This window comes from Billgrantia sp. C5P2 (assembly GCF_051062895.2).
The window spans coordinates 2,218,878-2,444,685 of sequence record NZ_CM128542.1; the positions used below are offsets into that span (position 1 = coordinate 2,218,878).

Sequence of the window (225,808 nt, forward strand, 5' to 3'; positions counted from 1 at the left end):
GCCATGACCCTGTCGAAGGATGGGCAGCCGGATATCTATGTCATGGACGTGGGGTCACGCAATCTCGAACGTATCACCAACAGTTCGAGCATCGATACCGAACCCTCCTGGGCACCTGACGGGCGCAGTCTGGTCTTCACCTCGGATCGCAGCGGTGGGCCTCAGATCTATCGCTACAGCTTCGGTGGCGGCGAGGCCGAGCGATTGACGTTCACAGGCAATTACAATGCCCGGGGACGTATTTCCCCGGACGGTGAAACGCTGTTTCTGGTCCATCGCAGCAACAACGGCTATCAGGTGGCGCGACAGGATCTGGGGTCCGGTCGCCTGGTCGTCCTCAGCGACACTCGTGGAGATGAATCCCCTAGTGTTGCGCCCAACGGGACCATGGTAATCTTCGCCACCCAGCAAGGTAACAGCGGGGTGTTGGGGGCCGTGTCGGCCGATGGACGAGCGTCCTATCGGCTGCCTTCGGCGCGGGGTGACGTGCGCGAACCTGCATGGTCACCATTCCTGAACTAACGGTACGTGTCACTCGAATCCTGTGAGGAGTTTGACGATGCAATTCAAGTCGCATGCCAGAACCCTGGCAATTGCCCTGTCCCTGGCTCTGGTTGCCGGCTGTTCGAGCACCGGGGGAAGCCGTGATGGGTCCATGGATGGCACAGGCGCCAATGGCGGTGCCGGTACCGGTACCGCCGGCTCGGGCCAAGTCAGTGGCTCCGGCGTCAGCGGCGATCGCGCCGGCCAGCAAGCCGATGGGCGCATCCCCGATGTCCGCACCATCTACTTCGATTTCGACCGCGACAATATCCGCCCGGAATTCGAGTCGGTACTGGTCGCTCATGCCCGTTTCCTGCGCTCCAACGGCAATGCTCGTGTCGTCCTGCAGGGCCACACCGACGAGCGTGGCACCCGCGAGTACAACATGGCCCTCGGTGAGCGCCGCGCCAACTCGGTGAAGCGCTTCCTCGAGGTGCAGGGCGTCTCACCGTCACAGCTGGAAGTGGTCAGCTATGGCGAAGAGCGTCCGGCGGTGCGTGGCAGCAGCGAGGATGCCGGTGCCCAGAATCGCCGCGTTGTGTTTGCCTACTGAGCGAACTGGCGCAATCGTGCGCCAATGGAGTAAAGCATGAGACACAGTCTGAAAAGGCTGTGCGGCGCGGGAGCCCTGGTGCTCCCGCTGTCCGTGATGAGCCTTGTAGAAGCCCAGCAGCGCCCGATCGTCGAGGACCGCACCGCACAGCCGCGAGGATTTCTCGAACAGGCCGAGGTACGTGAAGAAGCCGGCGGCAGCCTGGTGATGTACAACCAGTTGCAGGAGCACCAGCGCGAGATCCAGCAGTTGCGTGGCCAGATCGAGGAACTGCGCCACCAGCTCGAGCAGTTGCGCAACCAGACCCGCCAGCAGTACCTCGACCTCGACGAGCGGTTGATGGCCGGCAGCGCCGGTATCGAGGCCAACCCGGCGGTCGATGAGGAGTCGGCTCGGCAGGTGGCGCAGACTCCCTCGCCGAGCGGCAACAGCCCCGACGCCCAAGGCGCCTACCAGGCTGCCTTCGCCAAGGTTCAGGCGCGTCAGTTCGACGAGGCAATCGCGGCCTTTACTGCCTTCGTGCAGGACTACCCCGATACCAGCCTGACCGCCAACGGCTATTATTGGCTGGGCGAGCTGCATTCGGCGGAAGCCAACCTGGACCAGGCGGAAGCCGCTTTTCGCCAGGTCATCGATAACTTCCCGCAAAGCAGCAAGGTGCCCGACGCCCTGTACAAGCTCGGCCTGATCAAGGCGCGCCAGGGTGAAATCGAAGAGAGCCGCGGGCTGCTCGAGCGCGTGCGTGACGACTACCCCGACAGTAGCGCTGCCGGGCTTGCCAACGATTTCCTGCGCCAGTCCCTGTAAGGGGCTGGCATCGTCCAAGGAGTCAAGATGACCTGCAAGATCGACTATGCGGCGCCCGCCGACCTGCTCTCCGATCGCATCATCCTCGTGACGGGGGCCGGTGATGGCATAGGCCGTGCGGCTGCCCTGGCCTTTGCTCGCCATGGCGCCACGGTGATTCTGCTAGGCCGTACGATCGCCAAGCTGGAAAAGGTCTATGACGAGATCGAGGCCGCAGGCGGTCCGCAGCCGGCCATCTTCCCGCTCAATTTCGAAGGCGCCACGCGCAAGGATTACCACGACATGGCCGAGACCTTGGACAAGGAGTTCGGTCGCCTCGACGGTATCCTGCACAATGCCGGGTTGCTTGGCCGCATCACGCCGTTCGAGCAGTACAATCCGGAGCTTTGGGAGCAGGTGATGCAGGTCAACATCAATGGGCCGATCTGGATGACCCAGGCCCTGTTGCCACTGTTGCAGGCCTCGCCCGATGCCTCGGTGGTCTTCACTTCATCCAGCGTAGGACGCAAGGGGCGGGCGTTCTGGGGCGCCTACGCAGTGTCCAAGTTCGCCACCGAAGGCTTCATGGAAGTGCTGGCCGATGAGGTCGAACATCTGGGCACGCTGCGCGTCAACTCGCTCAACCCCGGGGCAACCCGCACGGCGATGCGCGTCAATGCCTATCCGGGGGAGGATCCGAATACCCTTCGCACGCCGGAGGAGATCATGCCCACCTACCTGTGGTTGATGGGGCCGGATAGCAAGGGGCATAACGGCGAGCGTTTCGACGCCCAGCCGCCCAAGTAAGCAATTGCAGCCTGCCTGGTAACTCAGGCGGGCTGCAGCAGGGCCTCGACCAGCGTCTCGCAGGTCTCGAACCACAGGTCGGCCGGCCACTCCCGGTAGTCGTCTCCCTCCTCGATGTAGCCGTAGCCGACGGCGACGGCGACCATGCCGGCGGCGCGTGCCGCCTGCATGTCGCGCACATGGTCGCCGATGTACCAGCATCGCGACGGAGATACGCCGAGCTGTTCGGCGGCCGCCCATAGCGGCTCAGGGGCCGGTTTGCGCTGCGGCAGGTCATCGGCGCACAGCAGCGCTCCCGGTGTCAGACCGAGCGCCTCGACGAGGGGCGCTGCATAGGCGCGGGGCTTGTTGGTGACGATTCCCCAGGGCCGGTTCCTGGCTTCCCAACGACCCAGCAACCGCTCGAGGTGAGGGAACAGGCAACTTTCCACGGCCAGCGCTTCACCATAGGCCTCGAGCAGGAACTGCCGGGCTTCATCATGGTCCTGGTGTTCCTTGTCGAGCCCCAGCGCCAGGGTGACCAGGGCACTGCCGCCGTTGGAGACCTGTGCGCGGATCAACGGGTAGGCTAGCGGCTCGAGCCCATGGTGGGCGCGCAGGGCGTTGGTCGCCCGGGCCAGGTCCGGCGCGGTGTCGACCAGCGTGCCGTCGAGATCGAACAGCAGCGCCTGCGGCTGGGATGTCATGCCGGCTCCCGGCGGCAGTGCATCAGGTAGTTGACCGAGACGTCTCGCGACGAAAGGCGATAGCGGCGTGTCAGCGGGTTGTAGACCAGGCCGCTCTGCTCACGCACGGAAAGCCCATGCTCGCGGCACCAGCCGGCCAGCTCGGCGGGGCGGATGAACTTGCGATATTCATGGGTGCCGCGCGGCAGCATCCGTAGCAGGTACTCGGCGCCGACGATGGCCAGGGCATAGGCCTTGGGGTTACGGTTGATGGTCGAGAAGAACAGATGTCCGCCCGGCTTGACCAGCGTGGCGCAGGCCAGGATGACCGAGCCGGGATCGGGGACATGCTCGAGCATCTCCATGCAGGTCACCACGTCGAACTCGCCGGGATGCTCTGCAGCCATGGTTTCGGCGCTGGCCTGGCGATATTCGACCTCGACGCCGCTCTCCATGGCATGAAGGCGTGCGACGCCGAGCGGCGCCTCGCCCATGTCGATGCCGGTGGCCTGGGCGCCGCGATGTGCCATGGCCTCGGTCAGGATGCCGCCACCGCAGCCCACGTCGAGCACCTTGCGGCCGGCCAGCCCGCAGCGGGCATCGATGAAGTCCAGGCGCAGGGGGTTGATGTCATGCAGCGGCTTGAATTCGCTGTGCGGGTCCCACCAGCGGCTGGCCAGGGCCTCGAACTTGGCGATCTCGCCCTGGTCGACGTTGTGGTGGAAGGTTGCGCTCATGTGGTCTCTCCGTGTCAATTGGTCTGGCACCCTGGCAACATTCTTTACCTTCGGTATCATGCACATTGTACCCGTAGCTGCCCGGGCTTTCCCATGATGGAATCTAAGGACAGGCCGGGGAGTCCCATTCACCGACCGATCGTTCACCTACCGACAAGGAAGGCACCATGATTCGCAAGGCCGTACTGCCCGTGGCTGGATTCGGCACCCGCTGCCTGCCAGCCTCGAAGGCGATTCCCAAGGAAATGATCACCATCGTCGACCGTCCCGTGATCCAGTACGTGGTCAATGAGGCGGTAAAGGCGGGTATCCGTGACATCGTGCTGGTGACTCACGCCAGCAAGAGCGCCATCGAGAACCACTTCGACACCCACTTCGAACTCGAAGCCACGCTCGAGGCCAAGAACAAGCAGGAGCTTCTCGACGAACTGCGCGCCATCGTGCCCGCCGACGTCAACATCATCAGCGTGCGTCAGCACGAGCCCCTGGGGCTAGGGCATGCGGTGCTCTGCGCCCGCCCCGTGATCGGCGATGACGAACCCTTTGCCGTCCTGCTGCCCGACGTGCTGGTGGACGACGAAGGCCTCGAGCGCAACGACCTGGCCGGGATGATCGATGCCTATGAGACCACCGGGCGCTCGCAGCTGATGGTCGAAGAGGTGCCCTGGGAGAACGTCCACAAGTACGGCATCGTAAGCCCCGAGGGCGAGCCGCCTGCCGCTGGCAAGTCCTGTTCCCTGGCTGGCGTGGTGGAGAAACCTGCCCGCGAGGAGGCGCCTTCCAACCTGGCAGTGATCGGCCGCTACGTGCTGCCGGGCAGCATCTTCCCCTTGCTGGCCGAGACGCCCCCCGGCGCCGGTGACGAGATCCAGTTGACCGACGCCATCGAGACCCTGCGACAGCGTGAGGGTGTCGATGCGTGGCGGATGCGCGGCAAGACCTACGATTGCGGGCACCAGCTCGGCTACCTCGAGGCGACGCTGGTCTACGCCCGTCGTCACCCGCGCTTGGGCGAAGGGTTCCGCGAACTCCTCGAACGCTATAGCCAGGTGAGGTAAGCGCCATGCGCATCGAGATACACGGAAGTGAGCTGGCGGCGGCGACGGCCGCCGCCGCCCTCTCCTGGGTGGGACATCAGGTGCGTTGGGTGCCGCATGAAACGATGCGCTGGCCATCGCTCAAGGCGGCCGACTGGCTGCGACGGGAACCGGACCTGCTCGATCGTCTCGAAGAGGGGTTGGAGCAGGGAACCTTGCGCCTGGCCAACGGCGAAGGCGATATGTCCCCGCAGGGTATCGATATCCTCTGGCTTGCGCTGTCTCCTGAGCAGCGCGAGGAAGCTGGCGACCTGGCGGCCCGCGTGGCCGCGCGGCAGGAGAACTCGCTGACCCTGGTCAACAATTCGACCTTTCCCGTCGGCGAGACCGAGCGGCTCGAAGCGCGTCTGGGGCCTGGCCAGCGCCGCGCGGTGGCCCTGGTCGACATGATCGAGGAGGGGCGGGCTTGGGCCAGCTTCACTCGTCCGGGTCGCTGGCTGCTGGGCTGCGACGATGATCGGGCCGAGGCCCAGGTCCGCGAGCTGCTGCGAGCCTTCAACCGTCGTCGCGACGTGATCCAACTAATGCCACGCCGCGCCGCCGAGCTGACCAAGCTGGCGACGATCGGCATGCTTGCCACGCGAATCAGCTACATGAACGAGATCGCGGGACTCGCCGACAGCCTGGGGGTCGACGTGGAATACGTGCGTCAGGGCATGGGCGCGGATTCGCGCATCGGCTACGAGTACCTCTATCCCGGCTGCGGCTTCGGTGGCCCTCACTTCTCGCGGGACCTGATGCGCCTGGCCGATGTGCAGGAGGCCAGCGGTCGCCACTCGGCACTGATCGAACAGGTGCTGGACATCAACGAGCAGAAGAAGGAGACGCTGTTCCGCAAGCTCTGGACCCACTTCCACGGCCAACTCGAAGGGCGCACTCTGGCAATCTGGGGGGGCGCCTTCAAGCCGGGTTCGGCGCGCATCGATCATGCGCCAGTGCTTACGCTGCTCGAAGCGCTCTGGGCCCAGGGCGTGCGCGTGCAGCTACACGATCCGGCAGCGACCCCGGCACTGCGCACCGAAGTCGGCGATCACCCGCTGCTGACGCTGTTCGACGGTGATCCCTATGCTGCCTGTGATGGGGCCGATGCCCTGATGCTGGTCACCGAGTGGAAGCACTATTGGAACCCGGACTGGCCACGGCTGGCCGAGCTGTTAGGCGAGCGTCTGTTGCTGGATGGTCGTAATATCTACGACCCAGGCCACGTGGCCAGCTGGGGGCTGACCTATCGTGGCATCGGTCGCCGCGCCGACGCGCAAGAGCGCTTGACGACGCGTTGAGGCAGCAGTGTGCGCGCAGGGGCTTGACCTGCTTACAATGGACGGGCGCCTGCCGCATCTGCCCAGAAGGAGTTTGACATGCCCGAAGCGCGTCCCTCCGAGCGACGTCCTATCGTGCCCGATCCGGATTCCAGCCTGACAAGGCCGCGCCGTTCTTCGCCACCGCAACCGCGGCTATGGCCCCTGAAGTTTGCCGTGCTGTTGCTGCTGGCCATGTTGCTAGCGGTATCCTGGCTGGGCTGGCAGGAGCGCGAACGCATGAATACCCAGATGCAACAAATCTCCGCCGAGATGTCTAACGTTCATGCCCGCTTCGATGCGGAAGAGGGGCGTGGCGATCGCCTCGAAACCATCGAGTCGCGCATCGCCTCCACGGAGGAGCATACCGAATCGATCGTGGCGCGCATGGCGGGCCTGGAGGTCGAGGTGCAGCAGGTCGGGGAAGGAGATGCCTCTCGGTTCGAGGCGCTCGATGAACGAGTTGACGACGTGTCGGCAAGACTCGAGCGGCTCATGCAGGAGGCCGAGAATCGTGACGCTTTGCTCGCGGCGATACGCACATCCCTCGACTCGTTGGAACGCGTCGGCAACGAAGGCCGTGAAGCCTTGGCCGCAAGGATCGAGACGCTCGCCGAGGCCAGCGAGCGCCAGGGGCAACGGCTTTCCGAATGGCAATCGCAACAAGATGAAGTGGCACAGCAGCAGCAGAGCGTGAGAGCATCGTTCGACGAGCGACTCGAGGCCGTGGACCAGCGTTTCCAGCAGCTCATGGAGCAGGAACTCGCAGCTCTGGAAGAGAGCATGGAAGCACGGGAAACGGCAATGGAAGAGCGCCTCGACGCTCTGTCCGCCGAGATCGAGGCGACCGCCGAACGCGACGATGCCTCACAGGCCGTCGACAGCCTTCGGGGACGCTTGACGTCGATGGAAGCCGAGTTGCGGGAGCTGCGTCAGGAGCAGCTGTCGCTTAGCGCAGGACTGGAAGCCCTGCGGTAATTTTGCCTGACCCCGCCGTGGGTCGGGCAAGAGTCAAGTCGGGAAGCCGTGAATATGGGAAGAGGCGTGATCTCACGCATGGGGGCGGCGGCCCTGTGTCTCGGCATGGCGCATGGAGCGCTGGCATTGGAGGCACGTATTGATGGACTGGAAGGCGATGTTGCCGATAACGTCCGCTATTACCTGAGTGACCTGGACGCTGCTCAGTACGACCGCCGTCGCCTGGAAGGCGAAGCGGTGCGTCGTACGCGCGAAGCCGTGCGGGTGTACGGCTACTATGAACCGCGCATACGTTCACGCCTCGATGAGCAGGATCCACCTCGCTATGTCACTCTCGCCATCGATCCCGGACCGCAGGTGGTCATCGAGACCCTCGATATCCGGATCGAAGGCGAGGCTGCCAAGGACAAGCCCTTTCGCGATACCGTCGACGCCTTTCCCTTGGCAGAGGGTGATCCCCTGGTGCATGCACCCTGGGATCGCATGCGCAGCCGGTTGGCCAATCTCGCCCTCGAGCGCGGCTATTTCGACTGGTCCTTCACCGACCGGCGCATGGAGGTGCGGCCCTTCGACGAGAGTGCCAGGCTCTACCTCACCCTCGACAGTGGCCAGCGCTACGATTTCGGCGACATCGCGATTCGCGGTAGTCATATCGTCAAGGATCGGTTGCGCAACATGGCCCCGTTCGAGCCTGGGGAACCCTATCGGGCCGGCGAGGTAGCACTTTATGCGCAGCGTCTGGGCCAGACCAACTGGTTCAGTTCGGTCAGCGTGCGCCCCCGGCTCGATGCCCGGCGCGAACTGGCCCTGGCGCCACCGACATTGGGCTGGTGGAACCAGGTGTCAACCGAGGGCGACGCCACGCTTCCACAGGCTCCGTCCACGCGCACGGCAATGGTCACCGGACCGCGGTTGTCGGCCTCGGCTCTGTCTGCCGTCGCCAGCCTGAATGTGCCCGAGCGTCCCAATATGCCGATCGATGTGGTGCTGGCCCCGGCCGACCGTCATCAGTTCGAGACCGGCGTCGGCTACGCCACCGACGTCGGGCCGCGTCTGCACTTCGCCTGGAACCAGCCGTGGATCAATCGTTACGGACACAGCCTCGAACACGACTTCTTCATTTCCCAGCCGGAGCAACACCTGACCGGTACCTACCTGTTGCCACTGGATAACCCGTTGCGCGACCAGTACCGCTTCCAGTATGGCTTGCGTCATCGCGACAACGAGGATACGCAATCCAACGAGGCGACGGTCGAGCTGGCACGGCGCTGGGAGTTCGACAACCGCTGGGTGCAGACTCTGTTCGTGCGTGCCACCTTCGAGGACTTCACCCAGGGCGGGGAGGACGCAAGTGTCTTCATTTACTACCCGGGAGTGAGCTGGTCGCGGACGCGGACCCGTGATCCCCGCTTCCCCACCTGGGGTGACCGCCAGCGCATCACCCTGGAATACTCCGATACCGTCTGGGGCTCGGACGCCGACTTCCTGCGCGTGACGGGCAATACCGAATGGATACGCATGCTCGGCGATGACCTGCGGTTCGTCACTCGGCTGGGTCTGGGTGCCATCGAGACCAGCGACTTCTCCCAGGTGCCGCCCTCGTTGCGCTTCTTCGCCGGTGGCGATCGCTCGGTCCGAGGCTACGGCTACGAAACCTTGGCACCACGCAACGAGGAGGGGTTGTTGCGCGGCGGCCAGCAGATGCTGGCCGGAAGCGTCGAAATCCAGCGCCGCGTGACCGGAAATTGGTGGGGGGCTGCCTTCGTCGACAGCGGGGACGCCTTCGATGACTGGTGGCCGCAAGACCTCAATACCGGTGCCGGCCTAGGCGTACGGTGGATTTCCCCCGTCGGACCGGTGCGTTTCGATATCGCCCACCCCTTCGATGACGAGGAGAACTCGTGGCGCCTGCACTTCGCCATCGGCCCGGAATTCTGAGAATGCGGCGTCTGACCCTTGCCATTCTGAAGCTACTGTTCGTGCTACCCGTGCTGGCAATCGGCGTCGTGCTTCTCGTGCTCGGCCTCGCACTGTCACCCTGGGGGGCCGGCTTGCTGCTGGAGGAGGGAGCCAAGCGCGGCTTCTACCAGTTGGAGCGCGTCGAAGGGGCTCCGCTGGATCGCCTGGTGCTGCATGGTTTCCAGATCGAAGCGGGCGCGGTCGAGATCGCCGCCGAGCGGCTCGAACTCACCTGGGCGGATGATTGCCTGCTGCGTGGCCGGCTATGCATCGAGCGACTGGCCATGCAGGGCGGTCGTGTGCGGTTGCAGGCGAGCGCTACGGCGGAGTCACAAGATCAATCGCAGGCAGAGACGGGCGGCCCCATCCGTTTGCCGCTTCCCCTGGAAGTGCGTGAGCTGGTGCTGGAGGATACTCGGCTACGCTTGGCCGACGGTACGCGGATCGCGCTTGCCCACCTGACGATGGCAGCCCAGGCGGAGAGCTCGCGGCTGCAGCTGGCCACTTCTCGTGCCGAGGGCCTGCGTGTGGTCCTGCCGCTCAGCACCGAGACGACGTCCGAATCAGCAGGAGAGACGGAAGAAGCGGAAGAACCACTTTCTCGCCCGTCGTTGGGGACATCTGACGGGGCACCGCAGGACATTGCCTCGCCGTTCCGCTTTCCGCTCGACATCTCGGCGCCGGAGCTCGAAGTGGAGGATGTCGAGCTTCGGCTCGCCGACGGCACGCGTATCGCCTGGGATATGCTCCATACCGGCATCGAGGCAGAGGGGGAGACGCTGTCCTTGCTGCCCACGCGGCTCATTCAACTGCAAGTCGCCATTCCGCCACCCGGGGCGGCGCGCCTGGCCCTGGAGGCAACAACGGACGCCGTCGTGCTGAGCGAGCAGGCTCTCGCTGCCGTTGAAGCCGTGCGGGCTCCGATAGCCGAGCCTTCGTTGCCCTTTGAGGAGCGCGAGCGCATCGCGCTGCCCGAGGTCGTGCTGCCGCTGACAGTGTCGGCGCCACGTATCCGCCTCGAGGGTATCGAAGTGCGAGGCCCGGTGGACTACGACCTGCGTCATCTTACGCTCTCCCTCGAGGCGAGCGGCCAGCAGGTCGACGTCACCGCTCTGGACGTCGCCAGCCTCGATGTCGATGCCCGCTTGACCGCGCGTGTCGAGCTACGTGATGACTATCCGCTCGAGGCGCGGTTCGAAGCTGCCCTGTGGCTACCCGAGCTGGCCGGCCAGCGCCTCGACCTGAGACTGGATGGCAGCCTGGGCGAGCTGCGCGCGCAACTCGACGCCCGTGGGCCGGTGGATGCCAGCCTGTCGGCCCAAGCCGATGTACTGGACCCCAGCGTGCCATTCAATGCCTCGCTGCAGAGCGAATTCCTGCGCTGGCCGCTACCAATGACGGCGGAATTGTCGCAGGAGGAGCTCGCCGAGCCCTACGTGGTCGAAGATCTCGCCCTACGGCTGTCAGGCAGTCTAATCGATTACAGCGCGGCGCTGACGATGCGCCTGGAAGGCCCCGACATTCCCCTGACCCGGGTCGCCCTGTCGGGAAGCGGCGATTTCGAGCACTTCGCCTGGACGCCGCTGTCACTTGCCCTGGGCGATGCCTCGGTGGTCAGCCGCGGGCGGGTCGAGTGGCAGGATGGGCTCGACGTCGAGGCCACGGCACGGCTCGACAATGTCGATCCCGGGCTGTTCACCGATGCCATGGAAGGCCGCCTCGACGGCAACCTGGACATCTCCTTCAGCCAGACTCCTCAAGGCTGGCAGCTGCGCGTGCCACGGTTGGCCATCGACGGCGAACTTCAGGAGCTGCCGTTGTCGTTGCGTGCGCGCCTGGCAGGGAACAGCGACATGCAGTGGCAAGTCGAGGAATTCGATTTTCGTCAGGGCAACAACCGCGTCACGGCGAGCGGTGCGATTTCCGACAGGCAAATGGACCTGAGTGGAGATCTCTCGCTCACCGAGCTTGGCAGCCTGCACGATGAACTGAGCGGAAGCCTGACCGGGCGCTTCCGCACCGAGGGCACCCCGGAGCGGCCAAGGTTGAACCTCGACCTGCAGGGGCGGGAACTGGCTTTCGCCGATAACCGCCTCGAGACGTTGCGGCTCAGTGGCAGCGTAGAGGGCCTGGGCGATCCCGAACTCGACATGAGTCTCGATATCGAACGCCTGGTCGCGGGCGGGCAGCGTTTCAGCGATGTGTCGCTGGACCTGACAGGGCGACTCTCGTCGCATCGGGCCGAACTCACCGCCATCGCCGGGGTCGGCATGCCGCTGTCGAGAGCGTCACTGGTGCTCGAGGGTGGCCTTGCCACCGAGCGGCAGCGCTATACGGGGCGTATCGACCCACTGGAAGTCGATAGCGATTATGGCGAGATGCGCCTCGACGAACCGATCGTCTTCAGCGCCGATCTGGCGAGCGGTCGGGCTCAGGTGCAGCCGTTCTGCCTGCGCCGCGAGCAGGGCGGTCGTCTGTGCCTGGACGATACGCTACAGGCCAGTGCCGACCAGGGGGAGTTATCGCTGTCGGTGCAAAGCCTGCCCATGGAGTTGCTCGCCGAATTGCTGCCGGAAGAGTGGCGCGCCAGTGGTGAGACCAACCTGGAGCTGCAGGCGCGCTGGCGGCAAGGGGGGCGCCAATGGGACATCAAGGCGGACCTGGCAAGCGAGCTGAACCTGGAAGGTGCCGATATCTACGGCCAGCCCTGGTCGATGCCAGATACGCGCCTGAACGCACGAGTGGAGGCCAGCCAGGCACGTACGACGCTGGAACTCGAGCTGGAACTCGGCGACGCGGGCCGCCTCGACCTCGACATCGGCCTGGACGACCCGCTGGGAGCCGGTGAGCTGAACGGCGTGCTGGTCCTCGACGGCCTGGACCTGTCGCGCTATCGCACCCTTACCGAGGGGCTCGACATGCTGGAAGGCATCGTCGCCGGCCGGGTCGGAGTTTCGGGAACGCGGGACAACCCGAGCCTGAACGGTGCGCTCGAACTCACCGGCCTGCGTGCCTCGGGGCTCGATGTGCCGTTGATCGTCGAGGATGGCCGCATACGCGTCGAGTTCAATGGCAACAGCGCGCGACTCGTGGGTTATGTGGCGAGTGACGAGGGGCGTCTGGTCATCGATGGCAATGCCAGTTGGCCGTCTCTCGACGAGTGGCGCATTGCCGTGGATCTGGACGGCACCCGGAGCCCGTTGCTGGTGAGCCTGCCCCAGTTCGGCCGCCTGCGCGTCGCGCCAGAGATTGCCGTGCGGATCAATCCGCAAGAGCTACGCGTGCGTGGCGACGTCCAGGTGCCCTGGGCCAGGCTGGAAATTGGTGAAGCCCCACCGGCAGCCGTCAGCCCAAGCCCCGATGAGATCATCATCACCCGCCGTGACGAGGCGCGTGCCCAGCAGCGCGACGAGCTCGAGGCGACCGCCGGTACCGATGAAGCGGCCGCGGTGGCCCTGCGCGAAGCGGGCATGCGCCTCGACGTGCGCATCAATCTTTCCCTGGGGCCCGACATGAAGCTGGAAGCGATGGGCCTCGAGACCGAGCTGCTCGGCACCCTTCAGGTGCGTCAGCAGGATGGGCCGGTACAGCTGTTCGGTGACGTCAGCCTGACCGACGGACGCTTCCGTGCCTTCGGCCAGGACCTGCTGATTCGCCAGGGGGAGCTGTTATTCAGCGGTCCTCCCGACCAGCCACTGCTCGACTTCGAGGCAATTCGCAATCCTGATGCCACCGAGGATGGCGTGGTGGCGGGGCTGCGCGTGACCGGCTTCGCCGCCGAGCCGACCCTGACGATCTTCTCCGAACCGGCCATGGACGAGGCGCGGGCGCTCTCCTATCTGCTGCGCGGCCGCGCCCCGAGGGACGGCGACGCTGATGGTGCGCTGACCTCGGCACTGGTCGGCCTCACCCTGGGGCGCACCGGCGGCGCCGTGGGAGCAATCGGTCAGGCGTTCGGTATCGACGATCTGGCGCTGGAGACCGCAGGGGCCGGCGACGACAGCCAGGTGGTGGTCAGCGGCTACCTGACAGAGGATCTGCGCATCAGCTATGGTGTCGGTATCTTCTCGCCGATCGCCGAACTGACGCTGCGCTACACCCTGTGGCGCAACCTCTACGTGCAAGCCGTCTCGGGGGCTGCCCAGGCCGTTGACCTGGTGTACATCTTCACCCGGCCGGGCAGTCCGCCGAAGCTTGACGAGACGCCATGATCGACCGCCCCGTGACCGATGTCGCGGGGCTCCAACCGCACCCGTTCACAGGAGAATCGTCATGACCATCGAGCCTTCCCATGCCTTGCCGGGTCGCGATACGCCAGTGCATGTCTCGGGTGTACATGCCGTCAACGGCCGCTCGATGCTGCCGCCTTTTCCCGAAGGGTGCGAGACGATCGTCTTCGGGCTCGGTTGTTTCTGGGGCGCCGAGCGCCTGTTCTGGCAGCTTCCGGGCGTATACGTCACGGCGGTTGGCTATGCCGGCGGCGTAACGCCCAACCCCACCTACGAGGAGACATGCACCGGACGCACCGGCCACGCCGAGGTGGTCCGGGTGGTTTTCTCTCCCCAGGAAGTGAACGTCGAGACGTTGCTCCGGGTGTTCTGGGAAGCGCATGACCCGACCCAGGGCATGCGACAGGGCAACGATGTCGGCAGCCAGTATCGTTCGGCGATCTATACCACCAGCGATGCACAGCTCGTCGCCGCACAGCGCAGCCGTGACGCTTATCAATACTCGCTGGCCCAGGCCGGGCGGGGACGGATCACCACGGAAATCGCGCCTCTCGACGTCTTCTACCTGGCGGAGGAGTACCACCAGCAGTACCTGCACAAGAACCCGGGTGGCTACTGCGGCCTGCGGGGGACCGGGGTCAGTTGTCCGATCGGCTGAGATGTCGACCCATGGCCGACTGCCAGGAGACGCCGGTGTCGGCCCAACAGGCCAGCTCGTGCGCCAGGCGTTGCCTCAGCCACGGCTGCAGGCGACGGTTGCGCCACTCCATGAAGCCGACATGGCCGCCGTGTCGGGTGATCTCCAGGCGCACCGCATCGGCTGGCTCGGGTAACCGCTCGAAGAGTGCGGCGGGCATGAAGGGATCGTCGTCGGCGTGCACGATCAGGGTGGGCAGCTCGACCTCGCCGAGCAGGCGTCCGGCGGAGGCGCGGCGGTAGTAATCCGCGGCATCGCGGAAACCATGCAGCGGCGCGGTTACCGCATCGTCGTAGCCGCGCAGGCTGTCGATTCGCGCCAGCGCGTGACTATCCAGTGCCAGGGGCAGCTCGCCCCGCGCGAGCCGTGGCGCCACCTTGCGTTTCAGCGCGTTCAGCAGGTGACGTTCATAGATTCGCGAAAAGCCGCGATGCAGCCTCTCCGCGCTTGCGGCGAGGTCCAGCGGCGCACTTATCACGATCGCGCCGGCGAGGTCGAGGCCACCGCCGCCCTGTTCGGCAACGAGCTTGAGCAGCATGTTGCCACCCAGCGATACGCCGGCAGCCACTTTCAATGCCTTGGGGTAGCGCCGCGACAGTTCGCTTATCAGCCAGTAGGCGTCGGCAGTGTCGCCGCTGTGGTAGGCCCGGGGCAGGCGATTCGGCCGGCTGCCGCAGCCGCGGAAATGCATCAGCAGCGCCCGCCAGCCCATGTCGCCGGCGGTTGCCAGTAGCCAGCGGGCATAGGGCGACTGAAACGAGCCTTCGAGGCCATGGAACAGTACGAAGACCGGCGCCTCCGGGCTGGCAGGGGCTGGTCGGATCCAGTTGAGCTCGACGAAATCGCCATCGGGCAGCTCGAGGGTCTCGCTTTCGCATGTGAGCCAGGGCCGAGGGAGCAGGCGAGGCAACAGCGTCTGCACGTGCGGGTTGGTCAATCCGCGCGGGGGAGCGAAGCCGACCTGCTGCCACCGTTCACGCATGGGGTCACTCGATCTCTGGGGTGAGGTTCCTGGCTGCGTTGGTTGTGACATGCACGTTATCTTCGATGCGAATGCCGCCATGGAAAGCCAGGCGCTCGATCAAAGCCCAGTTCAGGTGCTGCCCCGCGGGGCCTGACTCGAGCGGCTCGAGCAACATCGGGATAATGTACAGTCCCGGTTCTATGGTGACCGCCATTCCCGCTTCCAGTTCCCGTGTCAGCCGCAGCGCAGGATGTTCGGTTGGCGGTGGCTGCGGAGAGCCATCGCGTGCCGTGCGGCCGGCCACGTCGTGAACCTGAATGCCGAGCAGGTGGCCGAGACCATGCGGGCAGAAGGCGCGCGTGATGCCGCTTTCGACGGCGGCTTCCGCGGAACCCTTGACCAGTTCGCTCTCAACCAGCAGCTCACCGAGCAAGCGATGCATTCGCTCATGCAGCTCGACGAAGGAGGCGCCGGGAGCGACCGCGGTGACGAGTCGCTGCTTGATGTCGTGCATGCGTGAAATCAGCGCGGCGAAGGTGGGGTCGGTGTTCGTCCCCGGCCAGGTACGGGTGATGTCGGCGCAATAGCCGCGATAGCGGTGGCCGGCATCCACCAGCAGGCTGTAGCGCTCGCGGGGCGTTTCCGTGTCGTAATGCTGATAATGCAGTACCGCGGCGTGTGAACCGATGCCGACGATGTTGCCGTAGGGCAGCTCGCTTTCACGCTGGTGCGATGCCTGGAGATAGGCCAGGTGGATGTCGAGTTCGCTGCCTCCGCTCAGGAAGGCCTTCCGGGCGGCGCGATGCCCGAGAGCGGCCATGCGATTGGCCTCGCGAAGGCAGGCGAGTTCGTACTCGCTCTTGCGCACGCGCCCTTCGTCCAGCGCGGCAAGCAGGGCGGGTGGGTTGAGTTCCGCGCTGAGTGCGGCGGACGTCGCGGCGGAGACATCACCGATCACAGCAAGGCGCCCATCGGCGGCAATGGGGGGCGCCTCGTCATAGCGGCCGGGAATTACCTCGAGCCTTTCGGTCCAGGCCTGCTCGGGCAGTTGAGGCGGCAGGTGCCAGAAATCGTCTGGCGCATGGAAATAGCAGGTGGGCCGTTGCCCGGGACGGACCAACAGCCAGCTATGGGTCAGGCCGGTCTGGCCGGTCCAGTGCTGAAAATGCCCATAGCTGTTGAAGCTGGCATGCTGGTCGTCGCCGAAGTGAAGGGCAGGGTGGCCGCTGTAGATCAGTACGCCATCGTAGCCCAAGTCTGTCAGTGTCTCTGCGTAGCACCGTTCGAGGGCCTGGAGATGGTCACGCTGGAGCGTGGCGAGTGGGTCGGACATGAGGTTTCCCTGCGGTGGACATCACTCGCAGTGTAAGCGGCACTGCGCGCGGTTTCGAGCCGGCCCGAGTCAGCTGTCGGGGGCCGCCTCTATGCGCTCGATGCGGTAGAGCGTGGCCACCTGATCGAGTCCCAGGACGCTGCAATCGAGGTCGCGAATACGACCATTGTCTAGCCCGTAGATCCAGCCATGAATGGCCAAGGGCTGGCCGCGCTGCCAAGCGTGCTGGATGGTCTTGTTGTGACACAGATTCTTGATCTGGGCTCTGACGTTCAATTCGCACATGCGGTCCACCTGTTCGTCCAGCGACAGCTCGGCCAGTTCATGGCGGTGCTGGTTGTAGAGTTCGCGTACCGAATGCAGCCAGAGATCGACCATGCCGTTGTCGCCGCCGGCAACCGCGGCCCGCACGCCACCACAGCCGTAGTGGCCGACGACCATGATGTGTCTAACCTCGAGCACGTCGACGGCGTACTGCAGTACCGATAGCGCATTGAGGTCATTGTGGTGGACAAGATTGGCGACGTTACGGTGTACGAAGACTTCGCCGGGGGGCAGCGAGATGATCTGATTAGCTGGCACACGGCTGTCGGAGCAGCCGATCCAGAGATAGTCGGGGTTCTGCTGGTTGGATAGCCGGGCGAAGAAGTCGGGGTCTTCCTGCTGCATGCGCTCGGCCCAGGCGCGGTTGTTATCCAGCAGGGCCTTGATTTCCTTGTCCATGGTCGAGTCCGTATGGCGAGGGGCTGTTGTCGTGCGCCTCTTTTACCGCCGCTGGCAGCGGTGGTCAACTTGACACAGCCACAACAGGAGTGGCTCTACACGTCGGGGGCGGCGCTGGTAAAATCGTGCGATTCGACCGGGCCGTCATCCAACACCCGGCAAGACAAGGAGAATCGAGTGTCTGACTTCGACTATGACCTGTTCGTCATCGGGGCTGGCTCCGGTGGGGTGCGTGCCGCTCGCACCGCGGCGGCAACCGGCGCCAGGGTGGCCGTTGCCGAAGATCGCTACCTGGGCGGGACCTGCGTCAACGTGGGCTGCGTGCCGAAGAAACTCTACTCCTACGCTGCACACTTTCACGATGCCTTCCAGGATGCCCGCGGTTTTGGCTGGAATCTGCCCGAAGCCCCCGTCTTCGACTGGTCCACGCTGCGTGACAACAAGGTCAGGGAGATCGCGCGGCTCAATGAGATCTACGGCCGCCTGCTGGACAACGCTGGTGTACGCTTGATCAACGGGCGCGCGCGAGTGGTGGATGCGCATCGCGTCGAGGTGGCAGGGGAGAGCTTCACTGCCGCCAAGATCCTGGTGGCCGTCGGCGGCTGGCCCTGGGTGCCCGACTTTCCTGGTCGCGAGTTGGCCGTGACCTCCAACGAAGTGTTCGATCTGGAGCAGATGCCGCGGCGTTTCCTGGCCCTCGGCGGCGGCTATATCGCGGTAGAATTCGCCAGTATCTTCAACGGATTGGGGAGTGAATCCCATCTGGTCTATCGCGGCGAGCTGTTCCTGCGCGGTTTCGATCGCGAAGTTCGCGAATTCACTCGTGAGCAAATGGCCGCCAAGGGGGTCAACCTGCATTTCGAGACCAATATCGAGAGTATCGAAAAGGTCGAAGGGGGCCTGCTGGTAACGCTCACCAACGGCGAGTCGCTGGAGGTCGATGCGGTGCTGGCCGCCACTGGCCGCAGGCCCAATCTGGAAGGCGTGGGGCTCGATACGCTGGATGTCGAGCTCAATGCCGATGGCACGCTCAAGGTGAACGATCGATTCGAGACCTCGATTCCCTCCATTCTGGCACTGGGCGACGTGACCGGTGGCCTGGAATTGACCCCCGTGGCGCTGGCGGAAGCGATGCATCTCGTACAGCAGCATTTTGGCAACGCACAGCCGGCCCCCATGGACTACCGCAACATCGCCACCGCCGTGTTCTGTCATCCCAACATCGGTACGGTCGGGCTCTCGGAAGAGCAGGCGCGCAAGCAGCACGAGGCGATACGGGTCTACCGCACCGATTTTCGTCCCATGAAACATACGCTTTCCGGCAGCGAGGAGCGTTGCCTGATGAAGTTGATCGTGGATGATGCCAGTGATGTGGTAGTTGGCGCGCATATGGTGGGCGAGGAGGCCGGGGAGTTGATCCAGGGTATCGCCATTGCCGTGAGGGCCGGTCTGACCAAGGCGGATTTCGATGCCACGGTCGGCATCCACCCGACAGGAGCCGAAGAGTTCGTCACCATGCGTACGCTTTCACGCCGCTGAAACGACCTTTGCCTAATCTCATCGGGCCGCCTTTCCGGGCGGCCCGATGTCGTTCTGATGTATGTCTCGTCTCATGGACTAGACTTCACCATGATATTCGGCAACGGACGATAATTTTTTGTTATGCAACTGTGCCGATATCATAATGCTGGTTTTGATTTGAAGATGAGCCCTGTTATCATTACGAGCAACATCGCGACAACGAAGCCATACCATGAACGTGACACCGCAGCCTTTCACACCCTCCGCCGACCTGGTCCGCCCAAGCGTGGCCGATGCCGTGGTCGGCAGCGATGCCGCACCCCTGTTCATTCGTAAGCCCAACCCCGACGATGGTTGGGGGGTCTACGAATTGGTCAAGTCGTGTCCGCCGCTCGATGTGAATTCGGCCTATGCCTATCTGTTGCTGGCGACCCAATTTCGCGACACCTGCGCCGTTGCCACCAACCAGGAAGGTGAGATCGTCGGCTTCGTGTCCGGCTATGTGAAGAGCAACGCGCCGGATACCTATTTTCTCTGGCAGGTGGCGGTGGGCGAGAAGGCCCGCGGCACCGGCTTGGCCCGACGCCTCGTCGAAGCCGTCATGACTCGTCCCGAACTGGAAGACGTCCACCATCTGGAAACCACCATCACGCCGGACAACCAGGCATCATGGGGGCTCTTCCGTCGCCTGGCCGATCGCTGGCAGGCGCCCCTCAACAGCCGTGAATATTTTTCGACGGACCAGCTCGGCGGTGAACACGACCCCGAGAACCTCGTGCGTATCGGTCCCTTCGACACCCGGCGCATCTGATTCCCGCCCGATTCGCTGGATGGTCGAGGCCTTCGGCCGTCCATGCTTTCCTACGCTTGACTATTCCGACAGGAGGTCGATATGCAAACCCAGACTCTTGAACGTCTCGAATCCAATGTGCGGACCTATTCCCGCTCTTTCCCGGTGGTCTTCACCAAGGCCAGGAATGCTCGGCTGACCGATGAGGAGGGACGCGAGTACATCGATTTTCTGGCCGGTGCCGGCACCCTCAATTACGGCCACAACAATCCGCACCTCAAGCAGGCGCTGCTCGACTATCTGGACAGCGACGGTATCGTGCACGGTCTCGACTTCTGGACCGCTGCCAAGCGCGATTACCTCGAGACCCTCGAGGAGGTGATCCTCAAGCCGCGTGGCCTGGAGTACAAGATCCACCTGCCGGGACCGACCGGCACCAATGCCGTCGAGGCCGCCATCCGCCTGGCCCGAGTGGCTCAGGGGCGACACAACATTGTCAGCTTCACCAACGGCTTCCACGGCGTAACCATGGGCGCGCTTGCCACCACCGGCAACCGCAAGTTCCGCGAGGCCACCGGAGGCATCCCGCTGCAGGGCAGTGCCTTCATGCCCTACGACGGCTACCTGGGCGAACACACCGATAGCCTGGACTACTTCGAGAAGCTGCTGGGCGACAACTCCAGCGGCCTGGACTTGCCAGCGGCGGTGATCGTCGAGACCGTTCAGGGCGAGGGCGGCATCAACGTGGCTGGTCTGGATTGGCTCAAGCGCCTCGAGGGCATCTGCCGCGACAACGACATCCTGCTGATTGTCGACGACATTCAGGCCGGCTGTGGACGTACCGGCAAGTTCTTCAGCTTCGAGCACGCTGGTATCAAGCCCGACATCGTGACCAACTCCAAGTCGCTGTCCGGCTTCGGCCTGCCGTTCGCTCACGTCCTGATGCGCCCCGACCTCGACAAGTGGAAACCGGGTCAATACAACGGCACCTTCCGCGGCTTCAACCTGGCCTTTGCCACGGCGGCGGCTGCCATGCGACAGTACTGGCGTGACGATACCTTCGAGCGCGATATCCAGCGCAAGGGCAGGGTGGTCGAAGACCGCTTCCAGAAGATCGCCGCCTGGATCAGCGAGCAGGGTGTACCGGCCACCGAGCGTGGCCGTGGTCTGATGCGCGGGATCGACGTCGGTGACGGTGAGCTGGCCGACAAGATCACCGCCAAGGCGTTCGAGAAGGGGCTGGTGATCGAGACCAGCGGCCAGGCCGGAGAAGTGGTCAAGTGCTTGTGTCCGCTGACCATTCCCGATGAGGACTTGCTCGAAGGGCTGGATATCCTCGAGGCAAGTGTCAAGGAAGTCATGGCCTGAGTGGGTGCCGCCATTAGCTGATACGGCGCCCCAAGGCATTCATGTTACCGGCCGGCTGTCGTTGTCGATGTCGCGGCAGCCGGTCAGTCTATGGATTGAATGGAGACCTGGAAGATGATCGTTCGCAATCTCGAGGAAGCGCGCAAGACGGACCGTCTCGTCAAGGCGGAGAGTGGCACCTGGGACAGTACGCGTCTGGTGCTGGCCAATGACGGCGGTGGTTTTTCCTTCCACATCACACGGATTTTCGAAGGCACCGAGACACATATCCATTACAAGCATCACTACGAGTCGGTGTACTGCATCGAGGGTGAAGGCGAAGTGGAGACCCTGGCCGATGGCAAGATCTGGCCGATCAAGCCGGGCGACATCTACATCCTCGACCAGCACGACGAGCATCTGCTGCGGGCTCACAAGACCATGCATCTGGCTTGTGTGTTCACGCCGCCGATCACCGGCAAGGAAGTGCATCGCGAGGATGGCTCCTACGCGCCGCCTGACGAGGCGTGAAGGCGACGGACCACCGCGTCAGCGGAAACACGAACCCCGGCCGACGAGTCGGGGTTCGTCGTGTGGATTTCGCCTACGCGACGGTCGATTTCGGGATAGCTGACCGTGCGAGCCTTGTGCAAGCTGGCCTGAGCCATTCTCAGCCATAGATTCGCATAATGTATATTATGTTAAATCAAGGTTCGGTCACGGCGTTGGACAACGCCACCTCGAAATCCTTATCATCCTCCGTCATGTTTCGCCGCGACGAAACGTGCGCCCTTCAAGCCACGCCTAACTGCCGCTACGCCTGATCCGTAGCCCGACCGGAGGCTGTCGATTCCAATGCGACCGAGAACGCTATCCGCACCCATACCCTGGTTGCTGAGTTCATTGTTGATCAGCGGATGCGCCCTCACACCTGACTCAGAGCCCGAGCCCACGCTCAGCCCTGCGGCCTTCGAGGCACGCATCGGCCAGCTCGAAGAGCAGATCGCGCTGAGCTGCGATCGTCCCGATACTGATACTGCCATGGATCAGCGCCAGGCCGAGCTACTCGCCGAGCTGCGTGATGCCGGCGTCACGCTCCGTCACTTGCGCGGCGATATCGAGCGGCTCGAGCAGCGTGGCGATGAACCGCTGGTGGTCCCGGCAGAATGCAACAATGAGCTTAGTGAGACGCTGTCGTCCAAAGCGATGGTAGGACGCTCCGAATGGATCGGCCTGCCCGACGTGGGCACCTACCTTCGTGCGCGGGTCGATTCGGGCGCCAACACCTCTTCCCTCTCCGCCACCGACATCACGCGTTTCGAGCGCGATGGCGAAGACTGGGTTCGTTTCAAGCTGGGCCTCAACGAGGACGATGTCGTCGTCGACGGCGTGCGTGGCGAGTGGATCGAGCGCCCGGTCGAGCGTCGGGTGCGTGTCATGCAGGCCGCCGGCAGCACCTCGCGCCCTGTCGTCAGCCTCCTGATGACGCTGGGGCCGATTCGTGAAACGGTGGAGTTCACGCTCAATGATCGCACCCATCTCAACTATCCGGTCCTGCTTGGCCGGCGCTTTCTGATGGATATCGCCCTGATCGACGTGGCGGAAAACTACATTCACCCCCGGCCTGAGTTCCCCGGCGGTCGTCCGGCCTCCGAGGCGCCGGAGGACGAGATCAACGACCGGGACGAAGAAGAAGGCTGATACCGAGCCTGACTGCCCTACATGCAAGGATGATACATGTCGCGACTGCCCTTCTATCTCATCGTGGGTCTGCTGATGGTGCTCGGTATCGGCACGAGCCTCCATCGCCATATCCAGATGGAGGTTCCGTGGACTCCAGGTGAACAGCGCCAGGTCTGGGAGGTCGAAGCCGTCGTCGATTTCACCGCCCTGGGCGAGCCCGCACGCGTCGAACTGGCACTGCCCTCGCATCAACGCGGCTACCGGATCCTGACCGAAAACACCGCCTCGCCGGGTTTCGGTCTGTCGTTCCTGCAGGACGAGGCCGGTCGTCGTGCTCAGTGGTCGATCCGCCGTGCAACGGGTAGCCAGCAGCTCTACTACTCCGTGCGCCTGCAGGTGACCGATGACCAACGGCAGCGACAGATTGCTCGCCCGCCCTTGCGCGAAGTCAGCTGGGAGCGTCCCTATGACACGGCAGCAGCCCAGGTGATCGAGCGCGCCTGGATGCGCAGTGCCGATCCCTACACCTTCACGCGAGAGTTGATTCGTGACTTCAACGAAGATCGTCAGGGTGAGAATGCTCGCTTGCTGCTGACTCAGTTCGAGCGCACGCCTCTGCTGGTGCGCCTGCTGAATCAGGCCGGCGTGCATGCCCGCGAAGTGAGCGGGCTGATGCTCGAGAACGGGCGTCGACGGCAGGCGCTGACCTCCTGGATCATGGTCTTCGAGGACGAGGAGAACTGGGCGCTGTTCAACCCACGTACCGCCGATCAGGGGCAGCCTGAAAATCTCCTGCTGTGGGAGACTGCAGGGCGTGCGGTACTCGAGGTTCAGGGTGGCACCAACTCACGGGTCACCTTCTCCATGCTGTCGCGCAGCCAGCCCGCCGCTGCGGCCGTGCGCAGCCAGTTGGCCGACGACACCCTGCTCAACTTCTCGATCCACAGCCTGCCGCTCGAGGAACAGGCTCTGTTCCAGACCATTCTGCTGATTCCCATCGGCGCGCTGGTGGTCGTGTTCCTGCGCATCCTCGTGGGGATCAAGACGTCGGGTACCTTCATGCCCGTGTTGATTGCGCTGGCCTTCATCCAGACGACCCTGCCCACCGGACTGGTTGGTTTCCTGCTGGTCGTATCCGTTGGGCTGGTGATACGCAATTATCTCTCCTATCTCAACCTGCTACTGGTCGCCCGAGTCTCGGCGGTGATCATCACGGTCATCGCCATTATTTCGATCTTCTCCGTGCTGTCTTATCGCGTTGGGCTCAACACTGGCCTGACGATCACCTTCTTCCCGATGATCATTCTGGCCTGGACCATCGAGCGGATGTCGATACTGTGGGAGGAAGAAGGTCCCAAGCAGGTCTTGATTCAGGGTGGCGGAAGCCTCATTACTGCGGTACTGGCCTATCTCGCCATGAACAATCCGTGGATACGCCATATCACCTTCAATTTCCTGGGCGTGCAGCTCATCATCATGTCGTTGATCCTGCTGCTGGGTAACTACACGGGATACCGGTTGCTCGAGCTGAGACGCTTCAAACCGGTCACCGAGGACTGAAATCATGTGGGCACGGCCGAGCCAGCTCCTGCGTCGCGGCATCATCGGCATGAACCGGCGCAACATTCGCTACATTGGGCGCTACAACAGCCGGCGGCTCTATCCGCTGGTGGATGACAAGCTGAAGACCAAGCTGCTGGCCGAGAAGCACGGCATCACCACGCCAGCCCTGATCGGAACCGTGACCACTCAGTTCGGCATCAAGGGCTTGCAGGAAATGATCGCCGGACGCCCGGGCTTCGTCATCAAGCCGGCCAAGGGCAGTGGCGGCAAGGGTATCCTGGTCATCGAGCGCGTCGACCAGGATGGCTTCGTCAAGCCTAGCGGCGCCAAGCTCAGCATCGGTGATCTCCACCGCCATGTCTCCAACATTCTGTCTGGGCTCTACTCTCTGGGTGGCACTCCCGACGTGGCGATGATCGAGGGTCTCATCAACTTCGACGAGCAGCTTTCCGAGTACACCTACGAGGGCGTTCCGGACATTCGCGTGATCATCTTTCGCGGTTACCCGGTAATGGCCATGATGCGCCTCTCCACGGCGGCTTCCGACGGCAAGGCCAACCTGCACCAGGGAGCGGTCGGCGTGGGGCTCGACATCGCCACGGGCACGGCGGTTCGCGGCGTGCAGTTCGACCGCTCGCGTCGTGACCATCCGGATACCGGCCATGAGCTCGCCAGCTTGCGCATCCCCGACTGGACCAACCTGCTGGAGCTGGCCGCCGGTTGTTATGAAATGACCGGGCTCGGTTATCTCGGCACCGACATGGTGATCGACCGCGATCGCGGCCCCATGTTGCTCGAACTCAATGCCCGCCCGGGGCTGGCCATCCAGATGGCCAACGGAGAAGGCTTGCGTTCGCGCCTGGACCTGGTGGAGAAGCAGCCCGATGGACTGGGTGTCAAGGAGCGGGTCGCCTTTGCTCAACAGCATTTTGCCCGCCGGGGCGAACTCAAGGGGCTGCCCGAACCCGAGCTGGTCCAGCCTTGCCTCAGCACGTAGAATGAACGCTACTCCAGAGACATCGGGTCGCCCATGACCGACGCTAACGCCCTGCTCGCGCAGGCCGAAAGACAATGCCAGCTTCGCGGGGTGCGCTTCACCCCGATTCGACGACGTGTTCTCGAGATGATCACCGGGGCCAGCGGTGGCCTGAAGGCCTACGAGCTGCTCGATCGACTGGCCGTCGAGCATGCGGCGGCGCGCCCGCCGACCGTCTATCGTGCACTCGACTTTCTCATCGAGCAGGGTTTGGTGCATCGCATCGAGTCGCTCAACGCCTATGTGGCCTGCCCTTGCCCCGAGCATGCCCACGGCTTCCAGCTGTTGATCTGCCGTCACTGCGGACGAGTCGAGGAGCTGCATCTGGACGACGTCAACGCGCAGCTCAGCGCCCAGGCACGCGACTTGGGCTTTCGCGTCGAACGCCAGACGATCGAGCTGCTGGGCAGCTGCGATCTGTGCCTGACGGCTGCGGCGCGGGCCTGAACCAGTCATAACGGAAACGCCATGACCGATCTCTTCAAGCAACTCGAGCGTGCCGAACTCGGTGCCCGTCTACCACTCGACCGGATACTCCCTGCCGTTCGCTTCAACGACGACGGCCTGATCCCGGCCATCGCCCAGCAGCACGACAGCGGCGAAGTATTGATGATGGCGTGGATGAACCGCGAAGCGTTGGAGGAGACGCTCGCCAGTGGGCGCGTCTGCTATTGGTCGCGCTCGCGGGGCAAGCTGTGGCGCAAGGGCGAATCCTCGGGCCAACAACAGCACCTGCGTGGGGCCAGCCTGGATTGCGATGGCGACACCCTGCTGCTCAAGGTCGAACAGACCGGTCCGGCTTGCCATACCGGGCGGCGCAGCTGCTTCTACCTGGCGCTGGATGGCAACGAGGCGCGTATCGACAGCGAGCCGCTGATCGATCCCGACACCCTCTATCGCAAGCCTTCGGAGGGGCGCTGACGCGTGGCCGCCTGGCTGCAGCGCTTGGGCAGGCTGCTGCGAAGCGCCTTGGGCCTGGCGATGATCGGCCCGGTCAGGCTCTACCAACTGGTGGTGAGCCCCCTGCTGGGGCCACGCTGTCGCTTCTGGCCCAGCTGTTCGCACTACACCGTCGAAGCCATCCAGGTTCATGGCCCGTTGCGCGGCGGTTGGCTTGCCGCCAGGCGCATCGTGCGCTGCCACCCAGGCAGTGATGGCGGCATCGACCCCGTGCCAGGCGGCCCTAGCGAACGCCTGTGCCAGAACGACCCCGAGCTCGACGAGCACTTTCGTTGCCGGCGCGGACAATGTTCCAGGCACTGACCTGCTCTGTCCAACCTCTCTTGCCGTGCGGGTGTAGTAGCCCGCTACCACCCTCCTCCGGTTCGCCCGTGCCAGACTGATCCGTGGTACACCCACCACAACGAGTCGATGAGGAGACACGTCATGTCCGCCAAGCGACTGCTTTTGCTGTGCGGCGATTTCGCCGAAGACTATGAAACCATGGTGCCGTTCCAGGCCCTGCAGGCCGTGGGCCACCGTGTCGATGCGGTATGTCCCGACAAGCGGGCCGGCGACAGCATTGCCACCGCCATTCACGATTTCGAGGGCGACCAGACCTACAGTGAAAAGCCCGGTCATCGTTTCACGCTCAATGCCGATTTTGCCGCAGCCGATCCTGCCGACTACGATGGCCTGGTGATCGCCGGCGGACGCGCCCCGGAGTATCTGCGCCTGAACGACAAGGTCATCGCGCTGGTACGGCACTTCTTCGAGGCCGACAAGCCGGTGGCGGCAATCTGCCACGGTGCCCAGCTACTGGCTGCCGCCCGGGTGCTGGAGGGGCGCACCTGTTCGGCCTATCCCGCCTGTCGTCCCGAGGTGGAACTCGCCGGCGGCCGCTACGCCGACATCGCGGTGGACGATGCCGTGACCGACGGCAAGCTGGTCACCGCACCAGCCTGGCCCGCCCATCCGGCGTGGATCGCCCAGTTCCTGAGGGTGCTGGACACGAGGATCGAACTCTAGCCGCTACTCGAAACCGCCTTGCCCTGGCCCGCGACCGGCGCCATGATGAAAGCGTCGGTCGGGCCAGCAAGGGAGGAAATGGTATGTGCAGGCTTTTCATCGGCGCCGAACCGGGCCTGTGGGAGCCTCAGACCCGCTCCATGCGTCTCGACGGCGTCTCGACCAGCGTACGCCTGGAGGGATTTTTCTGGGCGGTGCTCGAGGAAATCGGCAGACGCGACGGGCTTACGCTCAGTCAACTGGTGGCGAAGCTCTCACGGGAGTGCGCCGAGGCCGGGCACGACCCGGCCAATTTCGCTTCCTTCCTGCGCGTCTGTTGCGGGCGTTACCAGGCGCTGCAACTGGCTGACGAAATTCCCACGGCGCGGGATGTCACCATCGCCAGCCTGGATGCCGAGAGCATTCTCGCCCGGGAGCGTCAACGGCATGCCGTCTTACGGCCTTCGGGACGGCATCAGGCGGAGGCAGCCTCTTTCTCGGCGACTTCGTAGATCTTGCCGAGCATGGCGTGCAGGCCATTGCTGCGCGTGGGGGAAAGATGCTTGTCGAGCCCCAGGTCCTGCAGGAAGTGGGGGCTGGTGTCGCGAATCTCACCGGCCGGTCGGTCGTTGTAGATGCGCATCAGCACGGCGATCAGGCCGGAAACGATGGCCGCATCCGACACCGCATCGAAGTGCAGCACCTCGCCGTCGCGCTGATGGTGCATCCAGACATTCGACTGGCAGCCCTGAATCTTCAGCTCTGGCGTCTTCCACTCTTCGGGAAATGCCGGCAGTTGCTTGCCCATGTCGATGATGTACTGATAACGGTCCATCCAGTTATCGAACATCTCGAACTCTTCCCGCAGGGCCTGCTGGGCCTGTTCGGCCGTGGCTTCGGTGGTCATGTTGCCTCCCGTGTTGACGTGGTTCTCATTATACCGGTTCGGCCCCGGATTCGTCCGCCCTGCCGGGCAAGCCGTGGGCGGATTGCTGGCGATGCCACTCCTCGTCCTCGCTGTGTAGGTACTGGGCGGTGGTATCGAGCCTCGCGTGACGTGCGGTACCGGCGAGATAGCGCAGCTCGACCCCGGCCTGTGCCTGATGCGTGAGTGCGGTGTGGCGCAGCCAGTGAGGTGTCGCGGCACGCAGTCGGGACACCTGCGACCTCGCCTCCTCGCCGGCCTCGGTTTCCAGGGCGTCGGCCGCCTGACGGAAGGTGTCGCGAATCAATCGGTAAAGCTGGTTGTCGCCGAGGCCGCGTTGCCCGTCGAGCCCGCGCAGCACCGCGCCCTCCTCACCAGGCCGCGGTTCGGCGGCAAGGCCCAGCGTTTGCCGCCAGTCGCGTAGCAGGGCCAGCATGTCATCGGGTACCGGGATGCGCGCCGTCTTGCCGCCCTTCCCCGTCACGCGCCACCACCAGCGCCCTTCCCGCGGGAAGAAATCCCCCATTTCGGCGGCGGCCATCTCGCTGATGCGCGGCGCCAACAGGTAAGCGAAGCCGAAGATCGTGCGCCGTCGCTGCCAGAGGTAGTCTTCGCGGGTGCTGGCGTTCTCGGCAGGCGGCTCGCTCAACCATCGCCATAGCCATTCCCACAGCGGGCGCTCCAGGTAGCGGTCGATGCCAGGCTGTCGATTGTCGAGGCGGCGGCGCTTGTCGCGCATCAGGCGGAATGGATTGTGGCTGACCCACCCCGCTTCCACCAGCCAGGCAAACATGCCCTGCAGGATCACCAGGCTTTGCCGGCGGCTGGCCGGCGACAGCGGGCCGCGAAACGGACGCCAGTCCGGTGAATGGCGCGGCCGTGGCGGCCCTACCCAGAGGTGGCGGGGCGTGGGAGACGCCAGGAAGGCCTCGAAGGTATCCAGGTCCTGGCGGCGCAGCTCGCCGAGGCCGCACTCCTGGTGCCCCAGCCACAGCAGCAGGCGCTCTGCCTCGCGGCGGTAGGCGCGTAGCGTCTGCGGGCTGGCACGAAACTCGGTGAGCCACTGCGCCACCGCCTCGGCGTCGCTCCGGGCAGCAATGCGTGCTGCCCCGTGCGTGCTCGTCGCGGGTAGTGGCATATCCAGTGTCGGGGTGTGCGTATTCGCTTCCTGCCACCCACTGGGGAGAAGAGCATTGCCGCCCTCCTCGCTCGGTACCCTCATTGTGACCACCGCTCTTCGCTATCGAATAGCTCGAGTCTCGCCTGTATCGACTGGTTATTCAAGATAAGACGGGTAATCATGAATTTAAGGTCGCGTCGTTACGTATTTTACGTAATTACGTATAACGTAATTTCCTTTTCGCTTTGGACGAAAGTCGCTATGCTTAGGAATCCCGAGCGGGCGCACGGAAACAGCAAGAACAAGCGACGCCTGCCGCGTGAGCAAGGATCCGCCGCCACACCACACAAGGAGATCGTCATGGCACGCAGCGGTGTGCAGTACGAGGACGTTCAGCAGGCCATCGAGACCCTGCTGGCCAAGGGAGATGCCCCCAGTGTCCAGAAGATTCGAGACGTGCTGGGAACCGGCAGCTTTACCACCATCAGCGATCACCTGCGCGAGTGGCGCTTCCAGCGCGAGGCGAACCGTGACCTGCCCGCCTCCCACGCCATGCCGGAGCCGGTGCTGAAGCTGGCGGAAAGCCTGTGGCACATGGCTCAGGAGTCTGCCGGCGAGGCCTTGGCAGGCTACCGTGAGGAGGCTGACCGGCGCGTGGCCGAGGCCCAGGCAGCGATGCAGGAAGCGCAGCGCCAGGTCGAGGATGCCGAGCAGCGCGAAGCTGCCCTGTCGTCGCACCTGGCGGGGACGGAGCAGCGTCTCGAACAACGCAGTGCAGCCCTGGCACGGGTCGAAGCCGAGCGCGACCAGTGGCAGGAGCGTGCGCGACAGATGGAGGAGCGGCTAAGCCGTACCCTGCAACAGCTCGACAAGCTGCAGAAGGAGAACGAGCAGCAAGGTCAGGCCCACCAGCAGGCGTTGGCCGACCGCGATGCCCAGCACCTGGCGCGCCTGAATCAGGAGGAACAGCGCCACGAGGCGGCCGAGGCGCGGCTCATGAGCCTGCTCGACGAGTCGCGGCAGGAGCGGGTATCGGCCGAAAAACGGCATGATGCCATCGTTGCACAGTTGGAGAAGCGCCAGGAGAACCTGCAGCGGCAGTTTCACGAAACGCAGGCTGCGCTGGGGCGCGAGGAGAAACAGCACCGCGAGACCCAGTGGGCCAGGAGTCGCGCCGAGGAGCGCATCGATACCCTGCGCCATGAACAATCGCTGCTACAGGCGCGCATCGACGATCAGAAGCGCCATATCGACGAGCAGGCAGCGCGCCTGCGCACGCTCGAAGCCGAGCTGATGCGGCGTACCTGGCAGCCTGGCGAGGGAGGGGTGGCATCGTCGCGTCGTGCGGAAAGTGGTGGGGAAACGCAGGAAGGCTCCACAGCGGTGGAGCCTTCCGAGAGCGTTCGCTGATCCTCGTGCATGCCCTGCGGGGCATGCCTGGGCGATTGGGAGCTCGAATCAGCGATGAAGAGGTCGTTGATGCGTCAGCGATAGTAGGCGTTGGTGGTGTCGGTGTGGTCGGTCACGTCGCGGATGCCGGCAAGCTCGGGAATACGATCCATCAGCGTCTTCTCCACGCCCTCCTTCAGGGTCAGGTCCACCGCGGCACAGCCCTGGCAGCCACCGCCGAAGGCGAGCACCGCCACCTGGTCCTGGGTCAGCTCGACCAGCTTGATTTCGCCGCCATGGGCGGCCAGGCCCGGGTTGATCTCGCTGTAGAGGATGTAGTTGACGCGATCCTCCAGCGGGCTGTCAGCGTTGACCTTCGGCATCTTGGCATTGGGTGCCTTGATGGTCAGCTGGCCGCCCATGCGATCGGCATTGAAGTCGACCACCGCCTCCTCGAGGAAGGGAATGCTGTTCTTGTCGATCAGTGCCGTGATCTTCTCGAGCTCCAGGCGCTCGTCGCTGGGCTCTTCCTCGCCAGGCCGGCAATAGGCCAGGCACGTCTCGGCATAGGGCGTACCCGGCTGGGTGATGAAGATGCGCACTGCAATCCCTTCGACGTTCTGCTTCTCGAGCAGCTCGGCGAGGTAGTCCTGGGCGCTGTCGGTAATCCGGATGATCTCGCTCATGGTGTTCTCGCTGGTCGGGCCTGGTCCTCGTCGGGCCGGCCATATGTGACATACCATCATGGTAAGCAAAAGCCCGCCTGGAGACAATCCCGACTGTTTTGGTCGGTTTTTGACCAGCCCTGCCCTCAAGCGGCTGGTTTTGCTACCATGGCGGGCCGACACGACCGCCCCTGCCCAGTAGCCGACAAGAATCAGCGGGGCGGCTTGGATTCCCTGGACGTGACTTTCGCTGGAGACCGACCCGACCCATGGCCGCCCTACCCTCTGCACTGACCGCTACTCTCACCGAACGGCTCGGCGAGCGCATCCTCATGCTGGATGGCGGCATGGGTACCATGTTGCAGAATGCCCGGCTCGACGAAGACGATTTCCGCGGCGAGCGCTTCCGCGACTGGCCCTCCGAGCTCAAGGGCAACAACGACCTGCTGGCACTGACGTGCCCCGAGCTGGTGAGGCGTATCCATCGCGACTACCTCGAGGCCGGTGCCGACATCATCGAGACCAACACCTTCAACAGTACCCGCCTTTCCCAGGCCGACTACGGCATGGAGGAACTGGTACCCGAACTCAATCGCGAATCGGCGCGCCTGGCGCGGGCAGTGTGCGACGCGGTGGCGGCCGAGACCGGCATCCCGCGTTATGTGGCCGGCGTACTGGGGCCGACCTCACGCACCGCCTCGCTGTCGCCCGACGTCAACGACCCGGCCAAGCGCAACGTCACCTTCGACCAGCTGCGCGAGAACTACTACGAAGCCGCAGAGGCGCTGATCGAGGGTGGCGCCGACCTGATCCTGATCGAGACCATCTTCGATACGCTCAATGCCAAGGCGGCCATCTTCGCCCTGGAGACGCTGTTCGACGATCGCGGCGAGCGGTTGCCGGTAATGATCTCCGGCACCATCACCGACGCCTCCGGCCGCACCCTCTCGGGCCAGACTACCGAGGCGTTCTGGAACTCGGTGCGTCATGCCAGGCCGCTCTCCATCGGCCTGAACTGTGCGCTGGGTGCCGAAGAGCTGCGCCCCTACCTGGAGGAGCTTTCGACCAAGGCCGACACCTTCGTCTCTGCGCACCCCAATGCCGGACTGCCCAACGAGTTCGGCGAGTACGACCAGACGCCGGAGGAGATGGCTGCCATCGTCGCCGAGTTCGCCGAGAGCGGGTTGGTCAACATCATCGGCGGTTGCTGCGGCTCGACGCCGGAGCATATCGCCGCGATCCACGCTGCCATTCAGGGCCTGGCACCGCGCCAGGTTCCCGAGCGCCCGCGGGCCTGTCGTCTGTCGGGGCTTGAGCCGTTCAACATCGAGAAAGGCTCGCTGTTCGTCAACGTCGGCGAGCGCACCAACGTTACCGGCTCTGCGCGCTTCAAGCGCCTGATCGTCGATGAGGACTACACCACGGCACTGGAGGTGGCCCTGGAGCAGGTCGAGAATGGCGCCCAGGTCATCGACATCAACATGGACGAGGGCATGCTCGAGTCGCAGGAAGCGATGGTGCGCTTCCTCAACCTGATCGCCGGTGAGCCCGACATCGCCCGGGTGCCGATCATGATCGACTCCTCCAAGTGGGAGATCATCGAGGCCGGGCTCAAGTGCGTGCAGGGCAAGGCGGTGGTCAACTCGATTTCGCTCAAGGAGGGCGAGGCGGCCTTCCGCGAGCAGGCGACGCTATGTCGACGCTACGGCGCCGCCGTGGTGGTGATGGCCTTCGACGAGGCCGGACAGGCCGATACCTTCGCGCGCAAGACGGAGATCTGTCAGCGCGCCTATACCTTGCTGGTGGAGGAGATCGGCTTCCCGCCGGAAGACATCATCTTCGACCCCAATATCTTCGCCATCGCCACCGGCATCGAGGAACACGACAACTACGCCGTCGATTTCATCGAGGCCACCCGCTGGATACGCGAGCACCTCCCCCACGCCATGGTCTCCGGCGGCGTCTCCAACGTGTCGTTCTCGTTCCGCGGTAACGACCCGGTGCGCGAGGCAATCCACTCGGTGTTCCTCTACCACGCCATTCGCGCCGGCCTGACCATGGGCATCGTCAACGCCGGCCAGTTGGCGGTCTACGATGGCCTGCCGGCCGAACTGCGCGAAGCGGTCGAGGATGTCGTGCTCAACCGGCGCAGCGACGGTACCGAGCGGCTGGTCGACCTGGCCGACAAGTACAAGGGCGACGGCAGTGGCGCGGCGAAGAAGGAAGACCTCGAGTGGCGCAGCTGGCCGGTGGAGAAACGCATCGAGCACGCCCTGGTCAAGGGCATCACGGTGTTTATCGAGGAGGACACCGAGCTTGCCCGCCAGCGTGCTTCGCGCCCCATCGAAGTGATCGAGGGGCCGCTGATGGACGGCATGAATGTGGTCGGCGACCTGTTCGGTGCCGGAAAGATGTTCCTGCCCCAGGTGGTCAAGTCGGCCCGTGTCATGAAGCAGGCGGTGGCCTACCTCATCCCCTTCATCGAGGCCGAGAAGAACGAGCTCGCGGCGGAAGATCAGCAGGCCAAGGGCAAGATCGTCATGGCGACGGTCAAGGGCGACGTACACGACATCGGCAAGAATATCGTCGGCGTGGTCCTGCAGTGCAACAACTACGACGTCGTGGACCTCGGCGTGATGGTGCCGGCGGAGAAGATCCTGCAGACGGCCCGCCAGGAGAACGCCGACATCATCGGCCTCTCGGGCTTGATCACCCCGTCGCTGGACGAAATGGTGCATGTGGCCAAGGAGATGAAGCGCCAGGGTTTCACGCTGCCGCTGCTGATCGGCGGCGCCACCACCTCCAAGGCGCATACCGCGGTCAAGGTCGAGCCGCAGTACGACGAACCTGTCATCTACGTGACCGATGCCTCGCGCGCGGTGGGCGTGGCCGGCAAGCTGCTGTCGCCGACGCTCAAGCCCGCCTACGTGGCCGAGATCAAGGCCGAGTACGAACTGGTGCGCGAGCGCAACGCCAGGCGACGGCCCAAGGCCGCCGACCTGAGCTATGCCGAGGCCCGCCAGCGCAAGCTACCCATCGACTGGGACGTCTACACGCCGCCCCGGCCCGCCTTCACCGGGCTCAAGACGTTCGACGGCTACGACATCGAGGAGCTGGTCGAGCGTATCGACTGGACGCCCTTCTTCATGAGCTGGGAGTTGGCGGGCAAGTACCCCAAGATCCTCGACGATGCGGTTGTTGGCGAGGCGGCCCGCAGCCTGTTCGACGATGCCCAGCAGATGCTGCGCAAGCTGATCGACGAGAAACACGTCCAGGCTCGCGGCGTGATTGGTCTGTGGCCGGCCAACAGCGTCGATGACGACGTCATCGAAGTGTATGCCGACGAGTCGCGCAGCGCGGTGATCGAGCGGTTGCATCACATTCGACAGCAGACCACCAAGAACCGTGATGGCGTCTGCTATAGTCTGGCCGACTTCGTGGCGCCCAAGGAGAGCAGGAAGCCCGACTGGATCGGCGGCTTTGCCGTGACCACCGGGCACGGCGTCGAGGCCTTGGCCGAGCACTACAAGGCGGCTGGCGACGACTACAGTGCGATCATGGTCCAGGCGCTCACCGACCGCCTGGCCGAGGCCTTCGCCGAGCGCATGCACGAGCGGGTGCGGAAGGAGTTCTGGGGCTACGTGCCCGACGAGACGCTGGATAACGACGCCCTTATTGCCGAGAAATACCAGGGCATTCGACCGGCGCCGGGCTACCCTGCCTGCCCCGATCATACCGAGAAACGCACGCTGTTCCGCTTGCTCGAGGCCACCGAGAACGCTGGCATAGAGCTAACCGAGAACTTCGCCATGTGGCCGGCCGCGGCGGTATCGGGCTGGTACTTCTCGCACCCTCAGTCGAAGTACTTCTCCACTGGCAAGATCACCCTCGACCAGGTCGAGGCATTGGCCGAGCGCAAGGGTATGTCGCTTGAGGAGATGGAGCGCTGGCTCTCCCCGGTTCTCTCTTATGACCCCGCCTGATACCAGAGTCAGGCGCGTCCACACCCATGGCGTGGGCGCCTGGCAGAACCTGCGATAGACGGATGCTACCCGACTCGATTCGCCGCCGGCGTATTCTGAACCTCGCCGTGCCGATCATTGCCGCAATGCTGACCCAGAGCCTGATCAACCTGGTCGATGCGGCGCTCGTCGGCTCGCTCGGCGAAGTGCCGTTGGCCGGCGTGGGTATCGGCGGCTATGCCATGTTCCTGATCACCGCGCTGGTGTTCGGGCTCTCTTCCGGCGTGCAGGCGCAGACCGCGTGGCGACACGGTGAGCGTGCCTGGCACCTGCGAGCCCTGCCGCTCAATGCCGGGCTGGTCATCGCTCTGCTGGTGTCGCTGCCCATCACTCTGCTCTGCCTGTGGCAGGCCCCGCTGCTGATGCTATTGCTCAATCCCAGCGCAGAAGTGAACGACGTGGCAGCAGAGTACTTTCGTTGGCGGGTGCTGTCGCTCATTGCCGTAGCGATGATCTTCTGCTTTCGCGGTTACTGGAACGGCATCGAGCAGAGCGGCTTCTACCTGCGCATCATGCTGGTGATGCACGTCGTCAACGTGGCGGCCAGCATTGGCCTGATCTTCGGCTATGCAGGCCTGCCGGCCATGGGGGCGGCTGGTGCCGGCGCGGGCACCAGCCTTTCGCTGTTCGTGGGCCTCGGGCTCTGGGTGCTGCTCAGCTTCCGCCGTGCCGTGCCCAGTGGATTCCTCGTCAGCCTGCCGCGGCATCCTACCCTGTTGGCCACCCTGCGCCTGGCGATGCCGCACTCCTTTCAGCAGCTGTGGTTCGCAGCCGGCTATGCGGTGCTGTTCTGGATCCTGGGCCGGATCGATACCGCCAGCGTTGCCGTCGGCCACGTGCTGGTGAATCTTTCGCTGTTGCTGATCTTGCCCGGCGTGGGCCTGGGCATGGCGGCGATGAGCCTGGTGGGTCAGTCGCTGGGCCAGCAGGCCCATGGTGATGCCCATCGCTGGGGCTGGGACGTGGTGCGTCTGGCCTGGCTGTGCCTGGCAGTGCTGGCACTACCCATGGCCCTGTTTCCCGATGGGATACTGGGCATTTTCCTGCACGACCGCGAACTGATAGCCTTGGCACGCCTGCCGTTGCAACTCACCGCAATCATGATCGTGCTGGATGCCGCCGCCCTGGTGCTGGGACAGGCCCTGCTCGGCGCCGGTGCCAACCGCACCGTGATGACCACCACGCTTACCTTGCAATGGCTGGTCTTCCTGCCGCTGGCGTGGTGGGTCGGCATAGTCATGGAGCAAGGGCTGCTGGGCATCTGGTGGGTGCAACTCGGCTACCGTGCGTTGAACTCGCTGTGGTTTGCCATGATCTGGCAGCGCCGCCATTGGTTGCGGTTGCAGCTTTGAGCCACGTGACTTGACGCTTTATATGCTTTTACGTATAAAAAATATAAATATTTATTCTTTCATAGAATATGCCAGGGGCGTTATGGTGCCCCCTGACGCTTCGCCAATCCCCTAGCAGCAGGACCGGCTGAATGTATCGCTACGACACCCATGATCAGACTCTGGTCAATGAACGCGTCGCCCAGTTTCGCGACCAGATGAATCGTTATCTGGCCGGCCGGATCAGCGACGAAGAATTTCTGCCGTTGCGCGTGCAGAATGGACTCTATGTCCAGCGTTACGCACCCATGCTGCGCATCGCCATTCCCTACGGCATGCTGGCTTCGTATCAGCTGCGCAAGCTGGGTGACCTGGCGCGCGACTACGACCGTGGTTACGGGCATTTCACCACTCGCACCAACCTGCAGCTGAACTGGCCGAAGCTGGAAACGGTCCCCGACATGCTGGCCGAGCTGGCCAGCGTGCAGATGCACGCGATCCAGACCAGCGGCAACGACATCCGCAATACTTCTTCCGACCAGTTCGCCGGCATTGCCGAGGATGAAGAGGTCGATCCGCGCCCCTGGTGCGAGCTGATTCGCCAGTGGTCGACGTTCCATCCCGAATTCACCTACCTGCCGCGCAAGTTCAAGATCGCCGTGACCGGTTCCGCCGAGGATCGCGCCGCTATCCAGGTTCACGACGTGGGCTTGCGCCTGTGGCGCGACGACCAGGGCGAGGTTCGGGTCAAGGTGCTGGCCGGTGGCGGCCTCGGCCGCACGCCGATGATCGGCGAGGTGGTACGCGACGACTTGCCGTGGCAGCACTTGCTGACCTATCTGGAAGCGCTGGTGCGCGTCTACAACCAGTTCGGCCGCCGCGACAACAAGTTCAAGGCGCGCATCAAGATCCTGGTCAAGGCATTGGGCGTCGAGGAGTTCCGCCGTCGGGTCGATGCCGAATGGGCGCACCTCAAGAATGGCCCGCAGACGCTGACCCGCGAAGCGGTCGAGGCGATGCAGTCGCATTTCGTCGATCCGGAACGCCGCGCCGTCAGCGAGGAAGCGATTGCCGACTTCGAGCGCCTGCGTAGTGAGAACCGAGCCTTCGCCCGCTTCGTGACCAACAATGTGCATGGCCACAAGGTACCGGGCTACAAGGCGGTCACCCTGTCACTCAAGCGCCGTGGCCACTCGCCCGGTGACCTGACCTGGGAACAGATGCATCAGGTGGCCGATCTTGCCGACGAGTACAGCCATGGCGAGATTCGCGTCACCCACGAGCAGAACCTGGTGTTGGCCGACGTGGCGGTGGACCGCCTGGAGGAGCTCTGGCAGCGCTTGCAGGAACTCGGCCTGGCCAACCCCACCGTGGGTACCCTCGCGGACCTGATCTGCTGCCCCGGTGGCGATTACTGCTCCCTGGCCAACGCCAAGTCGATCCCGGTCGCCCAGGCCATCCAGGAGCGCTTCGAGGACATCGATTACCTCTACGACCTGGGGCCGCTGGATCTCAATATCTCAGGCTGCATGAATGCCTGCGGCCACCACCACGTCGGTCACATCGGCATCCTCGGCGTCGACAAGAAGGGCGAGGAGTGGTATCAGATCTCGCTCGGCGGCGCTCAGGGTAACGAGTCCTCGCTGGGCAAGATCCTCGGCCCCTCGTTCGATCGCGAGAGCGTGCCCGAGGTCATCGACAAGGTACTGCAGGTCTACGTCGGCGAGCGAGCCGAGGGTGAGACCTTCATCGAGACGTATCGCCGTATCGGCCTCAAGCCTTTCAAGGAGCGGGTATATGCCTGATCAAGACGCTTCAGTACGCCCCTTCATTCGCGGCGGCAAGCCGGCCGAGGATCGCTGGGTACTGGTTCGCGACGAGGAGGCGGCACTGCCCGACTCCCCTGCCATCGTGCCCCTGGCACGCTGGCAGGCGTCGGAGCGTAGCCATGAACTGGCGCCCTGGCTGTCGAGCGATACCGAGCTGACGCCGGAACTGGCCGAGGAACTGGTTGGCGCGCCGCTGATCGCCATCGACTTTCCCAAGTTCACCGATGGTCGCGGCTACAGCCTGGCACGGCTGCTGCGCGAACGCTACGGCTACGATGGCGAGATCCGTGCCGTCGGCGACGTACTCATCGACCAAGTCTTCTTCCTCACCCGCTGCGGGTTCGATGCCCTGTCGCTGCGTGAGGACCAGTGGCTGGAGGACGCCCTGCAGGCTCTGAATGCCTTCAGTCGTGCCTATCAGCCGGCCGTCGACGTGGCCGAACCGTTGTTCCGTCAACGCATGCGCGAAGCCTTGGAGCGTGAGCCGGCCCTGGCCTAGCCTGGGCTTGCCGCAACTCGGTGTTGAAAGAAAAAGCCGGCCACGTGCCGGCTTTTTGTCGTTCTGAGGATCAGCCGCGCCGCTTCTGCTGGCGCTCGCGGTTATCCGCCCTCGCCCGCTCGCTCTTGCGCAGCATGACCCAGGTCGCCCCCAGTCCGCCGTCGGCCTGCTGGGCCGACACGTAGGCCTGCACCTGGTCGAACTGCGCGAGCCATTTGGCAAGGTAGGAGCGCAGCACGTTGGCCGGACTGTCGATCTCCTGACCCCGGCCGTGCACGATCAGCACCGAGCGCAAGTCATGGGCGTAGGCCTCGTGGATGAAGGGAGGCAACGCCCGCCGGCACTCGGCCAGTGGGCGGCGCAGCAGATGCAGGCGTGACTGAGCCGCATAGCCACCGTGACGCAGGCGGTCGACGACACCCTGCTGGATGCCGTCACGGCGAAACACGATGGGGTCGAACGGCGGCAGCAGTTCGACGAAGTCGTCCGACAGGAAACTGTCCCGGGCGAGCTCTTCCTGAGCGCTCTCGCGCCGCGCCAACTGTGCCTCGGTGGGGCGCGAGCGGCGCGGGCCCGGGTCGGCTCGATTGGCGCTCCTGCGCACCGGCTTCACGTCTCCCATCAATGCCCTGAAGTCCTTGTCCTCGTGCGCTGACTGATTCATGGGGCATCCTCCGCTGTGTCGAGCCTTGCTTTGCATCCTAGCAAGCCTTGCTCCGGCATTGAACCGGACTCACCCCCTTCTGCCATGGCAGGATGGCAGCAGCCCAACGACAGGAGATCGCATGCATCGTCGTTATCTTGTCATCACCGCGCTGGTCGTCATGCTGGCCGTGCTGGGATGGCTGTGGCTCACCATGCTGAGCCCTTTTACCTATGAGCGTCCCGATCACTTGCCCGACATCGAGGAAGGCGAGCATGCGGTATTCGTCTATGGCACGTTGCGCCTTGCGCCGATCCGCTGGGTGGTGATGGGGCGGGCCGGGGAAACCGAGCCGGCCTCCCTCGAGGGATTTCGACGTGATGGGCTGGATCTGGCCGAGGCGCCGGGAGAGCGGGTAGAAGGCGAAGTCATCGTGGTGGATGCTGGCGAGCTGCAACGTTTGGATCGCTACGAGCGTCTGGGAATTCGCTACGAGCGCGTGCCCATGCGCCTTGAGGACGGCCGTATGGTCTGGGTGTATCGTCGCCTGAGTGAACTGCAGCGCCCCGCTATCGGTGGCGCAACCATCTGATCGAAGCGGGGATTCGGGATGGCTGCGGTTGTGGCCGACACGGCCGCCCTTCTACAATATGGACCAGTCTTCCAAGGATCTAGGAGTCTCGCATGGCCATTACGCTTTACCACAACCCCCGCTGTTCCAAGTCGCGCCAGGCATTGGCTCTTCTGGAGGAGCATGGCGCCGAGGTAAAGGTGCGCCGCTATCTCGACGAGCCGTTGAACGAGGAGGAGTTGCGCGATCTCATGTCGCGCTTGGACGCCGATGGAGAGGCGCTGGTCCGCACCCAGGAAGCGGAGTGGCAGGAAGTCGAGGATACCGACCTGCAGGATCAGGAACAGGTGATCGCGGCCATCGTCAGCCATCCCAAGCTGATGGAGCGGCCAATCGCCGATGACGGCAAGCGCGCCGTGATCGGTCGTCCGCCGGAAGACGTACTCGCCCTGCTCCACGCGAACGACTGATTCCCCGCCTCTCTGACTGGAGCCACGATGCGCGACTCCCTTCCCTACGTGTTGATCCTGTATTACTCACGACATGGCGCCACGCGCAGCATGGCCGAGCAACTGGCCGCCGGTGTCGAGTCCTGTCCCGGCATCGAGGCACGGCTGCGTACCGTGCCACCGGTCTCGCCGACTTGCGAGGCCGTCGCCCCCGAGATTCCTGACGAGGGGGCTGTTTATGCCGATCTGGATGACCTGCGCCATTGTGCCGGCCTGGCGTTGGGCAGCCCGACTCGCTTCGGCAACATGGCGGCGCCGCTGAAATACTTCATCGATTCGACCAGCGCCCTGTGGCTCAACGGAGCGCTGGTGGACAAGCCTGCGACTGCCTTCACTTCCACCTCGAGCCTGCATGGCGGCCAGGAGACCACCCTGGTTTCCATGCTGCTGCCGCTGCTGCATCACGGCATGGTCTATGCCGGCCTGCCCTACAGCGAGACCGACCTGATGACCACTACCGCCGGTGGCACCCCCTATGGGGCCAGCCATGTGGCCGGTCAGCGCAGCGACCAGCCCCTGGCCGATACCGAGCGTCGACTGGTGCGCGCCCAGGGCAAGCGTTTGGCCCGGCTGGCCCTGGCTCTTGGCAGCCATAGGGAGAACTCATGAGACGATGGGTCGAGGGGCTCGAGGCGCGCCACGGGCTGGATCTGCTCACCGAGCGCAGCCGCCAGTTGGTTCTCACCAGCTATGTGGTGCTACTGGCCCTGCTGGTCTGGAGTGGCTTGGCGATGCAGGCAGGCAGTAACCCGCTGACACCGATTCTGATCCGTACCCTGCCGCTCATGCTCTTTCTGCCTTCGATTCTGGGGAGGCGAGCCAGGGGACACGCCTGGCTGTCCTTCGTCAGTTTGCTGTACTTCGTTCAGGGCGTGATGCTGGCTACGTTGCCAGGCCAGGGGCTGTTGGGCGTTGCCGAGTCGATGGCCGCTCTGGCGTTGTTTGCCGGGTGCATGTTCTATGCCCGCTTTCGCAGTCGCCAGATCAAGGCGGCGCGCGGTGGGTGAAGCGCAAGGACATGCCGGCGGTGTGCGGATGTCGAAATAAGTGATGTTGGTCAAGCCGCAGGTGTTGTGCTGTTGCCCCACAGCGGCGACCATTGAGAAAAAGGACGAGGAGTACGCCATGACACGCAACATCGCCGACATCCGGCGCGACTACGAGGGTGGCAGACTCGAGGAAGGCATGGTGCCCGCGGCACCCATGGTGCTGTTCGACGAGTGGCTGACGCTGGCGCTGGATGCCGAGGGCGAGGACGGCAACGTGATGACGCTGGCTACCGTGGATAGCCAAGGCCTGCCCCATGCGCGCATCGTGCTGCTGAAAGGCTATGACGACCGCGGCTTGGTGTTCTACACCAATTACCACAGCCACAAGGGCAGCGAACTGACCAATGTGCCGCATGCCGCTCTGGTGTTCTGGTGGCCTTCCCTGGGGCGTCAGGTGCGCGTCGAGGGCCGGGTCGAGGCGGTAAGCGACGAGGAATCGGATTCCTATTTCAACAGCCGCCCCCGCGCCAGTCAGTTGGGTGCCTGGGTGGCTACTCAGAGCGTGGTGATCCCCGATCGCCACTGGATCGAGGAGCGTCAGCACCGCTTCGAGCAAGCCTACGAGGGCCAGGAGATTCCGCGTCCCGGGCATTGGGGCGGGTACCGTGTGATCCCCGACATGATCGAGTTCTGGCAGGGGCAGCCAAGCCGGCTACACGACCGAATCCGCTACGAGTTTCGCGACGAAACTTGGCGCTCCTTCCGCCTGGCGCCCTGAACCGTCTCGCCGCTCTTCTGAATGGGTGCCGTATTCGGCACCCATTCCCGACGTCTTCAGTCCGGCAGGCTCTCCAGCCGATGCCGCTGCCATTCGCTCTCAGGCTCGTTGAGACGCAGCACCGCATCCACCACCTGTTCCTCCATGTTGTAGCGGCAGCGGAAACCCAGGTGCTTCATCAGTGCCCGCATGGGGTGGTTGTCGACCATCACCTTGCCGATCATCTCCAGCGTGCCCACGCTCTTGCAGTAGGCGATCATCTTCCTCATCAGCAGACTGCCGAGCCCCTGTCCGGCCATGTCGTCGCGTACGATGATGGAGAATTCGGTGCGGATGTTGTCGGGATCGTTCCACACCCGCACCACGCCGAGCATCTCCTTGCTGCCGTCTTCATTCTGGTGCTCGGCGATGAAGGCCATCTGCCGGTCGTAGTTGATGTGGGAGAGAATCGATAGATCGCGCTGGCTGAGGTCGGACTTGTTGTGGAAATAGCGAAAGCGGATGCTCTCCTCCGACAACTGGCTGTGGAAGCTGGTGATCAGCGGCGCATCCTCGGCGCGGATGGGGCGCACCTCGACCTGCATGCCATTGTTCAACGTCACCCACTCACGCAGCTCCTCGGGGTACGGCATGATGGCAAAGCGCGCTGGTGTGCCCAGGTCGAGGGCGAAGTCCACCGCCAGCATGCCGTCGCGATTGAGCAGCAAGGGGTTGAGCTCCAGCCCGCGCAGCTCGAGCAGGTCCGAGGCCATCTGCGACAGCTTGACCAGTAGCTGACACAGCCTTTCCAGGTCGCGCTCGGGATCGCTGGAGTGCTCCTGAATCAGCCGCGCGGCGTGGGTGCGCCCGACCACGTCAGCAGCCAGGGTCATGTTCAGCGGTGGCAGCGCCACCTGTCGGTCGGCCAGGATGTTGACCTTGTAACCGCCGATGCCGAACACGATCAGCGGGCCGAATACCGGATCACGGGTAATGCCGGCGCAGAGCTGCATCGATTGCTTGCCGCGCTGCATCGGCTGCAGGCAGTACTCGCGAATTTTCACCGGCGGGAACTTCTCATGCACCTTGTCGCCGAGTCGGGAGAGCCCTTCGGCGACCTGGCCCGGCTCGTGGAGGTCCTGCAGCAGACCAGCCGAAATGCGGTGAGGATGCTTGCGATAGCGGAACGGACGGCAATTGCCGTCGTGGACCACCTTCAATGCCCAGGGGCCCTCTCCCGCTTGCACTGCCGCCGCGGCCTCCTCGGGTGTGTGCACGTAGCGGCTCGGAGCCACGGGAATACCGTAGGCCTCGAGGACCTGTGCCGCCTCGGAGTGCGACAGGGTCTCGCGTCCTTCGGTTCTGGCCTGCTCGATCAGCGTGTGGCAGCGGGCGCGAATGTCCGCCGTGGTACTGAACGGTAGGCTCGGTGGCGTCTCCTGTAGCAGCGCCTGAACGCGCTGGTAGTCGACCATGTGCATGAACGCCTTGACCGCCTTTTCCGGCGAGACATAGGTGGGGATGCCCGCCATGCTGCACTCGTGGCGCGCGTAGAGGGCGCCCTCCAGTCCCATCCAACTGGTCAGCAGGTTGCGCCTGAAGCGCTTGCGGTTGGCGATCAGCGCCTGGGCGGTGATCTTCGACGGCGCCAGGCGCGTGGGGGCATGCACCACCAGCACGGCATCGACCCCGGGGTCGGCGGCGACGATCTCCAGTGCGTCGACGAAGCGCTCCGGTGCGGCGTCTCCACCCAGATCCACCGGATTCTCGCCGGGCTTGCTCATGTCGAACTCGCCCTGACGCAGCGCACTGCGTGTCTCCTCGCTGAAGCTTGCCAGCCGCCCGCCGGCATTGATCAGCTTGTCGATGGCGAGCATGGCGGGCCCCAGGCCATTGGAGACGATGGCCAGCCGGTCGCCCTTGAGCGGTTTCATCTGCGACAGCGTCATCAGCGCGTCAAACAGTTCGTCGGAGTCGTTGACTCGTACCACGCCGGCACGCGAGAAGGCGGCATCGAAGACTACGTCGCGGTTGGCGATACCCGGTGTCGGCGGCATACCGGAGAGATCGGACTGCGGAGTGCGCCCGCTCTTGATTGCCAGGACCAGGCGGTGCCGCGAGGCGTCGCGCAAGGCGGTCATGAAGTGCTGGGCGTCATGGATGCGCTCCAGGTGCAGCAGGATGGCCTGGGTCGCAGCGTACTGGTTGATGTAATCGATCAGGTCGGGAAGCATCACGTCGACGCTGTCCCCTACCGTGATCAGGTGCGAGAAACCGATGCCGCGTCCTGCTGCCCAGTCGATCATGGCGTTGCCGAGCATGCCCGACTGGCCGAGATAGGCGACCTTGCCCGCCTTGACCGGCTGACTGGAATAGGAGGCGTTGATATGGCGGCCCGGTACGATCAGGCCCATGCACTCCGGCCCCAGCACACGGATGCCCGATTCGCGCGCGGCCGTCAGCATGCGCTCGCGGATCGAGCCCTTGCTCCCTTCGGCCTCGTCCAGGTGTGCGCCGCCGGAGAGTACCAATGCCGCCTTGACGCCGATTCGCCCCAGGCGCGTGATCACCTTGGGCAGGGTGTCGGCCGGGGTACAGACGACGGCGAGGTCGGGCGTCTCGGGCAAATCGCTCACGCGCGAAACACAGGGTTGGTCGAAGACCGCCTCGTAGCCCTTGCGGTTGACCGCCCACAGCGTTCCCGGAAAGCCAGCCTCCTGCAGGTTGCGAATCACGATGCCACCGATGGAGTGGGGCTTTTCCGAGGCGCCGATGACCGCGATAGTGCGGGGTTCGAAGAAGTGGCGCAGGAATCGGGTGCTCAAGACGTCACCTCAGCAGAGCAGTGGATGCCTCCTTGTGTACGACTTATTGACACTGTTGTGCAAGGGCTTGCGCGCATTAAGGTGACTTCAGTCACTCTGGAGTTCCATATGATCACGGCGTTCATCTCGCACCCGGACTGCGACCTTCACCATATGGGCCCGGAGCACCCCGAAAGCCCCCTGCGCCTCGAGGCCATCCGTGCCCGCCTGGCCCTCAGTGGGTTGCTGCAGCAAACCATGCAATCGGAAGCCCGCCCCGCCAGCGAAGAAGAACTCGCCCGCGTACACCCACTGGGCCACCTGCGCGCGCTCGACAAGTGCCTGCCCGAGTCGGGCATCATCAGCCTTGATGGCGACACCCTCATGAATCCCGACAGCCTGGAAGCCGCCCGGGTGGCGGCAGGTGCCGTGATCCGCGGCGTCGATCAGGTATATCGCGGTCAGGCCGACAACGTGTTCTGCGCCGTGCGGCCGCCCGGGCATCATGCCGAAGCCACCGATGCCATGGGCTTCTGTTTCTACAACAATGTCGCCGTCGGCGCGGCGCATGCTCGCGCGCGCTACGGGGCACGCCGTATCGCCATCCTCGATTTCGATGTGCACCAGTGCAACGGTACCATCGATATCTTCAAGGACGATCCGGACATCCAGATCTGCACGAGCTTCCAGTACCCCTTCTACCCTTGGCGCTACTTGCGCAGCGAATGGCAGAACGTGGTCAATACGCCACTCGAGGCCGGTACCGACAGCGCCGCCTTCCGCCGCGCAATCGAGGACGACTGGCTGCCGGCGTTGCACGCCTTCAAGCCCGAGCTGGTACTGGTCTCGGCCGGTTTCGACGCCCATCGTGACGACCCCCTGGCCGAGCTGTGCCTGGAAGACGAGGACTACTACTGGATCACCCGGCTGGCCTTGGACATCGCCGCGTTGTATGCCGACAATCGACTGGTCTCGGTGCTGGAGGGCGGCTACGACCTGGACTCTCTGGGGCGTAGCGCCGAGGCGCACGTCAAGGCGCTGCTCGGTCTGCCCTTCGAAGGTTGAATCAGAGCCGGCAAGTGTCGGTTACACGCATCGCGAAGGCGCCTTCCGGCCGGTGCGCGGCCCCCTTCTGTGGTACGCTTCGGGAAACTCTGTTTCCTATAGTGAACTCATCAATGTCCACCACTACCGACCAGCAGGCCGCACTGCGCATCGCCTCGGGACGCAAAGCGTTCGTCGAGCCGCTGCGTCTCGGTGAACGGCTCAAGGAAATACGCCTGGCCAACCAGTGGACGCTGGAAGATGTCAGCCAGCGTACCGGCCTGGCGCGTTCCACACTGTCCAAGATCGAGAACGATCAGATCTCGCCGACGTTCACCGCGGTGCAGAAACTGATCAACGGCCTGGGCATCGACCTGCCGCAGCTGTTGACACCACCGAAGGCGCAGCCACGCACCATGGGCCGCCGAGACCTGACCCGCCAGGGCGATGGGCAGCGCCACCCGACGCCGACCTACGAGCACGAGCTGCTCAGTTGCGAGCTGGCCCAGAAGCGCATGATTCCCTTCAAGACGATCGTACGGGCGCGCAGCTTCGATGAGTTCAGCGAATGGGTGCGCCACGACGGCGAAGAGTTCCTGATGGTGCTGGAGGGCGAGATACAGCTTTACACCGAATTCTACGAACCGCTGCAGCTGTCACGTGGCGACAGCATCTATTTCGACAGCGACATGGGGCACGCGCTGGTCTCGGTGAGCGATGAGGATGCGGTGGTACTCTCGGTCTGTACGCGCGGGGACACCGCCTGATTCGTCAAATGGTTGCATCTTTTTGTTATCCTGAGTCGACTCAATCAGGAGCCAATGTCATGCAGCATCTCGACGACGCCACACGCACCCAGCTCGAGGCCGCCGCCTTCCGTCGCCTGCTTCAGCATCTGGACGCCAACAAGGACGTGCAGAATATCGACTTGATGATTCTTGCCGACTTCTGTCGCAACTGCCTGTCCAAGTGGTTGGTGGCCGCCGCCGACGACCAGGGGGCCGAACTCGACTACGAGACCGCGCGCGAGTACGTCTATGGCATGCCTTATGCGGAGTGGAAGGCCAAGTACCAGCGCGAGGCCACTCCGGAGCAGCAGGCCGCCTTCGAGGAACGGCAGGCGCGCAAGCGGGAGTCGCAATCATGAGCGAGGCCATGATCCCGCTCAGGATTGCGGTACTGACCGTCTCCGATACACGCGACTTCAACAGCGACCGTAGCGGCGCCCTGCTCGCCGAGCGGCTCACCGAGGCGGGACATCAGTTGGCCGAGCGACGCATCGTCATCGACGATGTCTACCGTATCCGTGCCGTGGTCTCCGAATGGATCGCCAGCCCTGAGGTCCAGGTGATTCTGACCACCGGCGGCACCGGGTTCACCGGCCGGGATTCCACCCCCGAAGCGGTATCGGTGCTGCTGGACAAGCGTATCGAGGGTTTCGGCGAGCAGTTCCGCCAGCTTTCCTGGCAGGAGATCGGCAGTTCGACCATCCAGAGCCGCTGTCTCGGCGGGCTGGCCAACGCCACCGCGGTGTTCTGTCTGCCGGGATCGAGCGGTGCCTGCCGCACGGCCTGGGACGGCCTGCTCGCCGAACAGCTCGACAGCCGGCACAAGCCATGCAACTTCGCCAACCTGGTCATTCCCGAACGAGGTCAGCATGTCTGAACTGCAGTCCATCGAGGCGGCCCTTGCCGCCCTGCTCAAGGACCTCGCCCCGGTGGAAGCGGAAATCGTGGCCTGTGAAATGGCCGGACGGCGGATTCTGGCCGACGAGGTCGTTGCCCGGCTCGACGTGCCGCCGTTCGACAACAGCGCGATGGACGGTTACGCCCTGCATCATGATGATGCTGGACGACGCCTGCCGATCAGCCAGCGTATTGCGGCGGGCAGCCAACCACTTCCTCTCGCTCGGGGCACCTGCGCGCGGATCTTCACCGGTGCCCCGCTGCCGCCCGGCGCCGATTGCGTGGTGATGCAGGAAAAAGTAGAGGTCGACGGTAGTGAAGCACTCATGCCGGTACAGGTGCCGAAGGACAACAACGTACGCCATCGTGGTAGCGATGTAACGGCGGGAGGTGTGCTGCTCGACAGCGGGCAGCGCCTGGATGCCGCAGCGTTGGGGCATCTGGCGAGCCAGGGCATCGTCGAGGTGTCGGTGCGTCGACGGCCGCGTGTCGCCCTGCTCACCAGCGGTGACGAAATCGTCGAGCCTGGCCAGCCGCTGGCCGCCGGCCAGATCTACAACAGCAACCGGCCCATGCTGCGGGATTTGCTGGAACGGTTTGGTGCCGAGGTCTCCTTCAGCGCCTCGATGCCCGATGACGCAGAAGACACACGCGCCATGCTGGCGCTGGCGGCGGAACAGGCCGACGTGGTGGTGACCACTGGCGGCGTCAGCGTCGGCGAGGAGGACCATGTCAAGGCTGCCCTCGAGGCCATCGGCCAGCTCGACCTGTGGCGTCTGGCTCTCAAGCCCGGCAAACCCCTGGCGCTGGGGAGGCTCCCCGCCAGAGATGGGCGCGAAGTGCGCTTCGTCGGCCTGCCTGGCAATCCCGTCTCCAGCTTCGTTGCCGCCTGGCTCTTCCTGCGCCCTCTGATGGGCGCCCTGCTCGCCTGCCCTCGCCTGGCCAGCCTGCCGACGCTGCCAGCGAGTGCTGCATTCTCCACCCACACCGGGCCTCGGCGGCACTATATGCGTGTCCGACTGAGCATGGATCAGAGTGGCATCGTAGCGCACGCCTTTCCGGATCAGGGCTCCGGTGTGCTCTCCTCCTGCGTGGATGCCGATGCACTGGCGGTGATTCCGGCGGACTCTCACATCAAGGAGGGAGATCCGATCGATTGCCTCTGGCTCTGGGGCGATTGAAGCCGGTCACTACAGCGAAAACACTCTCCCAGGGTTGAGCAGATTCTTGGGGTCCCAGGCACGCTTGAGGGTACGCATGAGCTCGACCTCGGTCTCGCTTCGGCTCCGGGCAAGCCAGGCCTTCTTCTCGACTCCGATGCCATGCTCGGCCGACACCGATTCACCCACGTCGAGCAAGGGCGCGTAGACTGCCTCGTCGCTTGCCAGGTGATCGGCATCCTCGCACCCGGGCTGTATGAAGAGGTGCAGGTTACCGTCGGCGATATGACCGAACTGGATACAGCGCGCGGCGGGCCAGCGAGCGACGATTCGCTGCCTGACGGCTTCCGCATAGCTGGCCATCTGCCGGATCGGCAGGCTCACGTCGTAGAGGAAGGTCGTTCGCCCCGCGAGCATGGCCTCGAAATTCTCGCGCACATCCCACAGGGCGCGACGCTCGGCCTCGGATTTCGGGATCACCGCATCGACGATCACGCCGGTTTCCAGCGCGCCCTCGAGCAAACGCTCGAAGAGGGCCGCATCGCGCTCATAGTTGCTGGATGCGCGACGTGCCATCGAGCTGCGTATCGTGGAGTTGGCGGCAGTGAGACGCAGCGAGGCCGAGGCGCGTGAGCTCTTGGATCTGGTCGACCGGATGCGGCTGGCGCGCGACGAGGTTGAGGAAATGACCGAATCCGACATCGCGTTTCACATAGCGATGGCACAGGCGACACGGAATCCATTGTTTCCGGTACTGGTATCGGCCCTGACTGCCACCATGCGCGACACCAACGCCATCGTTTGGCGCTATCGCACCTCGGAGACTGCGCGCGAGGAGGTCATGGCTCTGCATGCAGCGATCGCAGAGGCGATCGCTGCACGTGATCCCGGTGCGGCTCGCTCTGCTCTCGAGAAGCACTTCGACGTTGACTCACGAGGGCTGCTCCTCGCCGGTTTCAACTAGTGGGCCAGCAGCGACTCCTCTATCGAGAACACCGAGATGCCGGAAGCCAATCAGGACATCAAGCGATTCTTCAAGCACGTGTTGAAACTCAGGCACCTGCGCACGATCGCCATGCTGACCGAGATGGGACAGGTCAGTCGCGTGGCGCAGGAACTGAATGTCACTCAGCCCGCGATTTCCAAACAGATCGGCGAAATCGAGCGGGCCCTGGATGCCCCCATCGTGCAACGACAGGGCAACCGCATCGTCCTGACCCCCATTGGGGAAAGGCTGGCCACTGGCCACGCATGCGAGGGAAGTCGTGCAGCAGATCGAACGGGCCGAGTTCGACGTCGATGCCCTGCATCGAGGACTGGGCGGCCGAGTCGTGGTAGGAGTCGTCACTTCGCTTGCCCCGACTCTGCTGCCGGAGGCGATAAGATTGCTGAAGGTCACTGCACCGCCAGCTGCAGGATTTCCACCAGCCGCGAACCTGGGTAATTACCGACAAGATGCCGCCGTGGTGACGAGTCCGGAATTTTGGAAGATGGTGTCGGCTCGATCGAGCCGGGCGGGTCAGGGGGCGGGAACTTCAAGGGCGTCGGTGACTGTCGGCCACAATTGCCGGAAGTCGCGTTCGAGGCCGTCATAATCCTCTTTCAGCCAGGGTACCAATGCCGCCAGACGATTGGGGCCCGAGAGGCGCTGGCCGATACCGCGTACCGCATCGCAGGTGAAGCCGAAGTCGGCATAACGGTGCAGCCAGTCCTGGGCGACCAGCGCTGGAACCATGCGCTCCAGGCGGGCCGGGGCGGGATGGCGGCCGAGTACCCGGTAGCTGCGTAGTACCAGGCGGGATTCCTGCCTGTCGAGTGCGAGCTCCCGTGCCACGAAGTGATCCCACGCCAGGTCGAGGGCGATACCTGCGTAGCGCCGATACTCCTGAGGTGCACGCCTGCGTGCCGCGAGTACCACCGGGTGCGTATCGACGAAGGCGTCGACACGGCGGTGATGACGAATGCCATTGGCAACCTCGTCCGGCCACGCCGACAGATCGCCCCCCTTTACGCCGTCTGCGATCAGGTTGCCATAAAGGAAGTCATCGCTTCCTCCACGGGCAAGCCAGGCATGGGCGAGGAAATTCATGTCGCGGCCATCACAGGCAGTTGGCGGGCTTCGGCAACCCGGCAAGGCGAGCCGCCACCTTGGCGGGGCTGTCAGGGAAGAGTTTCATCAGGTGCAGCGAACGGCCTTTTTCCGGCCCCAGGGCTTGGCCTACCGCCTTGACCAGCGGGCGCATGGCCGGCGACGCCTCGTAGCGTGAATAGAAACCGCGAATCACCTCGATCACTTCCCAGTGCTCCGCTGTGAGCTCCCTCCCCTCCTCTGCAGCAAGGGCCTCGGCCACGGCTGGAGTCCATATCGTCAGGTCGACGAGATAGCCCTCGGGGTCGAGCGCGATAGGCTCATCGCCGACGTGCAGGTAGCGATCGATCTCGGTTGAAGCCATCAGAACCAGCTCACTGTCTTGTCGGCCTCTTCGGTCAGGGTGACGAAGCCATCCACATCGACGACCTGAACGCTCGCGTCGCACTGGCCCAGAAGCCCGCGCGCGCTCAGATCTTCGCGCAAGGCGAATAGGTGTCCATCTATCGCCTGGAAGTGGCGCACCTGTGCCGTCATGGCGCCCAGGACGCCATCCTCGATCAGTAGCAGCCGGTCCCCGCTGCCCATCGCGGCGAGCGCGTCGCGATAGACCAGGCTCGAACTGGGCGGTCGATTGAGAATGTGCAGGATCATGGGCATCCTCGCAGATAGGGGGCATTCAGAATGTCAGGACCAGCCGATGCCCGGCGATCAGCTGTGGAATCGAACTGGCATCGACCCCAGCGGCGGGGAGCTGCAGGTCCTGCTGGGTTAGCCCGAAACGCTCGCATGCCTCCAGGTCGAAGTGCAGCGACTCGATGTCGTACATCTCCAGCATGTCCAGGGTGGCCGCAGTGCCCTTCTGGCCCAGGGGGCCAACCTGCTGCTCCCTGGCCAGGGCCAGGATACCGTCGCCTTGGAACAACAGGCTTACCGACTGCCCGAAGGCGGCGGCCACCAGTGCCGCATCGAGCCCCTCGCGCAGCCAACTGCTGCCGTGTGGCGCATGCCGCAGGATGACCAGTAAATCGCCGTTGACACTCATACGGGATGTCATCGTCGCTTCCTCAGGGGGCAAAGGTCACCAGCCGATCGACCGCTTGCCCCAGATCGATCAGTTGGCCGAGCCCCGTCAACTCGAAGGGCGCTTCGACGCTATGGTCCAGCTTGCCATGACGGTCGGCTTCCCGTGGATCGAGTAGCCCACGTCGCAGTGCGGCGGCGATACAGACTTGCAGTTGAGTGCCGTGCTCGGCATTCAGCGAGCACCACGCATCGTACAGGTGCGGCTCGTCCTGGGGTGGTGCGGCAAGACGTGCCGCATTGTACACCCCGTCATGGTAGAAGAAGACGCCCTCCAGTCGGTGCCCTTTCGCGATCAGCGCCGAGGCAAAGCGCAATGCGGAATGGGCAGCCTGGCTGCTGTAGGGCGCTCCCTCGACGAGTAGACCATAGCGCATGGTAGTTCCTGCTTTCTCAAACACGCAGGCCCCGCATCGGCGGGGCCTGGCGATGCCTGACCTGTCGGTTTTCAGTCGCTGCTCATGATACCAAGCAGCGACAGCAGGCTGATGAAGAGATTGTAGATCGAGACGTACAGGGTGATGGTGGCGAGGATATAGTTGGTCTCGCCGGCGCGATGCACGATCTCGCTGGTCTGGTAGAGAATGGCGGCCGAGGAGAACAGCACGAAGCCTGCCGATACCATGAGCATCAGGGTGGGGATCTGGAAGACCAGGCCCGCCACCATGGCCAGGATCAGCACGATGGCACCCGCCATGAGGAAGTTGCCCAGGAAACTGAAGTCCTTCTTGGTTACCAGTGCCACGGCGGAGAGACCAATGAAGGTCAGCGCGGTCATTGCCAGGGCATTCATGATCAGCGCGGCACCGTTGGGCAGGGCCAGGTACGCACTGAGGATCGGACCGAGGGTAAAACCCATGAAGCCAGTGAAGGCGAAGGTTGCCAGCAGGCCCATGGCCGAGTTGGCGGTCTTGTGCACCAGGAACATCAAGCCGTATGCACCGACGAAGAAAACCAGGATGTTCATCCGCTCGATGCCCATGGCCATGGCGGCACCCGCTGTGACGGCGGAGAACAGCAGTGTCATCGCCAGTAGCGCATAGGTGTTGCGCAGCACCTTGTTGGCACTGACAGCCTGTGACGAGTGCTGGGCCACATGTGTGTCGTGATAGGCCATTGATCCAGAGCTCCCTGTGATTGATCTTGGTTTGATCTCTGCTGTTGACCAAGGATGCCGTTGGTTGGTTCCCGGCGCAAGTCCTTAGTTCTACAAGACTCAACGAACCTTCATCGTCTCGATGTCTCTGCGAGCACCTCGAGGGCGATACGCCTGGCGCTGGCACAGAGGCTCGATTCGCAGCCAATCCGAGCGATGTCGAGCCATTGAACCTCACTGGCATCGTCACCCGCGATAGCGGTTCCAGCGACCCAACGACAGATCACCACCACGATGACGAAGTGGCTCAACAGGCAACCTTCGTCGTCGTACTGGAACTGATCGATGGCCGTCAGCACCCGTTCTGGGTCGGCCACGATGCCGGTCTCTTCACGCAATTCGCGTATGGCAGCCTCCATCAGCGGCTCGCCCGGTTCCACTCGCCCTCCCGGAAGCGCCAGCATGCCGGCATTGGGTGGGTTGCGCCGACGCACCATCAGCACCCTCCCCCGGAGAACCACGGCGGCGGCCACGGCGGCGGATGGCCGCACTGGCGAACTGGCATGAGATGACATCCGGCCTCCTTGGCTGGGACGCTTGACCTTATGAGCATAACTGGTAATATTCGCCCCCGTGAGCCGGAGGGATGGCAGAGCGGTTGAATGCACCGGTCTTGAAAACCGGCGAAGGTGAGAGCCTTCCCAGGGTTCGAATCCCTGTCCCTCCGCCACTCACCCTTATTTTTCAGTAACTTAGTCGCACTTCGCTAAGCTACCCAACGAACCGCCCATCAAGCCTGAAATGGTAGAGATGAGGCGGTTTTTGTTTCTCAGGGCGATACTGTTCTCTCAAGCTCATTGAGTGGACAGCAATCATGTCAGATCCCACCGCCCCCGACGACCTCACCGAAGGCCACAAAGCCATCATCCGCCTGCTGGCAAAGCAAGGGGTCGAGGCCTACCTACAGAACCGTGTAGAGCAACGCCCGCTACGCTTCCTGAAAACCCGCGAGGTATGCGAGAAAATCGCCTGCTCAAAGGCCAAGCTCTATGAGCTGCGAGAGCAGGACGAGACGTTTCCCAAGCCGTTCAAGGATGGTGCTGCACGTAGTTCGCAGAACTACTGGTTCGAGCATGAGATTGAGGAGTGGATGCAGCGGTGGGCAGAGGCTAGGCGCGATAAAGCTTCACCCTTGAGTTAGCGGTTGCTAGACCAGCACAACGCCTTCTATGGGCTTACACAACGATGCCGCGAGCGCCAGTGGCCTGCCTGCTGCTCATCCGGGATCGCGTAGCGGCGTAAACGCGTTGAGAGGAATCAGTCACGCTTCGTCGTATCGCTCTCCTCGCCAGAGGGTTCAGGCTTCCTAACCCCCAGGCTGATTCGCGGGAGGAGCTGATTCAGCCAGAAATGTATCTCTTCAACGCCCATACGCCTTGCAAAAATCAACAGCGCGAAGAGCTCTATGATCCCTACGACGATCGGCAACGTCCAAGTGGTGACGCTCTGTAGAGCCCAAACATCGAAAATCACAACTAGGGCAACGACGAAGAGAAAGCGATCTTCCCGACGTCCGTCTCGCTCTGTGGCAAGATCATTTTCCAGCTCAACCTCCGCCGTGCTCCTGGCATGATAGTGAGATTGAGCGCTCATTTTGATTTTTTGGAAGCGATCCTGCTGATCAGGATTCGGTTTCGGGGAATCGCTGTCTGTACTCATTCAGGATGGCATCTTGGTCAATGGGAACATGGCGCTCCCCAGGAATGTAGCAATGTGCCCATGCCGAGATCGGCTCATGGGTGATATCCACGAGACGGAATGGCTCCATATCCCCCAAAGATTCCACTGCATCAACGATGGTGTGGTATTCGTCAGAGGTCGGATCCGCATCAGGCACGTGGTTGAAAATGTTTCGTATGCTGGAGCTGCCGTAGCTTGAGGCGTAGCGGTACACCGAGGGCAGTACGGGGCCATAGGCCCATGCCTGAAACCGCTCGTCACCGATAAGAGGCTCTTCGTGACTGCCGGAGTACACCATATGCGCGATGTACAGGATCTTATGGAGCTGAAGGTTGCTCAGCGTCCAGCCAGATGCCTCGCAGGCGATCTTGGCGGCTTGCATCGCGGAGATAGCCATGCTTTCTCCTCTCCTGTGTGAGGTCGCGATTCTACGACCTTGTCTTCTTATTGTATATGCGCCTTCAACAACTTGAGATCAAGCCTACCAGCGCTTTCCAGGGTGTCCAGAGCATACGCATGTCTGCGCGGGGACGCCAATTTACAGCCTGTCACTCCACGAGGGCCTCCGCGGAACTGAGAACCCTCCGGTCGAAGCTGACCAGATCAGTCCATCCGCACGCACGGCACGCCACGATGCGATTGCTTCCCTGCGTCTGCGCCTGGAAGGTCGCCCACTGCTGATCACGCCGAATCTCGGAGTTGCCACAGCTGCAGTACAGTGCGTGTGAGCCCAGCGTCGAAAAGCGGTAGTGGATTGCGTGGAGCGCCATGTCCGTGGCCTTCTGCCTGGAGCTGCTTCGGAGATACAAAAGCTTACTCGGGTTCGCGACTCGGCACTGTAAGCCCTCGCTCATAGTTACGTGAGACATCGCTTACAAAGGTTGCAGTGATTGACCATGGAGGCCGGGCCGCATGGCCGTTAACCTTGGCCTTGCCATGAACCCTTCATCTCATGGCATTTCCTCGGCATGGAAGCGCGTTGGGCCAAGGACCGGCCCATTTTCGCTACACTGCAGGCATGTGTGGACGATTCGCGATCTACAGCAAAGCCCCCGCCCTGTCTCGAGCTCTCCGTATCCCGCTGGAGCTCAGCGACGTCGTGCCACGATTCAACGTGGCGCCCGGCACCTGGGTCATGGGGATCCGCCAGCTTGAGCACGACGAGCCACCTGAGCAGCTCGAGTTCTGGTGGGGCTACCGGCCGAAGTGGGCGAAAGGCAAGGCTGCCCAGCCGATCAATGCCCGGGTCGAGACTGTGGCCACCAGCGGCTACTTCAAGAACGCATTCGCGCGTCATCGTTGCCTCGTTCCCGCTGACGGCTGGTTTGAATGGATCGCCACAGAGACCGGCAAACAGCCGCACTACCTGACCCGAACCGACCGTGAGCCGTTCGCGTTCGCCGGCATCTACGCCTCGCGCGAGGATGGGAGCTTGGGCTGCGCGATCCTTACTGAGCCAGCCCGCGGCAGCGCCGCCGAGGTCCACGACAGAATGCCGCTGATACTCGACGAGGCGAGCATCGAGCCATGGCTGGACCCTGACCTGACAGACCGTGAAACCATCCGCAACGTAGTCCGACACATCGATGCAGGCCTGATCGAGCACTGGACGGTGAGCCGGGCCGTCAACAAACCTGCCGAGGGCCAGGGCACGGAACTGATCAACCCGGCCTGACTATCGCGCCTTCGCGACGAGCAACTCATCCCACCTGGTGGAATAACGTTGAGTGAGGTTTGCGCAGCGCAGGTGCCAGGCAGCGCCAGGCGTCGGTCGGCCGAGGCTGACGGTACCGCGCCCCATTCGCTGGTTGAGCTCGTCCATAATGCTCATCACCGTCGCACTTCGCTGCCGATCAGCGTCGCTCTGTGGTGTGTCGAGTAGCGAAAGCTGCTGTCGATCAGCGTCGATCAGGTCGAGCAGCATCACGCCTCCCTTCTGGTACAGGTACCCACTGCGGTAGATGCGCTGTAGGGCGAAGCCGGCGGCGCGCAGAATCTCTCGACTGTCATCAGTGGGCCGCGATAGCTCAACCACAGCGCTCGGCGTGTACTGCGGCAGATCCTGCCTGAATGGGTTGGTCTTGAGAAACACGAGCACAGCCCGGGCGAGACTGCCCTGGCTGCGAAGCTTCTCGGCACCGCGCTGTCCGTGCTGTCGCATTGCCTCGCGTATCTCGCCGATGTTGTCGGTGAGCTTGCCAAACGATCGGCTGGTCATGATGCGCTGCCGTGGCTCATGGAAATCGTTCATTTCGATGCAACTGATGCCGCGCAGCTCCAGTGCCGTGCGTTCGAGCGTGACGCTGAACTGGCGGCGGATGCGCTTCGGGTCGACCTGGGCGAGATCCCAACCGGTGCGGATGCCCAGCACGGCAAGCCGCTCCACCAGGCGCCTGCCGACCCCCCAGAGGTCGCCTAACTCGAAGCGTTGCAACAGCGCTTGGGTTTCCGCCGTGTTGTCCTGTAGCACGCATACGCCGCGGTAAGCAGGGATCTTCTTGGCCGCCCTGTTCGCGAACTTGGCCAGCGTTCGGGTAGGTGCGACGCCGACGCAGACAGGAATACCTGTGTATTGACGCACGCGATCATGAAGCTGCCGGGCATGCTCGAGCATTTGCTCGCATGAGAAGCCATCGAGCCTCACGAACATCTCGTCAATGCTGTAAGGCTCGACGCCGGCAGAGAATTCCTGGAGCACCTCCTGCACCCGAGCCGACATGTCACCGTAGAGTTCATAGTTAGACGAGAGCAGGTTGATCTGCCCCCGGCGTACCATGTGCTGAAGCTCAAATGCAGGTGTGCCCATCTTGATGCCGAGGGCTTTGAGTTCAGTGGATAGCGCGATGACGCAACCATCGTTGTTGGAGAGCACGCCGACGGGTCGGCCGATCAGTCGAGGCTGGAACACGCGCTCGCAGCTGACGTAGAAAGAATTGCAATCCACCAGGCCGATCATGCTCACACCATGTACTCATGGATGACAGACCTGACAACGCCCCAGACCTGGCAGTCGAGGTTCTCGAGGGGGATCGGGGCATAACGTGGGTTGCCGGAACAGAGGCAAGGCACGTCCCCGCGCAGCTCGTAGCGCTTGACCGTAATCTCGCCGTCGACGAGGGCAACAAGGATGTGGCCCGGACGAGGATCGATGGAGCGATCAACGACCAGTGTGTCGCCCTCATGGATGCCCAGCCTGATCATGCTGTCGCCGGTGACTGAGAGGAAGAACGTCGCCGCCGGCTTCTTGATAAACCTCTCGTTGAGGTCGAGCGTGCGGCCTTCGTAGTCCTGCGCTGGACTGGGGAAACCGCTGAGGCCAGCTCGTCCCAGGGCCAGAGGGTACGGCAACGGCATGAGGGCAGCGCCCTCGTCGAATCGTCCAAGTATCTCGAGTTGGGGAATCATAGCGCCTCCCCTGCCGGCCAGCAGATCAGAGCACTGCCGTCAGTTTGGCGTGTGACGGTAGCCTTTCCGCAGCTAGTGATGGCGGCCAGCGTTTGCTCCCAGGCAGCTAGGGATTCGTCAGGCTGTCGTTCAAGGACGATCTGCCGGCCTTTGGCAGGCAGTACGGTCGGACTGGGGTTCTTTGCCATGGCGTAGGCCTCCCTGTTCACTGATACTGATATTTATACAGTATCGTGATGAACGAGGGCCAACGCTGTAAGCGATTTCGCACAATTCAGAGAGCCGATGGCTTACAGATTCCATCTGTCCTGCCTGGCCTCGACAATGGCAGGATGAGCGTGTGCCAAGGAAGGTATGCCAAGGACGAGGGAGTGCAGTAAGGACGCGCAACGAGGGGCCCGGCCGGTTATCGGCCGGGTCCTTTGCGTGAATGAGGCCAGGCCACCACCCGCGCCAAGGCGGGGCGCCCTGCCCCTCTTGGAACGTTTGCCTGCATCGATGAACCACTGCTCTGCTGCCTGCTGGCGTCCGTCGAGATATTGACGTGTAGTGATGCCACAAAAATCTTCCCTCGCGTGACGACTGGGAAAAAATCTTTACCCTCGTGCTTCACTCGGTGGCCCATCTTCGACATGGGTCAGAGAAATGTGACTGTTTGTGAGCTATGGTCTGCATGTGGCGCCGATTCTCTCGGCCTATCTTGAAGCACGGCCGTTACCAAGAACTGCTCCGCGTCACGCCAAAATAAATAAAGGGGAACGAAGATGAAGAAACTGATGATGAGCCTGCTCGTGCTGGGCTTCCTGGGTGGTGCTGCGTCTATCCAGGCGAGCGTACCTGCTTCCGAGACTATCGTTGATAGCCACTCGGGAGGAACCAATAGCGCTGGCTGCCATAACGACACCAAGCGTGGCACCTACCACTGCCACTAACCGGCAAGCGAGCGGAACCGCCCTGCTGGGCGGTTTCAGCCACTCCCCGCGCGTAATGACTTCGGAAAAACCTTTCTCCTCCTGTCGTCGTCGCCCCGGCTCGAGTGATGGGCATGGTATCGAAGCGCTATCCGCAGGATGTTGAGGAATGTTGAGGTCGGCAGTGGGTACCTGCAACGGACTGAGCTTGTCAAAACTTGTACTCGGAACCTGATAAAACCTGAAACGCTGATGCTTGGCGTGATGTCAGAACAGCGTAGCGTAAGCCCCCTTTAGCCCTTACCTGAACCTTACCTAAGCCTTGTCTGAACCTTGCCCATTGCGGGGCCTGGCTACCCGCTAGAGTTGCTGCGTATCTGATCCTGCTAAACCTCTGTGCCGATCCACAGACGCCCGTACGGATGGCTCCGCTGCTGCAGGTCCGTTGACTCACCCGCGGGCTAATAGGCTGGGCTTGTTCGACAATGCACAACACAACCAAGGGAACGAGGTACAAGGTATGTTTTGCCCACAATGTCGAGCTGAAGCAGCCCCGGGAGCCAGGTATTGCCACGCCTGCGGTAACGAGATGCCCCACCAGGTAGGCCAGCCTGGTGCAGACAGTGAGCCAGCGGACAGGACGCGCATCTGCTCGGAGCTGAAGCCTTCTGGCATTGGTGGGTGGCTGCTCGTCTTGATTGGAGTGCTGATGGTAGTCGTGCCACTTATCGGTGTTGCATCGCTGCTGAGTCACTTCGCTGTTCTGAAGTACCTGCATCCGTCATTGGTCGGAGAGCCCGGTTGGCGGGAGTATCGGCTCTGGATGTGGCTGGCAGTGGCGGCTACTTCCTTGCTGAGCATATACGGCAGCATACGGCTGCTGTGCGGAAGATCGGCGAAGGACGTGGAGGCGGTATCAACCATCATCTGGGTAATCGGCCCCATCTCTGCCGTTGTGGTCCACGCCCTGATTCCTTATTGGCTGCACAGCGCGGAGAAGCTGATGTATGACTACATCGGGCCAACCGGAACTCCCTTGGTGGGCGCCATCATAGGGGGCGCCCTCTTCTCTTTGATCTGGGTCTCCTACCTCAACCGGTCAACCCGTGTATGCAACACCTACGGCCGACCGAAAATGAACCCTCGTCGACCTGTCGAAACCTGACATTTCATTCTGCTGCTGGATTGCCCGTTTGCTCAGAAACGCTCAGGTTGCCACCTCAGAAAACCTAAGTTCAGGATAGGTGCCGTTCAGGGGCAGGAGAGGTAGGCCGGACTGCAGCGCGCGTCACGCCCTCTCGCGCTGGCGCTCCAGCATGAGCTGCAAGGCATCAGGCTTCAACGGATCGTGCTGTAGTGAATACCCTTTGAAGGCCGGTGGAGGAGATGGCGGAGCGATACCAGCAGTCTCGAGCAATTCCCTAGTCAGTCGCCGCGAAAACCAGGTTCTCGCCTCGTTCCAGGCCTCGTCTTCGGTCAGCTCAGGATCCTGAGGCGGCATGGTACGCAGGCTCATCCCCTCGTGATTCATCATCCATCGCGCCATGGCAAGCCAATGTCTGCTCTTGCTGTCCCGTACCATGGAGATTTCTACGTCGATCCCTGATTGGGCAAAACTACATGTTCTCATTGTTCTTCCCTTCGTAGATTCCCAGCGGGACTAGATTAGCAGTCGCCGATGGTCGGTCTTGTAAGCCAAGGAAGGGTTGAGCTGTAAGATATTTCTTACTTCGTTGTCAGTAATAGGCTGCTGCTGGCCTGGTCTGCGGGGATGGCCGGCGGGATCGTCAGGGGTTTTCGGAGTCCGTAAAAAAGGGCAAGACGGCAGTTGGGCGGCCGCTTCGATAGCCTTGGCGATGTCAGCATTTGTCAACAGGTGTTGCCCTTGGGCGCGGGCGTGTACTGCCTTGCTCATGAGGAGTTTTGTCACCCCTTAAAGGCCCGCTTCTCGCCCGCGTGTACTGGTCCGAAAATGGCCTGGGTCGCTACTCCTGCGAAAGCAGGTACCGCTCTTCCGCGATAGCCATCTCTACGCGCTGCTTGCCCTTTTTTATAGTGACAAGAAATTCGTCCTTGGCCTGGTAGTCGCACAGCGCCTGGATGCTAACCCTTGCTAACAAGCGGGCCGCTGTGGCTTCTGGGCCGAGCGGGGTAGCCACCCGCACCTGGTTGGGTGCGAATGGCTAGCTGAGCTGGCGAGCCTGCTTTCCTTTCTCGTTTCGCTCGACCATGGATAACTCTTTGGCCATGTCGAGGGAGAGGTGATATTCCTTGCTGGGACGCCCACCATTCGGGGTTTTGCTCAATTCTGAGCAAAAGTCCTGACCCTCAGCGAAGCCGTAATGGGAGCGGCTCGAGGCTACTGACCAAGGTTGAGGGGAACGCCGGCGTCCTGAAGACGAACCAATCGTTCCGCGATCCATCTCTTTTGGGTCTCAGAAACATTAGCGCGCGACCCTACGGCAACGAGCTCCTCGGCAAGTTGCTGGGCTTCGTTCAGCGTCTCAGGGCGAATACCTCCAATGCCAGCCGCTTGATTGATGTCGGACAGCAGCCCTCTAGGTGTTGCGCCTCCCGCATTTTCACGCTCGATACGACTCAGTAGTGCATCCGCCTTTTCCTTAGCCTGCGTTATCACCCGGCGCGCTTCGGTGGCTTCCTGGGAATTGCGCCTGCTGGAGATCTCTTCATTGAATAGGTCGACGACCGACAGAGATTCACCGCCACCCCTTGGGTCACCGCCTGGATTGTAATCGCCCGGTGCTGGAGCTGGCCCTCCCCCTCCACCCTCTCCTGCAAGCAGCTGATCTAGGACCGAACTGCCTCCCCCGTTGCCAAGCAGCCTCTCATAACGACCCCGAAGACGGGCGTACTCAAGCTTTTCTTGTGCGGAGAGATCCGTCACGCTGCGGGGAAGCCCAGCTTCGTTTTCCAACATCCTTTCCATGCGGCTCTTGAGATCATCAAGTTCGTATTTGTCTCGGTCGGTTAGAGCCCCTGCGCTCCCTCGCGCCCCAATCTGCATGGAGGTACGCCGGTTGGCCCCGGCCTCGCGCATCTCGGCCAGGCTGGTGTCGTGCTGCCGATTGGTTTGGTTTTCTCCAGCCGTGAACTCTTGGCCTTCGATACGCTCACCGCGCCGGAATTGCTGATCGTGCTCTTGCCGTGCCATGGCTTGGCCATGGGACAGTTTTTGCAGCGCCTCTTGGCGGAGCTGGTCGATTCTGCTCATGGCATTTTGCTGTACTGCCTGACCGCCGCCAGCAAGGCCACCGGCAACGGCGCTGAGAAGTCCTCCAGCCATCACACACCTCCTTGCAGTTGTGGGCCAAATTGCTCATTCGCGCCGACGGCGAACCTGCCCTTTTTTATCGTCGCAGAAAATTCAGTGGAAAGTTGCTGGGCGTGGCCCATGCCTTGCTGATGTGGTTCTGTCATGTTTATCGCCTCCCGGCGAGTGTTAAGCGAAGAACTGTTCGGCATAACTGGCGTAGCCGGCGAAGTCGATAGGCCCATGGTCAACGGCAGCGGGGCCTGGCTGGCCATAAAGCGAAGGCGCGCGGCTGGTGGCTACTGCTGTTCCCCCTCCACCGCCGTATGCATCGCCTGGTGAGCTCGGCGAGGTAGTGCCCGATGGCTGGCCTTGGTCAGTGCTTGTCGAGGGCCCCATGGCAGTATTACGGCCGTATTGACCGCCTACTATGCTGCCGGCCATGGCCCCGACTACGCCGCCATATGGGCCAAGGCCGGCGCCTGCCCTTCCACCTAGAAGCCCGCCCATTCGGCTGCCTGCAAACCCACCTATGGTTCCTTTGGCTTGCTGTCCGAAGCTGTTACCGAAGCTGTCATCCAGCGATGTGCCGAAGGAGTCGTTGATCGAGCCAAGACTGCGAGAGGCGGTGTTAGCCCGGGCGGCTGTGTCAGCAAGAAGGCCCGCAATGGGGCTTCCAAGCAAGGAAACGCCAAGGACTGCAGCCCGGCTAAGAAGCCCCGGCCGTGCATTCGCCTGGATGGTTTCCGGTACGCCTGCCCGCACCATTGATCGCGTGTGCTGGTCGCGGGTCATCTGTGCGGCCTGGGATGCATTGGACACAGCGCTGTTACCTGAGTACGCCGTATTGCCGTAGCTGACATTCTCGGGCCCCATTTGCGTGTCCGCCTGCTCGGCAAACGTCCCATACCGCCCCTCGGGTTCCAGATTATCCATAAAGGAGGCGATCGCTCCGTCCGTCAATGCACCGACCGAGACGCCTGCTACATCGCGCGCAGCACTGACGGCTTCTGGCGAGACGCTGCGACTACCGGCCATGTCTGAACGGGAGTTGCTGGCGCTGCTGCTGGCGTTCCCGCCGGCACTGCCCCCACCTCCTGCTCTGCCGCCATCCAGCCCCATGCTCGACCCACGTCGACCGTCTGCCGCGTTCGGCGCCCCAGGAGTGTCACGGCCATCAAATCCGCCACCATGCCCACTTCCGGTATTGCTGCTGCCGTACCCTCCCCGGCCTCCAGTGGCGCCATCAGCTGCTGAATCCGCCCAACTCATATCAAACCTCCTGGACGCCGGTTTTCATCGACGCAGTTTGTGAAACAGCATGCAGCTCAATAAGGTGCCGGGCAGCGGTTACGTCGCCCTCGTCCGCGGCTTCACGCAGCATGCGGTAGTAGCCGCGAATGGCTTTCTTGCTCGGCATCACGTTTGGCTTGCCCTTCGGACGTGGCATGGATATATCCTCAGCTTGGGATTTCATCCAGTATAGGCAATAAACGTAAATTTATGTGGGGTATATGGAGGGATAAACGGTTGTGGTGCGAATAACTACTTGATAAAACATAAAGTAATGCGGAGGATGTCTCCGCCGCATGGGTGAATGACGCCGTGCCTTGAGGAATGGATCTGCAAAATCGAACGAAACAACGCATCTCTATCGATTTCACTCATGAGGCAGAGCTTCACGTGGCCGTTCTTGCTTTATTCTGAACGCAGGCAAAAGAAAACCCGCCTCGATAGGCGGGCTTGCCTCGGCGGGAAAGCTGTTAGTCAAAGCTCCAACCGCTGTATGGCTGGCCTCTAGAGTCTCTCCCATTGTGGAACGTCTGGTTACCGATACGCTGACTGGTGCCGTTCCAGGTGTTTCCGCTGGCGGACCTGCCGTTGTGGAAGGTGGTGTTGCCTATTTGCTGGCTATTCTGGCTCCAGCTAGAACCGGTGCGAGGATTGGAGCCTTGCATGTAGGTCTGGTTGCCGAATCGTTGGATGCTGTATGAGTTGCCAGACTGCGCGTCATAGCAGGTTTGGAAGCTTCCCGTACCTGTGCAGTTTGCTGAGGCCGCTCCTGCCCCGGCCAAAGACATGGCGCTTAGAATGATAGTGAAAATCCACTTACCCATGCCGTCCCCCTTCTTCACAGTGATTTGTAATGCTACGTAACCAGCATAGCAAAAGCCCCGCTCAATGGCGGGGCTGATCGTTTCTTAGCGACACCTGTTCACAGGCGGGGCCACTGAACGGTCTTCTATCCACCTATGCTCGCTTCGATGATGAACTCTCGAGCGATTGATAGCTCGTCAATTGTTCGAGACGGCGCAACAGGAGCAGGCGTTCGTTTGCAGGAACAGCTGCGGTGAAGCGGTCTAGAAACTGAGCAAATATTTCACGGCGCTGTTGGTTATGACGGGTCTTGCCCAGTAGGTCCAGCAGTGCCTCCCATGCATACTCACCCTTACGGACAAACCATCTTTTGGCTGAAAGCCGGCGGTATAGTATGGCCATACGAGGCCGCACCAGATCGGCCGGGTGGGATTCCATACCCTGACGCCACTTCTCCCGCGCCTGAAGCATGACATCCTGTTTTGTCGCGCCTGTCGTTGATTGGATCTCGCCTTCCCCGCCTCCACCGAGCCAGGCGGCTGCATAGACACCTGTGCTTGTGATGCGCAGAATCACGAAGCAGGGCTCCGGCATGGCTAGGCGGAGCGCTTCCTGCCAGCTGCGGGCGCTGATGTAGGTAGGCGATGAGCGTTCCACCTGTAAGGAATAACAAGCAATGACTATGAGGCCATTGTCGTGGCTTCGTGACAGGTTTTTGCAAGTGAGGGTGTTCATGCCTGCGCCCCCTTATGCGTCGCGGCGCCGATGGCGTCCAGGTTTTCCCAAATGTCCATCAGCGTTTCGTTCATCACTTCGGGGCTAGGTTTGTCCGTTTCTTGATTGACGTATGTGATCAGCATTGATGTGAGCGCCCAAGCGCGGCGCGAATGAACCTCGATCTCTTGAATGTCTACGGTGGTATCATGGTTCTGCATGTCGGCGTCTCCTAACAGTTGTTGCCGATGTGACACGCCCTCGGACTGTTGGCGCAGTCGCGGGGGCAATTTTGTTCTACGAATTGTGGCGCTTCACGTATTCCCTGCGTGCTGCGCGGAGCAGGTCATAGGCGCGAGCCATGTTCTCACGGGCTGTATTATGCCGCCTCTCCCATGAAGGCGCGGCCCAGCTCCTCAGGTGGCTGGGCCTCGAACTCACCGGCATCGAAGCGGGCACTTACCCATGTGGCGCGGGTCGGGCCGTAGAACCACGCTGCCGGCTCAGCATCGCGCTTGCGGATCCGCTCCTTTGCCTCGCGCATGAGTTGAATACGCTGGTCTTTGGTCAGGTTCGATACTTGCTTCAAGACAAGGAACGTGCCTTGCAGAAAGACGCGATTCTGATTTGCGTTGATGTGGCTGGTGGTGTCGAGCCTGTAGCCCCTGGCCTGTTCACGGCGAAGTGTGTCGTAAGCAAGGGCGATGTTGTGACGGGTTTCAGTGTTAAGATGTGCTTGCATGTCGGCCTCTCCTCAGTGGTTGCCGATGTGTGATATGCCCCCGGCCTGTTCCAGCAGGTGCGGGGGCGCTTCGTTCTACACGGACTGCAAGGTGCCGTGCAGCTTCTTCACGAAAGCGCGTAGGCGCTCCGTTCGTGAATCCTTTTCAGCGGTTACGCCAAGGGTCAGGGCCAAGTCCTGCGCATCCTCGATGCCTTGCCGCTCGGCTTCGTTGGCCAGCCCCTCCAGTGCGTTCAGCACGATGGTGCCGAAGTCGTACTCATGGTCACCGAGCGCCTGAAAATCCAACTGTCGGTTTGCCTGCTGATTGTCATCTCCTGCCGTCAGTTTCTCCAGGGCTTCCCGCACCAGGTCGGCACGGGTAGTCATTTCACCTGTCTGCATACGGCGCTGCTTGGCAAGGTCGTCCAACTGCTCTATCACGATGGCGGGAACTCGCACTGGCAGATGTACCTTCGGCCCATCCATTCTTTACTCCGTGTCACGTGTGATACACGTATGACAATAGTCCCGCCATAAGGGTTGTGCAAGCGCTTTTTGCCGGTGACGATAGGGCGGGCTGGCCCGGTGACGATCAGGGTCTCTTGTCGCTCCCGCCATCGCCTCGCAACGGTCCGATAACCACTCATCTGAGCAATACCCCCTGGTAACTTATAAGGGTCTTCAAAAATTGAAGTCACAAAACCTCGAAAAGTCGGGATAAGGCTGCAAATTTTGATGCCTTATCGGGTGAAAATCCGGCATTCCTGACTGGAAGGCATCATTTTCTGATGCCTATGACTTCAATTTTTGAAGCTGGTAATAATCGAATTGCATGGTCTTACCCTCCTGACAGCTTTCGTGGTGCAGCGATTGTGGGATGAACCTCAAGCATCTTGCCTGGACACTCATCGATCGGAGCCCATGTAAGCGCGTAGAGGGCGCAGCGAGCCCCGTCACGCCCTTTGTAGTTCGTGCGTGTCTTGGTGATCAGGTTGCACTCCTGAAGCTCTCGTAGCGCCTTGGAGAGCGTTGCTTCTGCCATGCCGCCCCAGTCCTGCATCATCTTGTGGGTGGCTGAGAGATCCCCGTTATTCTTACCGTTGTACTGATAGCCCAGCACAAGCAGCACCTTGAGCGCTGAGGGTGAAAGGTTGCGGAAGTCTTCATGTCCCATGAGAAATCTGGGTATAGCGAGAGCGCCCCCAGCCCCCCAATGGACCTTGGGTTTCTTCTTCGCCATAGGATTACCCTGCCTTGGGCACGGCCCCCCTAAAGGGGGCCGCTAGGTTGCTGGCGCTCGGCTGGGAATGTCGGCTATCATTCAAGGGCTCAATCATGAATGACGCCTCGACACCGGCAGCCGCTGTGTCGGGGCTTTGTTTTAACCGGCCTGGCATAGACTCTCTCCCCATTGCTGCCTGAACATTTCGCAACGCGCCTTGAATGCGGGGTCAGCGGCGAAGCAAGCTGCCATGAGATCCGAGTCTAGCCAGTAGTTCATCACCCGACGCGGCTCGCCGTTGAAGTCGCGCGTCAGATGAAATTCACGCTCGATGGGCCAGCCATTCTTGAGGGTTAGGTTGCTGATCCGGGTGCGGAAGTCCACCAACGGTAAACCGGTTCGAAGGTGATAGACGAACTGGTCGACACGCCTGCCCTCCAGAAGGAGGGCCAGCGCAGCCCGGCAGTGGGTGATGTGCTTGCCAGATGTGGGGAAGGTGGGAAGCTGGTTCATTGCGCCACCTCCCGACATGCCTCCCATGCTTCCAGGTCGGAGAGGCGCCAGCGGGTGCATTTGCCGCCGAGCTTTACCGGCTTGGGGAAGTCTCCTTCACGTGCCCAGCGCCAGGGAGTAACGCGGCCAACGCCGTAGCGCTTGGCTACCAGCTTGTCGCAGAGCCACTGCTCAGAATTTGAATGTTTCGCTGCTTCCATCTGATCCACCTTGTATCAATGTGTACAAGATGAATCCTGAGCAATTTCTCTGTCCTTATGTCCCAAATGGGAGCATCACCTTACCCATTTGGGGCTCTATAAGTCTTTGATTTCTTTTATAACGCTTACGACAGTATCTTCTTTCATCGACAAACCATGCTTATCCAAGATGGCTTGGACACTTGCGGCAGCTTTGTAAGGCTGTTCTGGAATATCCCCACCCAATGCCTCAAGCATGAGCGCCTTGATGAGCCTCAAATATGTGTTCTTCCTTTTTGGGTTGAGGGTCGTAGGCTTGCACTCTAACGCCTGAGTGCCTTTCGGCTCTTCAAGCCCAACCCGGATCGCGGGGGGGATACTTTCGTCAGGAATGCCTTGCGAATTCAGCCAGCGATACAGTTCGCGACGTTCAATGCTGAATATAACCGTACGAAGGTTCTCTTCAATCACCTCATCCAGCGTCACAGCACGATCGAGCGCCCTTCCCTCGAGCGGACCATGGGTAATCACTCCATCAGAGGCAGCATAAATATCTCGGATCTCAAGCTCTGAGCGAATGGCGGCATCCAGCATTCTCTCGCACCAGGTGCCAATGAGCGCAAGGTCGACTTTAAACCATCCATCCGTGTGCGGATTGACTTCTGCATAGCCAGCCAATATGGCTCCCGCCTCACTGCCCCTCAAGACTGGCGTTACAAACCAAGGTGAAAGTGCCATTTGCGTTACTCCTCACGCACTCCATTTGAAGAGGCTGGCCAGTGCGTTGGAGTATCCGCACGTTCGGGAGCTACCCTAGGCCAGCCAACACGGTGCGGCTGTACCCGCTTGTGTTCCTAGTGGCTTATGATGGGGCATTCGTTGGTTACGCCTGAAAAACGCTCATAAGCCGTTGCATTTGTTTATTTGCCGCAGATCACATCTCCGCCGATCGCAGCGGGACAACCTCACCCTTAGGCTGGGGCTTGTCGCAGAATTTCGCCCAGTCCTGCATGAGCTTCGCTCGCTTCTCCATCAGATCTCCACGGCGATACGCTGCCTCGGCTGCATTCTTGATCGTGTGGGCTAGGGCCATCTCGCAGACGTGATGCGGGTAGCTGGTACGTTCGGCAGCCCAATCGCGGAACGTCGAACGGAAGCCATGAACGGTGGCGCTCACTCCCATACGCTTGAGCAGGTTGGTCATGGCGTTCTCGCTGAGCGGACGCCCTCGCAGCGATGGGAATACCAGTTCTGCATTCCTGGGCATGTTCTCGAGCAGAGCGATGGCTTCTTTGGATAGGGGTACCCGGTGCTCCTTCTCCGCCTTCATGCGGCTGGCCGGAATGACCCATACACTGTTAGCTAGGTCTATTTCGCTCCAGGCGGCGCCCCTGGCCTCGTTGGAGCGTGTGGCGGTCAGCACGACGAACTCCAGGCAGCGGGCTGCTGTGCCCTGCTGCTGGCGTAGGTTGGCCATGAATTCGCCCATGTCATCGATCGCTAGCGCCTTGTGGTGCTGCACCTTGGTCACTTTGGAAGGCTTCGGAAGGATCGCGTCAAGGTTCCCTTTCCAGCGTGCTGGGTTGTCGCCTGACCTGTGGCCGTGAACCGTAGCCCAGGCCAGAACAGCCTCGATGCGCTGACGAACACGGGTCATGGTCTCCGTCTTGCTCTCCCAGTGGGGCTCTAGCACTTTCAGGACGTGGGCAAGATCAATATCTGAGACGGCCATCTTGCCAAGGATGGGGTATGCGTAAGTGCGAAGCGTGTTCTCCCACTGCTGGGCGTGCTTCACGTTGCGGGATTCGGCTTGCTTCTTCCGAATGACCTCGGCGGCGCATCGCTCGAAGGTGATGTCGCGTACCTGCTGAGCGAGCAGAGAGCTTCGTAGAGCGCGGCGCTCGGCAACTGGGTCGATACCATGCCGGATCTTGTCTTTCGTCTCACGTGCCCTTTCTCGTGCCGCTGCAAGGGGGGTGTCTGGATAGCCACCAAGGCCAATGTCTCGACGCTTGGCGCCAACGGTTGCGCGAAGCACCCAAGACTTGGCGCCTGACGGTGTGACTTGGAGATGCAGGCCGGCGACGCCGCCCACGGCATGCAGGCCAGGCTGCTCTAACCGCTTCACCTCGATAGCAGATAGCTCCCGCGCCTTCTTAGGCATGCCGCGCCCTCCTTTCCAACAATCTACCCAACAAAAACCGCTGTTATGGCATGATAGCTTGTGACACCACGCAGCACAAGAAAATAGAAGGAATGAGACTATGTCGGCGTAACTTACTGATTATTAGTGAAGAGATGCTCCGTAAAGAAACACATTGGCTCTGATGTGAGCGGCTTGTTAGGCGGGCTGTCCCTCCGCCACCCTTTTCGACCCCCTGACTCGTCAGGGGGTCTTTTCGTTTTCTGGGCACATTTTCTACCGTCTTCTTAGCCATTTGGCGACCTACTGCGCTGCAATAAGCCGTGCTAAAATGCGGGCGTTTTTTAACCCTTCCCGCAAATTAATAAACCAGGACTCGATCCATGCCTATTGGCTGCTTCACACTTCCCAGGCTACGGGGTATAACCCGCTGGCCGGGCGTGCTATTGCTCGCTTTTGGTATCCTGCTGTTCAGTCCCTCCGCGCTGGCGGTGACTGGCAGCCTGGATCTGACTAATTCGGCCGTCGGCTACATTGCCGTGGCCATCTTCGTTCTCGCCTATATGCTGGTCATGGGCGAGGAAAAACTGCACATGCGCAAGTCCAAGCCGGTACTGGTGGCCGCCGGTTTGATCTGGTTCATGATCGGCTGGGTCTATGTACAGTCCGGCATGCCCGACGATGCCGAGCACGCCTTTCGCGAGACGCTGCTCGAATTTGCCGAGCTGATGCTGTTCCTGCTGGTGGCAATGACCTATATCAACGCCATGGACGAGCGACGCGTCTTCGATGCCTTGCGCTCCTGGATGATTCGCAAGGGATTCAGCTACAAGCAGCTCTTCTGGCTGACCGGCGGCCTCTCTTTCGTGATCTCGCCGATTGCCGACAACCTCACCACGGCCATGCTGATGTGCGCCGTTGTCACCAAGGTAGCGGAAGGCGACAAACGCTTCATCAACCTGGCCTGCATCAACATCGTCGTGGCGGCCAATGCCGGCGGCGCATTCAGTCCCTTCGGCGACATTACCACCCTGATGGTCTGGCAGGCTGGTATCGTGCAGTTCTATGAGTTCTTTACCTTGCTGGTACCGTCGCTGGTCAATTTCCTGATCCCGGCGATTCTGATGACTTTCTTCATCAATAACCGCAAGCCGGAAGGCGTCTATGAAGATGTCTGGCTCAAGCGTGGTGCACGGCGTATTGTCCTGCTGTTCCTTCTTACCATTACGACCGCCGTGGCCTGCCATACACTGCTGCACCTGCCGCCGGTGCTCGGCATGATGACCGGCCTTGGCTATCTGCAGTTCTTCGGTTATTTCCTGCGCATGACCCTGCCCCGCTCGCTGGAGAAGAAGCGCATCCGCTATACCCAGCGCGGCGACGAACGCAAGCTGCGGCAGTTGGGTAGCGTGGTCCCCTTCGATGTCTTCAATCGCGTGGCCCGCTCCGAGTGGGATACCTTGCTGTTCTTCTACGGCGTAGTCGTTGCCGTTGGTGGCCTGGGTTTCCTGGGATATCTCAGCCTTCTTTCCGAGGCGCTCTACGTCGGCTGGGACGCCACCTGGGCCAACATCGTTCTGGGTGTGGTTTCCGCGGTGGTCGACAACATTCCGGTGATGTTCGCCGTGCTGACCATGGAGCCTGAGATGTCGCATGGCCACTGGTTGCTGATCACCCTGACGGCCGGCGTAGGCGGCAGCCTGCTGTCGATCGGATCTGCCGCTGGCGTCGCACTGATGGGCCAGGCGCGCGGCAACTACACCTTCCTGGGGCACTTGCGCTGGGCTCCCGCTATCGCTCTAGGCTATGCCGCAAGCGTTGCCACTCACCTCTGGCTCAATGCGGGCAGTTTTGCCATCACCGGCTGAATCGCCGCCTGCATCTGAGTTTTGCGCCCGGCTTCGGCCGGGCGCACGCTTTTAGCAAGCTTGTCTCTACGCTCGCCTTGAGAGGTTCATCTTCCCAGCATCACGACACTGGCCGGCGCGAAGAAGATCACGTAGCCGACGACCATTCCCACCGTCGCGCCTTGTCGACTGTGTATGCGCCCTATCAGCGCACCGACGAATGCCAGAAGCGTCGCGACCAGCATGCCGCCGAAGGCCAGGAAGAGGTCATGGTCGGCAGCGGGAGGCCACCGCAGTACCATGAAGAGAAAGGTGCCAATCACCTGCCCTGCCATCAGAGCGAGCCACTGTCGAGGCGAGAACAACATCGCAAGCTCCAGTCGGTTTCCTTGCTGCCTTATCTACATACTAGTGAAAGGAAGCCTGGTCTTGCGAAGGGGACACTGCTGCCCCGGCATTGGGCGCCTCTCAGAAGATGAGCATCAGCAGGCCGATGACGACGGCCAAGCCGATGAGAAAGATGATCCCGACGGTGCTTGCCAAGAACTTGAGCATATCGAGACACTCCCTTGTCGTTGTGAGACCTGCTCCTGCTGGAGCGTGGTGATATCGACGAAGATAGTGGTCACCCATGAGGATGACAAGCGAGGCGGCTGCTCATCAGTAAAGGCGCAAGCCGACCCGGGTGACACGATTGCCGTCCATTTCGCTGACGACCCAATGAATGCCGTGCCAGTCGACGTCATCGCCGACCACCGGATGGCCGCCAACACGCAGCGAGACGAAATCGGCCAGCGTCATTTCGCTCTCGCCCGGGCTGAGCGTGAGGCCATAGACATTGGCAATATCCCTCATCAAGGCATCGCCATCGAAAGTGAAGGTGCCGAAGAAGGCGCGTTCGCGCTTGAGCTTGGAATCGCCACTGAATAGCCGATTGAGTGCCGGCACGTCTTCACTGCGGCCGATGACGCAAAGAACGTCCCCCGGCTTGAGCCGGGTGCTGCCCTTGGGGTGCAGCATGGCATGTTCGCGGAAGAGTGCCGAAATCACCGCGCCGGAGGGAAAGCGCAGCAGGCGGATGGGAACATCTTCGAGGTCCTGGTTATCTACCTTGTAGACGAACATCTCGTAATCGTTTTCCGGCAGGATCCCCAGTGGCCCCCGATGATCCGGGGTGACCCCCATGGGGATTTCCACCTTCGTCCAGCGTGCCATCAGAGGCAAGGTGCCGCCCTGAATCAGCAGGGACAGCAGCACTACGGCAAAGGCGACATTGAAATAGAGCGCGGCATTCTCCACCCCACCAATGACGGGAAAGATTGCGAGTACGATGGGAACCGCCCCCCGTAACCCCACCCAGGAAATGAAGCCTATCTCCCGCCAGCGGAAGCGGAAGAAGGGTTTAACGGTGATCAGTACCGCCAGCGGCCGTGCGACGAAGATAAGGACTAGTGCGACCAGCGAGGCCGGCAGGGCGAATTCAAACAGGCCCGAGGGGTTGACCAACAGGCCCAGAATCAGGAACAGGCCGATCTGGCTCAGCCAGGCCAGGCCATCATGGACGGGGAGAATGAAGTTGAGGTGCCGGCCCGGTTGGTTGCCGATCATCAGCCCGGTCAGGTAGATCGCCAGGAAGCCGCTTCCTCCAAGGAAGCTGGTGGCACCGAAAACGCAGAAGCCCAGGCCCAGGGCCAACAGCGAATAGAGCCCGGGCGCGAGGTCGAGCCAGCGCAACAGCTTGGCGCTCAACCAGCCGCCGCCCAGGCCGATGAGTGTGGCGAGGCCGAATTGCAGCACCATGAACATCACTAACTCGAACGGGCCTCGAATATCTCCCACCAGCAGCTCGACCAGCAGCAAGGTCAGGAAGATGGCCATCGGATCGTTGGTGCCGGATTCGATCTCGAGCGTCGCGCTCACGCGCTCGTTGAGGTGTACGCCACGCCCGCTGAGCATGGAGAATACCGCCGCCGCATCCGTCGAGCCGACAATGGCGCCCACCAACAGCCCTTGCACCAGGGTAAGGTCAAAGACCCACATGGCGAACAGCCCCACCACGCCGCTGGTGACGAATACGCCCAGCGTGGCCAGTGACAATGCGGGCTTGAAGCCGACGCGAAAGGTCTTGAGCCGGGTCCGCAGGCCGCCATCGAGAAGAATCATGGCCAGCGCAAGGTGGCCGATCAGAAACGCCAGCGAGTAGTCGTTGAACTGAATGCCCAATATGCCCTCTTCACCTGCCAGCATTCCCAGGCCCAGGAAGATCAGCAGCAACGGCAGCCCCACCATGGAAGAGATGCGGCTGGCCACGACACTGAGGGCAATCAGAAAACCGGAAAGCAGAAAAAGGGTATTGATGGTGTCCATGCATGACCTCGAGCTGGAATGGCTCCATTATGCCACGGGAGCCAATGGCGAGCAGGCTGCGCCTCGGCTAGCCATGACAGGCACGACAACGATAGACTGGCCGCTTACCGATGTTTACGTATTTCCCGGAGATTTCCATCCATGGCCAAGCCCCACCGTAGCCGCATGGCGCGCGCCTTGGCTGGAACGATCGTCATTCTCCTCATGTCGTTTTCACCGCAGCTTCCTGCTGAAGCCGACAGGGAAGCCGTGCCGCTTCCCGCTCCCCCGCTGCGGCTCGATACCATCGTCAAGGTACCCTCCTTGCTGCTGCGGGATACCGAGGCCTTGGCGCCAAGCGAAGCCACGCCGGTGATAGAGGTGCCGCCGTCGATCAAGGACTCTGGGCACCGCGAGCGCCGACCGTCGATCGAACCGCATGAGCGGCGGCTCACCGAGCCGGAGCGTTTAACCGGGCCGGCGCTGGATGTGCCCACGATGGTCAGTGAGCCTGCCGATCCCATCGTACCGCCGCCGACGACCCGCCTGACCGTCACCCTGGACTGGTATCTCAATCCCCAGCATGCCTCCCTGCTGGTGGCGCGTGAAAAAGGGATGTTCGCTCGTCGCGGGCTGGATGTGGCGTTGGTCGTGCCAGCGGACCCCAGCGTGCCTGCCAAGCTGCTGGCGGCAGGCCGTACCGACTTGGCCCTGGGGCGGCAACCCCAACTGCACTTGTTGGCTGACAAGGGGCTGCCTCTGGTACGCGTGGCCACCCTGGTCGCGGCCCCCGTTTCAGGTCTGGTGTTGAGCGATAGCCTCGAGAACGAGAGGCGCGAGATTTCGCTCGAGGGGCTGCATATCGGTTTTATCGGTGTCGACGGGCGCGATGCGCTGCTGGCAGGCATGCTCAAGGAGCTGCTGGGCGTGGCCAGTGGTCTGGAGCTTGTGGAGCTCGAGGACGTCGGCTACTCGGTCCTTGATGCCATGCGAGAGCAGCGTATCGATGGGGTGCTGGTGCATCATCGCTATCTGCTCCCACGGCAACTGGCCGATGAGGGGGTAATGACACGAATCTTGCCAAGCGAGGCGTACGGGCTACCCGCATACGATGGCTTGATCATGATGGCCAATAGGGACCAGCTCAATGGCAAGCGCGATGCCGTGCGGCGGCTGATATCGGCTCTCGAAGAGGCCACTCTATGGATCGTCAATCACCCGCAGGAGGCCTGGCAGCTGCTGGAGAGGGCTGAGCCCGCACTCGCCGACCACAGCAGCCGAGACGCCTGGGATGATATCTTCCCTCGCCTGGCACTGCAGCCGGCAGCCGTGGATCGGGGGCGCTACCTGCGCTTCGAGCAATTCCTCCTCGATGCAGGCGCGGTCGAGGCTGCTACGCCGCTGGAGCGGCTCGCCATCGATCTCGGGACGGCCGCTCCCTGACACTCCTCAGGCAGCCAGCGAATCCAGAAAATCGTTGACCGCTGACTGGAAGGCCTCGGGCTGCTCGGCATGCAGCCAGTGGCCCGCCTCTTCGAGAGTGACCAGGCGTGAGTTGGGAAGCACTTCGCGCAAATTCGGCAAGGCCGAATCCGGAACGTAGTTCGATTTCCCTCCTCGTAGCACCAGCACCGGTCCTTCGAAGGCTCCCTCTCCGGCCGGCCCCTGCATGATGTCGCGGTAGCCGGCTTCGATCTGGTCGAGGCCGATTCGCAGCCCGAGGCCGCCATCTTCCCCTCGCTCCAGGTTGGTGGCCAGAAACAGCCGGGTGGCACGCTCCTCGACATGCTCGGCCAGCAGCTCATCGGCTTCGCGCCGGTTGGTGGGATTGCCACGCTGGAGATGCCTGAGCCCGGCGAATACGGCGTCATGGCCATGCCCATAGGCCTGTGGCGCAATATCCGCCACGATCAGCGATACCACCCTCTCTGGCGTCAGTCGCGCCAGGCTGATGACGACCTTGCCACCCATGGAATGGCCGAGCAGGTGCGCCTTCTCGATATGCAGGCGATCCATGAGTGCCAGCAAGTCTTCGGCCATCTCGCGGTAACTCATGCCTTCGGCGTGCGGCGAGCGACCGTGGTTGCGCAGGTCGACCGCTACTACACGTCGCTGCGCCTGCCACTGCTTGACATGAGAGCGCCAGTTGTCGGCGCTGCCCAGCAGGCCATGGATCACGATGAGAGGCGTGCCATCTCCACCGGTGTCGTGATAGTTGAGTTCGACGCTCATGCTTCTCCCCCTTGGTTGGCTTGACGATGCCTGCCGATCAGGAACGTTGTGGAGCCAGGTCCTGCTGTCCGGTGAACTCCACCAGCCTGCGGCTCAGCCAGGCCAGCAACACGCCATAGAGCGGCAGGAAGAACAACAGGCTGATGGCGAGCTTGATCACGTAGTCCACCGTTGCGATCTCGACCCAGTTCGCCGCCATGAAAGGATCGGGACTGCGATGGAATGCCATGGCGAAGAACGCCGCGGTATCGGCAAGGTTGCCCAGTACGGTGGAAACCGCAGGCGCTATCCACCAGGCCCGCAAACCGCGCAGGCGGTCGAAGACCTGGACGTCGAGCAACTGGCCCAACACATAGGCCATGAAACTCGCCAGCGCGATACGAGCCACGAACAGGTTCCCCTCTCCCAGCGCTTCGAGTCCGACGAAACTACCGCGCGGAAAGATGACCGAGACGACATAGGAGATGACCAGCGCTGGAAGCATGACCCGCATGATGATGGCTCGGGCCGGCCCTTTGCCGAACAGCCTGACCGTGAGGTCGGTTGCCAGGAAGATGAAGGGAAAGCTGAACGCTCCCCAGGTGGTGTGAAAACCGAACAGGGTAAAAGGCAGCTGCACGAGATAGTTGCTGGCGGCGATCACCAGGATATGAAATGACACCAATAGCAACAGGCAGCGGCGCTGCTGCGCTTCCGACAAGACGAACATGAGCGAATCCTTTTTGGCGGCCTTGGTGTGGCCATGTCGACAGATGAGGGGTGAGGGAACCCTCGCCGGCGCCCGACAGAATCGGTTACCGGAATGAGGCGGCGATTATACGCGGCACCGATGATACTGGCCAATGTGTGATTGCCGGCATCAACGAAGCGCGCCGCCAGGAGGCGGCGCGTTGCAAGTTTCCGAGTCGGCCTGGCTCAGACCTGGCGGGCCTCCTGTGCGGAGCCGACGTCACGCTCCTTCATGGCTTCATGCACATCCTGCAAGCTGGCCGGATCGTCGATGGTCGAGGGTACGCCGTACTCCTTGCCGTCGGCGATATTGCGCAACAGCTTGCGCAGGATCTTGCCGGAGCGGGTCTTGGGCAACCGATTGACCACCAGCACCTGCTTGAAACAGGCAACCGGACCGATTTTCTCGCGTACCAGGGCGATCAATTCGTTCTCGAGCGTGACCTCGTCGCCGTCGAAGCCATCCTTGGGTATCACCAGGCCGACAGGGACCTGCCCCTTGAGCGCATCGTGGATGCCGATGACGGCGCACTCGGCCACTGCCTTGTGCGCGCCGACTACCTCTTCCATCTCTCCGGTCGAGAGTCGGTGACCCGCCACGTTGATGACATCATCGGTACGCCCCATGATGAACAGATAGCCATCCTCGTCGAAGTAGCCGCCATCGCCGGTCAGGTAGTAGCCGGGGAAAGCCGCCATGTAGGCGCTGTGAAAGCGTTTCGGATCGCCCCATATTCCCACCAGGCAACCCGGTGGAAGGGGCTGCTTGATGACCACGCTGCCCTGCTCCATCGGCCCGGCCTGCTCGCCCTCGCGATCGAGAACCTGCACGTTGAAGCCGGGCACCGGCACGGTAGCGCTGCCGGCCTTGGTGGGCATCGCCTCGAGCCCCTGCAGGTTGGCGGCGATCGGCCAGCCGGTCTCGGTCTGCCACCAGTGATCGATCACCGGCACCTCGAGCAGATCGTCGAGCCAATGGAACGTCGGCGGGTCGAGGCGCTCGCCGGCTAGATACAGCGCCTTCAGGCAGGAAATGTCGTATTGCTGCAGCAGCTTGCCGTCGGGGTCCTCCTTCTTGATTGCACGGAAGGCCGTCGGTGCGGTGAAGAAGCTCTTGACCCGGTACTGGCTAATCAAACGCCAGAAGGCGCCGGCATCCGGCGTTTTGACCGGCTTGCCCTCGTACACCACGCTGGTACAACCACGCAGCAGCGGTGCGTAGACGATATAGGAGTGGCCGACTACCCAGCCCACGTCCGAGGCGGAGAAGAATACGTCGCCCGGCGCCACGTCGTAGATGGTCTCCATCGAGTAGTGCAGCGCCACCGCGTAGCCCGCGGTATCGCGAACGACGCCCTTGGGTTTGCCGGTGGTGCCGGAGGTATACAGCACGTATAGCGGATCGCTGCCCTTGACCGGCACGCAGTCGGCTGGCGTCGCGTTCTGCATCAGCGTCGCCCATTCGTGGTCGCGAGCGCCTAGCTCGGCACGCTGCTGCTCGCGCTGCAGATAGATGCAGGCATCGGGTTTGTACTCGCTTTGCTCGATGGCTCTGTCGATGTTCGGCTGGTAAGGAATCACCCGGTCTATCTCGATGCCACAGGAGGCGGCGACAACGACCTTCGGCCGGGCATCGTCGATTCGAACGGCAAGCTCGTGCGGGGCGAAGCCGCCGAAGACCACGGAATGCACTGCCCCCAGTCGTGCGCAGGCGTACATGGCCACCAAGGCTTCCGGCACCATGGGCATGTAGATGACGACCCGGTCGCCCTTCTCCACGCCGAGCCCCTTCAAGGCCCCGGCGAACAGCGCCACGTCGTCGCGCATTTCGCGATAGGTCAGGGTGCGCTTGGCGCCTGTCACCGGCGAATCCCAATAGATGGCCGGCTGGTCGCCACGCCCCTGAGCTACATGATGGTCCAGCGCCGCATGGCAGATGTTCATCTCGCCGTCGGTGTACCAGCGGGCATGGCCCTGCTCGTCGTATTCGAGAATGGTCGTGGGCGGCGTGAACCACGGGATCCGGCGTGCCTGATCGGCCCAGAAGGCTTCCGGTTGTTCGATGGAGCGTTGGAATTCGGCATTGTAGGTTGTCATGAGCGTCTTGTCCGGCATCGCCACTTGGATTGTTGACACTTTAGAGACTTCCACCGAAATTTCCTTCATACCATCGGCTAATTCGGCGCAAACAATACACCTCAGCCTTATTTATGAGAATTATTGTCGACAATTAAGGGTGCTTGGCGATACGAAACGTTGCTAAGTTGATTCTTCGTTTGACAGTCGCAGAGTCACTATCAATGATGACTAAATCAGCAATGCCATGACAAAAACTGGGCACTACCAGATCGCACTGCCTGCGACAGGTAATCTGCGCTCTCTGTCGTTGGCTGAGGTAGCCGCCTGAAGCCGCCTGCTCGTAGCCAGACCTGGCCCGGGCAGCAACACGGGGAGATCATCATGAGCACCTCGCACAGCGCTGCATCCCGCCTTCTCCAGGCCGGCAATCCGGCCATCGACCAGGCCACCGCGCTACTCAAGGCGCTGGCGAATGACAACCGACTACGCATCCTGTGTCTGCTGGATGGCTCCGAGTTATCGGTGACCGAGCTCAACCAGCGGCTGGTCTTGAGTCAATCGGCACTGTCCCAGCACTTGGCCATCCTGCGCCGCGAAGGCCTGGTTTCGACGCGCCGAGCGTCGCAGACCATCTACTACTCGCTACAGGGGGAACAGGCGCGCCAGATGATCGGGGCGCTAGTGCGGCTGCAGGAAGCGTGACGAAGCCCGGGTCCGGGTAGCCGGCTCAGCGCTTCTCCCAACGGCTGGCATCGAGTCGTTCAAGCACTCGCTCGACTCCGCCTTCCACGCCCTCCCTGACGGCCAGGCCGAGCCGTTTTCCCATCGGATGCCGAGTTTCCAGGCACACGCGGACGACCCGCGCCTCCTCCATCCGCGCCACCAGATAGGCCTCGCTGGTACCCAGGGCATCCACCAGCCCCTTCTCGAGCGCGTCGTGCCCGTACCACACCTCGCCCGTCGCCACTGCCTCGATGTCCAGGGCTGGACGACGCTCGGCCACATGTCGCTTGAACAGTTCGTGAATGTGGTCGAGGTCCGACTGGAATTTCTCGCGTCCTTCTTCCGTGTTCTCACCGAATACGGTCAGGGTCCGCTTGTACTCACCTGCTGTGAGTAGCTCGATATCAACGTCGTGGCGTTTGAGCAGGCGATGGACATTGGGCAGTTGAGCCACGACACCGATCGAGCCCAGAACGGCAAACGGTGCGGCACGAAGCTGGTCCGCGGCGCAAGCCATCAAGTAGCCACCGCTGGCCGCCACCTTGTCCACGCAGACAGTGGTACTGAGCCCCGCTTCGCGCAGCCGGTCGACCTGGGCGGCCGCCAGGCCATAGGCGTGCACCAGCCCTCCTGCCGATTCCAGGCGGATCACGACTTCATCCCCTGCGTCAGCCGCCGCCGTGACCGCGGAGATCTCCTCGGCGAACCGCCCCGCCCCCGTGGCCCTCAGGTCACCGTGAAAATCCAGCACCCATACCGTGCAGCGGGAGTCGTCGGCCTGCTTGCGGCCAACCCTGGAGCGGCTCTTGTCATCGCGTCGAAAGGCCTTGGCCAGGCGCTTGCGAGCGCTCGGCTCGGTAGCGGCCAAGGCCAGGCGACGCCGGCGGTATTCGTGACGAGCGTTCAGCTCCTCGACCCGCAGTCGAACGCGCTCACCCGCCTCGCTCTTGATACGAGCGATCACCATGACCGCAACCACGACCAGCAGGGTCAGAATCGACATTTGTACGACGAAACGCCCCATGTCCATCAGCCATTCATTCACGTCGCCACTCCGTTTTGGGTTGATCGCCCAATCGTGACCTCGTACGGCGCCACTGACAACGGGCTTGATTGAAACAACCGTTTGAAATAATCTCTACCAGAAGGGCCTCCAACTCACTCGACCAATCATGAAGGAAACATCCCATGTCCACCTCGACATCGACACTAGACAAGCTGCAAGAGCGCTTCGACCCCCAGGCTGCCCAGGGCATGGATGATGTCTTTCAGTTCCACTTCAGCGACAACGGCAGCCACTACCTTGTGATCAAGGATGGCACCCTGTCGGTCGAGGAAGGCGAACATGACGACCCTTCCGTATCGCTCTCCATGAGCAGCGATACGCTGAAAGGCATCATGACCGGTGAAGTCAATGGCATGACGGCGTTCATGACCGGCAAGCTGAAGGCCACCGGAAACGTGATGCTGGCGACCAAGCTGACTAGCCTGTTCCCGAATCGTTGAACGACGGACTTGCCGCATGCAACGAGCCGCCTCCGGGCGGCTCGTTGCATTCCGGTCAGCGTAATGGGTCGATGCCGTCGGCCACCTCGGCAAGATGGGTTTCGATCAGTGCGCGTGAAATGGAATAGAGTGGTGGCAGTTGCGGTAGTCGCTTCGGGTGAAACCAGGCCGCATCGGCAATTTCGATACCGTCGATGCGGATTCGACGGCTGGCCGCTTCGGCAAAGAAACCCAGCATCAGGGCATGAGGGAAAGGCCAGGCCTGGCTACGGTAGTAGCGTATCCGACCCACACTGATACCCACTTCTTCATACACCTCTCGATGCACCGCCTCCTCGGCCGACTCACCCGGTTCGATGAAACCCGCCAGTGTGGAATAGCGGCTAGGCGGAAAGCGTGGGCTGCGAGCCAGCAGCATGGCATCACCATGCGTCACCAGCGTAATGATGCAGGGAGATATCCGGGGATAGTTACGGTGTCCGCACTGCTCGCAGTGCATGGCGAACTCGGCGTCGAGTCGCGAGGCAGGCGCCCCGCAGCGGCCGCAGAAGCGATGGTCTCGCAACCAGGCCGCCACTTGCAGGGCCGTGGAGATCAGCGGAAACCAGGATTCAGGGAGCCGGGAAAGCCATTGACGACCGTCGGGCCAGTCCTCCCCGGCCTGCTCTTCCACCGATAGCGCAACCGGCTCCCCATGCCAGTAGGCCAGTGGTTGAACGCTGTCCGGCCAGGGCTGTTCGGCCTGCAATGGGTTGTCGTCGGGGCCGGGCGCTATTCGCCCGGCCGCGACTCGAATCAGCCGCCCATGGTTGGCTTCGAGCGGCAACTCACGGCGCAGCATCGCCGTTCCCTTGGGGCTGGCTCGCCAAGGCATCCCACTGACAGCTTCCTGCTGCCTGGCGAATTTGCTCGAGTTTGGCCTGATGCGCTGCAAGCTCGTCGTCGCCAGGACGCAGCACGCGAAGACTGCCGGCGGGAAGCGTCATGCGCCTGATCGAGAGGCCACTGGCCATGGCCTGGCTATTACTCCGCTCTTCCGCATCCAGTGACAGCGCCGTCTGTCCTCCGGTCATGGCCAGGTAGACATCGGCCAGGATCTCGGCATCGAGCAGTGCGCCGTGCAGCACGCGGCGACCGTTGTCGATCTCATAGCGCTTGCACAGCGCATCGAGGCTGTTGCGCTGCCCCGGGTGGCGTTCGCGAGCCAGCTGCAAGGTGTCAAGGATGCGGCAGTGCTCGGCCACCGGGCCCAGGCGCGGCTCGCCGCGGGTACTCAGCAACAGCGTGAACTCATGGTCGATGAAGCCGACGTCGAACGCGGCATTGTGGATCACCAGCTCCGCGCCGCGGATGAATTCCCAGAAAGCATCGGCGACTTCGGCGAATACCGGTTTGTCGACGAGAAATTCGTTGGTGATGCCATGCACGCCGATGGCTTCGGCTTCGACCTCGCGCTGCGGGTTGATGTACTGATGGTACGTGTTGCCGGTCAGGCGCCGGTTGACGAGTTCAACGGCACCGATTTCGATCAAGCGGTGGCCCTCGCGAGGATCGATGCCGGTGGTTTCGGTATCCAGAACGATCTGACGCATGATCTAGGACTCAGGTTGGGTAGTTTGCGACGTGCCACGGCTCCAGTGGGCATCGATGGCGGCGTTGGCCAGCGCATCGGCTCGCTCATTGCCCGGATGGCCGCTGTGCCCCTTGACCCAGTGCCAATGGATGCGGTGACGGTGAGTCTCCTCGAGCAGCTCCCGCCACAGCTCGGCGTTCTTGACCGGCTGCTTGCTTGCCGTTTTCCAGTTGCGCTTCATCCAGTTATGGATCCATTCGGTAATGCCACGCCGCAGGTACTCGGAATCGGTCCACAGTTCCACTTCGCAGGCCTGTTTGAGCGCCCGCAGCGCCATGATCGCTGCCATCAACTCCATCCGGTTGTTGGTAGTGGTCGCCTCGAAGCCGTTCAGGGTCTTCTCATGCCGGCCACTGCACAGCACGGCCCCCCACCCTCCTGGCCCGGGATTGCCACGACAGGCACCGTCGGTATGAATGATGACTTTGGGTAATGGCTTGTCGGGGTCACTGGCACTCAACTTCGGTGGTCCTTCTGCTCGGTTCCGGTGCGGTACTGCCGACACGCGTGGCATGACCCAGCGCACCACCGCCCAAAGAGCCCTGCAGCCTCAGCCTGGGACGCTGGCTCTGAGCGAGTCGGTTTCGGCGGCGGGCGTGAATGATATAGCTGTCGCCCAGCGGCACGTTATGGCGTCGCCCCAGCGTTTCCAGGGCGGCATTGTTGGGCAGGCTGCCGGGCAGGTGAAAGCCGCAGTAGTCTACCCGCTCGACGCGGAAGTCGACAAATGCGAGCCACTCACCCAGCTTGGATGGCGTACGCCAATGTCCACGCCAAGGCAAGCGACTCCGGCGCCCGGGCGAGAGTCGCGCGAGACCGCTCAAGCCCAACGGCATCCAGCCGAGCACGATCAGGCAGCCGTCGTCAGCGGTGACCCGGGCTGCTTCCTGCAGCAGCCGATGGGGCTCGTCGACGACCTCCAGCAGATGATGAACGATGACCAGGTGAAGGCATTCATCGGGCAGTGCGAGCGCATCCAGAGGGCACACCAGGGCGGAAGCGGACTCGGACATCTCAATCGTCGGTGCCCAGCGTATGTTATGGCGGATGGGCGACATGTCGGTAAGCGAAGGCCCAATGCCGAGTTCCAGGCTATGGCCGCCGTGCAGATTCTCGCAGATCGGTCCCAGGCAGGCTCGCTCGGCGCGCCAGTGGGCCTGCCCGTCTTCACTGGACCAGTAGCGGCGCCCTTCTCGACACAGCCGTGCCAGGGCAAGCGCTTCATGCGGGTTTGACATTGCTGATCAATACCTCCATGATCACCGGTTTTGCAGGCCATTTCTGGCTTTTTGCCGTGCTCGACCCACTGCGAGCGAGCACCCACGGTGGCGCCCTGCTGTGCCGCCGGGGGTGAGGAACGGACCAACGACCGCCACTCACTTCGGTTGACGACGCGACGAAGGACAGACCGCCTATGCTGAGCGTGACACCGATTCCCGCTTTAAGCGACAACTATATCTGGCTCATGCGTCAGGATACGACCCCGGAAGTCTGTGTCGTGGATCCAGGGGATGCAGAGCCGATTATCCATATTCTGGAGCAAGAGGGGCTCACGCTCAGCACCATTCTCGTCACCCACCATCATCCCGATCATATCGGTGGCCTGCCGAAACTCATCGAGCGCTACTCGCCGCAGGTGATCGGCCCCGACAACCCGGACATCGACGGCTTGACGGAGCGTGTCGGGGAAGGCGATACCTGTCGAGTCATGGGGCGACGCTTCGATGTCCATGAGGTGCCGGGCCACACTCTCGATCATATCGCCTTCTTCACCGCAGGCATCCCGCCGCTGCTATTCTGCGGCGACACCCTCTTCTCCGCAGGCTGCGGCCGCTTGTTCGAAGGGACCCCCGAGCAGATGCACCGCTCCCTGCAGCTCCTGAGCGGCCTGCCGGACGACACGCTGATATTCGCTGGACATGAATACACTCTGGCCAACCTCAGGTTCGCCCAGGCAGCCGATCCGCACAACCGGGACGTTACCGATGCCATTGTCGAGGCACAGCGCGCTCGCGATCTCGACCGGCCCACCCTACCGAGCCATCTGGCCCGCGAGAAGCGAATCAACCCTTTCTTGCGCTGCGGTGAGCCCGATGTACGCGCCACCGCTGCACGGCACGGCAATACCGACACCGACCAGGCCACTTTCGCCACCCTGCGTGCCTGGAAAGACAGTTTCTGAGATTTGACGCATCCCATGGGCAGCGTGCACGACACCTGTCCTGAAGGAGTAAGCATGACCTACCGAACGACGCGGCAATGGACCTTGGCCCTTGCCGGTGGTATCGCCTTGATCGGTGCACTGTCGGCGACCAGCCCGACGCTACTGGCAAGTCCTCATCCCGGCACTGGGCCGGTCTCGTCGACCCATCATTTCTGGGATGACCTTAACCTCGAATTTCTCCCCGGTGATGCCTGGGAACGGTTGCGAGACAATCTGGAATGGCACGATCGCCGCCATGACGCACGGGTACAGGAGTGGATCGACCACTACCGTGCCAACCCGGGCAACATTGCCGAGATCATCGAACGTGCCCGACCCTGGATGGCCTGGATCACCGAGCAGGTCGAGCTGCGGGGACTGCCGGGCGAGATCGGCCTGATTCCCTTCGTGGAGAGTTCCTACGATCCCCTGGCCCGGAGTCATCGAGGTGCCGCCGGCCTGTGGCAGTTCATGCCCGGTACCGCCGATGCCCTGGGGCTGCGTCGCCGCAACGGCTACGACGCTCGCCTTGATGTCATCGCCTCGACCCAGGCGGCGCTGGACTACATCGAGTTGCAGGCCGAGCAGTGGTACGAGGGGGACATCGAACTCTCGCTGGCGGCCTACAATGCCGGCGCCGGCACGGTCAATCGGGCTCGTCACGCCGCAGCCGCACGGGGTGAGCCCAACGATTACTGGCATCTGCAATTGCCCAGCGAGACGATGAACTACCTGCCCAAGCTCAACGCCATCGCCGCCATCATCGATGATCCCGAAGCCCATGGCATCGCACTACCCGAGATCGACGACGCTCCCGCTTTCGCCAAGGTCCCGGTCACAGCGCCCATCCAGCTGTCGCAGCTGGCCAACGTGGCGGGCGTGGATCAGGCAGAACTCGTCGCGTTGAATCCCGGACTGACCAATGGCAATGCCAGCCCCGCCACGGTTGACGTGGTACTGGTGCCGATCGAACAGGAAGAGGCTGTGCTGGCAGAACTCAGTGCGCCGGCTCCCTCGGCTCCCGTCGAAGGCGAGCAGTACTTCGTCCAGCGTGGCGACAGTCTCTCTGCCATTGCCGGCCGTCACGGCATCAGCGTGGCCGAACTGCGCCGGCACAATGGCCTCAACGGCGATGTCATCCGCACCGGCCAGCAGCTCGAAATTCCTCGCCGCAGCCTTGCGGCACGTTGAATCCGGCAGTGACCATCCGTCGCACATCGAGGTTTACAAGCGGCGGATGGCCTGACACCTTATGGCGGTAACGCCCGGGATGCCGGGCCAGCCTCGACCAAGGATGTCAGTGATGCGGTTCGTCTTGCGTTCCACCCTCTTCTGTTGCCTGTTGCTTGGCTGGGGAGCATCGTCATTCGCCACCGAAGCGGACAGAGTATCGACTGATAGAGCATCGACTGATGGAGTACCGGCTGACGAAGTGCCGACCGTGCATGGCCTGGCGCTTTACGATGAGCCGGCTTTGCCTGCCGACTTCAGCCACTTTCCCTACGTCGACCCGGAAGCGCCCAAGGGTGGCAGCATGACTCAGGCTGCGGTGGGCAGCAGTTTCGATTCGACCAATCCCTTCATCATTCGCGGTACGCCGGCCATCGGCGTCGGCCAGATCTACGACACTCTGCTCACCGAGAACGTCGACGAGCCATTCAGCGTCTATGGTCTACTGGCCGATGGGATTCGCCTGGATCCGGATCGCCACTGGATCGAATTCGATCTGCGCCCCGAGGCGCGCTTCCATGACGGCGAGCCGGTAACTGCCGAGGATGTGGTGTTCAGCTTCAACCTGCTGATCGAGGAAGGCAATCCCTTCTATCGCGGTTACTATTCCGACGTGGAGAATGTGGTGGCGCTGGACCGTCACACCGTACGCTTCGAGTTCTCCACCAACGAATCACGCGAGCTGCCATTGATCGTCGGCCAGCTGCCGATCCTGCCCAAGCACTACTGGGAAGAGCGTGACTTCAGCGCGCCGACACTGGCCCGCCACCCCGGCTCAGGCCCCTACCGCATTGCCAGCGTCGAGCCGGGTCGGCGCATCGTCTATCGTCTCGACGAGGAGTATTGGGGACGCGATCTGCCCGTCAACGTGGGGCGGCACAATATCGAGCGGCTGATCTACGATTACTATCGCGACCGGGACATCGCCTGGGAGGCCTTCAAGGCCGGAGTGATGGACTATCGCATCGATGCCCGAGCTTCGACCTGGGCGATCGGCTACGATTTCCCAGCCTTTCATGAAGGCCTGGTCAAGCGCATCACCGTGCCCGACGGCACTCCCTCGCGCATGCAGGCTTTCGTCTTCAACCTGCGGCGTGACAAGTTCCAGGACCCACGGGTGCGTGAAGCCCTCAACCTGACCTTCGACTTTCCTTGGCTCAATGCCAACCTCTTTTACGACTCCTACCACCCTACCGAAAGCTATTTCCAGAATTCCGAGATGGCGGCCGAGGGATTGCCGAGCGAGGCTGAGCTCGGATTGCTCGAGCCGTATCGTGAGGAGCTGCCCGCGCGCGTATTCGACAGCCCAGTGCCCATCGACCATCCTGACGACCTGCGCGAACGCCTGCGGCTCGCCTACGACCTGCTGCTTGAAGCCGGCTATGAGGTACGCGACGGCACGTTGGTGGATGAACGCGGGCGCCCTCTCACCATCGAGGTGATGCTGTACGACAGCGGCATGGAGCGAGTCGTGCAGCCGATGCTCCGCAACATGTCGCGGCTCGGCATCCAGGGGAGATTGCGCATCGTCGACATCAACCAGTTCCTCAACCGCCTGCGCAGTTTCGATTTCGACATCGTCGTCGGTCAATTCCCGCAGTCCAACAATCCGGGCAACGAGCAGCGGGAATACTGGACCAGCGAATTTGCCAATTCTCCCCAGAGCCGCAACCTGATGGGGCTAGAGAGCCCGGCCGTGGATGACCTGGTGGAGCGGCTCATTCGCGCCGACAGCCGCGAGGAGCTCAATACCGCTACCCGCGCGCTGGACCGTGTGCTGCTGTGGAGCTTCATCACCATTCCCCAGTACCATTCCGGGGAGACGCGGATAGCGGTATGGGACAAGTTCGGCTACCCCGAGCCTTTCCCCGAGTACGGCTTCGACCTTTCGGCCTGGTGGGTGGACACCGACCGCGAGGACGAGCTGAACCGTCGTCTACGACGCAGGTAGGTCGTCGCCATTCGTCACCACGTTTCCACAAGGATGATCTATCGTGAGTCGCTACATCCTGCGCCGCCTGTTGCTGATGATTCCCACCTTGATCGGCATCATGTTGCTCAATTTCATCATCGTCCAGGCCGCACCAGGTGGACCGATCGATCAGATGCTGGCTCGCTTCGAGGGTATGGACGCCATGGCCAGTACGCGCCTGGACGCCGGGGGTGGCGACGTGGTGGTGCAGGACGAGTCGCGCGGCGCCCGGGGGATCGACCCTCGTTTCATCGAACAGCTCGAGCAGCAATTCGGCTTCGACAAGCCGGCCCATATTCGATTCCTGACCATGATGCGTGACTACGCCACCTTCGACTTCGGTAACAGCTTCTTCCGCGATCGACCGGTGGTGGAGTTGATGGTCGAACGCTTGCCGGTGTCTATCTCACTGGGACTATGGACCACGCTGCTGGTATACCTGATCTCGATTCCGCTGGGGATACGCAAGGCACTGCACCACGGCTCGCGCTTCGATGTGTGGACCTCAGGCTTGGTCATCGTCGGTTATGCCATCCCCGGTTTCCTGTTCGCCATTCTGTTGATCGTGCTGTTCGCCGGCGGCAGCTACTGGGATCTCTTCCCCCTGCGCGGGCTGACCTCGCCGGATTTCGATGAGCTTTCCGCCTGGGGCAAGGTCAAGGATTACTTCTGGCACATCACCCTGCCGGTCACGGCCATGACCATTGGCAGCTTCGCCACCCTGACCATGTTGACGAAGAACAGCTTCCTCGATGAGATCCACAAGCAGTACGTACTGACGGCACGCGCCAAGGGGGCCAGTGACCGCCGTACCCTCTACGGTCACGTGTTCCGCAACGCCATGCTGATCATCATCGCCGGCATGCCCGGGGCCCTGGTGACGATCTTCTTCACTGGTTCTTTGCTCATCGAGGTGATCTTCTCCCTCGAAGGGCTCGGGCTGCTCGGTTTCGAAGCGGTGATGCAGCGCGACTACCCAGTGATCTTCGGTACGCTGTTCCTCTATACCCTGATCGGGCTGATCCTCAAGCTGATTTCCGACCTCACGTATGTGTGGGTGGATCCGCGCATCGACTTCGAGACGAGGGAATCCTGAGCCATGGCCTTTGCCTTCACTTCCAAGCTCTCGCCAATTGCGCGGCGCCGCATCGACGTCTTTCGCAGCAACCGTCGTGCCCGGATCTCGCTGTGGATCTTCCTCGCCCTGTTCGTGGTGAGCCTGGCGGCCGAGCTGATCGCCAACGATAGACCCATTGTCATGCGCTACGACGGCCAGTGGTACGTGCCGTTGCTGGTGGATTACCCCGAGACGGAATTCGACGGCTTCCTGCCTACCCGTACCGATTATCACGACCCCTTCATACGCGAGCAGATCGATGAGCATGGCATGGCCGTCTGGCCGTTGATCCCTTTCTCCTACCAGACGCTGGACATGCAGATCATGCGCCCCTCGCCTTCGCCTCCCGACTCACGGCACTGGCTGGGCACCGACGACCAGGGTCGCGACGTTCTGGCACGCGTGATATACGGCTTTCGCCTGTCGGTATTCTTCGCCCTGGTACTGACCGGGGGCTCGCTGGCCATGGGCGTGATCATCGGCGGCATCCAGGGCTACTTCGGCGGCAAGACCGACCTGATCGGGCAACGACTGACCGAGATCTGGTCGGGACTGCCGGTCCTGTTCCTGCTGATCATCCTGGCCAGCTTCGTCCAGCCCGGTTTCTGGTGGCTGCTGGGAATCATGCTGCTGTTTTCGTGGCTCGGCCTGGTGGACGTGGTGCGTGCCGAGTTCCTGCGCGCCCGCAACCTCGAATACGTGCGTGCCGCCAAGGCCATGGGGTTACCGTCGCGATTGATCATGTGGCGCCACGTGCTTCCCAACGCCATGGTAGCGACCCTGACTTTCATCCCTTTCCTGTTTACCGGCGCCATCACCACCCTCACGGCGCTCGACTTCCTCGGTTTCGGGCTGCCCCCAGGTTCGCCTTCGCTGGGTGAGCTGGTCGCTCAGGGCAAGAACAACCTGCATGCGCCCTGGCTCGGCATCACCGCCTTCGTCAGCCTGTCACTGATGCTCTCGTTGCTGGTCTTCATCGGCGAAGGGCTGCGCGACGCTTTCGACCCCCGACACATTCAGCATGCATCCAGCGCCACGCCGCTGACCAGGACCCAGCCCAATGCCTGATACTCGCTCCCAAACCTTGCTGCGCCTCGACAAGTTCTCGATTGCCTTCGACGGCAAGCCGGTTCTCCGCGAGCTGACCCTGGAAGTACGACGTGGTGAAACTTTGGCACTGGTCGGTGAATCCGGTTCCGGCAAGTCCGTCTCCGCCCTCGGCGCCATGAACCTGTTGCCGGACAACGCTCAGGTCACGGGCGACCGCTGGCTGGGCGATACCGACCTCACCGCGCTGAAGGGACGCGATTGGCAGGCGCTGCGGGGCGGTCGCGTCGGTTTCGTGTTCCAGGAGCCGATGACCTCACTCAACCCACTGCACACCGTGGCCAAGCAGATCGGTGAGACCCTGCGGCTGCATCAGGGATTGTCGGGCCGTGCGGCGCGTGAGCGAACCCGTAAGCTGTTGGAGCAGGTCAAGCTGCCACGTGCCGATGAACTGCTCGATGCCTGGCCGCATCAGCTCTCGGGCGGCCAGCGTCAACGCGTGATGATCGCCATGGCCATCGCCAACGACCCGGAGCTGCTGATTGCCGACGAGCCCACCACTGCACTCGATGTCACCGTGCAGCAGGAGATTCTGGCCCTGCTCGCCGAGCTGCGCGATCGTCATGGCATGGGCATGCTCTTCATCACCCACGACCTCAACCTGGTGCGACGCCACGCTGACCGGGTCTGCGTGCTCTACGACGGCCAGGAACAAGAGACGGGCCCCGTCGGTGAGGTCTTTGTATCGCCACGCAGCGCTTATACGCGGACGCTGCTGGATGCCGAGCCGACCGGTCGGCCAGTACCCGTCAGCTCGACTCAGGTGCTGCTCGAGGCGCGTGGCGTGGCAGTGAGCTTCCAGCGCCCCAAGCGTCTATTTGCCAAGCGCGCCCCTGCTTTCGAGGCGGTCAAGCCGATCGACCTGCACCTGGCCCCAGGCGAGACGTTGGGTATCGTCGGCGAATCCGGCTCGGGCAAGACTACTCTTGCCATGGCATTGCTGAGGCTGGTGGAAAGTCGCGGCGAAATCGAGTTCGGCGGCGAACGTCTGGACCGGCTGACCGGCAATGCCCTGCGCAAGCGTCGCCGCCGCATCCAGGTAGTATTCCAGGATCCGTACGGCTCGCTTTCGCCGCGCATGCCGGTCTCCGACATCATCAGCGAAGGCCTGCGCTTCCACTATCCTGACCTTACCGATGCGGAGGTGGAGAAGCGCGTGCGGGCGGCGATCAAGGAAGTTGGCCTGCCGGAAGACTGTGCGGCACGCTACCCGCACGAGTTCTCAGGCGGTCAACGCCAGCGGATTGCCGTCGCCCGTGCCCTGATTTTGGAGCCGGATTTAGTGGTACTCGACGAACCCACCTCGGCACTGGACCGCACCGTACAGAAGCAACTCGTCGAACTTCTACGCGATTTGCAGGCCCGCCGGGGGTTGAGTTTTCTCTTCATCAGCCACGACCTGGCCGTGGTGCGTGCCATGGCTCACCGCGTGCTGGTGTTGAAGGATGGGGAACTGGTGGAACAAGGTGAGTGCCAGGCACTCCTGGCCGAACCTACCAGCGATTACACTCGTGAGCTGGTGAAGGCAGCAGGACTTGTTGTGCAGACTCAGTAAATGCCTCAGCCGGGTGGATGTTGTGTTGAATGCCAGATGAAAGATAACGGTATAAGACCCCGTGTATCGGTTAAGCACGCTGAACGCGCCCTATATCCGGCTATGTTTTATACTGGGGCTCGTCAGGAATACAGGAACGCCCAACATGCGCAGCCTCGTCACCCCTCTGCGGCTATCCACGCTATTGGCGCTGTTCTTGCTTCCCATCGTGGCGACGGCATCCTCCGTGGCCCTCGACAAAGGATGGACCTACCGCTGGGGGGACTCACCACGACTTGACGACGGTACGCCCGTCTGGCTCATCGAATCGGATTCTGAGGAGGACTGGAAATCCATCGATTTCCCGTCCAACCCACCCGGCCGAGAGGCAAACCATCATGTGTGGTTCAGAACTACTCTCCCTGCTGGCGAATGGCGCGATCCGATACTCTATATCTACAGCATCGACCTGATTGCCCAAGCCTATCTGGATGGCGAACTTATCTACCAGCACGGCAGTTTCGACGACCGAGGCGAAGGTCCTTTCATCGGCTGGCTCTGGCACGCAATCAGCCTTCCCGAAGATTTCGCCGGCAGGCAGCTCACCTTTCGAGTCTACTCCAACTACACCGATATCGGCCTTTGGGGCGAAGTTCGCCTGATGGATCGCCCGGAGTTCTTCCGCATGATCTTGAACCGTTCGGCGCCCGACCTGGCGGTAAGCGCCTTTTGCCTGCTGCTCTCACTGTTGGCCGGCAGCTTCGCGCTGATCCATCGGCGCCGCCAGACCTTTGCCGGCATCGGGCTCTTTTCTCTTGCCTCCGGCGTGATGATCCTTGCCGAGACCCAGGCCAGCCAGCTGCTGCTGGATAAGCCACTGTTATGGAACTACCTTGCGGCGGCGGGGTATTACGCGCTGCCGGTAGGCATCGGCCTGCTGCTCGAGCCTTGGTTCAAGAGCCACCATTCGCGCTGGATTCGTCGACTGTGGCAGTTCCACCTGGGTTATCTTGTCCTGGCGTTGGCATTGGCTCTCAGCGGTATCGTCAATCTCTCCAGCACCTTTCCCGTCTACGACCTCCTGCTAGCCATCAGCCTGCCGCTGCTGTTTGCCCTCATTGCCGTACACCTGAAGCAACTCAATGGGGAGCAACGGCTCATTATCGCGGCCTATGGTTTGTTCGGCCTGCTGCTGCTGCTCGACATGGCGGTAGCCCATGGCTTGTTACCGTGGCAGCGAGTTCCGGTCAGCCTGGGAGCGCTGGGCTTCAGCCTTGCCATAGTGGCGATCTCGCTGCGCCATTATGCTATGACCCAGCGTGAACTGGTCGAGCTGAATCAACACCTTGAGCGTCAAGTGGAGGATCGCACCCAGGATCTGCAGCACATGGTCGAGCAGCTTCGAGCCTTCTCCTACCAGGATCCCTTGACCGGTGTGAAGAACCGTCGCCACTTCGACGAGATCTTCGCTCACGAGGCGGCCATCGCCAGGCGTGGCTCGGCACTTGCCTTGATCATGCTCGATATCGATCACTTCAAACATTTCAATGACCTGCACGGGCATGAGGCTGGCGATGCGGTACTGATAGCCACGGCAAGCCTGATCGACGAGCATTTCCGCGAGGCCGACGTGGTGTGCCGCCTGGGTGGTGAGGAGTTCGTCGTGGTGATGCCCGGAGCCACGGCGCTGCAGGCCAATGAAGCCGTCGAGCGGCTGCTGGATTCGATGCGGCGACAGTGTTTCCTGCACGGTGGCGAAACACTCGGCTGCGTCAGCCTTTCATGCGGTATCGCCAGCTATCCAGCTCATGCCGACGACCCGATAGAGCTGATTCGCCTGGCCGATCAGGCACTCTATCGGGCCAAGCATAGGGGTCGCGACCGTAGCGAAACCTATGAGCCTTCCGCCTGACTCAGGCGAACATGGCGACCTCGTCGGGACTCAGCTCGCGCCACTCGCCGAGTTCGAGAGAGCCCAACGTCAATGGCCCTACCGATTCCCGGTGCAGCGCCGTGACGTGGTTGCCGATGGCGGCAAACATGCGCTTGACCTGATGGTAGCGCCCTTCGTAGAGGGTGAGTTCGGCCTCGTAGTCATTGCGCATGACGAGCCTGGCCGGCAGCGTCGGTTTCTCTTCGCCCTCGAGTAGAATACCTTCCTCGAAGCACTTGACGGCCGCGGCCAGCGCCTCGCCGGCGAGAGGTTCCGCCAGGGTGGCCCGATATACCTTCGCACAGCGCTTGCGCGGCGCCGTCACGCGGTGTGACCACTGGCCGTCGTCGGTCAGCAGTACCAGCCCGGTAGTGTCGACATCGAGCCGGCCCACGGCTTGCAGACGTTCGGCCTTGGGCAAGTCGATGAACTCCACTACCCTGGGGTACAAGCCGCGGCGCGCGCTGCACTCCACGCCGGTTGGCTTGTTGAGCATCACGTAGCGTAACCCGACCAGGACCAGCGGCTGGCCGTCCCATTCCACTCGATCGGATTCTCCCACTTGGCTGGCTGGCTGTTTGATAACCTCCCCATTGACGCTGACCTCGCCACGATGCAGCGCCTTCTTGGCAAGGCTGCGGGTCAGTTCGGTGGTCTCAGCCAGAAAACGGTCGAGCCGCATCAGAACCCGACCCCATCGGACAATGTGAAATGATCGGCGTCGCGCCAGGCGGGAAACTTCTCACGGAACGCCACGAGGTCTGCATGAGAAAGCGTTGCGCTCTTGATGAAAGCCGTATCGGGCGGCTCGTCGATGATTGCCTCACCCTTGAAGTCCACCAGCATGGAATCGCCGGAATAGCGCATGCCATTGGCGTCCTCTCCGACGCGATTGACGCCGATGACGGGGCACAGGTTCTCGATCGCCCGGGCTTGCAGCAGGATGCGCCACGGATGCCGCCGCGGCGCCGGCCAGTTGGCCACGCACAGCAATGCGTCGTACTCGAAGTGCTCGCCGGGCCCAGGGCTCTGGCGCAGCCACACGGGAAAGCGCAGGTCGTAGCAGACGCTGAGCAGGATACGGAACCCCTTCAGCGTCACGATCACCCTATCGTGGCCCATGGAATAACGCTCGTGCTCGCCAGCCATGCGGAACAGGTGTCGCTTGTCGTAGCAGACGCGGCTGCCGTCCGGTCGTGCCCAAACGAGCCGGTTGAAATAGTGGCCATCCTCGACGATGGCCACGCTGCCGGTCATGACGCAGTTGCGCTTGCACGCCTGCTCGGTCAGCCATGCTACGGCACGGCTCTGCTCCATGGGCTCGGCCATCTCGCGGGAGTTCATGGTGAAGCCGGTGGAGAACATCTCGGGCAACACGATGAGGTCGGTCTCGTCGCCGCCGAGCCCGCCCAGCTGCTCTTCGAGCATCCGGCAGTTGGCCTCGGGATCTTCCCAGCGCAGGTCGCACTGAACCAGGGTCGTACGCAAATCGCTCATGGATGGTTCCCTTGCAGTCGCTCGTCTATCGCTTCAGCCTAACCCAGGCAGGCAATGACGTCAGCCCGGACCTTGCTTTGCGTCACGAACGTCACCGAGGCCATGGAGGCGAATTCAATAGGCTGCTAAATTACAGCTCTACGTCACCAGAGTAACCGGCAATGCCCTTGCAGTCCTTGAGCGATCGTGAAGCCGCACGCGGCGTCGGCTTCGGCCTGGCCGCCTACGTCATGTGGGGCTGCTTTCCACTGTTCTTCGCCTTGTTCGAAGGCGTTCCCGCCTACGAGATACTGGTTCATCGCGTCATCTGGTCGTGCCTGTTCCTGGTCGTTCTGGTCACCCTGCTCAAGCGCTGGGATCCCATCCGCAAGGCACTCGCCGAACCCAGGCGCCTGGGCCGTGTGCTCGGCTGCGCACTGCTGATCGCCATCAACTGGGGGCTCTATATCTACGCCGTCGAAAGCCGTCAGGTGTTCCAGGCCAGCCTGGGCTACTTCCTCACGCCGCTGGTGAACGTGGCGCTGGGCATGGTGGTACTGCGCGAGGCCATGACCGGAGTGCAACGAATTGCCGTCCTGCTGGCGGGTTCGGCCATTGCCATCCAGTTGCTGCTGCTCGGCGAGTTGCCGTGGATCAGCCTGACGCTGGCGCTGAGTTTCGGCACCTACGGTCTGCTGCGCAAGCAGGTGCCTCTCGACGGGCTCTCCGGCTTGTTCGTGGAGACTCTCTTGCTGCTACCGCTGGGGCTGATGGCACTGGCCTGGCTCAGCGCCGCCGAACTCTCCCATTTCCTGGGTGAATCGGGCATCACACTGCTGCTGATTGCCAGCGGCGTGATCACCGCCCTGCCGCTGTTGGCCTTTGCCGGGGCAGCTCGGCGGCTGCGGCTCGCTACGCTGGGTTTTCTGATGTACCTCAACCCCACCATTCAGTTCTTCATCGCACTGCTGGTGTTTCGCGAACCACTCTCGCCAACGCAACTCGCCACCTTCCTGCTGATCTGGGTCAGCCTTGCGCTCTACTCCTGGTCGGCCTGGAATACCCGGACACGTTCGCCGCTGGCGCCGGCCGGCACTCCATCCTCGCCGGAGCAGCGCTGACGAGGCGAGGCCGCGCCAGCGCTCGAAGGCTTACGCTGTCTCGGGCTTGTAGCCGACGCGGAAGCCACCCCAGTGCTTGCCGCCCACATAGATCGGCACCGACAAATCGTGCATCACTTCGCCGGTATCGCGCTTGTAGGTCTGCAACAGCAGGGTCTCCTCGTGGGTCCCGCAGCGCTGTCCGGTGGTGTCCTCGTAGATGCGCCGGTTGCGGCAGAACTTGAGATCGTGCTCATAGTCGCCGGTGGGTGGCCGGCTGGAGGCGACGTTATGAGTGGGAATATAACCACGCCGATCGATGCCGATGGCATAGGCGACACCGAGACGCTCGAGCAGCGGTTCCTGGATGGCGGGGAAGTTTTCATCCGTGTAGTTGACGTACCCGGTCTCGTATTGCTGCGGGTTGGTACCGGGAATCGGCGTGTACTGGGCATGAAAGAGGGTCTGCTCGTCGAGTTCACCGCGTTTGATGGCCGATTCGAGCAATGCGCCTATTTTCGCTGCCGCCTGGCGTGCGGCCTCGAATACCTGCTGATGACGCCCTTCGAGGCGCTGCTGAGCGAGCGCCGCATCGACCGCCTCGGCACCGGCCATCAGAGCACGTGCCTGGCTCGCCAGGCCGTGCATGTCGCGGTTGCCCTGCTCTGCGTCCTCCTCCAGCGTGCCCAGGGTCCCGGCCACGCGCTGTGAGTGTCGATTGGTGTCCTCCATGGCCTCGGCGATGGAGCGAATCTCACCTTCCACCTGGTCGAAATGACCGGTCATCTCGGTAAGCTGCTCGCCGACCTTGCTCATCTCCTTGGCCCGGTCGCCGACGCGCTGCATCAAGTGACCGATGGTGTCGACCACGCGATGGCTGCTGTCGCCGATATCGCCGACCAGCGCCTCGACATTGCGCGTGGCATCGGCGGTGCGCCCGGCGAGCTGACGCACCTCTCCTGCCACCACCGCGAAGCCGCGGCCGTGCTCGCCGGCACGCGCCGCCTCGATCGAGGCATTGAGCGACAGCAAGTTGGTCTGCTCGGCGATTTCCTCGATCAGCGAGGTCACATGGCGCACGCTGTCGGCCTTCTCGCTCAGCATGTTCAGCAACTCGAGCGCCTCTTCCGAACGTTCGGCGAGTGCCTGCATCTCCTCGATGACCTGCCCCAGCGATTCCCGGCTGACATGGCTGGCGTCGCGCGAGCGACTGGCCAGAGTGGCGACGTTGGCGGCACTGGCGGCAACCTGCTCGATGGCCGACGTGATCGCGCCCATGCTCGACGACGCTTCGCGCACGGTCTGCTGTTGGCGCTCCAGGCGCTGATCCATTCGATCGGCGTGATGGGATACTTCGGCGGAAGCGATCGCCGTGGTGCTGGCCTGCTGGATCAGACCATGCGCCATGCGCCGCAGGGAGAGATAGTCGCGCGAAGCGGGTAGCCAGACATGGAAACGATCGTTGGCCAGCGAATCGGCACCCGCGCGATGAATCGCAGCCAGCCCGCTCAGTGCGAGCAGAGCGCCCGCTGACGATGCCAGCCCCACCGAGAGGAGCGCCTGCCATTCGGCGCCGCCGCGGTAGCCGATCAAAAAGCCGGCGGCAAGCGCAACCGCGGCCAGCAGGAGCATCAGTATCCGCATGCGTGTCGTCTCTTTGTTATAGGTGTTTTGGGAGCTTAACGTTAAGTAACCGACATTCGCATCACCACTTTCGCCTGACAGACGAAAGCGCTACTCAAGTGCCACCTGGAATGGCCGATAGCTCTTTTTCCTGTATCTCCGATTCGACTGTTTTTTCGTTGGCGGACACCGGGTGCCTCGCCTTGCGAGACGCCCGGTGTATTTTCAGGCCTGGCTGGCGGCCAGTGCCTGCTCCAGGTCCGCGATGATGTCGTCGACGTGCTCGATGCCGATGGAGAGCCTGACCATGTCGGACGTCACACCGGCGGCCACGAGTTCTTCGTCATTGAGCTGACGATGGGTGGTCGCAGCCGGAATCGACGAGCAGGTCTTGGCATCGCCGATGTTCACCAGCCGCAGGATCATGCCCAGGGCATCGTAGAAACGCGCTCCCGCCTCGCGCCCGCCTTGGATACCGAAGCTGAGAATGCCCGAGGCATGGCCATTCATGTAGCGCTTGGCCAGGGCGTGATCCTTGTGACCCGGCAAACCGGCATACTGGACCCAGTTAACCGCTGGGTGTCCCTCCAGGTATTCCGCCACCTTGAGTGCGTTGGCACAGATGCGTTCGATGCGCAGCGCCAGCGTCTCGAGCCCCTGCAGCAGGTTCCAGGCCGCCTGGGCCGAGAGCGCCGCGCCCATATTGCGCAGCGGCACCACACGGGCCCGCGCGATGAAGGCGGCTTCACCGACGTCGCGGGTGTAGCTCACCCCATGGTAGGAAACGTCCGGCTCGTTGAGCAGCGGGAAACGCTGGGGATGGTCGGCCCAGGGAAACTTGCCCGAGTCGACGATCACGCCACCGATCGTGGTGCCATGGCCGCCGATGTACTTGGTCGCGGAATGGATGACGATATCGGCACCGTGCTCGATGGGGCGCCACAGGAAAGGCGTGGGCACGGTGTTGTCGACGATCACCGGAACGCCGTGGCGATGCGCGGCTTCTGTCAGTCTTGCCATGTCGACCACGCTACCGGACGGGTTGCCGACGCTTTCGCAGAACACCGCCTTGGTGCGTGCGTCGATCAGTGACTCGATGCCTTCGATGTCGTCCTTGTCGGCGAAGCGCACCTCGATACCCTGGCGCGGCAAGGTATGCGCGAAGAGATTATAGGTACCGCCATACAGCTCGCTGATCGAGACGATGTTGTCGCCGGCCTCGGCGATGGTCTGGATGGCATAGGTGATTGCGGCCATGCCCGAAGCGACCGCCAGGCCGGCGATTCCACCCTCCAGCGCGGCGATGCGCTGTTCCAGCACCGCACAGGTTGGGTTCATGATGCGCGAATAGATATTACCCTCGACCTTGAGGTCGAACAGGTCGGCCGCGTGCTGGGCATTGTCGAAGGAGAACGAGGTGGTCTGGTGGATCGGCACCGCGACGGCGTGCTGGTCGTCGGGAGCGTAGCCGTGATGGAGGGCGATGGTTTCGGGCTTCATGGCGTGTCCTGTCGGTCGTTGTCGTTCTGCAGCAACTATTTCACCTGATGCTAACCAACACTCAACTCAACCACCAATATCGTTTAGTCTGGTGTTCCCAAGCCCCTGCCATCTAAGAGACGGGATGCTCAGACGCTACTTACCGATCCTCACCTGGTTGCCTCACTACAACAGGCGCCTGGGCGGCGCCGATCTCCTGGCGGGCCTGATCGTTACCGTGATGGTGATACCCCAGTCACTGGCCTACGCCGTGCTGGCTGGGCTGCCGGCTGTGGTGGGCCTCTACGCCAGCCTGTTGCCTGCCATCGCCTATGCCCTGCTGGGCACCAGCCGAACCCTGGCCGTGGGGCCGGTCGCCATCGTTGCGCTGATGACCGGAGCGGCATTGTCGGGGGTCGCCACACCGGGCACGCCCGAGTACCTGCAGGCGGCGCTGGTGCTCTCCCTGCTCTCCGGCCTGATCCTGCTTGTCATGGGGTTGCTGCGCATGGGCTTCGTGACCAATTTCTTGAGCCACCCCGTCATCGCAGGATTCCTGACCGCATCGGGCATTCTCATTGCTGCCAGCCAGATGGGTTACCTGGTCGGCGTCGAACTCAGCGCTCGCGAGCTGCTGCCCAGGCTGGCGGAGTTTGCCCGTGGCCTGCCCGGCCTGCACCTGCCCACGTTGATCATCGGAATCGGCAGCCTGTCGTTCCTGCTCCTGCTGCGTCAGTACGGCCGGCCGACCCTGCGCCGCCTGGGCCTCCCTCAGCCTCTGGCCGACCTTATTACCCGTGCAGGTCCTGTCTTCGCCGTAATAGCGACCACGCTTGCCACCTGGTATTTCGAGCTGGCCGAGATCGGTGTCGCCGTCATTGGCGATATTCCCCAAGGGCTGCCACCGCTCACCGTGCCCGGTTTCGAGGCCTCCCTCTGGCAGGCGCTGCTGGTACCCGCCCTGTTGATCAGCGTGGTGGGCTTCGTCGAGTCCGTCTCCATGGGGCAAATGCTGGCCGCCAGGCGTCGCGAGCGCATCTCGCCGAATCAGGAACTGGTCGGCCTGGGCGGCGCCAATGTCGTCGCCGCTTTTTCCGCGGGGATGCCGGTCACCGGCGGACTGACCCGCACCGTGATCAATCACGATGCCGGGGCGCAGACCCCGCTGGCAGGACTCTTCGCCGCCATCGGCATCGGCGCGGTGACGCTGTTTCTCACGCCGACGCTCCAGCACCTTCCTATCGCCACCCTGGCGGCAACGATCACCGTATCGATCATCACCCTGATCGACATCCCCATGATCCGACAGACCTGGCGCTACTCGCGCAGCGATTTCTCGGCCATGGCGGTCACCATCCTGCTGACTCTGGTGGAAGGCGTCGAAGCCGGCATCATCAGCGGTGTGGCACTCTCCATCGGCCTTTTCCTTTACCGCACCAGCCGTCCACACAGCGCGCTGGTGGGTCGCATACCCGGCACCGAACACTTTCGCAACGTCGAACGTCACGAAACCGAAAGCGTCAGCCACGTGGCATTGCTGCGTATCGATGAAAGTCTCTATTTCGCCAATGCTCGTTACTTGGAAGACACCGTCTACGACCTGGTGGCCACTCGTCCGGAACTCGAACACGTGGTGCTGATCTGCTCGGCAGTAAACCTGATCGATGCCTCGGCGCTGGAAAGCCTCGATGCCATCAATGCCCGCCTCAAGGACTCTCGCGTCACCCTGCACCTGGCCGAAGTAAAAGGGCCGGTCATGGATCGCTTGAAGTGCAGCGATTTCCTCGACGACATGACGGGGCGGGTCTTTCTCAGCAGCTATGCTGCCTGGCGCGAACTCTCCCGCCCCTCTGAGTAGCCGGAACGTCTATACCTTGGTCGAAGCGGCTGTTTTCCTGCCCAGCCCGTTCTTTGGCAAGCCTTTCTTTTGTAAAGTGTTTTTACCCCTTCTTAAGCGACATTCCGCCTAGCGGAAAGCAGATGGCGACCCAACGGCAAGCATGCGTTGACACTGCAGCGGGGTCTTCCTAGTATCGAGTTCAGTTTCGGAATCAAATACCGCATAGCAAAACAACAATCACTTTTTACAGGAGTTGCACCATGCGCCAGTTGTCTCGCTCCCTCATTGTTGCCGCTGTTCCTTTCACTTTGATCTCCATCGGCACGGCCCAGGCTGCCGAAGTCGAACTGCCGCGTACCATGGCCTGGACCGCCTACGGCACCAATTCAAGCGGCTACGCCCAGGCCGTGGCCATCGGCAACATGCTGCAGAATCACTACGGCACCTCGGTGCGCATCCTGCCCGGCGACAACGATGTCTCGCGCATGACGCCGCTCAAGCAGGGACGCGTCGACCTGTGCGCCTGCGGCATCGCCAGCTACTACGGTGCCGAGGGCGTAATGATGTTTGCCGATCGCGACTGGGGACCCCAGCCCATCCGCGTGATTACCACCTCCACGGCCTCCTTCGGCCTGTCGCTGGCGGTGGCCGGCGACCTCGACGTCGAGACCCCGGCCGACCTGGCCGGCAAGCGCATCGCCTACATCCGCGGTGACGACGCCTTGAACAAGGGCACCGAAGCCTACCTGGCCTTCGGTGGTTTGACCTGGGACGACGTTGAACGCGTCGACTACCCCGGCTATGCGCGTTCGTTCGACGGCATCATCGCCGGCGATGTCGACGCCTCCTTCACTACCACCGTGACCCCACCCGCACAGCAGCTCGCCAGTAGCCCCCGCGGCATCAGTTGGCCGGTGCTCGACCCCGACGATGCCGAGGGCTGGGAGCGCATGCTGGCGGTGGCGCCCTACTTCCAGCCGCATGAAGTCACCGCCGGGGCGGGCAACGTCAGCGCCGACAACCCCGTACCGAGTGCCAGCTATCCCTATCCGATCGTGGTGGCCAACCAGGATCTCGACGACAAGGTGGCCTACGGCCTGATCAAGGCGCTGCAGGAGAACTATGACGACTACAAGGACGCCGCACCGGGCGCCGTGGGTTACGCCTTCGAATACCAGGACCTGACCTGGGTGCTGCCCTTCCATGACGCCGTGGTCGAGTACTACAAGGAGATCGGCGAGTGGACCGACGCGATGCAGGCCCACCAGGACGAGTTGATCGAGCGCCAGGAACTGCTGCTCGAGACATGGGACGGCTTTCTTGCCGACGCCCCTGAGGACGAGGAGGAGTTCCGCGAAGCCTGGATGCAAGCGCGCGCGCAGGCACTCAGCGATGCCGGTTTCGATCCGGTCTTCGAGTGACTCACCCGCAAGAGCCTGCCCCCGGGGCGGCCATGCCGCCCCTTTCCCGATCCACGGACGCCGCCATGACCACCGCCACTTCGCCCCCCGAGTCGCCACGCCAGCTCAAGGAAAAGGTCACTCACGTGCGCCCGCTGCCCGTCGCCCTGCGCTGGATTCCCGGCGCCGTGACGGTGGTGTTGATGCTGATCACTCTGGATTACCTGTTCAACCTGGGCTGGCTGCGCTTCGTGACCGGGCTGGAAACGCAGTTCTACTATGCCGTGGTGGCCCTGCTGCTGCCGCTGGTCTACCTGCTTTGGCCGATCAAGGCATCGCTGCAGTATCGTCCGGTACCGTGGTATGACTATGCGCTGAGCCTCGTGACGCTGATCGTCGGCGGCTATTTCGTCTACCACGCCGAGTCGATCCTCGAGCGCGGCTGGGCCTTCGCTGCTCCCGATACTGCCATCATCGCCAGCTACGCCTGGTGGCTGTTGATCATCGAGGCGGCGCGTCGAGCCGGAGGGTGGCCCATCGCCGTCATCGCCGCGACGTTTTCGCTCTACCCGCTGGTCGCCGATATCGTGCCCGGGCCGATCCAGGCGTTTCCCTCCACCCTGGAGGAGACCGCCATGTACCACACCATGAGCACCGAGAGCATCATGGGCGTGCCGCTCCAGGCCTTCGCCGGATTGGTCATCGGTTTTCTGGTCTTTGGCGTGGTGCTGCAGAAGAGCGGCGGCGGCAAGTTCTTCATCGACCTGGCCTTCGCCCTGCTGGGTCACGTGCGCGGCGGGCCCGCCAAGGTCTCGATCTTCTCCAGCGGGCTGATGGGCTCGATGAGCGGCAGCGTGATCAGCAATGTGCTCACCACCGGCGTGCTGTCGATTCCCGCCATGCGCCGCATCGGCATGGGCCGTTCGTTCGCCGGCGGCGTCGAGGCCTGCGCCTCGACCGGCGGGGTGTTGATGCCGCCCGTCATGGGCGCCACCGCCTTCGTCATGGCGATGTTCCTCGACGTGCCCTACGCCGCCGTGGCGCTGGCCGCGATCATTCCCTCGATCCTCTATTTCCTCGGTCTGTTCATCCAGATCGACGCCTACGCGGCGCGCCACGGCATCAAGGGCCTGCCCGCCGAGGAGTTGCCTTCCCTGTGGCAGACCCTCAAGCAGGGCTGGTACTTCATCTTCGTCTTCGCTCTGCTGGTATGGATGCTGTTGATCATGCAGCGTGAAGCCGTGGCACCGTTCTACGCCACCGCCCTGCTGCTGGTCCTCAATCAGTTCTCGCGCCGTAATCGCTGGGGGCTGCGCGAGCTGGGCGAGTCGCTCTCCTCGGCGGCCAAGCTGTTCGCCGAGTTGATCGCCATCCTCGCCGCCGTCGGTATGCTGGTCGGCGCACTGTCGATGACCGGGCTCTCCGGCACCATCGCCAATGACTTCATCCACATCGCCGGGGGTAGCGTGCCGCTGCTGCTGATCATGGGTGCGCTGACCAGCTTCGTGCTGGGTATCGGCATGACCGTCACCGCCGCCTATATCTTCCTCGCCGTGGCACTGGCACCGGCGCTGATCCAGGGTGGCGGTCTCGATCCCATGGCGGTGCATATGTTCATCCTCTACTGGGGCATGCTCAGCTTCATCACGCCTCCCGTCGCACTGGGCGCCTTCGCCGCTGCCACCGTGGCCGGCGCGCGCCCCATGGCCACCGGCCTTCAGGCCATGCGTCTGGGCAGCGTGATTTACTTCATCCCGTTCCTGTTCGTGCTCAACCCGGCGCTGATCATGCAAGGCGAGCCGCTGCAGATCGGTCTGGTATTCATACAGGCGCTGGTGGGCATCGTGCTGTTCGCCTCCGCCATGCAGGGCTACCTGATCGGCGTGGGCCGGCTCGGCATCGGCGCTCTGCATGAAATTCCGGCCCGCGGCCTGGTGCTGGTGGCCGGCCTGCTGTTCGCCCTGCCCGGCGGTGGCATGGTACCGCTCAGCCAGATCGAACTGCTGGGTAGTGCGATGGCCGCCCTGCTGCCTGCCGTGCTTCTGGCGCGCTGGAGCCAGCGCCACGCGGGACCGCGTACGGCGAAGATGGCGCCTCCCGTCGATTCATGAGGTAGCGTACATGTACCATCCATTCGAACCGAAGCCTGACACAGGGAGCCATACCGCATGACGTCCCCCGTCGCCTACCAGCGCCACGACGATATCGGTGTCATTGCCATCGACAACCCACCGGTCAATGCCCTGGGCCAGGCCGTGCGCCAAGGTCTGGTGGAGGCCGTTACCCGAGGAAACGAAGATCCCCAGGCGCGCGTCCTGGTGCTGGTGGCACATGGCAGAACCTTCATTGCCGGGGCCGATATTCGCGAGTTCGGCAAGCCGCCCCAGGCGCCGATTCTGCCCGAGGTGATCGCCTTTCTCGAAACCAGCGCCAAGCCCATCGTCGCTGCCCTGCACGGCACGGCGCTCGGGGGCGGGCTCGAGGTCGCGTTGGGCTGCCAGCTGCGCGTGGCATTGCCCGGCACCAAGGTCGGCCTGCCCGAGGTCAAGCTGGGGCTGCTGCCAGGTGCCGGCGGCACCCAACGCCTGCCGCGTCTCGCCGGCATCGAGGCGGCGCTGGACTTGATCACCAGCGGGCGTTTCGCCGATGCCGACGAAGCCTTGGCGCTGGGTATCGTCGATGCCGTGCTCGATGTCGACGACCCGCTCGAGGCCGGGCTGGCAGCGGCACGCGACGTGCTCGACGGCAGGCGGACGCCGCGCGTCACCGGTGAACTCCCGCCCCCCGCGGCCGCCCCCGAGGCCATCGCGCGCTACCGCGCCAAGCTGGAAGCCGAAGTACCCCAACTCTTCTCGCCCTTCCGTTGCATCGAGGCGATCGCAGTCAGCAGCGAAGGAAGTCTCGCCGAGGGCCTGCGCCGCGAACGCGAGCTGTTCCTCGAGTGCATGGAGTCGCCCCAGCGCGCCGGGCTGATCCACGCCTTCTTCGCCGCCCGTGCTCCGCACAAGGTGCCCGATGCCGGAGAGGCTCTCACCCTCACACGACTCGCCCTGCTCGGCGAGCATCCGCTGTTCGCACATCTACAGAGCAAAGCCGAGCGGGCCAACATTGAATTCACCGCTCGTTCGGACGACAACACCCAGGCCTGCCTGGTCGCCGCCGGAGTCGACGCGACCTGTCCGACCCACTGCCTGCGCATCGCCCTGCTTTCCGTGGAAACGGCGGTCGATCTCGAAAGCATCGACGCCGATCTGGCATTGGTCGTATCGGCCGAGGGCGGCATGGCGGAGCTGGTCGCTCTACGCGCCGACGCCAACCAGCAGCAGGCCGCGGCCAACGCGTTGAAGTCGCTGCGTCAGGCAGTCGTGGTGAGTCGCGAGGGCAGCCTGTTAGCGGCGCTGCACAAGGCGGCCCGTGACGACGATGCCAACCCACACGCCGCCATGGAGGCGGCCAGCCTGATGCTGGCCGAGCGCGGCTGGGCCTATCGCGCCAGCGACATCGACCTGCTCGCCATCGAGGCGTTGGGCTACCCGCGTCACCTGGGCGGTCCGCATCGCCAAGCCACCTTGGCCATGGATGGCAAGCACCGCTGAAATCACTCACTGGCGTAGAGCTCACCGTCACCAGGGTGCGAACAGGAACCAACCGGCCAGCAGCGGAATGCAGGCCAGCAGGAAGCGGGCGTTCCAGCGATAACCGATACGGGTCGAGGCAACGCCGGTGAAGCGCGACAGGATCAACATCGAGGCCGTCATCGGCGAGGACATCAACGCCAGTGCCCAACCCACCATCAACGAGGCACCGATCAGCGCCGGTGACAACCCTTCGATGGGCAGTGTCGGCAACAAGCCGACGAGCAGCGTCACGGTGACGATGGGATTGATCCCGACCTGGGCCAGCCCCACCACCAGCAGCATCGCCAACACGGCGTTGGCCGCTCCCAGCGGCTCCACGATCACCATGAGTGGACCGAGACTGGAGATCGGAAACAGCGCCACGCACAGGTGGCCCAGATAGCCTGCCGCACCGAGCACCACCACCTCGTTGGCGCTCGGTGCCAGCAGCCACGGCAACTGTCGATGCAGGCTGACGAGCGCCGCCGGCGTGCCGAGCATACCGAGGTGACGCCGCTGCCAGGCCAGCCAGGTGATCGCGCCGAGCGGCGCTCCCATCAGGGCAGCGATGGGTAGCCGAACCTGCAGCGCCCAGGCCAGCAGGAATACCAGCGAGACGATGCCCAGCAGCAGCAGGCAAAACAGGCCGAGCGGCACCAAGGAAGGCGCCGGCAACGTCGCCTTGCGATTGGCGGGATGCGGGCCGGTGAGGTGATCGATGCCCCATCCCACCAGGAAGATGACCAGCGCCGCGCCGATCACATAGGGAGCAAGGTCGAGCCAGCGCAGCTCGGGCAGGTTGGAGAGCACCACCGCCACACCAATACCCATGGGCGAGATCAACGGTGCCAGCGAGAAGCCACGCAGCAGGGCCAGCATCATCCGCCGCTGGCGCGCCCGCTGCACCCAGGCGCGCCCTTGCGCTGCCGCCAGGGTATTGCTCTTCTCGATCATTCCGGCAAACAGGTTCAGCACACCGATATTGAGGATGATGCCGAACAGGGCGGAGCCGATGGAAAGGATCGGATAGCGCCGCCCCGGCGGCTGCAGCAGCATGGCCCGGCCGCAGCGACGCACCAGCCGCGAGCGATAGGCAGGTAGGCGCAGCAGGCTCAATGCCACCACGAAGGTGGCGAAGAAGGCGAAACGGCCGGCCGCTTCGAACAGCAACCGGCCGGGAGCCTCGACGCGCCACAGCGCGACCAGCGTGGACACGACAGCCACAATGAGAAGGCCGCGAGCCATGGGCGTCAGCCTGCCGCGCAACGAGACCAGGTAGACCGCCAGCGCCAGCACGCCGACGCCCTGCAGGACGGTGCTACCGGTGACGAGGTGGCCCAAGGTGGCCAACGTGACCAGCGCCAGCAGGCCGGCGCGTTGCCGCGCCGCTGTCACTCGGCGACGCCCTCCGGCGATTCGCTACCACCGCGCCGACGAAACGCGCCTTCGGCCATGGCCAGCAGCTCGCCACTGGCATCTACGACCTCGCCGCTGGCCATGTAGACCTTGCGCCCGCCGCCGCGCACCCTGCCGGTGGCACGCAGCAGGCCTGGACCGGCAGGCCCGACGAAGGTGGTCGTGAGCGACAGGGTCATGCCGCGGCGCACCCGCCCGGGAAGCTCGCAGTAGAGTCCGGCGAGACTCAGAGCGCTGTCGAGCATCGAAGTGAGCACCCCGCCGTGCACGATGCCGCTGCGGTTGAGGTGACGCTCATCGGCCACGAGCTCGACCACAGCAACCCCTTCCGACCACTCCACCACCCGCATACCGAGCAGTTCGTGGTAGCCCATCAGGGGTGATTGGTTGGATTCACTCATGCCGTCCCCTCGCGGTTGGCCAGCTCACGCAGGCGTCCCTTGAGGATCTTGCCGCTGGCGGTGGCCGGCAGCGCATCCATCAATACCAGTTGCGTCGGTCGCTTGTACGGAGCCAGGCGTTCGGCGATGAAATCGCGCAGCTCCACCTCGCTGACAGTGGCGCCGGGTTCGCACTGGATGAAGGCAACGACCTCCTCGTTGCCGGCCACCTGTCGCCCCACGACTGCCGAGAGGGTGACGTCCGGATGCTCGTTGATTACCGCCTCCACGTCCGGCGGATAGATGTTGAAGCCGGAGCGAATGATCAGCTCCTTGCTGCGACCGACGATATAGAGTTGCCCGTCCTCGTCGAAGCGGGCGATGTCACCGGTATTGAGCCAGCCCTCCTCGGTGAGGCTGGCGCGGGTGGCGGCCGGCTGGCGGAAGTAGCCCTTCATCACGTTGGGGCCCCGCACCCACAGCTCGCCGGCACCTGCATGGTCCGGTTCGTCCTCGCCGGCCTCGCCCAGCGGTTCGAGGCGATACTCCAGCAGCGGCAGTATGCGCCCCACGGTATTGCTGTCGAAACGATCGTCGATGCGGGTCTGGCTGATGGTCGGGCTCGCCTCGGTGAGACCGTAGCCATTGTGCAGGGTGAGGCCGAACAGCGCCTCGACACGACGCTTGAGGTCGCCGTCCAGCGGCGAGCCGCCGGCGGAGATATAGCGCAGTTCGGGCGCAACGAGGCGGCGTCCTTCACGGCGCAGAAACTCCAGCGTACGAGCGAACATAGCCGGCACACCCTGCAATACTGTGATGCGCTCATGCTCCAGCGCTGCGAGCATGGCGGCGGCATCGAAGCGCGGCACGGTATACAGACAGGCGCCGTTGTAGAGCGACCCCATGCACACCGACGACAGGCCGAAGACGTGGGACATCGGTAGCACGCCGTAGACCCGCTCGCCCGCGCAGAGGTGGCGCATACCGCCCGAAAGAGCGGCGATGTACAGGATGCCTCGGTGGGTGAGCATCACTCCCTTGGGCGTGCCGGTGGTCCCGGAGGTGTAGATCATCGCCGCAACCTGATCCCCGCCGCCGGCCGCGACCGGCTCGGGCTCGACTTCTGCCAGCGGCGAAAGCCTCAACCGGCCCAGGCTGGGGTGGTCGTAAGCATCCGCGCCATGCCGCTCGCCGTGGGCCTCGGCGTCCGGCGATGCCGCGCTGGTATAGAACACCCGGCGCGGCTGGCAGTTGTCACGAATGGCATCGACCTCCTGGGCCAAGAGGCGTGAGTTCACGATAGCCACCCACACATCGCGTTCGCTCGCCGCCAGCAGCAGCACGACCAGCGCCCGGCAGTTTTCGCTCACTGTCATGATGCGATCGCCGGGGCGTATCCCCAGCGTATCGAGCCACTCGGCGGCGGCACGTATCTCGCGCCCCAGCTCGGCATAACACCAGCGCACCTCGCCGTCGACCAGCGCCAGTTCGTCGCCGAGGCGTTCGGCGTTCTCGAGCACACGTGTACTCAAGCGCTCCGGCAGCTCGGCCACCAAGTCGCTTGCCAGGCGGCCGAAGATCTCCTCGTCCGGCGCCCGGCGCGTCACTGACGGAGCCTTCAGCTCAGTGCCAAGCGCCTTTGGCTCACTGCCAAGAGCCATCAGCTCACCTCCCGCACCATGTTGCGTGCAATCACCACCTGCTGAATCTGGGTAGTACCTTCGTAGATACGGAACAGGCGTACATCGCGATAGAAGCGCTCCACCGCATACTCGGCCATGTAACCGGCTCCCCCATGTACCTGCACCGCGCGATCGGCGACACGCCCCACCATCTCGGCGCAGAACAGCTTGCAGCACGACGCCAGCGTGGAGACGTTCTCGCTGGCGTCCTTGCGCCGCGCGGCGTCGAGCACCATGGTGCGTCCGGCATAGGCCTCGGTCTTGCTGTCGGCAAGCATCGCCTGGACCAGTTGATGCTCGGCCAGCGGTACGCCGAACTGCTTGCGTTCGATGGCATAGTTCAGCGACTCCTCGACCAGACGCTCGGCCACACCCACACATACCGCCGAGATATGCAGGCGCCCGCGGTCGAGTACCTTCATGGCGGTCTTGAAGCCCTGCCCCTCGCGGCCGCCGATGATGTTCTCGGCCGGCACCCGGCAATTCTCGAAGATGATGTCGCAGGTATGAGCGCCCTTCTGCCCCATCTTGTTGTCCGCAGGACCTCGCTTCAGGCCAGGTGTATTGCCCTCGATGATGAAGGCGGTGATGCCGCCGGCGCCCTTGTTGGCGGGGTCGGTGCGCGCCATCACAGTGAAGATGTCGGCCTCGGGGCCGTTGGTGATAAAGCGCTTGGTGCCGTTGAGCACGTAGTGGTCGCCATCGCGTATCGCGGTGGTCCGCAGGCTGGCGGCATCGGACCCAGAATCGGGCTCGGTGAGGCAGAAGGCGCTGAGCAGCTCACCTGTCGCCAGGCGAGGCACGTACTTGGCCTTCTGTTCCGGGGTTCCATCGATCAGGATGCCTTGGGCGCCGATACCATTGTTGGTGCCGAAGACCGAGCGAAAGGCCGGCGAGGTCTTGCCGAGCTCCATCGCCACCAACGCCTCCTCCTCCATGGTCAGGCCCAGGCCACCGAACTCCTCGGGAATCGACAAACCGAACAGTCCTATCTCCTTCATTTCCTCCAGCAGCTCGGGCGGTACGGCGTCCTCTTCCGCCAGACGCGCTTCATTGGGAATCAGGCGCTCGCGCACGAAGCGGGAAATGGTATCGATAAGCTGATCGAGCAGTTCGGGATCGCGAATCATGACGGTTCCTCACAGATGGTGACGTCTGACCCTGAAACGGAAGACGGGTCTTGAAATGACAGGCGTCATCTGCCCTTATTTCGCTTGGCAGAATGAAGGCCCGCATTTGGTTGTCAGGCACTGTTGCATAGCCTAGGATGTCAGTCAATAAACGAAACTTGATTCCGCCTTGCGGAACAAAGATCAATGCAGTCAGGAGAACGTCACCCTATGTCGACCACCCCCGCTTCTCCCAACCTCATCCCCCCCTTTCGCACACTGGGCATCGTCGGTACCGGTGCCATGGGTCGTGGAATCGCCCAGATCGCCGCCCAGGCCGGCTTGACCGTCTACCTTCACGACCTGCGCGAGGGGGCCGTAGCCGAAGCCCAGGCATTCATTGGAGGTATGTGGTCACGCAGCGTCGAGAAGCAGCGCTTGAGCGAGGCCGATGCCGAGCGCTATCGGGCCAGCCTCAAGGAAGCCGTCAGCCTTGCCGATCTCGCCGGGTGCGACATCGTCGTCGAGGCCATTGTCGAAAAGCTCGAGGCCAAGCAGTCACTCTTCACCGAACTCGAAGAAATTCTCGACGAGCAGGCGGTGCTGGCCACCAATACCTCGTCGCTGTCGGTCACCGCCATCGCGTCGGCCTGCCGCCGCCCCGAGCGCGTCATTGGCTTTCACTTCTTCAACCCCGTCCCGCTGATGAAGATCGTCGAAGTGATTCCAGGACTACGAACCGACTCGGAAGTGGCCGAACGGGTGGAGGCGTTGGGTCAGGCGATGGGGCACTTCACCGCCCGCACCACCGACACGCCGGGGTTCCTGGTCAATCACGCCGGCCGCGCCTTCGGCACCGAGGCGCTGCGCATCCTCGGCGAGAGCGTGACCGACCACGTCACCATCGATCGCATCCTGGTCGACCAGGGCGGCTTTCGCATGGGGCCGTTCGCCCTGCTCGACCTTACCGGGCTCGACGTCTCCCATGCGGTGATGGAGTCGATCTATCACCAGTACTACGAGGAGCCGCGCTTTCGCCCCTCGCCGCTGACCCGCCAGCGGCTGACCGCGGGCCTGCTCGGGCGCAAGAGCGGCGAAGGCTTCTACCGCTACGTCGATGGCAAACCCCAGGTGCCCGAGGAACCCCCGCTGCCCACATCCGAACCGCTTGCCGTGTGGATTGGCGCCGAGGACGATGACGCCCGCCGACAGCTCACCGACCTGGTACGCAGTGCAGGCTGGCCGCTGGAGAGCAGCGCGGCGCCCTCGGCCGTGGCCCTCTGCCTGCTCGCCCCGCTGGGCGAGGACGCCACCGGCTGCGCCCTGCGCCTGGGCCTGCCGGCCGAGCGCTGCGTGGCCGTCGACCTGCTGGCCGGCCTCGGCAAGCGTCGCAGCCTGATGACCACCCCGGCGACTCGCAACGAGATACGTGACGCCGCCATGGCCCTGCTCGGCCACGACGGCACACCGGTCAGCGTGATCAACGACAGCAACGGCTTCGTGCTGCAGCGGGTGGTGGCCTGCATCGTCAACGTCGGCAGCGAGATCGCCCAGCAGGGCGTGGCCGAGCCACAAACCATCGATCGCGCCGTGGAGCTGGGTCTGGGCTACCCCCTCGGGCCACTTGCCATGGGTGACCACTACGGCAGCCGTCGGATCCTCACCATCCTCGACAACCTGCTGGCCGCCACCGGCGACCCGCGCTACCGTGCGAGCCCCTGGCTGCGCCGCCGCGCCAGCCTCGGCCTGCCGCTGACCGCGGCTTGATGCCTCCAAGGAGCTTTTCCATGCAAGACGCCTATATCTTCGACGGCCTGCGCACGCCTTTCGGCCGCCACGGCGGCAGTCTCGCCGCGGTGCGTCCCGACGATCTGCTCGGCCAGGTGCTCAAGGCATTGGTCGAGCGCAACGGCTTTGCCGCCGAGGCCTATGAAGAGGTATTGGCCGGCTGTACCAATCAGGCCGGCGAGGATTCGCGCAACGTCGCCCGTCATGCCGGGCTGTTGGCGGGGCTGCCCGTCGAAGTCGCGGCGCAAACGGTCAACCGATTGTGCGGCAGCGGACTCGCCGCGGTGATCGATGCCGCCCGTGCCACGTGCCTCGGCGAGGGCGAGCTGTTCCTGGCCGGTGGCGTGGAGTCGATGTCCCGCGCGCCCTATGTGCTGGGCAAGGCCGAGTCGCCTTTCGCCCGTAATCAGCCGCTTTACGACACCGTGATCGGCTCGCGCTTTCCCAACCCCTGGATTGCCCGCGAGTACGGCAGCCACAGCATGCCTGAGACTGCCGATAACGTGGCCCACGACCTCGACATCGGCCGCGACGCCAGCGACGCCTTTGCTGCTCGCTCCCAGGCGCGCTACTCCGAGGCGCTGGCCCGGGGCTTCTACGACGACGAACTAATGTCCGTCGAGGTGCCCCAAGGGCGCAAGCAGTCACCCCTACTGGTGCACCGCGACGAGCATCCGCGCCCGGGTACCGATATCGACAAGCTGTCCCGGCTCGGCCCGCTGTTCGAGGGCGGCGTGGTTACCGCGGGCAACGCCTCCGGGCTCAACGATGGCGCCGCGGCACTGATCGTCGGCAGCCTGGCGGCTGGCGAACGCGCCGGAATCGCCCCCCGAGCACGCATCGTCGCCAGTGCCGTGGCCGGCGTTCCACCCCGCGTGATGGGCCTTGGGCCGGTGCCGGCCAGCCACAAGGTGCTGGAGCGTGCCGGCCTTGGCCTGGAGCAGATGGACGTGATCGAGATCAACGAGGCTTTCGCCGTCCAGGTGCTGGGCTGCGCCAAGCAGCTAGGCCTCCATCCCGACGACAGTCGCCTTAATGCCAACGGCGGCGCCATCGCCATTGGCCACCCGCTCGGTGCTTCCGGCGCACGACTGGCCCTGACCGCGCTGCGCCAGCTAGAGGCCAAGGGCGGCCGCTATGCGCTGGTCACCATGTGCATCGGCGTCGGCCAGGGCATCGCCTGCATCCTCGAACGCCTGGACGCCTAGCCGGTCTCGTGCCCGAGCCAGCGCCGCCAACGGACCCGACACGGGGCGTTATGTAATACTGCCCCGCAACGCTTTGCCACAGGGAATACATCGATGAACAAGCCTGCCCCCCTGGAAGATGAGCCGGACACTCCGGCCAAGGATCGCAACTTCGTCACCGCCCTCGCCCGTGGGCTCGAACTGCTGCGCGCCTTCGGCACCGGCGAGGAGTACCTGGGCAATGCCGAACTCTCCAGCCGCACCGGCATTCCGCGCCCTACGGTGTCACGTCTGACCTACACGCTGACCCAGCTCGGCTACCTGCGCCACAACACCCGGCTGGAGAAGTACCGCCTGGGCCCGGGCATCCTGGCGCTGGGCTATCGCTTCCTGGCCAGCCAGGGCATTCGCGAGATCGCCCGCCCTTTCATGCAGCAATTTGCCGAAGCCACCGACTGCAACGTCAGCCTGGGAGCGGCTGACAAGAACGACATCATGTACATCGAGAGCTGCCATGGCAGCGGCCCGCTGATCGTGCGGCTCGACGTAGGGTCGCGGCTGCCGATGGCGACCACGGCGATCGGGCGTGCCTGGCTCTGTGGTCTTCCTGAAGCGCGCCGCGAAGCGGTTCTGGAGGAACTCGCCAAGGCGCATGGGAGCGACTGGCCTGCTCTCGAAAAGGGCATAAGGCGCAGCCAGGAAGATTATGCCCGCTACGGCTTCTGCCTTTCCGAGGGCGACTGGCAATCGCAGATCAGTGCCGTCGCCACGCCACTCATCCTCGAGGATGGCGCCGAGGTCATGGCCATCAACTGCGGTGGTGCCGCCCACCGACTCGGTCATTCGATCATGGTCGACAACCTGGGCCCACGGCTCAAGGAAGTGGCGAGGCGCATTATTGGCGAACTGCAGCACGGCATCGGCCGCTAGCGAACCGGGCTCACTGTCACCTAACGGCGTATGACGATATAGTGATGGCGAGACGCCCCATGGGCGCCATTTTCAGGGGGAGATGGAACTCGCCATGCCCGTCACCGCATCTCGTCCCGGCATGCTGGAGCAGGATGCCCATCGTCTGAGCGCCGTTGGCGACTGGACACTGCCACACTATGCCAGGCTGCGGGAAGCCGTGGCCAAGGTTCACGAGGCGGAATCGGTCGACTTGCAGCAACTCGGAGAGCTGGATACCGCCGGAGCCGCCCTGCTGGTCGACCTGCTGGGTCCCGACAGCGTGCGCGACATCGCCCAGTGGGCGCCAAACTTGCCTGTCGAACGACAGGCACTGCTCAAGGCCGTTGCCGAGGCCACGCGGACCCCTTCGTTTGCCCCACCGGCGCCCCGCAGCAGCCCGCTGGAGACCCTGGCTGGGCTCGGGCAGGTCGTAGAGTCGCTTGCCCGTCAGCAGCTCAAGCTCGCCGCCTTCATCGGGCTGACACTGAGTACGCTGCTGGCCACACTGATCACGCCCTGGCGCTGGCGGATCACATCGCTGGTGGCGCACGTCCAGCAGTCCGGTCTCAACGCCATTCCCATCGTGGCCCTTCTCACCTTTCTCGTCGGCGCGGTAGTGGCCTTCCTCGGCGCCACGGTGCTGCGCGATTTCGGCGCGACCGTCTATACCGTCAATCTGGTGACCTACTCCTTCCTGCGCGAGTTCGGTGTACTGCTGGCAGCGATACTGCTGGCCGGCCGCACCGCCAGTGCCTTCACCGCCCAGATCGGCTCGATGAAGGCCAACGAAGAGCTCGACGCGCTACGCGCACAGGGACTGAACCCCATAGAACTGCTGGTGCTACCCAGGGTGCTGGCAATGATGGTCAGCCTGCCTATCCTGTCCCTGGTCGGTATGCTCAGCGGCATGCTGGGCGGGGCGCTGGTATGTGCCATGGCGCTCGACATCACCTCCACCCAGTTCCTCACCATCCTGCAGCGCGACATTCCGCTGCGCCACTTCGCGGTGGGGATGGGCAAGGCCCCGCTGTTCGCCTTCGTCATCGCCGTGATCGGCTGCTTGGAAGGCTTCAAGGCCGGCGCCAGCGCCCAGTCGGTCGGGGAGCACACCACTTCGAGCGTGGTTCAGTCGATCTTCATGGTGATTCTGCTTGATGCGCTGGCGGCGCTGTTCTTCATGGAGATGGGCTGGTGAGTCGAACGGGCGAGGTGATCATCGAGATCCGCGGGCTGGTCAACCGTTTCGGTCATCACGTAGTGCACGAGGGGCTGGACCTGGACATCCGGCACGGTGAGATTCTCGGCGTGGTGGGTGGCTCCGGCACCGGCAAGTCGGTACTGCTGCGCAGCATCGTCGGTCTCAAGCGTCCGGATGGTGGCAGTGTTCGCGTCTTCGGTGAAGATCTGATGCGCCTCTCTCCGGCCCAGCGGTCGCGACTGGAACGCCGCTTCGGGGTATTGTTTCAGCGCGGCGCGCTCTTCTCCTCGCTCAATCTGCAGGAGAACGTCGCCCTGCCATTGATCGAGCATGCCGGCCTGTCGCGTGCCGACGCCGAGCGCCTGGCGCGGGTCAAGCTGGCGCTCGCGGGGCTGCCACCCGATTCCGCCCGGCTCAACCCGGCGGAGCTCTCCGGCGGCATGGTCAAGCGCGCCGCGCTCGCTCGCGCCCTGGCGCTGGACCCCGAGGTACTGTTCCTCGACGAGCCCACGGCCGGCCTCGATCCTATTGGCGCCGCCGCCTTCGACCAGTTGCTCATGACCCTGCGCGACGCGCTGGGCTTCAGCGTATTTCTGGTCACGCACGATCTCGATACGCTGTACTCGAGCTGCGACCGGGTTGCCGTGATCGCCGACAAGCGAGTCCTGGTCGCCGATTCGCTGTCCATGGTAGAAGCCACCGACGACCCTTGGATACGCGACTATTTCCACGGGCCACGCGGGCGAGCCGCCAGCCAGGCGGCACAACGCCACTCACCACCACAGGGAGGGGAACGCTGATGGAGACCCGTGCGCACCACGTCGTTATCGGTCTGTTCATCGTGCTGGCGGCCGTCGGCGGGACGCTGTTCGCCCTCTGGCTCAATCAGAGCGCCCGCGACCAGGGCTATAGCCAGTACGAAGTCCTCTTCCATCATGGCGTCAGCGGTCTGTCGGAGGGCAACGCCGTGGAGTACAGCGGCGTTCGGGTCGGCGAGGTCACTGGCCTGCGCCTCGACCCCGTCGATCCTCGCAACGTCCTGGCGTTGATTCGCGTCGAAAGCCAGGTGCCGATCCGTCAGGACACCCGCGCGCGCCTGGCCCTGGCCAATATCACCGGCAGTATGTCCATCCAGTTGCAGGGAGGCGACCCGGACAGTCCCCTCCTGGTTACCCGAGGCGACCAGCCACCACGCATCACCGCCGAACAATCGCCGTTGAGCGCCATGCTCAGCGACAGCGAGGAACTGCTGGGCAATGTCAATCGCGTGCTGTCGCGACTGGAGGCGGTGCTTTCGGAAGAGAACGTACACAACGTCGAACGGATACTGGCCAACCTGGAGCGTACCACGACCCAGCTAGCCAACCTCGGCGACGCGCCCGGACGCCTGGCCGAACGCCTGAACGAAGTCTCCCAGGAGGCCGCCCGCGCACTCGCCGAAATCCGCGCGCTGGCCAATCGCACCGGCGGCATGATGCAAGGCCATGCGGAAGGCATGCTGGCGGATGCCCGTCAGGTCACTACCAGCCTGGCACGTACTGCTCAGAGCCTCGAAGCACTGCTGGAAGACAACCAGGGGGCGCTGGAGAGCGGCCTGCGCGGCGTGCAGGGCTTGGGGCCGGCCACATTGGAACTGCGCAATACGCTCTCATCACTGAACCGCCTGATGCGTCGCCTGGAGGAGAACCCGCGTGCCTTCCTGCTGGGGCGCGATCGCATCGAGGAGTTCAGCCCGTGACGTATCGTTCGTCCCTGCCCGTTGTGATGGCAGTCGTCCTGTCGCTGGCCGGCTGCAATCTGGTGCCGGAGCGGACTCCGGTCACCCTGTATGAACTCCCGGCTCATAGCCTCGATCTCTCCCGCCATACGGAGCAGCGAATCGAAGCGACCCTGCGCCTGGCAACGCCGCGTGCCAGCGGCCTGCTCGATGGTTCACGGATCCTTGTCGTGCCGTTGCCCAACCAACCCCGGGCTTACGAAGGCGCGCGCTGGGCCGACGGCATGCCGCAATTGATCCGCAATCGCCTGCTCGATGCCTTTCAGGACGATGGGCGCATCACGCGCCTGGTGCATGACGACAGCGCGGTCTCCGCCGATGTGGAGCTGCTCAGCGACCTCCGTACCTTCCACAGCGAGTACATCGACGGCCTGCCCGTGGCAACATTGCGCCTCGACGCCAAGCTGATCGACACCCGCTCGCAACGACTCGTGGCCAGCCAGCGCTTCGTCCAGCAACAGCGGGTGGAGAGCGAAGCCATCCCCGATGTCGTCGAGGCCTTCGGCATGGCGGCGGACAGACTGGCACGCGAACTGGTCGACTGGACCGCAGCGCAGATTGACCGGCGCTGAGCTCAGCCAGACCAACCGCAGGAATACAAAGGCTTGGCATGAATGCCGAACGGTTACCCGCAACGGTAGCGATTGGTTATCATGCTCGGCAAATACAACGGAACAGCGACAATGACGATGGATACGCCACGCCAGAATCTTGGTATCAGTGCCTACAGTTGGCTCAAGCACGATATTATTCGCGGCGTGTTCCAGCCCGGCGAGAAGCTGCTGATGAGTCGGCTAAAGGAGCGCTACGGGCTGGGTATCGGCCCACTGCGTGAAGCCCTCTCCCAGCTCGTCGCCGAACGCCTGGTCGTGGCCATCAGCCAGCGAGGCTATCGGGTCGCCTCCATGTCGCTGGCCGAACTCAATGACCTCTACGATGCACGTGCCCAGCTCGAAGGGCTGATGCTCAAGCTCGCCATCGAGCGCGGCGACGACGGCTGGGAGGCCAACATCCTGGCCAAGGCACACACCCTGTCCAAGGTCATGGAAGTGAACTCCCCCGACGAGCTGCTGGATGTCTGGGATGCTCGGCACAAGGCCTTTCATACGGCGATCGTCAGCGGCTGCCGCTCGCCCCACCTGCTGCAGGTGCGTGACAGCCTGTTCGATCAGGTCGAGCGCTACCGTCACCTGTGGCTACGCGAGACGGTGTTCTCCGAGGAGGCGCTGGAGCGCAAGCGCCAGGAGCATGCCGCCTTGGTCGAGGTGATACTCGAACGCCAGGCCACACGCGCCGCCGACATGATGCGCGAGCACCTGATGACCCCTGTTCCCATCATCACCCAAGTCATGACCCGCCGCGGCCTGGCCTGAAGCGCACGACCTGGCGGCCCTGCCTTCCGTCACCATCCTGTCATGCACGGCCCCCAGAATGGGAGATGACAGGCCGAACGCAACGGCTTATGTTGAGAGTAAACCAGAAGAGCCGGCCCGGTTGACGCAGGGCCAAGGGAGGGTGACATGCCACATCTGCTGCGGTTTTCCCGCGATATCGAATCCCGCCTCGAGAGACTTGCTCAGCGTACCGGCAAGAGCAAGGGGGAGTTGATCGAGAGCTGCCTTGCCGTCGGCATGCATGACCTGGAAACCCAGTTTCTGCTGGAGGAGGCCGTCAGTTCTCCCCTGCCAAGCAATCGCCCCGCCCTCGACCAGTTGCTGCGCGAGAGCGGGCTGGGCGCCTGATCATCCGTTTCGGCGGAACTCGTCCAGGCAAACTCGGTGGGCCGCCAGCGCCCGCTCGCGGGACGTCGCCACCAATCTCACTTCCTCACCGGGCAGGCACTGCGCCAGGCGCGCGGCTGCCAGCGGAGTCAGCGCCCCCAGGCGCGGATAGCCACCGATGGTCTGACGGTCGTTGAGCAGCACGATGGGCTGCCCATCCGGGGGCACCTGTACCGCCCCGAGAGGAATTCCCTCCGAGATCATGCTGCCCAGCCGGCAGTGCAGTTCGGGCCCGCGCAGCCTGATCCCCATGCGATCGGCGCGGTCGTCGATACGCCATGGCGCATTGAAGGCACGGTAGAGGCTGACGCCGGTGAAATGGCCGAACTGGGAGCCGGGTACCAGCGCCAGCCGATTGCCTCGAAGCGTCATTCCTTGGGCCGGCTCGAACGGCAGTCGACGTTCCGGCGTCTGCTGCCCGCTCCATTCGAGCCGATTTCCGCTTCTCAACGCACTGCCATCTCCCAAGTGCCCGCCCAGTTGCTCCCGCGGTGTGGCGCTGCGACTGCCCAGCACTACCGGTGCATCGAATCCGCCTGGCACGGCCAGATAGGCCCGCAGGCCCTGACGCGGCTGGCGAAAGGTCAGGCGCTGCCCGGCGCCGATGCGAAAAATCGCGCCGGGTGCGAGCGGGCGCTCGTCGAGATGGGCCTCGAGATCCGCTCCCACCAGAGCCAAGGTAGCGTCCTGCTCCGCCTCCAGCGTCAGGCCGCCGCCGATCACGATCTCAAGTGCCGCGGCGTCCAGCGCATTGCCCAACAACCAGTTGGCCCAATGGAAAGAGACCCAGTCGGCGGCACCGCCCTGGGTCACGCCCAGGTGACGCACACCGAAACGCCCGCCGTCCACGACCAGCGCCAACGGGCCCGCCTGAACGACGCGCAGGGCGTGAAGCACGTCACGCTTCATGAAACGCTCTCCAACGGTGTGGTATCGCCGCCCTGCCGCTCGAACTCGTCACGGGAAATCGCCGCAAAGCGTACCCGGTCACCCGGCAACAGCAGTGGCTCGCCGCGGCGAGCATGTTCGAACAGCGGCACGGCGGTGCGGCCCAGAATGTTCCAACCACCCGGCGAAGGCAGCGGGTAGATGGCAGTCTGCCGTTCAGCGATGGCGACGCTGCCGGCAGGCACCTTGCGACGCGGGGTATCCAGGCGCGGCGTAGCCAATGCCTCTTCCACCAACCCCATGAAGCCGTAACCCGGGACGAAGCCAAGAGCGAAGACGTGGTAGTCGCGACCGCAGTGACGCCGCACGACCTCGTCAGTGGTGAGCCCCGCCCGTTCGGCCACGCGCGCAAGCTCCGGGCCGACACTCGGGTCATACCAGACCGGGATTTCGTGGCACTGCCCGAGTTCGGCGCCGGCCGGCTCGAGCCGTTCGAGCACGCGCTCGATGCGCTGCAGCGCCTCATAATGCGTCAGGCCCAGGCAGTCGTAGTGCAGCATCAGCGTGGTATAGGAAGGCACGAGGTCGATCAGCAACTCCCCAAACGCCTCGCGAAGCGCCCGATCGGCAGCGAGGATCCAGGGCATGTTCCCCTCGTCGATGGTGTCGAACAGGCGCACCATGAGCACGTCCATGGAGGCCAGTTCGATGCGCGGCCGGATCATCACGTCGTCTTCAACGCCTCGAAGGCCTCGCGAATCGCCCGTACCGCTGCCACCGATTCGGGATTGTCGCCGTGAACGCAGAGCGTGTCACAGGGCAGTTGCAGAAGCGTTCCGTCGGCGGCCTCGAGCGGCTCGCCGCGGGCCAGGCTGACGGCCTGGGCGACGATGGTTGCCTGGTCGTGGTGCACTGCCCCCGGCAGGCGGCGGGAGACGAGATGGCCACGGGCATCATAGGCGCGATCGGCAAAGGTCTCGAACCAGATGGCGATACCCTCTTCCTCCGCCAGACGCTGGCTGGGATCAGGGTCCGCCGTGGCCATCAGCATCAGCGGCAGGTTCGGATCGTAGCTGCGCACCGCCCGCATGACGGCACGCAGCAGCTCGGGATCGCGCGCCATGTCGTTGTACAGCGCACCATGAGGTTTGACATAGCTGACAGTGGTGCCTTCTGCCTGGCAGATGCCGGCCAGCGCCCCAACCTGGTACAGCACCAAGTCTTCGACCTCCTCGGCGGAGCAAGCCATGGAGCGACGGCCGAATCCCATCAGGTCGGGATAGGCCGGATGCGCCCCCACCCTCACTCCATGCTCCACCGCAAGCCGTACCGTGCGGCGCATCACATGAGGGTCCGAGGCGTGAAATCCGCAGGCAATATTGGCGCAATCGACATGGGGCATGACCTCGCTGTCGAGCCCCAGCGAATAGTTGCCGAAGCTTTCGCCCATGTCGCAGTTGAGCAAGGGAACGGCCATGACGACTCCTGTGTCAAGCGGTGTCAAACGTCTATTCTTGTAGCGTATTCCACTATATGAAGTGCCATTTTTCATTGCCAATCGTTTTTCACGATACTCCGTATCGGCATCTTCTATCGTATTGTTATTTGGTGGAAAAACGGTTGACCTCGCTCCTTTCACGGATTATCAATGAAAGGAATCGAGGCCATATAACGTCAACAAAAGGAGTTTCCCTCATGGCGGTCAAAGATCCTTTTCACCTGGCCATCCAGGTACACGACATCGAAGAGGCGCGCCGCTTCTACGGCGACTTCCTCGGCTGCCCCGAAGGGCGTTCATCGAGCAGTTGGGTGGACTTCGATCTCTTCGGACATCAGTTCGTCTGTCATCTCAACCCGGCCTTGAAGGACAATCCGGTTTCCAGCCACAAGAACCCTGTCGATGGTCACGGAGTGCCGGTGCCGCATTTCGGTGTGGTGCTGGAAATGGAGGCCTGGGAAAACCTGGCCCAGAAGCTGCGGGATCACGGCGTGGAGTTCGAGATCGAGCCCTATATCCGCTTCAAGGGCGAAGCCGGCGAACAGGCCACCATGTTCTTTTACGATCCTTCCGGTAATGCCCTGGAATTCAAGGCATTCAAGAACCGCGAAGAACAGCTGTTCAAGAAGGCCTGACGGGCTCCGTCATGCTTGATTTCAAGGAGCTGGAAGCATTCGTCTGGGCGGTCAGGCTGGGCTCCTTCCGCAAGGCGGCGGAACGCCTGCACCTGACGCAACCCTCGATCTCGGAGCGCATCTCGCGCCTGGAGGGCAGCGTCGGAGAGGTCCTGCTGGAGCGCTCGGCCAGGCCCATCCAGCCCACCATGCGCGGGCGCGAATTCTTCGTACACGCGGAGCGGCTGCTGCATCAGCGCGACGAAGCGCTGAGACTCTTCGACGACGAGGAAACCTACTCCGCCCCCCTGCGCCTGGGCGCCATCGAGACCATCGCCCATAGCTGGCTGCCCGATTTCATGCGCGGCCTGACGCAGCGCTATCCGCGGCTCACCATCGAGTTGAGCGTCGACTATTCTCCGGCGCTCAACCAGCGGCTGGCCGGTAACGATCTCGACATCCTGCTGGCCATGAACGGTTATCTCGACCCGGAGCGCGTCGACCAGGTATCGCTCAGCCCCTACGAGATGGGCATGTTCGTCTCACCGGATCATGTCGAGATGCTGACTGCCGGTCCCGACAGCTGGCTGGTCGGGTTGCCGTTCATCTCCTTCGGCAAGAAGGCGCGGCCCTATGAGGAACTGATCGAGTACCTGGCCCGGCAGGGGCTGGAACAACCGCGCATTCACAGCGTGAGTACCCTGATGACCATCGTGCGCATGACCATGGAGGGGCTTGGCATCGGCGCCCTGCCCGTCGCCACGGTGCTGGACGAATGGCGTAGCGGCAAGCTGTACCGGCTGGAGCTGCCGTGTGCGCTGCCCGACATGCACTACGACGTGATATGGCGCCCGGCCAGCCATCCACGCTTCTGTCGCAGCGTTGGACTTCTGGCCCAGGAGTGCGCCGAACGCTACGCAAGCTCGCGCCGCGACGACATGGCGCAAAGCGATTTTCCCGGCCGTTGGGTGCGGCCAGAACGTCCCACGACACACCCGCTGGCAACATGAACGAAACCCGTAGAAAACCAACAAGAGAGAACGTGATGAACAAGATACTGCCTCGCTCCCTGCTGCTGGCGACCGCCTGCAGCCTTTCCGTCGCGGCCTCGGCCGCCGAATGGACCATGGCGACCCCCTATGGCGATGCCAGCTTCCACACCAAGAACGCGAAGCAGTTCGCCGAGGATGTCGCGGAAGCCACCGGAGGCGAACTGACCATCAACGTCCACAGCGGCGGCTCGCTGGTGGCGCACGGCGAGATCAAACCCTCGGTGCGCCGCGGCACGATCGAGGCCGGCGAAGTCTTTCTTTCCATCCTTTCCAACGAGGACCCGATCTTCGAGGTAGATACCCTGCCCGGCGTGGCGGGCAGCTACGAAGAAGCCTACCAGCTGTGGCAGACCACCAAGCCGCTGATCAGTGAGCTGTTCGCCAATCAGGGCATGATGCCGCTCTACGCTGTCGCCTGGCCGGCCCAGGGCATCTATACCGACTTCGAGCTGAACGACCCCGAGCAGTTCAAAGGGCTCCGGGTACGTGCCCCGAACATTAACACTCAGCGTTTCGTCGACTACTTGGGCGGCAGCCCTACCGAGACCGAGGAGTCGGACATCCCCACTGCCTTCAGCACCGGCCGGGTGGACGCCATGATCACTTCGAGCTCCACCGGCAACTCGATGACGGCGTGGGACTATGTCTCCCACTACACCGACGCCAACCTGTGGCTGCCGAAGAATATCGTCTTCATCAACCAGCGTGCCTTCGACCGCCTCGACGAAGCGACCCAGGAAGCGCTGCTGGAAGCGGCCGCACGGGCCGAGGAGCGTGGATGGCAGATGAGTCGTGACGACAGCCAGGCCAGTCTCGAGAAACTTCAGGAGAACGGCATCACGGTCTCCAATCCTAACGAGGAAGTCGCCGCCGCCCTGCAGGAAGCGGGCAACCAGCTGTTCTCCTCATGGCAGGAGCGCGCCGGCGAGCAATCCATGCAGGTACTCGAGGAGTACCAGCAGCAGCGCGGCAACTGATTCCTGCAAGAGACAAGGCGTGGCGGATCGCCGCCACGTCTTTCCCAGTTCGCCTCGAGACACAGCCATGACTTTCAAGTTCAACGTACTTTACCGCCTGGGTGCCTGGGGCGCGGCCGCCTGCATGGTGACGATCTGCGCCCTGGTTGCCCTGCAGGTCACCTTTCGCCTGGTCGATGCCCTGCTCGTGCTGGTCGGCATGCGTCGCCTCGGTTTCGGTATAACCGGCCTGTCGGAGGTCGCCTCCTACCTGCTGGTGGGAGCCACCTTCCTCGGGCTTGCCTACACCTTCGTCCACCATGCGCATATCCGTGTCACGCTGCTGATCTCCCGGCTGCCGTCGGCGCTGCGCGCCTGGTTCGAAGTCTTCTGCCTGCTCGTGGCACTGGCCATCAGTTTGCTGCTCGGCTACGAGCTGGTGGAGCTCGCTCGTGAGAGCCTCGAGTTCAAGGACGTTTCCTCGGGCTTCCTGTCGATTCCGCTATGGATTCCCCAAGCGGTGCTGATCGCCGGCGTGGTCCTGCTGTGTCTGGCACTGGCGGAAGCCCTGGTGATAACGCTGCGGATCGCCATTCGTGAACCGGACAGCTTCCGTGAAACGACCGCTACCGATGACAGCGACATTCAATGAGGCTCGCCTCAATCACACGGAGTAGCATGACGTGCTGACACTCAGTCTGGCTACCATCGCCGCGCTGGCAATTCTGCTTGGCAGCGGCGTATGGATCGCCTTCGCGCTGATCGGTACCGCCTGGATCGTGCTGACCTTCTTCAGCGCTTTCGATCCGGGTCCGATTCTCGCCTCCGACTTTTGGGGCGCCAGCTACGGCTGGGACCTGACCGCCCTGCCGATGTTCATCTGGATGGGCGAGATCCTGTTCCGCTCGGGCCTGGCCGACAACATGTTCCGCGGCCTGTCACCCTGGCTCAATCGCCTTCCCGGCCGCCTGCTGCACACCAATATCCTCGGCAGCGGCATGTTTGCCGCCGTGTGCGGCTCCTCGGCGGCCACCTGCGCCACGGTGGGCAAGATGACCCTGCCGGAGCTGGAGCGTCGCGGCTACGACAGCAACATGGCCATCGGCACCCTGGCCAGCGCCTCCACGCTGGGCCTGCTGATCCCGCCCTCCATCGTGCTGATCGTCTATGGGGTGGTCACCGAGCAGTCGATCTCGCGGCTGTTCATGGCCGGCATCGGCCCGGGGCTGATGATCCTGGCCCTCTTCATGACCTATCTCATTGCCTGGTCGCTGCTCAGGGGCAATCGCCGTGGCCTCACCGGCCAGGACGAATCCGGCCTGCCGCTGGCCAAGAAGCTGCACCAGACACTGGAACTCGTGCCCATTCTGCTGCTGATCGGCGGCATCATCGTGTCGATCTACGGCGGGCTGGCATCGCCCACCGAAGCGGCCGCCGTCGGGGTGGTGCTATCGATGGTGATCGCCCGCTGGAACGGCAGTTTCGGCCTTGCCGTGTTCCGCGAATCGCTGTTTGCCGCCATCCGCACTGCCTGCATGATCGCCTTCATCATTGCCGGCGCCTCGTTCCTGACCTCGGCCATGGGCTTTACCCAGGTGCCGATGCAGCTCGCTCGCGCCATCGGCGAGATGGGGCTATCCCCGACCATGCTGCTGGTGGCGTTGACCCTGCTGCTGCTGGTGATGGGCTGCTTTCTCGACGGTATCTCACTGATCCTGCTGGTGACGGCCATCATCATGCCGCTGGTGAGCGCCGCCGGCTTCGACCTGATCTGGTTCGGCATCTACCTGGTGATCGTGGTGGAGATGTCGCAGATCACGCCGCCGGTGGGCTTCAACCTGTTCGTGATACAGGGTCTGACGGGGAAGGACATCGTAACCATCACCAAGGCCACGCTGCCCTTCTTCCTGTTGATGCTGGTTGCGATCGCGCTGATGCACCTGTTCCCCGAGATCGCGCTCTACCTGCCGCAGACCATGACCCGCTAGCTACGCCTGGGCGCTGCCGTCCCGCGCTTCGCCACGAGGATTGCGCGGGTAGTAGCGCTCGGGCTGGCGCTCGACATGGGCGAAGAAGCGCGTGTCCTTGTAGGGCATTTTCATGAAGCCGGAGACACCAAGCCCCTCGATGAGCCCCACCGCAGCGAGGATGTCCTCGAGGCGGTCGCGGAATTCGACCTCTCGGGAAGGATCGAGCAGGCGATAGTAGCTGTGGATCTTGAGGTGCTGGGGCAGCGCCTCGAAGATGATCATGCCGGTGTGGTGGATCTCGTTGAGCGCCTCCAGCGAGGTGATGATCGTCTCCGGCAGCACCAGGAACTCCTCGGGGTCGGGCCCGTCCTCGAAGTAGCTGTGCAGCCGGCTGCGATCCTCCAGTTCGGGTACCGCACTGACTTCGTAGCGCAGCCGCATGCCGGGCTCGACCGCGAAGGGGTGTGCCGGGCTCTCCCGATCCAGGTGCAGGGTATCGCGGGCATTGAACAGGCAGCTCTTGAAGATGCCCTGGCGGTAGATCGCCCGGGCCAGGTTGACCATGTTGTTCACGGCGGCGACGAAGGCCGGCTTGAGCCTGGTGTCGTGCAGATTCAGCGAGGTGTCGATGTAGACGCCATCGGCTTCCCAGCGCACGGCGAGCCCGCCCACTACCGGATACTTGCCCAGCCGGCTCACCGCGGCGAGGAACGCCTTCTCGGTCTCGCCCATGCCCTGCATGAAGTTCTTGTAGTACCGGTCGAGCTGGACGTCGTTGACGTCGTTGAGCGTCTCGCGGCCCCCTTCCTCGCGCAGGAAGGCCTTGCGCGAGCTGTAGACCACGGTATCGATCTCACGCGCCGAGGGCCGTACCCAGGTCGGCACCAGCGGGGTTTCCGGCGCTTCGGGCAGGTCGATCATCACCACCCGCGCCAGGCGCGGCATCTCGCGAATGAAGTGATCGCCGGCACGCAGGCGCACGCGAGGGTCGGGGTCGAGCATGCCGTCGAGCATGCGAGCGAACTCCATGGGCAGGCCCAGCGAGGTGGCGGGAATGGCGCGATGACCAAAGCGGCACGACTGGGCCGATGCCAGCGCATAGAGCGTGCCGGCGGTGCCCTGTTCGTCGAAGCGCGGTGACGACAATGCGCCGTTCAGTTGCTCCTCGCCGATGAAGTAGACGTCGCCAAGACGCGCATTGGTCTGCTGCAGATTGTCCGACATCAGTTCCATCACGTTGGACGAAACGAACTGCTGGTTGGCGTCGAGCTGGGCGAACACCGACGAGCCCCAGTCGATCAGCGCCACCGCCTCACGGCGCGCGTCGAACACCAGGTTCGACGGCTTGATGTCGCCATGCACGATGGGCCGACCCGCCAGCCCCGATTCGCGGCGCAGGCTGCGCAGGATGTCGGCGAGCTGGTCGGCGATACGCACCACCAGGCGCGGCGGGAGGCGCCCTTCACGCAGCGAGACCTCCTCCAGGTTGATGCCCGGGGCGCGCTGCATCACCAGGATCGACTGGTTACGCACGCGCTGGAAGGCGATCAGGCGCGGCACCCGCGGGTGGTCGACCTGCTCCAGCATGAAGGCCTCTTCCTCGAGGCGATCCTGCAGTTGCTGGGGCAGGTTGACCCGGGTGAACTTGAACACGTACTCCTCGTCGTGGGCGGTGATCCCGGCGAAGACGAAGCCGTAGGCGCCCTTGCCGATCAGTTCGGTATCCCGGTAGCCCAGCTGTTCGAGCTGGGCCTGACACAGCGCCACCCACTCCTTGAGCTTGCGCGCATCGTCGTGGCTGAGCAGATAGATCGACTGCTCTTCCGGGATATAGAACTGCTGCAGCGGCGCCTGGGACATGAACCGGCCTCAGCCTAGGTGAAGTAGCATGGTCTCCGGCGCTTCGAGGTATCCCTTCCAGGCATTGCAGAAGCGCGCGATGGTACCGCCGTCGATCACCCGGTGATCGCCCGCCCAGGTAGCGGTCATGATCGCCCGCCTCACCACCTCGCCCCGCTCGTCGAAGCGCGGTAGCCACTGGCTCTTGCCGATGGCCACGATGGCCAGCTCCGGCGCGTTGATGATCGGTGCCGCATAGGTACCGCCGAACGCGCCGATGTTGGAGATGCTGATGGTACCGCCTTTTAGGTCTTCCTGTGCCACCCGGCCTTCGCGGGCATCCGCGGTGAGGCGCTGGATCTCGCGGGCAACGTCGAGCACGCTGCGCTGCTCCACGTGCTTGACGTTGGGCACGATCAGCCCCGACCGGCTGTCCACCGCCATGCCCACGTTGACCGAAGGCAGATAGTGGATCTCGGTCACCTCGGGATTGAGCCGTGCATTGAGGATCGGCTCCTCGCGAACCGCCAGCGCCAGCGCCTTCATGAAGAACGGCATCAACGTCAGGCGTGCCTGCTGCGCCTCGGCTATCGGTTTGAGCCGCTCACGCAGGGCCAGCAGTTCGGTGACGTCGATCTCTTCGCCATACTGGAAATGCGGGATGGTGCTGGCCGACTCGACCATGCGCCGCGCCATTACCGCGCGAACGCCGCGAATCGGTTCGACGCGCACTTCGCCCTCTTCACGTACCGGCGCGGTGACCTCGGTGCTGCGCCGGGAAACCTCGGAGCTGGCGCCAGAGACCGCCGGTGCGGGCTGCGCCTCGCCGTGCTCGCCACCGTCCAACTGACCGTCTTCCAGGAAGCGCAGCACGTCCTCCTTGAGTACGCGGCCGTCCTTGCCCGAACCGGCGATCGCCTCAAGGGCCACGCCGTGCTCGCGAACCAGTCGACGCACCGCGGGACTCGCCGGGATACGCCCATAGGGCCCACGTCCGCCGCTCGCCACGGGGGTAACCGCACCCTCTTCCGCCTTACCTTCCGCCTGACGCGACGGGCGAACCGAATCCGAGTCGGTGGCTTGAGCGTCACCCGCCTCGACGTGATCAGGCACATAGGCGAACAGCGGGGCATGAACCTTGGCGATGTCGCCCTTGGGTACGTAGAGCTTGCTCACCGTCCCCGCCTCGGGAGCGGTGATCTCCACCAGCGCCTTGTCGGTCATGACATCGACCAGCGGCTGGTCCTCCTCGATGTGCTCGCCCTCGGCCACGCGCCACTCCACCACCTCGCATTCGACGATGCCCTCGCCGATATCGGGCAGGATGAAGTCCTTCGCCCTGGCCGGAGCGCCGGCGGAAGATACAGACGCTGCACTCGTCGCGGGCGGCGTGCCGGGAGCAGGTGCCTCCGCGGCTGGGCTTGCCACTTCGTCCTCTTCCCGCGCAGCAGGTCGCGGTGGTGTCTCCAGGCCCACTTCTCCCGTTGCCTCGTAGGCATACAGCGGCGCGTGGACCTTGGCGATATCACCCTTCGCCACATATAGCCTGGTGACGCGCCCGGCCTCCGGGGCGGTGATCTCGACCAGCGCCTTGTCGGTCATCACCTCGACCACCGGCTGGTCCTCGGCGATCTCGTCGCCCTCACTCACGCGCCATTCGACCACTTCGCACTCCACGATACCTTCACCGATATCGGGCAGCATGAAATCGCTCATTGTCTTCTCCTGTCCTGATATCGGGCGTCAGAACGCCACGGATGCCTTGATCGCTTCGAATATCTTCAGATGATCGGGCATGTACTCCTTCTCCAGCGTCAGCGGAAAGGGAGTATCCAGCCCGGTCACCCGCTCGATGGGCGATTCCAGGTACAGGAAGCAACGCTCCTGGATAGTGGCGGCAATCTCGCCGGCAAAGCCGCCGGTGCGGGGTGCTTCATGGGTGATCACCAACCGACCGGTCTTGAGTACCGATTCGACCACGCTGTCCTCGTCCCAAGGCAGAATGCTGCGCAGGTCGATCACCTCGCAGGAGATTCCCTCCTTCTCGGCCAGCTCCACAGCGCGATCGATCAGCTCCATCTGCGCACCCCAGCCGAGCACGGTGATGTCGCTGCCCTCCTTGATCACCTCGGCCTCGCCGATGGGCAACTGGAAATCCTCCTCGGGCACCTCACCGACCGAGGCGCGATAGAGACGCTTGGGTTCGAAGAAGATCACCGGATCTGGATCGCGGATGGCCGACAGCAGCAGGCCCTTGGCCTGATAGGGATTGCGCGGCACCACGATCTTGAGCCCCGGGGTGTGGGCGAAGTAAGCCTCGGGTGACTGGGAGTGATACAAGCCACCGGAAATGCCGCCCCCGTAGGGGGTACGGATCGTCAGGCCGCCCACGTTGAACAGGTCGCCGGAGCGGAAGCGGAACTTGGCCGTTTCGTTGACGATCTGGTCGAAGGCCGGAAAGATGTAGTCGGCGAACTGGATCTCTGCGACCGGCACCGAGCCCTGTGCCGCCAGGCCGTTGGCGAAACCGATGATCCCCTGCTCCACCAGTGGCGTATTGAAGCAGCGATCACGGCCATACTTCTCCTGCAGGTTGCTGGTGGCGCGGAATACCCCGCCGAACACCCCCACGTCCTCGCCGAAGCAGAGCACCTTGTCGTCTTCGGCCATGGCGATGTCCAGCGCGTTGTTGATTGCCTGAAGCATGTTCATCTTGGGCATCTCAGGCTCCCCCCTGCTCGTCGCCGGTCTTGCGGTCACCACCCGGCGCCTTGACGTCGGGATCCAGCGAGCTGGCCCCTCTCGGATAGGCATCGGGATGCTTGCGAATATGCGTCTTGAGGGCATCGAGTTGCCGCTGCAGCGCCGGCGTCACGTCGGCATAGACGTCCGTGACCAGGCTCTCCAGCGGAGGCGGTGGCCGCTTCTCCGCACGCTTCATGGTTTCGAGGACCTCGCGCCGCAGGCTGTCCTGCAGTTCCTTCTCCTGCTCCTCGCTCCACCACTCACGATCGATCAGCCAACGCTGCATGCGCAGGATCGGATCCTTCTCGCGCCAGGCTTCCTCCTCCTTGCGCGAGCGATAGCCGGAAGGGTCGTCGGAAGAGGAGTGAGCCGCCAGCCGGTAGGTCATGGCCTCTATCAGCACCGGCTGGTTCATTTCGACGGCGATCTTGCGCGCCTCCTGGGTGGCGCGATACACCGCCAGCACGTCGTTGCCATCGACACGGATCACGTGCATGCGATAGCCGAAGGCGCGCGGGGCGATGCCGTCGGCGGCGAACTGCTCGCTGGCCGGCGTCGAGATCGCGTAGCCGTTGTTGCGGCAGAAGAAGATCACCGGCACCTTGTGTACCGAGGCCATGTTGAGCGCGGCGTGGAAGTCGCCTTCGGAGGCCGCCCCCTCGCCGAAGAAGGTAATGGTGCAATGCCCCTCGCCGGCCAGTTTCTGGCCATAGGCGTAGCCGGTGGCCTGGGGAATCTGGGTCGCCAGCGGCGAGGAGATGGTCATGTAGTGCAGCTTGCGCGATCCATAGTGGATCGGCATCTGCCTGCCCTTGCCGTAATCGAGCTCATTGCCGAACAGCTGGTTCATGAACTCGTCATAGCTGAAACCACGATAGACCAGCGCGCCCTGCTCGCGGTACTGCGCCATGATCATGTCGGCATCGTCCAGCGCCGCGGTGGCGCCGATGACTGCCGCTTCTTCACCGGTGCACTGCATGTAGAAGGACAGCCGACCCTGACGCTGCGCCGCCATCATGCGCTCGTCGAGCACCCGCGTGACGAGCATGGCGCGATAGATTTTCAGCGCCTTCTCCTCGTCCAGCTCGGGTGCCTCGGCACCCTCGAACAAGGAGCCGTCCTGTTGCAGCAGGCGGAAGGTGGGAATGTGGAACTCATCGCCGGTCATGAAACTCGGCGTGTAGACATCATGTGTTGTTGTCATCTTCCTGGTCCTTGGTAATGGCAGGAGGAATACCGCCCCTCGTGAGGGCAGTGTTGACGCTAAAGTCGTCAGCTGCCAGAGGGTCACTCCAGCAGATCGCCAACGCTGGAAGGTTGACGTTAACGTAAGATGAACCTAAACGCACCTATTTTGCTAGTCAATCGCTGTTTATGGGGCGAATGAACTGTCAGGCCCGGCATCAACAGATGAACCTTCCACCCCAGGCCTAGCTGGTCGGAATGAGCCGTTCGAAAACGCTATCCACGCTTATCGCCAGCAACCCGATCAGCAGCGCTCCCTGAAGGATATAGGCCGCATTGCCGTTGACGATGCCGGAGATGATCGGGTCGCCCAGGTTACTCGCGCCTACGGTCGCTCCCAGCGCGGCAGTGGCGATGTTGATGGTCACCGAGGTGCGGATCCCGGCGAGTATGACCGGGGCCGCCAGCGGCAGCTCGACCTGACGCAGTACCTGCCCGGCAGTCATGCCCATCCCACGGGCCGCCTCGTGTACGTCGGGGTCGATGCTGCCGATCCCTGCCAGGGTATTGCGTACGATCGGCAGTAGGCCATAGAGCAACAACGCGACGATGATCGGTAGGGTGCCGAAGCCCAACGCCGGCACGGCCAGCGCCAGCACGGCAACCGGAGGAAAGGTCTGGCCAATCGAGGCGAGCTGCGACACCAGCGGCAGGAAGTCCCTGCCTGCGGGGCGAGTAACGGCAATGGCGCCGCCCACTCCCAGCACGACCGCCAGCAGCGAGGCAACGCCCACCACCAGGATATGCTGCCCCAGCAGTGCAAAGAACCCGGCACGCTGATAGATCACTTGCCGCATGTCCGGCTCGATTAGGCGGAACAGCCACTCGAGCTGACCCATGCCGGCTGACAGCAGCAGGAGCAGCCCCAGCCAGGCGAGCGGCGCCAGCCAGTTACGCTGTCGACTCAGGGGCGCGATACGGCTGCCGTTGAACAATGCAGGCTTCATGACGCCTTGGCCCCGAGCAGGCGACGCAGCGACAGTTCGCCAATGGGAATGTCCTCCTCGTCGACCACCGTCAGGCGATCCACCTGGTGCCACAGCATGACCGAAAGGGCCTGGCTCAGCGACGCCGCATAGGCAATCCGCTCGCTGGCCAGCAAGCGCGGCCCCAGCGGCAACATGCGTTCGCCGACCTGGATCAGCGCCGCCTCCTTGAGGCCGCGGTCCATGCCACCCAGCAGCGACTCGACGAAGGGATTGACCGGATTGTGCAGCAACTCGATCGGCTTGCCCTGCTGCACGATCCGGCCCTGGCGCATCACCACCAGCCGGTCGGCCAGCGCCAACGCCTCGTCCATGTCATGGGTGACGAAGACGATAGTCTTGTGCAGCCGCGCCTGAAGCTCGCGCATTTCATGCTGCAACGACTCTCGTGTGATCGGATCCAGTGCCCCGAAGGGTTCGTCCATCAGCAGGATGTCTGGGTCCGCGGCCAGCGCCCGGGCAACGCCCACACGCTGCGCCTGACCGCCGGAGAGCTGGCGCGGGTACTTGTCGGCGAACTCGGCTACCGGCAGCCCCAGCAGCTGCATCAGTTCTTCGACCCGCTCACGCACCCGCCCCTTGGGCCACTTGAGCAGTCGCGGCACCAGGCCGATGTTGCGCGCTACCGTCCAGTGGGGAAACAGCCCGGTACTCTGGATGACGTAGCCGATGCGCCGGCGCAGCGCCACCTCGTCGAAGTTACGCACCGGCTGTCCGTCCAGGTGGATTTCGCCACCATCATGTTCGATCAAGCGATTGATCATGCGCAGTGTGGTCGACTTGCCACAGCCGGAGGTGCCGACCAACGCACACAGTTCGCCCTTCTCGACCCGCAGCGAGATATCGTCGACGGCGGTCTCGTTGCCGAAGCGCTTGGTCACGCCGAACAGTTCGATCATGCTGCCCCTCCAGGGCGAAATCGTTCACTCAGGGAGCCGAACAGTGCATCGGCTATCAGCGCCAAAGCGATGATCGGCAAGGCGCCGAGCAGTACCATATCCATGGCCGCCTGTCCCAATCCTTGAAAGATGAAGATACCAAGCCCTCCGGCACCGATCAGCGCCGCCACCGCCGTGAGACCAATGGCCTGGACCGTGGTGATGCGTATGCCCTCCAGCACCACCGGCAGCGCCAGTGGCAGGCGCACCTGCAGGAAGACCTGCCGTCGACTCATGCCCATGCCGCGGGCCGACTCGATTACCGCGGGATCCACTTCTTCGAGCGCCACGTGGATGTTGCGCACCATCGGCAGCAGGCTGTAGCCGAGCAGGGCGAGAAACGCCGGCGCCCAGCCGATCCCGCTGACGCCGACCGCGGCAAGCCCATCGATGCGCGAACCGAGCCAGGCAAGCGGGGCCAGCAGCAGGCCGAACAGCGCCAGGCTGGGAATGGTCTGCAGGAAGTTGAGCACGCCGAATCCGACTCGTCGAACCCCGGGATGCCGCCGCATGACCAGCGCCAACAGCGAGGCCAGCACCAGGCTGGCACCCACCGCGGCCCCCACCAGTACCAGGTGCGTAGCCAGGGCGCTCATGAACTGGTCGCTGCGGGCCTGGTACTCGCGCTGCAGTGCCAGCGGCTCCAGCCATAGCGTGAGCGCCAGCCACCAGCCCGCCATCATCGGCACTAATAGCAACCAGCCCATGGGCCGAGACAGCCCCAGCCGCGTGCGCAGCTCGATCAGCGCCAGCAGCAGCAGGAAAAGCACCAGCCAGAGGGAAGCACCGATGCCGACACGCGCCTGGGGCATGTCCGGCTCGACCAGAACCGCTGTCGCCGCCGAGAGCCACAGCGGCAACAGTGTCAGCAGCGCCACCACGGCGGCCAGCGACAGCCTCAGGCCCTTGTGGGTCGGCTGCCAGGCCAATACCGCCACGGTGAGCATCGGCACGGTCAAGAGCACAGCCGGCCAGCCATGCATGACGTCCAAGGCCGAATAGGGAGAACCGGGCACGATCCGATTGGGCGCAACGTTCACCGCATCGAGCGTGAGCCATGCCGCCACGCCGGCCAGCATCAGACTCAGCAAGACCCAGTTGGGAGTGTACCTGCCCTCACCCACGCGTCAGTCCTGTAGCCCGGCCAGATACTCCTCGGCGACCTGGCGCGGGTCGAGCCCCTCCACCGCCACCAGGCCATTGAGCTCCTGCAGCGTCTCGAGGTCGAGCGACTGGAACAGTGGCTCGAGCAGATCGGCGATCTCGGGGTGTGCATCGAGCACCTCCTGACGCACCACCGGTGCCGGCTGGTAGACCGGCTGCACGCCAAGCGTGTCTTCCAGCACCACCAGGTCCAGCGCATTGAGGCCGCCATCGGTGCCGTAGGTCATGGCGCCGTTCACACCGCTTGTCTGCTGGGCGGCCGCTCGCATGGTGGCGGCGGTGTTGCCACCGGACAGCACCAGCAACTGATCCGACGAGAGCTCGAAACCATAGGCTTGCTGGAAGGCCGGCAGCGCCTGTTCCGACTCGACGAATTCGGCGCTGGCAGCGAACTTGAACTCGCCACCCTCGTTGAGGTACTCGGCCAGGTCCTCGAGAGTCTCCAGGTCGTGCTCCCGGGCCAGGTCGCCGCGCACACTCATGGCCCAGGTATTGTTGGCTTGGGCCGGCGTCAGCCACGCCAGGCCATTCTCGGCATCCCGCTCGCGTACCGTCTCATAAGCCTGTTCGGCATCGTGCCAGACGTCGCTGTCGGTCATGTCGAAGAAGAAGGCACCGTTGCCGGTATATTCGGGATAGAGGTCGATCTCGCCGCTCATCAGCGCCTGGCGCACGATGCTCGTGGCCCCCAGTTGCAGCCGGTCCTCGGTCTCGATGCCGCCCTGCTGCAGGCGTTGAATGATCAACTGGCCCAGTACCGAGCCCTCGGTGTCGATCTTGGAAGAGACCGTTACCGCATCGTTGGCCTGCGCGCCACCGGTGAGCAGCAGTGAAGCGGCAGCCAGTGCCGCCAAGCCGGGCAAGGAGCGTTTCATATCACCACCATCCGTTGTGTATGTCAGTAGAGTATAAGGCGTGTACAGTTTGGCTGTCAGATCCCGATCTCAACGCGGAGCCCCACGCCCACCATGTCCGAGGACGATGCCGCCTTGCTCGCCCGATGTCATCATCCGCTGGTACGCGACCTGGCCTGGATCCTGCTGGCCCCTGATCTCATCGCCACGCCCTGGCCCGGACGCCCCACCTGCGCAACGCTCGGCCTGGGAGCGGAACATCGCCTGCACGGCTACCTCGACGAACTGGAGGCCAACCCCCATGCGCTGGAACGACGCGTGGGAAATACCCTCGATGGCCGCATGGGTCATTACCACGAGCGCCTGTGGCAGTACCTGCTCGATACTGCCCCGGGCACTCGCCTGCTGGCCAACAACCTGCGCATCCATCAAGGCAAGCGCACGCTGGGCGAACTCGACCTGCTCTATCGCCGCCTCGACGACCCGACGCCGGTACACCTCGAAGTGGCCATCAAGTTCTATCTGGGATTGCCGGAAGGCCCCGGAGCGGCCAATGACCAAGCGCGATGGATCGGCCCCGGCGGCGCCGACAGCCTGGCCACCAAGCGCGAGCATCTCGACCGCCACCAACTGCGCCTGACCGAGCGGGCCGAGACCCGCCTGACGATCCGTCTGCATACCCAGCCACGTGACATCGGCCCCACCCCCGAGGCCACCTTCCAGCGCCAGTTGGCAATACCGGGCGTACTCTTCTACCCTTGGCATTTGTCCATGACCGAGCCTTACGAGGCGGCACCCGGCCACCTGCGCGGCCATTGGCTGCATTGGCGCGACTGGCGGCGCCTGCGCGATGGCCTGACACGCCAGACCCGCGCAGCCTGGCTGGTAAAGCCCCACTGGCTGGCGTTGCCGCGAGACGAAGCGTTTCTGCCACTGCGTGACGTCGAGGCGCGCCTGGCTCAGCATTTTTCGCGCCCCGCCTCTCCGGTCCAGATAGCGCTGCTCGTGCCTGCTCAATCGGCTCTCCGTCGCCGTCGTCTCTTCGTCGTGGACGACAGTTGGCCATTGCAGGTACCACTGCCGCCCCGCCCACGTCCTCTCCCTTGAACAGAAACGAAAACGCCCGGCCGAGGCCGGGCGATGGTCGGTACAGGCGAACTTACTGCCCGGGCGATTCGAAGACCCAGCTCGTGCCCTCACGCGAATCCTTGAGCACGATGCCAAGAGCGGCGAGTTCATCGCGAATGGCATCGGCAGCGGCGAAGTCCTTGGCTTTCTTGGCCTCGCTCCGTTGGACAATGCGCGCCTCGATTTCCGCTTCGGACAGCGGCAGTGCTGCCTGGCCGCCCTTGAGAAAGGCCTGTGGGTTCTGGCCGAACAGTCCCAGCACGCCCCCCAGACGGCGCAATTCCCGCGCCAGAGCAGGCGCCCTCTCGGGCATCTCCTTCCTGGCCCGGTTGAGCTCGCGTGCAAGGTCGAACAGCACCGATAGCGCTTCGGCCGTATTGAAGTCGTCGTCCATGGCGACGGTGAAGCGTTCGGCGAAGCGGCCTTCGGCCTCACCTGGGCCAGACTCTTCCCCACTCTCCAGGTCCAGCCCTTCGAGAGCGGTATAGAAACGCTCCAGCGACTTGCGCGCCTCGGCCAGCGAATCCGGCGCGTAGTTGATCGGGCTGCGATAGTGGCTCGCCACCAGCAGGTAGCGCACCACCTCGGGGTCGTGGACCTCGAGCACCTCGCGAATGGTGAAGAAGTTGCCCAGCGACTTGGACATCTTCTCCTGGTTCACCCGCACCGCGCCGGCGTGCATCCAGGTATTCACGTAGGGCTTGCCGGTGGCCGCCTCGGACTGGGCGATCTCGTTCTCGTGGTGCGGGAACGTCAAATCCGGCCCGCCGCCGTGAATGTCGAAAGTATCACCCAGGCAGCAGGTGGACATCGCCGAGCACTCGATGTGCCAGCCGGGCCGCCCCTCGCCCCACGGCGAGGGCCAGCTCGCCTCGCCCGGCTTGGCCGCCTTCCACAGTACGAAGTCGAGCGGATCCTCCTTGTGCTCGTCGACCTCCACCCGGGCACCGGCGCGCATCTCGTCCGGGTTGCGGTTGTTGAGCTTGCCGTAGCCCTCGAACTTGCGCACCCGGTAGTAGACGTCGCCATTCGCCGCCGGGTAGGCATAGCCCTTGTCGATCAGGGTCTCGACCATGGCGATGATCTCGGCCACGTGACCGGTGGCACGCGGCTCATGGTCGGGACGCAGCACGCCGAGGCGCGCCTCGTCCTCGTGCATGGCGGCGATCATGCGCTCGGTCAGTGCGGCAATGCTCTCGCCGTTCTCCTCGGCGCGCTTGAGGATCTTGTCGTCGATGTCGGTGATGTTGCGCACGTAGGTGACGTCGAAGCCGCGCCAGCGCAGGTAGCGAGTCACCACGTCGAACGCCACCATCACCCGGGCATGACCCAGGTGGCAGTAGTCGTACACAGTCATGCCGCAGACGTACATGCGCACCCTGCCCGGCTCGATCGGGGTGAACGTTTCCTTGCGCCGCGTCAGCGTATTGTAGATCTGCATGTCAGCCCTTCTTCTGTATCTTTGCCCAACTGTCCTTCAACCCGACGGTGCGGTTGAATACCCGCTTGCCGTCGCGACAGGCGTGGCGGTCGGCACAGAAGTAGCCTACGCGTTCGAACTGGAAGCGCGACTCGGGCGCCGCATCGGCCAGGCTCGGCTCGCCCATGGCCTGGCAGACCTGCAGCGACTCGGGATTGAGGTGCTCGAGGAAGTCGGCATCCTTGTCCTTGTCCGGCTGCTCGACGAGGAACAGGTTGTCATAGAGACGTACTTCCATCGGCACCGCATGGGCTGCGCTGACCCAGTGGATCACGCCCTTGACCTTGCGCCCTTCGGGGTTCTTGCCCAGGGTGTCGAAGTCCACCGAGCAGCGCAGCTCCTCGATCTCGCCGGCGTCGTTCTTGACCACCTCGTCGCAGCGAATCACGTAGGAGTTGCGCAGGCGCACCTCCTGACCCGGCGCCAGGCGGAAGAACTTCTTCGGCGGCTCCTCCATGAAATCTTCCTGGTCGATGTAGAGCTCACGGGTGAACGGTACCCGGCGCATGGCCATGTCCTCGCGCGCAGGGTGGCCCGGCACATCAAAGACCTCTTCAAAATCTTCGGCCACGTTGGTCAGCAGCACCTTGAGCGGGTTGAGCACGCACATGGCTCGCGGGGCGTTGTCCTCGAGGTCGGAACGGATGGCGTGGTAGAGCATGGCAATGTCGACCAGGCCGCCATCGGCACGGGTGACCCCTATCATCTCGCAGAACTTGCGGATCGATGCCGGAGTGTAGCCGCGCCGGCGCATGCCGGAGATGGTCGGCATGCGCGGGTCGTCCCAGCCGTCGACGATGCCCTCGTCCACCAGCAGCTTGAGCTTGCGCTTGGAGGTCAGGGTGTAGTTCATGTTGAGCCGCGCGAATTCGATCTGGCGCGGCTTGGCCGGTACCGGCAAATTGTCGAGGAACCACTCATAGAGCGGCCGATGATCCTCGAACTCCAACGTGCAGATCGAGTGGGTCACGCCCTCGATGGCGTCCGACTGGCCGTGGGTGAAGTCGTACGAGGGATAGATCTTCCACTTGTCGCCGGTCTGGTGGTGGTGGGCATGGCGAATGCGGTAGAGGATCGGGTCGCGCAGGTTGATGTTGGGCGAGGCCATGTCGATCTTGGCCCGCAGCACCCGCTCGCCCTCGTTGAACTCGCCGGCACGCATGCGCTCGAGCAGGTCGAGGCTCTCCTCCGCGTCGCGGTCGCGCCACGGGCTCGGGCGACCCGGTTCGGTCAGGGTCCCGCGATACTCGCGAATCTCGTCGGGCGACAGATCGTCGACATAGGCCTTGCCTTCGCTAACAAGATGCTGCGCCCAGGCATAAAGCTGATCGAAGTAGTCGGAGGCATAGCGTACCGAGCCGGCCCACTCGAAACCGAGCCAACTGACATCCTCCTTGATGGCGTCGATGTAGGCCTGCTCCTCCTTGGCCGGGTTGGTATCGTCGAAGCGCAGGTGACAATCCCCACCGAACTGCTCGGCCAACCCGAAATTCAGACAGATCGACTTGGCGTGTCCCACGTGCAGGAAACCGTTGGGTTCCGGCGGGAAGCGGGTGACGACCTTGTCGGCACGGCCGGCCTCGATCTCGTCACGGATCTGGTTACGGATGAAATTCGGTGCACTGGCGTTTTCGGTGCTCATGTCGTTGCGGCAAACCTCTGGTTGGATCGCGAGTCTGGAGGAGCCTCGGGATATAGATGATCCGACGCGCTTCGCGCGTCGATGCAAAACCGCTATTATAACGCCACGCCCATGCATGGCGCCAAGGCGCGCTCCTTTTGGACAGGAAAACTTCGATGATCATTCTCGAGACCAGCTTCGGCGACATCACCGTCGCCCTGAATCACGAACAGGCGCCCAAGTCAGCGGCCAACTTCGAGCAGTATGTGCGCGACGGGCACTTCGACGGCACGCTCTTCCACCGCGTCATTCCCGGTTTCATGATCCAGGGCGGCGGCTTCGACCAGGATTTCAACCAGAAGCCCACCCGCGACCCGATCGAGAACGAGGCTGACAATGGCCTGAAGAACCTCACCGGCACCTTGGCCATGGCCAGGACCCAGGATCCCCACTCCGCCACCGCGCAGTTCTTCATCAACGTGGCCGACAACGATTTCCTCAACCACAGCGGCAAGTCGATCCAGGGCTGGGGTTACTGCGTCTTCGGTGAAGTGGTCGAGGGCATGGATGTGGTCGAGCGCATCACCGCCGTGGACACCACGCGTCGCGGCATGCATGCCGACGTTCCCGCTGAGGACGTCGTCATCAAGCGTGCCTACATCAAGGATGAAGCCGGCGACAGCTGATCTCGCCCAGCCGGCACGCCCGCCCTTGCGGGCGTGCCTCTCTCGCCCTTCCGTTCGACCCGAGCCTGCGAGATACGGCCATGACCACCACCCTGCTGATATCCGATCTGCACTTGCACCCCGACGCCCCCGCTGTCACCGAGGGCTTCCTCGACTGGCTCTCTCGGCGCGCCAGCGGCGCCGATGCGCTCTACATCCTGGGTGACTTCTTCGAGGCCTGGATCGGCGATGACCTGCTCGATCATGTCGAACAGGACCCCACCGGCAACGCTGCGCTGGCCATCCGTGTCGCCGGCGCGCTGCGCCAACTGGCCAATGACGGTACGGCCATCTACCTGATGCACGGCAACCGTGACTTCCTGCTCGGCCACCGTTTCGCCGCGGCGGCCGGTGCCAAACTGGTCACCGATCCCGCCGTGTTGCGTTTCGCCGACGAGCCGGTCCTGCTGATGCACGGCGACAGCCTGTGCACCCGCGACGAAGCCTACATGGCCTTTCGCAGCCAGGCACGCAACCCGGCCTGGCAGGAGCAGATACTCGCCATGCCGTTGGCCGAGCGCATCCAACTGGCCGCGACACTGCGCCAGCAGTCGGGAGATGCTACGTCCAACAAGGCCGAGGACATCATGGACGTCACGCCCGAAGAGGTCGTGCGCGTCATGCGTGACCATGGTGTCACGACACTGATACACGGGCATACTCACCGACCCGCCGTTCACGAACTCGAAGTCGACGAGCAACCCGCTCGTCGTATCGTGCTGGGCGACTGGCACCCGGCCCAGGGATGGGAAGTCGAGATCGGCCCCGACGGCGACCCGGTACTGCGACAGTTCGCGCTGCAGCCTCATTGACCTACCACTTCACCTCGCTCTTCTGACCCTGCAGACAGCACGCCTGCAGGGCAGCAAGAGTCTCTTCGGTCGGCGGCATGTGCTCCGCCTCCGCGATCAACTCGAGGCGTGAGTCCTTGCGCCAGGCACTGGTGGACACACTTGCCGCCCCATCCCCACGGTTGTACAGCTTCCAGCCGGCATCGGTGTGCAACACCCCCTTCACCCGCAGCTTGGGTGGCAGGCGGTCCAACACCCGAGTCAAGCAGTCGAGATCGAAGACATCCTCGGCGCTCCAGCGCCAGCTTTGGGTACGATAGCCAAGCGCCATGCCGCTCTCCTGCTGCGGCTTGCCTGGCTGCGGCACGGCCTCGTCGAAGCCATCCAGGACCACCACCTGCCGAGCCGCATCGCGAAGCGAGTCATGCCCGCCGCTGACCCTGCGCGCCGTCTCCGCTCGATGACGACCGCTCTCCAGCAGCAGTGAAAGCGGCAAATCGCCGTGGGAAACTTCGGCCACCCATTTCTTGGGCGGCCACAGTGCTTCGGTGTGATGCCGAGCGGCGACCAACTGCTCAGGTGTTGCCCGATCGCTCATGGTCAACGCCACGGCATCGGCCATGGCCAACTGGTCGTTGAACGTCTCATGCTCGCGAGCACGCGGGTCATCGAGCCTGCTGGGATCGAGCAGCACCACGATGTCGCGCAGTTGCAGGATGTCGGCAAAGGCTTCGCCTCGCAGTACATCGAGCAGACCGGCCGGATGACCGAGCCCGGACGGCTCGATGATGAGGCGGTCGGGCCGATGTCGATGAAGCAGGTTGACCAGGGTCGCCTGCAGCACGAAAGCGAGTTGGCAGCATAGGCAGCCTCCGGGCAATCCCTTCACGATCACATCATCGCGCGCCTCGAACATGGCCTGGTCGATTCCGACCTGGCCAAATTCATTGACCAGAACCACCCAGCGCTCCTCCTCCGGCTTCTGTTCGATCAAGCGACGGATCAGCGTGGTCTTGCCACTCCCGAGGAAGCCGGAGAACAAGTGAACGGGGATGGCTGCGAGAGGGGTCGTGCTCATGATGATTCCTGCTGAACATAACTGTTATAGAGTAACATACGCGACCCTCGCCACCAGCCGCTCGGCCTGTCGATTTTTCTCAGGTAGATAACGGTATAACGCCAGAGAAAGAAAAGAGGGGGCAAAGGCCCCCTCTTTCATGACCTGCAGAAGGGTCAGTAGCGCTCGATTTCGGCCGTCTCGCGCAGATGGTTTCTCAAGCCCTGGATCGAAGCCTGGGTACGCAACTGCTCCGCCATGCGCGCCACGAAGGCCTCGGTCTGCTCGTCGGGCTCACCCGCTTCGACGCTGTCCAGCGCGATCAAGGTAACCCGCTCATCGTCACCGACATGACCGAAGACAGCTTCCTCCCCTTCCGGACGGGGAAGCCTGAAGGCGGCCTGCAAAACGGCCCTAGGCACATTGTCCTGCTGACGTGTCGCCTGCTCGACCTGCCGCCAGTCGAGTTCGAGTTCCTCGCCGGCGCGCAGGCTCTCGACCCGCTGACGAGCCACTTCGAGCAGCGCCTCGCGCTGCTTGCGCTGTTCGACGGAAGCCGCCACACGCTCGCGCACTTCATCGAGCGGCAATACCGTGGCCTCTCGATGCTCGGCCACGCGCAGCACCATGCGGCGATCCTCATCCAGCTCGATGACTTCGCTATTGAACCCTTCGACCAGCACGTCTTCACTGAAGGCTTCGTTCATGACACCGGGTTCGGAAAGCACACCACTACCGCCCTCACGCGACACCCAGTCACTTTCATGCAATTCGAGCTCCTGGCTCTCTGCCACGCTCGCCAGATCATCGGCCGCAAAGCTCTCGTCGATAAGCGCCTGAACCCGACGGTTGAACTCGTCGGCCACTTGGTCGAGCGCAAGCTCACGCGCAAGATCATCGCGCACCTCCTCCAGGGGAGTCTGGTCCAGTCCCGTCACCTTGACCAAGTGCAAGCCGTTATCGGTCTCGACGATGCCGGACACCTGGCCCGGAGAGAGAGCGAAGGCCGCATCGTCGAAGGCATCGCCGAAGAAACCGCGGCTGATCACGCCCAGGTCGCCGCCCTGCTCGGACGTCGATGGGTCGTCGGAATACTCCAGGGCGAGTTCCTCGAACGACTCGCCCGCCGCCAACCGCTCGCGCACCTCTTCAAGACGCTCCTCCGCCTCGTCGCGGCTGCGCTCACCGTCGAACGTGACCATGATATGCGAGACGCGGCGGTCGGCATCCCGACCACGCTCCTCCCATGCCTGGCGGATGGCCTCTTCGCTCACGTCGATCTGCTCGGCCATTTCCTGGCGGTCGACGATCACGTACTCGAGGCGAACCTGTTCGGGACGCTGGTAGCGCTCACGATTCTCCTGGTAATAGGCTTCGAGATCCGCCTCGCTGACCTGTACGGGTTCGGCGAGATCCGCTGCCGTCAGGACGTGATAGCGGAAGCTACGCGTCTGACGCTGCAGCGCTGCCAACCTTTCGCGCTCGCTTTCGAGGACGAAATCGCTGACCGCCAGCCCCTGCTGGAGTTGCTGGCGCTTGAGGTCGACACGCAGTGCCGCCCGGAACGAGGCCGGCGTGAAGCCGGCACTGGCCAGACGATTACGAAACAGGTCGGTATCGAAGCGCCCGCGCTGGTCCTGGAACTCCGGCAACGTCACGATCACCTGATCGAGCTGCTCATCGGAGAGATAAAGCCCTCCGTCCTTGGCGAAAGCAAGCAACAGACGCTCGCCGATCATCTCGTCGAGCACCTGGCCACGCAGAGCCCGCTCCTGCTCCGGCGGCACCTGGCCGGAACGGATCGCACGCTGCACCTCCATTTCAAGTTCCTGGCGGGTGATGGTCTGGCCATTGACCTTGGCGACCTCGTCACCACTACCGCCGAACAGGCCCACCAGGGATTCGACCCCGAACAGCGCCATGGTCACTACCACGGCGGCCACGATGATCTTGGCGCCCCAGCTTCTGGAACGATCACGAATACTTTGCAGCATGCAGGCCTCGATTGCTGATTGTTGGCTGGCTGTGGCGCCACATTATACGGTGACGGGACGCTGCGGGCCATCGCGAAGCCCTGCGCGCCCCGATGAGGACGGAGCTACCAGAGCAAAAAAGAAGGCGCACCGCCGAAGCGATGCGCCTGATCGTTTGCTGCCGAGTTGCTTCGCCCGCGTTCGGACTTCGGCGCAAATAACCCGTTGACTCAGTTAACGGAGTCCTTGAGCGCCTTGCCAGCCTTGAAAGTCGGCACCTTGGCTGCACTGATCTGGATCGGCTGGCCTGTCTGCGGGTTGCGGCCGGTGCGGGCGGCACGCTCCTTCACCGAGAAAGTACCAAATCCGACGAGAGACACACTGTCGCCCTTCTTGAGACTTTCGGAGACGGTGTCGACCATGGCATCCAGTGCGCGAGACGCAGCGGCCTTAGGAATATCGGCAGACGCGGCGATGGCTTCGATCAGCTCGGATTTGTTCACACTTCACCCCTTGACTGTTTCAGAAAATGGCTCTAATCGGCGTGCCTTTCGCCCGGCAACTCGATCACAGCATGGCTGCCAGTTTATAGCAATGCTGTAAAAGAGGTGTCAAGCAACTGCGGCGCCAAACCGCGTCATACCCGGGTTTTTCTCCAAGGTATGACACAGCAATTATCGTTAATGCGTACTGATCATGCTGGAAGAAGAAGCCGAATCTTCCGTTCGTGATTCTTCCCCATCATTGTTGGTCCTTGCGGCAAGGGCCGACTCCAGCACTTCGTCGATCCAACGAACGGGCCGGACATCCAGCGCGTCCTTGATATTATCCGGCACCTCCTTGAGGTCCCGGCGGTTCTCTTCCGGAATGAGCACGATCTTTATACCACCGCGCCGTGCCGCCAGCAATTTCTCCTTTAGCCCGCCGATCGGCATCACCTCGCCCCGCAGGTTCACTTCGCCGGTCATGGCGAGATCGCAGCGAATCGGTCGGCCGGTATAAGCCGACACCATGGCGGTAACCATGGCGATACCTGCGCTGGGGCCGTCCTTGGGCGTGGCCCCCTCGGGCACGTGGATGTGCAAGTCCTCTTTCTCGAAGCGCTCCGGATCGATTCCCAGGGCCGTGGCACGGGCACGCACGACGGTATGAGCCGCACTGACGGACTCCTTCATCACGTCACCGAGCGAGCCCGTCTTGTTGATCCGCCCCTTGCCCGGGGTGACCACCGATTCGATGTTGAGCAGCTCGCCCCCCACCGATGTCCAGGCCAGTCCGGTCACACGCCCCACCTGGTCCTCCTTGTCGGCCAGGCCATAGCTATAGCGGCGCACGCCGGCATAGGTCTCGATATCAGCCGCGGAGAGCAGCGCGGGCGCCTGAGCCCCCTTGCCCTCGTACTCGAGCCGCTCGCGCAATACCTTGCGGCACACCTTGGCAATCTGCCTCTCGAGCTCACGAACCCCTGCCTCGCGGGTGAAGTAGCGGATCAACTCGAGCAGCGATTCGTCGGAGAACGCGAGCTCATCTTCCTTGAAACCGTTGGCTTTGAGCTGCTTGGGCACCAGGTAGCGCCGGGCAATGGCAAGCTTCTCGTCCTCGGTATAGCCGGGCAGGCGAATGACTTCCATGCGATCGAGCAAGGGTCCCGGGATGTTCATCGAATTAGCGGTACAGATGAACATGACCTCGGAGAGATCGTAATCGAGTTCGAGATAATGGTCGTTGAACTTGTCGTTCTGCTCCGGATCGAGCACCTCCAGCAGCGCCGAGGCGGGATCGCCGCGATGGTCCATGCCGATCTTGTCGACCTCGTCGAGCAGGAACAGCGGGTTCTTGACCTCGGCCTTGCTCATGCGCTGGATCAGCTTGCCGGGCAGCGAGCCGATGTAGGTACGGCGGTGCCCGCGAATCTCGGACTCGTCCCGCACGCCACCCAGCGCCAGTCGCACATACTTGCGATTGGTGGCGCGGGCAATCGACTGGCCGAGTGAGGTCTTGCCCACCCCTGGCGGCCCCACCAGGCACAGCACGGGGCCCTTGAGCTTCTTCACCCGCTTCTGCACGGCGAGGTATTCGAGGATGCGCTCCTTGACCTCGTCCAGCCCGTAGTGATCTTCGTCCAGCACCTTGTGGGCATGCACCAGGTCGTGCTTGACCCGCGTGCGCTTCTTCCACGGCACCGAGACCAGCCAGTCCAGGTAGGAGCGTACCACCGTGGCTTCGGCGGAACTGGGGGACATCATCTTGAGCTTGCCCAGCTCCTGGACGGCCTTGTCACGCGCCTCCTTGGGCATGCCCGACTCCTCGATCGCCTGCTCATACTTCTCGGCTTCGTTGGGCACGTTCTCGAGCTCGCCCATCTCCTTCTGGATGGCTTTCATCTGCTCGTTGAGATAGTACTCGCGCTGGGACTTCTCCATTTGGTCCTTGACCCGGGAGCGGATGCGCTTTTCCACCTGAAGCAGGTCGATCTCCGACTCGATCAGCGCCATCAAGTGCTCGATACGTTCGCGCACGCGGTCCATTTCCAGCAGTTGCTGCTTGTCCTGGATCTTGAGCGAGAGATGAGCGCAGATGGTGTCGACCAGGCGGCTCGGGTCCTCGATTCCGGAGAGCGAATTGAGTACCTCGTTGGGCACCTTCTTGGAGAGCTTGACGTATTGCTCGAACTGATTGAGCAGCACTCGGACCAGCGCCTCCTGCTCACGCTCGCTCAAGGGCTCGCTGTCGCGCAGCACGGCCTCGGCCATGCTGTGGCCGTCGGTATGATGGACTTCTCGCAGATCGGCGCGGGACACTCCCTCAATCAATACTTTGACGGTACCGTCGGGCAGCTTGAGCAGCTGCATGATCTCGGCCACGGTGCCGATGGTGAAGAGATCGTCGGTGCCGGGGTCGTCCTGCCCGGCCTCACGCTGGGCAACAAGCAGCACGCGCTTGTCGGCTGCCATCGCGGCATCGAGCGCCTGGATCGACTTCTCGCGCCCGACGAACAGGGGGATCACCATCTGCGGGTAGACGACCACGTCGCGCAGAGGGAGTAGGGGCAGACTCAAGGTCTGAACGGCGTTCTGCTGCATCGCAGACGTTCCTCAAACAGAAATCGGTGGATACAGGAGGGGATGGGGGCGCGGCCCCCCCATTGCAAGGGGCAAGCACTGGCAAACACGGAAAGGGGCCGCCCGAGCGACCCCTTTCCGAGATGGGCAGGACAGCGGATAGCCGCCTCGCCTCAGCCGTCCGTACCGTCGACCCGCTGGTCCTGCTGCGAATAGATCAGCAGTGGCTCGCTCTCGCCCGCAATGACCGAGGCATCGATAACCACCTTGGAGACCCCCTCCATGGAAGGAATTTCATACATGGTGTCGAGCAGCACCGACTCGAGGATCGAGCGTAGCCCACGAGCGCCGGTCTTGCGCGCCATGGCCTTCTTCGCCACGGCACGCAGGGCGTCTTCACGGAACTCCAGCTCGACACCCTCCATGTCGAAGAGGCGAGCGTACTGCTTGACCAGGGAATTCTTGGGCTCGGTAAGAATCTGGATCAGCGCATCCTCGCTGAGCTCGGTGAGCGTGGCAATGACCGGCAGGCGGCCGACGAACTCGGGTATCAGGCCGAACTTGACCAGATCCTCCGGTTCGACTTCGGCAAGCAGGTCTCCCACGCCCTTGGTCTCATCCTTGCTCTTCACTTCGGCACTGAAGCCGATGCCACCCTTCTCGGCGCGGTCCCGTATGACCTTGTCGAGACCGGCAAAGGCGCCGCCGACGATGAACAGGATGTTGCCGGTGTCCACCTGCAGGAACTCCTGCTGCGGATGCTTGCGCCCGCCCTGCGGCGGCACGGAGGCCGTAGTGCCCTCTATCAGCTTGAGCAGCGCCTGCTGCACCCCCTCACCCGAGACGTCACGGGTGATGGAGGGGTTGTCCGACTTGCGCGAGATCTTGTCGATCTCGTCGATGTAAACGATGCCACGCTGGGCCTTCTCCACATCGTAGTCGCACTTCTGCAGCAGCTTCTGGATGATGTTCTCGACATCCTCGCCGACATAGCCCGCCTCGGTAAGCGTGGTGGCATCGGCGATGGTGAAGGGAACGTTGAGCAGTCGCGCCATGGTCTCGGCCAGCAGGGTCTTGCCGCTGCCGGTGGGACCGATCAGCAGGATATTGGACTTGCCGAGTTCCACATCATCGCCCTTGATGCCGGCGCGAAGACGCTTGTAGTGGTTGTAGACGGCCACGGACAGCACCGTCTTGGCGCGGTCCTGACCGATGACGTACTCGTCCAGGGTGCGACGAATCTCGCGGGGAACGGGCAGACGCTCCTCATCGCTCTCGGCATCGGCATCGAGAACTTCCTCGCGAATGATGTCGTTGCACAGGTCGACACACTCGTCGCAGATATAGACGGACGGGCCTGCAATCAGCTTGCGCACCTCGTTCTGATTCTTGCCACAGAACGAGCAGTAAAGCAGCTTGCCGCCTTCGTCCTTGCCTTTGCCGTCGGCCATTCGCGTACCTCTGTCACTTAGGCGGCCGGGCCGGCCGCCGCTAATCACGTAGTTGAAGCGTGCCTGATTTTCACGCTATCAGGATGTGGGCCGCTTATCCAGTACGGCGTCGATCAAGCCGTACTCCACCGCCTGCGTACCGCTCATGAAGTTGTCGCGGTCGGTATCCCGGGCGATGGTTTCGATATCCTGCCCGGTGTGGTGAGCCAGGATACGGTTCAGCTTGTCACGGATCCCCAGTATCTCACGAGTATGGATCTCGATATCTGCCGCCTGTCCCTGATAGCCGCCCAACGGCTGATGGATCATCATCCGCGAGTGGGGCAGCGAGTAACGCTTGCCTGCGGCGCCCCCTGCCAGCAGCAGCGCTCCCATGCTGGCTGCCTGACCAATACACACCGTGGAGACATCGGGCTTGATGAACTGCATGGTGTCGTAGATGGCCATACCCGCGGTCACGGCACCGCCGGGTGAGTTGATGTAGAGGTGGATGTCCTTGTCCGGGTTTTCGGACTCGAGGAACAGCAGCTGCGCCACGATCAGGTTGGCCATATGGTCTTCCACCGGCCCCACCAGGAAAATCACACGTTCCTTCAGCAGCCTGGAGTAGATGTCATAGGCCCGCTCGCCGCGTGCGCTCTGCTCTACCACCATCGGCACCAGGCCGCCGGCGTTTCGGGTCTCGAACTCGTTGCTCATCAGTGTGATGTCCTTGCATCCGATGAATGGAAGCGCCCATACCCGCCGGTCGCCGCTTGACGACCGGCAGGCATCAGGTCAGCCGGCGAATCAGCCGTTGGCCTGTTCCTCGCCTTCTTCGGCTTCGCCCTCTGCGGCCTGCTCACCCTGCTGGGCAGCGGCAAGCGCCTGCTGATAGCTCATCGCCACGTCCTTGACGGTGGCCTGATCCAACAGCTTGTCGACGGCCTTCTCTTCGAGAATAGCCGACTTGACCTGGGTCTTGAGTTGATCGTTGCTCATGTAGTAGTCAACGACTTGCTGCGGCTCCTGGTACTGCTCGGCCAGCTCCTCGACCTTGGCGCGAATCTCGTCGTCGGTGGCATCGAGCTCGCCCGCCTTGATCACTTCGGCCAGCAGCAGACCGACCTGCACGCGACTCCTGGCCTGCTCGGCGAACAGCTCATTGGGCAACTGGGAAACGTCGAAGTCCTCGCCCAGGCCGAACTGCTGGGCCGCCTGGCGCTTGAGGGCATCGGTTTCCTGCTGTACGAGGGACTGGGGCACCGGAACGTCGTTGGCCTTCTTCAGCGCCTCGAGGACTTGCTGCTTGACCCGGTTGTCGACGGCCTGCTTGGCCTCGCGCGCCATGTTCTTCTTCACTTCAGCACGGAATTTCTCGATGTCGCCGTCTTCCACGCCAAAGCGCTTGATGAACTCCTCGTCGACTTCCGGCAGGGCCTGAGCCTTCACCGCATGCAGTTTGACCTTGAAGGTTGCCTCCTGGCCGGCCAGGTGTTCGGCCTGGTAGTCCTCGGGGAAGGTAACCTTGATCTCCTTCTCCTCACCCGCCTTGGCGCCGACGAGCTGCTCCTCGAAGCCGGGAATGAAGTTGCCCGAGCCCAGCACCAGTTCGTGCCCTTCGGCGCTGCCGCCATCGAACGGCTCGTCACCGAGGAAGCCCTGGAAGTCGATCTTGACCTGATCACCTTCTGCAGCAGCGCGGTCGACCTCTTCCCAGGAAGCATTCTGCTTGCGCAGAGTCTCGACCATTTCCTCCAGATCGGCGTCGCTGACTTCGACGACCGGGCGTTCCACCTCGGCGCCTTCGATCGAGGAGAGCTCGATTTCCGGGTAGACTTCGAGGGAAGCCACGAACTCGAGATCCTGACCCTCCTCGTCGACCTTGGGCTCGATGCTCGGGAAGCCGGCCGGGTTGAGGTTCTGCTCGGTGATAGCGCGCACGTAGCGCTCACGCATCAGCTCGCCCACGACCTCGTCACGCACGCCGCGGCCATAACGCTGGCGCACCACGGACATGGGTACCCGGCCCTTGCGGAAACCGTTGAGGCGAATGTTCTTCGCCGTGTCCTTGAGGCGGGCTTCGACGGCCTCGTCGACCTCGGCGGCCGGCACTTGGAACGTGACACGGCGCTCGATCTGGGAGGTCGTTTCGACGGAAACTTGCATGAATGGTCCTCTACCGACTGGGGGCGTTCTTGAAAAGCGCGGAATGAAAAAAGAGATTCTAAGAATCCCGCCCTACGCTGGCAAGCGTTACGCCCATAGGATGGGGGCGATTGGGCATTTTACAAGGCCACTTGGTGCTGCCTGCATGATGCGCCGTCAACCTGGATGACTCAGGAGCACGGCCTCACAAACGAACGCCATCCGGACGAGAGGACTCGTTCGGAAAGCAGGGAATGCTGAGGAAACGGGACAATCCGCGGAGACAGCGCGCAGACACAGCGCAAGAACTGGTTGCAATGGGGTGGATGATGGGGATCGAACCCACGACCACCGGAGCCACAATCCGGGGCTCTACCACTGAGCTACATCCACCATTGCAAACAGGTACCACCAAGACATCGATTGGGGTGGATGATGGGGATCGAACCCACGACCACCGGAGCCACAATCCGGGGCTCTACCACTGAGCTACATCCACCATATCGACTCGACACTGCTCGAACCAAGGTCCTTCTACCCACCAGGCCTTACGCCAGACTGGCACGCCCAGCAGGACTCGAACCTGCAACCTACGGCTTAGAAGGCCGTTGCTCTATCCGGTTGAGCTATGGGCGCATTCTACGTTCCATGGCGTCTGACCGCAACCTTGCGCACGCTATTTTCATAGCATAAACAAAAGGTTGTGGTCGGGGTGGAGGGATTCGAACCCCCGACATCCTGCTCCCAAAGCAGGCGCGCTACCAGACTGCGCTACACCCCGCCGGCCTTCGCACGGCCCCGGCGCCCAAACGGGCCTCGCCGAGCGCTGCGTATTCTACGCGAGAATCGACCGTGGTCAATAGCTTCCTGACACGGCGAGGCTTTTGCGCTTTGCCTCGCGGGCGCGTCATGCGAAAATCGGCACCCTTCGGAATCCGCAGCCGGCCTCACGAGTGCCGCTCACAGCATACACCATGGGGGAGACACGATGACCGCCCAACTCATCGATGGCAGGGCCATTGCCGCGCAGGTCCGCGAACAGGTTGCACGCCAGGTGGAGCTGCGTCGCACCGAGGGCAAGCGCACCCCCGGCCTCGCCGTCGTCCTGGTGGGCGAGGATCCTGCTTCCCATGTCTACGTCAGCCACAAGCACCGCGCCTGCGAACAGGCGGGCATCCTCTCCTTCCGGCACGCGCTGCCGAGCGACACCAGCCAGCAGACACTCGAACGGCTGATCGACGAACTCAATGCCGATCCTCGTATCGATGGGATCCTGCTGCAATTGCCACTGCCGGCCCACCTGGATTCACGTCCGCTCCTCGAGCGAATCCTGCCGCACAAGGACGTGGACGGTTTTCACCCCTACAACCTGGGCCGGCTGGCCCAGCGCCTGCCGGTGCTACGCCCGTGCACGCCCAAGGGCATCATGACCCTGCTGCAAGCCAGTGGCCTGAAGGTCCGTGGCCTGGACGCCACGATAGTCGGCGCTTCCAACATCGTCGGCCGCCCCATGGCCATGGAACTGATGCTGGCGGGTTGCACCACCACCGTCTGCCATCGTTTCACGCGCGATCTGGAGGCGCACGTGCGACGCGCCGAGCTGCTGGTGGTGGCAGTGGGCAAGCCGGGGCTGGTCAAGGGAAAGTGGGTACGTGACGGCGCCATCGTGATCGACGTGGGCATCAACCGTGAAGAGGACGGCCGCCTGGTCGGCGACGTGGAGTTCGGCCCGGCCGCCGAGCGGGCCGGCTGGATCACGCCGGTACCGGGTGGTGTCGGGCCGATGACCGTCGCCTCACTGCTGGAGAACACCCTCTATGCCGCCGAACGTCACGACGCCATGGAGCAGGAGGTTTCTCTGCTCTGAACCGTGGCCTGACATCGACGCGCCACTCGGCTAGAATGCGCGCCTCCTTCTTCACCATCCCCTGCCGCGAGACCGCTCATGAGCGACAAGATGAACGTCGAAAGCTTCAACCTTGATCACACCAAGGTGAAGGCACCCTACGTACGCCTGGCCGACATCAAGACCGGGCTCAACGGCGACCGCATTCACAAGTACGACATGCGCATCTGCCAACCCAACCAGGCGCACATGGAGATGCCGGCACTGCACTCCCTGGAGCATCTGCTGGCCGAACTCTCGCGCAACCATTCCGACCGTATCGTCGATATCAGCCCCATGGGCTGCCAGACCGGTTTTTACGTAGCCTTGATCAATCACGACGACTACGACGACGTGCTGAACCTGCTGCAGAAGACACTGGAAGACGTGCTGGAAGCCAACGAAGTGCCGGCCTGCAACGAGGTCCAGTGCGGCTGGGCGGCCAGCCACAGCCTGGAAGGGGCCAAACGGATCGCCCGCGACTTCCTGGCCAAGCGCGACGAGTGGACGCAAGTCTTCGCCGGCGCCTGAACCGTACGCACGGCGGCCTAGCGTCGCCCAATCGGAGCAAGTAACACAAGATGAAACGCATCGGCATCATCGGCGCCATGGCCCAGGAAGTAGAACATCTCGCCTCTCTGCTGGAAGACCGCCGCACTCGAACCCACGTAGGCTGCACCTTCCACCACGGCAAGATGCACGGGGTCGACGTGGTGATCCTGCAGTCGGGGATCGGCAAGGTGAACGCCGCCATCGGCACCACATTGCTGCTCGATGTCTACCACCCTGAAGCGATCATCAACACCGGCTCGGCCGGTGGCTTCGGCGAGGGGCTAGAGATCGGTGACGTGGTGGTCTCGAGCGAAGTACGCCACCACGACGTGGATGCCGTGGTGTTCGGCTACGAACATGGCCAGGTGCCGCAGATGCCTGCCGCCTACCTCCCCGATGAACGCCTGGTCACCCTTGCCCGGGAGTGCGTCGAGGCATTGGGCGAAGTCAAAGTGGTGGAGGGGTTGATCGCCACCGGTGATGTCTTCATGGCCTGCCCGGAGCTGGTCACGAAGACCCGGTCGCGCTTCCCGACCATGCTGGCGGCCGAAATGGAAGCCGCCGCCATCGCCCAGACCTGCCACCTCTACGGCTGCCCATTCGTGGTTATCCGCTCGCTGTCCGACATTGCAGGCGGCGGCGACAACCACCTCTCTTTCGAACAGTTCCTCGAACAGGCTGCCGTCCACTCGGCACGCATGGTCGAGGCCATGATCGTGCGACTCGCCGAAGCCGCCCCCCAAGTCAAGGCTGAACTCGCTGCTGACTGACCCCCTCGCTTCATAATGACAACGGCCACCTTCTCGGCGGCCGTTGTCTTTAAGCCAAACGACTTAGTCGCGCAGCTTCCACCCCAGGGTTTCACCCGCTTTCAGAGGCACGATTCGCTGCCCCTCGGCGTAGGGCAGCGATGCCGGCAGCGTCCACTCCTCGCGCACCAGGGTGATGGTGTCGCCATTGCGCGGCAGGCCGTAGAAGTCTGGGCCGAAGTGGCTGGCAAAGCCCTCGAGGCGCTCCAATGCGCCAACCTGCTCGAAGGCCGTGGCATAGAGTTCGATCGCCGCCGGTGCCGTGTAGGCTCCGGCACATCCGCAGGCCGACTCCTTGTCGCCCTGGGCATGAGGAGCGCTGTCGGTGCCCAGGAAAAACTTGCCGCTTCCCGAGGTGGCGGCCGCCAGCAGTGCCTCGCGGTGGCGTTCACGCTTGAGAATCGGCAGGCAGTAGTAATGGGGGCGAATGCCGCCAACCAGCATATGGTTGCGGTTGAACAGCAGGTGGTGCGCGGTAATGGTCGCCGCCACGTTGGCCGGAGCCTGGGCGACGAACTCGGCCGCATCGGCGGTGGTGATATGTTCGAACACCACCTTGAGGCTCGGGTGGCGCTCGAGCAGCGGCTTCATCACGCGCTCGATGAACACGGCTTCGCGATCGAAGATGTCGATCTCGGCATCGGTGACTTCACCATGAACCAGCAGCGGCAGGCCCAGGCGCGCCATGGCGGCAACCGCTGCCTCGCAGTGCGCCAGGTCGGTGACGCCGGAGTCGGAGTTGGTGGTCGCCCCGGCCGGATAGAGCTTCACCGCGTGAACCAGGCCGCTGGCTACGGCGCGCTCGATCTCCTCGGCGGGCGTATTGTCGGTGAGATAAAGCGTCATCAGTGGCTCGAAGGCCGATCCCTCGGGGCGCGCCGCCAGGATCCGCTCGCGATAGCTGAGGGCCTGCTCGGTGGTGGTGACCGGTGGCTTGAGATTGGGCATGACGATCGCCCGCCCCATCTGCCGGGCGGTCGCGGGCACCACGGCCTCGAGCACCTCTCCGTCGCGCAGGTGAAGATGCCAGTCGTCGGGGCGGGTCAGGGTGATAGCAGTCACGGCATGTCCTGTCGTTCAGCATGAATGTCGAGACCGGATTATAACGGGGGGATGAGGGGTAACGTCGAGAAAGTTGCCCCAGCGGCAGCAACAGAGGCCGATTTGCCGTATCATCGACGCCGATTTTGCCGTGAGAGACGCTGCCAATGCCCCGGGTTCGCCACTACGCCGATATTGTCGCCATCCTGGCCGGACTGATGTGGATCGTCTTCTTCTGGTCGATCAGCGTCTCGGCCAGGATGGACAGTGTCGAACCCACCCTGGCCACCATGCTGGCGCTGGGCGCCATGATTTTGGTCAGTTTCATGCATCGTCCGTTTCGCGTTCACCTCAGCCGCTACCACGTACGCAAGCGTCGCACCGAGATGTGGATGCATATCCTGGCCCTGCCCATGGCGCTGGCCCTGGTGCTCGGTGTACTCATCGAAACCCTGCTCGCCCCCATGAGCGGGCAACAGAAGATGCTGCTGTTCAACGTGCTCGCCACCGCCGGCTGGGTGGTCTATGTGATGACCCTGGTGTTCAAGTTCTTCCACCACCAGTGGCGCCAGCGCCGCAGCCGACCCTGATCCGGGAATCAGAAGCGATCCGCTCGAAACGGCGCCATGTCCACCGCCGTCGGCTCCCCTTCCATCATCTCCGCCATCAGCCGCCCCGTCACCGGCCCCATGGTAAAGCCTTGATGACCGTGGCCGAAAGCGAGCCATAACCCTTTGTGCCGTGGCGCCGGTCCAATCACCGGCTTCATGTCCGGCAGGCAAGGACGCGCCCCCTTCCAGGGTTCCGCTTCCAGGCGCTCGCCCAATGCCGGGTAGAGTTCGCGCGCCTTGCGCTCGGCGGCATTCAATTGGCCCTGGGAGGGAGGCGCATCGAGACGGGCAAGTTCGGCACCCGTGGTCAGGCGAATGCCGGCGCGCATCGGGGCCAGGATATAGCCGACATCGGCATCGGCGATCCAGTGGCGCAAGCGTTGCCCCTCCGCAGCGCCATAGTGCATGTGATAGCCACGCTTGACGAAGGCCGGCAGACGGTAGCCGAGCCCTTTGAGCCATTCCCCCGCCCAGGGCCCCAATGCCACCACCATCTCCTGAGCATCGAGCCTGCCCGCATCGGTATCGATTCGCCAGCCTTCCCCGTCCTGGCTCATGTGGTGGACGCCTGCTTGCAGCAGCTCGCCCCCCTGCTGCTGGAAACTGGCGGCGTAGGCCGCGACCAGAGCGCCGGGGTCGGCCACGCTCCATGAGTTGGTCCAATGAATCGCACCGGCCAGATCTGCCCCGAGATGGGGCTCCCGGTTCGCCAACCCCTTGTCGTCGAGCAGGTCGTGAGTCACCCCGAAGCGCCTGGCGGCATCCTCGGCCTCGTGCTGCCGGCGCGCGAGTTCGGCCTGGCTGCGATGCACTTCCAGCCAGCCCTCCTTGCCAATCAGTTCGGCCGCTCCAGCCGCCTCGATCATGGGCTCATGCTCTTGAGTCGAGAGCATGATCAACGAGGCATACTCGGCAATGATCTGCTCATAGTAGCGCGGCGCCGAATGGCGCCAATAGCCGAACAGCGGCCCGGCGAACTGCAGCATGCCGCTCAACCGGTAGCGCACGTCCACTCGGCGGTTGGGCAACGCGCTCAACAACTTGCCGAACTCGCGGGGAAACGTATAGGGTCGCACCGCCTCGCGCTGAATCAGCCCACCGTTGCCGTAGGAGGTCTCCTGTCCGGGCGGTCGCCGATCCACCAGCAGCACCGAGCGGCCGCGCCGGGCCAGGTGCCAGGCGATGGAGACGCCGACCATGCCGGCACCCAGAACGACGGTTTGACGAGACATGCCACTCCTCCGGTTGGCCAGGTCTTCCGGCACATTACCGGAACGAGCGCCAAGTCTAGCAGTACGGTACAGCCGGAGCCGCTCAGATCCCTCGTTTCATGTCCCGAATCAAGGGATCTATTCGGCCTTGTCCTGTACCTGCAGCTTGGTGCGGATGAAATCGGAGTGGCTGACATGCAGCAGCTCGGCCAGGCGCCGGATACGATGCTCCTCAAGGTGATGCGATTCGCCATCGGCATAGGCCAGGGACCACATCATGCGCACCAGCTCGCAGCGCTGCGGGTAGTCGTAGTGTTGCTTGATCAAGCTGACGAATTGGTAATGATCGACCGAGGTCTCGATCTCCTCGCGAGCCAACTCCATCAACTCCTGGACTTCGGCGTCGGAGAGGTGGAAATGTCTCTGCAGCATCTCCCGCAGCGCAGCGAGCTCCGCCTCGTCGGTGCGGTAATCGGCTCGCACCACTTCGCACAGCAGGGCCGCTGTAGCGCGTTCGAGCGTCGGTACGCTCCTGTCCGAACCCTCGGGTTCGGACAGGGCCTGCTGGAAGAAGCGCTGAATGGTTGCAAGCATGATCGTCCCCTAGCCGTCTATCGCCTCTGACCCAAGGCAGTCCCGCTTGTTCCGTGCCGCGTCAGGTATCGCCGATCCCCTTCACCACGTAGTGCTGCGCCACGCCGATATGGTAGTCGATAGCTTCCCGGCAATGCCCGGGATCTCCACTGGCCAAGGCGTCAAGCAGCGCCCAGTGGGAGGTCGCTATGCTGTCGGGTTCGGCATGGGTCTTGCCGATCAGCGCGATGCACAGCCGCAACTCGTGAGTGATGTCGTCAAACGCCTTGAGCAGGCGTCGGTTGCCGGCAAAGGCGATCAGCATGCGGTGAAAGACCAGGTCCTCCTCGATCTTGCGGCTGTCACTGTCCTTCAGGGCCACTTCGCACATGAGCTCGACTTGCCGGCGCAGGGCGAGTTCTTTCTCGGTATCGTAGGTCTCGATCAACCGCGCCAGTGCATGGCGCTCCAGGCACAGACGCAGGTCGAATACGTCGTTGAGTTCGGTGGCGTCCAGGGCGCGCACGAAGAAGCCGCGCCGCGGTTGCGATACCAGCAAGCCGCGACTTTCCAGCAGACGCGCCGCCTCGCGGACCGGCGCCCGACTCACCCCGAGATCGCGCGCCAACTGCATTTCCGATAGCCGCTCGCCGGGCGCGTAATGCTGACGGATGATGGCCTGGGTCAGGAAATCGGCCACCTGCTCCACCAAGTTGCGCTGCTGTATGACCATGCCCTGCCCGAATTCCTTGGAAGCTGTCATTCACCGAAGCTCTCGAAGTTGACTCCGCTACAGTATGACGCAAAGCGATACTCTGTCGACCGTCGATTGACGACTGTCGACAGTTTGGGAAGGCGCTGCTAAGGTCAATAAGGTTCATTAGCGGCATCCAACGCAAACAAAAGCCGAGACAACAAGAAGGAACCGACAATGAGAAAGACGCCCTTGGCCGCGGCTCTCGCTGCTCTGGCCTTCACTGCCACCTTCGCCACTGCCGACGAACCCAAGCGTGGCGGTGTCATCGATACCATCATCCAGCCCGAGCCTCCCGGACTGGTGCTGGGCATGGTCCAGAACGACCCGACCCGCAAGGTCGCCGGCAACATCTACGAGGGGCTGCTGCGTTACTCCACCGACCTCGAGCCGACACCGCAGTTGGCCGAATCCTGGGAAGTCAGCGACGATGGCCTGACCTATACCTTCCACCTGCGCGAGGGCGTGCTATGGCATGACGGCGAGCCCTTCACCGCCGAGGACGTGGTGTTCTCGGCCGACGTCTTCCATCGCGAGCTCAACCCCAGTGCCCGCGCCGTGCTGCAGCACGTGGAGAGCATCGAGGCGACCGACGATCATACCGTCGTCTTCACGCTGGCCGAGCCCTTCGGCCCGTTCCTGATTTCGTTCGAGGCCGGTACTTTCACCATGGTGCCCAAGCATATCTATGAGGGCACCGACTTTCGCGACAACGAGGCCAACAACCACCCCATCGGAACCGGCCCGTTCAAGTTCGACAGCTGGGATCGCGGTACCGTGATCCAACTGGTACGCAACGACGACTACTACGAGGAAGGCCTGCCCTACCTCGATGGCGTGAACTGGCACATCATTCCCGACGGAGCCTCCCGCGCGGTGGCCTTCGAGAACGGCACCGTCGACGTACTGCCCAACGGTACGGTGGAGAACTTCGATATCCCCCGCCTCTCGGAAATGGAAAATTCCTGCATCACTGACAAGGGCAACGAGTACTTCAGCCCCTTCGCCATGTTATGGATGAACAATCGCGAAGGCCCCACAGCCGACAAGCGCTTCCGCCAGGCGGTGATGTACGCCATGAACCGTGAGTTCGCCCGCGACGTGCTGTGGAACGGCATGGGCCAGGTACCGCTCTCGGCATTCGGCTCGAACGCCAAGTTCCAGCACGACGGCCTCGAGCCCTACGATCACGACCCCGAGCGCGCCCGCGAGCTGCTCGACGAAATGGGCTACGACGGCGAAGAGATACGCCTGCTGCCGCTACCCTACGGTGAGACCTGGACTCGCTGGGCCGAGGCCGTGCAGCAGAATCTTCGCGAGGTCGGCGTCAACGTGCGCACGGTCGCCACCGACGTGGGCGGCTGGAACCAGCGCCTCGGCGACTGGGACTTCGATCTCGCCTTCACCTACCTCTACCAGTATGGCGACCCGGCGCTGGGCATCACCCGCTCCTATCGCTCGGACAACATCGAGAAGGGCTCGCCCTGGAACAACGTCGAGGGCTACGAGAACGAGCGTATCGACGAGCTGTTCGACGAGGCCGCTACCGCCTATCCCGAGGAGGAGCGAGAGGCGCTCTACCATGAGGCTCAGGAGATCCTCCACGAGGACGTACCGGTGGGCTGGCTGATGGAGCTCGGTTTCCCGACGATCTACCGCTGCGACGTGAAGGATCTGATCACGTCGGGCGTCGGCATCAACGATGCCTTCCGGGACGCCTGGCTTGATCGCTGATCGCTCTCGCGTGACAGGGGCGGCCCTGCCGGCCGCCCCACTCTTTCGACCCCAGAGGCTTGCTGCATGCTCTATGCCCGCTTGATCGTGATGCGGCTGCTCAAGGCCGTCGTCGTGCTGTTCTTGATCATCATCTTCAACTTCATCCTGATTCAACTGGCACCGGGAGACCCCGCCGCCATCCTCGCCGGCGAGGCAGGCGCCACCGATGAAGAATTCCTGCGCCAACTGCGCGAGCGCTTCGGTCTCGACCAGCCCCTCTACGTGCAACTGTGGCGCTACGTTTCAGGTATCGCCACGCTCGATTTCGGCTGGTCCTACCGCCAGGGCATGCCGGTACTCGACCTCATCCTGGCGCGGCTGCCGGCGACACTGCTGCTCACCGGCACCGCTTTCGTGCTGTCGCTGGGGTTGGGCATCCTGGCCGGTTCCATGGCTGCGGCCCGGGTCAAGAAACCCTCGGGCTCGCTGATTATGGCGCTGGCGCTGATCTTCTATGCCACGCCGCTGTTCTGGGTCGCCCTGATGTCGGTAGTGCTGTTCTCGGTCTATCTCGACTGGCTGCCCGCCTATGGCATGTATACGGTGGGTGCAGGTCATAGCGGACTGGCCCTGGTGCTCGATATCGCCAAGCACCTCGTCCTGCCCGCCACCACCCTGGCGCTGTTCTTCATGGCCATCTATACCCGCATGACCCGCGCCTCGATGCTGGAGGCGAGCCAGCAGGACTACGTCAAGACCGCCCGCGCCAAGGGGCTCTCCCCGCGAGTGATTCAGCGCCGTCATATTCTGCGCAACGCCTTGCTGCCGATCATCACCCTGGCCGGCCTGCAGGCAGGCCAGATGGTCGGCGGCGCCATCCTCACCGAGACCGTCTTCGCCTGGCCTGGCATCGGCCGCCTGATGTTCGAGGCGCTGCAGCAGCGCGACTACAACCTTTTGCTCGGTATCTTCTTCTTCTCCGCCGCCCTGGTCATCGTCTTCAACATCATTACCGACCTCGTCTACCGCCTGGCGGATCCGCGCATCAAGGAGGGCTCATGAGCTTCTTTGCACGCTTCGCGCAGAATCGAGGTGCCCTGGTCGGCCTGCTTATCCTGATCGTCATCATCGCTATGGCGATCCTGGCCCCGCTGCTCTATCCCGAGTCGCCCTGGCGCATGGTGCAGCGGCCGTTTCTCGCCCCCATGGAGGCAGAAGGCTTCTGGCTGGGTACCGACACCATGGGCCGCGACGTTGCCGCCGGCCTGATGCATGGCGCCTGGGTGTCGCTGCTGATCGGCCTGGTCTCGACCACCGTGGCACTGTTGATCGGCGTGCCCCTGGGCGCCGTCGCGGGCTACTACGGCGGACTGATCGACGACGGCCTGATGCGCTTCACCGAGTTCTTCCAGACCATTCCCAACTTCGCCCTGGCCATCGTGCTGGTGGCGATCATGCAGCCCAGCGTGACCTCCATCGTGCTGGCCATCGCCATCGTCAGCTGGCCGCCAGTGGCGCGCCTGGTGCGTGCCGAGTTCATGTCGCTGCGCCATCGCGAATACGTGGAAGCAGCGCGGCTCGTCGGCCAGACCCACCGCACCATCATCCTGCGCCAGATCCTGCCCAACACCCTGTCGCCGATCATCGTGCTCGCCTCGTTGATGGTGGCCACTGCCATCCTGCTGGAGTCGGCGCTCTCCTTCCTCGGCCTGGGCGATCCCAACGTGATGTCGTGGGGCTACATGATCGGCGCCGCCCGCACCGTGATCCGCCAGGCCTGGTGGCTGAGCTTCTTCCCCGGCGTGGCGATCCTGCTCACCGTACTGGCGCTCAATCTGGTCGGCGAGGGGCTCGACGACGCCCTGAATCCCAAGCTCGCACGTGAACGCTCCTGAGGAGACGAAAGATGACAGACACGACTCCGGTACTGAGCATTCGCGACCTGACCCTGGCCCTGCCCAAGGGGGCGGATCGCGACTATGCGGTCGAGGAGGTCAGTTACGACGTGGCACGCGGCGAGATCCTGTGCGTGGTAGGTGAGTCGGGCTCCGGCAAGTCGATGGCCGCCAACGCGGTGATGGGCCTGCTACCCAAGGGCGTACGCCCGACGTCCGGCGAGGTACTGTTCGATGGCCAGGACTTGCTCACACTGAGCGAAAAACAGCACCGCCAGCTACGCGGCCTGCGCATCGGCATGATCTTCCAGGAACCGATGACGGCGCTCAACCCGCTGATGCGTGTCGGCGCCCAGATCGCCGAAGTGTTCGAGGCGCATGGCAAGTACAACGGCCGCGAACGACAGGACAGGGCACTGGCGCTGCTCGAGGAGGTAGGCATTCCTCAACCCGACCGAGCCATCCGCGCCTACCCTTTCCAGCTCTCCGGCGGCCAGCGCCAGCGCGTGATGATCGCCATGGCGCTCGCCCTGGAGCCGGAATTGCTGATCGCCGACGAGCCGACTACCGCGCTCGACGTCACCACCCAGGCGCAGATCCTCGAGCTGATTCGCGACCTGCAGCAGCGCCGCGGCATGGCGGTGATGTTCATCACCCACGACTTCGGCGTCGTGGCCGAGGTCGCCACACGTGTCTGCGTGATGCGCCACGGCCGGATCGTCGAGCTCGGCACGGCGGCAGAGGTGCTCGGCAATCCCCGTCACGAATATACCCGGGCCCTGCTCGAGGCCATTCCCAGCAACGTCATCCCCGACATCCGTGAAGGAGAAAGACCGCAGCCGCTACTGGAGGTGTGCCACCTCGACAAGGTGTTCCGCTCCCGTGGCGGCCTGTTCAGGCCGGCCCGCGAGGTCCGCGCCCTGGACGACGTCAGCTTTACCCTGGCCAGGGGCGAGACAGTAGGAATCGTCGGCGAATCCGGTTCGGGAAAGTCGACCCTGGGGCGCTGCGTGGTGCGTCTGGAGCGTCCGGACAGCGGCTCGCTGAGCCTGGCAGGCACCGATCTTTCTGCCCTGCGGGGAGATGCGCTGCGCCGGGAGCGTCACCGCGTGCAGATGATTTTCCAGGACCCCTACGCCTCGCTCAACCCGCGCCATCGGGTGGGCTATGCCATCGCCCAGGGACCCATGGCCAACGGCGTGCCTCGCGTCCAGGCCATGCGTCAGGCCGAGGAACTGCTCGAGTTGGTGGGGCTCGGCGCCGTGGCCGTGGACCGCTTCCCCCACGAGTTTTCCGGCGGCCAGCGTCAGCGCATCGGCATTGCCCGGGCCTTGGCGCTGAACCCGGAGCTGATCGTCGCCGACGAGGCAGTCTCGGCACTCGACGTGTCGATCCAGGCCCAGGTGCTCGAACTGCTCGAGGAACTCAAGCAGAAGCTATCGCTGTCGTTGCTGTTCATTACCCACGACCTGCGTGTCGCGGCTCAAATCTGCGACACCATCATCGTCATGCAACATGGTCGCATCGTCGAGCAGGGTACGGCCAAGGAGGTATTCCTCAATCCCAGAGAGGCGTATACCCGGCAGTTGCTCGATGCCATTCCCGGTCGGGCGCATGAAGCAGCCATGGCCTGAGACACGACGACGAAGAGAAGGAGGATCGATGCAAGCGTTATTGAAGGAAATGGCCGCCGTCGTCGGCGCGGGCAACGTGCTGACCGGAGAGGATGTGAGACAACGCCGGGTCGACTGGATGACCGGCACCCCCTGCCGTGCCGGCGCCATCGTGCGCCCCGGCAGCACCGGCGAGCTGGCCGAGGTGATGCGCCTGTGCCATGCCGTCGGCCAGCCCGTGGTCACCCATGGAGGACTCACCGGACTGGTACATGGCGGCGCAGCGGAGCCCGATGAACTGGTCGTATCGCTCGAGCGCATGAGCGCCATCGAATCGATCGACCCCGTCGGAGGCACCATGACCGTTCAGGCCGGCTCACCGCTGCAAGCGGTCCAGGAGGCCGCCGAAGCCCATGGCATGGTGTTTCCGCTCAATCTGGGGGCACGCGGTTCCTGCACCATCGGCGGCAATATTTCCACCAACGCCGGCGGCGTGCGGGTGATCCGCTACGGCATGATGCGTCAGCAGGTACTGGGACTGGAGGCGGTACTGGCCGACGGCACCGTGATCAGCTCGATGAACCGCATGCTCAAGAACAATGCCGGCTATGATCTCAAGCAGCTTTTCATCGGCAGCGAAGGCACACTGGGCATCGTGACCCGGGCGGTACTCAGGCTGCAGCCCAGGATGGCAAGCGAACGCACCGCGCTGGTCGCCTGTCCCGACTTCGACGGGGTCACCGGCCTGCTGCGACACCTGGGCCGCGAACTTGGCGGCAACCTGGGCACCTTCGAGGTAATGTGGCGCAACCACTATTCGTTGCTCACCGAGGAGAGCGGCCGCAACACGCCCCCGCTGCCGGTCCGCTGGCCCTACTACGTCATCGTCGAATCCCTGGGCAACGACGACGCGGTCAATGCTGCTCAGTTGGGTGCCGCCCTGGAGTCGGCGCTCGAGGCTGGCTTGATCGAAGACGCGGTGCTCGCCCAGTCCGATGCGCAGCGTCAAGGGATCTGGGGTATTCGCGAGGACATCGAGGGGCTGATAGAGCAGCTCGCCCCGCTCTTCACCTTCGACGTCAGCCTGCCGATTCCCGACATGCCGGTCTACGCCGAGGGGCTGGAGCACGCCATACGCGAGCGCTGGCCCCAAGGACGCATCGTGGTGTTCGGCCACCTGGGTGACGGCAACCTGCACGTCTCGATCGGCGTGGGCGACAGCGGAGCCGACACCCGGCGCGCCGTGGAACAGATCGTCTACGGACCGCTGGCCGAGCTGGGCGGCTCGGTGTCCGCCGAGCACGGCATCGGTCTCGAGAAGCGGGACTATCTGGCGCTGTCACGCACCGCGGAGGAGATTGCCCTGATGCGTACGCTCAAGCGAGCCCTGGATCCCCAGAGCCTGCTCAACCGGCACAAGATCCTGGTCGCGGAAGGCTGAACGGCATGTCGACCCAGGCCCCCTCTTCCGCCTCGACGCTGCGACGCCACGACGTCGTCACGTTGGTGCTGATCGCCGCGATCGGGCTGTTCTGGGGCGGCAACTGGCCGGCGGTACGTTTCAGCCTGATGGACATCCCTCCCTTCAGCCTGCGCGCCATCGGCTTCAGCGTGGGCGCACTCGTACTGCTGAGCTGGGCGTGGCTGAAAGGCTGGCCCTTGATCATTGTCGCGAGTGAACGTGCATGGCTGGCCGCAACCGGCCTCTTCACCATTCTCGGCTTCAACCTGGGTACCGCCTTCGGCCAGCTGCACATGCCGACGTCCCAGGCCGCCGTCGTCGCCTTCACCATGCCCTGCTGGGCCCTGCTGCTGGCGATAGGACTGCTCGGCGAACGGGTCACTCCACGACAGTGGCTCGGCCTTGGCCTCGGCCAGGCCGGGCTGCTGGTTCTGCTTGGCCCGGCTGCCTGGCAGGCCGGCTTCGCCGGCCTCACTGGCCCGCTGTTCGTACTCGGCGCGGCGCTCTCCTGGGCACTGGGAACCGTGCTGACCAAGCGCCGCGGCGGCTGGCAGGGTCACCCCGTGGTCATCACCGGCTGGCAGTTCGCTCTCTCCGCACTGCCGATGGCGCTGCTTGCCGTCCTGATCGACTCGCCGAGCGCCCCCGGCACCTGGCGCTCCTCGACCTGGTTCGGCCTCGGCTACCATCTCGTCTTCGCCATCTGCCTGGCGCAGATGCTGTGGTTTCGCAACGTCAATCGCCTCACCATCGGCCAGTCCACCATCAGTACGTTGATCATCCCGGTGGTCGGCGTGGCAAGCGCCGTGGTACTGCTTGACGAGCCGCTCACGCTGCGGCTGCTATTGGCCTTGTGCCTGATACTCTCGGCGGTGGCCATCGTCATGACCCAGCGCAAGCCGCCGGCTTGAGCCAGTCTCTGCCTCCTGCGACGATCGCTCATATTGATTACCAGTACTGGAGTCTTGAATGCCTCGCTTCCCCACCCATTTGACCGGCTCCGGCCCCAGCAACCCCTTTCCCGGCATCAAGGTGCTGGAACGACGCATAGGCCGCGAGATTCCTCACCGCCTGGGTTCCAACGAGGGCCTCGACATGCCCCATCGGGCACTGCGCGAACGCTTCGGCGACGCCATGGTCGAGCACGTCTACTGCTATGGCGACTCGGAGGCACTGGGCGTGAGACAGCGCCTCGCCTCGCTCTATGGGGTGCCGCTGGAAGCCACCCTGGTGGATGCCGGCGCCGACAGCCTGATCGCGCTGGCGCTGCGCACCGTGGCCACGCCGGGCTGCACGGTGGTGAGCGCCAGCGGTACCTATCCCACCTTCGGCTACTTTGCACGAGGCCAGGGCTGCCAGCTCGTCGAGCGGCCCTATCGTGAGGCTCCGGGGCTGCTCTCACCGGATTTCGATGCCCTGCTGGCCTCCGCCCACGAGCATGGGGCCCGGCTCGTCTACGTTGCCAATCCCGACAACCCCAGCGGCCATCTGCACAGCAACGATGAGATCCACCGACTGCGTGCCGACCTTCCCGAAGATTGCTGGTTGCTGATCGACGAGGCCTACCACGACTTTCGCGACGATGCCGACTCCGCCTTCAGCCGCGAGGTGATGCCGGGGGTGATCCGCCTGCGCACGCTCTCCAAGGCCCACGGCCTGGCGGGGCTGCGCATCGGCTATGCCATTGCCGAGCCAGAGACGCTGGCCATGATGATGAAGGTACGCATCCATTATGCCGTCTCGACCCTGACCCAGGCCGCCGCCGAGACCGTGCTCGACCATCACAGCGAGGTCGAGGCGCACATCCATGCGGTGAAGCAGCGCCGCGAGCGGCTGGCCTCCCACTTCCGCGACCTGGGCGGCGAGGTGCTGCCCAGCGCGACCAACTTCATCGCCCTACGCCTGCCCAGCGCGGAGCTGGCAGGGCGGTTGAATCAAGAGCTACTCGAGGCCGGCCGGCTCATTGCCCGTCCCGCTCACCCGGACCTTGGGCATGTGCTGCGCATCACCGCGGTGGAGGACGCCCTGATGCCCGGCCGCTTCGAGATCCTCGAGCGGGCCATCATGGAGAACTCGGCTCAGCGCTGAATTTTGAGCCCGTGCCGCTTCAACTTGCGCACCACGCTTGGCTGGCTGATACCCAGCCGTTCGGCAATGGCGTAGGTGGTGGGAAGCGAACGGCACAGCGCCTGCAGCACACCGCACTCGATCCGTGCCAGGTAGGCGGGCAGTCCTTCGTCCTCGGCCAACTCCACCTGCGCCGAGGCCGCGACCGGTGGCGCCTGCGATGCCACGCCCGCGGTATCGCCCGGCGTGGGCGAGTAGATCAGATCCCCCGCCGACGAGAGCCAGGCACGCTCAAGCCAGTTCTCCAGCTCGCGCACGTTGCCCGGCCAGTCGCCGCCCATCAGCTCCGACCACACGCTGCCATGCAGCAGCTTCTGACGACCATAGCGCTGGTTGAGTCGCTCCAGGCATGCCTCGACCAGTGCCGGGATATCCTCGCGGCGCTCGCGCAGTGGTGGCAACGTAACCGGGATCACATTTAGCCGATAATAGAGGTCGAGGCGGAACGCGCCCGTCTCGACGCGCTTGGCCAGGTCCTGGTTGGTGGCAACCACCAGGCGGAAATCGACCTGCCGCTGGCGGGTGTCACCCAATCGGGTGACGCTACCGTCCTGGATCACCTTGAGCAGCTTGGTCTGCATCAGTAGCGGCAGCTCACCGATCTCGTCGAGAAAGAGCGTGCCGCCCTGGGCCTGCTCCAGCAGCCCCGCCTTGCCCTGACGCGCCGCGCCGCTGAAGGCGCCTGGCTGGTAGCCGAACATCTCCGACTCGAACAGGTTCTCGGGGATTGCACCGCAGTTCACTTCGAGGAACGGACCCTCGCAGCGTCGACTCCAGCGGTGCAGCTGACGGGCGAAGGCGGTCTTGCCGACGCCGGACTCGCCCAGCATCAGCACGGTGGCATCCGAAGGCGCCACGCGCTTGAGCAACAGGGCGAGCTCGCGCATCACCTGGCTGCGGATCTCCAGGCTCTCCAGCACATCCTCGAGCTGGCCGTCCTCGCCAGAGGTTCCGCCCTGGCTGCGCTTGAGGTGCTCGCTGAAGCGCTTCTGCAAGAGCGCGTACTCGTCCTGCAGCAGTTGCAGGTCGGTGAGGTCGCGCGAGCGGCTGACGATACGCTCGAGCCGGCCATTGACATAGACCGGATGCGCCTCGGCGATCACCCGCCGGCCCGTGCCGGTCACCTGCATCAGTTGTGCCGGCTTGCCACTGCGAATCACCTCGAGGCTGATGGAAGGCTTGAGCACGCCGTCCGCCTCGAGGCGCTGCACCGAACTGCCGATCAAGCGCTCCCGCGCCATGCCATAAACCGCCACGGCTCCCGGACTCACGTCGAGTACGCGGCCCGAACCGTCGACGATGAAAAAGTGGTCATTGGCCGTCTCGACGATGGTTCGCACCACCTCCTGGTCGATCTCGCTCATTTCGCTCACGCTGCTCAAGAACCGGGATTCATTTTTGTATCGCGATGCATGAGTGTATCAACCCGCGGTCGACTCGATCCAATTATGAATTGTCACGCTGCTCTCAAGCCCATGAAATCGGCACTCCAGGGTTGGCACGGAAACTGCAACTCGTCATGACAAAGTAAAGCAGATCATGACAAAGCAAAGCAGAGGCTACCCATGACCGACTACAACCAGCCGCTCGGCGGCAACGAGATGCCCCGCTTCGGCGGCCCCGCCACCATGATGCGCCTGCCCACCCAGCCCACTGCTGAAGGGTTGGATGCCGCCTTCATCGGCGTGCCGCTCGACGTCGGAACATCCAATCGCCCGGGAACGCGCCTGGGGCCGCGCCAGATACGCGACGAGTCGCGCATGCTGCGTCCCTACAACATGGCCACACGCGCCGCCCCCTTCGACAGCCTGCAGGTGGCCGATATCGGAGACGTACCGATCAACACCTTCCATCTGCCCAAGACGGTGGACATCATCAGCCGCTTCTACGACGAGGTGCTCAGCCACGGCTGCATCCCGCTCACGCTTGGCGGCGACCACCTGATCACCCTGCCGATCCTGCGCGCCATCGCTAACAAGCATGGTCCGGTGGGGCTGATCCATATCGATGCCCACGCCGACGTCAACGAGCACATGTTCGGCGAGCCCCTCGCCCATGGCACGCCGTTTCGCCGCGCCCAGGAAGAAGGGCTGCTGGCCAAGGGCAAGGTGGTGCAGATCGGCCTGCGCGGGACCGGCTACGCCGCCGAGGACTTCGACTGGTGCCGCCAGCAGGGTTTCCGCGTCGTCACCGCCGAGGAGTGCTGGTACCGATCACTCGAGCCGCTGATGTCGGAAGTTCGCGAGCAGATGGGCAATACCCCTGTCTACATCACCTTCGACATCGACGGGCTGGACCCCTCCGTCGCCCCCGGCACCGGCACCGTCGAGATGGGTGGGCTGACCTCGGCCCAGGGGCTCGAGATCGTGCGTGGCGCCGCCGGGCTCAACATCGTCGGTGGTGACATGGTCGAGGTCTCGCCGCCCTACGACACCAGCGGCAACACGGCGCTGATGGGCGCCACCCTGCTCTACGAAATGCTGTGCGTCTTGCCGGGCGTCAAGCGCCGCGACTGACATGACATTGCATGACACTACAACGACAACCCAAGGGAGAGCCCATGTCCACCACTGACACCACCCGCCGAAGCGCCGCCGTCCCGGCGCCTTTCGAACGCGGCAACCTGCTGAAATTCATTATTCCCTCGGCCATCGGCGTCGGCCTGTTCCTGGTGCCGTTCCAGGTCGGCGACACCATCAACATTGGCATGGGGCTGATGGCCGACGGGCTCAAGGCACTGCTCGGCGGCGCTCTGCCGGCCATTGCCGTGATCGTGCTGGTGCTCTCGGTGCTGGCGACCTCCTGGGTCAAGCTCGTACGCCCTCGCTGGGCCGATCAAGGGGTGCTGCACGACATGTTCCACGTCGGCCCGGTGTGGTTCGGCATGCGCCTCCTGGGGGCGGCCTTCGCCCTGATGACCTTCTTCCAGTTCGGACCCGAGTTCGTCACCGCCTCCTTCACCGGTGGGGTGATGCTCAACGACCTGGCACCCGTGCTGCTGACCTTCTTCTTCTTTGCCGCCCTGCTGCTGCCGTTCCTGGTCGAGTTCGGTTTCATGGAGTTCATCGGCAGCCTGGTACGCAAGCCGTTCCGGGTGATCTTCAACCTGCCAGGCCGCAGCGCAATCGATGCCACCGCCTCGTGGATGGGCTCGGGCACCGTGGGCGTACTGATCACGACCCAGCAATACGAGCAGGGTTACTACAGCCGCCGCGAAGCCTCGGTCATCGCGACCAATTTCTCCATCGTGTCGATCGCCTTCAGCCTGCTGATCACCAGCTTCGTCGACCTCAACCACATGTTCGTGCAGTTCTACTTCACCGTGGTGGTGGCCGGGCTGATCGCCGCGGTCATCGTGCCGCGCCTCCCACCCCTGTCACGCAAGCCCGACACCTACTACGAGCCGGTCGGCTGCCAGCTGGCCGAAAAGCGCACCGACGAGATGGGCCTGCTGCGCTACAGCCTGACCCAGGCGGTACGCCGCGCCGAGCACGCCCCAGGCCCCAGAGAGCTCGCCCGCAACGCGCTGTTCAACGTGGCCGACATCTTCCTCGGCCTGCTGCCGCTGGTCTTCGCCATCGGTACCGTGGCGCTGATACTCGCCGAGTTCACGCCGCTGTTCACCTGGCTCTCCTACCCCATGGTGCCGGTGCTCGAACTGCTGCGCATTCCCGAGGCCGAGGCGGCTGCCCCTGCTACCCTGGTGGGCTTTGCCGACATGTTCCTGCCGGCGGTGCTGGCCACCAACATCGAGAGCGAGTTGACCCGCTTCGTCATCGCCTGCCTGTCGCTGACACAGTTGATCTACATGTCGGAGATCGGTGCGCTGCTGCTCAAGTCCAAGATCCCCCTCAAGCTGTGGGAACTGGTAGCCATCTTCCTGCTACGCACGGCCATCACGCTGCCGATCATCGCCTTCATGGCCCACACCTTCTTCTTCTGAGGTTCGACGATGGCCAACCAACCAACGATGACCTGCGCTCAGTTGCTTTTGACGCTCTTGAGCAAGCGCTATGGGGTCGACACCGTGTTCGGCATCCCCGGCGTGCATACGGTGGCGCTCTACCGTGGGCTGGAGGACGGTGGCGTGCGCCACGTCACGCCGCGCCACGAACAGGGCGCCGGCTTCATGGCCGATGGCTACGCCCGCGCCACCGGCAAGCCCGGCGTCTGCCTGATCATCACCGGGCCCGGCATGACCAACATTGCCACCGCCATGGGCCAGGCGCTGGCCGACTCGATTCCCATGCTGGTGATCTCCAGCGTCAATCGCCGCGACACCCTGGGCCGCGGCCAGGGCCGATTGCACGAGCTTGCGAGCCAGCAGCAGCTGATGGCGGGCGTCTCCCGCTTCAGCCACACCCTGCTCGACCCCGCCGCCCTGCCCGAAGTGCTGGCCCGTGCCTTTGCCGTGTTCCAGGGCCAACGCCCCGGCCCGGTTCACATCGAGATCCCCATCGATCTGTTCGACTCGCCAGTGGAGATGACAGAACTGCAGCCGCCGGCGCGGCTGTACCGCCCGGCGCCCGACCCCGAGGGGCTGGCACTGGCTGCCGAATGGCTGCGTGAAGCAAAGCGCCCACTGGTGCTGCTGGGCGGTGGCTGCGTGGATGCACCCGAGGCGGCCAGGGCGTTGGCCGAAAGGCTCGATGCACCCACCGTGACCACCATCAATGCCAAGGGTCTGCTGGGTCGCAATCATCCTCTCGATCTGGGCGCCAACGCGGCGCTGCCGGCGGTGCGCGAGCTGGCCCGTAAGGCCGACGTCATCCTGGCCGTGGGCACCGAACTCGGCGAGACCGACTACGACGTGGTGTTCGACGACGGCTTCGAGCTGCGCGGCAGACTGATTCGCATCGACCTCGACGCCCAGCAGCTGGTGCGCAACCAGCAAGTCGCGCTGGGCCTGGTGGGCGATGCCGGACGCAGCCTGGCCTTGCTCGCCGAGTATTTTACCGAACCGCTCTCACGCGACGGCGCCGCACGCACAGCCGCCACGCTTCTGGCGCTCGGACTCGAAGCAGATCCTGCCTTCGCTCCCTTCGTGCCGCTCTACGCCGCCCTGCGCGAAGCACTTCCCGAGGCGATCCTGGTCGGCGATTCCACCGCCCCGGTCTATGCCGGCAACCACCTCGTCTCGCAGCCCGCCCCGCGGCGCTACTTCAACGCCTCCACCGGCTACGGCACCCTCGGCTATGGCCTGCCGGCGGCACTCGGCGCCCAACTGGGCCAGCCGATGCTGCCCGTGGTGGCATTGGTCGGCGACGGTGGCGTGATGTTCACCCTCAGTGAACTCGCCACCGCCGTGGAGCAGAACCTGCCGGTGGTGATCGTGCTGTGGCACAACCAGGGCTATGAAGAGATCCGCCGCTTCATGGATGCCCATGGCGTGGCTCGCTGCGGCGTCGACATCCAGGCGCCGGACTTCCAGACCGTCGCCGCCGGCTTCGGCTGCCTGGCCACCCGGATCGGCAATCCCGCCGAGCTGGCCCGAGCCCTCGCCATTCGCCCCAGCGACGGCCCCTTGCTGATCGAAGTGGACGCCAACGCCTGGCAGAACGGCCTGAACTGAGCGCATTTAGAACAACAACAAGATCACGGGCGCACGCCAGCCTCACGCGCCCCTGCCAACTTCCAAGGACACAACATCATGAGCCATGAACCCACCTTCCTCGGCCATGACACCCTGTCAGCCGATGACGTAGAACGCAGCCTTGGCATCCCCGGCACCTTTGCTCTGTGGCTCGGAGCCAATGTGGTTGTCACCACCATCCTGACTGGAATGCTGCTGGTTCCCGACCTGACCTTCCAGCATGCCATGACCCTGGTATTCATCGGCTCGGCCATAGGCATCATCCCCCTGGTGTTGATCGGCGCCATGGGGCAGCGTACGGGCATGACCACCATGGTCCTGGCCAGAGGCACCTTCGGCCGTCTCGGCGCCGCATTTCCCGCCTGGGTCAATCTGCTGGCGCTCATCGCCTGGAGCTGGATCCAAGCACTCCTGGCTGGCATGAGCCTCGATTATGCCGTCTCGACACTAACCGGCTACTCGAACGTGGCACTCTTCACGGTCATCTGTGAAACCTTGGTGGTGGCCATTGCCCTGCGCGGCCACCTGAGCATCGAGAAAGCCGAGAAACTGGCCGCCGTGCTGATGTTGGCCCTCTCCGCGGTCGTCCTATTCGCCCTCAATCGGCACTACGACCTGCCGACGATTACCGAACTCGATGCCACCGGGGTGCTTGGTGCCGGCGTGGCCTTCGACATTGTCATCGCCACCGCTTTCTCCTGGATTCCCCTAGCCGCCGACTATAACCGTCACTGCCATAGCCTCAAGGCCGCCGTTGTCGGCACATGGGGCGGCTATGTGACAGCCACCCTGATTGCCATGGGCCTCGGTGCGACCGTCTCGGCACTGTCAGTAGCCATCGGTTTCCCGCAGACCTACGACCCCACGGAACTGCTGAGCGGCTTCGGCTTCGGCCTGCCGGCGGCACTGGTAATCTTCTTCTCGGTGCTGACCACCAATGTCATGTGCGTCTACAGTGCCACGCTCTCCTTCATGAGCGTTCGGCCCGCCACTCCGTTCTGGAAACCCGCCTTGATGATTGGCGTGGTCTCCATCGTGGGTGCGCTTATCCCAGGTATTCTCGATCAGTTCCAGACCTTCCTGCTGATCATCGGCAGCGTCTTTATCCCGGCCTTCTCGTTGATGATCGTCGACTACTACCTGATCGACAGGGAACGCTATACAGCCGCGCGTCTGATCCACGGCCATGACTCCCTGCCCGCCATCAATGGCAAGGCCTTGGGCAGTTACCTGCTAGGTGCCGCCCTGGCCTACTACTGGAACTGGGTAGCCCCACTGGAGTTCGGTGCCTCCCTGCCTGTCTTCCTGATCACTGGCGCCCTCTACTATGTCGCCAGCAAGGTCTTGGCCCGTCCATTGCCAGCCTGATTCATTCAACGAGGAAAGAACATGCAACAGTTGGATCACCAGTTCATCGCCAATTGCTGGGTACCCTCACGGGGAGAACGCCGCCTGGCAGTGATGAACCCCTATCGCGAAGAGGTGATCGCCGAGGTCATCGCCGGCCACCCGGACGATGTCGACGATGCCGTTGCCGCAGCACGCCGCGCCCTGCCCGCCTGGCGTGCACTTTCCGGTGCCGAGCGCGCCGTTTATCTCGAAGGCTTCGCCGAAGGTCTCGCCCGGCGCCGCGACGCGCTGATTCGGCTCTCCTCGACCAACAACGGAAAGGTGCTGGCCGAAGCCGGCATCGACCTCGACGATGCCATCGCCTGCTACCGCTACTATGCTGGCCAGGCACGGGAACTCGATAAACGCCAGGGCCGCCTCGTCGAGCTTGAAATGGAAGGCGTCGAGGCGCGCTGCTATCACGATCCGGTGGGCGTGGTCGGCCTGATCACCCCGTGGAACTTCCCGCTGGTGACCAGCGCCTGGAAGCTCGCCCCGGCGCTGGCCGCCGGCTGTACGGCAGTGCTCAAGCCCTCTGAGGTGACGCCGCTGCCCGAGCGGACGCTGGCCGAAATCGCCCAGGAGATCGGCCTTCCCGCCGGCGTATTCAACCTGCTGTTCGGCGACGGCGAAGGCATCGGTGCCCCACTCGCCGCTCACCCCGCTATCGACAAGGTCTCCTTCACCGGCAGCAACCGGGTTGGTGAGGCGGTCATGCGCGCCGCCTCCGAGCGCACCGCCGACGTTTCGCTGGAACTCGGCGGCAAGTCGCCGATCCTAGTGATGGAGGATGCCGACCCCGCGCAGGCGGCCGATTGGGTCATGGCCGGCATCTACTTCAATGCCGGGCAGATCTGCTCGGCCACCTCGCGGCTGATCGTGCATGAAGCCGTCGCCGAGCCGCTTTACGCCGCCCTTGCGGAACGCATCGATGCGCTGACGCTCGGCGATCCGCTGGACGAAGCGATCGACATGGGCCCGTTGACCAGTGCCCGCCAGCGCGAGAGCGTTCACGCCTATCTCGCCGTCGCCGAACGGGAAGGGCTTAGAGCAGTACGCGATGCCAGCCATCGAAAGTTGCCCGAACGGGGCTACTTCGTCGCCCCTACCCTCTATCGCGACGTACCGTCACATAGCCGGCTATGGCGCGAGGAAATCTTCGGCCCGGTTCTCTGCGCGCACAATGTGGCCAGCGAACAAGAGGCGATTGACCTGGCCAACGACTGCGACTTCGGCCTGGCGGCAACCGTCGTGAGCGGCGATGGCGAGCGAGCCCGACGCATCGGACGCCAGCTACAGGCAGGCAGCATCTGGTTCAACAGTGAGCAACTGGTGCTGCCCGAAACCGGCTGGGGCGGCTTCAAGCGCAGCGGCATCGGACGCGAACTCGGTCCATGGGGGCTCTCGGCGTACTTGGCCGTTAAACATATCGTTGGCCCAGCTTGAACAGGAGGAATAACCTTTTCACGCAGTCATGACATAGAATCGAGGGCCGATGCCAGGTATCAAGGAGGACACCGATGATTCGCATCCGCCCCTACCAGTCGGGCGACTGGCCTGCCATGTGGGCCTTCATCGCCCCGGTACTGCACGCCGGCGACAGCTATGCCGTGCCCAGCCGGATCAGCGAACCCGATGCCTATCGCATGTGGGTGGAGCTGCCGCGTGCAGTACGTGTGGCCGAGGACTCCGCCGGCAACCTGCTCGGCGTGTACTACCTCAAGCCGAACCAGCCAGGGCCCGGCGATCACGTCTGCAATTGCGGCTACCTGGTGGCCGAGAAGGCGCGCGGACAGGGCATCGCCAACAAGCTGTGCGAGGATTCCCTGCGCGTCGCCCGCGAGCTCGGTTTCACCGCCATGCAGTTCAACATGGTTGTCTCGACCAACGAGGTGGCGATCCGCCAGTGGCAAAAGCACGGCTTCGAGATCGTCGGTACCCTGCCCTGCGCTTTTCGCCACCCACAGCAGGGGTTGGTCGATGCCCACGTCATGTACCGCCTTCTGTAGGAAAATGCCGGCGCGCGTGAATCGCTGCGCCATGGCCGCCAGCTCGTTAGTTAGCCTATTACTTGATGCTGGTCTGAGGAAGCGCTGAACAAATCGACGAGCGAGATGAAGCGCAAGGCGCACGGAGCACAGGAACCGGAGCATATGGGGTATATGTGAGGATTCCGAGCACCGCGCAACGCAGCGATTCGCTCGCACAGGCATTTGTGCAGTGTTTCCCTATCGATTGACCCTGTCGGGTTGGCTGGGGCATCCTCTCAACGGTTTGACCCGACAAAGGAAAATTAAAATGAAAACGTTTGCACGCCGCACGCTGGCACTCGGCATCTCCCTCGCGCTGACCTCCGCCGCTCAGGCTTCCGAATTCGAGGACATGGATCCGGTCACCCTGCGCCTGGCCCACGTGGTAAACGAGCAGGACGGCTTCCACATCGCCGCGGTCAAGTTCCAGGAGCTGGTCGCGGAGCGCACCGAGGGTGCCGTTTCCATCGATATCTACCCCAACGCCTCGTTGGGCGACGAGCGCACCCTGCTCGAGGGCATGCAGATCGGCACCGTCGACATGGGCGTTATCACCAATGGCCCGGTGGCCAATTTCGTCGAGGAGATGGCGGTGTTCGAACTGCCGTTCCTGTTCCCCTCGCCGGAAGCCGCCTACGAGATCCTCGACGGCGACATCGGCCAGGAGCTGCTCGACAAGCTCGCCGACGTCAACCTCAAGGGCCTGGCCTATGCCGAGCGCGGCTTTCGCAACCTGACCAACAGCGAGCGCACGGTGACCAGCCCCGACGACATCGACGGCCTGCGCATCCGCGTGATGGAAAACCCCGTCTACACCGACACCTTCCGCGAACTCGGCGCCAACGCCATTCCCATGGCCTGGACCGAAGCGCTCACTGCCATGCAGCAGGGCACCATCGACGGCCAGGAGAACCCGGTCAACGTCATCCACTCGTTCAAGCTCTACGAAACCCAGGACCACATGACGCTGTCGCGCCATACCTATGCGCCGGCGATCTTCGTCATGGGGATGCCGGCGTGGAACGAGTTGCCCGAAGCCGCCCAGGAGGTGCTGGTGGAAGCCGCCCAGGAAGCCGCCGAGCACGAGCGCCGCATGAACGCCGAGATGGAGGCCGAGCAGCTCGACGAGCTGCGAGCCGCCGGCATGGAGATCGTCGAAGAGCCCGATCTCGAAGCCTTCCAGGCTGCCGTGGAGCCGGTCTACGAGAAGTACGGCGAGCAGTTCGGCGACTATCTCTCGCGCATTCGGGAGGCACTGCAGTAAGTGAGCTCCCTGCCGCATGTCCTGATGGGCCTGCTGCAGCGTAGCGAACGTGCTCTCGACGCCGTCATCCAGCCCATTGTGTTCCTGGGCATGGCGGCGTTGATCGGCGTGATCACGCTGCAGATCGTCTCCCGGGTCTTCTTCACCGCGGTGGGCTGGACCGAGGAGGTGGCCCGCTTCCTGCTGATCTGGGTCACCTTTCTCGGTGCCACCCTGGCCTTCAAGCGCGGGCGCCATATCGCCGTGACCTTCGTCGTCGACGCCCTGCCCCTGCGCCTGGCCCAGTTGGCGCGGATCGCCGCGGTGCTGGTGGCACTGGGCTTCCTGGTCGCACTGATCGTGATCGGCTATCGCTACATGCAGGTACAGAGCTTCCAGCGCTCTGCTTCGCTGCGCCTCTCGATGACCTATGTCTACGCCGTGATGCCGATTTCCGCCGCGATCATGGCCTGGTATGCGCTGGTCGATGTCATCGAACTCATCGTCGAAGGTCCCCGGGCGGTTGATACCGACAGCGACAACGCCGAGGAGCCACCGGCATGACGGCCCTGCTCTTCATCCTGTTCTTCCTCTTCATGCTGCTCGGCGTGCCCATTGCGCTAGCCATCGGCGCCAGTACCCTGCTCGCTCTCGATGCCCAGGGCGTGCCGCTGATGGTGGTCACCCAGCAGATGTTCCAGGGCATCAACTCTTTCGCCCTGGTGGCGGTACCCATGTTCATCCTCGCCGGCGACCTGATGGCGCAGGGCAAGGTCAGTGCGAAGCTGGTCGACTTCGCCGACTCGCTGTTCGGCTTCCTCAAGGGCGGCCTGTCCATCGTTTCGGTCGGTGCCGGCATGTTCTTCGCCGCCATTTCCGGCTCCGGTGCCGCCACCACCGCCGCCGTCGGTTCCAGCCTGGTGCCGGAACTCAGGCGCAAGGGCTATGACCCCGCCTCGGCGGCGAGCCTGATCGCCGCCAGCGGTACCATTGGCGTGGTGATCCCACCCTCGGTGCCGATGATCATCTATGCCGTGATCGCACAGCAGTCGGTATCGAAGCTGTTCCTCAACGGCATCGTGCCCGGCATCCTGATGGGCATCGGGCTGGCCGCCATCGCCATCGTCCAGGCCTACCGGCGCAACTACCCGCGCGGTACCGCGCTGTCGCCGGCCACGATATGGCGCACCTTCAAGGGAGCCAGTTGGGGCCTGATGACCCCGGTGATCATATTGGGTGGGATCTTTTCGGGCATTTTCACGCCCAGTGAAGCGGCCGTAGTGGCGGTCAACTATGCCCTGCTGGTATCGCTGTTCGTCTATCGCGACCTGAGCCTGGGCGACGTCTACCGCATCCTGATCCGCTCGGCGATCACCACGTCCGTCATCATGCTGGTCATCGCCACCTCGGCGGTGCTGAGCTGGACGCTCTCGAGCTGGCAGGTTCCGAGCGCCATCGCCCAGGCGGTGCTGTCGCTCTCCACCGACCCCTACGTGATCATGCTGCTGGTGGTGGCGGTGATCCTTCTCACCGGCGTGTTCATCGAAACCGCCAGTGCGCTGATCATTCTCACTCCGGTATTGCTGCCGCTGGTACTGCAGCTCGGCATCAACCCGATCCATTTCGGCATCATCATCGTGATGGGCCTGGCGATCGGCATGATAACGCCGCCCGTGGCGATCAATCTCTATGTCGCCTCGTCGGTGACCCAACTGCCGCTGGAGCGCATCACCCGCGCCATCCTGCCCTATCTGTTGGGGCTCATCGCGGTACTGCTGCTGGTGGTCTATGGACCGATCCTGCTGGGCCTCTCCGGCTGAAAGAAGTTACGCTTGACGACCGTGCGGCCCGGCCTCAGGCTGGCCGCATGATCGCCACCTGACGAAGGGATTCCCCGTGACACTCATGTTTCGCATCGCCATTCCCCTGACCCTCGCCCTGCTCGCCGGCTGCACGACCTACACCTACGAGGACGGCAATCGCCAGACATTATGGGGAGTACCTGCCGAAGAGGAGACCCGGCGCTTTGAAGACGACCGCCAGGCCGAAGGCGTGCGATATCGCGTTCCGGGCCAGATCGAGGAGAACCGCAGCGAAGCGGAGCAGTAACACTACTACTCAGGCATGCAGGCGCAGCACCACGCTGAGGTTGTTGGCCGGCATCTCGATGGTTCGCTCCAGCATGAAACCATGCGGCTGCGCCTCGGCCACGACGCTTTCGAGATCGCGTACACCCCAACGCGGATCGCGCGCCTTGAGGTCGGCATCGAAGGCAGCGTTGCTCTCCGCCGTATGCCGGCCGTCACGGCGATAGGGGCCGTAGAGATAGAGCATCCCGCCCTCCCGCAGGCGCTCGGCGGACCTCGCCATCAGCGCCTCGGTAACGTCCCAGGGCGAGATATGCACGAGATTGATCGCTACCACGGCATCGAAGGGGCCGGCAGGCCATATTCCGGCCACATCCAGCGGCAGCGGCTCGAGTAGATTGCCGAGCCCCGCATGCTCACGCCAGGCGCTGATGGAGTCTCGGGCATCCGCGTTGGGATCGCTGGGCTGCCAGGTCCAGTCAGGTCGGGCTTCGGCCATGTACACGGCGTGCTCACCGCTGCCGCTGGCGACCTCGAGGATTCGAGCCCGCTCGGGCAGCATCGCATTCAGGACATCGAATATCGGCTGGCGATTGCGAGCCGCGGCAGGGCTCTTCATACGGCGACTCATGCGCTCGGTCTGCCTCGTTCGGGTAAGGATCGGTGTGTATGCTAAAGGCCCCGGTACATGCCCGGGGCCGATCATTCAAGGGTGACGGCGGCGCTCGTGTTCCGTCGTTGTCCGGGCCTGGCGCCCGCGAAAACCATCCAGCATCTGCTTGCCCTTGCGCTTCAACCTCGCGCGATTCTCCGGCTTGCGCAACCACCAGGCTGCTGCGAGTCCTATCAGTTTCTTCATCCTGACCTCCAACTGTCGGGCTGATGACTCTTCCTGTATGGACGTTGCCATGGGCCAGGTCAAGCGCAGCGTGGCTTCCGACGCGATACGGCCGTTAGCCAATCCAGGCATCCTCTGCCATGGTTACTGTGGATTCAGCCACCATGGAGGTTGCCATGACACGAACCGCACGTGTCGAGCCGATCAGGGAAGAAAACCATGAGGCGATACTGGTGAGCGGCTGGCGGGTGGTCGACGTGACCGACCCCGACCAGCCTCAAGAGGTTTCGCGCCACGACAGCGAGCCGGAGGCAATTCGCGCCGCCCGCGAATACGAGCATGAGACATCGCTGGAGCCAGGCTCTCCGCCCGACGACACCCAGGATTACGATGCCTCCGATCCGCAGGGAGGCAAGGATCTCTCATGACTGACCGCCCGGCGTAGCCGCCTGACGGCACGCCGGGCCAGTGCATGGGGACGAGTCTCGGGCTCAGGAAGCTGTTGATTGCTCGTTGCCGGCTCCCGCTTGAGACTCCATGGCCTCGGCCATGAACGCCTCGCTGCGGCGATTGGCCGGACGATCCTTCAGACCCGCCCAGTAGGCTTCGAACTCGGGCCGCCTTTCCAGCGTACCGAACTGCATGCCCCAACCGATATGCGAACCGACATACACGTCCGCGGCGGTAAAGGTATCGCCGGCGATGTACTTGCGGCCCGCCACCGCGCCGGCCAGGGTCTCGACCACCGTCTCGTACTTGCCGCAGCCGAACTGCAACTCGTGCTCCGGCGTTAGCGAGAAGCCGGCATGCTTGAGCGACAAAGCCATTTCCATGGGCCCGGCGGCAAAGAACAGCCAGCGGAAATAATCTCCACGCGCCTCGGGGCTCGGCAGCAGCCCCGCCTGCGGAAAGGCCTCGGCCAGATAAGCGCAGATCGCTGCGGCCTCGGTCACTACGGTATCGCCATGGCGAATTGCCGGCACCTTGCCCATCGGGTTGACGGCCAGATACTCCGGTGACTTCATCGAAGTCCCGAACTCGAGCACCTCCATGCGATAGGGCTGCCCGATCTCCTCCAGCATCCAATGAACGATGCCGGCCCGCGACAGGGGGTTGGTATAAAAGACGAGTTCCTGTTCCATTTTCGACTGCTCCTTCTCTCGGCTTGAGGTGGGAACAGGATAGACCGTGGTAGTGACAGAACATGGCAGCAGTGTTTTCAGCCACTCCTTGTGAAGCGTGTGCCGGCGCCGCGGATAGCGCTGGCCTGTCCTCTCTGCCGCTTCAATGCGATCGGCACGAAAATGACGATACTCTTCGCGCAGCTCGCACCAGGCGGCAACGATCCGGGTCGATTCGAAGAAGGCGATCGCACAAGGCCAGATGATACGAGAAGAGCGTCGCCCCTGCTGGTCGCGATAGCTGATCTCGAGCTTCTGCTCGTCGCGTATCGCCCGACGGAAAATCTGCAGGTCGACGGCCTGCGGCCGCTCCCAGCCGGGGCCGATGAGGAGCGCCGACTCCTCCAGTTGGTGACGCTGTTCACCGGGCAGCACGGCCGCAACCTTGGCCAAGGCTTCGCCGGCGGCCACAGCCAGCCCGTCGTCGGCTCGGCTTTCCACCCATTTCAAGCCCAGGGCCACGGCTTCGAGCTCCTCTTCGGAGAACATCAACGGCGGCAGTAGCAATCCCGGCTTCAGCACATACCCCAGTCCCGCCTCTCCCTCGATCTCGGCACCGATGGCCTTGAGCGCCGCAATGTCCCGATACAGCGTCCGCAGCGAGATTCCCAGCTCATTCGCCAGCACCATACCGCTGACTGGCCGTCGGTGATGTCGCAGGGATTGCATGAGATCGAATAGCCGCGTCGTCCGGGACATGAGGTGGCCTATCTGGCATTTGTTGTCGATGAAAATGCAGGGTCTTACCTGCCCGGCTTGGCCCGACGGGGCTTTCCTCCGCTTCCTGCCTGGCCTCGGGTCGGCTTGGGCTTCCCCTGCACTGGCTTGCCTCGCGCCTTGGCCGCCTGCTTCGCTCCGGCCCCCTTGCCGGCGGTTGCGCTCTTTGACGTCTTGGCCTTGGGCGCCTTGCCCTTGGACGTCTTGCCCTTGGCATTGCCGCTCGAAGATGACTTGCCTCTATTGCCCTGCCTTCCCGTGGCCTCTGCCCCTTTTGCGAACTTGGCCGTCTTGCGCTTGCTTGGTGCCCTGGATGGCGATGCCTTCCTGCCTTCGGCCGGAGCGTCGGACCTCGATCCCTCGGTCAAGGCGATGATGGTGTCGATCTCCTTGCCGGTCAGATCACGCCAGTCGCCGAGTGCCAGCCCCTTCAGGGACACGTTCATGATCCGTATTCGTTCGAGCCTGGTGACTTCATAACCGAATTTTTCACACATCCGGCGGATCTGGCGATTCAGCCCCTGCACCAGTGTGATATTGAAAACGAAGGTCGACTCCTTGACCACGGTACATCGCTTCGTCACCTCCCCCAGGATGCGCACGCCGGAACTCATCCCCACGATAAACTCATCGGTGATCGGCTTGTTGACGGTGACCCGATACTCCTTCTCATGATTGTTGCTGGCCCGCAGGATCTTGTTGACCAAATCACCGTTGTTGGTCAGGAAGATGAGACCCTGGGAGTCCTTGTCCAGCCGGCCGATGGGGAAGATGCGGGCGCCATGCTTGACGAAGTCGACGATGTTGTCCTTCTCACCCGGCTCGGTGGTACTGACAATGCCTACCGGTTTGTTCAGGGCGATGAAAACCAGATCTTCGGCTTCCTGGGGTTCGATACGCTGCCCATTGACCTTGACCACATCCCCCGGATACACCTGATCTCCCGTCTTGGCACGCTTGCCGTTGAGGAGCACATTGCCCTGCTCGACATAGCGGTCGGCCTCCCGTCTGGAACACATGCCGCTTTCGCTGATGTACTTGTTGATGCGTGTAGAAAAACCGAAGGCCATAGTGCGCTTACCAGAATTTAGGACGGGGTATCTGCCAGGCATTCAAGCATGCTACGCCTGATCGGCGAAAGGCCAAGGCGGCGCTGGAGGCAACGTAACACCTCGAAGCGCTGCTGCAGGTACTTGGCGGCAGGTGCCTTGTCCTCGTCATCCGGCTAGACTGTATAGACAATTCGTTCGTTGCCAGAAGGATTCAGCGCAGCATGGGGAGCACGATTCCACTCTACCTGCAGATTCAGCAACACCTGCTGAAGAAGATCAATGACGGCGCCTGGCCGGCACATCACCAGATACCACCGGAAGAGCAACTGGCGCGGGATTTCGGTGTCAGCCGCATGACCGCCAACAAGGCGATCCGCGATCTCGTGCAACAGGGCTACCTGACGCGACAGCCGGGCCTCGGCACCTTCGTCACCGATCGCAAGGTGGAATCTTCGCTGGTCGACGTGCACAACATTGCCGAGGAGGTTCGCGGACGCGGCCATCTCTACAGCAACGACGTGTTGCTCGCCGAAGCCATCGCCGCCGACGACGAAGTGGCGCTACGCCTGGGCGTTCGCCTCGGGACCCGGGTTTTCCATACCCGCATCGTGCATCGCGAGAATGGCGTACCGATCCAGCTCGAGGAGCGCTTCGTCAATCCCCGCTGGGTACCCGATTACCTGGAAAACGATTTTCGCCAGCGTACCCCCAACGAGGTGCTGGTGGCGGCATGCCCCATCACCGACATCGAGCACGTGGTCGAAGCGGTACTGGTCGACGCCGTCACCGCCGAGCGACTCGAGACCGAGGTAAGCCGCCCCTGCCTGAGCATGACGCGACGCACCTGGTCCGGCGAGCACTTGATCAGCTATGCCCGGCTGATCCACCCGGGTGAGCGCTACAAGCTGCGTTCTTCCTTGCACCGAAGCTGACAAGCGGCGTTGAAATCATCGTTGTCTTACTATTTTTTTAAGCCTACCGCCGCCGCAATGTCGCAAGATATACTGACATCGATCGCCTGAGCCGCCCGGTTCAGTTCGAGCAAGAGAAAATCATCCTTCCATACCCATGTTGACGTTGGCCACCCTTAAATAAAATGAGAAAAATCTGAACGATTCGACTCTCGGGGATGCTTGGCTTTTCAAGTTGGTCAAGGAGAGAGCCGCATGGCTGAGAAAACACAACGCATAGTAGTCGAGCATGCCTGAAACTTCGTCTCCCTCACCCAAGCCCGGCTCTTCGATCGAAGGCTATATACGCTCCATTGGTCGTTATTACATAGGCATCGCCGTCATCATGACACTGCTCATCGGGGCTACGTACCTGACGGTGAAGATTGCCCTCGACCGCCACGCGATCCAGCAGGAAATCAGCTTCCTGACCAACCAGAAATTCATTCGTTTTCAGCAGCTTGTTCAGCAAACCCGTGCCATCATGAGTGCCTCCGCCGATTCCTCGCTACCGGTGGGTGTCATCCAGCCGATGCTTGACGAGGTAGAAACGGCCATCATCGATATCCGAGCCGTCATGAAACGGCTCAGGACCGTACGTAGCCGCCTCGACAGCAATCTACTGGAGCGGGCAAGTCGCCAGAGCCCGGCGACCGAAGCGCTCTACGTCGACCTCGATCGACGACTCGAGGATTTTCTTTCACGTGCCGAAAGTATCGTCGCCGCCAACCATGAGGATCGACAGCGGCGCTATACCTATTGGGGGCCGATCGATTTTTCCGTCTCGGCCGACAGCCTCCTCATGCGCCAGTTCAGCAGTATCATCCAGCACGCCAACAATCGCAGCGAAACCAGTATCGGCAATGCCGTTTCGATAAGTACTGCGCTTTTACTCATGCTTGCCGTACTTTTCATTCTGGCAAGCGTACTCCTGTTCTTTCCGTTGTTGATGAAACTGCGCAGCGAACATCAGCGCAAGATGGAGTTCGAGCACAGACTCACCCATCTCTCCCAAACGGATCCGCTCACTCGACTCAAGAACCGCGCCTATTTCAGTTCTGCACTGAACGGACTTCTCTATCGCTACAGGAAGAGTGGCACCGGTTTTTCCATGCTGCTGATCGATCTCGACAACTTCAAGTCGATCAATGACGGATTTGGCCATCCGGCTGGCGATGCCACGCTTCTCCACGTCGCTCGCGCCTTCCAGAACGCTTTCCAAGCCAACGACGTCATTGCCCGGATCGGAGGTGACGAGTTCGCCATCCTGCTGCCCGATATCGACGATGAAGTACGCCTCGACACCATCGCCAATCGAGCCATCGAGGCACTCTCGGTGGATTTCTCCTACGAAGGCAAGATTCTGCGGACATCGGCAAGCGCAGGCGGTGCCATCGTTCCCATCCATGCAACCGATGAGGCCGGCCTCGTACGTGTCGCCGACCTGGCGCTGTATGCCGCCAAGGCCAGCAATAGCGACGCCTTTATCTTCGACGAGGAAACTCTCGCTGCGCGGCTCGAACAGAATGAACTGGCCTTGGCCCTCGCCGACGCCGCACAGCGTGACGAGTTCGTCGTGCACTATCAGCCGAAGGTCGACCTCGCCTCGGGCAGCCACTTGGGATTCGAGGCGCTCGTCCGCTGGAACCATCCCACGCTCGGCCTGTTGGCGCCGGGAGCCTTCCTGCCCTTGATGGAAGGTCCGCAACCGATTGGCGACATGACCCTCGCCGTCATCCGGAACGTATGTCGAGACCTCAAGGCTTGGAAGGCAGCAAATCTTTCCCCCGGCCCGGTTGCCATCAACCTGCCGGAGGCACTCCTCATCAACGAGCATGGATTCGAGATGCTCGCTTCCACGCTCAGTGAGTGCGGGCTCGACTGGCACGACCTGACCATCGAAGTGACGGAAGACGTTTTCCTCAACCGCCAAGCCGAACAGATGCGCGCCTCCATGACACGCTTTCGCGAGCAAGGCGCATCCGTTTCGCTCGACGATTTCGGCACAGGCTTCGCCTCGCTGCTGCATCTGCGTGACTTCCCCTTCGATGAGTTGAAGATTGATCGCGGTTTCGTCGCCGATATCGGCCGGGACAGCCGCTCGGAGCAGATCATCAACGCGATCATCGACCTGTCGCGGAATCTGGGTAAAAGCTGTATCGCGGAAGGCATCGAGACGGAAGCGCAGCGACAGTTCCTGCTCGAGGCAGGCTGTACGACTGGCCAGGGGTATTGGTTCGCCAGGCCGATGCCGTCCAGCGACGTCACGAAGCGATGGTTGAAGCAGCACTCTGCCGTGGAAGCCAATTGATCGCACGATGGAAGGATAAGCCGATGAAACCGCTGTTGAGAGGGCTTTGGCTGGCAACAGTCGTATCAACCGCAAACGCTCAAGAGCCCGTTGTCGCCCCGGAGCTGGCAGTCGATGTCGTGCACTACTGGCTATCCCAGAGCGAATCCGCGGCGGTCGGCGTGTACCGGGATGCCTGGATCGCTGCCGGCAATCGCTGGACCGACTTGCCCGTGCAGAACGAGGCCGCCTTGAAGAAAGTCGTCAGCAAGCGAATAGCCAATGGCTACCCCCCTACGGTGACACAGTGGAATCTCGACGCCAGGGCTACCGAGCTACCCGATTTCGGGGTCGTTCAGGACATCGAGGCACTCGCCCTGCGGGACGGCTGGCGCGACCTGCTGCCTGCCTTCGTGATCGATCTCGTCAGTTATCGTGACAGGGTGTATTTCGCGCCATCGAACATTCACCTGGAAAATTGGCTCTGGACCAGCCAGAAGATCTTCGACGAACTCGGTCTCGCTCCCCCTGAAACCTGGGAGGAGATCCTTGCTGCCGCCGAACGAATCGAGGCGGCAGGCTATCCGGCCATTGTCATCGGCTCGGCTCCGTGGGAAGTGGCCTTGATCTTCCACAACATCATGTACTTCGCGCTGGGCGCCGAAGGGTATGCGGCCGTCTTTCGTGGCGATATGGAGGCCGTCCCCGGCTCGCAGATGCTGGAGGCGCTCGACCTGTTGCGTCGCGTATCGCGCTTCGTCGAGCCACTGTCTGCTCGCGCGGGCAGAACCTGGGCGGACGCCACCCGGATGATAGGGCGCGGCGAGGCCGGCATGCAGCTCATGGGCGATTGGGCCAAGGGGGAGCTCGCTTCCCTGGGCTATACGGCGGACCGGGACTTTGGCTGCGCCTTCACCCCGGGCACCTCCGTCTCACATTTCATGGCGATCGACGGTTTCGCCTTTCCACTGACCACCCGAGATGGGGCAGTGCATGCTCAACACAACTTTGCCAGCATGGTACTCGAACCGGAGAATCAGCTCGCCTTCAGTCGCCGGAAGGGATCGCTGCCAGTCAGAACCGACATCGACCCCGCGGAGCTGGATCGCTGCGGCCAGTTGGGCCTGCAGCGAATCCGGGACGAATCACACCACGGCGGTGTGCAGTCGAGAGCATTGCCCTCTCATGTCATGGCAGCCTGGATCGACACCCTCGCCGAATTCTTCAATGACGACGCCATCTCCAGCCGCGTCGCCCAGCAGCGCTTGACCGAAATCGTTACCCAAGGCTGAACCTCTCGGGCGCGATTCCCTTGAAGCCAACCTGGATGGCTTCATCGCCTACCCGCCACTCAGCGCCTGCGCCAGGTACCCTGCCGGCACGGCCAGCATCAGGCTGAGCGCCACGCGCAGGAACCACACCGCCACGATCCGTCCCACCGACAGCGGAATGCTGGTGGCAAGAATGCAGGGAATGGAGGCGGAGAAGAACAGCACTGCGGACACCGACACCACACCAGCAGCGAAGCGGGCGACGAACTCGGCCTCGCCCATCAGCAGCGCCGGCAGGAACATCTCGGCCAACCCCGCCGCTGATGCCTGGGCCAGGGCCATGCCATCCTCGAGCCCCCAGATTGCCACGAAGGGATAGAACAGCAGGCCCAGCCACTCGAACAGCGGTGTGTACTTGGCGACGAGCAACCCCAGCAGCCCCACCGACATGATCGACGGCAGGATGCTGATCGCCATCAGCAGGCCCTCGCGCACGTTGAGCGCCACGCTGCGATGCAAGGCCGGTGCCTGACCGGCAACGTCCAGTCCGGTGCGCCAGGCGGTCGCCATGCGCTTGCCCGCAAGGGACTCGGGCTCGCCGTCCGTCTTGGCATCGTCCAAGCGGGAAAGCGGTGGCAAGCGCACGGTAATGGCGGTCACCAGGAAAGTAATCGCCAGCGTCAGCCAGAAGTACAGGTTCCATACGCTCATCAAATCGAGCGTGCGTGCCACGATGATCATGAAGGTCGCCGATACCGTGGAGAAGCCGGTGGCGATGATGGCCGCCTCGCGTGCCGAGTACTGCCCCGCCTGGTAGACCCGATTGGTGATCAACAGGCCGATCGAGTAGCTGCCGACGAACGATGCCACTGCATCGATGGCCGAGCGGCCCGGCGTTCGCCAGATCGGTCGCATGACGGGCTGCAGCAGCACACCGACGAGTTCTAGCAGGCCGTAACCGATCAGCAGCGCCAGGAATACTGCACCGATCGGCACGATCAGTCCGACGGGAATCACCAGCTTGTCGAACAGGAACGGCAACATGTCCGGCTCGTGCAGCAGTGCCGGCCCCCATCCCGTCAACGCCATTACCGCCACGGCCACACCGGCCAGCTTCAGCACGGTGAATATGCGCTCCGTCACGCTGCGCCTCCAACTTCCTACCACCAGCGGATAGGCGGCCCCCGCCACGATCAACGCCAGCGCGTAGAGACCAGCAGCCTCGCCCAGCAAGCCACGGGCGGCGGTGACCATGTGGTCGAGCAGGATGGTCTGTCTCCCACCGAGGGTGACGGGGACGAAGAAGATCAGGATACCCAGCAGGCTGGGCACGAACAGCTTGGCCGCCGTGAGCCAACTGCCATTGCGAATATTGCGCGTGGCCGGTTCCGGTATCGCCATGGTGCTTACCTCGCATTGTGATTGTCTGCGACTTCGATGACCTGCATCGACGTCATGTCGGGGCGCCTTATTTGTATATACATTAAGGGATATCCGGGCGCCACCCTCCGACCCTCGACAGGGCTTATACCTTGGTCTAATTCTGATTGCTGGCACACCAATATCATTCATCAATAATTTTATTTAACTACTTAAATAACAATAAGATGAAAGAATTACGAAACTGGCGAAGCGACTTCGACTCCAGAAACGTCCCGTGATCGACTTGACGCTGACACCGGGACCGCTTAAATGTATATACATTACGGTGACAACGAGATGGAGACCACAATGCCAGCACAGCCCTACCAGCCGCGCCGACTGTGGCGAGACGTCACCCTCTTCGATGGCCACGACACCTTGCCCGAGCCGATGGCAGTGATGGTGGCGGGAGAGAAAATCGAGCGCGTCATACCCATGCGCGAACTCGACCGCGCCACAGCGGAAGCCTGCGACACACTGGGCCGTGGCGGCGTGATGACACCGGGCCTGATCGATTGCCACACCCACCTGGTATTCGGTGGCTCGCGTGCCGGGGAGTTCGAGAAGCGGCTGGAAGGCGTGAGCTACGAGGAAATCGCCCGCCAGGGCGGCGGCATCCTCAGCACCGTTCACGCCACCCGGGGCGCCAGCGAAGAGGAGCTCTTCCGGCTGGCTCGGCCACGCCTGGAGGCGCTGCTGCACGATGGCGTCACCACGGTGGAGATCAAGTCCGGCTATGGCCTGACCGTCGACGACGAGTTCAAGATGCTGCGCGTGGCCCGACGACTGGGCGAAGCGCTACCGGTGCGGGTGGTCACCACGCTGCTCGGCGCTCACGCCCTGCCGCCGGAGTACCAGGGCGACAGCGATGGCTACATCTATCTGGTATGCCGCGAGATGATTCCCGCTGCCGCCGAACAGCGCCTGGCCGATGCAGTGGACGTCTTCTGCGAGAAGATCGCCTTCTCGGTGGCGCAGTGCGAGCGCGTGTTCGAAGCCGCCGAGGCCCATGGCCTGCCGATCAAGGCCCATGCCGAGCAGCTCTCCAATCTCGGTGGCAGCGCCATGGCGGCGCGCCATGGCGCCCTCTCCGCCGATCATATCGAATACCTCGACGAGGCCGGTGTCGCCGCCCTGCGAGAGGCCGGCAGCACGGCGGTGCTGCTTCCCGGCGCCTTCCACACCTTGCGCGAGACCCAGCGCCCGCCGATCGTCGCGCTGCGCGAGGCTGGCGTGCCCATGGCGGTGGCCACCGATGCCAACCCCGGCAGCTCGCCGTTGTTCATGCCCACGCTGATGCTCAATCTCGCCTGCACCCTGTTCCGCCTGACACCACGCGAGGCCTTGGCCGGCATGACCGCTCACGGCGCACGTGCCCTGGGCCTTCACGATCGCTCGCTGGGTCGCATCGTGGAAGGGGCGCCGGCGGATTTGTGTCTGTGGGACGTCGAATCGCCCGCCGAGCTGGCCTACGCCGTTCAGCCGGGCCGCCTGCGTCAGCGCATTTTCAAGGGGGAGCCGAGCCATGGCTGAAACCAATACCGACCTTCACTTGGCCGACCCGGCCATCGACATGTCGCCGTGGGCCGGACGCGAAGACCCGGAGCCCGACAGCCAGCGCTGGCACCAGGTCGTCACGCCGCTCAAGCGCGACGCCAGCCCGGGTGTCGCCCTGCTCGGCTTTGCCAGCGATGCCGGCGTGGCACGCAACCAGGGACGTGTCGGTGCCGCCGCAGCCCCCCGTGCGCTGCGCCACGCCCTGGCGCCGCTGGCCTGGCATCGTGCAGCACCGGTCTTTGACGCCGGCGACGTGGCCTGTCACGGCAACGACGATCTGGAGAAGGCACAGCAGCGTCTGGCCGAGCGCGTAAGCGTCCTGCTGGAAAGCGGCCACCTGCCGCTGGTGCTAGGCGGTGGCCATGAGGTCGCCTTCGGCAGTTGGTCGGGCCTGGCTCGCCATATGGAATCGCGTGGCGCAACCACGCCGCGGATCGGCATCATCAATCTCGACGCCCACTTCGACCTGCGCGACCCCGGCCAGGTGCGCTCATCGGGCACGCCCTTCGCCCAGATTGCCGATGCATGCCAGGCTCGCGGCTGGCCGTTCCGCTACGCCTGCCTGGGTGTCAGTCGGGCCAGCAATACCCGGGCACTGTTTGCTCGCGCCCGCGAACTCGGCGTACTGGTCAAGGAGGACCGCGAGTTCCTGCCGCACCGCCTCGAGGCCATTCAGCGAGAGCTGGAGCGCTTCATGGCGCACTGCGACCACCTTTACCTGACCGTCGATCTCGACGTGCTGCCGGCCTCCGAGGCGCCCGGCGTCAGTGCTCCCGCCGCGCGCGGCGTAGCGCTGGCCATGATCGAGACGCTGGTCGAGACCGTGCGCGACAGCGGCAAGCTGCGCCTGGCCGACATCGCCGAACTCAACCCCAGCTTCGATATCGATGGCCGTACCGCCCGGGCGGCGGCGCGCCTGATCCACCAGCTCACGCTGGATAACTGATCGAACGCCGAACGGCATGCCGACACGGCAAAGCCGACGACATAGCTGCAACAAAGAGAGAACACACCGATGAACAGCCATACTCCCCTCGCCGACACCCGCCACGACCCCAGCCGCCGGATCGCCGCCCCTACCGGCAGCGAACTCAGCTGCAAGAGCTGGCTGACCGAAGCGCCGCTGCGCATGCTGATGAACAACCTGCATCCCGACGTCGCCGAGCGGCCCGAGGACCTGGTGGTCTACGGCGGCATCGGCCGTGCCGCCCGCGACTGGCAGTGCTTCGACACCATCGTCGAGACCCTCAAGCGCCTGGAGGACACCCAGACCCTGCTGGTGCAGTCCGGCAAGCCGGTGGGCGTCTTCGAGACCCACAAGGACGCCCCGCGGGTGCTGATCGCCAACTCCAACCTGGTGCCAGCCTGGGCCAACTGGGAGCACTTCAACGAGCTGGATAAGAAAGGCCTGATGATGTACGGCCAGATGACCGCCGGCTCGTGGATCTACATCGGCTCCCAGGGCATCGTCCAGGGCACCTACGAGACCTTCGTCGAGTCTGGGCGCCAGCACTACGACGGCGACCTGAAGGGACGCTGGATCCTCACCGCCGGCCTCGGTGGCATGGGCGGCGCCCAGCCGCTCGCGGCAAGCCTGGCCGGCGCCTGCTCGCTCAACATCGAGTGCCAGCAGTCGCGCCTCGACTTCCGCCTGCGCACCCGCTACCTGGACGAGCAGGCCGATGACCTGAACGACGCCCTGGCCCGTATCGAGCGCTACACCGCCGAGGGCAAGGCGGTCTCCATCGGCCTGTGCGCCAATGCCGCCGATGTGCTGCCGGAAATGGTGAAACGCGGCGTGAAGCCGGACATGGTGACCGACCAGACCAGCGCCCACGACCCGCTGCACGGCTACCTGCCATCCGGCTGGACCTGGGACGAGTATGTCTCGCGTGGCAAGAGCGAGCCCGAGGCAGTGGCCAAGGCCGCCAAGCAGTCCATGGCGGTGCACGTGCAGGCCATGCTCGACTTCCAGGCCATGGGCGTACCCACCTTCGACTACGGCAACAACATTCGTCAGATGGCCAAGGAAGAGGGTATCGCCAACGCCTTCGACTTCCCCGGCTTCGTGCCGGCCTACATCCGCCCGCTGTTCTGCCAGGGCATCGGCCCCTTCCGCTGGGCGGCGCTCTCCGGCGATCCCGAGGACATCTACAAGACCGATGCCAAGGTCAAGGAGCTGATCCCCGACGATCCGCACCTGCACAACTGGCTCGACATGGCCCAGGAGCGTATCGCCTTCCAGGGCTTGCCGGCGCGGATCTGCTGGGTCGGCCTCAAGGATCGCGCCCGCCTCGGCCAGGCCTTCAACGAGATGGTCAGAAGCGGCGAACTCAAGGCTCCTGTCGTCATCGGCCGCGACCACCTGGACTCCGGCTCGGTGGCGAGCCCCAACCGCGAGACCGAAGCGATGCAGGACGGCAGCGACGCCGTTTCTGACTGGCCGCTGCTCAACGCCCTGCTCAACACCGCCGGCGGCGCCACCTGGGTCTCACTGCACCACGGCGGTGGCGTGGGCATGGGCTACTCCCAGCACGCCGGGGTGGTGATCGTCGCCGACGGCACGGACGACGCCCATGCCCGCCTGGGCCGGGTGCTGCGCAACGACCCTGGCACCGGGGTGATGCGCCATGCCGATGCCGGCTACGATATCGCCAAGCAGTGTGCCCGGGAAAACGGGTTGGACCTGCCGATGCTCGACAAGGAAAGCGAATGATGGAAGAAATGACGATCCACCCCGGCAAGATGACCCTGGCCCAGGCACGCCAGGTCTTCGAGGCGCCGCTGCACGTGACGCTGCCCGAAAGCGCCGACACCGCCATTCAGCGCGCCGTCGACTGCGTCAATCGCGTCGTGGCCGAGGATCGCACGGTCTACGGCATCAATACCGGCTTCGGCCTGCTGGCCCAGACACGCATCGACCACGATCATCTGGAAGACCTGCAGCGTTCACTGGTGCTGTCGCATGCCACCGGCGTCGGCCAGCCCATGGAAGACGCCCTGGTGCGCCTGATCATGGTGCTCAAGGTCAACAGCCTGGCGCGTGGCTTCTCCGGTATCCGCCGCGAGGTGCTCGACGCCTTGCTCGCCCTGGTCAACGCCGAGGTCTACCCGCACATTCCCCTCAAGGGCTCGGTGGGCGCTTCCGGCGACCTGGCGCCGCTCGCGCACATGAGCGTGGTGCTGCTCGGCGAAGGCAAGGCCCGCCATCGCGGCGAATGGATACCAGCCCGCCAGGCGCTCGAGATCGCCGGGCTCCAGCCGCTCAGCCTCGCGCCCAAGGAAGGCCTGGCGCTGCTCAACGGCACCCAGGTCTCCACCGCCTACGCGCTCAAGGGCCTGTTCGAGGCCGAGGACCTCTACGCCGCCGCCACGGTGTGCGGCGCATTGACCGTGGAGGCCACGCTCAGCTCGCGCGCGCCCTTCGATGCCCGCATCCACGATGCCCGCGGCCAGCGCGGCCAGATCGACGCCGCCGCGGCCTATCGCCACCTGCTGGGCGAGCGTAGCGAGATCAGCGACTCCCACGCCCACTGCGACAAGGTGCAGGACCCCTACTCGCTGCGTTGCCAGCCCCAGGTGATGGGCGCGGTGCTGACCCAGATCCGCCAGGCCGCCGAGGTGCTGGCCGTCGAGGTGAATGCGGTATCGGACAATCCGCTGGTATTCAGCGAGGAAGGCGACATCCTCTCCGGTGGTAACTTCCACGCCGAGCCGGTAGCCATGGCCGCCGATAACCTGGCCCTGGCGCTGGCCGAGATCGGCTCGCTCACCGAGCGTCGCGTGTCATTGATGATGGACACTCACATGTCGCAGCTACCGCCCTTTCTGGTGGAGAACGGCGGCGTCAATTCCGGCTTCATGATCGCCCAGGTCACCGCCGCCGCACTGGCCAGCGAGAACAAGGCCCTGGCTCACCCCCACAGCGTCGACAGCCTGCCCACCTCGGCCAACCAGGAGGACCACGTCTCCATGGCCCCGGCCGCCGGCAAGCGGCTGTGGGAAATGGCCGACAATGTGCGTGGCATCGTTGCCATCGAATGGCTGGCGGCTTGCCAAGGGCTCGATTTTCGACTCGATTCGAATCAGCAGCGCATGAAGAGCACGCCGCGCCTGGAACAGGCGCGGCGTGCCCTGCGCGAGCAGGTGTCCTACTACGACCATGATCGCTTCTTCGCCCCGGACATCGAGAGTGCCATCCAGCTGCTCGCAACGCGGGCGCTCAACGAGCTGATGCCATTGGAGCTTCTGCCAAGCCACTGACCCGACGGGCCGGCTGAGGTAAGATACGCTGCCCCGGCGCTTCGGCCCGGGGCTTTATTCTGCCCGAAACGCTACTGACACTACCTTTCCTGCCTCAGTGAGCCAACATGAATGCCATCGTTCTGGCCATCCTGGTCATGGTCACCCTCAGCCTTGCCCGCGTCTCCGTCGTTTTCGCCCTGATCGCCGCCAGTCTGGTGGGAGGCCTGGTGGCAGGCCTGCCCATTGGCGACATCATGGACGCTTTCAACCAGGGGCTGGGCAACGGCGCCACCGTCGCCCTCTCCTACGCCGTGCTGGGTGCCTTCGCCGTGGCCCTGTCGCGCTCCGGCATCACCGAGCTGCTGGCCGAGCGTGCCATCCGCGGCCTGCATATCGATGACCAGCCGGCGAACCGACGCTGGGTCGCCTTCACCCTGCTCGGCGCCCTGCTGGCCACGGCGGTGAGCTCGCAGAACCTGATCCCGGTGCACATCGCCTTCATCCCGGTGCTGGTGCCGCCCCTGCTCAAGCTGATGAACCACCTGCGCCTGGATCGCCGACTTGCCGCCTGTGTGATCACCTTCGGCATCACCGCTCCCTACATGTTGCTGCCGGTGGGCTTCGGCTCGATCTTTCTCAACGACATCCTGCTCGCCAACCTCAACGAGAGCGGCGCAGAACTCGGCCTCGAGGTCACCCGGGGGATGGTGCCCATGGCCATGTTGATCCCCATCGGCGGCATGGCGCTGGGGCTCGCGGTGGCGGCACTCCTAAGCTACCGTCGGCCGCGCCATTATGAAGACCGCGACCTGGCCCACGGCGACGAGACGCCGGCCCAGGCCGCCCGGCATCTGGCGCCTTGGCAGATGGCGGTGCTCACTGCGGCGCTGGTAGGCACGGTCGTCACCCAGTTGCTCTCCGGCTCGATGGTGCTCGGCGGACTCTTCGGCTTCGCCCTGCTCTCGGTCAGCGGCGTGTTCCGCTGGCATGAGCAGGACGGTATCTTCACCGAAGGCATGCGCATGATGGCGCAGGTAGGTTTCATCATGATCAGCGCGGCCGGCTTCGCCGGGGTGATGCAGGCGACCGGCGAGGTGTCCGCGCTGGTGGAAGGCTCGGCCGAGCTGATCGGTGACAACAAAGTGCTGGCGGCATTGATCATGCTGCTCGTCGGGCTCTTCATCACCATGGGCATCGGCTCGTCATTCTCCACCGTGCCGATCATCGCCTCGCTCTACGTGCCGCTGGCGCTGAGCTTCGGTTTCTCGCCCATGGCCACTATCGCCCTGGTGGGCACCGCCGCCGCCCTGGGCGACGCCGGCTCGCCGGCCTCGGACTCGACTCTCGGCCCCACCGCCGGGCTCAACGCCGACGGCCAGCACGACCACATCTGGGATACCGTGGTGCCCACCTTCCTGCACTACAACGTGCCGCTGATCGGTTTCGGCTGGCTGGCAGCAATGATGCTCTGACGGGTCTCAACGACAGGACTCATCTGACTGGGTCAACCCAGGCCGCAGCAACTCTTGAACTTGCGCCCGCTGCCACAGGGGCAGGCGTCGTTGCGGCCGGGCTTGATGCGTTCGATGACGGGTTTGCCATCGACATAGAACCAGCGCCCGGCCTCCTGCACGAAGCGGGAGTTCTCTTCCAGTACCGCCCAGCGACGACCTTCCTGAAAGGTGGCGCGAAAGTGCACACGACCCTTGTCGCCGTCCTGCCTCTGGTCAAGCACCTCCAGCCGCACCCAGCGTGTCGACTCGTCCAGCTCCAGCGCCGTCGGTCGAGTACTGGCGTGCCAGGTCGCCAGCAAGTAGTCGTGCAGGTCCAGGGCGAAAGCGCTATAGCGGGAACGCATCAGCGCTTCCGGCGTCAGTGCCGGCACACCGCCATGGTAACGGCCGCAACACGCCGAATAGTGCTGGCCACTGCCGCAAGGGCAAAGCTTCCCGGCGCATGAGGAGGTATCGGCGGATGGCATGGGAATCTCCCTGTCAGTCGTAGTGCCGGCAGCATACCCGGCTCGCCAATGCCGAGCATCCCTCAATCCTCTCTCCGTATCAGCTTGCGGCTCGATTCTTGTCCTACATCACCGCACTGCAGCATCGGCCATGCTAATAACAAGGGTATCGTTCTGCGGAGATATGGACATGCCCACCCAACCCCCACGGCTTTCCTGGCACGCCCTCTCTGCCGATGAGGCGCTGACGAGGCTCGAGAGCCGTCCTGAAGGTCTCGCCACCGAGGCTGCCGCTGAACGTCTCGCCGAGCATGGTCCCAATCAACTGCGGGAACAGGCCGCGCGACCCTGGTGGAAGCGCCTGCTGGAGCAGTTCAACAACCTGCTCATGATGATCCTGATCGTCGCCGCTATCGCCAGCCTGGCACTGGGGCACCGTCTCGATGCCCTGGCCATCGTCGGCGTGGTGACGATCATCGCGCTCATCGGCTTCGTTCAGGAAGGCAAGGCCGAGCATGCCCTGGAGAGCATTCGCGGCATGCTCTCGCCGCAGGCCAAGGTGCTGCGCGACGGGCACCGCCAGACCGTCCCGGCCGAGACACTGGTGCCGGGCGACATCGTGCTGCTCGAGAGCGGTGATCGGGTGCCCGCCGACCTGCGTCTGCTCCAGGCCAACCGGCTGCGAACAGAGGAGGCCGCCCTGACGGGCGAATCGGTCGCCGTCGACAAGCAGACCGCGCCGGTCGCCGAGGCGACCGATCTGGCCGAACGCAGCAGCATGGCCTACGCCAGCACCATCGTTGCCCAGGGCACCGCCCAGGGCGTCGTCGTGGCCACCGGAATCGAGACCGAGATCGGGCGCATCTCCGAGATGCTGCGCGGCGTGGAGAAGCTCAAGACGCCACTGCTGCGTCAGCTCGACCGCGCCGGTCGCGTGCTGGCCATCTTCATTCTGGGCGCTGCCGTCGTCACCGCGGCGATCGGCGCGTTCGTCCATGGCCAGCCCGCCAGCGAAATGTTCATGGCGGCCGTAGGGCTCGCGGTGGCGGCCATTCCCGAAGGGCTACCGGCCATCGTCACCATCGGCCTGGCGCTGGGTGTCCAGGCCATGGCCCGGCGCAATGCCATCATTCGCCGCCTGCCCGCCGTCGAGACGCTGGGGTCCATCTCCACCATCTTCACCGACAAGACCGGCACACTGACCCGCAACGAGATGACCGCCCAGGCCATCTGGCTACCGGAGGGTGAGATTGCCGTGACCGGCGTCGGCTTCGCTCCCGAGGGCAGTTTTCTGCCCGCCGGCGATGGCATTGCCGCATGCGAACCGCTGGACCTGGACAACCATCATGCCCTACGCCACTTCCTCAAGGTGGGCGTGCTCTGCAACGATGCCGAACTGGCCAGGGACGAGACTGGGCTCTGGCGGATCCACGGCGACCCCACGGAGGGCGCCCTGGTCGTGGCGGCGGCCAAGGCGGGTCTGGATGCCGGCACGCTGCGGGGCCGCCACGACCGCCACGATGCCATCCCCTTCGAGTCCGAGCGCAAGTACATGGCCACCCTGCACGAGGTGGACGGCCAGCCCACGCTGATGGTGAAGGGGGCGCCGGACCGGCTGCTCGAGATGTGCCACCGAGTACGCACCGAGGCTGGCGATGCCGAACTCGATCCGAGCGAATGGGAGCAGAGGATCCATGCCCTCTCCGCCCGCGGCCTGCGCGTACTGGCACTGGCAGAGAAGCCGATCCATGCCACTTCGGAACTTGACGAGACACATGCCGAGGAAGGCCTGGTCCTCCTGGGTCTCGTCGGCTTGCTCGACCCGCCCAGGGAAGAGGCGATACGGGCGGTCGAGCGCTGCCTCTCGGCCGGCATCCGCCCGATCATGGTTACCGGGGACCATGCCGTCACGGCGCTGGCCATCGCCCGGCAGCTCGGCTTCGCCAATACCGAACGCGCCCTGACCGGCCGCGACGTGGAGGCCATGAGCGACGCCGAGCTGGAGAGATGCATCGACGAGGTGGACGTGTTCGCCCGTGCCGCCCCCGAGCACAAGCTGCGCCTGGTCAGGGCGATGCAGGCCCGCGGCGGCATCTGCGCGATGACCGGTGACGGTGTCAACGACGGTCCGGCGCTCAAGCGCGCCGACGTCGGCGTGGCGATGGGCATCCAGGGCACCGAGGCGGCCAAGGAAGCCGCCGAGATGGTATTGGCCGACGACAACTTCGCCACCATCGTCGGCGCCATCGAGGAGGGTCGCAAGGTCTACGACAATATCCGCAAGACGGTGACCTTCCTGCTGCCCACCAACGGTGCCCAGGGCCTGGCGATCATGCTCGCCGTGCTGGCCGGGACGCAGCTGCCCATCACTCCGCTGCAGGCGCTGTGGGTCAACATGGTGGTCGCCGTGACCCTGGGTCTGGCGCTGGCCTTCGAGAAGGGAGAGGAAAACCTGATGCGGCGGCGTCCACGCGACCCCACCGCCGCCCTGCTTGATCTGTTCCTGCTCTGGCGCGTCGCTTTCGTCTCCCTGCTGCTGCTCATCGCCGTGTTCGGCATGTTCAGTTGGCTTCTTCACGTCGAAGGCGACGAACCCGTCGCTCGCGCCGGTGCCGTCAATACGCTGGTCATGGGCAGTGCGGCCTACCTGATCAACAGCCGGTACCTGCTGCGCAGCAACCTCTCCGTGCAGGGACTTTTCGGCAGCCGTCCGGTGTGGATCGCCATCGGGCTCGTACTGGTGTTGCAGCTCGCCTGGACCTACCTGCCCTTCATGCAGGCGGTATTCGATAGCGCTGCGCTCGGTCCGCGCCATTGGTTGCTCGTAGTCGGTTGCAGCATCGCCCTGTTTCTCGTCGTCGAGCTGGAGAAGCTTCTGTTACGCAGGTGGACGAAAACCGGGACGAGGAAGCGCCCTTCCGATAGCGCACGAACGCGAGGCAGCACGCCCAGAACACAGTGAAATTACACTACGATCACGAGCGGCGCTTGGTCCGCGCCGTGGCTTCAGCGGCTAGAGGATCCTCCGGCCAGGGGTGCTTGGGATAGCGACCGCGCATCTCGCGACGCACTTCGGGGTAGCCGTTGGCCCAGAAGCTCGCCAGGTCCGCGGTGACCTGCAGCGGCCGCCTCGCCGGCGAGAGCAGATGCAACAGAACCGCGACCCGCCCTTCGGCAATACGCGGCGAGTCGCGCCAACCGAAGGTTTCTTGCAGCTTCACTGCCAGTACCGGTGCCCTTCCGTCCAGGCACGGCGTGTAGTCGAGCCTGATCTGCGAGCCGCTGGGCACCGCGAGCCGCTCCGGCGCCAATTCGTCGAGCCGAGCGCGCAGCGGCCACTCGAGGCTGTCGATCAGCAGGCGCCCCAATGGTAGTCGCGCCACCGCGTCGAGGCTTCTTATACCGTCGAGGTGCGGCCCCAGCCATGTCTCGAGCGTATCCAGCAGCACCGGCACTGACCAATCGGGCCAGGTGTCGCCCAGTTCTCGACGCAGCAGCGCCAAACGCCCACGCAGTTGCTCGTCGTTGTCGCCGAAGGGCAGCTCACCGCGACGGCGAAGTGCATCCAGCAGCGCCTGCCGTACCGCTTCGGGCGGCAGCGTCTGCAAAGGCTTGCGTTCGAGCACCACAGCCCCCAGGCCGCGAACCTGCTCGCCGACCAGGCGCCCCTGCTCGTCCGACCACTCCAGGCTGGCCTGCCATTCACGCGTTTCGGGGAACAGCGCCTCGAGCCGCTCCCGCTCGATGGCCACGCCGCGAAAGATTCGCGCACCGCTGACCTGACCGTCGAGGTCGGCGGCCACCAGCAGCTCGGCATGGGCCAGCGGATGTCGCTCAGGCAAGGTGGCGAGGCCGCCGGCCGCCAGGCGGAAGCGCCCCGGCCCGAACTGATGAGCAGTTCGCTGCGCCACGCGCTCGGGGTAAGCCAATGCCAGCAATTCACCCAGCGGGGCCAGACTACCCACATCGAGGCGTACGCCGGCGAGGCGGGCCAGGCGCTGGGCCTCACGCTGCCACTGCGGATGAGCACGCGGGTTCGCCAGACGCGCTTCCAGCCCACGCTCGAGATCCTGCTCGTCGTCCAGGTCCCGGGTCTCCAGCGCCGCGACCAGTGCACAGGCCAAGGGCCGCGCGTCGAGTCCGCCGGCCCGCTCCAGCATCACTGCCAGCCGCGGATGGGTGGGCCAGCGAACGCACGCACGTCCCAGCGCAGTGAGCAGGAAGGCCTCGTCCAGCACGCCGAGCCGCTGCAGCAGCTCCCGCCCCGCCTCCAGCGCGGCGGTTGGCGGTGGCGTGACCCAGGACAGATCAGCCGGGTCGACGATGCCCCAGCGGGCCAGCTCGAAAGCCAGCGGCGCCAGGTCGGCCTGGCGGATCTCGGGTTCGCCATGAGGCACGAGCGGCTGCTCCTCGGCCCACAGCCGCAGGCACAGCCCCGGGCCCTGGCGCCCGGCGCGGCCGCGACGCTGATCGGCGCTGGCACGATTGACGCGGCGGGTCTCAAGACGCGTGAGACCGCTGCGAGGCTGAAACACCGGCACGCGCTCCTGGCCGGCATCGATCACGATACGAACGCCATCGACGGTGACGCTCGATTCGGCAATGGCGGTGGCCAGTACCACCCGCCGCCTGCCATCCGGCTCGGGACGCAGTGCGCGACGCTGCTCTTCCAGAGGCAAGCGGCCGTGAAGCTCGCGAATCGCCAGCTCTGGCATTCGTTGACCAAGCTCCCGGGCCAGGCGGCGAATCTCGGCTACACCGGGCAGGAACACCAAGGCATCACCCTCGGCATGGGCAAGCGCCTCGCCCACCGCCGCGGCTTGCTGGCGAGCCGTGTCCTCGCGTGAATTGAGGGAAGAGCCGAGCGGCCGGTAACGGGTGTCGACCGGGAATTGACGTCCCTCGCAGTCGACCAACGGCGCATCCTCGCCCAGCACGCCAAGCAGGGCCTCGACGTCGAGTGTCGCCGACATCACCAGCAGGCGCAGGTCATCGCGTACCGACTGGGCGTCGAGCGCCAGCGCCAGGCCCAGGTCGGCCTCCAGGCTGCGCTCATGGAATTCGTCGAAGACGATGCCGGTCACCCCGTCGAGCAGCGGATCGTCCTGCAGCATGCGCGTCAGCACGCCCTGGGTAATGACCTCGATGTGCGTGGTCGGCCCTGTCCGGCTCTCGCCCCGCATGCGGTAGCCGACCGTTTCCCCCACTGCTTCGCCCAGCAGTTGCGCCATGTAGCCGGCCGCCAATCGCGCAGCCACACGCCGCGGCTCGAGCAGCAATAGCTTGCCGCTCCCGCTCGGTCCTGAACACCAGGTCTCGCCGAGAAGCGCCAGCGGCACGCGAGTGGTCTTGCCCGCCCCCGGTGCGGCCACCAGCAGAACGCGCGCATGCCGCGCCAGGGCGCAGCGCAACGCGTCCAGGCGCGCTTCGATCGGCAGCTCGGCCATTTTCATGGGAAGGTCATCATACGAACATAATGGGCAAGGCCAAGGCGGCGGCCGTGCAGTTGCCGCGGCAAGCCACGGTTCTAGTCCTTCCGTGACTGTACGCCGCAACCCTTCAGGATCACCTGGGTCAGGAACTGGGTGATCCGTTCCACGTCGGCATCGGATATCTCATCCTTGCCGGTGATGCCGAGAACCTGGGCCTCGAAGTCGGCGTAGTGCTGCGTTGCCGACCAGATCAAAAAGATTAGCCATACCGGGTCGACTGGATCCATCAGTCCACCTTCCGCCCACTGCTCGAAGACCTTGGCACGGGTCTGCACCCATACGCGCAGCTCGCCGCGCAGGTACTCCTGCAAGAATGGCGCTCCGCCGAGGATCTCGGCCGCGAACAGCCGCGAGCCCTCGGGGTGGCGGCGGGAAAGCTGCATCTTGCTGCGGATGAACGCCTCGAGCACTTCGGCCGGGTCGTCCTCCACGCTGATGTCGTCGAGCAGGGCATTCCAGCGCGCCATCATGCGCTCGAGCAGGCGCACGTAGAGGCCACGCTTGTTACCCATGTAGTAGAGCACGTTGGACTTGGGCAGCCCCGCCTCCTCGGCAATGGCCTGAACGCTGGCGCCGCGATAGCCGTACTGGGCGAAGACCCGCTCGGCGGCTTCGAGAATCTCGCGCTCGTTGCGCTCGCGAGTGGCGCCATTGCTCTCGCCCCCCTGCCGCGCTGGCGGCAAGGTCTCGGTTTCGGTCATGTCGGTCATCGACAGGCCCCTGCCCTGTGAATGGTGGTGGGAAGCCAAGAGAGTGCCCCACCGCAGCGGTTCCTGCAAATGAGACCATCGGCGGCGCCTCAAGTGGCGTGCGGCCGACACGACCATTGCCACCTACCCTTATCGCCATATGGCGCTTGCAAAGTGCGACATTCTGGCCCATGCTGAGATCATCCTGACCATTTGGTCAACTCGCAGTGATCCGGTCGAGCGCCGACCATTCGTTGCGTGGCGACCGGTCAGTTATCACAACGTCAACAAGAGACAAGGCGATGATCGACTTCATGCTCAACGGGCAGCCATGTCGGAGCGAGGCCTCTCCCGAGACCAGCGTGCTCGAGCTGCTGCGCGAAACCCTGGCTGTCACGGGTACCAAGGAGGGCTGCGCCTCGGGTGACTGCGGTGCGTGCACGGTAGCCATCGGCGAGCCCGGCCCCGACGGCGAGCTGCGCTATCACAGCGCCAATGCCTGCATCACACCGGCCCATCAGCTCAATGGTCGCTACCTGGTCACGGTGGATGGCCTGGCACAGGGCGAGGCACTGCACCCCGCCCAGGCGGCCATGGTCGAGTGCCACGGCAGCCAGTGCGGCTTCTGCACGCCGGGCATCGTCATGTCGCTGTTCACCCTGCACGAACAGCAGCGCCAGGCACCGGCACCGTTGACGCCCCAGCGCCTGGAAGCCGCGCTGGGCGGAAACCTGTGCCGCTGCACCGGCTATCGGCCGATCCGCGATGCCGCCTTGAGCATGAATGCCCACCCGGACAATCGCCCCCTGTGGCTTGATGCTGCAGCACCCCGTGACAGCGAAGTGAGCGAGCAACGCCTCGACCTCGACGCCGCCTTCCTGCAGCCGACAACCCTCGCTGAATTGACCGACTGCCTCGCGCGGCATCCCCAGGCACGCCTGGTGGCCGGCGCCACCGACCTGTGGCTCGAAACCACCCAGCGCCTGGCGCGCTTCGAACGTGTCATCGACGTGACCCGGGTGGCCGAGCTCAATGTCATCGAGGAAGCCACGCTGGAAGACGGTCGCGAAGGCTGGTGGATCGGCGCTGCCGTCAGCTATACGCGCCTGGAGCCGCTGCTCGAGGAGCACTACGACGCCTTCGCCCACCTGCTGCACCGCCTGGGCTCCCAGCAGGTGCGCAACCGCGGCACCCTGGGCGGCAACGTTGCCAACGCCTCGCCCATAGGCGATACCCCGCCGGTGCTGCTGTCGCTGGGCTCGCGCCTGCGCCTGGTCGGCCCCAATGATGATCATGGAGTGCGCGAGCGCGAACTGCCGCTGGAAGACTTCTTCCTCGACTACAAGCGTACCGCCCTGCGCGAGGGCGAGGCCATTCGGGCGCTCTTCCTGCCTCGCCCCATCGAGGGCCAAACTCTCAAGGTGTGGAAGCTGTCGAAACGTCGTGAGGATGACATTTCCGCAGTGCTGGGCGCCTTCGCCTGGCGCATGGAGAACGGCGTGATGCGCGACGTGCGACTAGCCTTCGGCGGCATGGCGGCGATTCCCAAGCGCGCCGCCCGTGCCGAGGCGGCGCTGGAGGGTCAGGCCCCCGATGCGGCAGCCTTCCTTGCCGCACGCGAGGCCCTGGCCGAGGACTTCCAGCCCATGTCCGACGTGCGCGGCAGCGCCGAATACCGCCGGCTCTCCGCCGCCAACCTGCTCGAGCGCCTGCGCCTCGTGATCGCTCAGGCCGAGTCCGATAGCCCCCGGGAGGTGATGCTCCATGCGTACGCTCACTAAGCTGAATAAATCGACCGCACCTGACGTGAGCGCGGAGTCGGAAACTGCCCGCCACGAGCTCGACGGTCGCATCAAGGGCTCAAGCCCCTTGGCGCGGGATACCGTGCATGCGGCTCCTCATCCACATGCACAGGCCCATGAGAGCGCGGTCAAGCACGTCACGGGGCGCGCCGCCTACATCGACGATCTCAAGGCGCCCGCCGATACCCTGCACGTGGCACTGGGCCTCTCTCCCGTCGCTCACGGCCGCCTGACGCGGCTCGACCTGGACAAGGTGCGGACGATGCCGGGCGTCGTCGACGTGATCGGCTTTGGCGACGTACCGGGCCATACCGATATCGGCCCCGTCTTCCCCGGCGACCCCATCTTCGTCGATGAGGAAATCAGCTACGTCGGCCAGGTGATGTTTGCCGTGGCCGCCGAGAGCCACCGCGCCGCGCGCGAGGCGGTGCAGGCCGCCGTCGTCGAAATCGACGAACAACCGGCCTGCCTCGACCCGGTGGCCGCCGCCGAGCGCGGCGAGTTCGTGCGCCCCACCCACGTGCAGCAGAGCGGCGACTGGGAGCAGGCACTGGCCAATGCCGCTCACGTGGTCGAGGCCGAGCAGTTCGTCGGCGGCCAGGAGCACTTCTACCTAGAAGGCCAGGCCTGCCTGGTGCAACCCACCGAGGATGAGGGCGTGATCGTCCACACCTCTAACCAGCACCCCAGCGAGACCCAGAAGCTGGTGGCCGAAGTGCTGGGCATTCCGTTCCATGCCGTGACCGTGGAGGTACGGCGCATGGGTGGCGGCTTCGGCGGCAAGGAGACCCAGGCCTCGCCCTGGGCCTGCATTGCCGCCCTGATCGCGCGGCGCACCGGCCGCACCACCCGCGTCCGCCTGCCGCGTGCCGACGACATGCGCGTCACCGGCAAGCGCCATCCGTTCCACAACCGCTATCGTCTCGGCGTGGATGAACAGGGCGTGATCCAGGGCGGCGAGATCACCGTGATCGGCGACTGCGGCTACTCGCCCGACCTGTCGGACGCCATCGTCGACCGCGCCATGTTCCACAGCGACAACGCCTACTCGCTGGGCGAGGCCCGCGTGACGGGCCATCGCGCACGCACGCATACCGCGTCGAATACCGCCTTCCGCGGCTTCGGCGGCCCCCAGGGCATGATGGTGATCGAAGCGGCGATGGACGACATCGCCCGGCGCATCGGCGAAGACCCGCTGACGGTGCGCAAGCGCAACTTCTACCGCCCCGGCCGCCAGATGACCCACTACGGCCAGCAGGTGGACCAGATCGCCCTGCTCAAGGAATTGGTCGAACAGCTCGAGACCAGCAGCGACTACTGGGCGCGGCGCCGCGCCATCACCGAATTCAATGCCGAGAGCCCGATCGTCAAGCGCGGCCTGGCACTGACGCCGGTGAAGTTCGGCATCTCCTTCACCGCCAAGCACCTCAACCAGGCCGGCGCGCTGCTGCACGTCTATACCGACGGCAGCGTCATGATCAACCACGGCGGCACCGAGATGGGTCAGGGCCTGCACACCAAGATCTGCCAGGTGGTGGCCCGTGAGCTAGGGCTCGATACCGACGAGGTGCGCATCACCGCCACGCGTACCGACAAGGTGCCCAACACCTCGCCCACGGCGGCTTCCAGCGGCGCCGACCTCAACGGTCAGGCCGCCCGCGACGCCTGCCTCAAGCTCAAGCAGCGCCTGTTCGATTTTGCCCACGAGCACCTCTACAAGGATCAGGGGCTCGATCGTGAAGACATGCGCCTCGAGTCCGGCCATCTCGTTGCCGGCCACGGCGAGAGCGAGCGTCGCATTCCTTGGGGCGAGCTGGTGCAAACCGCCTACCTGAACCGAATCTCGCTTTCCGAGAAGGGCTTCTACGCCACGCCGCTGATCCACTACGACCGCAACGTCGGCCAGGGCCGCCCCTTCTACTACTACGCCTTCGGCGCCGCCGTGGCGGAGGTCAGCGTCGACACCCTGACCGGCGAGTACCAGGTCGATCGGGTCGACATCCTGCACGACGTGGGCGACTCGCTGAACCCGGCCATCGACCTCGGCCAGGTAGAAGGCGGCTTCATCCAGGGCATGGGCTGGCTGACCAGCGAGGAACTGAAGTGGAACGAGGCCGGGCGCTTGATCTCCGACGGCCCGGCGACCTACAAGATCCCCACCTACGGCGACCTGCCGCCGGTGTTCAACGTCAAGTTGATGGAGGGCCACCCCAACTCCATGGCCAGCATCTACCGCTCCAAGGCGGTGGGCGAGCCGCCCTTCATGCTGGGCATGGCGGTGTGGTCGGCGCTGCGCGACGCCCTGGCGAGCCTGACCGATTACGCCGAGGCCCCGCGACTCGATACCCCGGCCACGCCGGAGCGAGTGCTGATGGCCGCCGAAGCCCTGCGCAGCCGCTATGATGCCGCACAGGCACAGGGAGCGGTGTGATGAACGCGCCGCGTCCGCAGGCCTGGCACGAGGCGCTGCATCGGCTGCAGAGCGAGGGGCTGCCCCATGCGCTGGCCACGGTGGTAACCAGCGCCGGCTCCACGCCCCGTGAGCCCGGCGCGCGCATGGTGATCACCCAGGATGCCGTTTGCGACACCCTCGGCGGTGGCACCTTCGAGTTCCAGGTGATCGATGCGGCCCGGGAAAAGCTGGCCCGCGGCGAGAGCGGCATGAGCCTCGAGGCCTTTGCCCTGGGCGGGCGCAGCGGGCAGTGCTGCGGCGGCTTCGTCAACGTACTGCTGGAAGTGTTTCCCGGCAGCGCGGCGACACTGGCCCTCTTCGGTGCCGGCCATGTCGGCACCGAACTGGTAAGCCTGGCCGCCCCGCTGCCCTGGCGGGTGCTGTGGCACGACAGCCGCGAAGGCGCCTTCCCCGCCTGGGCCGCGGATCAGCCACGGCTGGACTGCCGCCACGCCGCCGACCCACAGGCCGCTGTGGAGGCACTGCCGGCCGGCAGCCACGCACTGGTACTGACCCACGACCATGCCGAGGATCGGGTACTCGTCGACGCCCTGCTCAAACGCGGCGACATAGCCTCCATCGGCCTGATCGGCTCGAAGAGCAAGTGGGCCAGCTTCCGCTCGCGGCTCAAGGATGCCGGACACGACGACGCGGCCCTGGCCCGGGTGCGCTGCCCCATCGGCATGGCCAATGGCGGCACCGGTGGTGACAAGACGCCCTATGCCATTGCCATCGCCGCCATGGCCGAACTGCTGCCGATGGTGGGCTCTGCCGAACGGCCCGACCAGCGCGGCCTGGAGCCGGCAAAGCTGCGCGCCCTGTTCTAACAAACCGGTGCAAACAAATTTCCTGAACACGACGCTGGCTATCGGGCGCCGGGGGCAGGCCGAAGAGGAGGTCATTTGCCATGGATGGCAAATGTAGCGTCCAGGGAAGGATTCACAGCGCCTCCTCGCAGGCCTGCCGCCGGAACAGCCCGATGATTGCAATCAAAGAGCCCCAGATATGACGAACAACGACTCCCGCGTGATACGCGCCGAACTGCTGAGCTTCGATGCCGACCCCGGCGAGGGCGACAAACCCGCCGAAGGCAGCGTACGCCACATCGAGGATGGCGCGCTGTGGCTGGAGAACGGCCGCATCAAGGCCATCGACGACTACGCGACGCTGGCGCCACGCCTGCCCGAAGGCATCGAAACGGTGGATCATCGCGGCAAGCTGGTGATGCCCGGCTTCATCGACAGCCACGTGCACTACGTGCAGCTGGAGATCATGGCCTCCTACGGGCGTCAGCTGCTGGACTGGCTGAACGAGTACACCTTCCCCGAAGAGTGCGCTTTTGCCCAGCGCGAGCGGGCCGAGGTGATCTCCAATGCCTTCCTCGACGAGATGCTGCGGGTCGGCACCACCACCGCCCAGGTGTTCTGCTCCAGCCATCCCACCTCGGTGGAAGCCTTCTTCTCGGCCTGCCGCGAGCGCGACCTGCGCATGCTGGCCGGCAAGGTGCTGATGGATCGCAACGCCCCCGAGGCGCTGTGCGATAACACCTACGGCGGCATTCGCGACACCGAACGGTTAATCGCCGAATGGCACGGCACCGCACGGCTGGGCTACAGCCTGACCCCGCGCTTCGCGCCGACCTCCACCCGCGAACAGCTCGACGCCACCGGCGGCGTACTGCGCAACGACCCCAGCCTGTGGCTGCAGACCCACCTCTCCGAGAACCCCGGCGAACTCGACTGGGTAGCCGAGCTGTTCCCCGAGAGCCGCGACTATCTCGAAGTCTACGAGCAGTCTGGGCTGGTCGGCCCGCGCAGCACCTTCGCCCACGGCATTCACCTCGACCAGGAAATGCGTACCCGCCTGGCCGAGCGCGGCGCCAACCTCGCCTTCTGCCCAAGCTCGAATATGTTCCTCGGCAGCGGCCTGTTCGACCGCCTGGCGGCACGCGAGGTCGGCCTCAACATCACCTACGCCAGCGATGTGGGCGGCGGTACGGATCTCTCCGGCCTCGCCACGCTCAAGTCCGCCTATCAGGTAGGCCAGCTGCGCGGCCAGCCGCTGACCGCCTGGCAGGGCCTCTACGGCCTCACTCTAGGCAACGCCAAGGCGCTCTCGCTGGACGACAAGATCGGCCGCTTCGCCCCCGGCATGGAAGCCGACTTCGTCGTGATCGACCCCGACGGCTCACCGCTGCTAGGGCGTCGTCACGCACGGTGCAAGACCCTCGGCGAGCGCCTCTTCGCCCTGATGATGCTGGGCGACGACCGCAGCATTCTGGAAACCTGGGCCAGCGGACGCTGCCAGCATCGGCGCGACCAGGCCTGAAACAAAAATGGCGAGTGGTTCTCGTGAATCCGCTGCTCCGGCAGGAACAGGATTCATGAGGACCACTCGCCATGATGGTGATGTTGCCGCTGTACTGGAACACAGCCGGTCTTGGCTGGCGCGTGTCTACAATTTCCCCTAATTCTTGAGTGTTATGCTATTTCTAAATGCGAGTTTTTCTCGGCTCACAATCTCGTTATCTACCATCGTAAGATCAAGCCTCGTGCGCTGGCCAACGGAAGAGATCGTCGTTATGTGCAGCGTCTCTCCTCCAGCATTGACAACCCCTGTTAAGACTACCTGACCACCAATCGTACTGCTTCTGTCGACAACGACGCTGCTTACCGACACCCCTCTTTGCGTAGCCAGCATTTCCATATGCTGTGCAAATTGCTCCAATGGCGGTTGTTCTTCATATGACCAACACTCCGCAGCAAAGAAAGCTGAACTGCCCACTTGTGCCGTAGCTCCAGCACCAAGTTCCCCGCCAACTACCACCTGTTTTTCTTCGTACGCAGTCGGGAACTCAACAGAGAATTCACAGAAATCCGGACTAAACCACCAATCTTCATCAGCGACAGAAGATAGAGGCAGCATCAGTGACACGATAGCGATTGACCATAGATCTATTTTAAACCACATATTAGCTCTGCCTTTCAACACTCAGATTGGCAATACACTCCTCCGCACTTAACGACTTGCCATTGCCAGGCGAGAAGCCAAGGTAAGACGAGGCGACACAATTCTCTTATTAAGCGACTAGACTGCATCCCACTCATGCACCGACACTTCGGAGGATCCGCTAGTATGAACCGGGTCGTTAAATGCAATTGCCTGCGCCTCTTCTAGATCCTTAGCCGAAATGACGTATGCGCCACCCGACTTATCGGTGAACGGGCCTGCGAGCTCAAGGGCACCCTCCGCTTTGAGCTGGGCCAAGTATTGCTTGTGAGCATCAACGACCGACTGCTGAAACTGAGGCGTACGCATAGCCATAATTAGGTACAGCACTAAAATCTCCTTGGTTTGCCTAGCAGTGATTAGGATTGCACGTCCTGATATTGGATGAGTAATTCTTAAAATTTCGCGTGCAAGCACAGGGTTAAGCGCGGTTTGTTACGAAGCCAGGAACAGCAACACAAGGCCAAGCGCGGCGGGAACGGCTTGAATGAGGAGAATTTTCTTGTTCGCAGTCAACCCGCCGTAGATCCCGGCGACGAAGACACAGAGCAGGAAGAAGACTTTAACGGAGAATCCTGCCTGGCCAAGGGAAAGGCCCCAGAAGAGGCCAGCAGCCAAGAAACCATTATATAGACCTTGATTTGCCGCCAATGTCTTTGTCTGCGCTGCGAAGTCAGCGCTCAAACCAAAGGCCCTCCTCCCCAGCGGCTTGTCCCATAAAAACATCTCCAAGACGAGAATGTAGACGTGCAAGATTGCGACAAAGAACACAACGATGTTGGCGGCAATGGTAAGCAATCGGTGCTACTCCTAGAAGTTGGGTTGAAGAGAGCGTGGGACTACTAACCATCAATGCGACTTCGATAACGCTTGAATTAAGCCGCGCCACTAAGAGGCGTCGGCTTGAATAAATTGTCAGGCCACACTTTCTGCGCTATATCTATGTCGCCTCGGGACTGCGGGTCGAACCCGAAGACGCGAAGCTCTTGGTCACAGCGACATGCCTTCGCGATGCGCGCGGCCCACTCGGTGACCTCCTCGCGTGAGGGTAGTTCGAGTACAGTGAAGCCGCCGTCCCATCGCAGCGCTGGGGAAGGAGATCAAGTACTTGGCCATGGCACTATTTCCTTTGTAGATTGATGTTGGTCGTGGAGCGAGCGTGCGACCTAACACCTGAATTTGCAGGCTGGTTTGGAGCGCAGCGGAAACCAGCCTGTCAACATGCGCTTGTTATATGCGTACATGAACCTAGTCATAGCATAGCTCTATAGCTCCTATTACACATAACACTTGAATTAACGGGCGCCGTCAGGCGTCCCGTTGAATGAGTGGTTAGGTGCGGCTTCATGGATGCGCCGCCACCTTTTAGCAAGAGCAAATGCCTTGTGCCTACTTGCTTGGGAATAGTGCTTTTTGGAAGCAAAACGCTCAAGTGCTACCGCAACCTCGCTATCAACCTCAACTCCTTGCTCCAGCCACTCCAAGGCCTGAGGCGCCCAGCCATCAGTTGGCCAGTTGAGTGCAGCCAAAACGACCTGCCGTGGAGATATTTCCGAGGTATCTAGCTCAGCCAGCGGTTTGATGAGTTTTGATACGAGCTGGCTTTGATTCACTTTGAGCACCTAACGCCAAGCACAGCGGCGGCCCGTCAGGGACGTCCGGCGGCCACCGGCCGCGTACTGATGCGCCTTGTTAAGAGGCATTGCGCTGCCTCAATGACTTTAAAAATCGTAAAAAAGCTAACCGATGCTGGCACTTAGAGCAACGGTAGTCCGTGGCCGGCACTGGGCTTTGTATTTTACTGACCGACTCAAGTGGATAGTTGTGTACAATAGAACCTAGGAAACCAAGGTATTCCGGATAATAAGAATCAAAATCTGCGTCGCAGAAGTCACACAGTACTATTTGCTCACCAAGAACTTTGAACAGATGATATTCATGCTCACCGTTTTTAAGCTCCTCCAACTCACTAGGTTCATGGCCACAGTCAAAGCATGGTGCAACTTCGATTTCCGTCATCGCTTCGCTACAAATGGGGCACTGCATTTCCTAGCCTCTTAACAGTGATTGGACTGCACGCCCTGATATTGGATGAACACCGCTGCGCGTTCAACATTATTATCTAGCGCACTTTACCCTACCTAACCTATTGATTCCTATAACTCCAAAGCATAGCTCGGCCACCTATGCAGAATTCGCGCGCATGCACGTTTTGTCGGAACCAATATGCTGTATGCATATCTGCTTATCTAAAGAAGCCGGTTATAAAAGCACACAACTGACCCCAAGCTTATGGAGGTGAAAGCACTACGCATGAAGTACTACAGCGCCCGGACCGAGAAGATCTGCGATGGAACGCATGTGCTGAAGAAAGGGTTTGCTGTGGTACGTAGCCCGCTGGGTTGAGCCGGAATTTCAGGGACGCTACCGCCCTGCTGGCAAAATGGATGACGTTTTCCATCATCCCTAATGCGGCATCCCTGAGTACGTCTTGGTTACGTAAGCCATCTTCTGCAGCTTTTTACCTACCGTAACCAAGCGAAACGTTGAGGGCAACGCCTGCGCACAGGAACAGCCTGCCGCACCTTGGCACGACCGCGGTGAACTGAACCTGAGTCTTTCCCCTCTCGCGTCTTGTCCCATCTCCTGCTTCTCTTCCACCCGCCACTACGACCTTGGTCGCAATGCACCTGTCCAATCGGTCAAATATTGTCTAGGCTGTGCCTGGACATGCTTGACCATTCGGTCAGAAATGCCGAATAGACACCGACAACGCATCCAACAACAACGGACACCGACTATGGAACCGACCTCCTCCCTGGCCGATAGAGCTGAAGACCAGTCCCCCGCGAGGGCCTCGGGACAAGGCAACTGGCTGGATACCTACTTCGGCGCGAGCCGACGCGGCTCAAGCGTCAAGACCGAGATTCTGGCCGGCATCGCTACCTTCCTGGCCTCGATGTACATCATCGTGGTCAACCCGGCGATTCTCTCCGATGCCGGCATCCCCTTCTCCGCTGCGCTTTCGGCGACGGTGCTGATCAGCTTCATGAGCAGCCTGGCCATGGGCCTGTATGCCCGCAACCCGATCCTGGTGGCGCCGGGCATGGGCATGAACGCGCTGTTCACCTACACCCTGGTGCAGGGTGCTGGGCTGTCGTGGGAGGTGGCGTTGGGCTGCGTGTTCTGGTCCGGCGTGCTGTTCGCCACGCTGGCGATGTTCAACGTGCGCGAGGCGATCATCGACGCCATCCCGCCTTCGCTGCGCTATGCCATCACTTGCGGCATCGGCCTGTTCATCACCTTCATCGGCTTCAAGAATGCCGGTTTCATCGTCGGCAGCGACGCCACCCTGGTCACCCTGGGCAGCATGGATGCCTCGCTGATCACCTTCTTCATCGGCATGATGGCCACCGCCATCCTGGTGATCATGCGCTTCAACGGCGCGCTGATCCTGGGCATTGCGCTGACCACCCTGCTGGCCACGCCCATGGGACGTCTGTGGGGTGGCGACGTGGTGGTGCAGTGGAGCGGCTTCGCCGCCTGGCCGGACTTCAGCGCCGTGATGCAGGTCGATATCTGGGGCGCGCTGAAGGTCGCCTACCTGCCGTTCATCTTCGTCATGCTGTTCACCAACTTCTTCGATGCCCTGTCGTGCTTCATGGCGCTGTCTGAGTCGGCGGATCTCAAGGACAAGAACGGCAATCCGCGCAACCTCAAGCGCTCCATGACCGTGGATGCCTTCGCCTCGATGATCGCCGCGCCGCTCGGCACCAGCGCCGCCCAGACCTTCATTGAATCCGGCGCCGGCGTGGCTCAGGGCGGGCGTACAGGCCTGGTGGCGGTGACCATCGCCTTCCTGTTCCTGCCGTTCCTGTTCCTCTCGCCGTTGCTGTCACTGGTGCCGGGTATCGCCACGGCGCCGGCACTGGTGCTGGTCGGGCTGTTCATGCTGGCCCCGATCAGCAAGATCGACTGGTCGCGCTTCGAGCAGGCCTTCCCCGCCTTCCTGGCGATCATCCTGATGCCGTTGACCTACTCGATCACCCTAGGCATCGCCTTTGGCTTCCTGAGCTTCGTGCTGATCAAGCTCGCCACCGGCAAGCTCTACGACATCAAGCCCGCCATGTGGGTCTCGGCTGCCCTCAGCGTGGTGATGCTGGTGACCACCCACTGACGAAACGGGGCCGGCACAAGCCGGCCCCGTTTCCAGTCACATTGGAGGGCTATCCGGACTCACACTCAAGAGGCTATAGACAAGCATTTGTTGGCACGGTGAAGACAAAACGAATCAAACTTTGACTCACCTCAAGGAGCGCTCCATTCCGACCATTTCACTTGGTTGATACGGCTCAAGACGTGTCCGTAACCTGATGTTGCAAAACAGGCTAAACCGTCTCTAGCTTGCAACCCAGGGGATTCGTCATGACACATCACGCTCTCGCCCGGCCGACTCGGCTTGCCTCCGCGGTATCGTTGAGCGCCGCTCTGGCGGCAACCGGCGTACTTGCCGACGATGGTCTCGGTAACTACCGCGACCGCTTTCAGCCGCTGCCCCACCTGCCGCCTATCCCGGCGGGAAACTCGCTCACCAAGGCAAAGGTCGAGCTCGGCAATATGCTGTTCTTCGAACCGCGCATCTCTTCCAGTGGCGTGATCAGCTGCGCCACCTGTCATAATCCGGCGCTGGGCTGGAGCGACCGCATTCCGCGCGCGACAGGTCACGAAGGCCAGATCGGCGAACGCAATACGCCCACCGTGCTCAACTCGGGCTTCCTCGGCGCCCAGTTCTGGGACGGTCGTGAGCCGGATCTCGAGGGTCAGGCACTCGGTCCGATCCAGGCCGATATCGAGATGGCCATGGCCCTCGACATGGCGCTGGAGCGCCTGGAAGGGTTCCCGCTCTATCAGGAGAAGTTCGCCGAAGCCTTCCCCGGGGACGAAAATCCGATCAACAACGATAACCTGGCCATGGCGCTGGCCAGCTTCGAGCGGACGCTGAACACACCGAACTCACCGTTCGATCGTTATCTCCGCGGTGACCTGAACGCCCTGAATCAGCAGGAAAAAGATGGCATGGTAGCCTTCGCCGACAACGGCTGCATTGCCTGCCATAGCGGCCCCGCGTTCACCGACAGCAACTTCTACGCCATCCAGGTGCCCGGCTCCACCGACGTCGGCCGCTTTGACGTCACCGGCGACGAAGCCGACATGCACAAGTTTCGTACTCCCACGCTGCGTAATGTCGGCGTGACCTACCCGTACATGAACAACGGGGCCACCGAAACTCTCGAGGAAGCCGTGGCCATCATGGGCCGGGAGATGCTAAACCGCGAATTCGACGACGCCACCATCGCCGACATTACCGCCTTCCTGCACACGCTGACCGGGGAAATGCCCGACTTCGAGGTACCCGCTCTGCCCTAAGCCTGCCCAGAGCAGGGCTCATTCAAGGAACGGCCAACCCTCGCCCCCGGCTGCTCGCTGGGGGTTTGCGTCTCAGGCGCTGGCAGCCAGTTGCCGATGCAGCTCGAGTCGGCGCACGTCACTCATGAAGGCGGACTCGATGGCGGTGCCGGCGAGTTGGATGAAGGTCTCGCGCGACCAGCCGAAGGCGTCGTGGCAGGCCACGAAGTTGTCCAGCATGCCACCGCCGAAGTAGGCCGGATCGTCCGAGTTGAGCGTCAGCCGTAGACCGGCATCGAGCAGTTGGGGCAAGGGGTGCTCCTCGATGCGCTCCACCACCTTGAGTCGCACGTTGGATAGCGGGCAGACGGTAAGCACCACGCCTTCATCGCGCAGCCGCGCGACCAGTTCGGGGTCCTCGAGGCAGCGCACGCCGTGGTCGATACGGCACACGTCGAGCAGGTCGAGCGCCTCGCGGATGTACTCGGGCGGCCCCTCTTCGCCGGCGTGCGCGACCCGGGGAATGCCCAACATCCTGGCGCGCTGAAAGACCTCCACGAACTTGGAGGGCGGGTGGCCGCGCTCGGCACTGTCGAGCCCCACGGCGTCGAGCATCTCCCAGTAGGGGGCAGCGCTCTCGAGGACTTTCATCGCCTCGTCGGCGGGCCGATCGCGCAAGAACGCCATGATCAGCCCCGTCGACATGCCCAGTTCGCGCTCGGCCTCGCGCCGCGCCAGGCTCAAGCCCTCCATGACGACGTCGAGTTCGATACCGCGGGCAAGGTGGGCCTGGGGGTCGAAGTGCATCTCCACGTGCACCACGCCTTCGGCATGGGCGCGGCGAAAGTAGTCCATGGCCAGGTCGTGGAAATCCTCGGCACGCCTGAACACGCTCATGCCCCGGTAGTAGAGTTCGAGAAAGGATGGGAGGTCCTGGAAATCATAGGCGGCTCGCACTTCCTCGACAGAGCCGAAGGGCAGCTCGACCCCGTTGCGTCTGGCCAGAGCGAACATCAGTTCCGGCTCCAGTGAACCCTCGATGTGCAGGTGAAGTTCGGCCTTCGGCAGCCGCTTCAGGAAGTCGCGCATGGTGCACCTCTTTGCCTTTATCCCTTTATCCTGATGGATACACGGAATTTGCGCAAACGGTCAATCCTCCCTGCTCCAGGCGGCATTCCCGGGTGATCCCCGGCGGATCGAATTCGCCACCGTCGAGCTGATGTACCAGGTAGAGTACGCTGCGCCCCACGAGCCATTCATCGAGCCGCGACGCCACCCGGGACACGGTAGCGGCATCCAGGCCCGCGAAGGGCTCGTCGAGGATGACAAGCCCGGGGTCGCGCAGCCACAGCCGGGCCAGTGCCAGGCGTCGCGCCTGCCCTCCCGAAAGCGCGCGACCGCCCTCACCCACCCGGGTGTCCAGCCCCTGCGGCAGGCTTTTCGCCCACACTTCCAGTTCGACCCAAGCCAGGGCCTGCCACAGCCGGGGTTCGCTGGCATCCGGCGCCGCCAGTCGCAGGTTCGCCGCCAGGCTGCCCTGGAACAGGTCGATGCGCTGGCCGAGAATCGCGACACGCTCACGCAGCGAACGCTCGTCGACCTGCTCGAGCGGCACGCCGGCGAGCGTAATCTTTCCCTGGCTTGGGGGAAGCCGCCGGGTCAACAACGCCGCCACGCTGCTCTTGCCCGCGCCGGAAGCACCGGTCAGTGCCAGCCTCTCGCCAGGCATCAGCTCCAACCCGATATTTCGCAGCGCATGCGTGAGCGCACCGGGATAGTGCAGGCCGACCGCTGTCAGCCGGACGGACAGGGCGCCGACGGGCAGTACGACGTTGCCACCCTCGGGCATCCTCGCACTCGCACGCTCCACTGCATTGAGCCGTTCGGCCGCGCCACGGGTCGCCCCCAGTTGGGTGAAGGCAACCGGCAACAGGGCCAGCGCTTCGCCGATGGCGAGCACCGCCAGTGGCATCATGACCAGGATGGGCCCACTAACCACCTCCTGCTGCCAGGCCGACGCTACCAGCCACAGCGCCGCCACCATGCCCAGCCCGACCATCAGATTCACCAGTGCGGTGCCGAAGCCGGCCAACCTGCCGGTGCGACGCTGGTCGCCCCGTAGTGCCTCCTCACGCTTGTGCAGTTCACGAAGGTGCCAGGCTCGGCTACCGTAGGCCTCGAGCTCCGCCATCCCGGCCAGATACTCGATGGCCTGGCTGCGCAGGCGCTGGAGATGCTCGACCTGGCGCCGGCTCGCGGCCATGCCGAGCCACGCCTGGCCAGCCGTCAGCCAAACCCAGGTGGGCAGCAGCAGCGCCGCAACCGCCAGCCCCGCCGCCGGAACCCACAGCGCCAGGAAGGCAGCGACCAGCACGACCGCCATCAGCGCCACCACCGGCGGCGCCAGCAGGCGCAGGTAGAGGCTGTCGAGGGTATCGATGTCGGCGGTCAGACGGTTGAGCCAGTCGCTGGCACGCTGCCGGGCCAGGCTGCGGTCATCGAGCCGGGCCATGGCCATGAACAGATGACCGCGCAGGTCGGCAAGCAGGCGCAGCACGGTGTCGTGGTTGTAGAGCCGCTCCAGGTAGCGTGCCACGGTACGGCTAACGGCGAAGAAGCGTATCCCACCGCCGGGCACGTAGACGTCCAGGCTCGCCGCGAGCCCCATTGCCAGGGCAATACCGGTGAGCGCGCTGGCGGCGATGAACCACCCCGACAGCGCCAGCAGACCGACCGCCGAGAACACCGTCACCACCAGCAGCAGCACGCCGATGGCAAGGCGTCGCCGTCGGCGCCCGAGCAAGCGTAGCCAGGGAGCAAGCGTCGCTCTCAGCGATCCTTCACTCATCGATACGGGCTCCCGTCGCCTGGTCCTGGATGATTCCTTCGCCGAGTTCTAGTCGCCGATTCGCCATGGCCATCAGGGCGGGATGGTGCGTGGCAATGACCAGCGTCCTGCCCTCTTCCCTCAGCCTGACCAGCGATTCGATGACCCGTGCTTCGGTCGCTTCGTCGAGACTCGCGGTCGGCTCGTCCAGCAGAACCAGGTCGGCGTGCGAGAGAAACACCCGGGCCAGTGCCAGGCGCTGCGCCTGACCGCCCGACAGGCCCGAGCCCCGCTCTCCCAGCTGGGTGTCGATCCCGTGCGGCAGCGTGGCCAACAGTTCGGCCAGCCCGGCACGCTCGAGTGCTCGCTGCAGGTCGCTCTCGCTCGCCGCGGGCGCCGCCAGGCGAAGGTTGTCGGCCAGGCTGCCATGGATCAGCACCGGGCGCTGGTCCATCCAGGCGATCTTCAGCCCCGCCTGGGAGTGCCGCGAACCTTCGTCGGGTGCCACGAAGCCCGCCAGGAGTTGCAGCAGCGCGGACTTGCCGGCCCCGGAGGGCCCGCTGACGACCAGCGTTTCACCAGCGCCTACCGCTAGAGTGAGCGGCCCCAGCACCCGACCGCGCCCAGGATGAGCCAGCGTCGCACGCTCCAGCTCCACCAACCGCCACGTCGGCAGCGACTGCGTCTCGTTCCCTGTTGGCGAACGCACCGGCTCGGCAAGAAGCGCCAGCATGCCATCCGCGGCACCCAAGGCAGCCGCTCGGTCGTGATAGTGCTGTGCCAGGATTCTCAGCGGCTGGAAGAATTCCGGCGCCAGCAGCAGGATCAGCAGGCCACTGAACAGCGTCAGTCGATCGGCTGGACCGTAGTCGATGTAGCCCAACAGGCCGAAGCCGACATAGATCGCGACCACGGCAATCGCCACCGAGGCGAAGAACTCGAGTACCGCCGAGGAGAGAAAGGCCACCCGCAGCGTTCGCATGCTCAAACGCCGGTAGCGGTCGGCCGCCTCGTGGACTTCCACGCTGGCTTCGCGGGTCCGGTAGAAGAGCTGCAGCGTGGCAATCCCACGCACACGATCGAGGAAGTGGCCCGAGAGACGGCTGACGGCGGCAAACTGCTCGCGGTTGAGCCGCTCCGCCCCCATACCGACCAGGGCCATGAAGAGCGGTATCAAGGGGGCGGCAAGCAGCAGGAAGAGCGCCGCCAGCCAGTCGAGCCATGCAACCACGAGGAAAATAGACAGCGGGACGATCACGCTGAGCCGCAATTGGGGCAGGAAGCGAGCGAAGTAGCCGTCCAGCGCCTCGACCTGCTCCACCAATTGGTTGGCGAGCGCGCCGCTATGCCTTGCGCCGGCCCGAACCGGCCCCATGGCGGCAAGATGGTCCAGTAGCTGGCCACGAATCGCGTGGCGGATGCGCAGGCTCGCTTCCTGGCCGGCCACTTCCTGGCCCCACTGGCACAGCGCCCTCGCGAACAGTACGCCGACCAGCGAGAGAAAGGCCCAGGTCAGCGCAGCCAGGGAATCGCCACCGACCAGCAGGCGGCTGACGATCCAGGCCAGCAGCGCCATCTGGGTGATCGTCAGTGCACCGACGGCGACCCCGGCCGCAGCCGCCAGCCCCAGCCAGCGGCGCTGGCCGACGGCATGGGCCGCCAGCCAGTGACGCGGTGAAGAGGCCGAATGGGTGTCGGGCATCATCGGCTCAGTGGTAGCCCTCGCCGACCCGCACCTTGCCGCGGAACACCCAATAGGACCAGAAGGTGTAGACCAACACGAAAGGCAACACGAAGAGCACGCCGATCAGCAGGAAGAGCTGTGACTCCGGCGCCGAGGCGGCGTCCCAGATGGTGTAGTTCGGCGGCACGATCCAGGGCCATTTGCTGACCACCAGGCCCAGGTAAGTGAACAGGAAGATGCCCAGCGTCGCGATGAACGGCAACACCTCGTGGCCGCGGCGCGAGGCCCAATACACCGTGAACATGCACAGCAGAGTCAGCGCCGGCAGTACCCAGATCACGTGCAGGTGGCCGAACCAGCGCTCCCACACGATGACATTCATCAATGGCGTCCAGATGCTGATGATGCCGAAGATCACCAGTACGGCCAGCAGCAGCGGCGTGGTCAGCCGATAGGCCCACTGCTGGATGTAGCCCTCGGATTTGAGAATCAGCCAGGTGGTTCCCAGCAGCGCGTAGCCGATCATGATGCCGACCCCGGTCAGCACCGTGAACGGTGTCAGCCAGTCGAACGGACCGCCCACAAAGACCCTGTTCTCGGTGGCGAAGCCCTGGATGTAGGTGCCCACCACAGCCCCCTGGGCGAAAGCCGCCACCGCGGAGCCGCCGCTGAAGGCGAGGTTCCAAAGCCGCCGGCCGCGCCGGTCGCGGCTCGACTTGAAGCGCAGCTCGAAGGCCACACCGCGAAACACCAGGCCCGCTAGCATCAGGAACACACCGATGTACAGTGCCGGCAGGAACACCGAATAGACCAGAGGAAAGGCACCCAGAAGCCCGGCCCCGCCCAGCACCAGCCAGGTCTCGTTGCCGTCCCACACCGGGGCGACGGAATTCATCATGACGTCGCGGGCATCCTCGTCGGGAGCGAACGGGAAGAGGATGCCAAGCCCCAGGTCGAAGCCGTCCATCAGCACGTACATCATGATGCCGAAGCCGATGATCAGCGCCCAGATCAGCGATAGATCGAACATTTCCATGATCAGGCCCTCTTCTCGGTCGGGTCGTCGTCGAACGGCGTGTGGGTCGCCGACCAAGGGCGCTTGGGCGTCTCGAAGTCGTCGATCACCTTGTCGTCGTCCTTATCCTGCATGCCGTAGCGGATGACCCGTGTCAGGTAGTAGGTGCCGGCATAGAAGATCACCGCATAGACCGCCATGTAGCCGACCAGCGTGAACAGTGCCATGCCGCCGGTCAGCGAGGGGGTCACCCCCTCGGCGTGGGTCATCATGCCGTAGACCAGCCACGGCGCCCGGCCCGACTCGGTAGTGATCCAGCCGGCGAGCACGGCAACGAAGGGCGTGACGGACATCAGGCGCAGCATCTGGAGGTAAGGACGCGCCTGGTAGACACGCCCACCACGCCGCAGGTAGAGCCCCACCAGGGCGACCGCGATCATCAGCAGGCCGAGCCCCACCATCACGCGAAACGCCCAGAACACGATCGCCACCGGCGGCTGCTCCTCTGGCGGCACCTCGACAATCCCCGGGATCTCCCCGTCCAACTCGTGGGTCAGGATCAGGCTCGCCGCATAGGGAATGCCGATCTCGAAGCGGTTCTGCTGCGCCTCCTGGTCAGGCAGCGCGAACAGCAGGAACGGCGCACCGCGGCGGGTCTCCCAGTTGCCCTCCATGGCGGAGAGCTTGACCGGCTGGTGCTCGAAGGTATTGAGGCCGTGAAAGTCACCCACCAGCGCCTGGGTCGGCGTCAACACCAGCAGCATCCACAGGCACATGGAGAGTGCCTTGCGGTTGGCTTCGACGTCACGACCGATCAGCAGGTACCAGGCGCTCACCCCGGCGACGACGAAGCCACCGGTGATGAACGACGCAATGGCCATGTGGGCGAAGCGATACGGGAATGACGGGTTGAAGATCGCCTCGGTCCACGAGGTGACCCGGAAGGTGCCGCCGGTGAAGTCGACGCCGGCGGGAGTGTGCATCCAGCTGTTGGCCGCCAGGATCCAGAACGTGGAAATGAAGGTTCCCAGCGCCACCATGATCGCAGCGAACAGATGCACGCCCTGGGGCACCCTGTCGCGCCCGAACAGCAGCACACCGAGAAACGCAGCCTCGAGGAAGAAGGCGGTGACTACCTCGTAGCTCAGCAACGGCCCGATGAAATTAGCGGCGGATTGGGAGAAATTGCTCCAGTTGGTGCCGAACTGGAAGGACATGACGATGCCGGACACCACCCCCATGCCGAAGGCGACGGCAAAGACCCGGGTCCACAGCAGCGCCAGGCGATCCCATGCCGGGTTCTGGGTCTTGTAGAAGAGCCCACGCAACACGGCGATGTAGGATGCCAGGCCGATGGTGAAGACCGGAAAGATGGCATGGAAGGAAACGACGAAGGCGAATTGCAATCGCGAAAGCAATACGGGATCAAGCTCCATGACGTACCTCTCGGCTGCGAAGAGTCAACGTCTCAAGGGATGCGAAAGCACACGGGGTGCCGTTGTTGTGCTTCCGACCACGTCCTTCCTGGACATGTCGTGACGCATTTCACCTCGATACACGGCTGGGGTTCCAAGAGCCTAGAACACGGAGGCATGCAGGGCGTCGATACTTACAAAACCCTACATGCCATGGCGCTGCCCTGGATCAATACTCGTCACTGCATTCTGTGCTTGCCACCAAGCCTACTAGAGCGCGCGAGCCGGGTCCCCGTCTCTTGCTGTGTCGGGTTGTCGCAGCCAGCCCTAGAGCGCGCCGGCGCTACGCAGGACCAGGTGCACCATGAACGCGGTGTAACCGACGAACAACGCCAACAGCATCGCACCCTCGAGCCGGTTGATGCGCCCCGGCCGCCCCTTCCAGCCAATCGCGAAGACGGTCATCAGCAGCGTCATCACGGTCATCAGGGACCAGTCACGCAGCAGCACTTCGGTGCCTACCTCGATGGGGTGAATGACCGCGGCCAGCCCCACCACACCGAGCGTATTGAACAAGTTGGACCCCACCACGTTGCCGACCACCAGGTCGTGCTCGCCCCGGCGCAGGGCGCTGAAGGAGGACGCCAGCTCCGGCAGTGACGTACCGACGGCAACGACGGTCAGCCCGATGATCAGGTCGCTGACACCGAAACCGACGGCAATCTCCACCGCCCCCCACACCAGCACGCGCGAACTCAGCACCAACAGCGCCAGCCCGACGATCGTCCAGATCACGCCGGCACGCAGCGTCATCGGATGCGCCTGCAGGCTCTCCTCGGTCTCGTCGGCCAGCGGGTCGGGGTCGCCGCGCCGCGCCTGCCAGATGCTGTAACCGATCATGGCCGCCAGCAAGACGAGCAGCAGGCTGCCCTCGACACGACCGATCAGCCCGCCCCACATCAACAGCGCCGACAAGAACGTCACCGCAACCAGAACCGGCAGTTCACGCCGAATCACGCTGGAGTGCACCGCCAGCGGCGAGATGACCGCCATGAGACCCAGGATCAGGCCGATATTGGCAATATTCGAGCCGTAGCCGTTACCTAGCGCCAGCCCCGGATTGCCCTGACTCGCCGCCAGCGAGGAAACCATCAGCTCGGGCGCGGAGGTGCCAAAGCCAATCACCAGCATCCCCACCAGCAGCGGTGACACCCCGAGACGCCGGGACGTTGCCGCCGCACCGTCGACGAAACGTTCGGCGCTCCAGACCAGCAATACAAGACCCGCGACAACGGCCAACAGGGGAAGTAACAATGTCGTCTCCTCAAGGGAACATTCAGGGGCGAATGTTTGTATATGGTATGCGCGGCGTCAACATGCCACACTTTGATACAGCCGA

At 63.5% G+C, this 225,808-nt stretch carries 211 protein-coding genes and 5 tRNA genes (1 of these 216 running past the window's edge); 114 read left to right on the forward strand and 102 right to left on the reverse strand.

Annotated features, from left to right (window positions below):
- The 4 genes in view from tolB to ACRWQA_RS10185 are tightly spaced (at most 37 nt apart) and all read left to right on the forward strand, a layout consistent with a single transcriptional unit that may run on beyond the window.
- Nucleotides 1-522 carry the 3' portion of a Tol-Pal system beta propeller repeat protein TolB gene (gene tolB / locus ACRWQA_RS10170; protein ID WP_263579988.1) on the forward strand. The gene continues 774 nt to the left of window position 1, outside the view, so the window shows 522 of its 1,296 coding nt (coding positions 775-1,296); the start codon falls outside the window, past its left edge; the stop codon is at nt 520-522.
- Between the two features lie 37 nt (nt 523-559).
- Complete coding sequence (pal, locus tag ACRWQA_RS10175; protein WP_263579987.1) at nt 560-1,096, forward strand: peptidoglycan-associated lipoprotein Pal; 537 nt, start codon at nt 560-562, stop codon at nt 1,094-1,096.
- Nucleotides 1,097-1,132: 36 nt separating this feature from the next.
- Nucleotides 1,133-1,903, forward strand: coding sequence for a tol-pal system protein YbgF (ybgF, locus tag ACRWQA_RS10180; RefSeq protein ID WP_434227500.1), 771 nt, complete (start codon nt 1,133-1,135; stop codon nt 1,901-1,903).
- A gap of 27 nt (nt 1,904-1,930) precedes the next feature.
- Entirely contained in the window at nt 1,931-2,689 is a 759-nt protein-coding gene (locus ACRWQA_RS10185; protein ID WP_263579985.1) for a YciK family oxidoreductase, read from the forward strand.
- Nucleotides 2,690-2,712: 23 nt separating this feature from the next.
- Here the strand turns inward: ACRWQA_RS10185 and ACRWQA_RS10190 are convergent, their stop codons facing one another.
- A complete protein-coding gene (locus ACRWQA_RS10190) occupies nt 2,713-3,375 on the reverse strand; it encodes an HAD-IA family hydrolase (RefSeq protein WP_434227502.1) in 663 nt (220 codons plus the stop codon).
- Nucleotides 3,372-4,091: a bifunctional 2-polyprenyl-6-hydroxyphenol methylase/3-demethylubiquinol 3-O-methyltransferase UbiG gene (gene ubiG / locus ACRWQA_RS10195; protein ID WP_434227504.1), complete on the reverse strand. Its 720-nt coding sequence runs from the start codon at nt 4,089-4,091 to the stop codon at nt 3,372-3,374. Before ubiG ends, ACRWQA_RS10190 begins: the two co-directional genes overlap by 4 nt.
- 167 nt (nt 4,092-4,258) lie before the next feature.
- Here ubiG and galU point away from each other — a divergent pair, with 167 nt between their 5' ends.
- The 6 genes from galU (at nt 4,259) to msrA (ending at nt 14,310) form a co-directional block, all read left to right on the forward strand.
- Complete coding sequence (gene galU / locus ACRWQA_RS10200) at nt 4,259-5,149, forward strand: UTP--glucose-1-phosphate uridylyltransferase GalU (protein ID WP_434227506.1); 891 nt, start codon at nt 4,259-4,261, stop codon at nt 5,147-5,149.
- Nucleotides 5,150-5,154: 5 nt separating this feature from the next.
- Nucleotides 5,155-6,468 carry a UDP binding domain-containing protein gene (locus ACRWQA_RS10205; protein WP_434227508.1) on the forward strand — a complete coding sequence of 438 codons (1,314 nt, stop codon included), beginning with the start codon at nt 5,155-5,157 and terminating at the stop codon, nt 6,466-6,468.
- A gap of 78 nt (nt 6,469-6,546) precedes the next feature.
- Complete coding sequence (locus ACRWQA_RS10210; protein WP_434227510.1) at nt 6,547-7,464, forward strand: coiled-coil domain-containing protein; 918 nt, start codon at nt 6,547-6,549, stop codon at nt 7,462-7,464.
- Between the two features lie 66 nt (nt 7,465-7,530).
- Nucleotides 7,531-9,402 carry an autotransporter assembly complex protein TamA gene (gene tamA, locus ACRWQA_RS10215; protein WP_434227512.1) on the forward strand — a complete coding sequence of 624 codons (1,872 nt, stop codon included), beginning with the start codon at nt 7,531-7,533 and terminating at the stop codon, nt 9,400-9,402.
- 2 nt (nt 9,403-9,404) lie between these two features.
- Nucleotides 9,405-13,634: an autotransporter assembly complex protein TamB gene (gene tamB / locus ACRWQA_RS10220; protein WP_434227514.1), complete on the forward strand. Its 4,230-nt coding sequence runs from the start codon at nt 9,405-9,407 to the stop codon at nt 13,632-13,634.
- A 61-nt stretch (nt 13,635-13,695) separates the two neighbouring features.
- Nucleotides 13,696-14,310 carry a peptide-methionine (S)-S-oxide reductase MsrA gene (gene msrA, locus ACRWQA_RS10225; protein WP_434227516.1) on the forward strand — a complete coding sequence of 205 codons (615 nt, stop codon included), beginning with the start codon at nt 13,696-13,698 and terminating at the stop codon, nt 14,308-14,310.
- On the opposite strand, the gene ACRWQA_RS10230 is transcribed toward msrA, so the two are convergent.
- The 3 genes from ACRWQA_RS10230 to can form a co-directional block, all read right to left on the reverse strand.
- Nucleotides 14,291-15,331 carry a hydrolase gene (locus tag ACRWQA_RS10230; RefSeq protein WP_434227518.1) on the reverse strand — a complete coding sequence of 347 codons (1,041 nt, stop codon included), beginning with the start codon at nt 15,329-15,331 and terminating at the stop codon, nt 14,291-14,293. The two genes, msrA and ACRWQA_RS10230, sit on opposite strands and share 20 nt — an antisense overlap.
- Nucleotides 15,332-15,335: 4 nt before the next feature.
- Complete coding sequence (pepQ, locus tag ACRWQA_RS10235; RefSeq protein WP_434227520.1) at nt 15,336-16,646, reverse strand: Xaa-Pro dipeptidase; 1,311 nt, start codon at nt 16,644-16,646, stop codon at nt 15,336-15,338.
- Nucleotides 16,647-16,715: 69 nt separating this feature from the next.
- Entirely contained in the window at nt 16,716-17,369 is a 654-nt protein-coding gene (can, locus tag ACRWQA_RS10240) for a carbonate dehydratase (protein ID WP_434227521.1), read from the reverse strand.
- A gap of 177 nt (nt 17,370-17,546) precedes the next feature.
- Between can and gorA the strand changes: the two genes are divergently transcribed.
- The 12 genes from gorA to ACRWQA_RS10300 all read left to right on the forward strand — a co-directional run bounded on the left by gorA (nt 17,547) and on the right by ACRWQA_RS10300 (nt 27,768).
- Nucleotides 17,547-18,908, forward strand: a complete 1,362-nt coding sequence (gene gorA / locus ACRWQA_RS10245; RefSeq protein ID WP_434227523.1) for a glutathione-disulfide reductase — start codon at nt 17,547-17,549, stop codon at nt 18,906-18,908.
- Nucleotides 18,909-19,122: 214 nt separating this feature from the next.
- Entirely contained in the window at nt 19,123-19,701 is a 579-nt protein-coding gene (gene ectA, locus ACRWQA_RS10250) for a diaminobutyrate acetyltransferase (RefSeq protein ID WP_434227524.1), read from the forward strand.
- 81 nt (nt 19,702-19,782) lie between these two features.
- On the forward strand, nt 19,783-21,048 hold the full coding sequence (gene ectB, locus ACRWQA_RS10255; RefSeq protein ID WP_434227526.1) for a diaminobutyrate--2-oxoglutarate transaminase: 1,266 nt from the start codon (nt 19,783-19,785) through the stop codon (nt 21,046-21,048).
- Between the two features lie 114 nt (nt 21,049-21,162).
- On the forward strand, nt 21,163-21,558 hold the full coding sequence (locus ACRWQA_RS10260) for an ectoine synthase (RefSeq protein ID WP_263579971.1): 396 nt from the start codon (nt 21,163-21,165) through the stop codon (nt 21,556-21,558).
- Between the two features lie 375 nt (nt 21,559-21,933).
- A complete protein-coding gene (locus tag ACRWQA_RS10265) occupies nt 21,934-22,728 on the forward strand; it encodes an ATP-dependent zinc protease family protein (protein ID WP_263579970.1) in 795 nt (264 codons plus the stop codon).
- A gap of 36 nt (nt 22,729-22,764) precedes the next feature.
- Complete coding sequence (locus ACRWQA_RS10270; protein WP_263579969.1) at nt 22,765-24,270, forward strand: inactive transglutaminase family protein; 1,506 nt, start codon at nt 22,765-22,767, stop codon at nt 24,268-24,270.
- 4 nt (nt 24,271-24,274) lie between these two features.
- Entirely contained in the window at nt 24,275-25,270 is a 996-nt protein-coding gene (locus ACRWQA_RS10275) for an alpha-L-glutamate ligase-like protein (RefSeq protein ID WP_263579968.1), read from the forward strand.
- Nucleotides 25,271-25,303: 33 nt separating this feature from the next.
- A complete protein-coding gene (locus ACRWQA_RS10280; protein WP_434227528.1) occupies nt 25,304-25,756 on the forward strand; it encodes a transcriptional repressor in 453 nt (150 codons plus the stop codon).
- A 21-nt stretch (nt 25,757-25,777) separates the two neighbouring features.
- Nucleotides 25,778-26,230, forward strand: a complete 453-nt coding sequence (gene hisI / locus ACRWQA_RS10285) for a phosphoribosyl-AMP cyclohydrolase (RefSeq protein WP_263579966.1) — start codon at nt 25,778-25,780, stop codon at nt 26,228-26,230.
- 60 nt (nt 26,231-26,290) lie between these two features.
- Complete coding sequence (yidD, locus tag ACRWQA_RS10290) at nt 26,291-26,572, forward strand: membrane protein insertion efficiency factor YidD (RefSeq protein WP_263583971.1); 282 nt, start codon at nt 26,291-26,293, stop codon at nt 26,570-26,572.
- A gap of 123 nt (nt 26,573-26,695) precedes the next feature.
- Nucleotides 26,696-27,277 carry a DJ-1/PfpI family protein gene (locus ACRWQA_RS10295; RefSeq protein WP_434227531.1) on the forward strand — a complete coding sequence of 194 codons (582 nt, stop codon included), beginning with the start codon at nt 26,696-26,698 and terminating at the stop codon, nt 27,275-27,277.
- Between the two features lie 83 nt (nt 27,278-27,360).
- Nucleotides 27,361-27,768 (forward strand): ribbon-helix-helix domain-containing protein, encoded by a 408-nt coding sequence (locus ACRWQA_RS10300; RefSeq protein ID WP_263579964.1) that lies wholly within the window; start codon nt 27,361-27,363, stop codon nt 27,766-27,768.
- Here the strand turns inward: ACRWQA_RS10300 and ACRWQA_RS10305 are convergent.
- Together ACRWQA_RS10305 and ACRWQA_RS10310 are read right to left on the reverse strand one after the other, a co-directional pair.
- The gene (locus ACRWQA_RS10305) at nt 27,732-28,163 is read right to left on the reverse strand and encodes a SufE family protein (protein ID WP_434227533.1); all 432 of its coding nucleotides are present in this window, start codon (nt 28,161-28,163) and stop codon (nt 27,732-27,734) included. The two genes, ACRWQA_RS10300 and ACRWQA_RS10305, sit on opposite strands and share 37 nt — an antisense overlap.
- 28 nt (nt 28,164-28,191) lie before the next feature.
- Nucleotides 28,192-29,319: a tyrosine-type recombinase/integrase gene (locus ACRWQA_RS10310; RefSeq protein WP_434227706.1), complete on the reverse strand. Its 1,128-nt coding sequence runs from the start codon at nt 29,317-29,319 to the stop codon at nt 28,192-28,194.
- Nucleotides 29,320-29,562: 243 nt separating this feature from the next.
- On the opposite strand from ACRWQA_RS10310, the gene ACRWQA_RS10315 reads away from it, so the two are divergent.
- Complete coding sequence (locus tag ACRWQA_RS10315; protein ID WP_446326281.1) at nt 29,563-30,711, forward strand: DNA-binding protein; 1,149 nt, start codon at nt 29,563-29,565, stop codon at nt 30,709-30,711.
- Nucleotides 30,712-30,785: 74 nt separating this feature from the next.
- On the opposite strand, the gene nfuA is transcribed toward ACRWQA_RS10315, so the two are convergent.
- Nucleotides 30,786-31,376: a Fe-S biogenesis protein NfuA gene (nfuA, locus tag ACRWQA_RS10320; RefSeq protein WP_263579961.1), complete on the reverse strand. Its 591-nt coding sequence runs from the start codon at nt 31,374-31,376 to the stop codon at nt 30,786-30,788.
- 248 nt (nt 31,377-31,624) lie between these two features.
- On the opposite strand from nfuA, the gene metH reads away from it, so the two are divergent.
- The 4 genes from metH to ACRWQA_RS10340 all read left to right on the forward strand — a co-directional run bounded on the left by metH (nt 31,625) and on the right by ACRWQA_RS10340 (nt 39,036).
- The gene (gene metH / locus ACRWQA_RS10325; RefSeq protein ID WP_434227537.1) at nt 31,625-35,338 is read left to right on the forward strand and encodes a methionine synthase; all 3,714 of its coding nucleotides are present in this window, start codon (nt 31,625-31,627) and stop codon (nt 35,336-35,338) included.
- A 62-nt stretch (nt 35,339-35,400) separates the two neighbouring features.
- On the forward strand, nt 35,401-36,729 hold the full coding sequence (locus ACRWQA_RS10330) for an MATE family efflux transporter (protein ID WP_434227539.1): 1,329 nt from the start codon (nt 35,401-35,403) through the stop codon (nt 36,727-36,729).
- Nucleotides 36,730-36,860: 131 nt separating this feature from the next.
- The gene (locus ACRWQA_RS10335) at nt 36,861-38,513 is read left to right on the forward strand and encodes a nitrite/sulfite reductase (RefSeq protein ID WP_434227541.1); all 1,653 of its coding nucleotides are present in this window, start codon (nt 36,861-36,863) and stop codon (nt 38,511-38,513) included.
- Nucleotides 38,506-39,036 (forward strand): DUF934 domain-containing protein, encoded by a 531-nt coding sequence (locus ACRWQA_RS10340; RefSeq protein ID WP_434227543.1) that lies wholly within the window; start codon nt 38,506-38,508, stop codon nt 39,034-39,036. Before ACRWQA_RS10335 ends, ACRWQA_RS10340 begins: the two co-directional genes overlap by 8 nt.
- A 70-nt stretch (nt 39,037-39,106) precedes the next feature.
- On the opposite strand, the gene smrA is transcribed toward ACRWQA_RS10340, so the two are convergent.
- Nucleotides 39,107-39,700, reverse strand: a complete 594-nt coding sequence (smrA, locus tag ACRWQA_RS10345; RefSeq protein WP_434227544.1) for a DNA endonuclease SmrA — start codon at nt 39,698-39,700, stop codon at nt 39,107-39,109.
- A 121-nt stretch (nt 39,701-39,821) separates the two neighbouring features.
- Between smrA and ACRWQA_RS10350 the strand changes: the two genes are divergently transcribed.
- The 5 genes from ACRWQA_RS10350 (at nt 39,822) to pdxH (ending at nt 42,526) form a co-directional block, all read left to right on the forward strand.
- Complete coding sequence (locus ACRWQA_RS10350) at nt 39,822-40,271, forward strand: gamma-glutamylcyclotransferase family protein (RefSeq protein WP_434227546.1); 450 nt, start codon at nt 39,822-39,824, stop codon at nt 40,269-40,271.
- Nucleotides 40,272-40,363: 92 nt separating this feature from the next.
- The gene (arsC, locus tag ACRWQA_RS10355; protein ID WP_434227547.1) at nt 40,364-40,720 is read left to right on the forward strand and encodes an arsenate reductase (glutaredoxin); all 357 of its coding nucleotides are present in this window, start codon (nt 40,364-40,366) and stop codon (nt 40,718-40,720) included.
- Nucleotides 40,721-40,747: 27 nt separating this feature from the next.
- Nucleotides 40,748-41,368 (forward strand): NAD(P)H:quinone oxidoreductase, encoded by a 621-nt coding sequence (gene wrbA / locus ACRWQA_RS10360; RefSeq protein WP_434227548.1) that lies wholly within the window; start codon nt 40,748-40,750, stop codon nt 41,366-41,368.
- Complete coding sequence (locus ACRWQA_RS10365) at nt 41,365-41,766, forward strand: DUF2069 domain-containing protein (protein WP_263579952.1); 402 nt, start codon at nt 41,365-41,367, stop codon at nt 41,764-41,766. Before wrbA ends, ACRWQA_RS10365 begins: the two co-directional genes overlap by 4 nt.
- Before the next feature lie 118 nt (nt 41,767-41,884).
- Nucleotides 41,885-42,526, forward strand: coding sequence for a pyridoxamine 5'-phosphate oxidase (gene pdxH, locus ACRWQA_RS10370; RefSeq protein ID WP_434227550.1), 642 nt, complete (start codon nt 41,885-41,887; stop codon nt 42,524-42,526).
- A gap of 56 nt (nt 42,527-42,582) precedes the next feature.
- On the opposite strand, the gene ACRWQA_RS10375 is transcribed toward pdxH, so the two are convergent.
- The gene (locus tag ACRWQA_RS10375; protein ID WP_263579950.1) at nt 42,583-45,330 is read right to left on the reverse strand and encodes a bifunctional acetate--CoA ligase family protein/GNAT family N-acetyltransferase; all 2,748 of its coding nucleotides are present in this window, start codon (nt 45,328-45,330) and stop codon (nt 42,583-42,585) included.
- A 108-nt stretch (nt 45,331-45,438) separates the two neighbouring features.
- Between ACRWQA_RS10375 and ACRWQA_RS10380 the strand changes: the two genes are divergently transcribed.
- The 5 genes from ACRWQA_RS10380 to ACRWQA_RS10400 all read left to right on the forward strand — a co-directional run bounded on the left by ACRWQA_RS10380 (nt 45,439) and on the right by ACRWQA_RS10400 (nt 49,219).
- Nucleotides 45,439-46,374: a histone deacetylase family protein gene (locus ACRWQA_RS10380; protein ID WP_263579949.1), complete on the forward strand. Its 936-nt coding sequence runs from the start codon at nt 45,439-45,441 to the stop codon at nt 46,372-46,374.
- Nucleotides 46,375-46,487: 113 nt separating this feature from the next.
- Entirely contained in the window at nt 46,488-47,120 is a 633-nt protein-coding gene (locus ACRWQA_RS10385) for a helix-turn-helix domain-containing protein (RefSeq protein ID WP_263579948.1), read from the forward strand.
- A 59-nt stretch (nt 47,121-47,179) separates the two neighbouring features.
- Nucleotides 47,180-47,500 carry a DUF1244 domain-containing protein gene (locus ACRWQA_RS10390; RefSeq protein ID WP_263579947.1) on the forward strand — a complete coding sequence of 107 codons (321 nt, stop codon included), beginning with the start codon at nt 47,180-47,182 and terminating at the stop codon, nt 47,498-47,500.
- Nucleotides 47,497-48,018: a molybdenum cofactor biosynthesis protein B gene (moaB, locus tag ACRWQA_RS10395; protein ID WP_263579946.1), complete on the forward strand. Its 522-nt coding sequence runs from the start codon at nt 47,497-47,499 to the stop codon at nt 48,016-48,018. The genes ACRWQA_RS10390 and moaB overlap by 4 nt, the downstream gene beginning before the upstream one ends.
- Complete coding sequence (locus tag ACRWQA_RS10400; RefSeq protein ID WP_434227553.1) at nt 48,011-49,219, forward strand: molybdopterin molybdotransferase MoeA; 1,209 nt, start codon at nt 48,011-48,013, stop codon at nt 49,217-49,219. Before moaB ends, ACRWQA_RS10400 begins: the two co-directional genes overlap by 8 nt.
- Nucleotides 49,220-49,228: 9 nt before the next feature.
- On the opposite strand, the gene ACRWQA_RS10405 is transcribed toward ACRWQA_RS10400, so the two are convergent.
- Nucleotides 49,229-49,774: an FAD-linked oxidase C-terminal domain-containing protein gene (locus tag ACRWQA_RS10405; RefSeq protein ID WP_434227555.1), complete on the reverse strand. Its 546-nt coding sequence runs from the start codon at nt 49,772-49,774 to the stop codon at nt 49,229-49,231.
- 28 nt (nt 49,775-49,802) lie between these two features.
- On the opposite strand from ACRWQA_RS10405, the gene ACRWQA_RS10410 reads away from it, so the two are divergent.
- Together ACRWQA_RS10410 and ACRWQA_RS10415 are read left to right on the forward strand one after the other, a co-directional pair.
- Nucleotides 49,803-50,162 carry a FadR/GntR family transcriptional regulator gene (locus tag ACRWQA_RS10410; RefSeq protein WP_434227557.1) on the forward strand — a complete coding sequence of 120 codons (360 nt, stop codon included), beginning with the start codon at nt 49,803-49,805 and terminating at the stop codon, nt 50,160-50,162.
- Between the two features lie 36 nt (nt 50,163-50,198).
- Entirely contained in the window at nt 50,199-50,642 is a 444-nt protein-coding gene (locus tag ACRWQA_RS10415; protein ID WP_434227558.1) for a LysR family transcriptional regulator, read from the forward strand.
- A gap of 75 nt (nt 50,643-50,717) precedes the next feature.
- Here the strand turns inward: ACRWQA_RS10415 and ACRWQA_RS10420 are convergent, their stop codons facing one another.
- The 7 genes from ACRWQA_RS10420 to ACRWQA_RS10450 form a co-directional block, all read right to left on the reverse strand.
- On the reverse strand, nt 50,718-51,287 hold the full coding sequence (locus ACRWQA_RS10420; protein ID WP_434227560.1) for an acyl carrier protein phosphodiesterase: 570 nt from the start codon (nt 51,285-51,287) through the stop codon (nt 50,718-50,720).
- 10 nt (nt 51,288-51,297) lie between these two features.
- On the reverse strand, nt 51,298-51,651 hold the full coding sequence (locus ACRWQA_RS10425) for a TusE/DsrC/DsvC family sulfur relay protein (protein ID WP_434227562.1): 354 nt from the start codon (nt 51,649-51,651) through the stop codon (nt 51,298-51,300).
- Nucleotides 51,651-51,941: a sulfurtransferase complex subunit TusB gene (tusB, locus tag ACRWQA_RS10430; RefSeq protein WP_434227564.1), complete on the reverse strand. Its 291-nt coding sequence runs from the start codon at nt 51,939-51,941 to the stop codon at nt 51,651-51,653. Before tusB ends, ACRWQA_RS10425 begins: the two co-directional genes overlap by 1 nt.
- Before the next feature lie 25 nt (nt 51,942-51,966).
- Nucleotides 51,967-52,344: a sulfurtransferase complex subunit TusC gene (gene tusC / locus ACRWQA_RS10435; protein WP_434227566.1), complete on the reverse strand. Its 378-nt coding sequence runs from the start codon at nt 52,342-52,344 to the stop codon at nt 51,967-51,969.
- A 10-nt stretch (nt 52,345-52,354) separates the two neighbouring features.
- Nucleotides 52,355-52,747: a sulfurtransferase complex subunit TusD gene (tusD, locus tag ACRWQA_RS10440; RefSeq protein WP_434227568.1), complete on the reverse strand. Its 393-nt coding sequence runs from the start codon at nt 52,745-52,747 to the stop codon at nt 52,355-52,357.
- Nucleotides 52,748-52,818: 71 nt separating this feature from the next.
- Nucleotides 52,819-53,487 carry a Bax inhibitor-1/YccA family protein gene (locus ACRWQA_RS10445; RefSeq protein WP_263579932.1) on the reverse strand — a complete coding sequence of 223 codons (669 nt, stop codon included), beginning with the start codon at nt 53,485-53,487 and terminating at the stop codon, nt 52,819-52,821.
- A gap of 110 nt (nt 53,488-53,597) precedes the next feature.
- Nucleotides 53,598-54,041, reverse strand: coding sequence for an NUDIX hydrolase (locus ACRWQA_RS10450; protein ID WP_434227570.1), 444 nt, complete (start codon nt 54,039-54,041; stop codon nt 53,598-53,600).
- Nucleotides 54,042-54,106: 65 nt separating this feature from the next.
- Here ACRWQA_RS10450 and ACRWQA_RS10455 point away from each other — a divergent pair.
- Together ACRWQA_RS10455 and ACRWQA_RS10460 are read left to right on the forward strand one after the other, a co-directional pair.
- Nucleotides 54,107-54,196 (forward strand) — tRNA-Ser (locus ACRWQA_RS10455).
- A 144-nt stretch (nt 54,197-54,340) separates the two neighbouring features.
- Nucleotides 54,341-54,667: a helix-turn-helix transcriptional regulator gene (locus tag ACRWQA_RS10460; RefSeq protein ID WP_434227572.1), complete on the forward strand. Its 327-nt coding sequence runs from the start codon at nt 54,341-54,343 to the stop codon at nt 54,665-54,667.
- 116 nt (nt 54,668-54,783) lie between these two features.
- On the opposite strand, the gene ACRWQA_RS10465 is transcribed toward ACRWQA_RS10460, so the two are convergent.
- Together ACRWQA_RS10465 and ACRWQA_RS10470 are read right to left on the reverse strand one after the other, a co-directional pair.
- Nucleotides 54,784-55,185: a hypothetical protein gene (locus tag ACRWQA_RS10465; protein ID WP_434227574.1), complete on the reverse strand. Its 402-nt coding sequence runs from the start codon at nt 55,183-55,185 to the stop codon at nt 54,784-54,786.
- Complete coding sequence (locus ACRWQA_RS10470) at nt 55,148-55,603, reverse strand: Panacea domain-containing protein (protein ID WP_434227576.1); 456 nt, start codon at nt 55,601-55,603, stop codon at nt 55,148-55,150. Before ACRWQA_RS10470 ends, ACRWQA_RS10465 begins: the two co-directional genes overlap by 38 nt.
- A gap of 621 nt (nt 55,604-56,224) precedes the next feature.
- Between ACRWQA_RS10470 and ACRWQA_RS10475 the strand changes: the two genes are divergently transcribed.
- Nucleotides 56,225-56,881 (forward strand): SOS response-associated peptidase, encoded by a 657-nt coding sequence (locus ACRWQA_RS10475; protein ID WP_434227707.1) that lies wholly within the window; start codon nt 56,225-56,227, stop codon nt 56,879-56,881.
- Here the strand turns inward: ACRWQA_RS10475 and ACRWQA_RS10480 are convergent, their stop codons facing one another.
- Together ACRWQA_RS10480 and ACRWQA_RS10485 are read right to left on the reverse strand one after the other, a co-directional pair.
- Nucleotides 56,882-58,162: a Y-family DNA polymerase gene (locus ACRWQA_RS10480; RefSeq protein WP_434227578.1), complete on the reverse strand. Its 1,281-nt coding sequence runs from the start codon at nt 58,160-58,162 to the stop codon at nt 56,882-56,884.
- Between the two features lie 2 nt (nt 58,163-58,164).
- The gene (locus ACRWQA_RS10485) at nt 58,165-58,611 is read right to left on the reverse strand and encodes a LexA family protein (RefSeq protein WP_434227579.1); all 447 of its coding nucleotides are present in this window, start codon (nt 58,609-58,611) and stop codon (nt 58,165-58,167) included.
- Nucleotides 58,612-59,375: 764 nt separating this feature from the next.
- Between ACRWQA_RS10485 and ACRWQA_RS10495 the strand changes: the two genes are divergently transcribed.
- Together ACRWQA_RS10495 and ACRWQA_RS10500 are read left to right on the forward strand one after the other, a co-directional pair.
- Nucleotides 59,376-59,543, forward strand: a complete 168-nt coding sequence (locus tag ACRWQA_RS10495) for a YHYH domain-containing protein (protein ID WP_434227583.1) — start codon at nt 59,376-59,378, stop codon at nt 59,541-59,543.
- Between the two features lie 568 nt (nt 59,544-60,111).
- The gene (locus tag ACRWQA_RS10500) at nt 60,112-60,687 is read left to right on the forward strand and encodes a DUF2569 family protein (protein ID WP_434227585.1); all 576 of its coding nucleotides are present in this window, start codon (nt 60,112-60,114) and stop codon (nt 60,685-60,687) included.
- A gap of 123 nt (nt 60,688-60,810) precedes the next feature.
- Here the strand turns inward: ACRWQA_RS10500 and ACRWQA_RS10505 are convergent, their stop codons facing one another.
- The 14 genes from ACRWQA_RS10505 to ACRWQA_RS10570 form a co-directional block, all read right to left on the reverse strand.
- Entirely contained in the window at nt 60,811-61,038 is a 228-nt protein-coding gene (locus ACRWQA_RS10505) for a hypothetical protein (protein WP_434227587.1), read from the reverse strand.
- A 667-nt stretch (nt 61,039-61,705) separates the two neighbouring features.
- Nucleotides 61,706-61,945, reverse strand: coding sequence for an antA/AntB antirepressor family protein (locus tag ACRWQA_RS10510; RefSeq protein ID WP_434227589.1), 240 nt, complete (start codon nt 61,943-61,945; stop codon nt 61,706-61,708).
- Entirely contained in the window at nt 61,882-62,826 is a 945-nt protein-coding gene (locus tag ACRWQA_RS10515; RefSeq protein WP_434227590.1) for a hypothetical protein, read from the reverse strand. The genes ACRWQA_RS10510 and ACRWQA_RS10515 overlap by 64 nt, the downstream gene beginning before the upstream one ends.
- On the reverse strand, nt 62,826-62,960 hold the full coding sequence (locus ACRWQA_RS10520; RefSeq protein ID WP_434227591.1) for a hypothetical protein: 135 nt from the start codon (nt 62,958-62,960) through the stop codon (nt 62,826-62,828). The genes ACRWQA_RS10515 and ACRWQA_RS10520 overlap by 1 nt, the downstream gene beginning before the upstream one ends.
- Before the next feature lie 1,106 nt (nt 62,961-64,066).
- Entirely contained in the window at nt 64,067-64,243 is a 177-nt protein-coding gene (locus ACRWQA_RS10525; RefSeq protein ID WP_434227593.1) for a hypothetical protein, read from the reverse strand.
- Nucleotides 64,244-65,043: 800 nt separating this feature from the next.
- A complete protein-coding gene (locus ACRWQA_RS10530; protein WP_434227594.1) occupies nt 65,044-65,625 on the reverse strand; it encodes a hypothetical protein in 582 nt (193 codons plus the stop codon).
- A complete protein-coding gene (locus tag ACRWQA_RS10535; protein ID WP_434227595.1) occupies nt 65,622-65,825 on the reverse strand; it encodes a hypothetical protein in 204 nt (67 codons plus the stop codon). The genes ACRWQA_RS10530 and ACRWQA_RS10535 overlap by 4 nt, the downstream gene beginning before the upstream one ends.
- Nucleotides 65,826-65,983: 158 nt before the next feature.
- A complete protein-coding gene (locus ACRWQA_RS10540) occupies nt 65,984-66,346 on the reverse strand; it encodes a hypothetical protein (protein WP_434227597.1) in 363 nt (120 codons plus the stop codon).
- A gap of 75 nt (nt 66,347-66,421) precedes the next feature.
- A complete protein-coding gene (locus ACRWQA_RS10545; RefSeq protein ID WP_434227599.1) occupies nt 66,422-66,814 on the reverse strand; it encodes a hypothetical protein in 393 nt (130 codons plus the stop codon).
- 352 nt (nt 66,815-67,166) lie between these two features.
- A complete protein-coding gene (locus ACRWQA_RS10550) occupies nt 67,167-67,502 on the reverse strand; it encodes a hypothetical protein (protein WP_434227600.1) in 336 nt (111 codons plus the stop codon).
- 207 nt (nt 67,503-67,709) lie between these two features.
- Nucleotides 67,710-68,063: a hypothetical protein gene (locus ACRWQA_RS10555; RefSeq protein ID WP_434227602.1), complete on the reverse strand. Its 354-nt coding sequence runs from the start codon at nt 68,061-68,063 to the stop codon at nt 67,710-67,712.
- On the reverse strand, nt 68,060-68,263 hold the full coding sequence (locus ACRWQA_RS10560; RefSeq protein ID WP_434227604.1) for a helix-turn-helix transcriptional regulator: 204 nt from the start codon (nt 68,261-68,263) through the stop codon (nt 68,060-68,062). Before ACRWQA_RS10560 ends, ACRWQA_RS10555 begins: the two co-directional genes overlap by 4 nt.
- 96 nt (nt 68,264-68,359) lie before the next feature.
- Nucleotides 68,360-68,980, reverse strand: coding sequence for a hypothetical protein (locus tag ACRWQA_RS10565; RefSeq protein WP_434227605.1), 621 nt, complete (start codon nt 68,978-68,980; stop codon nt 68,360-68,362).
- Between the two features lie 196 nt (nt 68,981-69,176).
- Nucleotides 69,177-70,406 carry a tyrosine-type recombinase/integrase gene (locus ACRWQA_RS10570; protein ID WP_434227606.1) on the reverse strand — a complete coding sequence of 410 codons (1,230 nt, stop codon included), beginning with the start codon at nt 70,404-70,406 and terminating at the stop codon, nt 69,177-69,179.
- Between the two features lie 362 nt (nt 70,407-70,768).
- Between ACRWQA_RS10570 and nhaD the strand changes: the two genes are divergently transcribed.
- On the forward strand, nt 70,769-72,253 hold the full coding sequence (nhaD, locus tag ACRWQA_RS10575) for a sodium:proton antiporter NhaD (RefSeq protein WP_434227608.1): 1,485 nt from the start codon (nt 70,769-70,771) through the stop codon (nt 72,251-72,253).
- A gap of 86 nt (nt 72,254-72,339) precedes the next feature.
- Here the strand turns inward: nhaD and ACRWQA_RS10580 are convergent, their stop codons facing one another.
- The 3 genes from ACRWQA_RS10580 to ACRWQA_RS10590 form a co-directional block, all read right to left on the reverse strand.
- Complete coding sequence (locus ACRWQA_RS10580; RefSeq protein WP_434227610.1) at nt 72,340-72,600, reverse strand: hypothetical protein; 261 nt, start codon at nt 72,598-72,600, stop codon at nt 72,340-72,342.
- A gap of 100 nt (nt 72,601-72,700) precedes the next feature.
- Nucleotides 72,701-72,865, reverse strand: coding sequence for a small membrane protein YohP (locus ACRWQA_RS10585; RefSeq protein ID WP_446326282.1), 165 nt, complete (start codon nt 72,863-72,865; stop codon nt 72,701-72,703).
- A gap of 27 nt (nt 72,866-72,892) precedes the next feature.
- Nucleotides 72,893-74,599: a potassium/proton antiporter gene (locus ACRWQA_RS10590; protein ID WP_434227612.1), complete on the reverse strand. Its 1,707-nt coding sequence runs from the start codon at nt 74,597-74,599 to the stop codon at nt 72,893-72,895.
- 141 nt (nt 74,600-74,740) lie between these two features.
- Here ACRWQA_RS10590 and ACRWQA_RS10595 point away from each other — a divergent pair, with 141 nt between their 5' ends.
- A complete protein-coding gene (locus ACRWQA_RS10595) occupies nt 74,741-76,021 on the forward strand; it encodes an ABC transporter substrate-binding protein (protein ID WP_434227613.1) in 1,281 nt (426 codons plus the stop codon).
- 6 nt (nt 76,022-76,027) lie between these two features.
- Here ACRWQA_RS10595 and ACRWQA_RS10600 read toward each other — a convergent pair whose 3' ends face one another.
- The 3 genes from ACRWQA_RS10600 to ACRWQA_RS10610 all read right to left on the reverse strand — a co-directional run bounded on the left by ACRWQA_RS10600 (nt 76,028) and on the right by ACRWQA_RS10610 (nt 79,636).
- Nucleotides 76,028-76,810: an alpha/beta fold hydrolase gene (locus ACRWQA_RS10600; protein ID WP_434227615.1), complete on the reverse strand. Its 783-nt coding sequence runs from the start codon at nt 76,808-76,810 to the stop codon at nt 76,028-76,030.
- 37 nt (nt 76,811-76,847) lie between these two features.
- Entirely contained in the window at nt 76,848-77,519 is a 672-nt protein-coding gene (locus ACRWQA_RS10605) for a 7-cyano-7-deazaguanine/7-aminomethyl-7-deazaguanine transporter (protein ID WP_434227617.1), read from the reverse strand.
- Nucleotides 77,520-77,725: 206 nt separating this feature from the next.
- Nucleotides 77,726-79,636, reverse strand: a complete 1,911-nt coding sequence (locus ACRWQA_RS10610; RefSeq protein WP_434227619.1) for a propionyl-CoA synthetase — start codon at nt 79,634-79,636, stop codon at nt 77,726-77,728.
- A gap of 363 nt (nt 79,637-79,999) precedes the next feature.
- Between ACRWQA_RS10610 and ACRWQA_RS10615 the strand changes: the two genes are divergently transcribed.
- Complete coding sequence (locus ACRWQA_RS10615; RefSeq protein ID WP_263579902.1) at nt 80,000-80,320, forward strand: ArsR/SmtB family transcription factor; 321 nt, start codon at nt 80,000-80,002, stop codon at nt 80,318-80,320.
- Nucleotides 80,321-80,345: 25 nt separating this feature from the next.
- On the opposite strand, the gene sohB is transcribed toward ACRWQA_RS10615, so the two are convergent.
- The gene (gene sohB / locus ACRWQA_RS10620) at nt 80,346-81,386 is read right to left on the reverse strand and encodes a protease SohB (RefSeq protein WP_263579901.1); all 1,041 of its coding nucleotides are present in this window, start codon (nt 81,384-81,386) and stop codon (nt 80,346-80,348) included.
- Nucleotides 81,387-81,529: 143 nt separating this feature from the next.
- Between sohB and ACRWQA_RS10625 the strand changes: the two genes are divergently transcribed.
- On the forward strand, nt 81,530-81,847 hold the full coding sequence (locus tag ACRWQA_RS10625) for an SCP2 sterol-binding domain-containing protein (protein ID WP_263579900.1): 318 nt from the start codon (nt 81,530-81,532) through the stop codon (nt 81,845-81,847).
- 55 nt (nt 81,848-81,902) lie between these two features.
- On the opposite strand, the gene nudC is transcribed toward ACRWQA_RS10625, so the two are convergent.
- Genes nudC through ACRWQA_RS10645 form a run of 4 tightly spaced genes read right to left on the reverse strand, consistent with a single transcriptional unit; the run spans nt 81,903 to nt 84,718 of the window.
- The gene (gene nudC, locus ACRWQA_RS10630; RefSeq protein ID WP_263583969.1) at nt 81,903-82,688 is read right to left on the reverse strand and encodes an NAD(+) diphosphatase; all 786 of its coding nucleotides are present in this window, start codon (nt 82,686-82,688) and stop codon (nt 81,903-81,905) included.
- Nucleotides 82,675-83,439: a DNA polymerase III subunit epsilon gene (dnaQ, locus tag ACRWQA_RS10635; RefSeq protein ID WP_434227622.1), complete on the reverse strand. Its 765-nt coding sequence runs from the start codon at nt 83,437-83,439 to the stop codon at nt 82,675-82,677. The genes nudC and dnaQ overlap by 14 nt, the downstream gene beginning before the upstream one ends.
- Nucleotides 83,440-83,442: 3 nt before the next feature.
- Nucleotides 83,443-83,940 carry a ribonuclease HI gene (gene rnhA / locus ACRWQA_RS10640; protein ID WP_434227623.1) on the reverse strand — a complete coding sequence of 166 codons (498 nt, stop codon included), beginning with the start codon at nt 83,938-83,940 and terminating at the stop codon, nt 83,443-83,445.
- The gene (locus ACRWQA_RS10645; RefSeq protein WP_263579897.1) at nt 83,927-84,718 is read right to left on the reverse strand and encodes a class I SAM-dependent methyltransferase; all 792 of its coding nucleotides are present in this window, start codon (nt 84,716-84,718) and stop codon (nt 83,927-83,929) included. Before ACRWQA_RS10645 ends, rnhA begins: the two co-directional genes overlap by 14 nt.
- A 176-nt stretch (nt 84,719-84,894) precedes the next feature.
- Here ACRWQA_RS10645 and gloB point away from each other — a divergent pair, with 176 nt between their 5' ends.
- The 7 genes from gloB to ACRWQA_RS10680 all read left to right on the forward strand — a co-directional run bounded on the left by gloB (nt 84,895) and on the right by ACRWQA_RS10680 (nt 94,555).
- Nucleotides 84,895-85,662, forward strand: a complete 768-nt coding sequence (gene gloB, locus ACRWQA_RS10650) for a hydroxyacylglutathione hydrolase (RefSeq protein WP_434227625.1) — start codon at nt 84,895-84,897, stop codon at nt 85,660-85,662.
- Nucleotides 85,663-85,716: 54 nt separating this feature from the next.
- Nucleotides 85,717-86,874 (forward strand): transglycosylase SLT domain-containing protein, encoded by a 1,158-nt coding sequence (locus ACRWQA_RS10655; RefSeq protein WP_434227627.1) that lies wholly within the window; start codon nt 85,717-85,719, stop codon nt 86,872-86,874.
- 112 nt (nt 86,875-86,986) lie between these two features.
- Nucleotides 86,987-88,864 (forward strand): extracellular solute-binding protein, encoded by a 1,878-nt coding sequence (locus tag ACRWQA_RS10660; protein ID WP_434227629.1) that lies wholly within the window; start codon nt 86,987-86,989, stop codon nt 88,862-88,864.
- A 43-nt stretch (nt 88,865-88,907) separates the two neighbouring features.
- Complete coding sequence (locus ACRWQA_RS10665) at nt 88,908-89,981, forward strand: microcin C ABC transporter permease YejB (protein WP_434227631.1); 1,074 nt, start codon at nt 88,908-88,910, stop codon at nt 89,979-89,981.
- 3 nt (nt 89,982-89,984) lie between these two features.
- Nucleotides 89,985-91,070 carry an ABC transporter permease gene (locus tag ACRWQA_RS10670; RefSeq protein WP_434227632.1) on the forward strand — a complete coding sequence of 362 codons (1,086 nt, stop codon included), beginning with the start codon at nt 89,985-89,987 and terminating at the stop codon, nt 91,068-91,070.
- Nucleotides 91,063-92,664: an ABC transporter ATP-binding protein gene (locus ACRWQA_RS10675; protein WP_434227634.1), complete on the forward strand. Its 1,602-nt coding sequence runs from the start codon at nt 91,063-91,065 to the stop codon at nt 92,662-92,664. Before ACRWQA_RS10670 ends, ACRWQA_RS10675 begins: the two co-directional genes overlap by 8 nt.
- A 145-nt stretch (nt 92,665-92,809) precedes the next feature.
- Nucleotides 92,810-94,555, forward strand: coding sequence for a GGDEF domain-containing protein (locus ACRWQA_RS10680; protein ID WP_434227636.1), 1,746 nt, complete (start codon nt 92,810-92,812; stop codon nt 94,553-94,555).
- 1 nt (nt 94,556) lies between these two features.
- Here the strand turns inward: ACRWQA_RS10680 and ACRWQA_RS10685 are convergent, their stop codons facing one another.
- Nucleotides 94,557-95,258: a pseudouridine synthase gene (locus ACRWQA_RS10685; RefSeq protein ID WP_434227637.1), complete on the reverse strand. Its 702-nt coding sequence runs from the start codon at nt 95,256-95,258 to the stop codon at nt 94,557-94,559.
- Nucleotides 95,258-96,073, reverse strand: a complete 816-nt coding sequence (locus ACRWQA_RS10690) for an amidohydrolase (protein WP_434227638.1) — start codon at nt 96,071-96,073, stop codon at nt 95,258-95,260. Before ACRWQA_RS10690 ends, ACRWQA_RS10685 begins: the two co-directional genes overlap by 1 nt.
- Before the next feature lie 161 nt (nt 96,074-96,234).
- Between ACRWQA_RS10690 and rarD the strand changes: the two genes are divergently transcribed.
- Nucleotides 96,235-97,173: an EamA family transporter RarD gene (gene rarD, locus ACRWQA_RS10695; RefSeq protein WP_434227640.1), complete on the forward strand. Its 939-nt coding sequence runs from the start codon at nt 96,235-96,237 to the stop codon at nt 97,171-97,173.
- Between the two features lie 30 nt (nt 97,174-97,203).
- Here the strand turns inward: rarD and ACRWQA_RS10700 are convergent, their stop codons facing one another.
- Nucleotides 97,204-98,796 carry a methyl-accepting chemotaxis protein gene (locus tag ACRWQA_RS10700; RefSeq protein WP_434227642.1) on the reverse strand — a complete coding sequence of 531 codons (1,593 nt, stop codon included), beginning with the start codon at nt 98,794-98,796 and terminating at the stop codon, nt 97,204-97,206.
- Nucleotides 98,797-99,000: 204 nt separating this feature from the next.
- On the reverse strand, nt 99,001-100,275 hold the full coding sequence (locus tag ACRWQA_RS10705; RefSeq protein WP_434227644.1) for an O-acetylhomoserine aminocarboxypropyltransferase/cysteine synthase family protein: 1,275 nt from the start codon (nt 100,273-100,275) through the stop codon (nt 99,001-99,003).
- 124 nt (nt 100,276-100,399) lie between these two features.
- Between ACRWQA_RS10705 and ACRWQA_RS10710 the strand changes: the two genes are divergently transcribed.
- From ACRWQA_RS10710 to ACRWQA_RS10725, 4 genes are all read left to right on the forward strand, one after another.
- The gene (locus ACRWQA_RS10710; RefSeq protein ID WP_434227646.1) at nt 100,400-102,112 is read left to right on the forward strand and encodes a SulP family inorganic anion transporter; all 1,713 of its coding nucleotides are present in this window, start codon (nt 100,400-100,402) and stop codon (nt 102,110-102,112) included.
- Nucleotides 102,113-102,354: 242 nt separating this feature from the next.
- On the forward strand, nt 102,355-103,515 hold the full coding sequence (locus ACRWQA_RS10715) for a TAXI family TRAP transporter solute-binding subunit (RefSeq protein WP_434227648.1): 1,161 nt from the start codon (nt 102,355-102,357) through the stop codon (nt 103,513-103,515).
- Between the two features lie 65 nt (nt 103,516-103,580).
- Complete coding sequence (locus ACRWQA_RS10720; RefSeq protein WP_263583893.1) at nt 103,581-105,605, forward strand: TRAP transporter permease; 2,025 nt, start codon at nt 103,581-103,583, stop codon at nt 105,603-105,605.
- Between the two features lie 57 nt (nt 105,606-105,662).
- Complete coding sequence (locus ACRWQA_RS10725) at nt 105,663-107,090, forward strand: enoyl-CoA hydratase/isomerase family protein (protein WP_434227650.1); 1,428 nt, start codon at nt 105,663-105,665, stop codon at nt 107,088-107,090.
- Between the two features lie 27 nt (nt 107,091-107,117).
- Here ACRWQA_RS10725 and ACRWQA_RS10730 read toward each other — a convergent pair whose 3' ends face one another.
- Genes ACRWQA_RS10730 through ACRWQA_RS10745 form a run of 4 tightly spaced genes read right to left on the reverse strand, consistent with a single transcriptional unit; the run spans nt 107,118 to nt 111,719 of the window.
- A complete protein-coding gene (locus ACRWQA_RS10730; protein ID WP_434227652.1) occupies nt 107,118-108,506 on the reverse strand; it encodes a hypothetical protein in 1,389 nt (462 codons plus the stop codon).
- A complete protein-coding gene (locus ACRWQA_RS10735) occupies nt 108,503-108,928 on the reverse strand; it encodes a PaaI family thioesterase (RefSeq protein ID WP_434227654.1) in 426 nt (141 codons plus the stop codon). Before ACRWQA_RS10735 ends, ACRWQA_RS10730 begins: the two co-directional genes overlap by 4 nt.
- Complete coding sequence (locus ACRWQA_RS10740; protein ID WP_434227655.1) at nt 108,925-110,568, reverse strand: class I adenylate-forming enzyme family protein; 1,644 nt, start codon at nt 110,566-110,568, stop codon at nt 108,925-108,927. The genes ACRWQA_RS10735 and ACRWQA_RS10740 overlap by 4 nt, the downstream gene beginning before the upstream one ends.
- Complete coding sequence (locus ACRWQA_RS10745) at nt 110,568-111,719, reverse strand: acyl-CoA dehydrogenase family protein (RefSeq protein WP_434227657.1); 1,152 nt, start codon at nt 111,717-111,719, stop codon at nt 110,568-110,570. The genes ACRWQA_RS10740 and ACRWQA_RS10745 overlap by 1 nt, the downstream gene beginning before the upstream one ends.
- Nucleotides 111,720-111,929: 210 nt before the next feature.
- Here ACRWQA_RS10745 and ACRWQA_RS10750 point away from each other — a divergent pair, with 210 nt between their 5' ends.
- From ACRWQA_RS10750 to ACRWQA_RS10790, 9 genes are all read left to right on the forward strand, one after another.
- Complete coding sequence (locus tag ACRWQA_RS10750) at nt 111,930-113,465, forward strand: 3-hydroxyacyl-CoA dehydrogenase (RefSeq protein WP_434227658.1); 1,536 nt, start codon at nt 111,930-111,932, stop codon at nt 113,463-113,465.
- Between the two features lie 20 nt (nt 113,466-113,485).
- Nucleotides 113,486-114,694, forward strand: coding sequence for a 3-oxoadipyl-CoA thiolase (locus ACRWQA_RS10755; RefSeq protein WP_434227660.1), 1,209 nt, complete (start codon nt 113,486-113,488; stop codon nt 114,692-114,694).
- Nucleotides 114,695-114,787: 93 nt separating this feature from the next.
- Nucleotides 114,788-115,603, forward strand: a complete 816-nt coding sequence (locus ACRWQA_RS10760; RefSeq protein WP_263583885.1) for an IclR family transcriptional regulator — start codon at nt 114,788-114,790, stop codon at nt 115,601-115,603.
- A gap of 94 nt (nt 115,604-115,697) precedes the next feature.
- Nucleotides 115,698-116,819 carry an MlaE family ABC transporter permease gene (locus tag ACRWQA_RS10765; RefSeq protein ID WP_434227662.1) on the forward strand — a complete coding sequence of 374 codons (1,122 nt, stop codon included), beginning with the start codon at nt 115,698-115,700 and terminating at the stop codon, nt 116,817-116,819.
- A complete protein-coding gene (locus ACRWQA_RS10770) occupies nt 116,816-117,622 on the forward strand; it encodes an ABC transporter ATP-binding protein (RefSeq protein WP_434227664.1) in 807 nt (268 codons plus the stop codon). The genes ACRWQA_RS10765 and ACRWQA_RS10770 overlap by 4 nt, the downstream gene beginning before the upstream one ends.
- Nucleotides 117,622-118,560, forward strand: a complete 939-nt coding sequence (locus tag ACRWQA_RS10775) for an MlaD family protein (RefSeq protein WP_434227665.1) — start codon at nt 117,622-117,624, stop codon at nt 118,558-118,560. Before ACRWQA_RS10770 ends, ACRWQA_RS10775 begins: the two co-directional genes overlap by 1 nt.
- On the forward strand, nt 118,557-119,171 hold the full coding sequence (locus ACRWQA_RS10780) for an ABC-type transport auxiliary lipoprotein family protein (RefSeq protein ID WP_434227666.1): 615 nt from the start codon (nt 118,557-118,559) through the stop codon (nt 119,169-119,171). Before ACRWQA_RS10775 ends, ACRWQA_RS10780 begins: the two co-directional genes overlap by 4 nt.
- Before the next feature lie 111 nt (nt 119,172-119,282).
- Nucleotides 119,283-119,972, forward strand: a complete 690-nt coding sequence (gene csiR / locus ACRWQA_RS10785; RefSeq protein ID WP_263583882.1) for a DNA-binding transcriptional regulator CsiR — start codon at nt 119,283-119,285, stop codon at nt 119,970-119,972.
- A 147-nt stretch (nt 119,973-120,119) separates the two neighbouring features.
- A complete protein-coding gene (locus tag ACRWQA_RS10790; RefSeq protein WP_263583881.1) occupies nt 120,120-120,341 on the forward strand; it encodes a hypothetical protein in 222 nt (73 codons plus the stop codon).
- Here the strand turns inward: ACRWQA_RS10790 and ACRWQA_RS10795 are convergent, their stop codons facing one another.
- From ACRWQA_RS10795 to ACRWQA_RS10805, 3 genes are read right to left on the reverse strand one after another with little or no spacing between them, the layout of a single operon-like run.
- Complete coding sequence (locus ACRWQA_RS10795; RefSeq protein ID WP_263583880.1) at nt 120,342-121,289, reverse strand: 5-oxoprolinase subunit C family protein; 948 nt, start codon at nt 121,287-121,289, stop codon at nt 120,342-120,344.
- A complete protein-coding gene (locus tag ACRWQA_RS10800; protein ID WP_434227669.1) occupies nt 121,286-121,993 on the reverse strand; it encodes a 5-oxoprolinase subunit B family protein in 708 nt (235 codons plus the stop codon). Before ACRWQA_RS10800 ends, ACRWQA_RS10795 begins: the two co-directional genes overlap by 4 nt.
- Nucleotides 121,993-122,745 (reverse strand): 5-oxoprolinase subunit PxpA, encoded by a 753-nt coding sequence (locus ACRWQA_RS10805; RefSeq protein ID WP_263583879.1) that lies wholly within the window; start codon nt 122,743-122,745, stop codon nt 121,993-121,995. The genes ACRWQA_RS10800 and ACRWQA_RS10805 overlap by 1 nt, the downstream gene beginning before the upstream one ends.
- A gap of 218 nt (nt 122,746-122,963) precedes the next feature.
- On the opposite strand from ACRWQA_RS10805, the gene ACRWQA_RS10810 reads away from it, so the two are divergent.
- The 5 genes from ACRWQA_RS10810 to ACRWQA_RS10830 all read left to right on the forward strand — a co-directional run bounded on the left by ACRWQA_RS10810 (nt 122,964) and on the right by ACRWQA_RS10830 (nt 127,376).
- Entirely contained in the window at nt 122,964-123,401 is a 438-nt protein-coding gene (locus ACRWQA_RS10810; RefSeq protein ID WP_263583878.1) for a VOC family protein, read from the forward strand.
- A gap of 11 nt (nt 123,402-123,412) precedes the next feature.
- Complete coding sequence (locus ACRWQA_RS10815) at nt 123,413-124,390, forward strand: LysR family transcriptional regulator (RefSeq protein ID WP_434227672.1); 978 nt, start codon at nt 123,413-123,415, stop codon at nt 124,388-124,390.
- Nucleotides 124,391-124,425: 35 nt separating this feature from the next.
- Nucleotides 124,426-125,409 carry a TRAP transporter substrate-binding protein gene (locus tag ACRWQA_RS10820; RefSeq protein ID WP_434227674.1) on the forward strand — a complete coding sequence of 328 codons (984 nt, stop codon included), beginning with the start codon at nt 124,426-124,428 and terminating at the stop codon, nt 125,407-125,409.
- A 67-nt stretch (nt 125,410-125,476) separates the two neighbouring features.
- The gene (locus ACRWQA_RS10825; RefSeq protein WP_434227675.1) at nt 125,477-126,040 is read left to right on the forward strand and encodes a TRAP transporter small permease; all 564 of its coding nucleotides are present in this window, start codon (nt 125,477-125,479) and stop codon (nt 126,038-126,040) included.
- A 31-nt stretch (nt 126,041-126,071) separates the two neighbouring features.
- Nucleotides 126,072-127,376, forward strand: a complete 1,305-nt coding sequence (locus tag ACRWQA_RS10830; RefSeq protein WP_434227677.1) for a TRAP transporter large permease — start codon at nt 126,072-126,074, stop codon at nt 127,374-127,376.
- Here ACRWQA_RS10830 and ACRWQA_RS10835 read toward each other — a convergent pair whose 3' ends face one another.
- From ACRWQA_RS10835 to osmF, 8 genes are all read right to left on the reverse strand, one after another.
- Entirely contained in the window at nt 127,377-129,218 is a 1,842-nt protein-coding gene (locus ACRWQA_RS10835) for a protein kinase domain-containing protein (RefSeq protein WP_434227678.1), read from the reverse strand.
- 9 nt (nt 129,219-129,227) lie between these two features.
- Entirely contained in the window at nt 129,228-130,913 is a 1,686-nt protein-coding gene (locus tag ACRWQA_RS10840) for a dihydrolipoyllysine-residue acetyltransferase (protein WP_446326283.1), read from the reverse strand.
- Nucleotides 130,914-130,940: 27 nt separating this feature from the next.
- Nucleotides 130,941-131,918, reverse strand: coding sequence for an alpha-ketoacid dehydrogenase subunit beta (locus ACRWQA_RS10845; protein WP_434227680.1), 978 nt, complete (start codon nt 131,916-131,918; stop codon nt 130,941-130,943).
- Between the two features lies 1 nt (nt 131,919).
- Nucleotides 131,920-133,146: a thiamine pyrophosphate-dependent dehydrogenase E1 component subunit alpha gene (locus ACRWQA_RS10850; RefSeq protein WP_434227681.1), complete on the reverse strand. Its 1,227-nt coding sequence runs from the start codon at nt 133,144-133,146 to the stop codon at nt 131,920-131,922.
- A 226-nt stretch (nt 133,147-133,372) separates the two neighbouring features.
- A complete protein-coding gene (locus ACRWQA_RS10855; protein ID WP_434227683.1) occupies nt 133,373-134,134 on the reverse strand; it encodes an ABC transporter permease in 762 nt (253 codons plus the stop codon).
- Nucleotides 134,131-135,072: an ABC transporter ATP-binding protein gene (locus tag ACRWQA_RS10860; protein ID WP_434227685.1), complete on the reverse strand. Its 942-nt coding sequence runs from the start codon at nt 135,070-135,072 to the stop codon at nt 134,131-134,133. The genes ACRWQA_RS10855 and ACRWQA_RS10860 overlap by 4 nt, the downstream gene beginning before the upstream one ends.
- Complete coding sequence (locus ACRWQA_RS10865) at nt 135,069-136,235, reverse strand: ABC transporter permease (RefSeq protein WP_490337864.1); 1,167 nt, start codon at nt 136,233-136,235, stop codon at nt 135,069-135,071. Before ACRWQA_RS10865 ends, ACRWQA_RS10860 begins: the two co-directional genes overlap by 4 nt.
- 3 nt (nt 136,236-136,238) lie before the next feature.
- Nucleotides 136,239-137,150, reverse strand: a complete 912-nt coding sequence (gene osmF / locus ACRWQA_RS10870) for a glycine betaine ABC transporter substrate-binding protein OsmF (protein WP_434227687.1) — start codon at nt 137,148-137,150, stop codon at nt 136,239-136,241.
- A 93-nt stretch (nt 137,151-137,243) separates the two neighbouring features.
- Here osmF and ACRWQA_RS10875 point away from each other — a divergent pair, with 93 nt between their 5' ends.
- Nucleotides 137,244-138,236: a DUF1853 family protein gene (locus ACRWQA_RS10875; RefSeq protein WP_434227688.1), complete on the forward strand. Its 993-nt coding sequence runs from the start codon at nt 137,244-137,246 to the stop codon at nt 138,234-138,236.
- 52 nt (nt 138,237-138,288) lie between these two features.
- On the opposite strand, the gene cysS is transcribed toward ACRWQA_RS10875, so the two are convergent.
- Nucleotides 138,289-139,698, reverse strand: coding sequence for a cysteine--tRNA ligase (gene cysS, locus ACRWQA_RS10880; RefSeq protein WP_434227690.1), 1,410 nt, complete (start codon nt 139,696-139,698; stop codon nt 138,289-138,291).
- A gap of 1 nt (nt 139,699) precedes the next feature.
- Entirely contained in the window at nt 139,700-141,379 is a 1,680-nt protein-coding gene (locus ACRWQA_RS10885; RefSeq protein ID WP_434227692.1) for a glutamine--tRNA ligase/YqeY domain fusion protein, read from the reverse strand.
- A 155-nt stretch (nt 141,380-141,534) separates the two neighbouring features.
- On the opposite strand from ACRWQA_RS10885, the gene ACRWQA_RS10890 reads away from it, so the two are divergent.
- Nucleotides 141,535-142,044: a peptidylprolyl isomerase gene (locus ACRWQA_RS10890; RefSeq protein WP_263583862.1), complete on the forward strand. Its 510-nt coding sequence runs from the start codon at nt 141,535-141,537 to the stop codon at nt 142,042-142,044.
- 80 nt (nt 142,045-142,124) lie between these two features.
- On the forward strand, nt 142,125-142,895 hold the full coding sequence (locus ACRWQA_RS10895) for a UDP-2,3-diacylglucosamine diphosphatase (RefSeq protein ID WP_434227694.1): 771 nt from the start codon (nt 142,125-142,127) through the stop codon (nt 142,893-142,895).
- 1 nt (nt 142,896) lies between these two features.
- On the opposite strand, the gene ACRWQA_RS10900 is transcribed toward ACRWQA_RS10895, so the two are convergent.
- The 11 genes from ACRWQA_RS10900 to ACRWQA_RS10950 form a co-directional block, all read right to left on the reverse strand.
- The gene (locus ACRWQA_RS10900; protein ID WP_434227696.1) at nt 142,897-143,952 is read right to left on the reverse strand and encodes a CobW family GTP-binding protein; all 1,056 of its coding nucleotides are present in this window, start codon (nt 143,950-143,952) and stop codon (nt 142,897-142,899) included.
- Nucleotides 143,953-144,107: 155 nt separating this feature from the next.
- Nucleotides 144,108-145,925: a SurA N-terminal domain-containing protein gene (locus tag ACRWQA_RS10905; protein ID WP_434227697.1), complete on the reverse strand. Its 1,818-nt coding sequence runs from the start codon at nt 145,923-145,925 to the stop codon at nt 144,108-144,110.
- A gap of 209 nt (nt 145,926-146,134) precedes the next feature.
- A complete protein-coding gene (locus ACRWQA_RS10910) occupies nt 146,135-146,407 on the reverse strand; it encodes an HU family DNA-binding protein (RefSeq protein ID WP_167109863.1) in 273 nt (90 codons plus the stop codon).
- A 177-nt stretch (nt 146,408-146,584) separates the two neighbouring features.
- The gene (gene lon / locus ACRWQA_RS10915) at nt 146,585-148,987 is read right to left on the reverse strand and encodes an endopeptidase La (RefSeq protein ID WP_263583858.1); all 2,403 of its coding nucleotides are present in this window, start codon (nt 148,985-148,987) and stop codon (nt 146,585-146,587) included.
- A gap of 152 nt (nt 148,988-149,139) precedes the next feature.
- Nucleotides 149,140-150,417, reverse strand: a complete 1,278-nt coding sequence (gene clpX, locus ACRWQA_RS10920; RefSeq protein ID WP_263583857.1) for an ATP-dependent Clp protease ATP-binding subunit ClpX — start codon at nt 150,415-150,417, stop codon at nt 149,140-149,142.
- A gap of 78 nt (nt 150,418-150,495) precedes the next feature.
- A complete protein-coding gene (gene clpP / locus ACRWQA_RS10925; RefSeq protein ID WP_263583856.1) occupies nt 150,496-151,116 on the reverse strand; it encodes an ATP-dependent Clp endopeptidase proteolytic subunit ClpP in 621 nt (206 codons plus the stop codon).
- Between the two features lie 90 nt (nt 151,117-151,206).
- Entirely contained in the window at nt 151,207-152,565 is a 1,359-nt protein-coding gene (gene tig / locus ACRWQA_RS10930) for a trigger factor (protein ID WP_263583855.1), read from the reverse strand.
- Nucleotides 152,566-152,862: 297 nt separating this feature from the next.
- Nucleotides 152,863-152,937: transfer RNA gene (locus ACRWQA_RS10935), tRNA-His, on the reverse strand.
- A gap of 31 nt (nt 152,938-152,968) precedes the next feature.
- Nucleotides 152,969-153,043, reverse strand: a tRNA-His gene (locus ACRWQA_RS10940).
- Nucleotides 153,044-153,103: 60 nt separating this feature from the next.
- Nucleotides 153,104-153,180 (reverse strand) — tRNA-Arg (locus tag ACRWQA_RS10945).
- Between the two features lie 68 nt (nt 153,181-153,248).
- A tRNA-Pro gene (locus ACRWQA_RS10950) sits at nt 153,249-153,325 on the reverse strand.
- A gap of 207 nt (nt 153,326-153,532) precedes the next feature.
- Here ACRWQA_RS10950 and folD point away from each other — a divergent pair.
- From folD to mtnN, 3 genes are all read left to right on the forward strand, one after another.
- Nucleotides 153,533-154,411, forward strand: a complete 879-nt coding sequence (gene folD, locus ACRWQA_RS10955; protein ID WP_434230911.1) for a bifunctional methylenetetrahydrofolate dehydrogenase/methenyltetrahydrofolate cyclohydrolase FolD — start codon at nt 153,533-153,535, stop codon at nt 154,409-154,411.
- A 78-nt stretch (nt 154,412-154,489) separates the two neighbouring features.
- Nucleotides 154,490-154,960 carry an S-ribosylhomocysteine lyase gene (locus ACRWQA_RS10960; protein ID WP_434230913.1) on the forward strand — a complete coding sequence of 157 codons (471 nt, stop codon included), beginning with the start codon at nt 154,490-154,492 and terminating at the stop codon, nt 154,958-154,960.
- A 50-nt stretch (nt 154,961-155,010) separates the two neighbouring features.
- Nucleotides 155,011-155,751, forward strand: a complete 741-nt coding sequence (gene mtnN / locus ACRWQA_RS10965; protein WP_434230916.1) for a 5'-methylthioadenosine/S-adenosylhomocysteine nucleosidase — start codon at nt 155,011-155,013, stop codon at nt 155,749-155,751.
- Between the two features lie 63 nt (nt 155,752-155,814).
- Here the strand turns inward: mtnN and pyrC are convergent, their stop codons facing one another.
- The gene (pyrC, locus tag ACRWQA_RS10970; RefSeq protein ID WP_263583851.1) at nt 155,815-156,852 is read right to left on the reverse strand and encodes a dihydroorotase; all 1,038 of its coding nucleotides are present in this window, start codon (nt 156,850-156,852) and stop codon (nt 155,815-155,817) included.
- 146 nt (nt 156,853-156,998) lie between these two features.
- On the opposite strand from pyrC, the gene ACRWQA_RS10975 reads away from it, so the two are divergent.
- The gene (locus tag ACRWQA_RS10975) at nt 156,999-157,421 is read left to right on the forward strand and encodes a hypothetical protein (RefSeq protein ID WP_263583850.1); all 423 of its coding nucleotides are present in this window, start codon (nt 156,999-157,001) and stop codon (nt 157,419-157,421) included.
- Between the two features lie 8 nt (nt 157,422-157,429).
- On the opposite strand, the gene ACRWQA_RS10980 is transcribed toward ACRWQA_RS10975, so the two are convergent.
- The 3 genes from ACRWQA_RS10980 to ACRWQA_RS10990 form a co-directional block, all read right to left on the reverse strand.
- Entirely contained in the window at nt 157,430-158,674 is a 1,245-nt protein-coding gene (locus tag ACRWQA_RS10980) for an NAD(P)/FAD-dependent oxidoreductase (protein ID WP_434230919.1), read from the reverse strand.
- Nucleotides 158,675-158,791: 117 nt separating this feature from the next.
- Nucleotides 158,792-159,247: a tellurite resistance TerB family protein gene (locus ACRWQA_RS10985; protein ID WP_263583848.1), complete on the reverse strand. Its 456-nt coding sequence runs from the start codon at nt 159,245-159,247 to the stop codon at nt 158,792-158,794.
- A gap of 61 nt (nt 159,248-159,308) precedes the next feature.
- Nucleotides 159,309-159,989 (reverse strand): GntR family transcriptional regulator, encoded by a 681-nt coding sequence (locus ACRWQA_RS10990; protein WP_434230921.1) that lies wholly within the window; start codon nt 159,987-159,989, stop codon nt 159,309-159,311.
- Between the two features lie 168 nt (nt 159,990-160,157).
- Between ACRWQA_RS10990 and ACRWQA_RS10995 the strand changes: the two genes are divergently transcribed.
- The 7 genes from ACRWQA_RS10995 to ACRWQA_RS11025 all read left to right on the forward strand — a co-directional run bounded on the left by ACRWQA_RS10995 (nt 160,158) and on the right by ACRWQA_RS11025 (nt 168,754).
- On the forward strand, nt 160,158-161,714 hold the full coding sequence (locus tag ACRWQA_RS10995; protein ID WP_434230923.1) for an ABC transporter substrate-binding protein: 1,557 nt from the start codon (nt 160,158-160,160) through the stop codon (nt 161,712-161,714).
- A 66-nt stretch (nt 161,715-161,780) separates the two neighbouring features.
- Entirely contained in the window at nt 161,781-162,758 is a 978-nt protein-coding gene (locus tag ACRWQA_RS11000) for an ABC transporter permease (protein ID WP_434230925.1), read from the forward strand.
- Entirely contained in the window at nt 162,755-163,591 is an 837-nt protein-coding gene (locus ACRWQA_RS11005) for an ABC transporter permease (protein WP_434230927.1), read from the forward strand. The genes ACRWQA_RS11000 and ACRWQA_RS11005 overlap by 4 nt, the downstream gene beginning before the upstream one ends.
- A gap of 11 nt (nt 163,592-163,602) precedes the next feature.
- A complete protein-coding gene (locus ACRWQA_RS11010; protein ID WP_434230930.1) occupies nt 163,603-165,225 on the forward strand; it encodes an ABC transporter ATP-binding protein in 1,623 nt (540 codons plus the stop codon).
- 28 nt (nt 165,226-165,253) lie between these two features.
- A complete protein-coding gene (locus ACRWQA_RS11015) occupies nt 165,254-166,645 on the forward strand; it encodes an FAD-binding oxidoreductase (protein ID WP_263583842.1) in 1,392 nt (463 codons plus the stop codon).
- Between the two features lie 5 nt (nt 166,646-166,650).
- Nucleotides 166,651-167,577: a DMT family transporter gene (locus ACRWQA_RS11020; RefSeq protein WP_263583841.1), complete on the forward strand. Its 927-nt coding sequence runs from the start codon at nt 166,651-166,653 to the stop codon at nt 167,575-167,577.
- Between the two features lie 58 nt (nt 167,578-167,635).
- On the forward strand, nt 167,636-168,754 hold the full coding sequence (locus ACRWQA_RS11025; RefSeq protein WP_263583840.1) for a pyridoxal phosphate-dependent aminotransferase: 1,119 nt from the start codon (nt 167,636-167,638) through the stop codon (nt 168,752-168,754).
- Here ACRWQA_RS11025 and ACRWQA_RS11030 read toward each other — a convergent pair.
- Nucleotides 168,745-170,157: a sigma-54 interaction domain-containing protein gene (locus ACRWQA_RS11030; protein WP_263583839.1), complete on the reverse strand. Its 1,413-nt coding sequence runs from the start codon at nt 170,155-170,157 to the stop codon at nt 168,745-168,747. The genes ACRWQA_RS11025 and ACRWQA_RS11030 overlap by 10 nt on opposite strands.
- A gap of 201 nt (nt 170,158-170,358) precedes the next feature.
- Between ACRWQA_RS11030 and speB the strand changes: the two genes are divergently transcribed.
- The 10 genes from speB (at nt 170,359) to ACRWQA_RS11080 (ending at nt 181,157) form a co-directional block, all read left to right on the forward strand.
- Complete coding sequence (gene speB, locus ACRWQA_RS11035; protein WP_263583838.1) at nt 170,359-171,309, forward strand: agmatinase; 951 nt, start codon at nt 170,359-170,361, stop codon at nt 171,307-171,309.
- 44 nt (nt 171,310-171,353) lie between these two features.
- Nucleotides 171,354-172,736, forward strand: coding sequence for a YjiH family protein (locus ACRWQA_RS11040; RefSeq protein ID WP_263583837.1), 1,383 nt, complete (start codon nt 171,354-171,356; stop codon nt 172,734-172,736).
- Between the two features lie 9 nt (nt 172,737-172,745).
- On the forward strand, nt 172,746-174,365 hold the full coding sequence (locus tag ACRWQA_RS11045; protein ID WP_434230933.1) for a 5-guanidino-2-oxopentanoate decarboxylase: 1,620 nt from the start codon (nt 172,746-172,748) through the stop codon (nt 174,363-174,365).
- Between the two features lie 78 nt (nt 174,366-174,443).
- Entirely contained in the window at nt 174,444-175,754 is a 1,311-nt protein-coding gene (locus tag ACRWQA_RS11050; RefSeq protein ID WP_434230935.1) for a purine-cytosine permease family protein, read from the forward strand.
- Between the two features lie 21 nt (nt 175,755-175,775).
- Entirely contained in the window at nt 175,776-177,221 is a 1,446-nt protein-coding gene (locus ACRWQA_RS11055; RefSeq protein WP_263583834.1) for an aldehyde dehydrogenase family protein, read from the forward strand.
- A gap of 74 nt (nt 177,222-177,295) precedes the next feature.
- Nucleotides 177,296-177,784, forward strand: coding sequence for a GNAT family N-acetyltransferase (locus tag ACRWQA_RS11060; RefSeq protein ID WP_263583833.1), 489 nt, complete (start codon nt 177,296-177,298; stop codon nt 177,782-177,784).
- 289 nt (nt 177,785-178,073) lie between these two features.
- Nucleotides 178,074-179,069 (forward strand): TRAP transporter substrate-binding protein, encoded by a 996-nt coding sequence (locus ACRWQA_RS11065; protein WP_434230938.1) that lies wholly within the window; start codon nt 178,074-178,076, stop codon nt 179,067-179,069.
- A 24-nt stretch (nt 179,070-179,093) separates the two neighbouring features.
- A complete protein-coding gene (locus tag ACRWQA_RS11070; RefSeq protein ID WP_434230964.1) occupies nt 179,094-179,612 on the forward strand; it encodes a TRAP transporter small permease in 519 nt (172 codons plus the stop codon).
- A complete protein-coding gene (locus ACRWQA_RS11075) occupies nt 179,609-180,868 on the forward strand; it encodes a TRAP transporter large permease (protein WP_434230941.1) in 1,260 nt (419 codons plus the stop codon). Before ACRWQA_RS11070 ends, ACRWQA_RS11075 begins: the two co-directional genes overlap by 4 nt.
- Before the next feature lie 85 nt (nt 180,869-180,953).
- Nucleotides 180,954-181,157: a hypothetical protein gene (locus ACRWQA_RS11080; protein ID WP_263583964.1), complete on the forward strand. Its 204-nt coding sequence runs from the start codon at nt 180,954-180,956 to the stop codon at nt 181,155-181,157.
- Between the two features lie 9 nt (nt 181,158-181,166).
- On the opposite strand, the gene ACRWQA_RS11085 is transcribed toward ACRWQA_RS11080, so the two are convergent.
- Together ACRWQA_RS11085 and ACRWQA_RS11090 are read right to left on the reverse strand one after the other, a co-directional pair.
- Complete coding sequence (locus tag ACRWQA_RS11085) at nt 181,167-181,754, reverse strand: class I SAM-dependent methyltransferase (RefSeq protein WP_263583830.1); 588 nt, start codon at nt 181,752-181,754, stop codon at nt 181,167-181,169.
- A gap of 87 nt (nt 181,755-181,841) precedes the next feature.
- Complete coding sequence (locus ACRWQA_RS11090) at nt 181,842-181,994, reverse strand: hypothetical protein (protein ID WP_263583829.1); 153 nt, start codon at nt 181,992-181,994, stop codon at nt 181,842-181,844.
- Between the two features lie 155 nt (nt 181,995-182,149).
- Here ACRWQA_RS11090 and ACRWQA_RS11095 point away from each other — a divergent pair, with 155 nt between their 5' ends.
- Nucleotides 182,150-182,401 carry a hypothetical protein gene (locus ACRWQA_RS11095; RefSeq protein WP_263583828.1) on the forward strand — a complete coding sequence of 84 codons (252 nt, stop codon included), beginning with the start codon at nt 182,150-182,152 and terminating at the stop codon, nt 182,399-182,401.
- 63 nt (nt 182,402-182,464) lie between these two features.
- Here ACRWQA_RS11095 and ACRWQA_RS11100 read toward each other — a convergent pair whose 3' ends face one another.
- Entirely contained in the window at nt 182,465-183,853 is a 1,389-nt protein-coding gene (locus tag ACRWQA_RS11100; RefSeq protein ID WP_434230944.1) for an HTH domain-containing protein, read from the reverse strand.
- 44 nt (nt 183,854-183,897) lie between these two features.
- Nucleotides 183,898-184,941: a 23S rRNA pseudouridine(2604) synthase RluF gene (gene rluF, locus ACRWQA_RS11105; protein WP_434230946.1), complete on the reverse strand. Its 1,044-nt coding sequence runs from the start codon at nt 184,939-184,941 to the stop codon at nt 183,898-183,900.
- Nucleotides 184,942-185,144: 203 nt separating this feature from the next.
- Between rluF and hutC the strand changes: the two genes are divergently transcribed.
- From hutC to ACRWQA_RS11120, 3 genes are all read left to right on the forward strand, one after another.
- Nucleotides 185,145-185,855 (forward strand): histidine utilization transcriptional repressor HutC, encoded by a 711-nt coding sequence (gene hutC, locus ACRWQA_RS11110; protein WP_434230949.1) that lies wholly within the window; start codon nt 185,145-185,147, stop codon nt 185,853-185,855.
- 364 nt (nt 185,856-186,219) lie between these two features.
- Nucleotides 186,220-188,184: a putative bifunctional diguanylate cyclase/phosphodiesterase gene (locus ACRWQA_RS11115; protein WP_446326178.1), complete on the forward strand. Its 1,965-nt coding sequence runs from the start codon at nt 186,220-186,222 to the stop codon at nt 188,182-188,184.
- A 23-nt stretch (nt 188,185-188,207) separates the two neighbouring features.
- Complete coding sequence (locus ACRWQA_RS11120) at nt 188,208-189,455, forward strand: ABC transporter substrate-binding protein (protein WP_446326179.1); 1,248 nt, start codon at nt 188,208-188,210, stop codon at nt 189,453-189,455.
- A 48-nt stretch (nt 189,456-189,503) separates the two neighbouring features.
- Here ACRWQA_RS11120 and ACRWQA_RS11125 read toward each other — a convergent pair whose 3' ends face one another.
- Nucleotides 189,504-190,835, reverse strand: coding sequence for a YjiH family protein (locus ACRWQA_RS11125; protein WP_434230957.1), 1,332 nt, complete (start codon nt 190,833-190,835; stop codon nt 189,504-189,506).
- A gap of 330 nt (nt 190,836-191,165) precedes the next feature.
- On the opposite strand from ACRWQA_RS11125, the gene hutI reads away from it, so the two are divergent.
- The 5 genes from hutI (at nt 191,166) to ACRWQA_RS11150 (ending at nt 198,130) form a co-directional block, all read left to right on the forward strand.
- Nucleotides 191,166-192,389 (forward strand): imidazolonepropionase, encoded by a 1,224-nt coding sequence (gene hutI, locus ACRWQA_RS11130; protein ID WP_434230958.1) that lies wholly within the window; start codon nt 191,166-191,168, stop codon nt 192,387-192,389.
- On the forward strand, nt 192,382-193,359 hold the full coding sequence (gene hutG, locus ACRWQA_RS11135) for a formimidoylglutamase (RefSeq protein WP_263583820.1): 978 nt from the start codon (nt 192,382-192,384) through the stop codon (nt 193,357-193,359). Before hutI ends, hutG begins: the two co-directional genes overlap by 8 nt.
- A 69-nt stretch (nt 193,360-193,428) precedes the next feature.
- The gene (gene hutU, locus ACRWQA_RS11140) at nt 193,429-195,129 is read left to right on the forward strand and encodes a urocanate hydratase (protein ID WP_446326180.1); all 1,701 of its coding nucleotides are present in this window, start codon (nt 193,429-193,431) and stop codon (nt 195,127-195,129) included.
- Nucleotides 195,129-196,676, forward strand: coding sequence for a histidine ammonia-lyase (gene hutH, locus ACRWQA_RS11145; RefSeq protein WP_434228578.1), 1,548 nt, complete (start codon nt 195,129-195,131; stop codon nt 196,674-196,676). The genes hutU and hutH overlap by 1 nt, the downstream gene beginning before the upstream one ends.
- A gap of 107 nt (nt 196,677-196,783) precedes the next feature.
- Nucleotides 196,784-198,130, forward strand: coding sequence for a Na+/H+ antiporter family protein (locus ACRWQA_RS11150; RefSeq protein WP_434228442.1), 1,347 nt, complete (start codon nt 196,784-196,786; stop codon nt 198,128-198,130).
- A 32-nt stretch (nt 198,131-198,162) separates the two neighbouring features.
- On the opposite strand, the gene ACRWQA_RS11155 is transcribed toward ACRWQA_RS11150, so the two are convergent.
- A complete protein-coding gene (locus ACRWQA_RS11155) occupies nt 198,163-198,639 on the reverse strand; it encodes a YchJ family protein (protein WP_434228444.1) in 477 nt (158 codons plus the stop codon).
- Nucleotides 198,640-198,808: 169 nt separating this feature from the next.
- On the opposite strand from ACRWQA_RS11155, the gene ACRWQA_RS11160 reads away from it, so the two are divergent.
- Nucleotides 198,809-201,580, forward strand: coding sequence for a cation-translocating P-type ATPase (locus tag ACRWQA_RS11160; RefSeq protein WP_434228446.1), 2,772 nt, complete (start codon nt 198,809-198,811; stop codon nt 201,578-201,580).
- 13 nt (nt 201,581-201,593) lie between these two features.
- Here the strand turns inward: ACRWQA_RS11160 and hrpB are convergent, their stop codons facing one another.
- Together hrpB and ACRWQA_RS11170 are read right to left on the reverse strand one after the other, a co-directional pair.
- On the reverse strand, nt 201,594-204,071 hold the full coding sequence (hrpB, locus tag ACRWQA_RS11165) for an ATP-dependent helicase HrpB (protein WP_434228449.1): 2,478 nt from the start codon (nt 204,069-204,071) through the stop codon (nt 201,594-201,596).
- 74 nt (nt 204,072-204,145) lie between these two features.
- The gene (locus tag ACRWQA_RS11170; RefSeq protein ID WP_434228580.1) at nt 204,146-204,811 is read right to left on the reverse strand and encodes a TetR/AcrR family transcriptional regulator; all 666 of its coding nucleotides are present in this window, start codon (nt 204,809-204,811) and stop codon (nt 204,146-204,148) included.
- Nucleotides 204,812-205,101: 290 nt separating this feature from the next.
- On the opposite strand from ACRWQA_RS11170, the gene xdhA reads away from it, so the two are divergent.
- From xdhA to guaD, 4 genes are all read left to right on the forward strand, one after another.
- A complete protein-coding gene (gene xdhA, locus ACRWQA_RS11175; protein ID WP_434228451.1) occupies nt 205,102-206,580 on the forward strand; it encodes a xanthine dehydrogenase small subunit in 1,479 nt (492 codons plus the stop codon).
- Complete coding sequence (gene xdhB, locus ACRWQA_RS11180) at nt 206,564-209,032, forward strand: xanthine dehydrogenase molybdopterin binding subunit (protein ID WP_434228453.1); 2,469 nt, start codon at nt 206,564-206,566, stop codon at nt 209,030-209,032. Before xdhA ends, xdhB begins: the two co-directional genes overlap by 17 nt.
- Nucleotides 209,032-209,880, forward strand: coding sequence for a xanthine dehydrogenase accessory protein XdhC (gene xdhC / locus ACRWQA_RS11185; protein WP_434228455.1), 849 nt, complete (start codon nt 209,032-209,034; stop codon nt 209,878-209,880). The genes xdhB and xdhC overlap by 1 nt, the downstream gene beginning before the upstream one ends.
- Before the next feature lie 178 nt (nt 209,881-210,058).
- Nucleotides 210,059-211,381, forward strand: coding sequence for a guanine deaminase (gene guaD, locus ACRWQA_RS11190; protein WP_434228457.1), 1,323 nt, complete (start codon nt 210,059-210,061; stop codon nt 211,379-211,381).
- A 138-nt stretch (nt 211,382-211,519) separates the two neighbouring features.
- On the opposite strand, the gene ACRWQA_RS11195 is transcribed toward guaD, so the two are convergent.
- From ACRWQA_RS11195 to ACRWQA_RS11210, 4 genes are all read right to left on the reverse strand, one after another.
- Complete coding sequence (locus ACRWQA_RS11195) at nt 211,520-211,987, reverse strand: hypothetical protein (protein ID WP_434228458.1); 468 nt, start codon at nt 211,985-211,987, stop codon at nt 211,520-211,522.
- Nucleotides 211,988-212,140: 153 nt separating this feature from the next.
- On the reverse strand, nt 212,141-212,377 hold the full coding sequence (locus ACRWQA_RS11200; protein ID WP_434228582.1) for a YciI family protein: 237 nt from the start codon (nt 212,375-212,377) through the stop codon (nt 212,141-212,143).
- 120 nt (nt 212,378-212,497) lie between these two features.
- Complete coding sequence (locus ACRWQA_RS11205) at nt 212,498-212,860, reverse strand: DUF1304 domain-containing protein (protein WP_434228460.1); 363 nt, start codon at nt 212,858-212,860, stop codon at nt 212,498-212,500.
- Nucleotides 212,861-213,357: 497 nt separating this feature from the next.
- Nucleotides 213,358-213,675: a hypothetical protein gene (locus ACRWQA_RS11210; RefSeq protein WP_434228462.1), complete on the reverse strand. Its 318-nt coding sequence runs from the start codon at nt 213,673-213,675 to the stop codon at nt 213,358-213,360.
- 1,187 nt (nt 213,676-214,862) lie between these two features.
- Here ACRWQA_RS11210 and ACRWQA_RS11215 point away from each other — a divergent pair.
- Together ACRWQA_RS11215 and ACRWQA_RS11220 are read left to right on the forward strand one after the other, a co-directional pair.
- Nucleotides 214,863-216,239 (forward strand): NCS2 family permease, encoded by a 1,377-nt coding sequence (locus tag ACRWQA_RS11215; protein WP_263583792.1) that lies wholly within the window; start codon nt 214,863-214,865, stop codon nt 216,237-216,239.
- Nucleotides 216,240-216,487: 248 nt separating this feature from the next.
- Nucleotides 216,488-217,489: a cytochrome-c peroxidase gene (locus ACRWQA_RS11220; RefSeq protein WP_434228464.1), complete on the forward strand. Its 1,002-nt coding sequence runs from the start codon at nt 216,488-216,490 to the stop codon at nt 217,487-217,489.
- Nucleotides 217,490-217,561: 72 nt separating this feature from the next.
- Here the strand turns inward: ACRWQA_RS11220 and ACRWQA_RS11225 are convergent, their stop codons facing one another.
- The 6 genes from ACRWQA_RS11225 to ACRWQA_RS11250 all read right to left on the reverse strand — a co-directional run bounded on the left by ACRWQA_RS11225 (nt 217,562) and on the right by ACRWQA_RS11250 (nt 225,723).
- Nucleotides 217,562-218,557 (reverse strand): adenosine deaminase, encoded by a 996-nt coding sequence (locus tag ACRWQA_RS11225; RefSeq protein ID WP_434228466.1) that lies wholly within the window; start codon nt 218,555-218,557, stop codon nt 217,562-217,564.
- Between the two features lie 25 nt (nt 218,558-218,582).
- Nucleotides 218,583-220,316, reverse strand: a complete 1,734-nt coding sequence (gene cydC, locus ACRWQA_RS11230) for a thiol reductant ABC exporter subunit CydC (RefSeq protein WP_434228468.1) — start codon at nt 220,314-220,316, stop codon at nt 218,583-218,585.
- Nucleotides 220,309-222,000: a thiol reductant ABC exporter subunit CydD gene (gene cydD / locus ACRWQA_RS11235; RefSeq protein ID WP_434228470.1), complete on the reverse strand. Its 1,692-nt coding sequence runs from the start codon at nt 221,998-222,000 to the stop codon at nt 220,309-220,311. The genes cydC and cydD overlap by 8 nt, the downstream gene beginning before the upstream one ends.
- A gap of 4 nt (nt 222,001-222,004) precedes the next feature.
- Nucleotides 222,005-223,015: a cytochrome d ubiquinol oxidase subunit II gene (gene cydB / locus ACRWQA_RS11240; protein ID WP_263583787.1), complete on the reverse strand. Its 1,011-nt coding sequence runs from the start codon at nt 223,013-223,015 to the stop codon at nt 222,005-222,007.
- Between the two features lie 2 nt (nt 223,016-223,017).
- A complete protein-coding gene (locus ACRWQA_RS11245; protein WP_263583786.1) occupies nt 223,018-224,430 on the reverse strand; it encodes a cytochrome ubiquinol oxidase subunit I in 1,413 nt (470 codons plus the stop codon).
- Nucleotides 224,431-224,736: 306 nt separating this feature from the next.
- Nucleotides 224,737-225,723 carry a calcium/sodium antiporter gene (locus ACRWQA_RS11250; RefSeq protein ID WP_263583785.1) on the reverse strand — a complete coding sequence of 329 codons (987 nt, stop codon included), beginning with the start codon at nt 225,721-225,723 and terminating at the stop codon, nt 224,737-224,739.
- Nucleotides 225,724-225,808 lie beyond the last annotated feature (85 nt).

What these genes read in the sequence shown, in the direction of transcription:
- ACRWQA_RS10400 (WP_434227553.1), top strand. Translation starts at nt 48,011, where the DNA reads ATGTCTGAACTGCAGTCCATCGAGGCGGCCCTTGCCGCCCTGCTCAAG.
- ACRWQA_RS10745 (WP_434227657.1), bottom strand. Translation starts at nt 111,719, where the DNA reads ATGATTCGCGATCCCGAACTGCTCGATCAGCTTATCGATACCATTTCC.
- ACRWQA_RS10570 (WP_434227606.1), bottom strand. Translation starts at nt 70,406, where the DNA reads ATGCCTAAGAAGGCGCGGGAGCTATCTGCTATCGAGGTGAAGCGGTTA.
- ACRWQA_RS10690 (WP_434227638.1), bottom strand. Translation starts at nt 96,073, where the DNA reads ATGAGCGATTTGCGTACGACCCTGGTTCAGTGCGACCTGCGCTGGGAA.
- ACRWQA_RS11170 (WP_434228580.1), bottom strand. Translation starts at nt 204,811, where the DNA reads ATGACCGAAACCGAGACCTTGCCGCCAGCGCGGCAGGGGGGCGAGAGC.
- ACRWQA_RS10660 (WP_434227629.1), top strand. Translation starts at nt 86,987, where the DNA reads ATGCGGTTCGTCTTGCGTTCCACCCTCTTCTGTTGCCTGTTGCTTGGC.
- ACRWQA_RS10805 (WP_263583879.1), bottom strand. Translation starts at nt 122,745, where the DNA reads ATGGCCGTTCCCTTGCTCAACTGCGACATGGGCGAAAGCTTCGGCAAC.
- ACRWQA_RS10835 (WP_434227678.1), bottom strand. Translation starts at nt 129,218, where the DNA reads ATGTCCCAGGCGCCGCTGCAGCAGTTCTATATCCCGGAAGAGCAGTCG.
- ACRWQA_RS10580 (WP_434227610.1), bottom strand. Translation starts at nt 72,600, where the DNA reads ATGTTGTTCTCGCCTCGACAGTGGCTCGCTCTGATGGCAGGGCAGGTG.
- ACRWQA_RS10385 (WP_263579948.1), top strand. Translation starts at nt 46,488, where the DNA reads ATGTCCACCACTACCGACCAGCAGGCCGCACTGCGCATCGCCTCGGGA.
- ACRWQA_RS10270 (WP_263579969.1), top strand. Translation starts at nt 22,765, where the DNA reads ATGTCGCGACTGCCCTTCTATCTCATCGTGGGTCTGCTGATGGTGCTC.
- ACRWQA_RS11220 (WP_434228464.1), top strand. Translation starts at nt 216,488, where the DNA reads ATGACACATCACGCTCTCGCCCGGCCGACTCGGCTTGCCTCCGCGGTA.
- xdhA (WP_434228451.1), top strand. Translation starts at nt 205,102, where the DNA reads ATGATCGACTTCATGCTCAACGGGCAGCCATGTCGGAGCGAGGCCTCT.
- cydC (WP_434228468.1), bottom strand. Translation starts at nt 220,316, where the DNA reads ATGAGTGAAGGATCGCTGAGAGCGACGCTTGCTCCCTGGCTACGCTTG.
- ACRWQA_RS10800 (WP_434227669.1), bottom strand. Translation starts at nt 121,993, where the DNA reads ATGATCCGGCCGCGCATCGAACTGGCCTCCATGGACGTGCTCATGGTG.
- smrA (WP_434227544.1), bottom strand. Translation starts at nt 39,700, where the DNA reads ATGAATCAGTCAGCGCACGAGGACAAGGACTTCAGGGCATTGATGGGA.
- ubiG (WP_434227504.1), bottom strand. Translation starts at nt 4,091, where the DNA reads ATGAGCGCAACCTTCCACCACAACGTCGACCAGGGCGAGATCGCCAAG.
- ACRWQA_RS10495 (WP_434227583.1), top strand. Translation starts at nt 59,376, where the DNA reads ATGAAGAAACTGATGATGAGCCTGCTCGTGCTGGGCTTCCTGGGTGGT.
- ACRWQA_RS11090 (WP_263583829.1), bottom strand. Translation starts at nt 181,994, where the DNA reads ATGAAGAAACTGATAGGACTCGCAGCAGCCTGGTGGTTGCGCAAGCCG.
- cydD (WP_434228470.1), bottom strand. Translation starts at nt 222,000, where the DNA reads ATGATGCCCGACACCCATTCGGCCTCTTCACCGCGTCACTGGCTGGCG.
- tusB (WP_434227564.1), bottom strand. Translation starts at nt 51,941, where the DNA reads ATGATCCTGCACATTCTCAATCGACCGCCCAGTTCGAGCCTGGTCTAT.
- ACRWQA_RS10510 (WP_434227589.1), bottom strand. Translation starts at nt 61,945, where the DNA reads ATGGATCGCGGAACGATTGGTTCGTCTTCAGGACGCCGGCGTTCCCCT.
- hisI (WP_263579966.1), top strand. Translation starts at nt 25,778, where the DNA reads ATGACCGATCTCTTCAAGCAACTCGAGCGTGCCGAACTCGGTGCCCGT.
- ACRWQA_RS10365 (WP_263579952.1), top strand. Translation starts at nt 41,365, where the DNA reads ATGAGACGATGGGTCGAGGGGCTCGAGGCGCGCCACGGGCTGGATCTG.
- hutC (WP_434230949.1), top strand. Translation starts at nt 185,145, where the DNA reads ATGGGGAGCACGATTCCACTCTACCTGCAGATTCAGCAACACCTGCTG.
- ACRWQA_RS10850 (WP_434227681.1), bottom strand. Translation starts at nt 133,146, where the DNA reads ATGACAACAACACATGATGTCTACACGCCGAGTTTCATGACCGGCGAT.
- ACRWQA_RS10960 (WP_434230913.1), top strand. Translation starts at nt 154,490, where the DNA reads ATGAGCGACAAGATGAACGTCGAAAGCTTCAACCTTGATCACACCAAG.
- ACRWQA_RS10275 (WP_263579968.1), top strand. Translation starts at nt 24,275, where the DNA reads ATGTGGGCACGGCCGAGCCAGCTCCTGCGTCGCGGCATCATCGGCATG.
- moaB (WP_263579946.1), top strand. Translation starts at nt 47,497, where the DNA reads ATGAGCGAGGCCATGATCCCGCTCAGGATTGCGGTACTGACCGTCTCC.
- ACRWQA_RS11100 (WP_434230944.1), bottom strand. Translation starts at nt 183,853, where the DNA reads ATGTCCCGGACGACGCGGCTATTCGATCTCATGCAATCCCTGCGACAT.
- ACRWQA_RS10205 (WP_434227508.1), top strand. Translation starts at nt 5,155, where the DNA reads ATGCGCATCGAGATACACGGAAGTGAGCTGGCGGCGGCGACGGCCGCC.
- ACRWQA_RS11095 (WP_263583828.1), top strand. Translation starts at nt 182,150, where the DNA reads ATGACACGAACCGCACGTGTCGAGCCGATCAGGGAAGAAAACCATGAG.
- ACRWQA_RS10605 (WP_434227617.1), bottom strand. Translation starts at nt 77,519, where the DNA reads ATGTTCGTCTTGTCGGAAGCGCAGCAGCGCCGCTGCCTGTTGCTATTG.
- ACRWQA_RS10560 (WP_434227604.1), bottom strand. Translation starts at nt 68,263, where the DNA reads ATGGAAGCAGCGAAACATTCAAATTCTGAGCAGTGGCTCTGCGACAAG.
- ACRWQA_RS10390 (WP_263579947.1), top strand. Translation starts at nt 47,180, where the DNA reads ATGCAGCATCTCGACGACGCCACACGCACCCAGCTCGAGGCCGCCGCC.
- xdhC (WP_434228455.1), top strand. Translation starts at nt 209,032, where the DNA reads ATGAACGCGCCGCGTCCGCAGGCCTGGCACGAGGCGCTGCATCGGCTG.
- arsC (WP_434227547.1), top strand. Translation starts at nt 40,364, where the DNA reads ATGGCCATTACGCTTTACCACAACCCCCGCTGTTCCAAGTCGCGCCAG.
- ACRWQA_RS11125 (WP_434230957.1), bottom strand. Translation starts at nt 190,835, where the DNA reads ATGGCGATACCGGAACCGGCCACGCGCAATATTCGCAATGGCAGTTGG.
- ACRWQA_RS11010 (WP_434230930.1), top strand. Translation starts at nt 163,603, where the DNA reads ATGACAGACACGACTCCGGTACTGAGCATTCGCGACCTGACCCTGGCC.
- ACRWQA_RS10720 (WP_263583893.1), top strand. Translation starts at nt 103,581, where the DNA reads ATGACCACCGCCACTTCGCCCCCCGAGTCGCCACGCCAGCTCAAGGAA.
- ACRWQA_RS11200 (WP_434228582.1), bottom strand. Translation starts at nt 212,377, where the DNA reads ATGGCTATGCGTACGCCTCAGTTTCAGCAGTCGGTCGTTGATGCTCAC.
- ACRWQA_RS10615 (WP_263579902.1), top strand. Translation starts at nt 80,000, where the DNA reads ATGAGCACCTCGCACAGCGCTGCATCCCGCCTTCTCCAGGCCGGCAAT.
- ACRWQA_RS10565 (WP_434227605.1), bottom strand. Translation starts at nt 68,980, where the DNA reads ATGGCACTTTCACCTTGGTTTGTAACGCCAGTCTTGAGGGGCAGTGAG.
- yidD (WP_263583971.1), top strand. Translation starts at nt 26,291, where the DNA reads ATGATCGGCCCGGTCAGGCTCTACCAACTGGTGGTGAGCCCCCTGCTG.
- ACRWQA_RS10415 (WP_434227558.1), top strand. Translation starts at nt 50,199, where the DNA reads ATGCCGGAAGCCAATCAGGACATCAAGCGATTCTTCAAGCACGTGTTG.
- ACRWQA_RS10795 (WP_263583880.1), bottom strand. Translation starts at nt 121,289, where the DNA reads ATGAAGCGTGACGTGCTTCACGCCCTGCGCGTCGTTCAGGCGGGCCCG.
- ACRWQA_RS10700 (WP_434227642.1), bottom strand. Translation starts at nt 98,796, where the DNA reads ATGCGGATACTGATGCTCCTGCTGGCCGCGGTTGCGCTTGCCGCCGGC.
- guaD (WP_434228457.1), top strand. Translation starts at nt 210,059, where the DNA reads ATGACGAACAACGACTCCCGCGTGATACGCGCCGAACTGCTGAGCTTC.
- ACRWQA_RS10775 (WP_434227665.1), top strand. Translation starts at nt 117,622, where the DNA reads ATGGAGACCCGTGCGCACCACGTCGTTATCGGTCTGTTCATCGTGCTG.
- ACRWQA_RS10445 (WP_263579932.1), bottom strand. Translation starts at nt 53,487, where the DNA reads ATGGCCTATCACGACACACATGTGGCCCAGCACTCGTCACAGGCTGTC.
- ACRWQA_RS10995 (WP_434230923.1), top strand. Translation starts at nt 160,158, where the DNA reads ATGAGAAAGACGCCCTTGGCCGCGGCTCTCGCTGCTCTGGCCTTCACT.
- ACRWQA_RS10505 (WP_434227587.1), bottom strand. Translation starts at nt 61,038, where the DNA reads ATGAGCCTGCGTACCATGCCGCCTCAGGATCCTGAGCTGACCGAAGAC.
- ACRWQA_RS10485 (WP_434227579.1), bottom strand. Translation starts at nt 58,611, where the DNA reads ATGATTCCCCAACTCGAGATACTTGGACGATTCGACGAGGGCGCTGCC.
- can (WP_434227521.1), bottom strand. Translation starts at nt 17,369, where the DNA reads ATGGACAAGGAAATCAAGGCCCTGCTGGATAACAACCGCGCCTGGGCC.
- ACRWQA_RS11055 (WP_263583834.1), top strand. Translation starts at nt 175,776, where the DNA reads ATGCAACAGTTGGATCACCAGTTCATCGCCAATTGCTGGGTACCCTCA.
- ybgF (WP_434227500.1), top strand. Translation starts at nt 1,133, where the DNA reads ATGAGACACAGTCTGAAAAGGCTGTGCGGCGCGGGAGCCCTGGTGCTC.
- ACRWQA_RS10645 (WP_263579897.1), bottom strand. Translation starts at nt 84,718, where the DNA reads ATGTCAAACCCGCATGAAGCGCTTGCCCTGGCACGGCTGTGTCGAGAA.
- ACRWQA_RS11070 (WP_434230964.1), top strand. Translation starts at nt 179,094, where the DNA reads ATGGGCCTGCTGCAGCGTAGCGAACGTGCTCTCGACGCCGTCATCCAG.
- ACRWQA_RS10905 (WP_434227697.1), bottom strand. Translation starts at nt 145,925, where the DNA reads ATGCTGCAAAGTATTCGTGATCGTTCCAGAAGCTGGGGCGCCAAGATC.
- ACRWQA_RS10280 (WP_434227528.1), top strand. Translation starts at nt 25,304, where the DNA reads ATGACCGACGCTAACGCCCTGCTCGCGCAGGCCGAAAGACAATGCCAG.
- ACRWQA_RS10715 (WP_434227648.1), top strand. Translation starts at nt 102,355, where the DNA reads ATGCGCCAGTTGTCTCGCTCCCTCATTGTTGCCGCTGTTCCTTTCACT.
- ACRWQA_RS10875 (WP_434227688.1), top strand. Translation starts at nt 137,244, where the DNA reads ATGTCCGAGGACGATGCCGCCTTGCTCGCCCGATGTCATCATCCGCTG.
- ACRWQA_RS10790 (WP_263583881.1), top strand. Translation starts at nt 120,120, where the DNA reads ATGCCACATCTGCTGCGGTTTTCCCGCGATATCGAATCCCGCCTCGAG.
- ACRWQA_RS10735 (WP_434227654.1), bottom strand. Translation starts at nt 108,928, where the DNA reads ATGAGTGAATCCAACCAATCACCCCTGATGGGCTACCACGAACTGCTC.
- ACRWQA_RS10500 (WP_434227585.1), top strand. Translation starts at nt 60,112, where the DNA reads ATGCCCCACCAGGTAGGCCAGCCTGGTGCAGACAGTGAGCCAGCGGAC.
- rarD (WP_434227640.1), top strand. Translation starts at nt 96,235, where the DNA reads ATGCCCTTGCAGTCCTTGAGCGATCGTGAAGCCGCACGCGGCGTCGGC.
- ACRWQA_RS10710 (WP_434227646.1), top strand. Translation starts at nt 100,400, where the DNA reads ATGCTCAGACGCTACTTACCGATCCTCACCTGGTTGCCTCACTACAAC.
- ACRWQA_RS11080 (WP_263583964.1), top strand. Translation starts at nt 180,954, where the DNA reads ATGTTTCGCATCGCCATTCCCCTGACCCTCGCCCTGCTCGCCGGCTGC.
- ACRWQA_RS11155 (WP_434228444.1), bottom strand. Translation starts at nt 198,639, where the DNA reads ATGCCATCCGCCGATACCTCCTCATGCGCCGGGAAGCTTTGCCCTTGC.
- tamB (WP_434227514.1), top strand. Translation starts at nt 9,405, where the DNA reads ATGCGGCGTCTGACCCTTGCCATTCTGAAGCTACTGTTCGTGCTACCC.
- ACRWQA_RS10755 (WP_434227660.1), top strand. Translation starts at nt 113,486, where the DNA reads ATGCAAGACGCCTATATCTTCGACGGCCTGCGCACGCCTTTCGGCCGC.
- ACRWQA_RS10405 (WP_434227555.1), bottom strand. Translation starts at nt 49,774, where the DNA reads ATGGCACGTCGCGCATCCAGCAACTATGAGCGCGATGCGGCCCTCTTC.
- ACRWQA_RS10310 (WP_434227706.1), bottom strand. Translation starts at nt 29,319, where the DNA reads ATGCCACTACCCGCGACGAGCACGCACGGGGCAGCACGCATTGCTGCC.
- ACRWQA_RS10825 (WP_434227675.1), top strand. Translation starts at nt 125,477, where the DNA reads ATGACTTTCAAGTTCAACGTACTTTACCGCCTGGGTGCCTGGGGCGCG.
- galU (WP_434227506.1), top strand. Translation starts at nt 4,259, where the DNA reads ATGATTCGCAAGGCCGTACTGCCCGTGGCTGGATTCGGCACCCGCTGC.
- rluF (WP_434230946.1), bottom strand. Translation starts at nt 184,941, where the DNA reads ATGGCCTTCGGTTTTTCTACACGCATCAACAAGTACATCAGCGAAAGC.
- ACRWQA_RS10610 (WP_434227619.1), bottom strand. Translation starts at nt 79,636, where the DNA reads ATGACAACCTACAATGCCGAATTCCAACGCTCCATCGAACAACCGGAA.
- ACRWQA_RS11075 (WP_434230941.1), top strand. Translation starts at nt 179,609, where the DNA reads ATGACGGCCCTGCTCTTCATCCTGTTCTTCCTCTTCATGCTGCTCGGC.
- ACRWQA_RS10590 (WP_434227612.1), bottom strand. Translation starts at nt 74,599, where the DNA reads ATGGACACCATCAATACCCTTTTTCTGCTTTCCGGTTTTCTGATTGCC.
- ACRWQA_RS10655 (WP_434227627.1), top strand. Translation starts at nt 85,717, where the DNA reads ATGACCTACCGAACGACGCGGCAATGGACCTTGGCCCTTGCCGGTGGT.
- wrbA (WP_434227548.1), top strand. Translation starts at nt 40,748, where the DNA reads ATGCGCGACTCCCTTCCCTACGTGTTGATCCTGTATTACTCACGACAT.
- ACRWQA_RS10845 (WP_434227680.1), bottom strand. Translation starts at nt 131,918, where the DNA reads ATGCCCAAGATGAACATGCTTCAGGCAATCAACAACGCGCTGGACATC.
- mtnN (WP_434230916.1), top strand. Translation starts at nt 155,011, where the DNA reads ATGAAACGCATCGGCATCATCGGCGCCATGGCCCAGGAAGTAGAACAT.
- ACRWQA_RS10305 (WP_434227533.1), bottom strand. Translation starts at nt 28,163, where the DNA reads ATGACCACCGAAGCCACGGCCGAACAGGCCCAGCAGGCCCTGCGGGAA.
- ACRWQA_RS11085 (WP_263583830.1), bottom strand. Translation starts at nt 181,754, where the DNA reads ATGAAGAGCCCTGCCGCGGCTCGCAATCGCCAGCCGATATTCGATGTC.
- ACRWQA_RS10705 (WP_434227644.1), bottom strand. Translation starts at nt 100,275, where the DNA reads ATGAAGCCCGAAACCATCGCCCTCCATCACGGCTACGCTCCCGACGAC.
- ACRWQA_RS10330 (WP_434227539.1), top strand. Translation starts at nt 35,401, where the DNA reads ATGCTACCCGACTCGATTCGCCGCCGGCGTATTCTGAACCTCGCCGTG.
- ACRWQA_RS10480 (WP_434227578.1), bottom strand. Translation starts at nt 58,162, where the DNA reads ATGATCGGCCTGGTGGATTGCAATTCTTTCTACGTCAGCTGCGAGCGC.
- ACRWQA_RS10680 (WP_434227636.1), top strand. Translation starts at nt 92,810, where the DNA reads ATGCGCAGCCTCGTCACCCCTCTGCGGCTATCCACGCTATTGGCGCTG.
- ACRWQA_RS10810 (WP_263583878.1), top strand. Translation starts at nt 122,964, where the DNA reads ATGGCGGTCAAAGATCCTTTTCACCTGGCCATCCAGGTACACGACATC.
- ACRWQA_RS10820 (WP_434227674.1), top strand. Translation starts at nt 124,426, where the DNA reads ATGAACAAGATACTGCCTCGCTCCCTGCTGCTGGCGACCGCCTGCAGC.
- ACRWQA_RS11060 (WP_263583833.1), top strand. Translation starts at nt 177,296, where the DNA reads ATGATTCGCATCCGCCCCTACCAGTCGGGCGACTGGCCTGCCATGTGG.
- ACRWQA_RS10335 (WP_434227541.1), top strand. Translation starts at nt 36,861, where the DNA reads ATGTATCGCTACGACACCCATGATCAGACTCTGGTCAATGAACGCGTC.
- ACRWQA_RS10550 (WP_434227600.1), bottom strand. Translation starts at nt 67,502, where the DNA reads ATGGGACATGAAGACTTCCGCAACCTTTCACCCTCAGCGCTCAAGGTG.
- gloB (WP_434227625.1), top strand. Translation starts at nt 84,895, where the DNA reads ATGCTGAGCGTGACACCGATTCCCGCTTTAAGCGACAACTATATCTGG.
- ACRWQA_RS11045 (WP_434230933.1), top strand. Translation starts at nt 172,746, where the DNA reads ATGGCCAACCAACCAACGATGACCTGCGCTCAGTTGCTTTTGACGCTC.
- ACRWQA_RS10600 (WP_434227615.1), bottom strand. Translation starts at nt 76,810, where the DNA reads ATGAGCGTCGAACTCAACTATCACGACACCGGTGGAGATGGCACGCCT.
- metH (WP_434227537.1), top strand. Translation starts at nt 31,625, where the DNA reads ATGGCCGCCCTACCCTCTGCACTGACCGCTACTCTCACCGAACGGCTC.
- ACRWQA_RS10530 (WP_434227594.1), bottom strand. Translation starts at nt 65,625, where the DNA reads ATGAACACCCTCACTTGCAAAAACCTGTCACGAAGCCACGACAATGGC.
- ACRWQA_RS10855 (WP_434227683.1), bottom strand. Translation starts at nt 134,134, where the DNA reads ATGAAGCCTGCATTGTTCAACGGCAGCCGTATCGCGCCCCTGAGTCGA.
- ACRWQA_RS10545 (WP_434227599.1), bottom strand. Translation starts at nt 66,814, where the DNA reads ATGGATGGGCCGAAGGTACATCTGCCAGTGCGAGTTCCCGCCATCGTG.
- ACRWQA_RS11115 (WP_446326178.1), top strand. Translation starts at nt 186,220, where the DNA reads ATGACACTGCTCATCGGGGCTACGTACCTGACGGTGAAGATTGCCCTC.
- ACRWQA_RS10210 (WP_434227510.1), top strand. Translation starts at nt 6,547, where the DNA reads ATGCCCGAAGCGCGTCCCTCCGAGCGACGTCCTATCGTGCCCGATCCG.
- ectB (WP_434227526.1), top strand. Translation starts at nt 19,783, where the DNA reads ATGCAAACCCAGACTCTTGAACGTCTCGAATCCAATGTGCGGACCTAT.
- ACRWQA_RS11065 (WP_434230938.1), top strand. Translation starts at nt 178,074, where the DNA reads ATGAAAACGTTTGCACGCCGCACGCTGGCACTCGGCATCTCCCTCGCG.
- ACRWQA_RS10895 (WP_434227694.1), top strand. Translation starts at nt 142,125, where the DNA reads ATGACCACCACCCTGCTGATATCCGATCTGCACTTGCACCCCGACGCC.
- ACRWQA_RS10585 (WP_446326282.1), bottom strand. Translation starts at nt 72,865, where the DNA reads ATGGGTGACCACTATCTTCGTCGATATCACCACGCTCCAGCAGGAGCA.
- ACRWQA_RS10315 (WP_446326281.1), top strand. Translation starts at nt 29,563, where the DNA reads ATGCTTAGGAATCCCGAGCGGGCGCACGGAAACAGCAAGAACAAGCGA.
- ACRWQA_RS10595 (WP_434227613.1), top strand. Translation starts at nt 74,741, where the DNA reads ATGGCCAAGCCCCACCGTAGCCGCATGGCGCGCGCCTTGGCTGGAACG.
- ACRWQA_RS10990 (WP_434230921.1), bottom strand. Translation starts at nt 159,989, where the DNA reads ATGACAGCTTCCAAGGAATTCGGGCAGGGCATGGTCATACAGCAGCGC.
- ACRWQA_RS10675 (WP_434227634.1), top strand. Translation starts at nt 91,063, where the DNA reads ATGCCTGATACTCGCTCCCAAACCTTGCTGCGCCTCGACAAGTTCTCG.
- clpP (WP_263583856.1), bottom strand. Translation starts at nt 151,116, where the DNA reads ATGAGCAACGAGTTCGAGACCCGAAACGCCGGCGGCCTGGTGCCGATG.
- ACRWQA_RS11040 (WP_263583837.1), top strand. Translation starts at nt 171,354, where the DNA reads ATGTCCACCACTGACACCACCCGCCGAAGCGCCGCCGTCCCGGCGCCT.
- ACRWQA_RS10890 (WP_263583862.1), top strand. Translation starts at nt 141,535, where the DNA reads ATGATCATTCTCGAGACCAGCTTCGGCGACATCACCGTCGCCCTGAAT.
- ACRWQA_RS10525 (WP_434227593.1), bottom strand. Translation starts at nt 64,243, where the DNA reads ATGCCACGTCCGAAGGGCAAGCCAAACGTGATGCCGAGCAAGAAAGCC.
- ACRWQA_RS10750 (WP_434227658.1), top strand. Translation starts at nt 111,930, where the DNA reads ATGTCGACCACCCCCGCTTCTCCCAACCTCATCCCCCCCTTTCGCACA.
- ACRWQA_RS11020 (WP_263583841.1), top strand. Translation starts at nt 166,651, where the DNA reads ATGTCGACCCAGGCCCCCTCTTCCGCCTCGACGCTGCGACGCCACGAC.
- pdxH (WP_434227550.1), top strand. Translation starts at nt 41,885, where the DNA reads ATGACACGCAACATCGCCGACATCCGGCGCGACTACGAGGGTGGCAGA.
- ACRWQA_RS10765 (WP_434227662.1), top strand. Translation starts at nt 115,698, where the DNA reads ATGCCCGTCACCGCATCTCGTCCCGGCATGCTGGAGCAGGATGCCCAT.
- ACRWQA_RS10260 (WP_263579971.1), top strand. Translation starts at nt 21,163, where the DNA reads ATGATCGTTCGCAATCTCGAGGAAGCGCGCAAGACGGACCGTCTCGTC.
- ACRWQA_RS10380 (WP_263579949.1), top strand. Translation starts at nt 45,439, where the DNA reads ATGATCACGGCGTTCATCTCGCACCCGGACTGCGACCTTCACCATATG.
- csiR (WP_263583882.1), top strand. Translation starts at nt 119,283, where the DNA reads ATGACGATGGATACGCCACGCCAGAATCTTGGTATCAGTGCCTACAGT.
- ACRWQA_RS10840 (WP_446326283.1), bottom strand. Translation starts at nt 130,913, where the DNA reads ATGAGCGATTTCATGCTGCCCGATATCGGTGAAGGTATCGTGGAGTGC.
- ACRWQA_RS10740 (WP_434227655.1), bottom strand. Translation starts at nt 110,568, where the DNA reads ATGGCTCTTGGCAGTGAGCCAAAGGCGCTTGGCACTGAGCTGAAGGCT.
- ACRWQA_RS10450 (WP_434227570.1), bottom strand. Translation starts at nt 54,041, where the DNA reads ATGTCATCTCATGCCAGTTCGCCAGTGCGGCCATCCGCCGCCGTGGCC.
- ACRWQA_RS10185 (WP_263579985.1), top strand. Translation starts at nt 1,931, where the DNA reads ATGACCTGCAAGATCGACTATGCGGCGCCCGCCGACCTGCTCTCCGAT.
- ACRWQA_RS11050 (WP_434230935.1), top strand. Translation starts at nt 174,444, where the DNA reads ATGAGCCATGAACCCACCTTCCTCGGCCATGACACCCTGTCAGCCGAT.
- tusD (WP_434227568.1), bottom strand. Translation starts at nt 52,747, where the DNA reads ATGCGCTATGGTCTACTCGTCGAGGGAGCGCCCTACAGCAGCCAGGCT.
- speB (WP_263583838.1), top strand. Translation starts at nt 170,359, where the DNA reads ATGACCGACTACAACCAGCCGCTCGGCGGCAACGAGATGCCCCGCTTC.
- ACRWQA_RS10515 (WP_434227590.1), bottom strand. Translation starts at nt 62,826, where the DNA reads ATGGCTGGAGGACTTCTCAGCGCCGTTGCCGGTGGCCTTGCTGGCGGC.
- tig (WP_263583855.1), bottom strand. Translation starts at nt 152,565, where the DNA reads ATGCAAGTTTCCGTCGAAACGACCTCCCAGATCGAGCGCCGTGTCACG.
- ACRWQA_RS10470 (WP_434227576.1), bottom strand. Translation starts at nt 55,603, where the DNA reads ATGGCTATCTCCGCGATGCAAGCCGCCAAGATCGCCTGCGAGGCATCT.
- ACRWQA_RS10540 (WP_434227597.1), bottom strand. Translation starts at nt 66,346, where the DNA reads ATGCAAGCACATCTTAACACTGAAACCCGTCACAACATCGCCCTTGCT.
- hrpB (WP_434228449.1), bottom strand. Translation starts at nt 204,071, where the DNA reads ATGAAAATGGCCGAGCTGCCGATCGAAGCGCGCCTGGACGCGTTGCGC.
- hutG (WP_263583820.1), top strand. Translation starts at nt 192,382, where the DNA reads ATGGCTGAAACCAATACCGACCTTCACTTGGCCGACCCGGCCATCGAC.
- ACRWQA_RS10535 (WP_434227595.1), bottom strand. Translation starts at nt 65,825, where the DNA reads ATGCAGAACCATGATACCACCGTAGACATTCAAGAGATCGAGGTTCAT.
- ACRWQA_RS10340 (WP_434227543.1), top strand. Translation starts at nt 38,506, where the DNA reads ATGCCTGATCAAGACGCTTCAGTACGCCCCTTCATTCGCGGCGGCAAG.
- msrA (WP_434227516.1), top strand. Translation starts at nt 13,696, where the DNA reads ATGACCATCGAGCCTTCCCATGCCTTGCCGGGTCGCGATACGCCAGTG.
- ACRWQA_RS10475 (WP_434227707.1), top strand. Translation starts at nt 56,225, where the DNA reads ATGTGTGGACGATTCGCGATCTACAGCAAAGCCCCCGCCCTGTCTCGA.
- ACRWQA_RS10555 (WP_434227602.1), bottom strand. Translation starts at nt 68,063, where the DNA reads ATGAACCAGCTTCCCACCTTCCCCACATCTGGCAAGCACATCACCCAC.
- ACRWQA_RS10815 (WP_434227672.1), top strand. Translation starts at nt 123,413, where the DNA reads ATGCTTGATTTCAAGGAGCTGGAAGCATTCGTCTGGGCGGTCAGGCTG.
- ACRWQA_RS10975 (WP_263583850.1), top strand. Translation starts at nt 156,999, where the DNA reads ATGCCCCGGGTTCGCCACTACGCCGATATTGTCGCCATCCTGGCCGGA.
- cydB (WP_263583787.1), bottom strand. Translation starts at nt 223,015, where the DNA reads ATGGAAATGTTCGATCTATCGCTGATCTGGGCGCTGATCATCGGCTTC.
- ACRWQA_RS11005 (WP_434230927.1), top strand. Translation starts at nt 162,755, where the DNA reads ATGAGCTTCTTTGCACGCTTCGCGCAGAATCGAGGTGCCCTGGTCGGC.
- ACRWQA_RS10885 (WP_434227692.1), bottom strand. Translation starts at nt 141,379, where the DNA reads ATGAGCACCGAAAACGCCAGTGCACCGAATTTCATCCGTAACCAGATC.
- ACRWQA_RS10300 (WP_263579964.1), top strand. Translation starts at nt 27,361, where the DNA reads ATGTGCAGGCTTTTCATCGGCGCCGAACCGGGCCTGTGGGAGCCTCAG.
- ACRWQA_RS11160 (WP_434228446.1), top strand. Translation starts at nt 198,809, where the DNA reads ATGCCCACCCAACCCCCACGGCTTTCCTGGCACGCCCTCTCTGCCGAT.
- ACRWQA_RS10900 (WP_434227696.1), bottom strand. Translation starts at nt 143,952, where the DNA reads ATGAGCACGACCCCTCTCGCAGCCATCCCCGTTCACTTGTTCTCCGGC.
- ACRWQA_RS10460 (WP_434227572.1), top strand. Translation starts at nt 54,341, where the DNA reads ATGTCAGATCCCACCGCCCCCGACGACCTCACCGAAGGCCACAAAGCC.
- ACRWQA_RS10230 (WP_434227518.1), bottom strand. Translation starts at nt 15,331, where the DNA reads ATGCGTGAACGGTGGCAGCAGGTCGGCTTCGCTCCCCCGCGCGGATTG.
- tusC (WP_434227566.1), bottom strand. Translation starts at nt 52,344, where the DNA reads ATGACATCCCGTATGAGTGTCAACGGCGATTTACTGGTCATCCTGCGG.
- hutU (WP_446326180.1), top strand. Translation starts at nt 193,429, where the DNA reads ATGAACAGCCATACTCCCCTCGCCGACACCCGCCACGACCCCAGCCGC.
- lon (WP_263583858.1), bottom strand. Translation starts at nt 148,987, where the DNA reads ATGCAGCAGAACGCCGTTCAGACCTTGAGTCTGCCCCTACTCCCTCTG.
- ACRWQA_RS10670 (WP_434227632.1), top strand. Translation starts at nt 89,985, where the DNA reads ATGGCCTTTGCCTTCACTTCCAAGCTCTCGCCAATTGCGCGGCGCCGC.
- folD (WP_434230911.1), top strand. Translation starts at nt 153,533, where the DNA reads ATGACCGCCCAACTCATCGATGGCAGGGCCATTGCCGCGCAGGTCCGC.
- ACRWQA_RS11150 (WP_434228442.1), top strand. Translation starts at nt 196,784, where the DNA reads ATGAATGCCATCGTTCTGGCCATCCTGGTCATGGTCACCCTCAGCCTT.
- ACRWQA_RS10465 (WP_434227574.1), bottom strand. Translation starts at nt 55,185, where the DNA reads ATGAGTACAGACAGCGATTCCCCGAAACCGAATCCTGATCAGCAGGAT.
- nfuA (WP_263579961.1), bottom strand. Translation starts at nt 31,376, where the DNA reads ATGAGCGAGATCATCCGGATTACCGACAGCGCCCAGGACTACCTCGCC.
- nudC (WP_263583969.1), bottom strand. Translation starts at nt 82,688, where the DNA reads ATGCTGCGCCGTGAGTTGCCGCTCGAAGCCAACCATGGGCGGCTGATT.
- clpX (WP_263583857.1), bottom strand. Translation starts at nt 150,417, where the DNA reads ATGGCCGACGGCAAAGGCAAGGACGAAGGCGGCAAGCTGCTTTACTGC.
- ACRWQA_RS10980 (WP_434230919.1), bottom strand. Translation starts at nt 158,674, where the DNA reads ATGTCTCGTCAAACCGTCGTTCTGGGTGCCGGCATGGTCGGCGTCTCC.
- hutI (WP_434230958.1), top strand. Translation starts at nt 191,166, where the DNA reads ATGCCAGCACAGCCCTACCAGCCGCGCCGACTGTGGCGAGACGTCACC.
- ACRWQA_RS10295 (WP_434227531.1), top strand. Translation starts at nt 26,696, where the DNA reads ATGTCCGCCAAGCGACTGCTTTTGCTGTGCGGCGATTTCGCCGAAGAC.
- dnaQ (WP_434227622.1), bottom strand. Translation starts at nt 83,439, where the DNA reads ATGCGTCAGATCGTTCTGGATACCGAAACCACCGGCATCGATCCTCGC.
- ACRWQA_RS11225 (WP_434228466.1), bottom strand. Translation starts at nt 218,557, where the DNA reads ATGCGCGACTTCCTGAAGCGGCTGCCGAAGGCCGAACTTCACCTGCAC.
- xdhB (WP_434228453.1), top strand. Translation starts at nt 206,564, where the DNA reads ATGCGTACGCTCACTAAGCTGAATAAATCGACCGCACCTGACGTGAGC.
- ACRWQA_RS10350 (WP_434227546.1), top strand. Translation starts at nt 39,822, where the DNA reads ATGCATCGTCGTTATCTTGTCATCACCGCGCTGGTCGTCATGCTGGCC.
- ACRWQA_RS11015 (WP_263583842.1), top strand. Translation starts at nt 165,254, where the DNA reads ATGCAAGCGTTATTGAAGGAAATGGCCGCCGTCGTCGGCGCGGGCAAC.
- ectA (WP_434227524.1), top strand. Translation starts at nt 19,123, where the DNA reads ATGAACGTGACACCGCAGCCTTTCACACCCTCCGCCGACCTGGTCCGC.
- ACRWQA_RS10425 (WP_434227562.1), bottom strand. Translation starts at nt 51,651, where the DNA reads ATGGCTTCAACCGAGATCGATCGCTACCTGCACGTCGGCGATGAGCCT.
- ACRWQA_RS10725 (WP_434227650.1), top strand. Translation starts at nt 105,663, where the DNA reads ATGACGTCCCCCGTCGCCTACCAGCGCCACGACGATATCGGTGTCATT.
- hutH (WP_434228578.1), top strand. Translation starts at nt 195,129, where the DNA reads ATGGAAGAAATGACGATCCACCCCGGCAAGATGACCCTGGCCCAGGCA.
- ACRWQA_RS10420 (WP_434227560.1), bottom strand. Translation starts at nt 51,287, where the DNA reads ATGAATTTCCTCGCCCATGCCTGGCTTGCCCGTGGAGGAAGCGATGAC.
- nhaD (WP_434227608.1), top strand. Translation starts at nt 70,769, where the DNA reads ATGCCTATTGGCTGCTTCACACTTCCCAGGCTACGGGGTATAACCCGC.
- pepQ (WP_434227520.1), bottom strand. Translation starts at nt 16,646, where the DNA reads ATGTCCGACCCACTCGCCACGCTCCAGCGTGACCATCTCCAGGCCCTC.
- ACRWQA_RS11025 (WP_263583840.1), top strand. Translation starts at nt 167,636, where the DNA reads ATGCCTCGCTTCCCCACCCATTTGACCGGCTCCGGCCCCAGCAACCCC.
- osmF (WP_434227687.1), bottom strand. Translation starts at nt 137,150, where the DNA reads ATGAAACGCTCCTTGCCCGGCTTGGCGGCACTGGCTGCCGCTTCACTG.
- ACRWQA_RS10190 (WP_434227502.1), bottom strand. Translation starts at nt 3,375, where the DNA reads ATGACATCCCAGCCGCAGGCGCTGCTGTTCGATCTCGACGGCACGCTG.
- ACRWQA_RS10520 (WP_434227591.1), bottom strand. Translation starts at nt 62,960, where the DNA reads ATGACAGAACCACATCAGCAAGGCATGGGCCACGCCCAGCAACTTTCC.
- ACRWQA_RS10985 (WP_263583848.1), bottom strand. Translation starts at nt 159,247, where the DNA reads ATGCTTGCAACCATTCAGCGCTTCTTCCAGCAGGCCCTGTCCGAACCC.
- cysS (WP_434227690.1), bottom strand. Translation starts at nt 139,698, where the DNA reads ATGCAGATCTACAATACGCTGACGCGGCGCAAGGAAACGTTCACCCCG.
- ACRWQA_RS11000 (WP_434230925.1), top strand. Translation starts at nt 161,781, where the DNA reads ATGCTCTATGCCCGCTTGATCGTGATGCGGCTGCTCAAGGCCGTCGTC.
- ACRWQA_RS11245 (WP_263583786.1), bottom strand. Translation starts at nt 224,430, where the DNA reads ATGGAGCTTGATCCCGTATTGCTTTCGCGATTGCAATTCGCCTTCGTC.
- ACRWQA_RS11030 (WP_263583839.1), bottom strand. Translation starts at nt 170,157, where the DNA reads ATGAGCGAGATCGACCAGGAGGTGGTGCGAACCATCGTCGAGACGGCC.
- ACRWQA_RS11120 (WP_446326179.1), top strand. Translation starts at nt 188,208, where the DNA reads ATGAAACCGCTGTTGAGAGGGCTTTGGCTGGCAACAGTCGTATCAACC.
- ACRWQA_RS10860 (WP_434227685.1), bottom strand. Translation starts at nt 135,072, where the DNA reads ATGATCGAACTGTTCGGCGTGACCAAGCGCTTCGGCAACGAGACCGCC.
- ACRWQA_RS10760 (WP_263583885.1), top strand. Translation starts at nt 114,788, where the DNA reads ATGAACAAGCCTGCCCCCCTGGAAGATGAGCCGGACACTCCGGCCAAG.
- ACRWQA_RS10625 (WP_263579900.1), top strand. Translation starts at nt 81,530, where the DNA reads ATGTCCACCTCGACATCGACACTAGACAAGCTGCAAGAGCGCTTCGAC.
- ACRWQA_RS10685 (WP_434227637.1), bottom strand. Translation starts at nt 95,258, where the DNA reads ATGCGGCTCGACCGTTTTCTGGCTGAGACCACCGAACTGACCCGCAGC.
- pal (WP_263579987.1), top strand. Translation starts at nt 560, where the DNA reads ATGCAATTCAAGTCGCATGCCAGAACCCTGGCAATTGCCCTGTCCCTG.
- ACRWQA_RS11215 (WP_263583792.1), top strand. Translation starts at nt 214,863, where the DNA reads ATGGAACCGACCTCCTCCCTGGCCGATAGAGCTGAAGACCAGTCCCCC.